This window comes from Nostoc sp. TCL26-01, from assembly GCF_013393945.1.
Classification (GTDB): Bacteria; Cyanobacteriota; Cyanobacteriia; order Cyanobacteriales; family Nostocaceae; genus Trichormus.
This window is the reverse complement of the sequence record NZ_CP040297.1, coordinates 940,687-1,171,372: the sequence shown is the minus strand read 5'-3', so window position 1 is coordinate 1,171,372 and position 230,686 is coordinate 940,687. Positions and strand designations below refer to the sequence as shown.

Annotated in this window: 194 protein-coding genes, 1 pseudogene and 1 CRISPR repeat array (2 of these 196 running past the window's edge); of the genes and pseudogenes, 88 read left to right on the top strand and 107 right to left on the bottom strand. The window is 40.4% G+C overall.

The window, feature by feature from the left end; translation table 11 throughout:
- Positions 1-994: the 3' portion of a DUF3086 domain-containing protein gene (locus tag FD725_RS04880; protein WP_179047085.1), read on the top strand. 227 nt of this gene lie to the left of the window's left edge; 994 of the gene's 1,221 nt are visible here — the last part of the coding sequence; its start codon lies beyond the left edge, outside the window; its stop codon occupies positions 992-994.
- Positions 995-1,127: 133 nt separating this feature from the next.
- On the opposite strand, the gene FD725_RS04875 is transcribed toward FD725_RS04880, so the two are convergent.
- The gene (locus FD725_RS04875) at positions 1,128-1,412 is read right to left on the bottom strand and encodes a hypothetical protein (protein ID WP_179047084.1); all 285 of its coding nucleotides are present in this window, start codon (positions 1,410-1,412) and stop codon (positions 1,128-1,130) included.
- A gap of 209 nt (positions 1,413-1,621) precedes the next feature.
- Between FD725_RS04875 and plsY the strand changes: the two genes are divergently transcribed.
- The 4 genes from plsY to drmD all read left to right on the top strand — a co-directional run bounded on the left by plsY (position 1,622) and on the right by drmD (position 8,902).
- Complete coding sequence (gene plsY, locus FD725_RS04870; protein ID WP_179047083.1) at positions 1,622-2,305, top strand: glycerol-3-phosphate 1-O-acyltransferase PlsY; 684 nt, start codon at positions 1,622-1,624, stop codon at positions 2,303-2,305.
- Between the two features lie 37 nt (positions 2,306-2,342).
- The gene (locus FD725_RS04865) at positions 2,343-2,597 is read left to right on the top strand and encodes a TIGR03643 family protein (RefSeq protein ID WP_179051423.1); all 255 of its coding nucleotides are present in this window, start codon (positions 2,343-2,345) and stop codon (positions 2,595-2,597) included.
- Positions 2,598-2,603: 6 nt separating this feature from the next.
- Positions 2,604-4,106 carry a cryptochrome/photolyase family protein gene (locus tag FD725_RS04860; protein WP_179047082.1) on the top strand — a complete coding sequence of 501 codons (1,503 nt, stop codon included), beginning with the start codon at positions 2,604-2,606 and terminating at the stop codon, positions 4,104-4,106.
- A 1,550-nt stretch (positions 4,107-5,656) separates the two neighbouring features.
- Positions 5,657-8,902, top strand: a complete 3,246-nt coding sequence (gene drmD, locus FD725_RS04855; RefSeq protein ID WP_179047081.1) for a DISARM system SNF2-like helicase DrmD — start codon at positions 5,657-5,659, stop codon at positions 8,900-8,902.
- Between the two features lie 145 nt (positions 8,903-9,047).
- On the opposite strand, the gene FD725_RS04850 is transcribed toward drmD, so the two are convergent.
- Complete coding sequence (locus tag FD725_RS04850; RefSeq protein ID WP_179047080.1) at positions 9,048-9,272, bottom strand: hypothetical protein; 225 nt, start codon at positions 9,270-9,272, stop codon at positions 9,048-9,050.
- 67 nt (positions 9,273-9,339) lie between these two features.
- On the opposite strand from FD725_RS04850, the gene FD725_RS04845 reads away from it, so the two are divergent.
- Positions 9,340-13,554 (top strand): Eco57I restriction-modification methylase domain-containing protein, encoded by a 4,215-nt coding sequence (locus FD725_RS04845; protein WP_256871851.1) that lies wholly within the window; start codon positions 9,340-9,342, stop codon positions 13,552-13,554.
- 646 nt (positions 13,555-14,200) lie between these two features.
- Positions 14,201-14,617: an IS200/IS605 family transposase gene (gene tnpA, locus FD725_RS04835; protein WP_179047079.1), complete on the top strand. Its 417-nt coding sequence runs from the start codon at positions 14,201-14,203 to the stop codon at positions 14,615-14,617.
- A 282-nt stretch (positions 14,618-14,899) separates the two neighbouring features.
- On the opposite strand, the gene FD725_RS04830 is transcribed toward tnpA, so the two are convergent.
- Positions 14,900-15,994 carry a HigA family addiction module antitoxin gene (locus tag FD725_RS04830; protein ID WP_179047078.1) on the bottom strand — a complete coding sequence of 365 codons (1,095 nt, stop codon included), beginning with the start codon at positions 15,992-15,994 and terminating at the stop codon, positions 14,900-14,902.
- Positions 15,995-16,304: 310 nt separating this feature from the next.
- Between FD725_RS04830 and drmA the strand changes: the two genes are divergently transcribed.
- From drmA to FD725_RS04815, 3 genes are all read left to right on the top strand, one after another.
- Positions 16,305-19,763 carry a DISARM system helicase DrmA gene (gene drmA, locus FD725_RS04825; RefSeq protein WP_179051421.1) on the top strand — a complete coding sequence of 1,153 codons (3,459 nt, stop codon included), beginning with the start codon at positions 16,305-16,307 and terminating at the stop codon, positions 19,761-19,763.
- Positions 19,764-19,952: 189 nt separating this feature from the next.
- Positions 19,953-21,818 carry a DUF1998 domain-containing protein gene (gene drmB, locus FD725_RS04820; protein WP_179047077.1) on the top strand — a complete coding sequence of 622 codons (1,866 nt, stop codon included), beginning with the start codon at positions 19,953-19,955 and terminating at the stop codon, positions 21,816-21,818.
- 5 nt (positions 21,819-21,823) lie between these two features.
- Positions 21,824-22,195, top strand: a complete 372-nt coding sequence (locus tag FD725_RS04815) for a hypothetical protein (protein ID WP_218653154.1) — start codon at positions 21,824-21,826, stop codon at positions 22,193-22,195.
- Between the two features lie 18 nt (positions 22,196-22,213).
- Here the strand turns inward: FD725_RS04815 and FD725_RS04810 are convergent.
- Both FD725_RS04810 and FD725_RS04805 read right to left on the bottom strand, forming a co-directional pair.
- Positions 22,214-22,312, bottom strand: a pseudogene (locus FD725_RS04810) (helix-turn-helix domain-containing protein); the annotation flags it as partial.
- Between the two features lie 114 nt (positions 22,313-22,426).
- Positions 22,427-23,089, bottom strand: coding sequence for a class I SAM-dependent methyltransferase (locus tag FD725_RS04805; RefSeq protein ID WP_179047076.1), 663 nt, complete (start codon positions 23,087-23,089; stop codon positions 22,427-22,429).
- A gap of 75 nt (positions 23,090-23,164) precedes the next feature.
- On the opposite strand from FD725_RS04805, the gene xseA reads away from it, so the two are divergent.
- Positions 23,165-24,388: an exodeoxyribonuclease VII large subunit gene (gene xseA / locus FD725_RS04800; RefSeq protein ID WP_179047075.1), complete on the top strand. Its 1,224-nt coding sequence runs from the start codon at positions 23,165-23,167 to the stop codon at positions 24,386-24,388.
- A 49-nt stretch (positions 24,389-24,437) separates the two neighbouring features.
- Here xseA and FD725_RS04795 read toward each other — a convergent pair whose 3' ends face one another.
- From FD725_RS04795 to FD725_RS04775, 5 genes are all read right to left on the bottom strand, one after another.
- On the bottom strand, positions 24,438-25,250 hold the full coding sequence (locus FD725_RS04795; RefSeq protein WP_179047074.1) for a class I SAM-dependent methyltransferase: 813 nt from the start codon (positions 25,248-25,250) through the stop codon (positions 24,438-24,440).
- Between the two features lie 130 nt (positions 25,251-25,380).
- Positions 25,381-25,809 carry an HNH endonuclease gene (locus tag FD725_RS04790; RefSeq protein WP_179047073.1) on the bottom strand — a complete coding sequence of 143 codons (429 nt, stop codon included), beginning with the start codon at positions 25,807-25,809 and terminating at the stop codon, positions 25,381-25,383.
- A complete protein-coding gene (locus FD725_RS04785; RefSeq protein WP_179047072.1) occupies positions 25,806-26,150 on the bottom strand; it encodes a hypothetical protein in 345 nt (114 codons plus the stop codon). Before FD725_RS04785 ends, FD725_RS04790 begins: the two co-directional genes overlap by 4 nt.
- Before the next feature lie 129 nt (positions 26,151-26,279).
- On the bottom strand, positions 26,280-26,990 hold the full coding sequence (locus FD725_RS04780; protein WP_179047071.1) for a Uma2 family endonuclease: 711 nt from the start codon (positions 26,988-26,990) through the stop codon (positions 26,280-26,282).
- A gap of 10 nt (positions 26,991-27,000) precedes the next feature.
- Entirely contained in the window at positions 27,001-27,738 is a 738-nt protein-coding gene (locus tag FD725_RS04775) for a Uma2 family endonuclease (protein ID WP_179047070.1), read from the bottom strand.
- A gap of 350 nt (positions 27,739-28,088) precedes the next feature.
- On the opposite strand from FD725_RS04775, the gene xseB reads away from it, so the two are divergent.
- Positions 28,089-28,322, top strand: coding sequence for an exodeoxyribonuclease VII small subunit (xseB, locus tag FD725_RS04770; RefSeq protein WP_179047069.1), 234 nt, complete (start codon positions 28,089-28,091; stop codon positions 28,320-28,322).
- A gap of 4 nt (positions 28,323-28,326) precedes the next feature.
- Here the strand turns inward: xseB and FD725_RS04765 are convergent, their stop codons facing one another.
- Complete coding sequence (locus tag FD725_RS04765; RefSeq protein ID WP_179047068.1) at positions 28,327-28,968, bottom strand: hypothetical protein; 642 nt, start codon at positions 28,966-28,968, stop codon at positions 28,327-28,329.
- Between the two features lie 227 nt (positions 28,969-29,195).
- Between FD725_RS04765 and FD725_RS04760 the strand changes: the two genes are divergently transcribed.
- The 3 genes from FD725_RS04760 (at position 29,196) to bioF (ending at position 31,861) form a co-directional block, all read left to right on the top strand.
- Complete coding sequence (locus FD725_RS04760; RefSeq protein WP_179047067.1) at positions 29,196-29,945, top strand: sucrose-phosphate phosphatase; 750 nt, start codon at positions 29,196-29,198, stop codon at positions 29,943-29,945.
- Complete coding sequence (gene ruvA, locus FD725_RS04755) at positions 29,942-30,580, top strand: Holliday junction branch migration protein RuvA (protein WP_179047066.1); 639 nt, start codon at positions 29,942-29,944, stop codon at positions 30,578-30,580. Before FD725_RS04760 ends, ruvA begins: the two co-directional genes overlap by 4 nt.
- Positions 30,581-30,727: 147 nt before the next feature.
- Complete coding sequence (gene bioF, locus FD725_RS04750) at positions 30,728-31,861, top strand: 8-amino-7-oxononanoate synthase (protein ID WP_179047065.1); 1,134 nt, start codon at positions 30,728-30,730, stop codon at positions 31,859-31,861.
- 100 nt (positions 31,862-31,961) lie between these two features.
- Here bioF and obgE read toward each other — a convergent pair whose 3' ends face one another.
- From obgE to FD725_RS04705, 11 genes are all read right to left on the bottom strand, one after another.
- Positions 31,962-32,990: a GTPase ObgE gene (obgE, locus tag FD725_RS04745; protein WP_179047064.1), complete on the bottom strand. Its 1,029-nt coding sequence runs from the start codon at positions 32,988-32,990 to the stop codon at positions 31,962-31,964.
- A gap of 278 nt (positions 32,991-33,268) precedes the next feature.
- The gene (locus FD725_RS04740; RefSeq protein WP_179047063.1) at positions 33,269-33,466 is read right to left on the bottom strand and encodes a hypothetical protein; all 198 of its coding nucleotides are present in this window, start codon (positions 33,464-33,466) and stop codon (positions 33,269-33,271) included.
- Positions 33,467-33,796: 330 nt separating this feature from the next.
- Positions 33,797-34,243: an HNH endonuclease gene (locus tag FD725_RS04735; RefSeq protein ID WP_179047062.1), complete on the bottom strand. Its 447-nt coding sequence runs from the start codon at positions 34,241-34,243 to the stop codon at positions 33,797-33,799.
- Complete coding sequence (locus FD725_RS04730) at positions 34,213-34,482, bottom strand: hypothetical protein (RefSeq protein ID WP_179047061.1); 270 nt, start codon at positions 34,480-34,482, stop codon at positions 34,213-34,215. The genes FD725_RS04735 and FD725_RS04730 overlap by 31 nt, the downstream gene beginning before the upstream one ends.
- 49 nt (positions 34,483-34,531) lie before the next feature.
- Positions 34,532-34,858, bottom strand: coding sequence for a hypothetical protein (locus tag FD725_RS04725; protein ID WP_179047060.1), 327 nt, complete (start codon positions 34,856-34,858; stop codon positions 34,532-34,534).
- Between the two features lie 25 nt (positions 34,859-34,883).
- Positions 34,884-35,012 carry a hypothetical protein gene (locus FD725_RS32310; RefSeq protein WP_256871850.1) on the bottom strand — a complete coding sequence of 43 codons (129 nt, stop codon included), beginning with the start codon at positions 35,010-35,012 and terminating at the stop codon, positions 34,884-34,886.
- Between the two features lie 165 nt (positions 35,013-35,177).
- Positions 35,178-35,399, bottom strand: a complete 222-nt coding sequence (locus FD725_RS04720) for a hypothetical protein (RefSeq protein ID WP_179047059.1) — start codon at positions 35,397-35,399, stop codon at positions 35,178-35,180.
- A gap of 7 nt (positions 35,400-35,406) precedes the next feature.
- The gene (locus tag FD725_RS04715; protein ID WP_179047058.1) at positions 35,407-35,658 is read right to left on the bottom strand and encodes a hypothetical protein; all 252 of its coding nucleotides are present in this window, start codon (positions 35,656-35,658) and stop codon (positions 35,407-35,409) included.
- Between the two features lie 51 nt (positions 35,659-35,709).
- Complete coding sequence (locus FD725_RS32305) at positions 35,710-35,841, bottom strand: hypothetical protein (RefSeq protein WP_256871849.1); 132 nt, start codon at positions 35,839-35,841, stop codon at positions 35,710-35,712.
- Between the two features lie 9 nt (positions 35,842-35,850).
- The gene (locus FD725_RS04710; RefSeq protein ID WP_179047057.1) at positions 35,851-36,522 is read right to left on the bottom strand and encodes a Mo-dependent nitrogenase C-terminal domain-containing protein; all 672 of its coding nucleotides are present in this window, start codon (positions 36,520-36,522) and stop codon (positions 35,851-35,853) included.
- Between the two features lie 90 nt (positions 36,523-36,612).
- On the bottom strand, positions 36,613-37,215 hold the full coding sequence (locus FD725_RS04705; RefSeq protein WP_179047056.1) for a Uma2 family endonuclease: 603 nt from the start codon (positions 37,213-37,215) through the stop codon (positions 36,613-36,615).
- Between the two features lie 153 nt (positions 37,216-37,368).
- On the opposite strand from FD725_RS04705, the gene FD725_RS04700 reads away from it, so the two are divergent.
- The 3 genes from FD725_RS04700 to FD725_RS04695 all read left to right on the top strand — a co-directional run bounded on the left by FD725_RS04700 (position 37,369) and on the right by FD725_RS04695 (position 42,053).
- Entirely contained in the window at positions 37,369-38,697 is a 1,329-nt protein-coding gene (locus FD725_RS04700; protein ID WP_179047055.1) for a hypothetical protein, read from the top strand.
- Positions 38,698-39,140: 443 nt separating this feature from the next.
- Positions 39,141-39,728 (top strand): hypothetical protein, encoded by a 588-nt coding sequence (locus FD725_RS32300; protein ID WP_256871848.1) that lies wholly within the window; start codon positions 39,141-39,143, stop codon positions 39,726-39,728.
- A gap of 15 nt (positions 39,729-39,743) precedes the next feature.
- Positions 39,744-42,053 carry a pentapeptide repeat-containing protein gene (locus tag FD725_RS04695; RefSeq protein ID WP_256871847.1) on the top strand — a complete coding sequence of 770 codons (2,310 nt, stop codon included), beginning with the start codon at positions 39,744-39,746 and terminating at the stop codon, positions 42,051-42,053.
- A gap of 823 nt (positions 42,054-42,876) precedes the next feature.
- Here FD725_RS04695 and nblS read toward each other — a convergent pair.
- Positions 42,877-44,790, bottom strand: a complete 1,914-nt coding sequence (gene nblS / locus FD725_RS04690) for a two-component system sensor histidine kinase NblS (RefSeq protein WP_179047054.1) — start codon at positions 44,788-44,790, stop codon at positions 42,877-42,879.
- Between the two features lie 191 nt (positions 44,791-44,981).
- Positions 44,982-46,265 carry a phosphoribosylamine--glycine ligase gene (gene purD / locus FD725_RS04685; protein ID WP_179047053.1) on the bottom strand — a complete coding sequence of 428 codons (1,284 nt, stop codon included), beginning with the start codon at positions 46,263-46,265 and terminating at the stop codon, positions 44,982-44,984.
- Between the two features lie 313 nt (positions 46,266-46,578).
- Between purD and FD725_RS04680 the strand changes: the two genes are divergently transcribed.
- The 5 genes from FD725_RS04680 to FD725_RS04660 all read left to right on the top strand — a co-directional run bounded on the left by FD725_RS04680 (position 46,579) and on the right by FD725_RS04660 (position 55,765).
- Complete coding sequence (locus FD725_RS04680) at positions 46,579-47,529, top strand: NAD-dependent epimerase/dehydratase family protein (protein ID WP_179047052.1); 951 nt, start codon at positions 46,579-46,581, stop codon at positions 47,527-47,529.
- Positions 47,530-48,330: 801 nt separating this feature from the next.
- Positions 48,331-49,080, top strand: coding sequence for a peptidylprolyl isomerase (locus FD725_RS04675; RefSeq protein WP_179047051.1), 750 nt, complete (start codon positions 48,331-48,333; stop codon positions 49,078-49,080).
- Between the two features lie 1,211 nt (positions 49,081-50,291).
- The gene (locus FD725_RS04670; RefSeq protein ID WP_179047050.1) at positions 50,292-50,909 is read left to right on the top strand and encodes a helix-turn-helix domain-containing protein; all 618 of its coding nucleotides are present in this window, start codon (positions 50,292-50,294) and stop codon (positions 50,907-50,909) included.
- A gap of 48 nt (positions 50,910-50,957) precedes the next feature.
- On the top strand, positions 50,958-54,002 hold the full coding sequence (locus FD725_RS04665) for a peptidase domain-containing ABC transporter (RefSeq protein ID WP_179047049.1): 3,045 nt from the start codon (positions 50,958-50,960) through the stop codon (positions 54,000-54,002).
- Between the two features lie 215 nt (positions 54,003-54,217).
- Complete coding sequence (locus FD725_RS04660) at positions 54,218-55,765, top strand: HlyD family efflux transporter periplasmic adaptor subunit (RefSeq protein ID WP_179047048.1); 1,548 nt, start codon at positions 54,218-54,220, stop codon at positions 55,763-55,765.
- On the opposite strand, the gene FD725_RS04655 is transcribed toward FD725_RS04660, so the two are convergent.
- A complete protein-coding gene (locus FD725_RS04655; RefSeq protein WP_179047047.1) occupies positions 55,762-56,103 on the bottom strand; it encodes a hypothetical protein in 342 nt (113 codons plus the stop codon). The two genes, FD725_RS04660 and FD725_RS04655, sit on opposite strands and share 4 nt — an antisense overlap.
- Positions 56,104-56,118: 15 nt before the next feature.
- Positions 56,119-57,606: a PLP-dependent aminotransferase family protein gene (locus FD725_RS04650; protein WP_179047046.1), complete on the bottom strand. Its 1,488-nt coding sequence runs from the start codon at positions 57,604-57,606 to the stop codon at positions 56,119-56,121.
- A 102-nt stretch (positions 57,607-57,708) separates the two neighbouring features.
- On the opposite strand from FD725_RS04650, the gene FD725_RS04645 reads away from it, so the two are divergent.
- Positions 57,709-58,362: a pyridoxamine 5'-phosphate oxidase family protein gene (locus FD725_RS04645; RefSeq protein WP_179047045.1), complete on the top strand. Its 654-nt coding sequence runs from the start codon at positions 57,709-57,711 to the stop codon at positions 58,360-58,362.
- Between the two features lie 187 nt (positions 58,363-58,549).
- On the opposite strand, the gene FD725_RS04640 is transcribed toward FD725_RS04645, so the two are convergent.
- Positions 58,550-59,158: a hypothetical protein gene (locus FD725_RS04640; protein WP_179047044.1), complete on the bottom strand. Its 609-nt coding sequence runs from the start codon at positions 59,156-59,158 to the stop codon at positions 58,550-58,552.
- Between the two features lie 212 nt (positions 59,159-59,370).
- Here FD725_RS04640 and FD725_RS04635 point away from each other — a divergent pair, with 212 nt between their 5' ends.
- Positions 59,371-60,432, top strand: a complete 1,062-nt coding sequence (locus FD725_RS04635; RefSeq protein ID WP_179047043.1) for a serine/threonine-protein kinase — start codon at positions 59,371-59,373, stop codon at positions 60,430-60,432.
- Here FD725_RS04635 and FD725_RS04630 read toward each other — a convergent pair.
- Positions 60,401-60,652, bottom strand: a complete 252-nt coding sequence (locus FD725_RS04630; RefSeq protein ID WP_179047042.1) for a hypothetical protein — start codon at positions 60,650-60,652, stop codon at positions 60,401-60,403. The two genes, FD725_RS04635 and FD725_RS04630, sit on opposite strands and share 32 nt — an antisense overlap.
- Positions 60,653-60,890: 238 nt before the next feature.
- Here FD725_RS04630 and FD725_RS04625 point away from each other — a divergent pair, with 238 nt between their 5' ends.
- Positions 60,891-62,918: a serine/threonine-protein kinase gene (locus FD725_RS04625; protein WP_179047041.1), complete on the top strand. Its 2,028-nt coding sequence runs from the start codon at positions 60,891-60,893 to the stop codon at positions 62,916-62,918.
- Between the two features lie 412 nt (positions 62,919-63,330).
- Here FD725_RS04625 and dapF read toward each other — a convergent pair whose 3' ends face one another.
- Complete coding sequence (dapF, locus tag FD725_RS04620; RefSeq protein ID WP_179047040.1) at positions 63,331-64,170, bottom strand: diaminopimelate epimerase; 840 nt, start codon at positions 64,168-64,170, stop codon at positions 63,331-63,333.
- A 109-nt stretch (positions 64,171-64,279) separates the two neighbouring features.
- Between dapF and FD725_RS04615 the strand changes: the two genes are divergently transcribed.
- Positions 64,280-64,498, top strand: coding sequence for an RNA-binding protein hfq (locus FD725_RS04615; RefSeq protein WP_179047039.1), 219 nt, complete (start codon positions 64,280-64,282; stop codon positions 64,496-64,498).
- 124 nt (positions 64,499-64,622) lie between these two features.
- Here FD725_RS04615 and FD725_RS04610 read toward each other — a convergent pair whose 3' ends face one another.
- Positions 64,623-66,965 carry a cation:proton antiporter gene (locus tag FD725_RS04610; protein WP_179047038.1) on the bottom strand — a complete coding sequence of 781 codons (2,343 nt, stop codon included), beginning with the start codon at positions 66,963-66,965 and terminating at the stop codon, positions 64,623-64,625.
- Positions 66,966-67,503: 538 nt separating this feature from the next.
- Here FD725_RS04610 and FD725_RS04605 point away from each other — a divergent pair.
- Positions 67,504-68,931 carry an efflux RND transporter periplasmic adaptor subunit gene (locus FD725_RS04605; RefSeq protein ID WP_179047037.1) on the top strand — a complete coding sequence of 476 codons (1,428 nt, stop codon included), beginning with the start codon at positions 67,504-67,506 and terminating at the stop codon, positions 68,929-68,931.
- Complete coding sequence (locus tag FD725_RS04600) at positions 68,928-72,092, top strand: efflux RND transporter permease subunit (protein WP_179047036.1); 3,165 nt, start codon at positions 68,928-68,930, stop codon at positions 72,090-72,092. The genes FD725_RS04605 and FD725_RS04600 overlap by 4 nt, the downstream gene beginning before the upstream one ends.
- A gap of 46 nt (positions 72,093-72,138) precedes the next feature.
- On the opposite strand, the gene FD725_RS04595 is transcribed toward FD725_RS04600, so the two are convergent.
- From FD725_RS04595 to FD725_RS04545, 11 genes are all read right to left on the bottom strand, one after another.
- A complete protein-coding gene (locus FD725_RS04595) occupies positions 72,139-74,004 on the bottom strand; it encodes a hypothetical protein (RefSeq protein ID WP_179047035.1) in 1,866 nt (621 codons plus the stop codon).
- A gap of 347 nt (positions 74,005-74,351) precedes the next feature.
- Positions 74,352-77,696 carry a class I SAM-dependent methyltransferase gene (locus FD725_RS04590; RefSeq protein WP_179047034.1) on the bottom strand — a complete coding sequence of 1,115 codons (3,345 nt, stop codon included), beginning with the start codon at positions 77,694-77,696 and terminating at the stop codon, positions 74,352-74,354.
- Positions 77,697-77,752: 56 nt separating this feature from the next.
- Positions 77,753-78,550: a hypothetical protein gene (locus tag FD725_RS04585; protein ID WP_179047033.1), complete on the bottom strand. Its 798-nt coding sequence runs from the start codon at positions 78,548-78,550 to the stop codon at positions 77,753-77,755.
- Positions 78,551-79,045: 495 nt separating this feature from the next.
- Entirely contained in the window at positions 79,046-80,437 is a 1,392-nt protein-coding gene (locus tag FD725_RS04580) for a UDP-glucose/GDP-mannose dehydrogenase family protein (protein ID WP_179047032.1), read from the bottom strand.
- Between the two features lie 130 nt (positions 80,438-80,567).
- Positions 80,568-81,503 carry a UDP-glucuronic acid decarboxylase family protein gene (locus tag FD725_RS04575; protein WP_179047031.1) on the bottom strand — a complete coding sequence of 312 codons (936 nt, stop codon included), beginning with the start codon at positions 81,501-81,503 and terminating at the stop codon, positions 80,568-80,570.
- Positions 81,504-81,939: 436 nt separating this feature from the next.
- Positions 81,940-84,090, bottom strand: coding sequence for a cation:proton antiporter (locus FD725_RS04570; RefSeq protein ID WP_179047030.1), 2,151 nt, complete (start codon positions 84,088-84,090; stop codon positions 81,940-81,942).
- 361 nt (positions 84,091-84,451) lie between these two features.
- Positions 84,452-85,087 (bottom strand): HAS-barrel domain-containing protein, encoded by a 636-nt coding sequence (locus tag FD725_RS04565; RefSeq protein WP_179047029.1) that lies wholly within the window; start codon positions 85,085-85,087, stop codon positions 84,452-84,454.
- Positions 85,088-85,249: 162 nt separating this feature from the next.
- The gene (locus tag FD725_RS04560; protein WP_179047028.1) at positions 85,250-85,447 is read right to left on the bottom strand and encodes an NAD(P)H dehydrogenase subunit NdhS; all 198 of its coding nucleotides are present in this window, start codon (positions 85,445-85,447) and stop codon (positions 85,250-85,252) included.
- A gap of 106 nt (positions 85,448-85,553) precedes the next feature.
- The gene (rodA, locus tag FD725_RS04555) at positions 85,554-86,870 is read right to left on the bottom strand and encodes a rod shape-determining protein RodA (RefSeq protein ID WP_179047027.1); all 1,317 of its coding nucleotides are present in this window, start codon (positions 86,868-86,870) and stop codon (positions 85,554-85,556) included.
- A 172-nt stretch (positions 86,871-87,042) separates the two neighbouring features.
- Positions 87,043-88,113, bottom strand: coding sequence for an Mrp/NBP35 family ATP-binding protein (locus FD725_RS04550; RefSeq protein ID WP_179047026.1), 1,071 nt, complete (start codon positions 88,111-88,113; stop codon positions 87,043-87,045).
- A 209-nt stretch (positions 88,114-88,322) separates the two neighbouring features.
- A complete protein-coding gene (locus FD725_RS04545; protein ID WP_179047025.1) occupies positions 88,323-88,862 on the bottom strand; it encodes an SRPBCC family protein in 540 nt (179 codons plus the stop codon).
- A 492-nt stretch (positions 88,863-89,354) separates the two neighbouring features.
- Here FD725_RS04545 and hemF point away from each other — a divergent pair, with 492 nt between their 5' ends.
- Positions 89,355-90,398 (top strand): oxygen-dependent coproporphyrinogen oxidase, encoded by a 1,044-nt coding sequence (gene hemF / locus FD725_RS04540; RefSeq protein WP_179047024.1) that lies wholly within the window; start codon positions 89,355-89,357, stop codon positions 90,396-90,398.
- Positions 90,399-90,813: 415 nt separating this feature from the next.
- A complete protein-coding gene (locus FD725_RS04535; RefSeq protein ID WP_179051420.1) occupies positions 90,814-91,182 on the top strand; it encodes an STAS domain-containing protein in 369 nt (122 codons plus the stop codon).
- Between the two features lie 117 nt (positions 91,183-91,299).
- On the opposite strand, the gene FD725_RS04530 is transcribed toward FD725_RS04535, so the two are convergent.
- Positions 91,300-91,896 carry a chromophore lyase CpcT/CpeT gene (locus tag FD725_RS04530; RefSeq protein WP_179047023.1) on the bottom strand — a complete coding sequence of 199 codons (597 nt, stop codon included), beginning with the start codon at positions 91,894-91,896 and terminating at the stop codon, positions 91,300-91,302.
- A gap of 90 nt (positions 91,897-91,986) precedes the next feature.
- Here FD725_RS04530 and FD725_RS04525 point away from each other — a divergent pair, with 90 nt between their 5' ends.
- Together FD725_RS04525 and FD725_RS04520 are read left to right on the top strand one after the other, a co-directional pair.
- Complete coding sequence (locus FD725_RS04525; protein ID WP_179047022.1) at positions 91,987-92,412, top strand: TMEM165/GDT1 family protein; 426 nt, start codon at positions 91,987-91,989, stop codon at positions 92,410-92,412.
- A 142-nt stretch (positions 92,413-92,554) separates the two neighbouring features.
- The gene (locus FD725_RS04520; protein ID WP_179047021.1) at positions 92,555-92,860 is read left to right on the top strand and encodes a TMEM165/GDT1 family protein; all 306 of its coding nucleotides are present in this window, start codon (positions 92,555-92,557) and stop codon (positions 92,858-92,860) included.
- A gap of 104 nt (positions 92,861-92,964) precedes the next feature.
- Here FD725_RS04520 and FD725_RS04515 read toward each other — a convergent pair whose 3' ends face one another.
- Entirely contained in the window at positions 92,965-93,453 is a 489-nt protein-coding gene (locus tag FD725_RS04515; protein WP_179047020.1) for a DUF4149 domain-containing protein, read from the bottom strand.
- A 189-nt stretch (positions 93,454-93,642) separates the two neighbouring features.
- Here FD725_RS04515 and FD725_RS04510 point away from each other — a divergent pair, with 189 nt between their 5' ends.
- Together FD725_RS04510 and FD725_RS04505 are read left to right on the top strand one after the other, a co-directional pair.
- Positions 93,643-94,206: a DUF2808 domain-containing protein gene (locus tag FD725_RS04510; protein WP_179047019.1), complete on the top strand. Its 564-nt coding sequence runs from the start codon at positions 93,643-93,645 to the stop codon at positions 94,204-94,206.
- Between the two features lie 274 nt (positions 94,207-94,480).
- Complete coding sequence (locus tag FD725_RS04505) at positions 94,481-95,785, top strand: NYN domain-containing protein (RefSeq protein ID WP_179047018.1); 1,305 nt, start codon at positions 94,481-94,483, stop codon at positions 95,783-95,785.
- A gap of 501 nt (positions 95,786-96,286) precedes the next feature.
- Here the strand turns inward: FD725_RS04505 and modA are convergent.
- Complete coding sequence (gene modA / locus FD725_RS04500) at positions 96,287-97,084, bottom strand: molybdate ABC transporter substrate-binding protein (RefSeq protein ID WP_179047017.1); 798 nt, start codon at positions 97,082-97,084, stop codon at positions 96,287-96,289.
- Between the two features lie 100 nt (positions 97,085-97,184).
- On the opposite strand from modA, the gene FD725_RS04495 reads away from it, so the two are divergent.
- Both FD725_RS04495 and FD725_RS04490 read left to right on the top strand, forming a co-directional pair.
- Entirely contained in the window at positions 97,185-97,640 is a 456-nt protein-coding gene (locus FD725_RS04495) for a molybdopterin-binding protein (protein ID WP_179047016.1), read from the top strand.
- Positions 97,641-97,810: 170 nt separating this feature from the next.
- Positions 97,811-99,097: a tyrosine-type recombinase/integrase gene (locus FD725_RS04490; RefSeq protein WP_179047015.1), complete on the top strand. Its 1,287-nt coding sequence runs from the start codon at positions 97,811-97,813 to the stop codon at positions 99,095-99,097.
- 245 nt (positions 99,098-99,342) lie between these two features.
- Here FD725_RS04490 and FD725_RS04485 read toward each other — a convergent pair whose 3' ends face one another.
- The 9 genes from FD725_RS04485 to FD725_RS04445 form a co-directional block, all read right to left on the bottom strand.
- Positions 99,343-99,570, bottom strand: coding sequence for a hypothetical protein (locus FD725_RS04485; RefSeq protein ID WP_179047014.1), 228 nt, complete (start codon positions 99,568-99,570; stop codon positions 99,343-99,345).
- A gap of 113 nt (positions 99,571-99,683) precedes the next feature.
- Complete coding sequence (locus FD725_RS04480; RefSeq protein WP_179047013.1) at positions 99,684-100,121, bottom strand: hypothetical protein; 438 nt, start codon at positions 100,119-100,121, stop codon at positions 99,684-99,686.
- A complete protein-coding gene (locus FD725_RS04475; protein WP_179047012.1) occupies positions 100,118-100,930 on the bottom strand; it encodes a hypothetical protein in 813 nt (270 codons plus the stop codon). The genes FD725_RS04480 and FD725_RS04475 overlap by 4 nt, the downstream gene beginning before the upstream one ends.
- An 11-nt stretch (positions 100,931-100,941) precedes the next feature.
- Positions 100,942-103,413, bottom strand: a complete 2,472-nt coding sequence (locus FD725_RS04470; protein ID WP_179047011.1) for a hypothetical protein — start codon at positions 103,411-103,413, stop codon at positions 100,942-100,944.
- The gene (locus tag FD725_RS04465; RefSeq protein WP_179047010.1) at positions 103,414-103,665 is read right to left on the bottom strand and encodes a hypothetical protein; all 252 of its coding nucleotides are present in this window, start codon (positions 103,663-103,665) and stop codon (positions 103,414-103,416) included.
- Positions 103,666-103,886: 221 nt separating this feature from the next.
- Positions 103,887-104,243, bottom strand: a complete 357-nt coding sequence (locus FD725_RS04460; protein WP_179047009.1) for a hypothetical protein — start codon at positions 104,241-104,243, stop codon at positions 103,887-103,889.
- Positions 104,240-104,905: a hypothetical protein gene (locus tag FD725_RS04455; RefSeq protein ID WP_179047008.1), complete on the bottom strand. Its 666-nt coding sequence runs from the start codon at positions 104,903-104,905 to the stop codon at positions 104,240-104,242. The genes FD725_RS04460 and FD725_RS04455 overlap by 4 nt, the downstream gene beginning before the upstream one ends.
- Positions 104,892-105,239, bottom strand: a complete 348-nt coding sequence (locus tag FD725_RS04450) for a hypothetical protein (protein WP_179047007.1) — start codon at positions 105,237-105,239, stop codon at positions 104,892-104,894. The genes FD725_RS04455 and FD725_RS04450 overlap by 14 nt, the downstream gene beginning before the upstream one ends.
- Positions 105,239-105,583 (bottom strand): hypothetical protein, encoded by a 345-nt coding sequence (locus FD725_RS04445; protein ID WP_179047006.1) that lies wholly within the window; start codon positions 105,581-105,583, stop codon positions 105,239-105,241. The genes FD725_RS04450 and FD725_RS04445 overlap by 1 nt, the downstream gene beginning before the upstream one ends.
- Before the next feature lie 164 nt (positions 105,584-105,747).
- On the opposite strand from FD725_RS04445, the gene FD725_RS04440 reads away from it, so the two are divergent.
- The 7 genes from FD725_RS04440 (at position 105,748) to FD725_RS04410 (ending at position 109,273) form a co-directional block, all read left to right on the top strand.
- The gene (locus tag FD725_RS04440; protein ID WP_179047005.1) at positions 105,748-106,326 is read left to right on the top strand and encodes a hypothetical protein; all 579 of its coding nucleotides are present in this window, start codon (positions 105,748-105,750) and stop codon (positions 106,324-106,326) included.
- Entirely contained in the window at positions 106,326-106,697 is a 372-nt protein-coding gene (locus tag FD725_RS04435) for a hypothetical protein (protein WP_179047004.1), read from the top strand. Before FD725_RS04440 ends, FD725_RS04435 begins: the two co-directional genes overlap by 1 nt.
- A gap of 349 nt (positions 106,698-107,046) precedes the next feature.
- Positions 107,047-107,322: a hypothetical protein gene (locus tag FD725_RS04430; RefSeq protein ID WP_179047003.1), complete on the top strand. Its 276-nt coding sequence runs from the start codon at positions 107,047-107,049 to the stop codon at positions 107,320-107,322.
- A 134-nt stretch (positions 107,323-107,456) separates the two neighbouring features.
- Positions 107,457-107,675: a hypothetical protein gene (locus tag FD725_RS04425; RefSeq protein ID WP_179047002.1), complete on the top strand. Its 219-nt coding sequence runs from the start codon at positions 107,457-107,459 to the stop codon at positions 107,673-107,675.
- A 19-nt stretch (positions 107,676-107,694) separates the two neighbouring features.
- The gene (locus tag FD725_RS04420) at positions 107,695-108,108 is read left to right on the top strand and encodes a hypothetical protein (RefSeq protein ID WP_179047001.1); all 414 of its coding nucleotides are present in this window, start codon (positions 107,695-107,697) and stop codon (positions 108,106-108,108) included.
- Positions 108,105-108,536, top strand: a complete 432-nt coding sequence (locus FD725_RS04415; RefSeq protein WP_179047000.1) for a DUF4326 domain-containing protein — start codon at positions 108,105-108,107, stop codon at positions 108,534-108,536. The genes FD725_RS04420 and FD725_RS04415 overlap by 4 nt, the downstream gene beginning before the upstream one ends.
- Positions 108,533-109,273: a hypothetical protein gene (locus tag FD725_RS04410; protein ID WP_179046999.1), complete on the top strand. Its 741-nt coding sequence runs from the start codon at positions 108,533-108,535 to the stop codon at positions 109,271-109,273. The genes FD725_RS04415 and FD725_RS04410 overlap by 4 nt, the downstream gene beginning before the upstream one ends.
- 106 nt (positions 109,274-109,379) lie before the next feature.
- On the opposite strand, the gene FD725_RS04405 is transcribed toward FD725_RS04410, so the two are convergent.
- Positions 109,380-109,751: a hypothetical protein gene (locus FD725_RS04405; protein ID WP_179046998.1), complete on the bottom strand. Its 372-nt coding sequence runs from the start codon at positions 109,749-109,751 to the stop codon at positions 109,380-109,382.
- A 39-nt stretch (positions 109,752-109,790) separates the two neighbouring features.
- Here FD725_RS04405 and FD725_RS04400 point away from each other — a divergent pair, with 39 nt between their 5' ends.
- The 6 genes from FD725_RS04400 to FD725_RS04375 all read left to right on the top strand — a co-directional run bounded on the left by FD725_RS04400 (position 109,791) and on the right by FD725_RS04375 (position 112,787).
- Positions 109,791-110,564, top strand: coding sequence for a hypothetical protein (locus tag FD725_RS04400; RefSeq protein WP_179046997.1), 774 nt, complete (start codon positions 109,791-109,793; stop codon positions 110,562-110,564).
- A gap of 76 nt (positions 110,565-110,640) precedes the next feature.
- The gene (locus FD725_RS04395; RefSeq protein ID WP_179046996.1) at positions 110,641-110,889 is read left to right on the top strand and encodes a hypothetical protein; all 249 of its coding nucleotides are present in this window, start codon (positions 110,641-110,643) and stop codon (positions 110,887-110,889) included.
- A gap of 329 nt (positions 110,890-111,218) precedes the next feature.
- Positions 111,219-111,413, top strand: a complete 195-nt coding sequence (locus FD725_RS04390; protein WP_179046995.1) for a hypothetical protein — start codon at positions 111,219-111,221, stop codon at positions 111,411-111,413.
- 112 nt (positions 111,414-111,525) lie between these two features.
- Complete coding sequence (locus FD725_RS04385; RefSeq protein ID WP_179046994.1) at positions 111,526-111,696, top strand: hypothetical protein; 171 nt, start codon at positions 111,526-111,528, stop codon at positions 111,694-111,696.
- Positions 111,689-112,009, top strand: coding sequence for a hypothetical protein (locus FD725_RS04380; protein WP_179046993.1), 321 nt, complete (start codon positions 111,689-111,691; stop codon positions 112,007-112,009). Before FD725_RS04385 ends, FD725_RS04380 begins: the two co-directional genes overlap by 8 nt.
- A complete protein-coding gene (locus tag FD725_RS04375; RefSeq protein WP_179046992.1) occupies positions 112,002-112,787 on the top strand; it encodes a hypothetical protein in 786 nt (261 codons plus the stop codon). The genes FD725_RS04380 and FD725_RS04375 overlap by 8 nt, the downstream gene beginning before the upstream one ends.
- A 93-nt stretch (positions 112,788-112,880) precedes the next feature.
- Here FD725_RS04375 and FD725_RS04370 read toward each other — a convergent pair whose 3' ends face one another.
- A complete protein-coding gene (locus FD725_RS04370; protein ID WP_179046991.1) occupies positions 112,881-113,066 on the bottom strand; it encodes a hypothetical protein in 186 nt (61 codons plus the stop codon).
- Between the two features lie 127 nt (positions 113,067-113,193).
- Between FD725_RS04370 and FD725_RS04365 the strand changes: the two genes are divergently transcribed.
- Complete coding sequence (locus FD725_RS04365) at positions 113,194-113,577, top strand: hypothetical protein (protein ID WP_179046990.1); 384 nt, start codon at positions 113,194-113,196, stop codon at positions 113,575-113,577.
- A gap of 870 nt (positions 113,578-114,447) precedes the next feature.
- Positions 114,448-114,834 (top strand): DUF760 domain-containing protein, encoded by a 387-nt coding sequence (locus FD725_RS04360; protein WP_179046989.1) that lies wholly within the window; start codon positions 114,448-114,450, stop codon positions 114,832-114,834.
- Positions 114,835-114,957: 123 nt separating this feature from the next.
- Here FD725_RS04360 and FD725_RS04355 read toward each other — a convergent pair whose 3' ends face one another.
- The gene (locus tag FD725_RS04355; RefSeq protein ID WP_179046988.1) at positions 114,958-115,191 is read right to left on the bottom strand and encodes a hypothetical protein; all 234 of its coding nucleotides are present in this window, start codon (positions 115,189-115,191) and stop codon (positions 114,958-114,960) included.
- Between the two features lie 222 nt (positions 115,192-115,413).
- Between FD725_RS04355 and modB the strand changes: the two genes are divergently transcribed.
- Positions 115,414-117,222, top strand: coding sequence for a molybdate ABC transporter permease subunit (gene modB, locus FD725_RS04350; protein ID WP_179046987.1), 1,809 nt, complete (start codon positions 115,414-115,416; stop codon positions 117,220-117,222).
- Between the two features lie 303 nt (positions 117,223-117,525).
- Here modB and FD725_RS04345 read toward each other — a convergent pair whose 3' ends face one another.
- Together FD725_RS04345 and FD725_RS04340 are read right to left on the bottom strand one after the other, a co-directional pair.
- Entirely contained in the window at positions 117,526-117,888 is a 363-nt protein-coding gene (locus FD725_RS04345; protein ID WP_179046986.1) for a hypothetical protein, read from the bottom strand.
- Positions 117,869-118,219, bottom strand: a complete 351-nt coding sequence (locus tag FD725_RS04340; RefSeq protein WP_179046985.1) for a DUF5674 family protein — start codon at positions 118,217-118,219, stop codon at positions 117,869-117,871. The genes FD725_RS04345 and FD725_RS04340 overlap by 20 nt, the downstream gene beginning before the upstream one ends.
- A gap of 265 nt (positions 118,220-118,484) precedes the next feature.
- On the opposite strand from FD725_RS04340, the gene FD725_RS04335 reads away from it, so the two are divergent.
- Positions 118,485-119,465, top strand: a complete 981-nt coding sequence (locus tag FD725_RS04335) for an aldo/keto reductase (RefSeq protein ID WP_179046984.1) — start codon at positions 118,485-118,487, stop codon at positions 119,463-119,465.
- A gap of 124 nt (positions 119,466-119,589) precedes the next feature.
- Entirely contained in the window at positions 119,590-121,551 is a 1,962-nt protein-coding gene (locus FD725_RS04330; protein WP_179046983.1) for a TrkA family potassium uptake protein, read from the top strand.
- Positions 121,552-121,717: 166 nt separating this feature from the next.
- Here the strand turns inward: FD725_RS04330 and FD725_RS04325 are convergent, their stop codons facing one another.
- Complete coding sequence (locus FD725_RS04325; protein WP_179046982.1) at positions 121,718-122,623, bottom strand: amino acid ABC transporter substrate-binding protein; 906 nt, start codon at positions 122,621-122,623, stop codon at positions 121,718-121,720.
- 111 nt (positions 122,624-122,734) lie between these two features.
- Entirely contained in the window at positions 122,735-123,937 is a 1,203-nt protein-coding gene (locus FD725_RS04320) for a phosphoglycerate kinase (protein WP_179046981.1), read from the bottom strand.
- Positions 123,938-124,025: 88 nt separating this feature from the next.
- On the opposite strand from FD725_RS04320, the gene FD725_RS04315 reads away from it, so the two are divergent.
- Positions 124,026-124,433, top strand: coding sequence for a universal stress protein (locus tag FD725_RS04315; RefSeq protein WP_179046980.1), 408 nt, complete (start codon positions 124,026-124,028; stop codon positions 124,431-124,433).
- Between the two features lie 442 nt (positions 124,434-124,875).
- Entirely contained in the window at positions 124,876-127,191 is a 2,316-nt protein-coding gene (gene pbpC / locus FD725_RS04310; RefSeq protein WP_179046979.1) for a penicillin-binding protein 1C, read from the top strand.
- Positions 127,192-127,212: 21 nt separating this feature from the next.
- Here the strand turns inward: pbpC and FD725_RS04305 are convergent, their stop codons facing one another.
- The 3 genes from FD725_RS04305 to FD725_RS04295 all read right to left on the bottom strand — a co-directional run bounded on the left by FD725_RS04305 (position 127,213) and on the right by FD725_RS04295 (position 131,015).
- A complete protein-coding gene (locus FD725_RS04305) occupies positions 127,213-127,869 on the bottom strand; it encodes a hypothetical protein (RefSeq protein ID WP_179046978.1) in 657 nt (218 codons plus the stop codon).
- Between the two features lie 68 nt (positions 127,870-127,937).
- The gene (locus tag FD725_RS04300; protein ID WP_179046977.1) at positions 127,938-128,576 is read right to left on the bottom strand and encodes a PEP-CTERM sorting domain-containing protein; all 639 of its coding nucleotides are present in this window, start codon (positions 128,574-128,576) and stop codon (positions 127,938-127,940) included.
- A 783-nt stretch (positions 128,577-129,359) separates the two neighbouring features.
- Positions 129,360-131,015 carry a DUF3352 domain-containing protein gene (locus FD725_RS04295; RefSeq protein ID WP_179046976.1) on the bottom strand — a complete coding sequence of 552 codons (1,656 nt, stop codon included), beginning with the start codon at positions 131,013-131,015 and terminating at the stop codon, positions 129,360-129,362.
- Positions 131,016-131,076: 61 nt separating this feature from the next.
- On the opposite strand from FD725_RS04295, the gene FD725_RS04290 reads away from it, so the two are divergent.
- The 7 genes from FD725_RS04290 (at position 131,077) to FD725_RS04260 (ending at position 136,496) form a co-directional block, all read left to right on the top strand.
- Positions 131,077-131,436 (top strand): rhodanese-like domain-containing protein, encoded by a 360-nt coding sequence (locus tag FD725_RS04290; RefSeq protein ID WP_179046975.1) that lies wholly within the window; start codon positions 131,077-131,079, stop codon positions 131,434-131,436.
- 406 nt (positions 131,437-131,842) lie between these two features.
- Positions 131,843-132,919 (top strand): heat-inducible transcriptional repressor HrcA, encoded by a 1,077-nt coding sequence (gene hrcA, locus FD725_RS04285; RefSeq protein WP_179046974.1) that lies wholly within the window; start codon positions 131,843-131,845, stop codon positions 132,917-132,919.
- On the top strand, positions 132,919-133,113 hold the full coding sequence (locus tag FD725_RS04280; protein ID WP_179051419.1) for an element excision factor XisH family protein: 195 nt from the start codon (positions 132,919-132,921) through the stop codon (positions 133,111-133,113). The genes hrcA and FD725_RS04280 overlap by 1 nt, the downstream gene beginning before the upstream one ends.
- Entirely contained in the window at positions 133,101-133,436 is a 336-nt protein-coding gene (locus FD725_RS04275; RefSeq protein ID WP_179046973.1) for a XisI protein, read from the top strand. Before FD725_RS04280 ends, FD725_RS04275 begins: the two co-directional genes overlap by 13 nt.
- Positions 133,437-133,450: 14 nt before the next feature.
- Positions 133,451-134,128, top strand: coding sequence for a DUF2834 domain-containing protein (locus tag FD725_RS04270; RefSeq protein WP_179046972.1), 678 nt, complete (start codon positions 133,451-133,453; stop codon positions 134,126-134,128).
- 378 nt (positions 134,129-134,506) lie between these two features.
- Positions 134,507-135,046, top strand: coding sequence for a methanogen output domain 1-containing protein (locus FD725_RS04265; protein ID WP_179046971.1), 540 nt, complete (start codon positions 134,507-134,509; stop codon positions 135,044-135,046).
- Positions 135,047-135,203: 157 nt separating this feature from the next.
- Entirely contained in the window at positions 135,204-136,496 is a 1,293-nt protein-coding gene (locus tag FD725_RS04260; protein ID WP_179046970.1) for an ATP-binding protein, read from the top strand.
- Between the two features lie 11 nt (positions 136,497-136,507).
- On the opposite strand, the gene FD725_RS04255 is transcribed toward FD725_RS04260, so the two are convergent.
- The 4 genes from FD725_RS04255 to FD725_RS04240 all read right to left on the bottom strand — a co-directional run bounded on the left by FD725_RS04255 (position 136,508) and on the right by FD725_RS04240 (position 139,195).
- Positions 136,508-136,957 (bottom strand): SRPBCC family protein, encoded by a 450-nt coding sequence (locus FD725_RS04255; RefSeq protein WP_179046969.1) that lies wholly within the window; start codon positions 136,955-136,957, stop codon positions 136,508-136,510.
- Positions 136,958-137,081: 124 nt separating this feature from the next.
- Positions 137,082-137,270 (bottom strand): CPXCG motif-containing cysteine-rich protein, encoded by a 189-nt coding sequence (locus tag FD725_RS04250; RefSeq protein WP_179046968.1) that lies wholly within the window; start codon positions 137,268-137,270, stop codon positions 137,082-137,084.
- Positions 137,270-138,919 (bottom strand): radical SAM protein, encoded by a 1,650-nt coding sequence (locus tag FD725_RS04245; protein WP_179046967.1) that lies wholly within the window; start codon positions 138,917-138,919, stop codon positions 137,270-137,272. The genes FD725_RS04250 and FD725_RS04245 overlap by 1 nt, the downstream gene beginning before the upstream one ends.
- A gap of 21 nt (positions 138,920-138,940) precedes the next feature.
- The gene (locus FD725_RS04240) at positions 138,941-139,195 is read right to left on the bottom strand and encodes a SemiSWEET transporter (RefSeq protein WP_179046966.1); all 255 of its coding nucleotides are present in this window, start codon (positions 139,193-139,195) and stop codon (positions 138,941-138,943) included.
- Between the two features lie 323 nt (positions 139,196-139,518).
- Between FD725_RS04240 and FD725_RS04235 the strand changes: the two genes are divergently transcribed.
- The 3 genes from FD725_RS04235 (at position 139,519) to FD725_RS04225 (ending at position 143,084) form a co-directional block, all read left to right on the top strand.
- Positions 139,519-140,121, top strand: coding sequence for an MBL fold metallo-hydrolase (locus tag FD725_RS04235; protein ID WP_179051418.1), 603 nt, complete (start codon positions 139,519-139,521; stop codon positions 140,119-140,121).
- Between the two features lie 1,382 nt (positions 140,122-141,503).
- Positions 141,504-142,307 carry an SDR family oxidoreductase gene (locus tag FD725_RS04230; RefSeq protein WP_179046965.1) on the top strand — a complete coding sequence of 268 codons (804 nt, stop codon included), beginning with the start codon at positions 141,504-141,506 and terminating at the stop codon, positions 142,305-142,307.
- A 60-nt stretch (positions 142,308-142,367) separates the two neighbouring features.
- The gene (locus FD725_RS04225) at positions 142,368-143,084 is read left to right on the top strand and encodes a class I SAM-dependent methyltransferase (protein WP_179046964.1); all 717 of its coding nucleotides are present in this window, start codon (positions 142,368-142,370) and stop codon (positions 143,082-143,084) included.
- Positions 143,085-143,123: 39 nt separating this feature from the next.
- Here FD725_RS04225 and FD725_RS04220 read toward each other — a convergent pair whose 3' ends face one another.
- The 3 genes from FD725_RS04220 to FD725_RS04210 all read right to left on the bottom strand — a co-directional run bounded on the left by FD725_RS04220 (position 143,124) and on the right by FD725_RS04210 (position 148,928).
- Positions 143,124-143,774: a Uma2 family endonuclease gene (locus FD725_RS04220; RefSeq protein WP_179046963.1), complete on the bottom strand. Its 651-nt coding sequence runs from the start codon at positions 143,772-143,774 to the stop codon at positions 143,124-143,126.
- 338 nt (positions 143,775-144,112) lie between these two features.
- Complete coding sequence (locus FD725_RS04215; protein WP_179046962.1) at positions 144,113-148,123, bottom strand: NACHT domain-containing NTPase; 4,011 nt, start codon at positions 148,121-148,123, stop codon at positions 144,113-144,115.
- A 331-nt stretch (positions 148,124-148,454) separates the two neighbouring features.
- Positions 148,455-148,928: a hypothetical protein gene (locus FD725_RS04210; RefSeq protein WP_179046961.1), complete on the bottom strand. Its 474-nt coding sequence runs from the start codon at positions 148,926-148,928 to the stop codon at positions 148,455-148,457.
- Positions 148,929-149,127: 199 nt separating this feature from the next.
- Between FD725_RS04210 and FD725_RS04205 the strand changes: the two genes are divergently transcribed.
- Both FD725_RS04205 and cas6 read left to right on the top strand, forming a co-directional pair.
- On the top strand, positions 149,128-149,748 hold the full coding sequence (locus FD725_RS04205; RefSeq protein ID WP_179046960.1) for a hypothetical protein: 621 nt from the start codon (positions 149,128-149,130) through the stop codon (positions 149,746-149,748).
- Positions 149,749-151,159: 1,411 nt separating this feature from the next.
- Entirely contained in the window at positions 151,160-152,272 is a 1,113-nt protein-coding gene (gene cas6, locus FD725_RS04200; RefSeq protein WP_179046959.1) for a CRISPR-associated endoribonuclease Cas6, read from the top strand.
- A 49-nt stretch (positions 152,273-152,321) separates the two neighbouring features.
- On the opposite strand, the gene FD725_RS04195 is transcribed toward cas6, so the two are convergent.
- The 17 genes from FD725_RS04195 to csx18 form a co-directional block, all read right to left on the bottom strand.
- Positions 152,322-152,627: a transcriptional regulator gene (locus FD725_RS04195; protein WP_179046958.1), complete on the bottom strand. Its 306-nt coding sequence runs from the start codon at positions 152,625-152,627 to the stop codon at positions 152,322-152,324.
- 227 nt (positions 152,628-152,854) lie between these two features.
- Positions 152,855-153,268: a hypothetical protein gene (locus FD725_RS04190; protein WP_179046957.1), complete on the bottom strand. Its 414-nt coding sequence runs from the start codon at positions 153,266-153,268 to the stop codon at positions 152,855-152,857.
- A 30-nt stretch (positions 153,269-153,298) separates the two neighbouring features.
- The gene (locus tag FD725_RS04185; RefSeq protein ID WP_179046956.1) at positions 153,299-153,775 is read right to left on the bottom strand and encodes a hypothetical protein; all 477 of its coding nucleotides are present in this window, start codon (positions 153,773-153,775) and stop codon (positions 153,299-153,301) included.
- Positions 153,776-153,780: 5 nt separating this feature from the next.
- Positions 153,781-154,005, bottom strand: a complete 225-nt coding sequence (locus FD725_RS04180; RefSeq protein WP_179046955.1) for a hypothetical protein — start codon at positions 154,003-154,005, stop codon at positions 153,781-153,783.
- A gap of 408 nt (positions 154,006-154,413) precedes the next feature.
- Positions 154,414-155,055 carry a hypothetical protein gene (locus FD725_RS04175; RefSeq protein WP_179046954.1) on the bottom strand — a complete coding sequence of 214 codons (642 nt, stop codon included), beginning with the start codon at positions 155,053-155,055 and terminating at the stop codon, positions 154,414-154,416.
- Between the two features lie 29 nt (positions 155,056-155,084).
- Positions 155,085-155,504, bottom strand: a complete 420-nt coding sequence (locus tag FD725_RS04170) for a type II toxin-antitoxin system HigA family antitoxin (RefSeq protein ID WP_179046953.1) — start codon at positions 155,502-155,504, stop codon at positions 155,085-155,087.
- A complete protein-coding gene (locus FD725_RS04165) occupies positions 155,488-155,787 on the bottom strand; it encodes a type II toxin-antitoxin system HigB family toxin (protein ID WP_179046952.1) in 300 nt (99 codons plus the stop codon). Before FD725_RS04165 ends, FD725_RS04170 begins: the two co-directional genes overlap by 17 nt.
- 93 nt (positions 155,788-155,880) lie before the next feature.
- Entirely contained in the window at positions 155,881-156,927 is a 1,047-nt protein-coding gene (locus FD725_RS04160) for an RAMP superfamily CRISPR-associated protein (protein WP_179046951.1), read from the bottom strand.
- On the bottom strand, positions 156,884-157,459 hold the full coding sequence (locus FD725_RS04155) for a hypothetical protein (protein WP_179046950.1): 576 nt from the start codon (positions 157,457-157,459) through the stop codon (positions 156,884-156,886). Before FD725_RS04155 ends, FD725_RS04160 begins: the two co-directional genes overlap by 44 nt.
- A complete protein-coding gene (locus FD725_RS04150; protein ID WP_179046949.1) occupies positions 157,456-158,424 on the bottom strand; it encodes an RAMP superfamily CRISPR-associated protein in 969 nt (322 codons plus the stop codon). The genes FD725_RS04155 and FD725_RS04150 overlap by 4 nt, the downstream gene beginning before the upstream one ends.
- A 28-nt stretch (positions 158,425-158,452) precedes the next feature.
- Positions 158,453-159,073 carry a hypothetical protein gene (locus FD725_RS04145; RefSeq protein ID WP_179046948.1) on the bottom strand — a complete coding sequence of 207 codons (621 nt, stop codon included), beginning with the start codon at positions 159,071-159,073 and terminating at the stop codon, positions 158,453-158,455.
- 10 nt (positions 159,074-159,083) lie between these two features.
- On the bottom strand, positions 159,084-160,001 hold the full coding sequence (gene csx7 / locus FD725_RS04140; protein WP_179046947.1) for a CRISPR-associated RAMP protein Csx7: 918 nt from the start codon (positions 159,999-160,001) through the stop codon (positions 159,084-159,086).
- Between the two features lie 23 nt (positions 160,002-160,024).
- Positions 160,025-160,435 carry a hypothetical protein gene (locus FD725_RS04135; protein ID WP_179046946.1) on the bottom strand — a complete coding sequence of 137 codons (411 nt, stop codon included), beginning with the start codon at positions 160,433-160,435 and terminating at the stop codon, positions 160,025-160,027.
- Entirely contained in the window at positions 160,432-161,649 is a 1,218-nt protein-coding gene (gene csx10 / locus FD725_RS04130) for a CRISPR-associated RAMP protein Csx10 (protein WP_179046945.1), read from the bottom strand. Before csx10 ends, FD725_RS04135 begins: the two co-directional genes overlap by 4 nt.
- Positions 161,636-162,364, bottom strand: coding sequence for an RAMP superfamily CRISPR-associated protein (locus tag FD725_RS04125; RefSeq protein ID WP_179046944.1), 729 nt, complete (start codon positions 162,362-162,364; stop codon positions 161,636-161,638). The genes csx10 and FD725_RS04125 overlap by 14 nt, the downstream gene beginning before the upstream one ends.
- Entirely contained in the window at positions 162,361-164,709 is a 2,349-nt protein-coding gene (gene cas10 / locus FD725_RS04120) for a type III-B CRISPR-associated protein Cas10/Cmr2 (protein ID WP_179046943.1), read from the bottom strand. The genes FD725_RS04125 and cas10 overlap by 4 nt, the downstream gene beginning before the upstream one ends.
- A gap of 411 nt (positions 164,710-165,120) precedes the next feature.
- Entirely contained in the window at positions 165,121-165,432 is a 312-nt protein-coding gene (gene csx18, locus FD725_RS04115) for a CRISPR-associated protein Csx18 (RefSeq protein WP_179046942.1), read from the bottom strand.
- 126 nt (positions 165,433-165,558) lie between these two features.
- On the opposite strand from csx18, the gene cas1 reads away from it, so the two are divergent.
- Together cas1 and cas2 are read left to right on the top strand one after the other, a co-directional pair.
- Positions 165,559-166,569, top strand: a complete 1,011-nt coding sequence (cas1, locus tag FD725_RS04110) for a CRISPR-associated endonuclease Cas1 (protein ID WP_179046941.1) — start codon at positions 165,559-165,561, stop codon at positions 166,567-166,569.
- Between the two features lie 16 nt (positions 166,570-166,585).
- Positions 166,586-166,870 (top strand): CRISPR-associated endonuclease Cas2, encoded by a 285-nt coding sequence (cas2, locus tag FD725_RS04105; RefSeq protein WP_179046940.1) that lies wholly within the window; start codon positions 166,586-166,588, stop codon positions 166,868-166,870.
- Positions 166,871-167,203: 333 nt separating this feature from the next.
- A CRISPR array of direct repeats spans positions 167,204-170,762; the repeat unit is 37 nt; unit sequence GTTACTTACCATCAATTCCCCGAAAGGGGACGGAAAC.
- Positions 170,763-171,086: 324 nt separating this feature from the next.
- On the opposite strand, the gene FD725_RS04100 is transcribed toward cas2, so the two are convergent.
- The 3 genes from FD725_RS04100 to FD725_RS32295 all read right to left on the bottom strand — a co-directional run bounded on the left by FD725_RS04100 (position 171,087) and on the right by FD725_RS32295 (position 174,772).
- Positions 171,087-173,309: an O-linked N-acetylglucosamine transferase, SPINDLY family protein gene (locus FD725_RS04100; protein WP_179046939.1), complete on the bottom strand. Its 2,223-nt coding sequence runs from the start codon at positions 173,307-173,309 to the stop codon at positions 171,087-171,089.
- 856 nt (positions 173,310-174,165) lie between these two features.
- Positions 174,166-174,408, bottom strand: a complete 243-nt coding sequence (locus tag FD725_RS04095; protein WP_179046938.1) for a DUF6761 family protein — start codon at positions 174,406-174,408, stop codon at positions 174,166-174,168.
- A gap of 232 nt (positions 174,409-174,640) precedes the next feature.
- On the bottom strand, positions 174,641-174,772 hold the full coding sequence (locus tag FD725_RS32295; protein ID WP_256871846.1) for a hypothetical protein: 132 nt from the start codon (positions 174,770-174,772) through the stop codon (positions 174,641-174,643).
- A gap of 172 nt (positions 174,773-174,944) precedes the next feature.
- On the opposite strand from FD725_RS32295, the gene FD725_RS04090 reads away from it, so the two are divergent.
- Positions 174,945-175,715: a response regulator transcription factor gene (locus FD725_RS04090; protein ID WP_179046937.1), complete on the top strand. Its 771-nt coding sequence runs from the start codon at positions 174,945-174,947 to the stop codon at positions 175,713-175,715.
- A gap of 180 nt (positions 175,716-175,895) precedes the next feature.
- Here the strand turns inward: FD725_RS04090 and FD725_RS04085 are convergent, their stop codons facing one another.
- The 11 genes from FD725_RS04085 to FD725_RS04035 all read right to left on the bottom strand — a co-directional run bounded on the left by FD725_RS04085 (position 175,896) and on the right by FD725_RS04035 (position 204,684).
- The gene (locus tag FD725_RS04085) at positions 175,896-176,651 is read right to left on the bottom strand and encodes an ATP-binding cassette domain-containing protein (RefSeq protein WP_179046936.1); all 756 of its coding nucleotides are present in this window, start codon (positions 176,649-176,651) and stop codon (positions 175,896-175,898) included.
- A 26-nt stretch (positions 176,652-176,677) separates the two neighbouring features.
- Positions 176,678-177,232 (bottom strand): hypothetical protein, encoded by a 555-nt coding sequence (locus FD725_RS04080; RefSeq protein WP_179046935.1) that lies wholly within the window; start codon positions 177,230-177,232, stop codon positions 176,678-176,680.
- A gap of 34 nt (positions 177,233-177,266) precedes the next feature.
- Positions 177,267-177,836: a siderophore biosynthesis protein gene (locus tag FD725_RS04075; RefSeq protein ID WP_179046934.1), complete on the bottom strand. Its 570-nt coding sequence runs from the start codon at positions 177,834-177,836 to the stop codon at positions 177,267-177,269.
- Positions 177,833-178,306 (bottom strand): hypothetical protein, encoded by a 474-nt coding sequence (locus tag FD725_RS04070; protein WP_179046933.1) that lies wholly within the window; start codon positions 178,304-178,306, stop codon positions 177,833-177,835. The genes FD725_RS04075 and FD725_RS04070 overlap by 4 nt, the downstream gene beginning before the upstream one ends.
- 125 nt (positions 178,307-178,431) lie before the next feature.
- Complete coding sequence (locus FD725_RS04065; RefSeq protein WP_179046932.1) at positions 178,432-179,823, bottom strand: aspartate aminotransferase family protein; 1,392 nt, start codon at positions 179,821-179,823, stop codon at positions 178,432-178,434.
- Between the two features lie 115 nt (positions 179,824-179,938).
- Positions 179,939-180,805 carry a class I SAM-dependent methyltransferase gene (locus FD725_RS04060; protein ID WP_179046931.1) on the bottom strand — a complete coding sequence of 289 codons (867 nt, stop codon included), beginning with the start codon at positions 180,803-180,805 and terminating at the stop codon, positions 179,939-179,941.
- A gap of 122 nt (positions 180,806-180,927) precedes the next feature.
- A complete protein-coding gene (locus FD725_RS04055; RefSeq protein WP_179046930.1) occupies positions 180,928-185,469 on the bottom strand; it encodes a non-ribosomal peptide synthetase in 4,542 nt (1,513 codons plus the stop codon).
- On the bottom strand, positions 185,466-188,654 hold the full coding sequence (locus tag FD725_RS04050) for a non-ribosomal peptide synthetase (RefSeq protein ID WP_179046929.1): 3,189 nt from the start codon (positions 188,652-188,654) through the stop codon (positions 185,466-185,468). Before FD725_RS04050 ends, FD725_RS04055 begins: the two co-directional genes overlap by 4 nt.
- Positions 188,651-195,385, bottom strand: a complete 6,735-nt coding sequence (locus tag FD725_RS32290; RefSeq protein ID WP_256871845.1) for a non-ribosomal peptide synthetase — start codon at positions 195,383-195,385, stop codon at positions 188,651-188,653. Before FD725_RS32290 ends, FD725_RS04050 begins: the two co-directional genes overlap by 4 nt.
- Positions 195,382-199,899: a type I polyketide synthase gene (locus FD725_RS04040; RefSeq protein WP_179046928.1), complete on the bottom strand. Its 4,518-nt coding sequence runs from the start codon at positions 199,897-199,899 to the stop codon at positions 195,382-195,384. The genes FD725_RS32290 and FD725_RS04040 overlap by 4 nt, the downstream gene beginning before the upstream one ends.
- Positions 199,900-200,199: 300 nt before the next feature.
- A complete protein-coding gene (locus FD725_RS04035) occupies positions 200,200-204,684 on the bottom strand; it encodes a type I polyketide synthase (RefSeq protein WP_256871844.1) in 4,485 nt (1,494 codons plus the stop codon).
- Between the two features lie 728 nt (positions 204,685-205,412).
- On the opposite strand from FD725_RS04035, the gene FD725_RS04030 reads away from it, so the two are divergent.
- The 5 genes from FD725_RS04030 (at position 205,413) to FD725_RS04010 (ending at position 213,957) form a co-directional block, all read left to right on the top strand.
- On the top strand, positions 205,413-205,802 hold the full coding sequence (locus tag FD725_RS04030; protein WP_256871843.1) for an acyl carrier protein: 390 nt from the start codon (positions 205,413-205,415) through the stop codon (positions 205,800-205,802).
- Positions 205,803-205,826: 24 nt separating this feature from the next.
- Positions 205,827-207,380 carry a benzoate-CoA ligase family protein gene (locus FD725_RS04025; RefSeq protein ID WP_179046927.1) on the top strand — a complete coding sequence of 518 codons (1,554 nt, stop codon included), beginning with the start codon at positions 205,827-205,829 and terminating at the stop codon, positions 207,378-207,380.
- A gap of 73 nt (positions 207,381-207,453) precedes the next feature.
- Positions 207,454-208,779, top strand: coding sequence for a salicylate synthase (locus FD725_RS04020; protein ID WP_179046926.1), 1,326 nt, complete (start codon positions 207,454-207,456; stop codon positions 208,777-208,779).
- A 61-nt stretch (positions 208,780-208,840) separates the two neighbouring features.
- A complete protein-coding gene (locus FD725_RS04015; protein ID WP_179046925.1) occupies positions 208,841-210,313 on the top strand; it encodes a 3-oxoacyl-[acyl-carrier-protein] synthase III C-terminal domain-containing protein in 1,473 nt (490 codons plus the stop codon).
- A gap of 167 nt (positions 210,314-210,480) precedes the next feature.
- Positions 210,481-213,957: a non-ribosomal peptide synthetase gene (locus tag FD725_RS04010; RefSeq protein ID WP_179046924.1), complete on the top strand. Its 3,477-nt coding sequence runs from the start codon at positions 210,481-210,483 to the stop codon at positions 213,955-213,957.
- Between the two features lie 101 nt (positions 213,958-214,058).
- Here the strand turns inward: FD725_RS04010 and FD725_RS04005 are convergent, their stop codons facing one another.
- Positions 214,059-214,724, bottom strand: coding sequence for a trans-aconitate 2-methyltransferase (locus FD725_RS04005; RefSeq protein WP_256871842.1), 666 nt, complete (start codon positions 214,722-214,724; stop codon positions 214,059-214,061).
- A gap of 99 nt (positions 214,725-214,823) precedes the next feature.
- Here FD725_RS04005 and glcD point away from each other — a divergent pair, with 99 nt between their 5' ends.
- Entirely contained in the window at positions 214,824-216,296 is a 1,473-nt protein-coding gene (glcD, locus tag FD725_RS04000; protein ID WP_179046922.1) for a glycolate oxidase subunit GlcD, read from the top strand.
- 4 nt (positions 216,297-216,300) lie between these two features.
- On the opposite strand, the gene FD725_RS03995 is transcribed toward glcD, so the two are convergent.
- Positions 216,301-217,083 (bottom strand): ABC transporter permease, encoded by a 783-nt coding sequence (locus FD725_RS03995; RefSeq protein ID WP_179046921.1) that lies wholly within the window; start codon positions 217,081-217,083, stop codon positions 216,301-216,303.
- Between the two features lie 121 nt (positions 217,084-217,204).
- Here FD725_RS03995 and FD725_RS03990 point away from each other — a divergent pair, with 121 nt between their 5' ends.
- Positions 217,205-217,804 carry a DedA family protein gene (locus tag FD725_RS03990; RefSeq protein ID WP_179046920.1) on the top strand — a complete coding sequence of 200 codons (600 nt, stop codon included), beginning with the start codon at positions 217,205-217,207 and terminating at the stop codon, positions 217,802-217,804.
- A gap of 84 nt (positions 217,805-217,888) precedes the next feature.
- Here the strand turns inward: FD725_RS03990 and FD725_RS03985 are convergent, their stop codons facing one another.
- The gene (locus FD725_RS03985; protein WP_179046919.1) at positions 217,889-218,656 is read right to left on the bottom strand and encodes a D-Ala-D-Ala carboxypeptidase family metallohydrolase; all 768 of its coding nucleotides are present in this window, start codon (positions 218,654-218,656) and stop codon (positions 217,889-217,891) included.
- Between the two features lie 531 nt (positions 218,657-219,187).
- On the opposite strand from FD725_RS03985, the gene FD725_RS03980 reads away from it, so the two are divergent.
- The 4 genes from FD725_RS03980 (at position 219,188) to FD725_RS03965 (ending at position 221,952) form a co-directional block, all read left to right on the top strand.
- The gene (locus FD725_RS03980) at positions 219,188-219,673 is read left to right on the top strand and encodes a hypothetical protein (protein WP_179046918.1); all 486 of its coding nucleotides are present in this window, start codon (positions 219,188-219,190) and stop codon (positions 219,671-219,673) included.
- A gap of 50 nt (positions 219,674-219,723) precedes the next feature.
- Complete coding sequence (locus FD725_RS03975) at positions 219,724-219,978, top strand: DUF6737 family protein (RefSeq protein ID WP_179046917.1); 255 nt, start codon at positions 219,724-219,726, stop codon at positions 219,976-219,978.
- Between the two features lie 78 nt (positions 219,979-220,056).
- Positions 220,057-221,457 (top strand): Rieske 2Fe-2S domain-containing protein, encoded by a 1,401-nt coding sequence (locus FD725_RS03970; protein ID WP_179046916.1) that lies wholly within the window; start codon positions 220,057-220,059, stop codon positions 221,455-221,457.
- A gap of 273 nt (positions 221,458-221,730) precedes the next feature.
- Entirely contained in the window at positions 221,731-221,952 is a 222-nt protein-coding gene (locus FD725_RS03965; protein ID WP_179046915.1) for a DUF4327 family protein, read from the top strand.
- Positions 221,953-222,080: 128 nt separating this feature from the next.
- On the opposite strand, the gene FD725_RS03960 is transcribed toward FD725_RS03965, so the two are convergent.
- Positions 222,081-222,332: a hypothetical protein gene (locus FD725_RS03960; protein WP_179046914.1), complete on the bottom strand. Its 252-nt coding sequence runs from the start codon at positions 222,330-222,332 to the stop codon at positions 222,081-222,083.
- A 374-nt stretch (positions 222,333-222,706) separates the two neighbouring features.
- Between FD725_RS03960 and FD725_RS03955 the strand changes: the two genes are divergently transcribed.
- The 3 genes from FD725_RS03955 to FD725_RS03945 all read left to right on the top strand — a co-directional run bounded on the left by FD725_RS03955 (position 222,707) and on the right by FD725_RS03945 (position 226,159).
- Entirely contained in the window at positions 222,707-224,446 is a 1,740-nt protein-coding gene (locus tag FD725_RS03955; protein WP_179046913.1) for a PEP/pyruvate-binding domain-containing protein, read from the top strand.
- A 40-nt stretch (positions 224,447-224,486) separates the two neighbouring features.
- A complete protein-coding gene (locus FD725_RS03950; protein ID WP_179046912.1) occupies positions 224,487-225,017 on the top strand; it encodes a universal stress protein in 531 nt (176 codons plus the stop codon).
- A 62-nt stretch (positions 225,018-225,079) separates the two neighbouring features.
- Entirely contained in the window at positions 225,080-226,159 is a 1,080-nt protein-coding gene (locus FD725_RS03945) for a Photosystem Q(B) protein 1 (RefSeq protein ID WP_179046911.1), read from the top strand.
- Between the two features lie 207 nt (positions 226,160-226,366).
- On the opposite strand, the gene FD725_RS03940 is transcribed toward FD725_RS03945, so the two are convergent.
- Entirely contained in the window at positions 226,367-226,594 is a 228-nt protein-coding gene (locus FD725_RS03940; protein WP_179046910.1) for a hypothetical protein, read from the bottom strand.
- A gap of 439 nt (positions 226,595-227,033) precedes the next feature.
- On the opposite strand from FD725_RS03940, the gene FD725_RS03935 reads away from it, so the two are divergent.
- Complete coding sequence (locus FD725_RS03935; protein WP_179046909.1) at positions 227,034-229,400, top strand: tetratricopeptide repeat protein; 2,367 nt, start codon at positions 227,034-227,036, stop codon at positions 229,398-229,400.
- Positions 229,401-229,881: 481 nt separating this feature from the next.
- On the opposite strand, the gene FD725_RS03930 is transcribed toward FD725_RS03935, so the two are convergent.
- Positions 229,882-230,274 carry a hypothetical protein gene (locus tag FD725_RS03930; protein WP_179046908.1) on the bottom strand — a complete coding sequence of 131 codons (393 nt, stop codon included), beginning with the start codon at positions 230,272-230,274 and terminating at the stop codon, positions 229,882-229,884.
- Positions 230,275-230,459: 185 nt separating this feature from the next.
- Here FD725_RS03930 and rpsB point away from each other — a divergent pair, with 185 nt between their 5' ends.
- Positions 230,460-230,686, top strand: the beginning of a protein-coding gene (rpsB, locus tag FD725_RS03925; RefSeq protein ID WP_179046907.1) for a 30S ribosomal protein S2. Its footprint extends 571 nt past the window's final position; 227 of the gene's 798 nt are visible here — the first part of the coding sequence; the start codon lies at positions 230,460-230,462; its stop codon lies off the right edge, out of view.

Here is a 230,686-nt window from a genome sequence, read left to right as displayed (position 1 = left end):
AAGTAATCCACTCTACAGAGAAGCAGAACAACGGATTGCCGAATTACAACTCACAGAAGCCACCCTCAAGGACGAAATAGCTAATTTGCAAGCTGCTTACAAAATCCTGCAAGGGCAATTTAGCGAAACACAAACGGCGATGGGAAAACTCATCCAAGAGTCCCTATCACAGTTAGAACAACGCAAACAAGCTCTACAAATTTCTGTAGAACAGCTAGAACGTCGTCAAGAACGTATCCGCAATGAGATGCGGACTACTTTTGCCGGGACATCTCAAGACTTAGCAATTCGCGTCCAAGGTTTTAAAGACTATTTAGCAGGTAGCTTACAAGATTTAGCAGCCGCAGCCGAACAACTGCAACTAGTACCTGCTGTGACTGAAAGAGAAAAACCACCTGCCAGAGAAACTAAACCTGTGGAAACCCAACCAGGAGTACCACAGTTTGCTCAACAGCAGTTTCAAGATACAACTAAACAAATTCGTCGCCTGATTGATCAATATCGCAACAAGCCAGATTATTATGGCCCAGCTTGGCAACTACGCCGCACCTTTGAACCAGTCCACGCCGAACGAGTGGCTAATTGGTTTTTCAACCAAGGGGGACGGGGTGCTTTGCGAACAATGGGTAGTCGCTTGCAAAATATTTTGATTGCTTCGGCAGCAATTTCCATCTTACATAAGTTGTATGGCGATCGCCTCCGTACTCTGGTTTTAGCTAACACACCAGAACGTCTAGGTGAATGGCGGCGGGGTCTGCAAGACTGTCTAGGCATCGGTCGTCCAGATTTCGGGCCGGATAGAGGTGTTGTATTATTTGAAGCAGCAGATGCTTTAGCACAAAAGGCAGACCGTTTAGTGAAAGCCAATCAATTGCCTTTGATTCTCATTGATGATTCGGAGGAGCAAATTAGTCTAGCATTACTACAATTTCCTCTGTGGTTAGCTTTTGCTCCTGACCCGAAAACAGTGAGAAATTATGATGATGATTTTTAAATTTGTCATTAGTCAATGGTCAATAGTCATTAGTCAATAGTCAATGGTCAAAATCAAGGTTTTTGGACTGTTGGCTTTTGAGTGTTGATCACTCACAGAAGGGTTTTTTGGTTCAGTGCGTAAGTCATCATGATTATTTTTGCACAATGTCCATCAATGCGTTATTAATTACGTCATCACTAACACCATGACGTTTAAGACTGGCAATCAACACAGAAACCGGATCTCCTTCCAATCGCTCTAAATCTGCTCTAAGTCCCTGACCAATATAAGCACGAATTAAAGGTTGATACCCTGAAAAACCTAATAGTGGCGCGACTCGTTTTAAATCCTCAATTACATCTTCAGGTATCCTAATCGTTACACTGGTCATAGGACGATTAGGGTCTAACCGTTTTTTTAAATCCTCAATTTTCATAAGACCTTGCTCCTTGCGCGTCGCCTTACGAACCTAAATAATCCGAATTATATTGTTATCACAAAATACAGATCCATAGTCTTCATCTTAGACGGGATGTATTTACGTTGTCAATACGCTTGAGGCTAATTTGCCGTTATTTAGTCAAAAACTCTTAGACTACTCAAGATAAACTATTGACTATAAACTATTAATTCTTGTGAATTCCTATGGCTACTTGGTTAAGTTTGTGTGGTGCAGTCGTAATTGTAGCTTACCTGTTGGGTTCGTTTCCGACTGGGTATATTGCTGTCAAACAACTTAAAGGTATTGATATTCGAGAAGTGGGTTCGGGTTCCACAGGTGCAACTAATGTTTTGAGGACTTTGGGTAAGGGGCCAGGAGCGTTTGTTTTAGGACTGGATTGCTTGAAGGGAGTATTAGCGATCGCCTCAGGTTACTATTTATTTGACTTCGCTGCTAGCCAAAATTTAATTCCCCCAACGGTAGATATCAACCTATGGCAACCTTGGCTAGTTATATTAGTAGGTTCAGCTGCTATTTTAGGACACAGCAAGTCAATTTTTCTGGGCTTTACAGGTGGCAAATCTGTGGCTACTAGTTTAGGAATTTTGTTAGCGATGAATTGGCAAGTGGGTTTGGCTACTTTGGGAGTGTTTGCCTTTGTCGTGGCGATATCGCGGATTGTATCATTGGGTTCGATATTAGGTGCGATCGCAGTTCCCATTGAGATGGTGATTTTACACCAACCTCTAGCATATATCTTGTTTGCGATCGCTGGTGGTCTATATGTAATTTTCCGTCACCGCGCTAATATTGAGCGTTTGCTAGCAGGTACAGAACCAAAAATCGGGCAAAAACTCGTCACGGAAACAGAACAACAAAACGCTTAAAAATCCAGCATTAATATCTTTCTCTCAATCTATTATGGTGAAACTACCTGAATTAGATACAGCAACTATAGACCGGATCATAGAAATGGCTTGGGAAGATAGAACCCCATTTGATGCCATTGAAGCTCAATTTGGTTTGTTAGAAAAACAAGTAATTGCTCTGATGAAACGAGAGATGAAAGCATCTAGTTTTCGGATGTGGCGAGAACGAGTTAACCAACGCAAAACTAAGCATTTAGGTAAGCGGGATTTTGTTGCAGGCAGGTTTAAATCAGCTAATCAAAAGACATAGATAAGTATGACAATTGGAGTTTGGATTTTAGGAGATCAACTTTGGGAACAACAAGCAGCTTTGCAAAGTGTTGCTCAAAAAGAGAATTTACCTGTAATTTTCATCGAATCTTTGCAACATATCCAAGTCCGTCCTTATCATCAACAAAAACTAGTTTTAGTCTGGTCAGCAATGCGGCATTTTGCTGAAGAATTGCGCCAGAAACAATATTTAGTTACATACAAAATATCTGATGATTTTGCTACACCTTTGCAAGCGTGGGTGCAAGAATATCAAATTACTGAATTGCGGCTGATGATGCCGAGCGATCGCCCTTTTATCGAAGTAATTCACAGTCTAGAATTATCCTGTAAAATTACGCTGATTCCCAATAATCATTTTTTGTGGAGTACAGAAGAATTTAATCACTGGGCTAAAAATCGTAAGCGCCTATTAATGGAAGATTTCTACAGAGAAGGTAGGCGGCGTTGGCAGATTTTAATGGCACAAAACAAACCCATTGGCGGAAAGTGGAATTTAGATAAAGAAAATCGCCAACCACCAAAAGGTAAGCTCAATACACCACCGGCACAATGGTTTGTAGCAGATAAAATCACACTTGATGTTATTGCTAAAGTCAAGTCTTTATCTATTGCTACTTATGGAGATTTAGAAACATTTCGTTGGGGTGTAACTCGTCAACAAGCACTACAAGTTTTAGATTGGTTTATTCAACATCGCTTATCTGATTTTGGCCCTTACCAAGATGCGATGGTGACAGGAGAACAAACGATGTGGCACGCGATGCTTTCTCCTTATTTGAATCTTGGATTACTGCAACCTTTAGAAGTCATTCAAGCAGTCGAACAAGCTTATCAACAACACCAATTACCTTTAAATAGTGTGGAAGGTTTTATTCGTCAAGTCTTGGGTTGGCGAGAATATATGCACGGTGTTTATCACTATGTAGATGCAGCATATCCAGATAAAAATTGGTTTAATCACACGCAAGCACTACCAGAATTTTTCTGGACAGGTAAAACTCAAATGAATTGTCTACACCAAGTTCTTACCCAAGTTCAACATAGTGGTTATGCTCATCATATCCAAAGGTTAATGGTGTTGAGTAATTTTGCTCTGATTGCTGGATTATTACCCCAAGCAGTAGAAAATTGGTTTCATGCTGCTTTTATTGATGCTTATGATTGGGTAATGCAGACAAATGTCATTGGTATGGGTTTATTTGCCGATGGTGGTGTGTTGGCATCAAAGCCCTATGCTGCATCTGCTAATTATATTAATAAGATGAGTGACTATTGTAAAGGTTGTGAATATAATTACAAGGAACGTGTGGGTAAAAATGCCTGTCCTTTTAACTTCTTTTACTGGAATTTTCTTGACCAACACCGTGATAAATTACAAACTCAAGGACGGATGAGTTTTATTTTAAAAAACTTAGATAAAATGTCTCCTGAAGAATTACAAAGCATTCGTAAACAAGCTCACATATGGCATACAGATAATTCGTAATTTTTCATCAGGGGTGTAGAGGTATAGAGGAATCCCATACAATTCATCATAAATTACATGACAAATATGCCATTGCTGAACTATCCTTCTCAAGATGGGGGAAATAAATTGATTAAGCCGTTAGACTTTTGTCTGTTAATGCCTGAAAAACGTGTGTCAACCCTGGAGTGTAAGCCAGGGTTTTTTTATGGCTGGGACTTAGATAGAAGCTTTTTGCCATATCAAAAAAATTGAATTTTGTATACACCTATTGGGTGGATGAACTACTATCAAACTAGGAATAGATTATAAACATATAGTAAACACCTGGTATGTAGGGGCTAGACTATTGTCCATGCCTCTTTTTTATGTCTGATGAATTATGTATTTTTGAGCAACTTTTTTGGATAAAAATCAGCTTTTTGCAGATGCAAAGAATAGCATTTCTGGGCTTTTGATGATACTTCCTCAAGGAAGATGATATGTTAAAAAAGTAAGTTTAAATTAATTTAGTACGTTGTTAAGCACAGCAATTATCAAGGTTTGGTTCATGACCAAACCTTTTTTGTCAGTAATTACATAAGCACTAAAGATTTTGTGTTGACATCTACCTGAAGTCTCATAAACTGAGATTTTGAGTGTTGATAAACTTGATGAGAGTTGGTATATGCTATGAGAATCCACTTTGAGTTCTGTTAGCGTAGCCTCATGATTTGCGTAGTCAGGCAATAGGCAAGAGGGTTCTCGAAAATGAAAGTCAAGCATTACCAGTTTTCTGAGGATTTGCATACAGTCTAAAGGAAGATGAACTAAAGTCATAGAAGGTTTAAATTATTCTTGGTGTAGTAAATGCTTGGTATACATAAAGGCTTGGTTTGTCCAGGCCTTTTTTGTTATTTTATAGAGCGACACATTATTTGACCGTGCCGACAAATTATTTGTCATAAACTGTATAGCGACGAATTATTTGTCATAGTTTTTTCGTTTATGCAGATACATAGTAGCACTCCACTGGGCTAAGTATTATTTTTAGTTACATTAGCTCTCGAAGTTATATCTGTAATTTTTTTGAGGTCTAAACCTAAAATAACAGTGCAATGCGATCGCCATTTCTTATCAAATCTGACTACCACAATCACATACAAGTCTAACTAACTGAGTTGGAATTTATAGTAATACTCAGTATTAATACTAATGCGTTTCAAAAAATGTGTTGCTATATTTTTAACATACAAATTAGTATACTTGCTCACGCTTGTAACCATAATTGAGTATGGCTTTGATGGGCGAAATATATCGTTTTTTCATTAAATAGACTCAAAGAGTTTAAATAATGTAAATTAATATATTTTTTAAGTTATGTATTAAAATATACATTTTGCTTATTAAATTAAATTTATAAGTATTCTTAAATCCTAAATTTTTATACCCAATTAAAATCTGCGGATTTGCAACTGTGAGCGATCACTAATGGTGAGCGGAACGCGATCGCTTCACAGGCGATTTTTCATGCAAAAAATAGCTTCTTTGTGGTTGGTGTAAGGATTTCAGCGTGCAAAGGATTCTAGAGGATGAGTGTTGTTACTGGGCAAATTGTGCGGGTGCGATCGCGGCAGTATCTTGTAGAAGATGTAGTGGCTAAACCTTCTCTCAAAGAAGACACTTTAGTTTGCCTCTCATGTTTAGAAGATGATGCGTTAGGGGAACAGTTAGAGGTTCTTTGGGAAAGGGAAGTCGATGCGAAAGTCATAGGTAAAACTTCCTGGGAGTCTATAGTAAACCGAGGTTTTGACAACCCCCGCTTATTTTCGGCTTATCTCCACACTCTACGCTGGAACTGCGTTACCTCAACTGACCCGAAACTTTTTCAAGCACCCTACAGAGCAGGTATTGAAGTCAAAGCTTACCAACTTGAACCGCTACGCAAAGCTTTATTAATGCCCAGAGTTGGTTTGTTTATTGCTGATGATGTTGGATTAGGGAAAACCATTGAAGCAGGGCTGATTTTAAGAGAAATGTTGATGCGGCAAAAAGTTCGCCGTGTCGTGATTTCCTGTCCCCCATCGGTTGTAAGGCAATGGCAAGAAGAAATGGAAAGCCGCTTCGGGCTAACTTTTGTGATTTTTGACCGTGAGTTCGTGGCTAGTCGTCGTCAAGAACGGGGTTATGGAATTAACCCTTGGACAACTCACAGCCGTTTCATTATTTCTCATGCTTTGTTACGCGATGAAACCTATGCTGCGCCTTTGCGTGATTGGTTGGGAGATTTTGCAGGCGCATCAATGTTGATTCTGGATGAAGCACACAACGCAGCCCCAGCTAGTGGTGCGAAGTACGCTGTAGATTCTCAGTTAACACGCACTGTCCGCGATATTGCGCCACGGTTTGAACATAAGCTGTTCCTTTCTGCTACGCCTCACAATGGTCATTCCAATAGCTTTGCAGCATTACTAGAAATCCTTGACCCGCAACGGTTTTGTCGAGGTGTACCTGTGCGCGAGCGCAAACTTCTAGACACGGTAATGGTGCGGCGATTAAAGCAAGATTTACGGGAGATTGGCGAAGAGTTTCCCGAACGGCGGGTAATTCCTATCGTTATCGATAACCTTCCAGAAGATGCGCCCGAATTGAAACTGTCGCGGTTGCTGCAAGAATATCGCAGTCTGCGAGAAGAACGGCTCAAGGAAGCATCGAAGTCAACGCAAAATGCGGCGATGCTGGTAATCACTTCGCTGCAAAAGCGTCTGCTGTCTTCTATCGAAGCTTTTGCACGCACTTTGAAAGTTCATCGGACGGCGATTGAAAAGCAATCTGCTAACCGTTCTAGTAACACTATCGAAAATTTACCGTTGCTGTTAGAACCCCCTGGTGCTGATGATGAACGCGCCGAACTAGCAGAAGAAGAAGTACAAGCGGAAGAAGATACTCAGGTAACGGTGGCTACTGGACAGGCTACAAGCTTTGGGTTAAGCAGTCGGGAATCGGAAATTTTGTCAGAGATGACCGATGTAGCGAACCAAGCTAGATATCAAGCTGACCCACGAGTTGAAAAGTTATTTGAATGGATTAAACAAAATCTCTGTCCTGATTTGGGTAAACCTAATGCTGCTTGGTTAGAGAAGCGAGTCATTATATTTACTGAATATACAGATACAAAACGCTACTTACAGCAAAAACTTCAAGAAGCGATGGCTGCGCCAAAGCCTTCGGCTAACGCTCTCTCAGATAAAGAACGAGAACGCATTGATCTATTTCATGGCGGTATTGGTGAAGAACGCCGGGAAGCCATTAAAAATGCCTTTAACTCCGACCCATCGCGTCACCCCCTCCGCATTCTCATAGCCACGGATGCAGCACGGGAAGGGGTAAACCTGCAAAACAATTGTGCTGACCTATTCCATTTTGATGTGCCTTGGAACCCGTCGCGGATGGAACAGCGCAACGGCCGTATTGACAGAAAATTACAGCGATCGCCTATTGTTCACTGCTACTACTTTGTTTTAGCGCAACGGACAGAGGACAAAGTATTGAAAGTGCTGGTGAAGAAGACCGAAACAATTCAAAAAGAATTGGGGACGCTTTCGCCAGTTGTGCAGAAGAATTTATCACGCCTGCTGGAAGGTGGTATTCGCCACAATCAGGTAAATAGTATAACTGCATCCATCGAACAAGCTGATTTACCTAACTTATCAATCATTAACGAGGAACTCGAAGAAAATCGACTACGGAAGGAAGAATTAACCAAGGAATTATCCCAGTTACAGGAGATGCTGAAAACGTCGCGGGATTGGTTGGGACTGAGTGACGAACACTTCCGCAATGCTATTTCTGCTTCTTTAGAAATTCTCGGTGCAACTCCTCTGGCCCCAGTCGATAGTCAAGAAGCTTGTCAAGATTCGGCTACTGCACGCTGGACACTTCCGCCCCTTGACCAACGCGCAGACCCGACGTGGGCGAATACTCTTGATACCTTAAGACCACCACGCAAGAAAGGACAAAAGCCTTGGGAATGGCGACGGGAAGCAGCGATTCGTCCGGTAGTATTTCGTGACCCTGGTTCATTGGATGGGGATGTAGTTCACCTGCATTTAGAACATCGGGTGGTACAGCGTCTTTTAGGGAGATTTTTAGCCCAAGGGTTTTTACATGATGAGTTAACCCGCGCTTGCGTTTGTCTGACTGATGACCCAATTCCTAAAGTTCTCGCCTTGGGACGGTTATCTGTTTATGGACAAGGCGCGTCGCGGCTGCATGACGAAGTAATTGCGATCGCAGCAGAATGGTCAGACCCAACTGCGAGGGGACGCAAGAAACTACAACCCTTAAACGAAGGGGAGAAAGACAACGTACTGGCTTTATTGGAAGATTCTTTAGCTTCTCCTCGTTTGCAAAAAGTTTCCGAAACGGTTAAGGAACTGCTGAAACAGAATGCTACTCAAGATATTGCTGATTTGATTCCCCATTTAGAACGTCGTGCCAATATTTTGGCGCAAAGGGCTGAGAAAAAGTTAACCGAACGGGGCAAAAAAGAAGCTGTGGAGATGAAAAAAATTCTCGAACAACAGCAGCAGCGTATCAGCCAACGTAAGCAGGAAATTGAAAATACTAAAGCTATCCAGCTATCAATTCCGTTTGAAGAGTTCCCAGCCGAGGAAAAACGGCAGTTAGAAGCAGACCGCCGCCATTGGGAGAAGCGATTGAAAGCCCTGGCTGAAGAGATTAATTCTGAACCTGCCCGAATTGAGGCTTCTTACGAAGTTAGGGCGGTGCGAGTTGAACCTGTGGGATTGATTTATTTGTGGCCAGTTTCGGGTTAACAAGCAATTCCCCGACACATAGCCCCAAGACCGCCAGGGAATGTAATTCCCCGACACATAGCCCCAAGACCGCCAGGGAATGTAATTCCCTGTCTAACAGCGAAAGTCCTCTAAAAAAGGACTGTGTAAACGGTTTCAGTCGGATTTATCCGACTTCTGCTATCAGACAGGGGTTTATAACCCCTGGCTGTCTGGCTGTCTGACTGGCTGACTGGCTGACTGGCTGACTGGCTGACTGGCTGACTGACTGGCTGACTGGCTGACTGACTGGCTGGCTGGCTGGCTGGTTGTCTGGCTGGTTGTCTGGCTGGCTGTCTGGCTGGCGGGGAAATTCACAATTAACTACTAAATGACTGGCAGGAAAATTCACAACTAAGTAATTACTAACTGACTGATGGGCAAAATAACAACGACACCTAAAAACAAATGAGGCGGTCGTGGTTAAGGATAAGGAAGTTCAAGCGCATAAGGAATGGTTGGGCTTTCTTCAGCCAGTGGGGTTGGTAGTGTCGCCAACGGCGTTGAATAATGCCCAAATGTCGGTAAATCGCAACGTTGTTGAGTTACAGCAACGGTTAATCGAAATAGTAAGCCGAGATTACACCGATGACAGCACCAACTACACCTGCGTAATTTCTGACTTTCCCACCTTCACAGTTGAAATTCTGGGTTGGCAACCAACAGATTTAATCGAGAGTCCAGAGGATTTGGCGGTATCGCTACCAGAATACAGTGAAACCTTACAACCAACCTATGCCGTACCTGACCCGGATAATGGTGGTTGGTTGATGCTGGTACAGGTCATTTCCCCTGGTACTGACCTTGATAGAGTTAGCGAGAATATCAAATCTACAGGATGGCACGCCAGCCCCCAGGCGAAGTTTGAGCGACTGTTGCGGGAGAAAGAAATTCCTGTAGGTATTTTGTGTAATGGTACAGAATTACGTTTGGTATATGCCCCACGGGGAGAATCTTCTGGACACCTAACCTTTCCGGTACAGGCGATGTGCGAGGTATCGGGACGGTTGATTTTGGGTGCAATGCAGATGTTGTTGGAAGAACAGCGAGTGTTCAATGCGCCAACAGACCGCCGTTTAGTAGCGTTGCTGCAAAATAGCCGCAAGTACCAAAACGAAGTTTCTACCAAGTTATCAGAACAGGTACTTGATGCGCTGTGGGAATTACTGCGTGGTTTTCAAGCTGCGAATGACCATGCTAAAGGAATCTTGCTTGATGACATTGCCCAAAACGAACCTCAGCATATTTACGGTGGATTAATTACCGTTTTGCTACGGTTGGTGTTTCTGCTGTATGCGGAAGATGAGGGTTTAATGCCGCAGGGTTCGATTTACACGCGCAACTATTCGGTAACTGGGCTGTATGAGAGATTGCGCGAGGATGCGGGTAACTATCCTGACACAATGGAACAGCGTTATGGTGCTTGGGCGTGGTTACTCAGTCTTTTTCGCTTAGTTTACGATGGCGGCTGTCATGCTGATTTATACTTACCAGCACGTCACGGACAGCTTTTTGACCCCGATGAGTACGCATTTTTAGAAGGTCGTTCTCGCCATACTACCTATAAAGAATGGGAATTGATTGAACCGCCACGCATTTCTGATGGTGTAGTTCATGAGGTATTGCGCGGTTTACTCGTTCTTGATGGTGAACGTTTGTCATACCGGGCTTTGGATGTGGAACAAATCGGTTCCGTGTACGAGGCGGTGATGGGTTATGAGGTCAAAAAAGCTACTACGCTATCTATTGGTGTATGGAGTAAACCCAAGGGTGCGAAAACCTCTGTGACTGTGGTTGTTAGCGTTGATGAGGTATTAAAGACCAAAGCCAATGACAGAGCGAAGTATTTAAAAGAAGTAGCAGGTTGTGAAATATCCGGTAAATCACTGGCCGAGTTAAAGCAAGTGAAAACTGCCGAGGATTTAATTGCAGCTTTAGGACGGAAGATATCGCCGCAAACACCCGCTTTACTGGCGGCTGGTTCATTGTATTTGCAACCAGGGGAAGAACGGCGGCGTAGTGGTTCTCATTATACGCCCCGTGCGTTGACAGAACCGATAGTTAAAGAAACCCTCAGACCTGTTTTAGCAGCTTTGGGTGAACGTCCCACACCAGAGCAAATTTTGGCTTTGAAGGTATGCGATTTAGCTGTAGGAACGGCTCCTTTTTTGGTGGAAGCTTGTCGTCAGTTGGCAGAAAAATTGGTGGAAGCTTGGAATCTACATGGCTTGATTTCAGAAGTTCCATCGGATGAAGAACCGTTATTGTATGCGCGGCGTTTGGTGGCGCAGCGTTGTTTGTATGGGGTAGATAAAAACCCGTTTGCGGTGAATTTGGCGAAGTTATCTTTGTGGTTGGTAACTTTAGCGAAGAAGCATCCTTTTACATTTTTAGACCATGCGTTGAAATGTGGTGATTCATTGGTAGGTTTAACCCGTGACCAACTTGTTAAGTTTAACTGGGAAAAAGATACTACGTATGATGATAAAGAATTACCTTTATTTAATGAGCAACTAAATAAGGTTAAGTTTAACCGTGATGAGATTCAAAGTTTAGGCGATGAAAATTACGATGCGAAGCGTGATTTTTATCAAGCAACAGAGGAATTATTACATGATGCTCGTCTTAAAGGTGATTTAGTGATTGCTTCTTTCTTTGCTGCGGATAAAGATAAAGCGAAGAAAGAGGAACGAGATGGATTATTTCAGAAGTATTTTAAATGGCGGAGAAATCCTGATGAGAGTGGAGAGGTTTTAAGTATTAGTAGAAATTTGCGACAAGCAGATAAACCTGTAAAGCCGTTTAATTGGGAAATTGAATTTCCAGAGGTATTTGATAGAGAAAATTCTGGGTTTGATGCGATTGTTGGCAATCCCCCATTTGCAGGGAAGAATACAGCAATAAATGCTCATACTGATGGATATATGGATTGGTTGAAAGTGGTTAACCCAGAATCACATGGTAATTCTGATTTAGTCGCTCACTTTTACCGCAGAGCGTTTGCGCTTTTAAGAGAATCAGGTTGTTTTGGTTTGATTGCTACAAATACTATTGCTCAAGGTGACACTCGTAGCACTGGATTGAGATATATCTGTGAGAATAGCGGTACTATTTACAATGCTCAAAAGCGGTTAAAGTGGCCTGGTTTAGCCGCCGTTGTTGTGAGTGTAGTTCATGTTATTAAACAAGACTATACAACAAGAGAAAAAATAAAACAGCAATCACAAATACAGGCTGGAAGCCAGGTAGAAAGCCGGGGAATCAATTCCCCGTCTGAAAGCGGAAATCCTCTGAAGAGGATTGAGTCAAATATCGATGAAAATTCTAGTCGGTTTCAACCGACTTCTGCTATTAGACCGGAAATTGATTTCCGGGCGGGTGTGGAGGCAGAACGAATTAATTATCAAATTCCTGGGGATGAAAATAAAATTAACTCTCAGAATGGTAAATATTTACAACTAATCCTTGACGGTAAAGAAGTTAATTTTATTTCTGCATTTTTATTTAAGTCGGGTGGTAATAATAACCCTGCTGTGTTATTAGCAAATGCTGATAAAAGTTTTATTGGTAGCTATGTGTTGGGTATGGGTTTTACATTTGATGATTCCAACCCTGAAGCTACATCTATTGCAGAAATGCAACGTTTGATTGCACAAAATCCTAAAAATCAAGAGCGAATTTTTCCTTATATTGGTGGGGAAGAAGTTAACTCTAGTCCAACTCATGAACATCATCGATATGTAATTAATTTTGGTGAAATTAGTGAGGCTGAGGCTAGAGAATATTCTGATTTGATGCAGATTGTGGAAGAGAAAGTTAAACCTGCAAGATTAGCACAAAAGCGTGAAATTCGCGCTCGTTACTGGTGGAGATTTGGTGAAACAACACCTGCTTTGTTTAAAGCGATCGCACCTCTCGAACATGTGTTAGTAACTGCTCGTGTGAGTCAACGTAGTTCATTTACTTTTCTATGTAATAACATGGTGTTTTCTGAACAGTTAGTAGTCTTTACTGACGAACGCTATTCATTTTTCTGCATTATGCAATCATACATTCATGAAATTTGGGCTAGATTTTTTTCATCAACATTTGGAGATGGCTTGCGCTACACTCCCTCAGACTGTTTTGAAACCTTCCCCTTCCCCGAAAACTGGGAAACCAACCCCACCCTAGAAGCTATAGGCAAAGAATACTACGAATACCGCGTCGCCTTAATGGTTCGCAATAACCAAGGACTCACCGACACCTACAACCGTTTCCACGACCCCGACGAAAACCACCCCGAAATCCTCAAACTCCGCGAACTCCACACCGCAATGGATAAAGCCGTCCTCGACGCTTACGGCTGGTCAGATATCCCCACCGACTGCGATTTTATTCTCGACTATGAGGAAGAGGAGGACACAGAAAACAGCAGTGGACGACAAAAGAAAAAACCCTGGCGTTATCGTTGGCGCGAAGAAATCCACGATGAAGTTTTAGCACGCTTGCTTGATTTAAACCAAAAACGCGCCGAAGCAGAAATTTTAGGCGGTAAAGGTGCAGATAAGAGTAAGGGGAAAGGAGGACAGACGAAAAGAAAGCGTAAAAATGAAAATGAACGAGTAACTATTCCGGGGATAAAGGTAGATTAATTTACAGTAGTTTGCATTTATAAAAAATAGCGATCGCATTTTCTAATATGGGGTGATGTCGTTATCCCGAATATCCCAACTATCCCGGCAGACAAACCGACCGGCCAACCGACAGCCAACCGACAGAGATTATAAATCTCTGTCTAATAACGGAAGTCCTCTTAAAGAGGACTAAATTACCAAATTTTATCTTGGCGGTTGAGATAGTCGTCTGAAGACGACTTAAGTTTTCAGACAGGGATTTATAATCCCTGGCTGGCTGTCTAATAACGGAAATCCTCTTAAAGAGGACTAAATTACCAAATTTTATCTTGGCGGTTGAGATAGTCGTCTGAAGACGACTTCAGCTTTCAGACAGGGATTTATAATCCCTGGCTGGCTGTCTAATAACGGAAGTCCTCTTAAAGAGGACTAAATTACCAAATTTTATCTTGGCGGTTGAGATAGTCGTCTGAAGACGACTTCAGCTTTCAGACAGGGATTTATAATCCCTGGCTGGTTGGGTGATTAATTAATGGGTCAATAATTGATTTACTGAATAATTAGCTCTATAGATATTTTTATAAATATTTTTTGCTTAGTTGATAAACTTTATAAATAAATGGGTAAGTTAATAAAAAATGTATATATTTATTATTAATAATTTATGACTTTGTGGCGGCTATATTATCATTTGGTATGGACAACAAAAAATCGTCAACCACTCATCACATCAAATAAAGAACAGCAACTTTATAATTATATTCTTGGCAAGGCACAAGCATTAAATTGTCAAATTCATGCAATTGACGGTATTGAAGACCACATTCATGTTGTTGTTACTATTCCACCAAGTTTGGCAGTTTCGGAATTTGTCAAGAAAATCAAAGGAAGTAGTTCTCATCATCTAAATCATAGTTCTAATGCTTCATCTGATAAATTTGCTTGGCAAGAAGGATATGGTGTTTTTTCTCTAGGCTATAAGCAGCTTAAAGATGTAGTTATCTATGTACAAAATCAAAAAATTCATCATTCTCAACTAACGACACATCCTTATTTAGAGCCAAAGAACACCGAGAACTAAATTATCAAATTTATTGGGTATATATAGGAATCATATTTGATTCCTGTTGGCGTAGCCTGTGCTTACACAAAAAAATCAGTACACTTTTATTGATTCTTACCCTGTTCCCTACCTATTGCGCTTCGCGCACCACGTAAGTAGTTTCAATAATCAAGTCGGATTCCTATATGCGGTAGCAGAATTAAACAATATATCTATCTTAAAATATTCACAATTACTAATCCATTTTTAATAGATTTTATCTAATAGACAGGGATTTTAAATCCCTGTCTGTCGCCCTGTCTAATTATCAGTCGAATTTTGGAAAAAAGGGCTAACTTTTACTAGCAACACTCTTAAATTTTTATGAGGAACTAGTTTGTCATATTGCAAGCGACCAAGAATTATGCCTGGATGCCTGCTTTGAGTCTGAGCAAATTCTTCAATTGCTTTACGAGAAAAGACTTTTTTGCTCCTGATAATAAAATCTTGATATGGCTGAGGATGTATTAACCATTCAGCAGCTTTCTGATTCGCTTCTATTTCCTCCTCATTCTCTTCTAAAGCGTCTAAATTGTCTAAGTAGCTGCCTTTATGCCCTAAAAATATATGTGCTAATTCATGTAGGAGAGTAAACCAAAATGAATCAATTCGGTCATATCTTAGTGTCAGTGCAATAACTGGGTTACTCTCTAAATACAAAGCTGCACCATCTAAATAGGTTTTACTCAAATGCGGGACAATTACAAAATGTACACCCAAATCTCCTAGTAATTTAGGAATTAGCACAATATTTTCTACTTTTTCGGCACAAGCAAGAATTTCTGGTATGGCATTTTCTAATTTTGTCCGGTCAAAGCTTCTAATTTTCTGTTGTTTAGCTAGATTCTCAACTCGTTTTACCCAAACTATGCGAGAAATATCTTCTGGCTTTCTATGTTCTGAACAACGAAAATTAACACTTAACTTAGGTATTTCATCTAAGGAGTGTATGGAGAAAAAATTGCATATTTGCTGTTCTAGACTATCAATGGAATCTGTTTTTTTTATCCACCCATTTTTGATTATTTCAGACATGGGAAGAATTGTATATAATTGACTTTTACGAGTTATACTTTGCTCCTTTTCCTCGTGCTTTTTTTCTTTTACCGCTAGATGAAGCCGATATTTTGCTTCTAAGTTTGTCCAAAACTCAGCAGTAGTACCCAAAGCTTGCGACAATTCGATCGCGGTTTCTGGTGTAATTTGCTTGGTTCCCCGAATAATTTCGTTGATAGTTTGAACTGGACGACCAATAATTTCAGCTAAATCTTTTTGCGTCCAGCCACGTGCTTCTAATTCTCGACTTAAAATTTTTCCAGGTGTTGGTACTCTTGCTGGTGTTAAATTCTGGCTCATATTCTTGTCTCCCCTGCTGTATTGGTTAGTGGTAATCCTCAATATCGATAATGGTCAGGTAATTACCCTGTTCATCTTTATCCACTGTCAAAATCAAGCGCCACTGGTCATTTAAACGTAAGGAACGCTGTCCTGCTTTCCCTCGTTTTCCTTGCAGTTTTCAAATCGCAATCCCTTTTGAGCATATAAGTCTCGTTCGTCTACAGCAGCATCAATAATCGCCATCGAGGTCAAGTTTTTGATTTCTTTATGAATATGTACGGACAATAGTTATTTTTATCTGTTATACAAGAGTTAAAAACTATACATGATGATATCAGCTACTCCTAACGAAGTCCGATCGCGCCTCATCGAAGCCTTACAACTCGACCTCATAGGCCCCACCCCTGATGATATTGACCACGCAGAAGAAATTCTCGACCAAGCACCATCAAAGTGGTATCTTACAGGTTTCCTTGTTCCGCATGGCGCACCCATCGAACAGCGTGGAGATGATACGGCTGATGATGATTTAGACCAATTACAAAGGGGTAGCGCGGGTGAGGATGAAACTGTCCCAGACAAGCCATTCGCCAAGAAAGCTTTTTTCCCTTCATCGATGGGTTTAAGTTTTCTAGTTGCTGAAAACGCCAGTCAACTTAATCTCACAGTGCAATGGGGTGATTACTTCCCAATCAAAGATAATTCTGTAGCAGAATCTCAGAATGATTCTAGTGCGGAAGAAATTCTATCCCCCTTGGAAATAGAAACGACAATCCCCCAACCAGAAGCAGATAAAGGTTTATCTGGATGCTGGAAGCGGATTCCACGCCAAGCCCAAATCACTGTTCCTTTAAAATTACCGCTTCATCACAGCCAATCGACCAAAACTATTCCCATACCTGATAGTAACGGTTTACAACTCGTCGTCTCCATCCGTCCTGTAACATCTAAGGAACTTGTCCCGGCTGGAACTCGTTCTGTTTCTGTATTTCTAGTTAATAATCGCCTCTCCACCTCAGATAAACAGCGCGATATTAGCTATATTTTTCAAACCAGTTTAATCATCCATACCCCAGAACCATTAGTAGCCCGTCCCAACTTACGCGGACGAGATAATCATGATTGGGATGAAAACGTCGCAGATTTACAATACCGCGATGATTACGAATATGCAGTAGGTCATAACGTTAGTGCGATCGCACTCACCAATCCCGATGGTAGCTGTCAGGAAATACGTACAGCATGGATACCTACGGCTGATGTGGAAAAGGTCATCGCCACCCAAGTAAAGGACGTTGAATTGGGAATGGAAGCCTTAGCCAACGCACCCACACCAGCAGCATTGCAAAATATGCTGAGTCCAATGGTAGATGCTTACACTGATTGGATTCAGGAACAACACACCAAATGTCCCACCGAACCCAAGCGGTTAAATGTCGCCCTAGATTTACTCCGCCGTGCAGAAATTGCTAACAAGCGCATCAACGCAGGTATCCAAGCTTTAAATGACCCACAAATATTTGAGGCTTTCTGCATCGCTAATCGCGCCATTGCTACAGCTATCCGCCAACGTAATACTCACGGTAAAACTTTCACGCCGGAAACAGTAGCACCACCGAAATGGCGACCCTTCCAGTTAGCATTTTTACTGATGAACTTGGTAGGGATAGCTTACCCCGAAAATAGCGATCGTGAATTAGTCGATTTGCTATTCTTTCCTACAGGTGGCGGTAAAACCGAAGCATATTTAGGACTCGCAGCTTTTACCCTTGTCCTGCGGCGACTGCGTTATCCCGGTATCAAATCGGCTGGTTTAAGCGTCCTCATGCGCTACACCCTGCGTCTTTTGACTCTCGACCAACTTGGACGGGCGGCGACGATGATTTGCGCCTTAGAATTGGAACGCCAGAAAAACCCGCAGAAATTAGGAACTTGGCCGTTTGAAATTGGGCTATGGGTAGGACAAGCCGCAACACCCAACCGCATGGGTAAAAAAGGAGATAACGACGAAAACAGTGCTAGAGAACGTACTCGTGCTTTTCAAAATAACGATCGCCATCCCTCACCCATTCCCTTAGAAAATTGTCCTTGGTGTGGGACAAAATTTAACCGTAACTCATTCCAATTACAGCCAAATACTGAACAACCAACTAATTTACAAGTATTTTGTGCTAACCGTCGCTGTAATTTCCGTGGTAATCATCCTTTACCAATAGTCATCGTAGACGAGCCACTATACCGCCGTCTACCTTGTTTTATTATCTCTACAGTAGATAAATTCGCCACCCTGCCTTGGGTGGGAGAAACTGGTGCATTATTTGGACGAGTAGACCGCTACGACAATGATGGTTTTTACGGCCCCACTCAACTAAATCGCGGTAAACCCCTTGGCGGCTATTTACCACCACCAGACCTAATTATCCAAGACGAATTACATTTAATTTCCGGCCCCTTGGGAACAATGGTAGGACTATACGAAACAGCCATTGATGCTTTGTGTAGCCAAGAGATAGACGGTAAAACAATTCGTCCGAAAATAGTTGCTTCCACTGCGACAGTACGCCGCGCCAGCAAACAAATTCAAGCTTTATTCGGTCGCAGCGAAGTTGATATATTTCCACCACCGGGGCCAGACAGACGTGATTCATTCTTTGCTAAAACCGTCCCCGCTACAGTCAAAAATGCTCGTACCTATGTAGGAATTGCTGCTCAAGGACGCAGTTTAAAGGTAGTGTTATTGCGTAGCTATTTAGCATTGTTAGGCGCAGCCCAAAAGCACTGGCTAGAACAAGGGGGCAAGAAAAACTCTGAGAACCCAGCCGACCCTTATATGACGCTGTTAGGTTACTTTAACTCCCTACGTGAACTAGGTGGTAGTCGGCGCATTGTAGAAGATGAAGTCAAATCTCGTCTATTACGTTACAGCCAGCATCAGCGAGTTGACGAAACTTCAGGGTTATTTGCTGACCGGAAAATTGATGATGAACCAGAAGAACTAACCTCCCGTGTCAGCACTAGCGAAGTTGCAGATACTAAGCGGCGGATGGAATCAACCTTTGATAAAGACGAAAAGGTTGATGTGGTTTTAGCAACAAATATGATTTCCGTAGGTTTGGATATTACCCGCTTGGGTTTAATGGTAGTTCTCGGTCAACCCAAGACAGCCGCCGAATATATCCAAGCTACCAGCCGTGTAGGGCGGGATGAGGAACGACCGGGTTTAGTAGTGACGTTATTGAACATTCATCGTCCACGCGATCGCTCTCATTATGAACGCTTTTGTGCTTGGCATTCAACATTTTACCGAGCAGTAGAAGCCACCAGCGTAACACCCTTTTCACCCCGCGCTATTGACCGAGGTATTGCTGCCATTACCGTTGCTTTGGCACGGCTAGGACATCCTGGAATGACAGCACCAACTGGCGCTTTCGATATTACTCAACATCGTCAAGAACTAGAGTTTGTTGTGGAAACCATTGCACAAAGGGCAGAAGTTTCTAAAAACGACAAGGCTGAGGCAGAGGAAACACGTCACAAAGTCAAAGGACGAGTAAAAAACTTACTAGATACATGGGTAAGCATTGCGAATGGAAAAATTAGCCTGCAATATCAGCGTGAAGTAGGCGAAGCACCACCACTGATATTTGACCCCCTCGACCCCGAATTAGACAACCAACCACTAGAAGCGCGAAGGTTTAAAGCCCAGCGAAGCTTACGCGATGTCGAACCAACAGTCAATCTCTGGCTAATTAATCCTTACGGACATGAGGTAGAAAATGAAAAGTAAAGTTCAACTTTTATTCTTATTTCAGATAGCCAGGGATTATAAATCCCTGTCTAAAAGCCAAAGTCATCACAAGACGACTACATAAACAAAAAATCATTAATGTTTATTCCTCTTTCAGAGGAATTTTGCTATCAGACAGAGATTTAAAATCTCTGTCTGTCTGGATATAAGAACTAATAAACAAAACTTATGAACAAATCTCACAAGAAAATTCCCCCAGCCGGACAAGTGCGCCAAAGCCAAATCCTTTCTACCTTTGGGCCTGGGGCGATGGTAGACTTACCAGAACATTCAGTGTTAATTGCTGGTTTGAATCATTGGCGTGGTGACAAAAGGCGCATCTTTGAAGACCGATTAGCAACTAGAGTTGCTGAGATTTTAGAAGTCAACAATATTAAGCTGTATGCACCACCAGTTGACGAACAAGACTCTAAAGCACCCCGCACGGGAATTAATGCTTTCATGTTTCCCATTTGGTTTTTAGCCCAAGTCAAAGAAACTTGGTACGACACCAAAACCAAAAAAACATTCCGCACTCGTCCTCTGCTACCTTGGAATAATTTAGTAGGTGGTAAATATCTTAGTGCTGAGAAAAAGTCTATCCCAGTTGTACCCGTCCGCTTCGTACAAGCCTGCGTTAAAGGTCATATTAGCGATATTGACTGGTATCGTTTTGCTCATAATGACCTTGAAAATAAGTGTCGAGGTCAGCTATGGTTAGATGAGGGTGGTTCAGGTAACGACTTCGCTGAAATTTATGTGCGTTGCGAAGCCTGTAAAAAACGCCGTCCCCTTGCTGATGCTACAGTCCGCAACGGTAAAGTTTTAGGCCCATGTCAGGGACATCGCCCTTGGCTTGGTTCGTTTGCCCAAGAACCTTACTGTATTCGTGAATCTACAGGTCTACCAGAATACAACCGCTTATTAGTTAGGTCTGCCAGTAACGCTTATTTTTCGCAAATTCTCAGCGTTATTTCCCTTCCTGATTCAGACGCAGCTTTACAAAAAGCAGTAAATTCAGTCTACGAAGATTTCCTTAAAAACATAACAACACTTGAACAACTTACTCTTGTTAAGAGTCTAATGTCCAAGGTAGCCACAAATTTAGAAGGATTTAGCAATGAAGCCGTCTGGGAAGAAGTACAACGGCGACAAAGTGGGCAAGGAAAACCAAATAAAAGCATTAAGCAAGTAGAAATTGAGACATTACTTTCTAGCCCCGTCGAAGTTGGGGAAGATGTCCCTGACGGTGATTTTTATGCTAGGTCACGTAGTTTAGATAATTTACAGCCTGCGTTTGCTTCCTGCATTGAACGAATAGTTTTAGTACATCGTTTACGTGAAGTAATTGCCCAGGTGGGTTTTACTCGCTTTGAAGCCGAAATGCCAGATATCGACGGCGAACTTGATATCAGCGTCAGGCGTGCTGCGTTGGATATTGAAACCTCTTGGGTTCCGGCAATTGAAAATAAAGGCGAGGGTGTGTTTATTGCTTTCCGTAAGGAAGCTATTGAAGATTGGTTAAAACGAGAAGCCGTTAAAAAGCGAGGAAGAGAATTATCAAGAGGATTTGATATTTGGTGTGCGCGTAAAGGTATCGACCAGGAAAAAGAAAAAGTTAAGTTTCCTGGCTTGCAGTATATAATGCTGCATTCTCTATCACATTTATTGATTGTGGCTGTGTCGTTAGAATGCGGCTATGCGGCTAGTTCCATCCGCGAACGCATCTATGCTGGTGAATCTGGTCATGGCATTCTTTTATACACTGGTTCAACTGGTTCAGAAGGGACTTTAGGCGGACTGGTAGAAGTTGGCAAACGCATTGAACACCATTTGGAAGTAGCACTAGAACAAGGAAGATTATGTTCCAATGACCCAGTATGCGCTCAACATCGCCCAGATAACGAGCAAGAGGAGCGTTTTCTGCACGGTTCGGCTTGTCACGGATGCTTACTAATTGCAGAAACATCCTGCGAACGCCGCAACGAATTTCTTGACCGCGCCTTGGTTGTCTCTACAGTTGAAGGTTTAGGGGCAGAGTTTTTCCCAGAATAATCACAATGGCTTTTTTGCAACTGAGCCGTCCAACTTTACTGAAACTAGCAACAGCACTAGAAAACGGCAGGCTATCTCCGCCTTTTCTAGTATCGACTATTGCTAACTACGTACCCGCAACCTTAAGCCAAACCGTAGTTGATGAACTTAATCGTCTTATTGGTGAAAGCGTAAAGTGTAGTCATATTGCTTATACTCTCCGCTTATTAGCAGCAGAACGAAGCACATCTCAACCGAACGCAATATTGAAGCAGGTGTGTTGCTCACTGACTCAGCAACAGCCCAAGCGTTGCGATCGCAGTTTGACAGTTTGGTGTCTCACAAAATCCTGCGTCCTATTCCTGGGATTTGATTGTTTATGCGATCGCCTACAATGAAGCGTAAGCCCATCGCACTTAAACTATATCAGCCTGAGAAACAACATTCCCTTCACCTTCATCTGGCAGATATTCCAATAGTTCCCCAGGTTGACAATTCAACGCTTTGCAAATGCCATGTCTGTTAGGCTGCTAGAGTACGACATGACTGCTGGATACAGCTTTTGCGGTAACTGTACTTCAAGATAGTAAAAGATGTCAAATGGGTTCTATATTTATATAAGTTAAAGATTAATTTTTTCTTACTAAGGTTAACCCATCACCAATGGGTATGAGGCTGAGAGTGATTCTTTGGTCATGTAGTAGCTTGTGATTGAAGGCGCGGATTTTTTTGGTGCGATTATCTTGCACTTGAGTATCTGCCACTCTTCCCGACCAAAGAACATTATCGATCGCTATCACGCCACCATGTCGAATTAATTGCAGCGATCGCTCATAATAATGATCATAATTGCTCTTGTCAGCATCAATGAAGGCGAAGTCAAAGGTTTCCGCTTCCCCATTGCTGAGTAACCTATCCAAAGTCTCTATAGCTGGGGCGATGTGCAGTATGATTTTATCTGCTACTCCGGCTTGTTGCCAATAACGACGAGCGATCGCAGTAAACTCTTCACTAATATCACAAGCTACCACTTGCCCTTCTGGTGGTAAAGCTAGTGCCACTGCCAAGGAACTATAACCAGTAAATACGCCTATTTCTAAAGTTTTTTTTGCTACTGTTAATTGCACTAACAAAGCCATGAATTGTCCTTGTTCAGGGGCAATTTGCATTCTCCCTACAGGATGCTGGGCTGTTTCTTGCCGCAATTGCTTTAATATTTCTGGTTCTCGTAAAGAAATGTTTAGTAAATAATCATATAACTGTGGTGCAATTCCTAATGTCCGAATTGTCATGGAATTATTGTGATAATTGGGTTTTGATGAAAAATGCTAAAATTGCTTCAGCATAAATGCTTTTAGGCATCTGTGATGATTTTTGACTCTTCTAACGTGACTATTCCGGATGCGGCAGTTTCAGTATCTGGGTTAACTGATTATCTGCGATCGCTCTTAGAACAAGATGAGCAATTGCGGCAAGTTTGGGTGACTGGTGAAGTTTCCAGTGCTAATAATCATCGTAGTGGGTTATTCTTCACTCTACAAGACCCTGATGGTACGGCAGCAATTAAATGTGTGGTTTGGAATAGTCAATTGGCAAAACTCACTCAGTTACCTGTCCCTGGGGAACAGTTGATCATTTTGGGTAGTATTCGCTTATACCCACAAAGGGGAGAGTATCAATTAACAGTATGGCAAGCATTCCCTGGTGGTGTAGGTTTACAAGCATTGCGCTATCAACAGTTACGCAATCGGTTGCTGGCAGAGGGATTATTTGATCCGCAACGCAAGCGCCACATCCCTCTCCATCCACAAATAATTGCTGTTGTTACCTCACCCACGGCGGCGGCTTGGGGCGATATTCAAAAAACCCTCAAACACAGATATCCTGGTTTACACGTCCTATTTTCCCCGGCGACAGTCCAAGGTGAGCAAGCACCAGAATCTATCGTCAAAGCGATCGCCAGAGTAGAACGGGATGGTCGTGCAGAGGTGTTAATCTTATCTAGGGGTGGTGGTGCAGTTGAGGAATTAGTTTGTTTTAATGATGAACGTGTAGTCCGTGCTGTAGCTGAATGTACCATACCTGTAGTTACCGGTATTGGACATCAACGAGATGAGTCTTTGGTAGATTTGGTGGCTGATGTTTGTGTACATACACCCACGGCGGCAGCAGAAACCGTTGTCCCATCGCTAGCAGAAATGTATACTCAACATCGCCAGCGAGTTGCATCGCTACATGAGGCTGTGATTTATTCTCAAACATCTGCGGAGAATAAATTGCAGACATTACGCCATCGCTTACGAAATCTGCGCTTAGATCGGCAAATGCAGCAAGAGGTCAAAAATCTCCAATGGCAACGCCGACAATTGTTACAATTAACAACAGCGCGATCGCAACAAGCCAAGCAACACTTAGAAATGTTACGCCAAAAATTAGCCAGTCTTGACCCCAAAGCTGTGTTACAACGTGGTTATGCAGTAGTGAGGCAAGAAAATGGTGCGATCGCTCGTAATGCTGATAAATTAGCTGTAGGAGATGAGTTGTTGGTTCAATTGGGACAGGGTGAGGTGAAAGTCAAGGTGATAGAGTAGGTCATCCCAATGCCATATTTGCCAATTTCTCTCATCTATCTAATGCCAACTATTTACTGGCAAGTACAAAGAAAGTAGTCACATCATTCCAAATACCTTTATCTGTGGCGATCGCCTCTATTTCTGTAATATACTCTGCTTTAACTTGTGCTAATGTTTCTGGAGGAAGTTGGTTTACCTGAGAACCAAATGCACTTCTAGCATTTGCATCCCAAGCTTTTTCTGCATTGTGCAAATAGGAACCAAACTGCTCGATTATAATTTGAATGTTTGCAAATCCCGCCTCACTTAGCAAATTTTGGCACTTTTGTGGAGTTCCTAATGGTTCATTCGGGTTAGAAATGGTGATACCGTAAGTTTTTACTTTGGCTCTAAAGATAATAGCTGCTGTGTGGGCAGTTTCGGCAAAGCATGAGAAAGCAACTAAACCGCCTGGTTTAAGAAAGCGATACCACTGTTTTAGACTATTGCTAATATTTGTTAAATATACCAGGGCGCTAGAGCAGAAAATCACATTAAAACTGTTGTCAGGGAAATCAAGATAATCAGCATCGGCTTCTATAAGTTCGGTATTTTGTAAGCCAAGGGTGTTAATTTTGTGCTGTGCTTGTTCTAGCATTCCTGCGGCAATATCCACCCCCACAACTCTACCTTGAAAACCGACAATTTCTGCGGCTGCAATCAATACTAATCCCGTACCTGTCGCCACATCAAGCACTTGCTGTCCTGGCTGTAATTGCGCCAATTGCACCAACCGATTAGCTAAAGCCGCATGAAATGGACTCTTCTGGTCATAGTCTGGTCGAGAATTAAAATCATTAATTACAAGCCGTTTATAATTTTCGATATCTAAATGAGCCATCAAGTCGTTTTGCTCCAATTCAAAATTAAAGCCTACCCACGATAGGAATTATATCCATTTGCCCAACTTACAATATCAGGCGATCGCACGGTCGCAGCCTTCCTCTCCTTTATAGGAAGTATTGCCCCAATCAATCCAACTCTGGTGGGTGTTCATCCAATTTAACCCACATTGCCCTTGCCCGAACTAAGGACTTTCGATTCATCTGTAATGCTGTGATTGTAGCTCGACCAAATGCTGTCAATCCATTTATTTCTGTTTTACTCTCATTCCAAGCGAAATGTTCCTGCCAAACTTGCTCTTGGGGATGAAATAACGGCACAGTTTCCCCACTTTCCGGATCGATAGCAGTCTGACGATCGCCCTTATAGCGATTACAAGACGGACAGGCAAAACAAAGATTTTCAAATACTGTTTCCCCAGCCACTGAAAGAGGACGAATATGCTCAAATTCAAACGTCATCGCCGTTAGAAACTCTGCTGTTCGACAATAAGCACAGCACTCACCAAAGCGAATGCGGATTTGTCGCTGCAACTCAACCCGAATATAAGCACTCACGCTGCCGCTTTCACCTTTTCCAAGCGCTTGAGCGTGTATCTGGCGCGAGTTTTCAGAATTGTTAATTGATCTGCCTTTGCCAACAAATCATCTAACTCACCAACCTCATCGGCACACAACAATGACTCTGTATTTCTCGCTACTAAATCATCCAAACGGGTCTGCTCTGCCACAGCTAGTTTACAACAGGACAGTGCTTTTAACTCATCTGTACTCAGACCAAGCAAACACTCATCATCCAATCCTAATGGATTAACCAGGCGATAATAGGTATTCAAGTCCAATAAAACCCCTACTCGTTCTCCATGTTCATTGGTTACGTATTGCACTGGTTGCGACATATAATAAACGTTGGCGAATACAAGACCGCTACCTTAGTCTTAATTTTAGCATTACAAGACGCAATGAAAAAAGATGGATAAGTGGTCGTAAATAATTTTCATTTGATCGTTTTTGGAGATGTCTACTACTCAGCACTCAGCACTCAACTGCTGGACAAACGCTTGATGTTCACTAGAACTTAAGCCTTGTTGCAACACCGTCAACACTTGGGGCATATTTCCCGTCACTAACGCAGAGATATCTAGCCATAATCCTGGGAAGACTCGACTTTGAATAACACCTGCTGCATCTGGTGTTAACGCTACATATTCACCATCTTCCAAGCTAAACCAACTAATTGTACTTTCAAACACTTGCCAGACGATATATTCTTGGATGCCATTGCGACGATAGGCACGTTTTTTGTCATACAAATCTTTGGTAGCACTACTAGCAGCAACTTCGGCAACTAATTCTGGTGCGCCTTCCACATAACCATCTGCACCAATCTCCGATTTTCCCCCACAAGTGGAATCAATGATTAAAATCGCATCGGGTTGAGGTTCGTTATCTAAATCAAGGCGCACTGTTGGATTATCACCCAGTCTTACTCCAGGCGTAACTATTTTATAAGACCACAACCAACCCATCAAATTAGCATGGGGTTCGGCGTGGGGTTCAAAGCGCAGAGGGGAAGCCACGTAAACTACTCCTTCAATTAATTCGGCTTTCTTGAGATTAGGCATAGCATTGTAACGACGCTCAAATTCTGGGCTTGTGAGGCGATCGCCACTCTCAAGCGGTGGAATGTATGATGGAGTAGCGGCTGGAGTTGATTGTTGTGGAGAAGTGTTAACCATAACCCGCATCTTAGTAGATTTTACTTGAGGAGTGATGAGAAAGACTATCACTCAGTTGCTGCACAAAAGCTTGATGTTCACTAGAACTTAAGCCTTGTTGCAACACCGTCAACACTTGGGGCATATTTCCCGTCACTAACGCAGAGATATCTAGCCATAATCCTGGGAAGACTCGACTTTGAATAACACCTGCTGCATCTGGTGTTAACGCTACATATTCACCATCTTCCAAGCTAAACCAACTAATTGTACTTTCAAACACTTGCCAGACGATATATTCTTGGATGCCATTGCGACGATAGGCACGTTTTTTGTCATACAAATCTTTGGTAGCACTACTAGCAGCAACTTCGGCAACTAATTCTGGTGCGCCTTCCACATAACCATCTGCACCAATCTCCGATTTTCCCCCACAAGTGGAATCAATGATTAAAATCGCATCGGGTTGAGGTTCGTTATCTAAATCAAGGCGCACTGTTGGATTATCACCCAGTCTCACTCCAGGCGTAGCTACCTTATAATTTCCTAACCAAATCATCAAATTGGCATGGGGTTCGGCGTGGGGTTCAAAGCGCAGAGGGGAAGCCACGTAAACTACTCCTTCAATTAATTCGGCTTTCTTGAGATTAGGCATAGCATTGTAACGACGCTCAAATTCTGGGCTTGTGAGGCGATCGCCACTCTCAAGCGGTGGAATGTATGATGGAGTAGCGGCTGGAGTCGATTGTTGTGGAGAGGTGTTAACCATAACCGCAGGCAGTAGCAGTGGGTAAGTCGATTGTATCTTAGTCAAAGGATAAGATGAGTGATACCAATTCAAAATTCAAAATACCCTTCGGGAAGGCTCACGCCTACAAAATTCAAAATTAAGAAACTCTGATTTTACAAGGGTTTCCGTATTTGGATCTGTACCAGATTTTTAGTGAATTGGTATGAGGGAGTGCTGTTAGCGGAAGCGGGGCGTTTAGCCCGTGCTGAGTATAGAACTAATGACTAATGACTAATGACTATTGACTATTGACCATTGACTAATGACCAATGACTACAAAGTATGGTTAAAATTATCTGTGTGAAATAATATCGGATAGAAAAAAATTGATGGTTAAACGTAAGAATTCTGCTAGTGCTGATGCTGTGACTGATTGGAATTATGAAGCCAAGGTTGCAGAAATAGATGAAATTATTGCTCGGATTGAGTCAGGTGAGTTGGAGTTGGAGGCGGTGTTTGACCAATTTGCCCATGCAGTTGAGTATTTACGTCAATGCGAAACTTTTCTCCAGCAACGACAGCAAAAAATAGATTTATTAATTGAAACTTTGAGTGATGATTAGTGGTTTAGGGTAAGAAATTAAACTCGTTTCTTAAAATCTTTTCAGCTTCAGCAATTGTTTTTACTCTCCGTGTTGTCAGCTTTTTACTAATATCTTCGTACACTGTAAATCCCTTTTCTTCTCGATTATAAAGCGTAACTACTGGAAAGAGACGAGAATTTGCAGAACTTCCCGTAGTGTAGTTACTAATAAGCAAGATCCCATCTTCATTAGGGTCATCAAAATGTAGCTCCAGAAAGGATACAGCTTTTAATGACGAGAAGTTCCAGGATTGTACTTGTTGTGATTGAGGGAAAGTATAGACTATTTTGTCATTTTTGACTAGATAGAGAGTCAGTCTATTTTTTTTAGTTTTTTGAGAAAATTCCTGCACGGGTAAGAATACACAGGAACCAAAATCTGGTAGATTAACTCGGAACGCTTGGTCAAGAATTGGTTTTTGACCTGTTAGTGTCCGTTTAACTTGGCTGATTTCCTTGGCAGTGAGTCGAGTAGGACGGAGTTGCTTTGTTTGTGTTGCTGTCACTACTTCGTTAATGGGGTTGGCGACAGAGGTAGAAGTTCTTAGTAAATTAATGGAGGAAATTAGGCTGATAGTAATTACATATATCGTAGCTTTGCTAATTATTCGGGTGTTATTAGTCATAAATTCTCAGAATGAGGGAGTGGGAATATTAAAGCACCACAATAACATTAGATGGATGAAGATACCAATAAATACAATTAAACATCTTTTAACAAGACGTAGAGACGTAGCTACGTCTCTATCAGGATTTCGGGTAACTCCTGAATATGAAATCGGTGTCAGATATGTCTTGATGTAATTGGGCAATTTTTAGCTGTTTTGGTAACTATTAACTGGGGACTAGAATCATGAAACCATTTCTTTTTGTTACTGATTTGGATCACACTTTAGTTGGGAATGACGCTGCTTTAGTAGAACTAAGTCAATTACTGACTCGCCATCGCCAAGAATATGGCACAAAGATAGTTTATGCTACTGGGCGATCGCCTATCCTATACCAGGAACTGCAAGCGGAAAAAAATCTTATAGAACCAGATGGACTAGTCTTGTCGGTAGGGACAGAAATCTATCTTGATGGCAGTGATAGTCCTAATTCTGGTTGGTCAGAAATTCTCTCCGTGGGTTGGGACAGAGAATTAGTCTTATCCGTTACCAAAAATTTTCCTGAGTTAGCAATGCAACCAGCATCTGAGCAACGTCCTTTTAAAGTGAGTTTCTTTCTACATCAGGAAGTAGCTGCCAGCGTGTTACCAAAACTTAAGTTAGAACTGCAAAAATGTGAACTAAATATAAAGTTAATTTATAGTAGCGGTATAGACCTTGACATTGTACCATTTAACAGCGATAAAGGTCAGGCAATGCAGTTTCTTCGTCAAAAGTGGGAATTTGCATCAGAAAGAACAGTTGTCTGTGGTGATTCAGGTAATGATATTGCTTTGTTCGCTGTAGGCAACGAACGGGGAATCATCGTCGGTAATGCCCGACCTGAACTTCTACAGTGGCACAACGAGTATCCCGCAGACCATCGCTACCTGGCAAAAGATTTTTGTGCAGGTGGAATTATTGAAGGGCTATTTTATTTTGGTTTCCTAGAATGATTAGTTATCTCAAAGGAATAGTTGCCGGTATCCAAAACCTCGGTAGTAATCGTGTTATTTTGACCCTAGAAGTGAACAGTATGGGGTACGATTTGCAAGTGCCGCAAAGGCTGGCAAAGCAGTTAACCACAACCGGAGAATTGGTACAAATCTTTACCCATTACCAAATTCGGGAAGAAGTACCCCTACTGTATGGCTTTGCTTCACCAGCCGAACGAGATTTATTTCGTCACTTATTAACGGTTAGTGGTGTTGGTGCAGCTTTAGCGATCGCTCTCTTAGACACCTTGGAAGTACCAGATTTAGTCCAAGCCATCATCACTGGCAATACCCAAATCTTAATTCAAGCTCCTGGTGTCGGTAAAAAAATCGCTGAACGTATCTGTTTGGAACTAAAAGCCAAATTAATCGAGTGGCGTAAATCAGCAGGCTTCTTTGTCGCCACAGAGGGGCCAGCCGCCAATATTCTCGAAGAAGTGCAAATGACATTATTCGCTTTAGGGTATACTGCTCATGAAGTTAGCAACGCCTTACACGTCGTCAGTGAAGATATTGGATTACCGAAGGATGCCTATGTAGAAGATTGGATTAGACAAGCGATCGCTCATTTGAGTAGTGAGCAGGTTAGTCATTAGTCATTAGTCAATAGTCATTAGTCAATAGTCATTAGTCAATAGTCATTAGTCAGTGGTAATTTTTATCCTTCGTTACTCTCCTTGTCCCCTCATCTCCCCCCACTCCCCACTCCCCACTCCCCATTACCCAATCCCTATGATTGGTTAATGAAATCCTTGATAACTATCCGTCGGGCTGATTGGTATCGTTCGGTGCAAGCTATTGATGGTCGTTCTGGTGCGACTGTCCAATTAGCTGGACGGGAGGTAATTAATTTTGCCAGTAATGATTATCTGGGATTGGCTGGGGATGAACGCTTAATTGGGGCGGCGGTGGCTGCTACCCAAGAGTTTGGTACGGGAAGTACTGGTTCTCGGTTACTCAGTGGACATCGAGAATTACACAGAGAATTAGAACAGGCGATCGCTGCTCTCAAACAGACAGAAGACGCGCTAGTATTTAGTTCTGGGTATTTGGCTAATGTGGGAGCGATCGCCTCTTTAGTTGGTAAGCGAGATTTAATTCTGTCTGACCAATACAATCATTCCAGTCTGAAAAATGGGGCAATTCTCAGTGGGGCGACGGTCATTGAATATGCTCACTGTCAGGTAAAAGAACTGCAAGCTATATTACTCCAGCAACGACCAAACTACCGCCGATGTTTGATTCTCACTGATAGTGTTTTCAGCATGGACGGCGATTTATGTCCTTTACCAGCACTCTTAGATTTAGCCGATGAGTTTAGCTGTATGCTGCTGGTTGATGAAGCTCATGCTACTGGGGTAATGGGTCAAACTGGTGCTGGATGTGTGGAACATTTCGGATGTACGGGGAGAAACTTAATTCAAATTGGGACTTTGAGTAAAGCCCTTGGTAGTTTAGGTGGGTATGTAGCCGGAAGTGCCACATTAATTGACTATTTGCGGAATCGCGCCCCTAGTTGGATTTATACCACAGCCCTATCACCCGCCGACACAGCTGCAGCTTTGGCTGCAATCAGCATAGTTAAAGAAGAACCACAACGCCGTGTCCAGTTGTGGAAAAACATAGATTATTTAAAAAAACTGTTATACAAGTTACCAAATCTGAAATTATTACCCTCCGAGTCGCCTATATTATGTTTTCAATTGCCCAGTGCAGCTGAAGCATTGCAAATTAGTCAGGGACTGCAAGCAGCAGGTATTTTTGCACCAGCAATTCGACCCCCCACAGTACCAACAAGTCGCATGAGAATATCTTTAATGGCAACTCACCAAGCTATACATATAGAAAGATTGGTAGAGGGAATGGGTAATGGGTAATGGGTAATAGAAATCTCTGCAAATGAATGTAGAGACGTTGCAGTGCTGAAAATGAATGTAGAGACGTTGCAGTGCAACGTCTCTACAAGGATTTTGGGCTTTAACTCAGCACCTCTGCTGCTTCCAGGGCATTGATTTGATCGAGGAGTCCCCACAGTTCTTGTAACATAGGCTCTAAACCTGTGCGTGTCACAGCAGAAATTAAGAAAACTGGAGCGTAGGAAAGATGATTTAATTGGGTTGCTAGCGCTTCTAAATCTACAGTTTCTCTGTCAACTGCATCTATTTTATTGAGGGCTAAAATCTGCATTTTTTCCGTTAAACCGCGATCGTAAGCTTGTAATTCTTGCTGAATCGTATTGTAGTCTCTGATGATATCATCGCTGGTAGCGTCAATTAAATGCAGTAATACTCGTGTCCGTTCAATGTGGCGTAAAAAATCATGTCCTAGTCCTGCACCTTCGGCTGCGCCTTCGATGAGTCCAGGGATATCCGCGAATACTGTACCATCTCCTGTGGGTTTGCGGACTACACCTAAATTGGGTATTAAGGTTGTGAAGGGATAGTCAGCAATTTTGGGACGTGCGGCGGATAAAGATGATATTAGAGTTGATTTACCAGCGTTGGGTAAACCAATAATTCCCACTTCTGCCAAGAGTTTCAATTCTAGACGGAGTAATTTTCTGTCTCCCGGTAATCCTGGTAAAGCATATTCTGGGGCGCGGTTACGGTTGCTTAAAAAGTGTTGGTTCCCTAAACCACCTTTACCACCTTGGGCAATGATTAGTCTTTGGTTGGGTGCGGTTAAATCACCCAATAAATCTCCTGTCTCTGCATCATAAATAGCTGTTCCACAAGGAACTTCGATGATTAAATCTTTACCAGAAGCACCAGTGCAATTGTTAGGGCCGCCACGTCCACCATTTTCAGCTTTAAATATATGGTTGTAGCGGAAGTCTAACAAGGTTTGCAGGTTTTCCACAGCGACGAAAATCACTGAACCACCACGTCCACCATTACCGCCAGAGGGGCCACCTGCGGGTACATATTTTTCTCGCCGGAAAGCGACGATACCATCGCCACCTTTACCTGCTTCTACTTCAATTGATGCTTGGTCGATAAATTGCATGAGTAGTGAGTGCTGAGTTGTGAGTTATCTATTATAAGTTTTTAATCAGCTATAAGAATCCGATTTGATTACTGAAATAATTTGCGTAGGTAGCCAATAGGCGCTCTTGCAATAGGCAATAAACCTCTTGCACGACAATGAAAATTCACTATAAAAATAATATTTGAACTCGTTATAAAAGGCGTTCCCGTACAGCGCGGTTCTCTGGGTACACAAATAAGTTATGTTGCCAACATCACTTTTGGAGATGTTGCACGATTGCTGAATGACGGTCATCTCTATATCCCGAATATTGAGGAACGCCAGCAGGGAAGTATTGTTGGCTGAGGTTCGCCTTTGGTCAACAACTCGACCCAAGGACGGATTTTGGCTTGTTTTCCTTCGCCACGTTCAATCTTGCCAAGGTCAAATTTGTTGTCAGTGCCAAAAAACTGCTTTAGGAAGTGGCGGATATCTGCATTGCTAGCATTAGTCATCGCTTTTGAATATCACATAGTTATACCAATTCAAAATTCAAAATTCAAAATTAAGAAAGCCTTGTTCTACAAGGGTTTCCGTGTTTGGATCTGTATCAGATTTTTAGTGAATTGGTATTAGTATATTAGAGTGGGTAATAAACAATCCTGAAATAAGCACAAGAAGGTGTTGGCGGTATTATCGATAACAGGGATGTCAGATATCCACGGGGAAACAAGCCACACGCATTGGCTGGGGGTGATAAGTTCGGCGACGAAGATTGTTTGGAGTAAGTCAGGGATTTGGCGGGAACTTAGGCGGGAGTGAATATAGCGGGAAGGCATTTTTTCTTATTCTTGACGTGGATCTGACTGAGGTGGATGCCAACCCGCTTCTACCCAAAAACGACGAGCCACTTGAATCGAAGGCTCATCCCGACGTTCATCATTGAAGTCAAAGCGATCGCTAGTAGCTCTCCCTGTAGGAGTTGTACCGACAATTTTTGTCCCGTCTTTTGTCCAAATAAAATGCTCAGACCATTGTTGTTGACGGGGATGAAATAGAGGGACTTGTTCTTGGGTTTTGGGATCAGTACCTACTGTAAAATTATAGTGACGCTCATTACAGCGATGACAAGCTAACGCCAAATTATCCAGTTCATCAGAGCCACCCAAAGACTGCGGTATGATATGGTCAATGGTAAAACGGTCTGGACTCAAGTATTCTGGAGAGTGGCAGTATTCGCAGAGATACTCAGCTCGTTTTCTTACAAGTCTTCGAGTTTGTTCGGACACCATTTACTTTTCGCCGCTAGTTGAGCGTTAATCAAGGTAAAGATCCGCTCTAATTCGGAGATGCCTACATATTCAGCTTCTTCTTCAGAAGTGAGCGTATCAGCTTTTTTCTTCTCTAACAGTTCTTCAAAGCGAGACTGTAGCTCATCGGTAAATTTAAATAGATAAATGTCACCGAATTCGCTCATCCTGATACCAGAAGACATTAAGGATGAGGGTTGAATCATCAATTGAGTAGTCATTGTGTGTTCACAGTGCCTTTGGTTCTATTGTGCCTCAATTAATCGATGATTATAGCGGTATGGGTGGGTGCGATTGCGTAAAGCATCTACAATCCGCAGAGCGGACACTTCGTGAACGCACTATATTTCCTCTCGCCCACAACAACCCATAAATCACTTGAAACCGCCAATAGGGATTAGGCTGCACTAAACCAAGATGCAATAACGCCCGATCCAATTGATCATAGTTGCTGGCGACATGGGCAAACACCCTGGCATCAATTTCGATACCTAAACGCGCTTCTTCCTGATGCCACAAACGAATCAAATCCAGCAGCAGTTTATCCGTTTCTGGAGTACTTCCAGGACGCAAAATGCGTGCGTTAATTGCAGTCATCACCAGATGCGTTACCAAAATCCCCTCAGAGGAAAGGACTTTGCGGAGGCGAGCTAGCTTGTTTTAATTCACCATGTCCTGCGGCGAACCGCACATCTGCCATTGCATCGGCAACATCTGCACTAGTTTGGGTTAACTCCAATAACCGCGTCATATCAATTCAAAATTCAAAATTCAAAATTAAGAAACTCTGATTTTACAAGGGTTTCCGTGTTTGGATCTGGATCAAATTTTTAGTGAATTGGTATGACTCTTTTATTTTTACTCTAGTGACTCCAGCCATGAATTTCTGCTCATATTTATTCCTGTTTTATATCTATCATTTTTTTAGTGAAATGGTATCAGCAGCATAGCGCCTCAAGATTTCCTCAATCACCCCGCCGCCACCAATCGTAGATTCAGTGATCCAAATTTCTTCTACTCCCTCAGAAATAGCAGGTGCATCTGGTGGACGCGGGCCAGGATCGATATCTAAAATCAGATCGCCCAAGTCAAAATGAGGACACAATTGTCCGCAAGCATCCAGTAATGCCCCTCCCAAGGTCGCTTTAAAACGTAAAGCTGCTCAAGAATGCCACTCCTTCCTCATCAGGTTCTGACCAGATCGGTGCCAGGTCATTTAATATAGTTTGGATGATGTCTGCGTTGCCAAGTGCTAGCAATCTATCATGTACTCTCTGCCGTCCCTGAATTTGTTCCGGTGCAGACCCCCCTTCTTCCAGTAAGGTTTCCTCAACATTCAATGTTTGGAAGATATTGTCCAGAACCCTTGCCATTTCTTGACCTATATTTTCACCCAAAAGTGCCTCAAAAGCATCAGGTAAGGAGATTTGGGCTGTTAAGGCGTAGTACTATCGACGCTCTATCCCCTTAAGTAATTTTAGGGCAGAGTGTGCGCTGTGCCATGTGAATTTTCCCGTCGGGCCGACATCAGACTGGGTGGGTGCGCTGATGCTGAGAGTCCCCATCAAGAAGTAAGACATTATCAAAACTTAAATATATGGCGACACATCCTCTTTGCATTCATCTGCTAAATAGGAGAGGGCGCGGAAACGGATGCCTACAAGTTGTTCATAGAGTGGGTTAATTTTACATAGTGGGGGAATATGAACGATTTTGCGTCCAAATAGGGTGACATCTCGTTCAAAGGGACATTGAGAGGGAATCATTTTACATAAAAAGCGGGCGACTCTGGGGTCTTGAATGTCTAATTCATCTAACCAGTCGCGGAGAGGATCAAGTACATCGGCTGCGGGGGCTTTGGGTGCGGCTAGGGCGGGATTGAGTGGTTGTGGATCTGTTAAAGTTTGACGTAGGGCTGATAATATATCTTCTGGTTCCCCTAGCGCTTGACATAATTGATGGAGTACTTGATCTTCGCTGGAAGAATATGTACCATCAGCGATCGCTACCATCACTGCTGTACGCAAGAAGTTTTCCGCAGTTGGTGTATTTTTACCCAAAACAGCAGCTAATTCTTCTGGTGTGATGACTTCCAAAGAATCCCATGCCACATTGGGGGCGAGTTCATCTTGAGTAATACTGGCTATAAGTTGCTTTTCTTGCTCATCAAAGTTACCATCTGCCCAAGCTATTGTTAATAGTCCACGTAACCAAGCGGCAATCTGTTCGCTACTGTAAGGGGATTGAATCACACTGGTCATAAACTCACACCTCGCGGTTTTCTCAGTCAATACTAAGCTACCTTTATAGAGGTTAAATTGTGACAGAGTTAACTCGCTAAGTTTTAAGATTTATTTTGCGATTTCCTCTATGTTTTGCGGCTGGGGTAATTCAAAGTTGACATCTTCGTATACTTCAGCGATCGCACACTGAAAATCTATACTAGCTAAAGATACTTCTTGTCCTTCTCTGTAAGTATAAAGTACCCATTGCCCATCTTGGTTACGGCGGAAACACTCGATACGCTGGCGAGTCTGACTTACCAGCACATATTCTTGCAACGATGCCATTTCTCTGTAGTCAGCAAATTTGTCTCCCCTGTCAAAGGCTTCTGTGCTGGGAGATACAACTTCTATAATTAAGCAAGGGTAACGGAGAAAGTTACTAAATGCTCTATCCCGTTCGTCACAGCTAACTATCACATCAGGATAGTAGTAGGTATTCAATGATTCAATCTGCGCCTTAGTGTCGGAGATGTAAGCTTGACATCCACTACCCCGTAACTTATTTCTCAGCATAGCAAACATATTGCCGGCAATGATCACATGAATATTACTAGCCCCAGCCATTGCGTAAGCTTCACCCTGGCGATATTCGTGCTTAATGGGACTAGTTTCTTCACCTTGGAGATAGTCTTCTGGAGAAATATAGCTATAGCTGGGAGTTGCAACCATTTGTTTTGACCTTGTGTCATGTCTTGTATCTATTGTAAAAGCAGTTGCTAAGTCAACCTCCTCAGTGTAGATTTGGGGAAATCTAGCTATTGCTAGATGTGATAATTTTCTCGCAAGCCTTAATCTACAACTGTTGTACCAAAAGATATAGCTGTGGATGATATATTAGAGCGATCGCACATTCTCAAACAAGCTTTACTCGATTTTGTGCTGGATGCAGAAGGTGAACTAGCACAAGCGTTAGAAACTTATGCCGCAGAACGGTTACGTGGTAGTAATGGCAATAGTACACAGCAAGACTTAATTATTGATAGTTTTCTTGTGGAAGGGAAAGTTGGTGATCATTCTCCAATAGATTTGTTTATTGCCAGTCAAGCTGATTTAAATGAGAGCGATACAAATTTACTCAATAGCTGGCATCGGAGTTTTATGGGGTTATTTGCTATTAACCAAATTCTCCCCGATGGCTTAGAGTTATTGAACTGGTTAACCAACAAATCTTATATTGTTAAACCGAATCATCCCCAAAGATCACAAGCAATTGCTAAGTTAAAATTAGGAGAAATTATCCTAACTCGCATTTCTCCTGTCACTCATACCTACTGGATAGTTTCTAGTCCCTACACACTCCTTGGTAAATTAGGTAAACCAAAACTAGCTGTAGCCATCGGTAATTTTAAAGAAAACTATAGAAGTCAGCTTTATAGTGATGCTCCAGATTTATTGGAGGCTGCTTGGCAATCAGTAGGACAATATCATCAAGATTTTATGGACTTTTTCGGCAGTGATGAAATTACGTTGCCTGGATATCAACTAAATAAAAAAATTGCTGAATTTCAAGAATTAATCACAGAGAAACGCTTGGCGGATTTAGGTATTGATCAGACAAAATCCTTGACTGAGTTAGCATCCGAAGCTGGGGTTGATGAAGCGGAAATTCAAGCCGCAGTAGAGGAAATGGGTGCTGATACTAAATTAGTTTCTCAAATTTTGCATGATAAAAATGGCAATACTAAAATGGTGATGCCCAAGGTAGATTTACCTGCTGAATTGAAAAAAGCCGAACAAGTCACCGCTATTTCTCATCCCCGTTGGGGACAGATGTTTTTACCAACTTATAGTAAAGTGCAATCTCTGTTAGCAGTAGAAGATTGGCAAAGCGTTGATGGTGCAGAAAAATTAATTCGTTATTATCTGGAAGATAAAAGTATTAATGCTTTTATTTGGCATCGGTTAGCTGAACAGTATCCTCATTCACTAGAAAAAGTATTGCAAACTGTGCTACAACGTCCAGAATTTTCCTTAACTAATGACTTAAATCATCTCTTGCAAGAGTACAATAAACCTATCGAGCCAGATTTACCAGATATCGCCAGTGTTCCTGTCCATTTGCATGATTTATTCCAAGCAGCTGTGGCAGAAGTTAGTAAGTCTAAGCCTAAAGGGAAAGGGCAAAAAAAGGTGGCAAAAGGCTTTCAATGAGTTAATGAGTATTTGCTGGTAATACCATTTCACGTTAATCATGATACACATGAATTATGTAGAGACGTTGCAATGCAACGTCTCTACTGTTTCACATTTAAAGGAAATTGGTATAAAGTAGGTTGGGTTGAGCCATAGCGAAACCCAACATGGATCTCAAAAACTCAGTATGAATGTTGGTGTTGGGTTTCCTTACGTCAACCCCTTTGGGGAATTCAAAATTCAAAATTATTAATTCAAAATTGAAGACTTAGCTCAAAATCCTTGTAAAGACGTTGCACTGGAACGTCTCTACATTCATGTTCTTCCTCACATCATGTTGGGTTACGCAAAGCCTCCACTCAACCTACTAATGCTGAATTCTGTTCGATAATGTAGTTTGCGCGACTGCTTAAATGTTACGCTAGGCTCTAAACAAACAGCAATTATACAGGTGTGAGCGAATGAGCCAGCGCTTATCGCAAATTTGGCAGCAATTCCAGCAATTATTCTCCCTACCAGAGAGTTTAGACACAACAATTGAAACTGGTCAAGCAGTTTTCATCGCCGCTAAGACTCTTCAAGAACAGGATGCTAGTATAAAAGTCTTAAAATCTGTACTGCAAAATTCATCATCTTTGTTAGATGTGCTGTGTCTACCGATGGCGCAGATAGTAGGCGCAGATTTGCCATTTATGCCAATTGGTATTGCTTTATTAAAGTTTGCTCATGATATATATAAGCAACCACTGTCTTTAGAAGACTGTGTTTTTATCATGAGCCAAGTGGCTTATTTGGAAAGCACCAAAGAGATTTTAAAAATACATAGCCATGTAAATTGGGATGCCAAATCTCAGATTACTGATTTAGTCACTCAACAACTACAAAAACTCAATCAGCTTGAATTAGATAGGGATAGAGCAATTCAAGCGCTCAATGGTTTTCAAATATCACCTTTAGCCACAGCTTTTAATCAAGTTTTACTAGCAAGATTAGCCTCTGCCAATATCAGTAAATCCTTAGCCAAGCTATTAACACAAAGAATTGCCTAGAATACTCATAATTATATGATAAAATCCTGGTTGGCAGCAGAGGAAATCATTAAGGATTTCAGTCTTAATGACTTGCCAAATTGGCAAAGAGAACAGGATAAAGTTCAAAGTATTGATAAATATTTAAAGACTGATATTGCACCCAAGCCTTTTGAATTGGTTTTTGTCGAAAAGTTTGCGATTAAAGATATCTATATACCTCCAAAAGCCAAGCTTGTAGATGCGAGTGGTGAGATATTTAATCTAGAAACCTGGGTAAAAACCATACTGTTGAATCCAGATAACTTAGATAAGGTAATTTTTATTCAAGGCAATACAGGTAGAGGTAAAAGTGTTTTTTGCCGGATGTTTGCTTATACAGTATGGCGACAGTTACATCCAATTTGGACACCTATTTTAATTCACTTCAGAGATATAGATACTAGTGCAACAAGCTTGCTAGATATTATCCAAGCAAAATTACAGTTTGGCTTGATTCAAAATGATGAGAATTGGTTAACTAATCCCCACACTCGGTTTTTATTTATCTTAGATGGATGTGATGAATTGCCGCACAACATCAATTTAGCAGCATTTATCCAACAAGTAGCAGAGTTTCAACAAATATGCACAAATAACCCAGAGATGGGACATAGAGTTATGATAACTGGTGGAGCGATCGCTCTACAACATATCGCTGAATTTCCAGATAATTTAGCACGAGTCGAGATTGTCCCTTTAGATGCACAACTCCAACAGCAATGGTTAAATAAATGGACAGCATTACCAACCCATCAAGGCAAAGAGCCAAACTTTTTGCAGTTTTTGCTCAGTCATCACCTAGCCGATGCAGTTAATAAATTAGCTCAAGAGCCACCATTTTTGTACTTGTTAGCAGCAATGTATCAAGATGGCAAATTAGATATTCATCAGTTAGGTTTAGCCAAAGATGAAACTACAGCTAAAATCAACATTTACCAACAAGCTATACACTGGTTAATCAGCAAATCAGAGTTAGAATTAAATCACTCTCATTTAAACCATGATTTTACTAAACATCAACCCGAAGCTGTAAAACGTCTGCTGGCAGAGGCAGCTATCTGTGTTGTACAGTCAGGTAATAAATCTGCTGCTATGTCAATGTTAGAAGCACGTTTATCAACAGAGGAAATACTCAAACAGAAGTTGCTGAATAAATCACTCAAACAAACCTTAGCAACCTTGTGTATTCATGCTAGCAACACACCAGTAGAAGGAGTTGAGTTTTTCCATCAAAGATTTAGTAAATTCCTCTTTGCTGAACGTCTAAAAACCCGTTTCAAAGCTTGGACACAATACTATGATGCTGATGAAGGCAGAGTAGCAATTATTGCCGAAGATTTGATGAATTGGGAAATCTATGATTTACTCGGTTACGGTGGCTTAACACAGGAAATTGTCGATTATTTAATGGGTTTATTAACTGCAAGTCAAGATTTTCCCTGGGTGGAATTATACACAAGATTAGAAACTTTCCATCGGCAATGGAGTCGAGGAAAATTTATCGACTCTGCTGACGAAACTTTACCCCAAAAGAAACTACGACAGTTACAAAGGTATGGAATTAAAGGTCTAGGTCAGCGAGAGATCGATATTTTTACAGGATTAAATGTGATCATTTTACTATTAGAGTTACACCGTTATGCTCAAGCGCAAGATCATCTTCAAAATCAGATAATTTTTTATCCATCAGGCCAACCAAAAGAAAATTCTTGGACAGACAAACTGCGCCCTATAATTAATTACAGTGATTCTATCCGACTGGAAACTTTTAATCGTCTAGTGGGACAGTTTCTGGTTGGAGTTAACTTGCCAGGCGCTAATCTTACCGATACAGATTTCAGTAATGTAGACCTAAGTAACGCTAACCTGAATGCAGCCAATCTTTGTGGCGCGACTCTCTTCCAAACCCGGTTTAGAAATGCTAATCTCAGCCATGCTTACATTTTTCAAGCATACTTTGGTCATGCAGACATCAGTGGTGCAAATTTAAGTTACAGTTTCTTAAGTCACACAGATATGAGTTATGCCAACCTCAGTCATGTCAACTTTAGTGGTGCAGACCTCCGTGGTGCAGACTTGAGTGACACAAACTTCAGTGGAGCTAATCTGAGTAATGCTGACCTGAGTGGAGCTAATCTGAGTAATGCCGACCTGAGTGGGACTAATTTCAGTCATGCTGACCTCAGTGATCACGAATGGGGTGATATTCACTGGAATGAAAATACAATCTGGCAAAATATTCAAGGGTTAGATACAGCCAAAAATGTGCCGGCAGCTTTAAAGCAACAGTTAGGGCTAAATTAACGTGAGTTCGACAAGTCTTTTTTGACCTCTCCCCCAACCCCTCTCCGACGCGGAGAGGGCAGGGTGGTTTCATACGAAAAAAGAAAAATACATACATCTTGATTTGTCGCTTTGTAGCAGAAGTTTTGACCCCTCTCCAAACCTCTCCCCCACGGGGGGAGAGGCTTTGAAACAAAGTTTTGTTTTTTCTCTGTTTGTATGAAACCACCCTGCTCTCCGACGCGGAGAGGGGAGTAAAGAGCAGAAATATCAGTGAAAAATAAAGGTTTTAAAGCCTCTCTCCTTGCAGGGGAGAGGTTTGGAGAGGGGTTTTTTAGATCCGTCGAACTCACGTTAAATTAACAAACTATTGTCACAATCTGGTTGTATCTGCGTCATAACTAATTGATAGCTTAAAAATATACACCATACACATTATTAACGGGGGCTAAGAAACCAGAGAAGAGCTTTTTCTCATTGACTAGTAAACCCTTAATCCTGACGATTTTGAATATGTCTGCCTTAGTTATGGCTACATTTTTGGTGAGTCTACTCACTGTATCTGGTTGGGCGGCGATCGCCTACCTATTTCCTCAAAATAATTCTCCAGATTAAACATCACACAATCTTACCTCAACCAAGCTTTATCCATAAAGCTTGGTTGTTTTTATTTACCATCTCAGTGCTGAGTGCTGAGTGAGGGAGTGAGGGAGTGCTGAGTGCTGAGTGCTGTTAGCGGAAGCGGGGCGATGAGCCGCGTGCTGAGTGCTGAGTGCTGAGTGAGGGAGTGAGGGAGTGCTGAGTGCTGAGTTTTGACCAATGACCAATGACTATTGACTATTGACTAATCACCCCTTTTTGCTGCTTCATCTTCAAACACTGCTAAATCGAACCAGAAAGTAGTACCTATACCGATTTCACTGACTAGATGTACTTTACTGTGATGCCGTTCGATGATATTTCTGACAATCGACAAACCTAATCCAGTGCCTTCTAAGGTGTGAACTCGGTTTTCTACACGGAAGAAGCGGTCAAAAATTGCTTGTTGGTCTTCTGAACCAATGCCAATACCAGTATCGGAGATTTCTACACGTACTTGAGGAGATTGATTGGGAGAGTGGAGCTTTTCATCTAGTTTATAAGTACGAATGGCGACTTTGCCACCGGCGGGTGTAAATTTGAGGGCATTACCGACGAGATTAGCTAAGACTTGCAATAGCAAATCATAATTACCCTTGATGAGTGGTAAATTAGGGAAGACTTCTTGGATGAGTTCAATACCTTTGTCTCTAGCGTTGAGTTGGTAGGTACGTAGTGTTTGTTCGATCGCTTGGGCTAAGTCTACTCCATCAAAGTTATAACTACGACCTGATTCTAGTTTAGATAAGTCTAGGACATCGTTAACCAAACGAGTCAGGCGATCGGTTTCATGGTTGACGGTTTGGAGAAACTCTCTGCGTTCATCTAGACTCAAGTCTTCGCCGTAGTCGTGTAAAGTTTCAATAAAAGACTTGATATTAAATAATGGTGTTCTGAGTTCGTGGGAAACGTTGCTGATAAATTGGCTTTTCGCTTCATTCAGTTCTACTTCACGAGTGATGTCTTGGACTGTGATGGCAATTCCTTTGATGCTTTCTCGTTGTAAGTTGAGGACTGTAGTTAACAGAATGCGGACTGTACGTTTAATGGGTTCATTAAAAGGAATGCGAAACTCAGCACTTTCACATTCACCTGTAGCCATTTCATACAGGGTTCTGGCAATTTCCATTTGTACTGTTGGGGGTAAGTGAGACAACACATTACTACCCACCACCTCAACACCATCCCAACCAAAAATATGGCGGGCGGTGGGGTTGACTAAAATCACCTGCATATTATTGTCAATCAACACCGCGCCATCAGCGATGGTGGAAACCAAGGTTTCTAATTTGGCTTTTTCGGCTGTGAGTTCTTCAATATTTTGTTCTTCGTAGCGCTCTAGACGTTCTGCCATCTCATTAAAATTGAGAATTAGCTCTCCTAATTCTCCCCCCAAGGGCAAATCAATGCGCTGCTTAAAGTTACCTGCGGCGATTTGCTTCACCCCTACCAAGAGTTCCTTGATTGGTTTGGTAATAGTCAAAGCGTTAACTACTCCTGCCAAAATTACCATCACCCAAATGGTGATAAATACAGCAATGGTAACATCACGGGTAAAATTGGTAGAGATAACGGCTGTTTGATTGGGGTTGATACCGATCGCTAATACACCTAAATATTTTTTATCCACAATCAGGGGAATAAATACATCCGTCACCGCCCCATCTGGTGTCATGTGCTGACGTACCATTGGCTTTTCCCCATTAGTGGCGTAGTCTTCTGGGATCTCGATGCGTCGCTCAATGGTGAGAGAGTTTTCTACCTCCGGTTCCCAAAAGGGAATGCCAAAAAAGATTTTCCCAGTGTCATCAGCATAGAGCATATAGCGCACACTAGAAGTGCTGCTGTAGAAGCGTTGAGAAAATTGGGCTACTTCCGTCAGATTGTGATCTGCCACCAGGGGAGCAACGTTAGCAGCCAGTAGCAACCCCAAATCCCGGCCGAAGCGGGTGTCATTCATCCGGGCATCTTGCTGAATTGTATTCACTGCCCAAAAGGTCAGACCACTCATTACCAGAGATACCACCAAAGTGGCGGCGGCTAATAGTTTAGTCTGGAGAGTGAATTCTGACCACCAATTAGCGATCGCTTCTCGAATTGTTTTTAACAGCGCCAGCATTTGCAAATAAAGTTGTTAGTTCAGTTGATCAACCCCAACAACTTAAAAATTAACAGTTAATTTGACTATTAGTCATTAGTCATTGGTCATTGGTCAATAGTCAATGGTCAATAGTCATTAGTCATTGGGTATAGCACATTAGTTATTTTTCCACATTCTCCCAATACCCAATACCCAATACCCAATACCCATTACCCAGCAGTTTTGACTCTATAACCAATATCCTTCCGGTAATATATGCCGGAAAAGTTAATGGCTCTAATTCCAGTGTAAGCTTGGGCGATCGCTTGTTCAAAGTTTTCGCCAATTCCCGTGACATTCAAGACTCTACCGCCATCTGTGACTATTTGTTGTTGCTGGTTCAACTTTGTGCCGGCATGAAATACTGTTGCCCCTGTCGCTTCTGCTTGGGAAATGCCGGTAATGACTTGGCCTTTTGTATATGCCCCAGGATAACCACCAGAGGCGGCGACGACAGTGGCTGATGCTCCCCCATGCCAAGCGATAGGTGGTAACTCGGCTAGACGCTGCTCTACACAAGCCAGAATCAATTCTTCTAGGGGGGTTGCAAGTAGGGGTAATATTACCTGGGTTTCGGGATCACCAAAGCGGCAGTTAAATTCTAAAACTTGAAAATTGCCATCGGGTGTGATCATCAAGCCAGCGTAGAGAACACCACGGTAGTCAATCCCTCTAGATTTTAAAGTGGCGATCGCTCTTTCTAAAACTTCTGTTTGTACCCGTGCCATCAATTCTGGTGTAGCGATAGGTGCTGGGGCATAGGCTCCCATGCCGCCTGTATTCTCTCCTGTATCACCTTCCCCAATCCGCTTATGGTCTTGTGCTGGCAATAAGGGACGAATCGTTAACCCATCGGTCAAAGCTAACACCGACACCTCTTGCCCAGTTAAACACTCTTCAATCACCACAAACTCACCCGCACTGCCAAACTGCCCTTGGAAGATGGTATCAATGGCATTTTCTGCTTGTTCAATCGTGGTAGCAACGATGACACCCTTACCAGCCGCCAAACCATCCGCCTTGACCACTATAGGCGCACCCTGGTTTTTTACATAAGATTTAGCTGCCTTTGCCTCCGTAAATACCGCAGCCTTAGCAGTGGGAATTCCTGCTTCTTGCATCAGCGCTTTTGCCCAAGCCTTACTCGCTTCAATCTGCGCTCCAGCCCTGGTAGGGCCGAATACCAATAATCCCTGATCTTGTAAATAATCAGTAATTCCCTGAGCCAAAGGTACTTCTGGCCCCACCACCACCAAAGAAAACCCCTGAGCTAGTGCGTATTGACTAATTCCGGCAAAGTCATCCACCGCCAAAGGCACATTTTGACAACGTGCCATAGTTGCCGTACCACCGTTACCTGGAACACAGGCGACTTGCTCAACTTGCGGTGATTGCAACAACTTCCATGCTAGAGCGTGTTCCCGCCCTCCATTACCGATAACTAAAACTTTCACTGATTCCCTCTTGCGTCTCTGACGAAACGAGAATGCGATAAGCAAAGCTTAAGCCTTCGGCTATCGCACTACTCGCGGATCAATTCTTCCCCAATTTTGACTCTGATGCAAGTCCTTTCATGGGTAATGGGTAATGGGTAGTGGGTAGTGGGTAAGAGTTTTACCAATGACCAATGACTAATGACTAATGACTAATGACCATTGACCATTCCCCAACCTTGATAAAAATAACTAGAAAATAATGACGTTTCATCAGTGACAGTATTAACCTGTGAGTGTTGGGGTTAAAAAATATTCAATAAAATTAGGAAACATGGCTAAAATTATCGTTACAGGGGCAGCAGGGTTTATTGGTTCCCACTTAGCAGAAACACTGCTACAACAAGGACAAGATGTAATTGGTATTGATGAGTTTAACGATTACTATGAACCGACATTAAAACGCAAGAATATAGCTCATTTAGAATCATCGCCTAACTTTACTCTAATTGAGGGAGATATCCAGTTTTTAGATTGGCACAATATTCTTCAAGATGTAACTGTAATTTACCATCAGGCGGCACAAGCAGGAGTGAGAGCGAGCTGGGGTCAAGGTTTTCGCTCATATACTGAACGCAACATTAATGCTACGCAAATTTTGTTAGAAGCGGCTAAGGATGCTAAACAATTAACTCGATTTGTGTTTGCATCTACTTCTAGTGTCTACGGCGATGCGGAAACATTACCCACCCATGAAGGTATTCCACCCAAACCAGTTTCCCCCTACGGCATTACTAAGCTAGCTGCTGAACGTTTGTGTGGACTGTATCATAAGAATTTTGGTGTGCCTTTTGTCGCCCTGCGTTATTTCACCGTTTATGGCCCCAGACAGCGCCCTGATATGGCGTTTCATAAGTTTTTCAAATCTGTTTTGCAGGATGAAGCGATTCCTGTTTACGGTGATGGACAGCAAACTCGTGACTTTACCTTTGTACGTGATGCTGTAGCGGCAAATTTAGCTGCGGCTAGCGCACCCGCAGCAGTGGGAGAAATTTTTAACATCGGTGGTGGTAGCAGAGTAGTTTTGGCTGAAGTTTTAGATACTATGGAACAAATTGTTGGTCAGCCAATCAAAAGAAACCACATAGAAAAAGCGATGGGAGATGCGCGCCACACTGCGGCTGACGTATCAAAAGCGCAAAAATTCCTGGGATATCAGCCACAAGTTTCTCTCAAGGAAGGTTTAATACAAGAATGGCATTGGGTTAAGTCTTTATATGCTTGAGAATTGAGGAAGAGGACAACAAACAGCACTAGAGATGTTGCATTGCAACGTCTCTAGTAATACATAATTTATGTGTATCATGATGAACGTGAAGTGGTATAACATCATCAGAAAAAAATAAAATCTGCCAAAGTGGCAGTTGTTCTGTGTGTAAATCTTATAAATTAAAGATAGCTAATCGATTAGAGGTAATTGCCAAGTAAACTCATTTTCAAAAATAAAATCAATGATCATTTGACTACATAACCTATAGAAATAATTGTTGTTGCTGCGGCAATTATCTTTTTAGGTTAGTCAATAAATCCTACAGCCATATCGACAATATAACTTCTAATATTATGTATCTTTTGTTCTGGGAATTTGAGTCAAGATCAGTAGGTGTGCTGGCCTCCTTCAATCTGATGAATCAATTCTTTCTATCTTGTCTCTCAATCCTGGGGGAATTGCGATAGACTTTCTATACCTTGGTTGGTATTGCTTGAACCAAATCAAAATTAGTTAGAGAAAAAAGAAATAGTCCTAGTTTAATTGTCAGCATGGTTGCTAGAACTTATAGTTCTTAAATTTCTTTTTTCCGCTTAATAATCTTCGTCCTCCTAGATAGGATTATTACTGCTGGATGAATTGGCAATTTACATAGCGACTCCTAAAATTGCTGGAAGCTAACAAACTTAAATAGCTTCCAGTTTTTTATGTGTTAAGAAATGGTTAGATCCTGCTGGGTTTCTGGAGTTCTGTGGATATATTAGATGTTTGGCTTTTTGGCTCCAGCCTCCAGCTTAACTGCTGGCTAGTACAGCGATGAATGATCTGACCAACGTATTTATTGCACCAGAAGAAATTGTCAACTTCCTGAAAAAAGAGATGAATGTAAAGGAAGTATACCAAAAGATTTTATTTCAAAAGGTCATCTGGCAGGTAGCACAGGCAAGAGGGATCATTGTCACCACAGAAGAGATTGAAGCTGAAGCCAACCGCCAGCGTCGGGAAAAGCGCCTAGAAAAAGCCGCAGATACAGTAGCGTGGTTAGCAGATCAATTAGTAACTCCTGATGATTGGGAAATGGGTATCCGCGATCGCTTATTATCTCAAAAGTTAGCTCATGTCTTGTTTGCGGACAAGGTAGAAGCTTTTTTTCGGGAAAATAAGCGAGCATTCGAGCAAGTTAGTCTCTATCAAATTATTGTTGATTCACCAAAACTAGCCCAGGAAATTTACTATCAAATCGAAGATGGTGAAATTAGTTTTTATGAGGCGGCTAATCGATATGATGTTGATATTCTCCGTAGGCAAAAATGCGGTTATGAGGGTAAAATTTACCGTTTTGCTTTTCCCGTGGATATAGCTACTGTTTTATTTAAAGCATCACCTAAACAGTTAATAGGGCCTCTACAAACTCAACAAGGTTATCATATTTTTATGGTAGATGAGTTATTCTCTGCTGAATTAACACCTGAAAGATATCAAGATATTTTAAATAATATGTTTCAACAATGGCTAGTGACTGAGTTAAATAGTATGCTGAATTCGTTAAGTAGAGATAATGAGTAATTGGTAATACAAAAATCTTCCTATATAACTAGTATTTGATTTCTGTTGGCGTAGTCTGTACTTATACAAAAACTCATACCATTTCACGTTAATCATGACAAACATGAATTATATAGAGACGTTGCAATGCAACGTCTCTACTGTTTCTTATTTCCTATTACCTATTACCTGTTCCCTGTCCCCTATTTCCTGCCAATGCCTTTTCATGCTTAAGATAGATGTACACTTAAAATTTTTTATTCTTAGTTAGGCAATTTTAGCTAGTTTTTAAAATAGGAAAAGTAAAATTAATGATTTTCCTTGACTGTTGTTTGTCTAGCATAAAACTCGTGAATTACTCAAAAATTTATGAAAGCAATAAGTAATATTTAATTTCTTGTCAAGATATCATAAAGATTCTGTAAAGATTGTCCTTTTCTGATAAAAGCTATTGACTATATTTCAGAAAATTCTTAAAAGAATAACAGTGGTGTCAAACACCATATTGAATAACTGTCACTTTTAGGTTAACTTTATCTTTATAATTGGCTAGGGGTTCATCAAATTGGGCTGATGAACACAAAACTAGAATTAGCTTGGTACAAATAGTTTATTTGTGCTAAGTCAAACAAAAATGCTTTTATACTCCAATGTATAACAGGTTTCAACTTCCTACAATCTCGCAAAACTGACGTTTAAACATTGAGAGTTTAACCTCTGGACTTGTATTCTACAGTTCAGTAACATCCTGACGATTAAGGGTAGCCAATTCAGTATTAATGTCTCACTAACTTTCCTGTAATTATTAACTAATACCAGCATTACACCAAGCTTGAGGGAAGTTTGCCAAGTTCTTGATGTCTAATCACGAAAATTTGTTGTCTCAACTAATTTTCTCAAATAATGCTGTTTATTAGGAGAAATCACATATATATAGTAATTCCCTGAGATTTTTCTGATCGTCGCTTGGCATAGCCTACCTGCTTGAGTAAGCAGGGTATAGGTAAGAAGATGCTTTGAGTTGTGCTGAGTTTTTCTCGTTAGCGCCAATAACCATCAACTAGGAGTTTCCTATAGAGAGTTATTAGCACTATTTACAAATAAAACAGGAATTAATTAGCTTGCAAAAGTTGATTGATTTTGCATCTATGTAATCTTGCCATGAGAGTCTTTCTTGATTGGAAGACATAAGCTTGTCGAAATTCTACATTAGATAGCAATTGGTAATCACTATGTCTCACTTTTTTACCCAAGATCCAACTTTGGAATTTTATGAAACTCACGAAAGCAAATTTTTAACACCTTTTCAACGCAAAACTTTACTCAAGCATTTACAAAGCAATTTACAGCCAGAATATCGCCGTCGAATTGAAATTATCTTGATGGCAGATGTGGGTAAATCTCAAACTCAAATCTGTGAAATATTGGGTTGTTCTCAGGAGATGGCGCGTTACTGGATTGGCTTGGCTGAAGCAGGTCTAGCTCACAAATGGAATGAGCGTCCTATCGGTAGACCGAAGATTGTCAATGCTCAATATTTGGATAGATTGAAAGAATTAGTGAGTAATAGTCCTCGTGATTATGGATATGCTTTTAGTCATTGGACTGCTCAATGGTTAAGTAAACATTTAGCCGGGGAACTGGGGATTGAAATTAGCGATCGCCATATTAATCGTCTGCTGAAACAAATGGGGCTTTCGACTAAACGCAAAACAACTAAGCCGCCAGAAATTAACCCCATCCCAGATGCAGCAATTACCATTTGTGATTTAAAAACCACCTCGGAAGCTAGCCTTAATTGGTCATTTAATTTGCTGGAATCGAGTAATGAACTAATTCGTAATTCGTAATTTGAATTATGAATTTGCCCCATAAAATTCAGTGTTGGAGGTAGGGAAATGCCGTCAGGGTTTTCCTCGGAATATTTGTCTCAACAACTCACCCAAATTTTGGGTGAGTCTTTGTCAGAAATAGAATTAAAGAGGTGCATCCAAGCTTTAGAAATTGTTGAACCACCTATTGCTAAACAATTTTGGCAAGCGACAACAGCAATGGCTGGTATTTGGATTGTGCTTGGGGGTAAAGTCAGACTGCTGGATAGCGCACACAATTTGCTTGCTACTCTGACAAGTGGTGCGTCTTTTGGTGAGTTGACTTTGTTTCCTGATGCTGAATTTAGCCCTTATGTGGCTAGAGCTTCGGTAAACTTAAAACTTGGCTATCTTCCCCAAGCAATTTTACAAGAGTTGATGGGTGAATATCCGAGTGTCGGCGATCGCTTACAAAAAAATGCGGCGACTTGGGATTTATTGCTGTGGTGTTGTCAAAACGCGCTGATTCAGCAACATGATTCTGTCGAAAATATCCTCAAAGCTTTGTCTCTATTTGAGCGTTATTCTCTAGAACCTGGTTCACTTCCCACTCACATCACCCAAGATGCGAAACTTTGGTTATTGCGGCGGGGAGAACTAGTTGATACTCACGGACGCACACTCAAACGCGGTACAATTTCCCCATTTAGCAAGCAGGGAAATTGGCAAGTCACTCCATCGACAGTTGTTTACATTCTCAAAAATGCTGACTGGAAAATAGCTGAAGAATACTGGCCACAACTGGATGAATTAGGGAGTGGGGAGTTGGGAGTGGGGAGTGGGGAAAATGATTCTCAATCTCCTGTGACTAACGTTGTCGCGTTTCCCCTTGCAGAACCGCCAGCAACGAAACAAAAGCAACGCCGAGCTTATTTTCCCAGTCCTAGTGTCAAAGTTGGTCATTGGTGGGGACGCTTGACTAAGCGCTATCCCATATTTGAACAGCAAAGTGCAGCTGATTGTGGTGCGGCTTGTTTGGTAATGGTGAGTCGCTATTGGGGTAAGCGGTTGAGTGTAAATCGCTTGCGGGATTTAACTAATGTTAGTCGCAGTGGTGCATCACTCAAGGGTGTGACAGCCGCAGCCGAAACGATTGGTTTTACTACTCGACCGGTAAAAGCTAGCTTGGATAGATTAGCACAGCAAACTCTGCCAGCGATCGCTCACTGGGAAGGTAAGCACTACGTTGTCGTTTTTGAAATCAATAAAAAACAAGTAATTATTGGTGATCCTGCCATTGGACAACGTAACCTAAGCATTGCGGAATTTAAAGCTGGTTGGACTGGTTATGCTCTATTATTGCAACCCACGAACCAACTGAAGGAAACTGAAGAAACAAGTACTTCATTTTGGCAGCTATTTGACTTAGTTAAACCCCATACAAGAGTACTTCTAGAGGTATTTTTTGCCTCGGTTTTAATTCAAATTTTTGGTTTAATCACACCTCTATTTACTCAGTTATTGTTAGATAGGGTGATTGTCCAAGGTAGTACTTTGACATTAAATGCTGTGGGTTTGGGGTTGGTTATATTTGGCTTATTTCGTGTCATTATCAACGGCTTACGGCAATATTTACTTGACCATACAGCCAACCGGATTAGTATCTCTCTGTTGGTAGGTTTTATTAAACATACCTTCAGTTTACCTCTGGCCTTTTTTGAGTCGCGTTACGTTGGGGATATTGTCTCGCGTGTGCAGGAAAACCAGAAAATTCAGCGTTTTTTAACTGGGGAAGCACTGTCAATTATTTTAGATTTATTGACAGTATTTGTGTATGTGGGATTGATGTTTTGGTACAGTTCAGCGATGGCGTTGGCCAGTTTGGCGATCGTCCCGCCTTTTATGTTGCTGGCACTGATTGCTACACCATTTCTACGCCGGATTAGTCGGGAAGTTTTTAGTGCTACGGCTAGCGAGAACAGTTACTTAATTCAATCCCTCACAGGTATTCGCTCAATTCGCTCAATGGCTATTGAACAAACTGTACGTTGGCATTGGGAAGAATTGCTGAATAATGTGATTAGAAAAACCTTCAGTGGACAAATTATTAGTAATCAATTGCAAATTGTCAGTTCAGCTTTAGAAACTTTGGTAACTACTAGCTTACTTTGGTTTGGGGCTTGGCTGGTGATTCAAAATCAACTGACAATCGGTCAATTGGTTGCCTTTAATATGTTGCTGGGTAATATTATCCGACCTTTTCAGAGGCTAGTAGTCTTGTGGAATCAGTTACAAGAAGTGGTGATTTCCACAGAACGTATTAACGACGTTTTAGAAGCCGAACCGGAAGAGGATTTACAACATAAACCCCGGCAATTTTTACCCAGATTACAGGGGCAAATTCGCTTTGAAAATGTCACCTTCCGCTATCATTCAGAAAGCGACCACAATGTTTTAGAAAACCTGAGCTTTGAGATTAAACCTGAGCAAACTGTCGCAGTCGTGGGGCGGAGTGGTTCTGGGAAAACTACTCTATTTAAATTAATTTTGGGTCTATATCCACCGACAGATGGAAAAGTTTTGATTGACGGTCAAGATGTGACTAATATAGCCCTGCGATCGCTCCGTTCTCAAATCGGCGTTGTCGATCAAGATACCTTTCTGTTTGGCGGCACAATCCGCGAAAATGTCAGCATTGCTCACCCAGAAGCCACCCTAGAAGATATTATTACCGCAGCTCGTTTAGCAGGGGCAGATGACTTTATTAAACAAATGCCATTGGGTTATGAAACCCAGATTGGTGAAGCCGGGGGGATGTTATCTGGCGGTCAAAGACAACGTCTAGCGATCGCTCGTGCTTTACTGGGAGACCCCCGTTTATTACTATTAGATGAGGCTACTAGTCATCTCGATTCCGAATCTGAGCGCATCATTCAAAATAACCTGAAAACCATTCTCAAGGGGCGCACTAGCATCATCATCGCCCACCGCCTGTCCACCGTGCGCCATGCCGACCTAATCTTGGTAATAGATCGGGGTTTACTAGTTGAAAGTGGAACCCACGATGAATTAATTGCCAGAAGAGGTCATTATTTTTACCTCAACCAACAACAACTAGCACAGACAGGCTAGGGAATAGGGAAGAGGACAAGGAAGGAAGGGGACAAGGAGACAAGGGGATAAGAAGACAAGGGGACAAGGGGACAAGGGGACAAGGAGAAAATTACTTAATTACTCTTTCCCCCCATCCCCCACTCCCCCCATCTCCCCATCTCCCCATCTCCCCATCCCCCACTCCCCATCTTCCCATCCCCCCTCTCCCATCCCCAATGCCCCATCCCTAAACTATGCCAAATCCATCTCATAATTCATCATCCCTTCTGGTTCAACCACGACAGGCGCAGGTACAACGAGTTCCAGATCCTCACGAATTTGTTGACTATCCCCAAGAGGCTACAACACAGACAAATGACTGGTTTTACGGTACAGAAGAATTACTAGATGCTTTACCGAAGCGTTGGACACGCTCGATGCTCTATTTGCTCATTACTTTTGCTGCTGTTATTTTACCTTGGGCAATGTTTACTAAGGTGGATGAAACTGGCAGTGCTAGAGGGCGTTTAGAACCCCAAGGTGCTACTCAAAAATTAGGTGTTGCGGTTACTAGTAGTGTCAAAGCTGTCAATGTGCAAGAAGGGGCAATGGTGAAAGCTGGACAGGTGTTACTAGAACTAGAATCTGATGTGTTGCAAAAAGAGTTAGAACAGGCACAAACAAGATTAGCAGAATTAATTAATCGCCAAGCCCAACAAGAGTTACTCAAAAATCAACTGATTTTGACAATTAATATCCAACAACAGCAAAACCAAGCCCAAGAATTAGAAAAAATTGCTCAAGTCAGTCAAGCCCAGCAAAATCTAGATGCCAAACAAAGCACATATAATTTACAAAAATTAGAAAAACAAGCGCTAGTGGAACAAGCTAGACAAAATATCAATTCGACAGATTTAGCGCAAAACTTGTCTGGTAGTCGTTGGCAAAGAGATATCAAAGAAGTTGCTCGTTATCGCCAATTGTTAAGACAAGGTGCGATCGCTCAGATTAAAATAGTCGAACTAGAAAAAACAGCTGAAGAAAGTCAACGTGCTTTATTACAAGCCAAATCTGATTTTACTCAAGCCCAACTGCGTTTACAAGCAGAAGTTAGCCGTTACCAAACCACTGTCAGTCAGACTGAATCCGATATTAAGCAAGCTAGACTCCGCCTGCAAGAACAGCAAAGCAGTTATCAAAGCATTGTTCAAGCTGGTAGATTAGCGCTATTAAGAAGTCAGGAACAACTCAAAGACTTACAAGCCCAAATCACTACTTTGCAATCAGAAATTGCCCAAACTAAGAGCCAGATTACCGCTTTACAAATTCAAATCCAGCAGAGAGTAGTGCGATCGCCTGTTGATGGTACAATTTTTGAGTTACCCATCGATAAACCAGGCCCTGTAGTCGAAGCTGGACAAATAGTAGCTCAAATCGCTCCCAAGAATGCAGCTTTAATTCTCAAAGCCACCATGCCTAGTCAAAACAGTGGTTTCTTGAAGGTGGGAATGCCAGTCAAAATTAAATTTGATGCCTATCCTTTCCAAGATTATGGTGTGTTACCAGGACGTGTTAGCTGGATTTCTCCTGACTCGAAAATTCAAACCACCAATCAAGGTAATGTGGAAACCTATGAAATGGATATTACTTTAGAACATCCATACATTCAAAATGGTAACAAACGGATTAATTTAACCCCTGGTCAATCAGCTAATGCCGAAGTAATTATTCGTCAAAGACGAGTGATTGACTTTATTTTAGACCCGTTCAAGAAACTACAAAAAGGTGGTTTAGAGCTTTAGATTGGTAATCTCGTATTTCTCACAACAGTAGAGGCTGGATTTATTTCTTCTACTTCCCTGATTTCATCCCAATCAATAACTACAACCCATAGACGCTCTGATTGAGAATACTCAACTATTCCATCAACTTCTAAATCTTCACTATAAAGAGTAAGGTGTTGTCCAGTTTGCAATGCGATTTTTTGAGTAGAAAGATCCTCTATTGTGCCAATACAATTTAGACGAAGGCGACCTTGAGCATCAGCATTATGAAAATCAACGAAAACTCTTGGGTTTTCGACTAAAACTCGCTGCTGCTCATTATCATTATGCTGCACTTGTTGGCTTGATACGCTCATTAAGCATCTCCATACTTATTTCGTCTGCCGAGGCTGCGGAAGATGTGATACAATTTGCGCTAATCGCCGTACGCCTTCGCTAATTTGTGACTCATTAAGTTCGGCATATCCTAATATAAATTCACTACCAGGACTAGTTTTTAAATAGTTGGGATATGCAGCAACCATACTGACACCAGCAAGTGCGGCACGCTGGATAATTTCATCATCATTGAGATGGGTGTGGATTTTTATCATTAGGTGCATTCCGGCATTTTCTCCCAGAATTGTCACTCGATCGCCAAAATGAGATAACAAAGACTGGACTAAAGTTTGTCGTCGTTGGTTGTAGAGCGATCGCATTCTTCTAATATGGCGTTCTAGATGACCTTCTGTAATAAAATCAGTCAAGGCGTACTGTTCCAATAAACTACATTGCCTGTCTGCTAGCCATTTGGCACGGGCAAAGATAGATACTAAATCATCTGGCACAACTAAATAACCCAAACGCAAAGCGGGAAATAGCACCTTAGAAAATGTACCTAGATAAATCACACAGTTACCTTGGTCTAATCCTTGCAAGGCTGGAATGGGACGTTCACCGTAACGATACTCACTATCATAATCGTCTTCAATAATCATCACTCCTGATTTCTGCGCCCAAGCTAACAACTCTAGCCTGCGAGGAAGGGATAAAACTCCGCCTGTGGGAAATTGATGAGATGGAGTGACATAAACCAGTTTAATGTTGGGAATTATACCTGTTGTTAGATGACTAACGATTAAGCCAGATGTATCTACAGGTACAGGACATAAACTAGCACCTTGAGCTAAAAAAGCCCTTCTTGCCCCTAAATAACCGGGTTCTTCTAGGGCAATGCCATCACCCCTGTTAATGAATAAACGTGTAATTAAGTCAAGTCCTTGCTGGGAACCACCGACAATGATAATTTGCTCGGCACTACATTTTACGGCTCTAGAACGTGTTAGATAAGTGGCGATCGCTTCTCTTAATGGTTGATATCCCATTGAGTAAATTGTATAATCCAGCACATTAGAATTAGGGCGACAATGACGGGCTAATAGCTGTCGCCACAAGTCTATGGGAAACTTGTCAAATGCTGGTCTGCCATAGTTAAAGTTGATTTCTAGTTCTGCTTCTGGCAAACGCAAGAATGCTTTGTCACTGAGAATTTGACCATAGGCTGATAGAGATATTGATGTCGTAGTTGGTTGTAATTTTGACTCAATCGGTGCAGTGTTCAGTAAATCATCCGGGATTTGGCGACAAACAAAAGTGCCTGAACCCACAATAGTTTCTAGATAACCCTCACTCAGTAATTGTTCATAGCTGAGAGTCACAGTAGCGCGAGAAATACTCAGGGATTGAGCCAGCATTCTGGTTGACGGTAGCTTTTGCCCAGGCGTTAATCTCCCTGAGAGAATCCCCCAGCGTAATTCTTCATAGACTTGGCGATGCAGAGGTAAAGCCGCCTGTGGGTTGATGGAGATAGCAAAGTCCATATGATTAAGCGCAAAGTGGACTGGTAGTTTAGGTAAAAAGTGGCTCTTGTCGCATTCCACTTATCTAGATACTCTAGCGATATAGAGTAAAAGTTTCTAGTTATGACTCCACAAAAAGCCCCCAGTCCCAGAACAACTGTTAAGCGTGTACCCCAAAGAGGAAACTATGAACAGGAAACTATCTATCGAATCTTGGATGAAGGATTAGTCTGTCATGTCGGTTTTGTGGCAGAGGGACAACCTTTCGTTATTCCCACCGCCTATGGCAGAGTAGACGACACCTTATATATTCACGGTTCGCCTGCGAGTCGGATGATCAGAACCCTGCAACAAGGTATTGATGTCTGCGTTACCGTCACCTTGCTGGATGGGTTAGTATTAGCGCGATCGGCTTTTCATCACTCCATGAATTATCGTTCAGTAGTAATTTTTGGTACGGCTACCCTAGTAGAAAATACAGAAGAAAAATTTGCTGCCCTGCAAGCATTTACAGAACACGTCATCAAGCGGAGGTGGGAAGAAGTGCGATCGCCCAATCGTCATGAATTAGCCGGAACCCTCGTGCTATCCTTACCTTTAGCAGAAGCCTCCGCCAAACTCCGCACAGGTGGGCCAATAGATGATGAAGCTGATTATCAAATACCCGTCTGGGCTGGGGAACTGCCCTTAAAATTAACTCCAGCCACACCCATCCCTGATGCGCGTTTACATCCTCATATCAAATTACCAACATATATCAGTGATTATACTAGGTAAAAGGGTATTTTAAAAGTTTCAGTAGGTATAAAAATGTCATTCTGACTGGAGCGGAGCGTAAGGAAGAATCTAGGTTTTGTGGCACATACCGAGATGTTTCATTCCGCTACGCTGCATTCAACATGACAAAGAAACAGACTTTTCAAACGTCCTCTAAGAAATGCGCGTATAACAGCCGGAAAAATTACTAAGCTGCAAGTAAACCCAACAATATCTTGAACAATGTTTCTAACTGATCGGGAATTATGTAAAAATTCAAATCCTCATAAATCAAATTATGTTGTCGATCTAGAAAACCAAACTTCCAGATATTCCCAATTGTTACCGCACCATAAATATTAGCAGCAAGAGAATCTTCAAAACAAGCCAAGGCTATTAACTCGACAGCTAATTGAGTAAAACCTCTAGTCAAATCAGCATTCTTGGCTTCTACCACCAACAGTTCTTTGCTGTTTTTTATGTAGTAATCCAATGTGCCTTTCAAGTATTCACTAGCATTCACGGGATACTCTATGTTTAGTTTAGTTTGATAGTAATCGCACAACTCAAATAATATGGGAGCGATCGCTGCTTGTTTCCTCGCATCTTCGGTTAGCAAGCTAGTCAGCCGAAGATTTCTCTTAATGGTTTCATTTAACTGACTAAAACTACTTGGTAGTTGATCAACAATAGGTAGGTCTATTTTTTGGCTGGTATAATTATAGTCCAACTCCTTGAGTATATCTTCTATAGGGAAGGACATTTGGAAGTAATTACTAAAAGTGTAGCTTTGTCCTGGTTGTAATATTTTATTCATTGCTGAGTAGCTAGCTTGTGAGAAGACTAAACCATAAGTATTATGAGGTAGAAGAGGCGATGACTCTATTGTGATGGAGTTTTTCGGTAAGCGATCGCCCTCCTCAATTAAACTACAAGAATAATGATTTCACGAAGAAGCCGTAATGATACTGGCGCATAGACATATTTATGGTTAGATTGATAACATCAACGAGTAGCTGTTGTTGATCTATGGATCGCTTTTCGGAAAATATAACAAACTTGCGTGAGTATAATTTGCCGCAGAATCAACTAGTTCAAATGTGTGATTCTCCGCAATTATTCCGCGATCGCTATAAAATATTAAAAATTATCGGTAGAGGTGGTTTTGGGATTACGTTTCTAGCGAAAGATGCCATTTTACCGGGTAATCCTTTATGTGTGATTAAACAGCTTTGTCCGAAAGTAACCAACACTAAAAGCTGGCAAAATGCTTGTCAGCGCTTTGAAAAGGAAGCGAAAACTTTAGCTAAACTCGGTAGTCACTCACAAATCCCCATGTTACTGGACTATTTTAACAGTCATGGAGAGCTTTATTTAGTACAAGAATACGTGCGTGGCTATACTTTGGCACGTGAAGTCAAACGCAACGGGGTAAAAACTGAAACTGAAGTCAAAGAGTTTTTGCGGGAATTACTGCCAATTTTGCAGTATCTTTATCAAAATAAAGTAATTCATCGAGATATTAAACCACAAAACTTACTGCGTTGTGCCGATGATGGACGAATAGTATTGATTGATTTTGGTGCAGTTAAAGAACAATTAGCTGATATCGTCACAAATTCGCCAAATCAACCTCAAACTAATTTTGTTGGCACAATGGGATTTGCACCCCCAGAACAGTTTTCTCTACGTCCAGTTTACGCTAGCGATATTTATGCTTTGGGTGTAACTTGTGCTTATCTGTTAACTGGCAAAAGTCCTATGGAAATGGCACGCAATAGCCAGACTGGAGAAATCTGCTGGGATGAAGACGTAAAGGTGAGTGATAATTTTGCCAAAATTCTCCACAAAATGCTGAAAGTTTCTCTAGACGAGCGTTTTCAAAAACCGCAAGATGTGATCAGAGCCTTAAGTATCGAAAATGATTTACCCAACTTAACTAACTGTTTAATGACACAACCCTTAAGCAGCAAACCTGCCACAAATCCCGAAACCCCTCAAGTATACTCTCCATCCGTAGCCAAAACAGCGATCGCTATTCGACAATGGAAAGCCAAGCTTAAACAAAAACGGGTAATGGGTAATAGGTAACAGGTAACAGGGAAGAAGGGGAGTGAGGGAGTGAGGGAGTGAGGGAGTGAGGGAGTGAAGGAGTGCTGAGTGCTGAGTGCTGAGTGGAAGTCGGAGAGTACTGACCAATGACTAATGACCATTGACCATTGACTAATGACCATTGACCATTGACCATTGACCATTGACCATTGACCATTGACCATTGACCATTGACTATTGACCATTGACTAATGACCATTGACCAATGACTAATAACTTCGGATTATTCTATAATCGGGAGAATAATCAATTATCTGGCTCTCTCAGTCTGGCTGCACAGAGCAAGACTGTTTAGCATTTACCAAGATTACTACATAAATAAACCCCAAACCTTGACACCAGTGCTATTTACCAAGAATATCTGAGAGCTACTCTTCATCAAGGCATAATTGGGACAAATTTAACAAAATTCGTTATGCAGCCGCGCCTATCAGTATATGATCTGCTGCCTCAATCCAGACTGTCTTAGTCCGCTTAATTCTGATGGAAAAAAATCGTGTCAAAGTTGTGGTACTCCTTTAGTATCACTTTTGAGAAATCGCTTCCGTGTCATCAGAGTACTTTCTGATGAAGGGGGATTTGGCAGAACTTATCTATCAGAAGATCAAGATAAATTGAATGAACGTTGTGTAATTAAACAACTAGCACCAAAATTTCAAGGAACTTGGTCACAAAAAAAAGCAGTAGAGTTATTTGCTCAAGAAGCCAAGCGATTACAAGAACTCGGAGAACATCCCCAAATTCCGACTTTGTTAGCTTATTTTGAGCAAGATAACTGTATGTATTTGGTGCAACAATTTGTCAATGGACAAAACCTGTTAAAAGAGTTGCAACAACGCAAAAATTATCGGTCTGGAGAAATACAAGCAATCTTACTAGATTTACTGCCAGTTCTCAAATTTATTCACGATCGCGGTGTGATTCATCGTGATATTAAACCAGAAAATGTTATCCGGTGTCGTACTGATGGAAGATTAAATCTGATTGATTTTGGTTCATCTAAGCAATTAACTGCCAAAGTCCAAAATTTTGGGACATCGATTGGTTCTCATGGTTACTCACCACTAGAACAAATTCGAGATGGCAAGGCTTATGCTGCTAGTGATTTATTTGCTTTAGGTGCTACTTGTTTTCATTTATTAACTGGAGTTTCGCCGTTTCAGTTGTGGATGGAACACGGTTATGGCTGGGTGACTCATTGGCGGCAATATTTGCGGAGTCCGATTACGCCTGAGTTGGATTTTGTCTTAGATAAGTTGTTACAAAAAGAACTCAAGGATCGCTACACATCAGCTGATGAAGTGCTGCAAGATATCACTCCTAAACAACAACTGGCACTACCAGCCGCAGGTCAAACTTCTGGAAAATTACTCATCACTAAAACACAATATTTACCGCCAAAATCGGTGTTGTTGAAAACTGTAGTTTTAGTGAGTGCTTTTGTGTTGTTATTTGGTTTTAATGAATCTTGGTATAATCAATATCGCAGAATTTATAGTAGTTTATCTTCCAGATTAACTAATAATTCATCTCGTGGTCAGGTAGTTTTAGCACAACCACAAAAGCCGACGTTAGGAAATATTACTCTAGCTAATACTCTCAAAGGTCATAAAAATTCTGTAGCAGCGATCGCCATTACTCCCGATGGTCAGATAATAGTCAGTTGTGGAGACGACAACACAATTAAATTGTCGCACCTAGCCACAGGCGCGGAAATAGCTACACTCCAGGGACATTCGCAAAAAGTGAATGCGATCGCTATCAGTCCAGATGGTAAAATTTTGGTGAGTGGTAGTGATGACAACACTATCAAAGTCTGGAATCTGCAAACTAAAGCAGAAATCCGCACGATTTACGGACATAGTGATGCTGTTCACGCCTTAGCCATCAGTCCTAATGGGAAAACTTTGGTGAGTGGCAGTGATGATAATACTGTCAAAGTCTGGAATTTAGCAACTGGCAGACGCATAGATACCTTAATCGGACATACATTTTGGGTGCGTTCAGTCGCCATTAGCCCCGATGGTGTAACTATTGCTAGTGGTAGCTTTGATAAAACCATCAAAATTTGGGATTTAGACAAAGCATCTCTGACACACACACTAGCTGGAAATAGCGAAACAATTACAGCAATAGCTTTTAGTCCTAATGGTACTACCCTTGCCAGCGCTAGCCGCGATCGCACGATCAAAATTTGGAATGTGGCTAAAGGTACAAGAGTTCGCACATTAAGCGGTAGTACAGAAACAGTGACAGCGATCGCTTTTAGTCCAGATGGTTTATTTCTGGCTAGTGCTAGCCGCGATCGTACCATCAAACTCTGGAACTTGGAAACAGGCGAAGAACTCCGCACCCTAGAAGGCCATGAAAACACTGTCACATCCGTCACTTTTACACCTGACGGCAGAAGTTTGATTAGTGGTAGCGAAGATAACACCATCAAAGTTTGGCAGATTAGTAATTAGTCATACAGACCTAACCCCCAGCCCGTTCCCTTGTAGGGAAGGAGAGTAAGATTTAACAGTGAACAGTTATCAGTGAAGATAATTGGGTTTAAGTCCTCCACTTTAACAGTGAACAGTTATCAGTCAAGATAATTGGATCAGCGTTATAGCTTTTCCCAGTTGAGTGAGGTACAGATTTTTAGTCAACAGAGGCTACCCGCATTTCTCACAAGCAAGTAGGGGCGGGTTAACAGATATGCTGACACTATTCACCAGTATCTCACTTAACCCGCCCCTACGATCTCTGGACTAGACTGGTGTACTTCATCGGCATGAAAATCGCTATAACTGATAACTGGGTTAAAGCCTTTTGCCTTTTTTAGGAGAGAGGTCAAAGAGTATTACATTGAAATGAGAACTGCAATAAACTCCTTTACACTTTACCAGTGAAAACCCTCTCAGCCGGGCCAGTCATGTAAACTCTTTGGTCTACTTCTGACCATTCAATTTCCAACACACCCCCAGGTAATTCTACACTAGCCAGGCGATCGCACTTTCCTGTCAATACACCAGCCACCAAGGCAGCGCAAGCCCCCGTTCCACAAGCTAAGGTAATGCCTGCGCCTCGTTCCCAGACACGCATCTTCAGGTAATCACGGCTAACAACTTCGATAAATTCTGTGTTTGTCCGTTGGGGAAAAGCTGGGTGATGCTCAAATTTCGTCCCTAGAGTTTCTAAAGGAATCGCTGCCACATCCTCAACAAAAGTAATACAGTGAGGATTACCCATACTTACACAGGTGACATCCCAAGTTTTCCCCTCCACGTCCAAGGGTTGATTAATCACTTTGCTATCACTTGCAGCCAGCGTTGTGGGAATTTCCCCAGCCAGTAATCGAGGTAAACCCATATCTACCTTGACTTGCCCATCAGGTAGCAGTTGGGGTGTCATTACACCAGCTAAGGTATGAATACGATAAGCGTCTTGGTTGCGAGACATCCCCTCTAAATCTGCCAAAAATCCCGCCAAACAACGAATACCATTACCACACATTTCCGGTTCAGAACCATCGGAGTTAAAAATCCGCATTGCGTAATCTGTATCCTTTTCTCCGGGTAGGGCAAAAATTACACCATCAGCCCCGATACCAAAGTGGCGATCGCACAGCTCAATTGCTCGCTCTGGAGTGACTACAGGTACTTTACTAGAGCGATTATCAATCAAAATAAAATCGTTGCCTAGACCGTGATACTTAGTAAATTCGATTGCCATTTTTCCTACGATGAATTATCAATGATTAAGTGTTGGTGATTGGTAATTGAGAGGAATTTCTGACCCATTACCCATTACCCATTACCCAGTCCCTCAATTATTAATCAAAATGTCTATAACTGAATTTGATACCTCCTTACCAAGCATTCGCCAAGTCCAAAACCTGATTAAACAAGCAGTAGCAGTAGAATTCAAACTGTTAACTGGTGACTTAATCACAGGTAGAATCCTCTGGCAAGACCCCAACTGTGTATGTATTGCCGATGAAAATAGCCGTCAAATTACCATTGCCAAACAAGCGATCGCTTATTTTCTGGCTAAAGAGTAATGAGGAGTGAGGGAGTGAGGGAGTGCTGAGTGCTGAGTTGTAATTTTTCTTCTCTCCCCATCTCCCAATCCCCTATCCCCTATCACCTGTCACCTCTCACCTCTCACCTGTCACCTGTCACCTCTCACCTGTTCCCTTCTTTTATCCTATCCACTGGCAAAACCTCCTTGACCATTTCCTTGGTTTTCACGATGGGGATAGATAGGGGTATTTCGCTGACTGAGGCGAACAGAGGTTGGAGTTGGTTGAGTCTGAGCAGATTACCGCACAATAGTACCTGATCACCATTTCGTAGATCCGTGCTACCGTCGGGAAAGCGCATATATTTACCATCCCGACGGATTGCTTGGACTTGGACTCCTGTTTGTTGATCTAAGGCGAAATCTGCCAGGGTTTTGCCTAAAATTGGCGCATTAGCATTGACGACAATCCATTGACAGGCGCTGTTTTCTCCCGGTACAGCCACCTTACCTTGAGCTAATTCATCTAAAGCGGCTAGTTCCTCGTCAGCACCAACAATTAATAAGCGATCGCCTACTGCTAATTTGGTTTGATGATCAGGATAATCGATTTCCTCGCCATTGGTGCGGCGAATTGCCATCAAACTCACGCCTGTTAAGTAGCGCATATCCGCTTCTTCTAAACTCATGCCAATCAAGGGTGAATCGCTAGGTAAGTCGTACCAACGGCGATTTAAATCCTCGGTGGCTTGGCGTAAATCGCGGGAAACTTCGTCAGCCGTGCGTTCTGGGCGCAAATCTAGATAATGATCGTTGCGGATTTGCTGCATTTCTCGTTGGACGACACCAGGAGACAAGCCTAAACCGGTTAAGAGATAAGTTGCCATTTCGATACTGGCTTCAAATTCTGGCTGTACTACTTCTCTTGCTCCCAGTTGGTAAAGCACTTCAATATTTTTGTCTTGAGTAGCGCGGACAACTAAATCCAGTTCGGGACACAATTCCAAAGCCCGTTTCAGACACAGACGAGTACTCATGGGATCAGGTAGGGCGATCGCCATTCCTTTAGCATGACTGACACCAGCCGTTTCTAAAACATGGAAACTGATGCAATTACCATATACATAGGGTATTGCCGCATCACGCAATTGCTGAATCCGTCTTTCTGATTGATCAATAACAATTACAGGCAAATTATGTTGCAGTAACAACTTGACCAAATTCTTCCCCACTCGCCCATAACCGCAGACTACCACATGATCTTTATTGGGTAGTTCATCCGATACATCTTTTGCTTGACCTTCTCCATCTAAATAAGGTTTCAGCCACGGCATTGATTCGGCAAGGTTGAATAAAAACGGCACTAACCGCAACACAAAAGGAGTCAAAACCAGTGTGACGGCAGTGGTTCCCAAAATTAGCAGATATATGCGCCGGGAAACCAACCCTAAAGCCTGTCCTTCACTAGCTAATACAAAGGAAAATTCCCCAATTTGCGCCAGTCCCAAGCCAGCAATTAATGCTGTTTTCAAAGGATAGCGGAATAATTTTACTAACGGTGTGATGATTAAAAACTTACCGACAAAAACCAGGGCAACTAACCCTAAAATTAACTCTAGATTCTGCCATAAGAATACTGGGTCAATTAACATCCCAATGGCAGCGAAGAATAAACTAGCAAAAATATCTCGTAGGGGTTCTACATAGGTGATGGTTTGATCGGCGTATTCCACTTCAGAAATCATCAACCCAGCAACAAACGCCCCCATCTCAATGGAGAGTCCTAAATATTCTGTCAGTAGGGCAATACCTAAACACAGTGCCACCACACCGAGTAAAAACAGTTCTCGACTCTCAGTCCGGGCTAACAGGCGCAACAATGGCGGTATCAGCCAAATCCCCGCCACCACTGCCCCAGCCGCAAATAGACCAATCCTGACTAAAGCTGTGAGGACGGCAATCCCGATCGCTTCCCCTGGTTCGTGCAAAGCTGGTAAGACAGCCAGCATCAATCCCAAAGCTAAATCCTGAACTACCAAAATCCCCAGCATCACTTGCCCGTGGGGTGTTTCAGTTTCGTTCCGTTCCATCAAGCATTTGAGGACAACGGCTGTAGAAGATAGGGACAGAATTGACCCCAAAAACACACCCTTCGCGGGTAAAGTCCCCCAGGCCCCCGTTAACCCACACACCACCACCGTAATCAAGATTGTCAAGGCAATTTGTAGTCCACCCCCACCGAGAGCGATCGCCTTAACTTTTTTTAATTCCGCAAAGGAAAACTCCACACCCAAGGCGAACAACAAGAAGGCCACCCCAAACTGCGCCAGGGTTTCTACTTGCACAACTTCCTTAATCAGTCCCAGCCCAGCCGGCCCTACTACCATCCCGCCGATGAGGTAGCCTAGCAGTACAGGTTGTTTGAGCAGCGCTGCAAACAATCCACCACAGGCAGCAACGCCGAGAACTAGTACTAAATCAACAATTAATCTAAAATCTTCTTGCACCAGTTTTTCTAAGAACTATTAAGACGTATTAACTTTAGAATACAAATTTTTAACTATCTGCGGGAAGCAAACTGTACAAGGACAACAAAATTTATTGGGAAGTCAATGGTTAATGGTCATTAGTCAATGGTCAATAGTCAATAGTCATTAGTCAATAGTCAATAGTCATTAGTCAATAGTCATTAGTCAATAGTCATTAGTCAATAGTCATTAGTCAATAGTCATTAGTCAATAGTCATTAGTCATTAGTCATTAGCATTTCTTCTCCCCTGCACCCCTGCACCCCTCACTCCCCCACTCCCCCACTCCCCTTCTTCCCTGTCACCTGTCACCTGTCACCTAAGTAGTATTGTTTTATAAAAATATTTGTATTCTAATTGTTAGTTAAGCTAACATTATGTTGATCTGGGCATAATCTGTCACATGAGTTTTTCACACACAACGATCGCTAATATCAATTGGTGAGCGATCGCCTGCGACGGAGCGTATCTGATCACTCCCTTCCTGCTAAATTCTTCATATGTGCTGTTTAGATTATATGCAGACGAGCAAATATGTAGTTACACGCACTCATTGTCCTCTACCTATAGGTAGACTCTGGCTAATTATCCTGGGTCTGACTTATTTTTGTACTGGCTGTGTGGCTTCTGAGGCGCAATCAAATGAAAAAGACGCAGGGAAAAAACGACCTGTGTCGGTGGTAGTGGCGATCGCCACTCCAAAAACAGTACCGATGTTGTTCTCAGCCACAGGGAATGTAGAAGCATATTCTACTGTTTCTGTCAAGTCTAAAGTCGGTGGACAACTGACTGGTGTCTATTTCCGCCAAGGGCAGAAGGTGAAACAGGGAGACTTACTTTTTACTATCGATTCTCGTCCCCTGCAAGCGTTGCTAATGCAAGCACAGGCCAACAAAGTTAAAGATTTGGCACAAGTCAAACAAGCACAAGCCAATCTAGAAAAAGCCAAAGCGCAAGTACAGCAAGCACAAGCCAATGTGGAAAAGGCTAAAGCTCAAGTCAACCAAGCCAAGGCAAATGTGGTTAAGGACGTAGCACAGGCTACCAATGCCAATTCCCAAGCACAACGCTACGCTAATTTACTCAAGCAAGGTGCAATCAGCAAGCAACAGGCAGAAGATTATCAAACGAGTGCTAATGCTCAAAAAGCTACAGTCACAGCTGATCAAGGAGGGGTAGCAAATGCTCAAGCAGCTGTAGTTGCGGCTCTAGCAGATGTACAAAATGCCCAAGCATCTGTAGTTGCAGCCCAAGCAGATGTACAGAATGCCCAGGCCGTTGTTGCCGCAGATCAAGCAGCAATTGATAATGCTCAGGTTCAGCTTTCCTATAGTTCTATTTATTCTCCCATCAACGGCCGTACAGGTAGTCTCAAACTCAATCAAGGTAATTTAGTTAAAGCCGATGCTGATGATCCGTTAATCACAATTAGCCAAATTCACCCAATTTATGTGACATTTTCTATTCCCCAAAGACTTTTACCAGACTTAAATAAATACAACACTAACCACAAACTAGAAGTAGATGCTTTAGTTCCCAAAGATCCAAGACAGTCGGTGCGTGGAGAACTCACGTTTGTAGATAGTGGCGTGAATCCACAAACAGGCACAATTCAGCTAAAAGCCACATTCACCAACGCTGATGAGCGATTGGTTCCTGGGCAGTTTGTCAACGTTGTACTCAAGTTTACCGAAGAACCGAATGCAATTACTGTGCCGGCTCCAGCCGTTCAGACTGGGCAAAAAGGACAATTTGTGTATGTAGTCAAATCAGACAAAAAAGTAGAAGTGCGTCCAGTGATTGTTGGTGATACGGTTGAGAGCGCAACAGTGATTAAGCAAGGATTACAGCCAGGTGAGCAAGTTGTTGTCGATGGGCAATTTAACTTAGTACCTGGGGCTAGAGTGCAGGTGAAACCAGCAGTAGGAAGTAGGCAGCAATCATGAACATTTCCGAAATATTCATCCGTCGCCCAGTGATGACGGTGTTAGTCATGGTGGGGATTTTGATCTTTGGGCTGATGAGTTATCGAATGTTGCCAGTCAGCGACTTGCCCAATGTGGATTTCCCTAGTATTCAGGTGACAGCTAATTTACCGGGGGCTAATCCAGAGACGATGGCATCTTCCGTCGCTACCCCTTTAGAACAGCAGTTTTCCAGTATTGCCGGGTTAAGTTCGATGAACTCGACTAGCGCCTTGGGTAGTACACAAATCACGTTGCAATTTGATTTGAGTCGGCAGATAGATGGTGCAGCCCAGGATGTGCAAGCGGCAATATCTAAGGCAGCAAAGCAATTGCCCACCAATATGCCCAGCCCCCCATCCTATCGCAAGGTGAATCCAGCAGATCAGCCAATCTTGTACATATCGCTCAACTCAGAGATTTTGCCCCTAGCAACTGTAGATAAATACGCTGAAACACTCTTGGCACAACGCTTGTCAATGGTGGATGGAGTTGCTCAGGTGCAAGTCTACGGTTCCCAAAAGTATGCAGTGCGGATTCAATTAGATCCAGAATCCTTAAGTGCCAAAGGTATCGGTGTTGATGAAGTGGCAGAAGCTGTTGCTCAAGGTAATGTCAATCTACCTACAGGCACACTTTATGGAGCCAAGCAGAATTTTACAATTCAAGCCAACGGACAATTAAATGATGCGGCTAGCTACCGTTCTTTGGTGGTGAGTTATCGAGATGGTGCGCCTATACAGCTTGGGGAACTGGGACAGGTGCTAGATAGTGTGGAAAATGACAAAGTGGCAAGTTGGTTTTTTCCCGAAAAGGCACAGAAGACACAAAAGCTGAGTTCTGGTGTGAGAGCGATCGTTTTAGCAATTCAGAAGCAACCGGGAACTAATACTGTCGCTGTCGTCAATGATATTCAGAAAATTTTACCCAGCTTTCGGGAGCAAATTCCCGCAGCTGTGAACATGGATATTTTGTATGACCGATCGCAAGCCATTCGAGAATCGGTGGATGATGTCCAGTTTACCCTGTTGCTGACGATCGCCTTGGTTGTACTCGTCATATTTTTATTCCTCCGCAACCTTTCGGCAACGATTATCCCCAGTTTGGCAGTCCCTTTATCCTTGGTAGCGACTTTTGGCGTAATGCTACTGTTGGGTTTCTCCCTGGATAATTTGTCTTTAATGGCGTTGACTCTTTCCGTCGGCTTTGTGGTGGATGATGCTGTCGTCATGCTAGAAAATATCGTCCGTCACATGGAGATGGGGGAAAGTCGGTTGGAAGCGGCTTTAAATGGTTCAAAGGAGATTGGCTTCACAATTTTATCGATGACTATCTCTCTAGTCGCCGTCTTTATCCCCATACTATTCATGAGTGGGATTTTGGGAAGACTTTTCCGGGAGTTCGCCGTGACCATTAGTGTCGCCATTTTAGTATCCGGGGTAATATCTCTGAGTTTGACACCAATGCTGTGTTCCCGCTTCTTGCGTCCACCCCAACACGGAGAAGAACACGAGAACCAAAACAATTGGACAACTCGCCTCTACAACTTGTCAGAAAGCTTCTTTGATAAATTACTCGGTGGCTACGATCGCACTTTAAAACTATCACTCAAGTATCATCGGACAACGATGGTAATTTCCGGGGCAATTTTGCTGGCGACGGTGTATTTATTTATGGTTGTGCCGAAAGGGTTCATTCCCAGTGCAGATGTCGGACAAATTACTGCCAACATCCAAGCATCCGAAGATATCTCCTTTAATGAAATGGTAAAACATCAACAAGCAGTTGCGGCGATCGCTTATCAAGATCCCAATATTGCTGCTGTTAACTCTAGTGTTGGCGCTGGAGGGCCAAATGCTTCTGCTAACGCTGGCAGAATTTTCCTCAAACTCAAACCCCGTGATGAACGCCCCCTGAGTGCAGATGAAATTGTCCAAGAACTACGCCCCAAATTAGCACGCATTCCCGGAATCAAAGTTTTCTTACAAAATCCCCCAGCCATTAACATCGGCGGACAACAAACTAAAGCCCAGTATCAATTTACTCTCCAAAGTCCCAATGTGCAGGAGCTTTACCAATACGCCCCCACTTTAGAAAATAAACTCCGCGCCCTATCAGACTTGCAAGATGTCAACAGTGACTTACAAATCAAAAATCCCCAACTGCAAGTAACAATCAACCGTGATTTAGCATCATCTTTGGGTTTAACCGCCAATCAAATTGAAACCGCCCTCAGTAATGCCTATGGGACTCGCCAAGTTTCCACCATCTATGCCTCTGATAGTCAATATCAGGTGATCATGGGTGTAGAACCAAAATATCAACAAAATGCTAATTCCTTAGATTTGCTCTCAATTCATTCTCCCAATGGGCAATTAGTCCCCCTCAACGCCGTAGCAAATATCACTAAAGATGTGGGGCCGTTAACAGTCAACCACACAGGACAACTAGCTTCTGTCACTATCTCCTTTAACTTAAAACCAGGAGTCTCACTAGGTAGCGTCACCGATAAAATTACACAACTTGCCCGGCAAACACTACCCGCCAGCATCAGTACAGGCTTCCAAGGTTCAGCTCAAGCTTTCCAATCTTCAATTCAAGGTTTAGGACTGTTGCTACTCGTTGCCATCTTTGTCATCTATATTGTCTTAGGTATTCTCTACGAAAACTTTATTCATCCCCTAACTATCCTCTCCAGCTTACCTTCTGCTGGTTTCGGCGCATTGCTGACGCTGTTATTATTCCATGTTGATCTGAATATCTACGCCTTCGTTGGTATCATCCTTTTAATTGGCATTGTCAAGAAAAACGGCATCATGATGGTTGACTTTGCCATTATTGCCCGTCAACAAGGCAAAAGTCCCTATGATGCTATTTACGAAGCTTGTTTAGTCCGATTCCGTCCCATTATGATGACAACAATGGCAGCTTTGATGGGAACATTACCAATAGCACTTGGTTTAGGTGCTGGTGCAGACACCCGTCGTCCCCTCGGTTTAGCAGTTGTTGGCGGGTTACTATTCTCTCAATTTCTCACACTGTATTTAACACCTGTTTTCTACACCTACATGGAGTCATTGCAAACATATCTACAAAAACGCAATTGGCGCAAACAGTCAAAAGCTGATTCTCCGGCTGTTTAAAATCAATTTGGGTTTGCCAAAGCCTCAACCCACCATCTAGACCTACCTACTTATCAATCAGATAATCATTAAATAGTTTTTGGAATAGGCTACCTATTTTAGCTGAATAAGAGCGACTATCTCTAAAACTAGGGTTACTCTGCATTTTTTCTCTGATTTGGGCGCTCTTTTGCTGGCGTAACTCAGGGTTATTTCCCAGAGTCACAGCTAGTTGAATATAAGCTGCTTCACTATCAGTAATTAAATCATCTATTCCCATCTCTCTTAAAAGAGATGCTCCTTTGCGAGAGCGAGAAGTTTCTGTTTCTCTTACTATTATTGGTAAAGCTACTTCTAACGGGTCTATCAGTGAAGTCATACCAGAGTAAGGATAAGAATCTAAGTAAATATCACAAAGTTGCAAACGTGCTTTCACATCAGCACGATTTGGTGCTGGTTCCAGAATCAGCAATCTATCTTCACTAAGACCATATTCAGCAAAAGTATTAACTATCCGCTTACGGAATACAACACAAGGATAAGAAGATGACCAGTTAGGATTAAATGGATAAAGTAGCAGTACAGAATTAGGAACACTAGCAATGATCTTTGCCCAAGTTACCTCTTGTTCGGGAATTATTTTGTAGTAATTAGCTCCAGAAGCATAAACTATTGCAGTCTGATCAATTCCCAAACTTTCTCTACTAATATTTTTGGTGAGAAGTATTTGTTCTTCTGTGGCAAAATCAAAGCATTGCGGAGGAATATCTAAAGTAATTAGCTTTTCTGTATAGTGTTGTTGAGCATTTTCTTCAACTTCCGACAATTTACTGGAAAGATAGTAATCTATATGACGCATACCTGTTGTTACAGGTGAATTAGCATCAACCATCTGGATTCGAGCTAACCTATGCAAGGAAAGCAATGTAATTTGATGAGTAACCGCAGTAATATTTGTACCAATAAATAGGATATCAAGGTCTGCTTCCTGAATAGTTTGTACTTGGCTAACTAAATCGGCTGGAAGTTTAATCATAGTGTCAGCATGACCAACACAATATTTTTCTAGCCGATGGTAACTTACGTTTAAGCTGAACAGGATAATCTCAAATAAATCTCTATTTAAATACTTATATATTGACAAAGCAGCAAAATTCTCTGTCTGTGGAAGAAAATTATTAGCGAGAATCCCCAATCTAATTTTTTGTCTTTCCAGAGGTCTTGTTGAAAAACTGTATTCAATAGTGCTACCTAGATTTTGCAAATATATCTCCATAATATCTGCACGTTTCGTATAGATGTCTTTGAGATTTTCAGTATTAAAATATAAAGGAATAAAATTCACCTGACTTGTAAAATAAGCAGCAATATATTCAGAGAATTTAGATTGGGGATTATTGGTTATATTGCTATGAAGATAGGTAACCCAATGCTCCATATATCGATAATAATCATCCACCTCACTGATTTTTTGAAAATAAAGAGGAGATTTGAAACTAAATTCTAGATAATCAGGTAGCAGCCATTTAGGAATATAATTTAAATCATATATTCGTGGCAACTGATGAGGATGACAGTACAACATTGCCACCAGCAGATATTTAATAGCATCTAATTCATCAAATCCTTGAGCAAGTTTTTCAAATATTTCCGCAATAAATACCTGTTCACTTTTGGTTAGTAACTCATACTTTATGCCAGTATTTAGTATTGATTTATAAGCTTGATTATATTTAGTCAAATATAGCGTTTCAATCTGATCTATCTGTTGACTGAGAAACAATTCAGATATATGTTGTCTTAAGAGACGTAATTTATCGATATCAGATTGAGAAGTTTTGCCTTGCTGATATTTTTCTACAAAATTGTATGGATGATTATTGATTTGATGATGTTGGATAAACTCTTCTATTTGAACTTCTTCTATTAGCATATTTAATTCCTTTCTCAAGAATTTGCCACTTAATTTACCAATACATATTGATTTAAAGATCACATATTAACCGTTTTTCCTCATTTAAACTCTATCCCTTTATGGGTCAATACAGTTCAGTTAGCGTTAAAAATCTTAAATTGTGTAGTAGCGCGGCAAGTCTAATTTATTGGGTTGAATAATTATAGAATACTGTCTTTTTCGGGTTTCTATATTTCTGGAACCAAACATTTTAAGCTTGCCGCGCTAGTAGGTTGGGTTAAGCGTAGCGCAACATTTTCGCGGATTCGTTGGGTTGAACGAAGTGAAACCCAACCTACTTTTCTGCTTAACTGAACCGTATTGCTTTATGGTTGGAGTATTCTGACTCCTGACTTCTTTTTATTAGCAGCATCAATCAAAGCAGCACTGACAATATCTGCCATTTTTGACCAAGAGAACTTTTGTGCTTGTGCTAAACCTGCTGTAATTAATGATTGACGAACACTAGGCTTTTGTACTTCACAAAGAGCATTTGCTAATCCATCCACATCATCATCTTTAACATATATTGCAGCTTCCCCTGCTACTTCTGGAATAGAGGAATTTGGACAGGTAATTACAGGACAACCACAAGCCATTGCTTCAATGATAGGCATCCCAAAACCTTCATATTTAGAAGGATATACTAAGGCTACTGCACCAGAGTAAGCGATCGCTAACTCTTCATCACTAAGTTGCAACATATGTACAGCACTACCTAATGTATAAGCTCGAAGTTTCGGTGGTAAAATTCCACTACTTCCTGTACAAACAATCTCAAACCCATAGCTATTGGCAAGTTTTGCAAAAGCTTGGAAAAATAAAATGCTATTTTTATTAGCACCATCAATACCAACTAACAAAAAGTAGGGTTTAGTAATACCATGCCTAAACCTAAAAATATTAATATATTCAGGTTTAGCTGGTGAAAAAGTGTTTTTTACACCACAATGAGCTATGGTTACATGATCTATTGGTATATCTGTGAAATATTTGCTCAAGTCACGAGCAGTATTTTCTGAAATTGCTATGTAAGCTGATGCTTGTTTAATAGCTCGATGCTTCTCTTTCCACATAGGACTATTCATATCCCATTCCATAACCTCTGGTATCATGTCATATCCCATGAATACAGAAGGTGCTGTAGTGGGAGTAGTGTAGTAAGAAGAAATAAATAAATCTGCACCTACTTCATCACATATCTGCTGTAATATTTCTCGATCTAGATTAGTATTATTGTAATCATAATGTTTTACATGAATGTATTTAATACCAGGAATATTAGGTGCAGTTTTTGCACGATTAATTACAATAATATGCTTTGCAAACTCGTTTTTTGCCCACTCTTCTAATAAAGATGTCCAAACACGGGCAATACCACTTCGCTGGATTTGAAAGAATATACCATCGACAACAATTATGGGTGATGGTGTGTTAATATTAGTCATCTGTTTTTGTACTTCATTTGGCTTTAGAAACCGCCAACTATCACTATCGCTTTCTTTTTGAGCAATTGGAATTATGCCTCTATGTTCAGCAATATCTACTTGAGTTTCATCTTGCACCCAAGGTAAATATTCTTTCAACAAAAGTGGAAATTTAGTTGTTTTTTGTAAAGCATTCCATTGAGCAACAACATTACCGTAACCATAATATTTTTCTTTAAATCTTAATTGCTCTGGTGTTACATAAGCAAAATGCTGAAACACTAATCCATGTTGTTCCGTTACTGGATGTACAAAAGGATTTACAGTAGCAACATTTTTATATTTACCTTCTGGTAAAGGTTCTACTAATGTGGGAGGCTCATGTGCTGCCCAAATATATCCTGGTTTAAATCGCCATGTTCTTAACCATTCTTGTTGAGGATTGTGTGCATAACAGTTACGAGTACTAATGACTAGTTTTTCACCTACAAAATACGAACACCAATAAAAAGCAGCAGTTTTATCTGGATTACTTATAAATAATTCCCTAGCAGTACAAATCTGTTCTAATGTCCACAGTTCATCTACATCAATTTGCCATAACAAACATTCTTCTTTAATATTAGCAAGTGGTGCATTTACCATTTCCCGTTTTCCATCCCAGAAAACATCTTTTGGTTTACGGTAAATTGTGATGTTATCTGGATAAAGTTCCAGTAATTCATCTAGATATTCTGTAGTACTGTCATGACTACGACCATTTTTATGAATTTCATCACTGATGTGTCCACCCAGTTTCGCACTCCAACTAGTATCATGTTTTAAATCTGCTACACCTTCAACAATATGCCAATGCCATTTGAAAGGTAGTTGCTTAAAAACTTCAATGTGATAACGGATAAATGGTTGTCCATTTAGAACTATAGTGAAAAAGTGAATTGGTAGCAATGCTGATATAAGATTGGTGGCAGCTAATTTTTTTTGTCCACACGCAAGACTTGAAGAATATTCATGATTAACAAGAAAGAATTTTGCTGTTTTATGCCAAGCACGTTCTGAACCAGGCCAAGTATACACAACATCATGAAATGCTATCCAACCATCATTTTTAACTAGTGGAAATGACATTTCAAAATCTTTGAGAACATCTAAATACTGATGAGAACCATCAATAAAAATAAAATCAATAGTTTTATTATTTGTTAATTCATACCAGTTTCTCAATACATCATGTGAGAAACCACGTAACGGGAAGATATATTCTTCAAGTCTATTTACTTTAATGTTTTCCTGCCAAACTTCAAAAAACTGGCGTTCAGAAAAATCAGAGTCATTTCCGTCCCATGTATCAATGGCATAAATTCTGCGATTAGTTCCTATGCAAGCATAGCCCATAGCAACTGTTGAGCGACCTTTAAAAGAACCAATTTCTACAATTACAGCATCTTCTGGAAGTAATTTTACTTTATTAAAAAGGTATTCTTCTTGTCCAGTAATCATGAAGCCTTCTATAGAGGTAACAACATGATTAATAGTTCGATAAACAGATAGCTGAACATTTTTGTGTTTAAAGATAGCGTAGCCATTACGAACGTTTAGCTTAGATTCAATAAGAACATAATTAGAATCATTCAATAAACGTAAGAAATTTTTATTGTTCTTAAATGTATTGATATCATCTAAACAAATATATTTTGCTCCATATATTTCATCTAATTCAGCACTACCAGTAAATTCTGATCCATCGATTAAGACTAGATCAAAACTATCAATGTTATTTTCTAGCTTAATTTTCTTAATGCCATTGGTAGATAGTCCAGAATTCTTTACATATTCAATATCTTGTTGTAGCCAATAGAGAACACGCTCTAATGGATATTTTTTTAAATTATTATTTGTGTTCTGATAGAAATCAATAACTTCTTGTACAGTAGGAAAACTTTCTACAGGGACAGATGATATATTATGAGGATGTACAAAATCATCATTTATGTATTTATTTTCCAACTGTTTAAATCTGTTTTTTGATAATTCTATACAAAATAGTTTTGGCTTGTTTGGGTTATTCTTCAATCCTGTAACTAATGCTTCAGTGCTTCCATCCCCAGAAGATGAACCGATTTCTAAAACTGTTTTAATATCTTCCTCACTAGTAATTTTTTGAAGAGCAAGATAAAATTCATCATTTTTAATTTCAGGGGGAATTAAAGAATTTAGTTCGGAATTTATAATTTTATTATTCATATTGTTAGTGATTGTTTATTTGAAATTTGATTCTGTGATTATTATTGTTTTATATCTTAAATGTAACAATTAAATTTACCTACATATTTAGAGAAAAGTTTATTTACATAATGTACTGCTTCTTCCGGTGAAAGATTATATATTTCCTCAATGTTTGAATTCCAAGGAAATTTTTCTTTTCTATCTGGTTTCTGAAGATAGCCTGTTGTGTAAGCAAATTCTGGTGTTAGTGAAGGACAAGAACTAATTTCTTTAGGAATCAAAAAGGCATTATTGTAGTGTAGCTCTACTAATGAATAATCATATTTTTCACATAAAAGATATAGTTGACAGATACTTTGACCAAAAAAATGGTCACTTGCCCACATATAGCTAGAATCCCATTTGACTGTAAATTTCAGAGGAGGTGGGATTTTTTCATTAATTTCTGTACATATCAATGGAGGTCTAAATTTGCTGAGAATTTGCTCTAAAACAAAGTATTCATAACCATCAATATCTAGGTTTAAAAAACCAAATTTTTGCGGTACTTGATAGGCTTGTAATAAATCAAGAATGTTATCTGGAGTCACCATTGATTTACTAAGAGAAACATTTGAAAAGTTACTGTAATTAGCAGCTAAAGCCGCAAATGTTTTATGATCGCACTCTACGGCTAATCCTGACCAACCTTGTTGGAATAAAAAAAGAGTATTAGACATGGCTACACCATCGCTAGCAGCTATATCTACACAATATCTATGCTCTAAATTAAGTTGGTTCAGATATTTCTCAATAATTCTTTCTTCGTCTAGATAAGAAAATTGATATGGACGAGTTAGTACAACACTATGTCCAGGAGTAATTAGAGCCATAATATTTTGTATAGTTCTTAGTGATTTTAGTTAGCAATTGCTATTACTCTGTTTTTGGTTTAGTTGTTTTAAAGCAAATTTGATATTTTTATCAGAGTAAGCTTGACAAAAATTCTATTGCGCTCTTTGCATTTTTAAATTGCAACTGCACTAAAGATATAGCGGTTATCGCTTGAGCAAAATATCCTTTAGGAGGATAAAAAAAGTTATTTTTCAGTAGATTTTGTATAAAATCCTGATTCTGATATTTGATAGTTAAAAAGTGATGAATGCAGACAATAATTGAGAATGATTTTAAAACAACTTTTGAGCAGGTTTAGTGGGTGCTTGAGCTTTTTGCTAAGTTGGTTGGGGCGATCGCTCTCCCATTGCCTTAGACTTGGATAGGTGTTGACTTTAATACCAAACTATGACAAACAAAAAACCGCCTAAAAAGTTCTAGGCGGTACGAGAATAATTTAGTTATGGTATGTACTTAATCACCAACAGTGTTCCCTATCTACCAACACCTACATATTGGAATCCAGCTCGTACCATTGTTTCGGGGTCGAGGAAGTTACGACCATCGATAATTACGGGGTGGCTCATCAGTTGTGCCATCTTCACGTAGTCTAGGGTGCTAAACTGTTGCCATTCGGTGACTAGTACGAGAGCATCGCAGCCATCAGCCAAGCGTTCGGCATCGGTTTCTACTAGTACACCAGATAGACCATGACGCATTCCCGTTTGAGAAACGATGGGGTCGTAGGCTTTAACTTTAGCGCCTAGTCGGTTGAGTTGTTCAATGAGGTTGAGGGCTGGTGCATCGCGTAAGTCGTCGGTATCGGGTTTGAAGGTCAGACCGAGTAAACCAACTGTTTTACCTTTGAGGATTTTTAGGACTTGTTGGAGTTTTTCTAGAGCAATGAGGCGTTGACGTTCGTTGACGCTGACAGCCGCTTTCATTAATTGGGCTTCGTAGCCGTAGTCATCGGCGGTGTGAATTAGTGCAGCTACGTCTTTGGGGAAACAAGAACCACCCCAACCGATACCAGCTTGTAAAAACTTGTTACCGATGCGGGAGTCTAAACCAATACCTTTGGCTACTTGAGTAACGTCAGCACCAACACGATCGCATATGTTAGCAACTTCGTTAATAAAGCTAATTTTTGTTGCTAGGAAGGCGTTAGCGGCGTATTTGATCATCTCGGCTGAACTCAGGTCTGTTGCCAAGATGGGTACAGCAGGTAAAGATTTGTTTTCCGCAAATTTACGCTCGACTATGGGGGCGTATAATTCTTGCATCATGGCGATCGCTCTGGGGCTATTACCTCCCAAAACAATCCGGTCGGGGTTAAAGGTATCGTATACAGCCGAACCTTCGCGGAGAAACTCTGGGTTACTAACTACATCAAACTGAGGCACAAGCTCAGGTAGTTTATCATCAACAGCTCCACCACCGGCTGTGACGAGGGTTTTTTGGCGTTCTGCAATCCCATCGAGAACAATCATCCGTACCCAATCACCTGAACCGATGGGTACTGTAGATTTATTCACAATTACTTTATAACCACCATTGAGGTTAGCACCGATACCACGAGCCACAGCTTCCACATAACGGGTATCGCTTTCACCGGTGGGTAAAGGCGGTGTACCAACAGCAATAAATAAGATTTCGCCGTGGGCTACTCCTGCTGCCAAATCTGTGCTAAACTCTATCTTCCCATTCTGGATAGCTGACTGCATGATTTCGGAAAGTCCCGGCTCAAAAATCGGTGACTGACCGGCTTTCATGATTTTGACTTTCTCCTCGTTATTGTCTATACAAATAACGTCATGTCCAATGTGAGCCAAGCAAGCACCTGTAACCAAGCCAACGTAACCAGTACCTATTACACAAACACGCATTTTGTTTAACTCCTCACTTGGGGTTATTTTTAACACAAAAAGTAGTCAAGTTAACACTTACACTCGTGGGGGTAGCACTACTCTCAACTGGTAGCTGAAAGTAATGCTCAGGTTTCTGGGAAACCTGCTCCTAGACGGCAGTTTTGATGCGATCGCGGAAATCTTCTATTGTCAGTTTTAACCCCTCTTGCAGAGGAATGGTAGGTTCCCAATTTAACAAGGTTTTTGCTTTTGTGATATCTGGTTGACGACGACGGGGATCGTCAGCAGGTAGCGGCTCGAACTTGATCTGTGCATCGGGATTAATCAAATTTTGCACAGCTTGAGCTAATTCTAGAATCGTGTATTCACCAGGATTTCCCAAATTCACTGGCCCGACATAGTCGCTATTCATCAGGCGGATAAATCCTTCCACTAAGTCGGAAACGTAGCAAAAACTGCGAGTTTGTGAACCATCACCGTATACAGTTAAGGGTGTACCTCTCAAAGCCTGAACTATAAAATTACTAACTACTCGCCCATCGTTTTCTAACATCCTTGGCCCGTAGGTGTTAAATATGCGGACAACGCGAATATCGACTTTATTTTGTCTGTAATAATCAAATGCCAGGGTTTCGGCAATTCTTTTCCCTTCGTCATAACATGAACGGATGCCGATAGGATTGACGTTACCTCGATACTCTTCTGTTTGAGGATGAACTTCCGGATCACCGTATACTTCACTAGTTGAAGCTAAGAAAAATCTAGCTTTGACACGTTTAGCTAGCCCTAGCATATTCAGTGTTCCCATAACGTTAGTTTTAACGGTTTTGACTGGGTTGTACTGATAGTGTACTGGGGAAGCTGGACAAGCCAAATGATAAATTTGATCTACTTCTAACCGGATTGGTTCGGTGATGTCATGGCGGATGAGTTCAAAGTTGGGATGATTTATCCATTTGAGGATGTTGCGTTTATGACCTGTATAGAAGTTGTCTAAGCAAACTACCTCATGTCCTTCAGGTATTAGTCGGTCAATTAGATGGGAACCAATAAACCCCGCACCGCCAGTCACCAAAATTCTCATATTTCCCCAGTTATTTACAGATATTACTAGTGGCTTTTGATATCGGTTTTAAACTACACAGCTCAGATATGACAATACAGCACGAAGATGAGTAATTCCAAATTTCTCTAGAAAATTAGTTTAACTACGTATTGTTACTTGTTACATTTTCCTTAAGATTTTGGCTAATTCATCTAGCAAAATAACAAACATCATTAAATATTTGTGTCTTTTTAACCTAGAATTCATCAAATCTTCAACAAAATAAAGTCTTGATAGAGTAGCACAGCAATTTGATAGGAGTGCTGAGTAGGGAGTGGGGGAGTGCTGAGTGCTGAGTAGGGAGTGAGGGAGTAGGGAGTGAGGGAGTGAGGGAGTGAGTGCTGACTAATGACCAATGACTAATGCCCAATGACTAATGACTAATGACTATTGACTATTGACCAATGACCAATGACTATTGACTATTCCCCACTATGGCCGTACTATGAGAATCCTCTGAGGTGATGAGGTCTGTTTGTACGTGCTGTGGTTCGCCTAGCATGATAATGGAGCAGGTGAGTTGTCTGGCTAGTTGGGTTGTGACATCACTGATTGCTAATCCGCTTGGGTTCGTTTGATTGCGTATAAAAGGTAAAACGACTAAATCATATAGGCGTGCGGCTTGCAAGATTGCTTGAGCGACGTTGTCGTGGGCAATAATTTGGATTTCTGGGGGATTTGGCAAAGCTAACTTAGATACCATCACAGACAGTTGCGATCGCCTACTGGCAATTTTACTGGAACTGGTGCGGCGATCGCATACATTTAATACAGTCACTTGCGCTTGATTGGCTTCAGCTAACATCTGGGCAAATTGCACAGGCTGTAAGCTTGGGGAGATTAAGTTTTCTATTGGGACTAAGATGCGTTGAATTTTGTTAGGTGAATCTACCAGACGTGTCACGGCTACGGGACAATGGGAAGACCAAAGTACACTGTCAATGACATTGCCGAATAATCGCGCCCTTAAGCCAGTACGTTTACCCCAACCCATGACGATTAAATTAGCCTGTTGTTCTCTAGCAGCCCTGCTAATTCCCGGTGCAAAAGCATCATCAATTCGTAGCAGTGGTTTTGTTTCTACACCTAAAGCTTGACTTTGGGTTGTGGCTCTGGCGAGTAAACGCTCACACCTTTGTACAGAGGATTCTAATTGGGGTGCATCCATTTGCGCTGCTGCATGAGCGATCGCTAGTGGGATAATTTTACCCTGGGCTTGGCGTGCCAGTAATGCTGCCATCTCGACTAAATATTGCTGAGTCTGGGGATTATAAACGGCGACAACAATAGTAAAATCACTATCATGGGTTTCTCTTACCTGTTGTGGGGATAAGGTAAGAGTCGCTGGTTCTGTCACTTGGGTAGAAGTTAAAGCTACAGCTGTGCGATTAGTTAGTAAAGGCCCCAATATTGCAGTTACTAACATTAAAATTACGACACTAGTTAAAACTGCCAGTGATAGTAAACCTGTTCGATATCCGACGAAAGTTATGGCTAATGTTGTCGTAACTTTCGGGATGGATAACGACCAGATGATCAACATTTCTTGCCAACTGTAGCCATAGACAAATTTTGCTAACCATGCAGCAATAAATTTGCTGCCAATTAAGGCGACAACAATTAAAAAACTTAACTTCAGTATATAAAAATTATTAATTAAACTAGGTAGATAAATCAGCAACCCCAAGTTAACGAAAAAAATCGGAATAAATAAAACATTCCCAATGAAAACTACCTTTTCTTTAACTGGCCCTTCCCCTACAGCTTCATTGACGGCTAAACCTACTAAAAATGCTCCTAAAATTTTCTCTATGCCGATAAATTGAGCTACCACAGCCGCCAGGAATACGGAAAGAATCACAAATAAAAACTTATTTCCTTCGTCGTCTCCTGAACGGCGAAAAAATTCTTTACCAGCCCAATCAATCCCGACTAAAATCACAGCAGTATAAATAATTAACCAACCAAATAGAGTAAGTATTTGGGCTACATTAAATACTCCAGTTGGTGATATGGCAACACAAATAGTTGATACTAATAATGTGCTAACATTGGTAAAAACTGTAGCACCAATTGTACTGGTGATAGCTGCATTACTGACTACTCCCAAACGATTAATAATGGGGTATGCCACAAGGGTATGAGCAGCGAGTAAAGAGCCTAATAATATAGAAGTATTCCCACCAAAGTTAAAAATTCTGCCAATAAAAGTGCCGATAACAAAAGGAATGCTAAAGCTAAAGCCACCAAAACCCAATGCACGGTTACTGCGCCGCCGTACTAGTTCAATATCAACCTCTAAACCGGCAACAAACATCAAATAAATTAAACCAATATCTGATAGCAATCTCATCATTGGCGATGCTGCTGGTAAGAGATTCCAACCAGATGACCCCAATATTAACCCAGCAAAAACTAACCCAACGATTCCTGGTAATCTCAGTCTCTCAAACAGAATAGGTACAACTAAAATGACTATCAATAAAATTGCAAAAGGAACAATAGGTTCCTGTCCAAGAACTTGAGAAGCTGGTTCTAGAGCAAGAACTGGTAATATGTGTTCCATAAATTCGCACTTATATAATTCGTAATTCGTAATACTCGCCAAAGGCGAGAAGCAAGCTACGTAATTCGTAATTTGTAATACCGCTACGCGGAAGCTAGCTACGTAATTACGCAAGTTATGGTAATTCCCAATTACATGAGATAAACTGTAGCCTCTAGCTTTTATTAGGCAATCAATGATAATTAACTAGAGTACTCTGATTAGATTTTTGTTGGTGTAGCCTACGCTTACGTATACAAAATTCAGTATATATTCATTTTCTAGAACCCTATTGCCTATTGCCTATTGCCTATTGCCTATTGCCTATTGCCTATTGCCTCACTAAGCAAATCAGTTTAGTAATCAAAGCGGATGCCCATACCTATGGGTGGATTTGACTCAAAATAAACCGTAGGCGATCGTAGTCATCTTTTAGGAGTATGCTAAGAGTGCGTCCAGCTTTGATTAACCATTCACGGTCAGCTTTGCGTAACTGGTAGACTTCACGAATAGTAGCTGCGGCTAAAGAATCCACTGGTGCGCCGTTAATTGACAGCAAAGTCCGCAAAAAATCTAATTCTTCCGTAAATTTAACTATGGTTTCCGGTTCGGAACGGTGTACTGCTTGATGGATTTGTGGCGGACGGGGTGGTAGATACTGATACATCTTGCGATCGCCCTCAAAGCCAACGATCGCTGCTCGAAATTCTGTCTTGAGCATAGCAAATATTTGGGGTTGTTCTTCGCGCAAATCTTGCAACGACAACCCCATCGCTACTGCTCTATGCACAGAATCCACAGGCATTGTAGTAGCATGATACACCACAGCATAGACTTGATTACCTGACTCTTCATCCACAGCGCACACCCAACTACCAAACGGCGGCATAGATGGAAAGCTTAAGTCTTCTGGTTCTAAACACTGTGCTAAAAATTCAGTAGTTGTAGTTTCCACCACCTCGGCAATGTGGCTAGGAGAGCGATCGCTTCTATTAAACTGTGGTAAGGGGAGACGCATTTATATAATTCGTAATACTCGCCAAAGGCGAGAAGCAAGCTACGTAATTCGTAATTCGTAATTAGGAAGTCTTTGTGTTGGGGTTGCAAGATCCCCAACTACTGTAAGAAATCGGGGATCTGAATCACAGTCAGAACTAATGACCAATGACCAATGACTAATTTACTTTCCTTTCTTTTTACCGGGGGTGATTTCTACAGGTTCTAGTTCTGATAGGCGAAAGGTGATGAGTTTATCCCAGTTACCGCCTTCAAATAGAACAGCGACTTTACCGTCAGTTACCCGTTGTACCAGTCCTTCGTAGCGATAATATGTGTCTGCCGGATTCTTTACGCGAACTGTTGCTCCAGGTAGAATCATGATTTTTAACCTTGTTTACTCCTGTAAATAGCTTAATACTGATCATCAATCCCTAGTCTAGCTTTTTCAACTATTGACCATTGACTATTGACTATTGACCCTTGACTCAAAAATAATACTTCTGTCGTTGACGGAAATTTGCCACCGATTCGACTATTCCTAGAGAAATAAAATTGGTCAACATCGCAGAACGTCCGTAACTCATCCACGGTAGAGGAATACCGGCTACAGGTGCTAAACCCACAGTCATACCGACATTGACGATTAACTGAAACACAATCATTGATAAAACACCAATAGCCAACAGCGAACCAAAATTATCTTTGGCTGTTTGCGCTACGTGCAGTAATCGCCAACAAATCAAGCAGAAGACAAATAAAACGACTAAACAGCCGATAAAACCAAACTCTTCACCGACAGCCGAGAAAATAAAGTCAGTGTGCTGTTCCGGGACAAAATTCAGTTGTGTCATCGGCCCCTTAAACAAACCCCAACCCCACACTTCCCCTGCACCGATGGCAATTCGAGATTGGTGTTGATGGTAGCCAGCCCCCAAAAGGTTTTCTCCTGGACGGAGAAAGGTGGTCAGACGGTCTTTTTGATAGTCTTTAAGGACATGATTCCAGGCAAATACTCCTAATTCTCCACCTAGCATATTCAGCGAGAAAGCACCAATACCCGCAATGCCAAACCGTCGCCAAGGGAGAGTTTTCCAACCGACAATCCCCATAGCCAACGACCAAATTATCCCTAAAGGCCCCAAAGCTATTTCTTTAAATAAGACTAATGGTGCTGATAACGGCCAGTGTGTACCAAACAAAATTGCTGCGACTATGGGAGAAATTAACAGGATTAACCAACCAGGGTTAGCATTTGCCCAATACAACATCCCTAAAACGATCGCCCCAAACACCAGTGATGTTGCTAAATCCGGCTGGACAAATACCAACAACCAAGGTAATCCAGTGAAGGCTAAAGCCCGGCAAAAATTCGGTAAGGTAGCCGCCGTACTTTTGTGTAATAAGGCTGCTAATGTAATGATGATCCCCACTTTGGCAAATTCAGAAGGCTGGACATTAAAGCCAGCAACACTGATCCACCTTTGAGCGCCTTTAGCACTAGTCCCAGCAATCATCACCGCAATCAGGCTGAGATTTGTTAGTGCATAAGTTATCCAATGCCATTGCAGCAAGTTTTCGTAACGACAGCGAGCAATAAATAAAGCGATCAAAGTACCGATACCAGCAACCAACCAGTGCCACCACCAGTCTGTCACAGGCTGTTTGAGTTCTGTACTGAGAATCATCAAACCGCCAAAAATGCTAACTCCTACAGGCAAACAAAATAGTAGCAAATCGACCTGTTGCCAAGGCTTAACCCAAGACTTCCAGCGAATTTTGGGGAGCGATCGTTTTAACAACATTTGTGTAAGTTTTATAGAGTAGTGAGTGAGAGAGTGCTGAGTGCTGTTAGCGGAAGCGGGGCGTTTAGCCCGTGCTGAGTGAGGGAGTGAGGGAGTGCTGAGTTTTGACTAATGACTAATGACTATTGACTATTGACTATTGACTAATGACTAATGACTATTGACTATTCCCTCATGTTAAAGCCGCAACTGACACCTTACCTGCAATTGCTAGAGCGATCGCTTTTAAGGCTTTTGCTGAGGCTGAATTAGGATCAGCTACTACTATAGGCACACCATTGTCACCGCCGATTCTTGTGGAAATCTCCAAAGGTACACAGCCTAATAAAGGTACACCCAACTCGGCTGCTGTTTTAGAGCCGCCACCGGAACCAAAGATATCGTACTGTTTGCCTGGCATATCTGGAGGAATAAAGTAACTCATGTTTTCTACTATTCCCAAAACAGACACGTTCATTTGCTGAAACATCCGCAAACCTTTACGCGAATCTAACAACGCCACATTTTGCGGTGTGGTGACAATCACAGCCCCTGACATTGGCACTGCCTGAGTTAAGGTTAACTGAGCATCTCCTGTGCCTGGAGGCATATCCACAATTAAATAATCAAGTTCACCCCACTGCACTTGATAGAGGAATTGGCGAATTACTCCATTTAACATTGGCCCCCGCCAAATCACAGGCTGATCCCGATCAATTAAAAAGCCCATGGAAACCAATTTCACGCCATGATTAAAAGCAGGTTCGAGAACCTCACCTTTTTCCGTGGAACGCACGACAATTTGTGCATCAGCTAGCCCTAACATTGTGGGATCATTGGGCCCGTAGATGTCCGCATCCAGTAAGCCGACTTTTGCTCCTGTTTGCGCCAAAGCCACAGCCACATTTACAGCTACCGTGCTTTTACCTACACCACCCTTACCACTGGAGATAGCAATAATATTTTTGACTCCAGGGACGTTGTTGCGATCGGGTACATTTTTTTGCTGGGGTGTTTCTGCTGTCACATCCACACTCACATCAATCACCCCAGGTAGCTTTTTCACCGCTTTTTGGCAATCTTCGACAATAAATTCCCGCAACGGACAAGCCGGTGTAGTCAAAACCAAAGTGAAACTCACCCTACCACTCTCAATTTTGACATTGCGGATCATGTTCAGTTCTACCAGACTTTTCCGCAATTCTGGATCTTGCACTGGTCGCAAAACTTCTAAAACAGATTGGGCATCAAGAACATCGTACATAAAAATTCAAAATTCAAAACGAAAATTCAAAATGTCAGCAATAAGTTGCTTAGTGTTTCCTCTAAGATCGGCGTAATAGAATTTAAAGATATTTTATTAACACCTCATAAAATCTTAACTTTCTTTAGGAACTAAAAATGGAGAGATGGGGAGAGTGGGAGATGGGGGGAAAGAGTAATTAAGTAATTTTCTCCTTGTCCCCTTGTCCCCTAATCCCCAATCCCCAATCCCCAATCCCCAATCCCATTAAACGGCTTCTTCTTGGCTGAAACTGCTTGCAATGCGGCTTTTTCGACTGCTTCCACTAGAGAACGTGCCACACGATCTGCGTAAGGGCGAGAAAATGACCAAATTAGGGGCGATAACCAACCACGTAATGTCACTGAGTAAGATAAACAAGTACCGCAGACTGTAGATTCTACTTGGTATGTCACCCGTTCTTCTACCCCAGGGATAGCCATGACTCGGATACTGAGTAATTCCCTGGGGTTGACACGTTCGACAAAAATTTGGATGGGAATAGGGGAAAAGCGAGTTACAGCTTGATAAATTAATCCTGGTTTGGGTACTAAGCCGTAGGGGACGTTAGTACTTTTCAATAATGGATGCCAGGAAACATCTGTTAAATCTACTACCTTTTGCCACAGTTCATCGACGGTAGCAGAACTAATTTCTCGATACGTCTGTGCCAGAGAAACGCGAAATTTACGGCGTTTGCGGTGAACGAATTTGGATAACCACGATCTCATTTGCCTAATCCTCCTCGCTACACACTTGTTGGCAACTCTGGAATGCTTGGCTACTATGGTTCAACCCGGAAAAACATTTGCTTAAAATTGCCCTCAGCATAGTAAACCTCAATTAGGCAGAAAGATAAAGCGATCGCTTGTGAGTTGAAACCCAAATTTGTAAGGTATCACCATAAATCCGTACAGCAGCACATTTGTACACAGTTCGTTGAAAACCTGAAAGCGTGACCTCACTGCCAAGGTATTTGTAGACTAGTTCACCAGAGTCTGATGTTCTATCAAGAAGTACAACAAAAACTTAGTCAATATACAAGCCTATACGCATTTGAGGGAAAATAACTTTAATCATGCCCATTAATCATGTAAACGTTTTTAACAACTAAAAAACTGTTTGGGCAATTTGAGCCTGATTTTTGGCTCGTGCTGCCCACAAATTTTTTAAACTAAAAATTTGTGGTTCTCAAAGAAAATCTCACTTAGGTTCGGGAATCTATGGTAATCAACTCACAAACCCCAACTGTCAAAGCCAAATTATCACCATCTTTGCCAGCGACTGATGCGAAGGCTAGAGTCAGTCATTTTATGAAACAGTTACAAGATGAGATTACACAAGCCTTAGCAGAACTCGATGGTGTAGGTAAATTTCACGAAGATAGTTGGGAACGTCCAGAAGGCGGTGGTGGGCGATCGCGTGTGCTACGTGATGGGGCAATATTTGAACAAGCTGGTGTAAATTTTTCTGAAGTTTGGGGTTCCCATCTACCACCCTCAATTTTAGCTCAACGTCCTGAAGCTGAGGGACACCGCTTTTACGCTACAGGTACATCCCTGGTGTTACATCCCCGTAACCCTTATGTACCAACAGTTCACCTCAATTATCGCTATTTTGAAGCCGGCCCTGTGTGGTGGTTTGGTGGTGGTGCTGACTTAACACCTTACTACCCCTTTGCCGAAGATGCAGCCCATTTCCACAACACCTTGAAGCATTCTTGTGACCAACATCACCCAGAATATTACCCAACATTTAAGCGCTGGTGTGATGAATATTTTTATCTCAAGCACCGTAATGAAACCAGAGGTGTCGGTGGTCTATTTTTCGATTACCAAGATGGCCAAGGTGTTTTGTATCGTGGCCCCAACCCCAAAGGCGAAGCTGCCAATTATAGTAACCAAGTAGGAGAACCCGCACCCCGCAATTGGGAAGACTTGTTTAGCTTTATCCAAGGTTCGGGCAGAGCCTTTTTACCTGCTTATGTTCCCATTGTAGAACGTCGTCATGGGATAGAGTATGGCGATCGCCAACGGAATTTCCAACTTTATCGTCGCGGTAGATACGTCGAATTTAACTTGGTTTATGACCGAGGCACAATTTTTGGCTTACAAACTAACGGGCGTACTGAATCTATCTTGATGTCTTTACCACCTCTAGTCCGTTGGGAATACGGTTATCAACCAGAACCAAATTCCCCAGAAGCAGAGTTGTATGATACATTCCTCAAGCCTCAAGATTGGAGCAACTGGACACCCAATCATTAGTTCTCAGCAGATGGGGAGATTCTCAATTTCCCCAATAATTAACTCTATGCCCTCCAGTAGGATAGGATCTGACGCTGCTTTACCAAGACAGACTCATCAATATACTGGCAAAAAATTCCTTGTCTTCTTCATTTCAGTACTTGTGTCTGGGTACTCACCTGGTTTTTGGTGAGTTAAACTACTAAAAGTAAGCACCTAGTTAAAAGGTGCTGTTTTTAGCAGCAGCTTGTTAATATTGAGTTTCGGTACTTAAATAGTCCTGTATTTGGTGAGTTACATAAATTACTACTTTTTCCAACTAATTTTTAGTTGAGAGGTAAGTAAAAATTGTTGCCAAGAAATTTTCTCTTGCTCATCAATTCCAGGACTAACCCAGCCAAAGTCAAACTTGAGATGAGTGTCAAAGGAAAGTTTAGTGATTCATATAGAACAGACCACTTATACAACTCAAGACAGTAACACCGTTATTGTCTTGACACCAGCAGGTCGCCTAGACATCACAACTGCTTGGCAATTTCGCCTAAAATTACAAGAGTGTATTTCTAAACTCAGCCATCATGTAGTTGTGAATCTTGGCCAGGTAAACTTTATAGATAGTTCTGGTCTTACCTCTCTGGTTGCCGGGATGCGTGATGCTGATAAAGTAAAAGGTAGCTTTCGCATCTGTAACGTTCACCCAGAAGCAAAACTCGTGTTTGAAGTAACTATGATGGATACAGTCTTTGAAATTTTCGAGACTGAAGAGGAAGCTTTAGAAGGTGTACCCCGTAGTATTGCTAGTTAAGAAAGTAAAGAGTGCTGAGTTATGAGTATTGGTCATTGGTCAATAGTCATTAGTCATTGGTCAATAGTCATTCGACTTCCGACTTCTACTCAGCACTCAGCACTCACTACTCAGCACTTAATACTGTTCCCGCTTGGTGTAGTGATAGGGCCCTGTAATTGCTCCCCAAGTTGCTTTGCCTGTTTCTTGGTCAATTCCTTTATCGTAAGTTTTTAATTCTACCTCTGTCACATCAAAACCTAACGCAACTTGCACCGTATTACCCAAATAGGTGAATGTACAACATACATCTGGAGGGGGAGTAGCGATAAATTGGTAATTGTTAGGTGTGATTGCGTGCTGATTAACTATAAGAATGCAACCAGGTAGTAGTTCTAAGTGATCTAGAGTTAGTGTTTTCAGTAAGCTGGGATTACGACCTGCACCAATGACAACACTAGGGTCTTTAATCATGTAATACTGTACACGTAACAACTTTTCTGAATCAGGATGAGGCATTAATCGCAGAATGCGTTGGCGATAAGGACGATCTAAATTGACTATATTCGCTTGTTCGGCAAATAGAGTAAAGCTATCGTCTGTAAATAAATCAACTGGTCTTTGCCAAAGACGCAAGTGAACAAACCAAACAGGTTCAGACATGGCTTGTTCTCGATTATCAAATTCTCCTGCTAGATAATTACCTAATGTAATTAAGTGATTTGAAAAGCCCATATTTATTAGAAACTTATTTGATAGGTTGCAATTGATCACAAAAATCTGAGAAAATGAGAAAAATATGAAAACTATTTAGCACTACTGCCTGTGAAACTTGACTCTGCACCTGCAACCCTAGCTGAAATCTCTAAAACTGTAAGCCAGCTAGAATTAAAAGATAGTGATGAATCTCCACTCACTACTATTATTGAGCCAATTGAGCCTGTTGTTACCGATAGTCCAAAAAAACAGGATTCAGCAATTGTTGTTTTTGCTACTACCTTTGTAACTATCTTTTTAGCAGAAATTGGTGATAAAACCCAGCTATCAACTCTATTGATGAGTGCAGAGTCTCACTCGCCTTGGGTAGTTTTTCTGGGTTCTGGAGCAGCATTAATTACCACTAGTTTGTTAGGTGTGCTATTGGGTAGCTGGGTATCTAAGCGCTTCAGTGCCAAAACTTTGGACAAATCAGCAGGAATCATGCTGTTGTTTATTTCTCTCACTTTGTTTTGGGATGTATTGCACAGTTAGTCATTGGTCATTAGTCAATAGTCAATAGTCAATAGTTAATAGTCAAATTATTTACTCCCGCACTCCCCCACTCCCTACTCAGCACGGGCTAAACGCCCCGCTTCCGCTAACAGCACTCACTACTCCCTCACTCCCAAGTATTATGGATTGGCATCTTTTAGGATTAAGTTTTATTACGGTTTTTTTGTCAGAACTAGGTGACAAGAGTCAGTTAGCAGCGATCGCACTTTCTGGTCGTGGTCAGTCTGTGCGTGCAGTATTCTTTGGTAGTGCGGCGGCGTTACTCTTAACCAGCTTTTTAGGTGCATTAGCTGGGGGTGCTGTAGCTGAACTTTTACCTACGCGCATATTAAAAGCGATCGCTGCGGTAGGGTTTGCTATCCTCGCTGCTAGGCTATTGTTATTTAATCAAGCAGAGTCTGAGGAATCACCAGAAGCAGAACAATAAAAATAAGTCAAGCAAAAAAATATAAATAAATAATGCCTACCAGTTGGATTTACACGCTTGGTAGGCAATTTTTGCATTATTCATTGGACTTTCGTTGTCTGACTTTAAGACTGTCGCCAGCACCAGCTAAAAAGTGTACCGCCTACTATTAATTTGGTTACTTCTAGGAAAAAATAACCGCCATGTAGTAGATTCATTTGGTCAGGAATTGTCGATGCTGTAGCAAATAAATTCAGATTCACTCCCACAGCCGACATTTGAGGAGTGAAGAAGTAAGTATTTAATAGAGCGATCGCTAACAGCATCAAAGCAGAAATCATACCGTTAATGTTGTTGTGGTCATGAGTTTTTCGCCAAACCAGTACGCCAGTCAAGACTACAGCCGCAGATAATAATTCCAAGCGATTAAAAACCCAAAAAATCACATAACCTGCTGTAGTAAAACCTGCTTGGCTCATCATCCCTGACAGATATAGACTAGGCATAATTACCCAATCTAAAACAAGGCTAGCACTCAGCCAAAAGCCAAGAGCAAACAAGATAGCAGTTTGCCAACTTGGGTGCTTGAATTCAACTTTAGAAATAGCATTCATAAGAATAATTGCTGGGGTTGTATCTTTAGTTTGTCGCGTCAATAGTAACTTTGACAACAGATATCAATTATCTTTTACATTGACGATGATATTTGCAATGTATTAATAATAAATATTAAATTTATTGGAGAATACTTAATATATTAACCAAGGTATAATTAATATCTAATTGCTAACACGGGTAGAGCTATGCGCCTGGCAGTTTTATTGGGTAGAGCGATCGCCACCTTAGTCATTCTCAAAAGTTGTACTATCAACCAAAGTCAAGCAATTCAATTGCAAGATGGTACAGTCTATTTTGTCCAACCACCACGGCTTGTGGAAGTGACAACAACCTATAATGAAGTCAATTTTTGGAGTGCAACCTATTATTTCACCGTCAGCCTACCAGAAAACGCCAGCGAACCCCTACAACAGATCACGATTAATCAGCACGAAGGAGTAGATGATATTCGCTTCGACTTGGAAAAAAGTTTTGCCTTTGAAGGTACACGTTCCCGTAAAGGTCAGAAAATTGGCTTAAAAGATGTCACCAGGGAAAATAAAACTAGAACATTATCTGTAATATTTGACCCTCCAGTACCTCCTGGCAAAACTATCACCATTGGTTTAAAACCTTGGCAAAATCCCTCCGTGGCCGGAGTTTATCTATTTGGAGTTACAGCCTCGCCTCCAGGCGAAAAAACCCACAGTCAATTTCTCGGTTATGGTCGATTGCAATTTTATCAACGCAGTTTCTTTGGTTTTCCGTAATCAGGCTAGAGGCTAGAGCGTATCTAGGGTGTTAACTTTGTACTATTTTAGGTGTTAAAAATTCATGCAAAATATATGCCATTAGTGTAAATCCATTAGCACCTTCAAGCTTTCCACATCTCTGGTTCTAAGCTTTCAGTGAGATGTTCTATTAGGTAAGCGCTGCTGAACACGACCTTTAGATGACTTAGTCCCTGCTTAGAGTAGTGCTTGAAAGAAATCAGTGAGTATTTTATTTTAAGTAGAACTAATAAATAGAAACGAGGTTGTATTGATGAAATTCAACACGGTAATTTTTTATGATATTGAGAATCTATTAAAAGGGTATAGTTTTTCACAGCAAATGATTGCAAATTTATCTTTAGAGGAGATTCTTGAATCAATTCGTAAAACTGAAAAACTTGGGCAAATTGCCGTACAGCGAGCATATGCAAATTGGAGCGATTCTCGCCTTTCAGTCATGCGTGGAGAAATCAATGAGCTTGGCATAGATCCAATTCAAGTTTTTGGATTTTCTCGGGAACAGAAGAAAAATGCGGCAGATATTCAACTTGCTATTGATGCTATTGACTTAGCTCACGTTCGTCCATCTTTAGAAGTGTTTGTTATTGTCTCAGGAGATGGTGGTTTTGCTGCTCTTGCCAAAAAATTACATGAGTATGGAAAAACTGTAATTGGTTGCGCTTACAGGAATGCGACTAATAAAACTTTTCAAGCTGTTTGTGATGATTTTGTTTGGATAACAGACCCAGATGAAGAAGAACATCAATATAGAGCAAGCTTTCAAACTTTAACCATTAAGCAATCTGATGGGTTTGATCCGCGAAACTCTCGCCTCATCAATCAAGTTAAACGGACAACATCTTCTTCATCGGAAGATATTGTAGTGAAAACAAAAGAAATATTAAATTGGTATGCTAGTGATCGATTCTGCCAATCAGACTTAGCTCGTTCTGGGATTTATTTGTCAGTTATACAACAAGCAATCAGTTATATAATTCCAGGACTTCAGCCTATTCAACTAGGTTTTGCCAGATTCATTGAATATATGCAATATGTATGTCAAGGGTCAGAATTATGCATAGCACGTATTCCTCCTTCACAAGTGATCTTAGCTCTTCGCAGTTCAGTTCCTAAAGGAAGCGAAGTTTTACCTGATCTGAACTCCAGAGAAATTCACTCAGTTGATACATATCGATCAATTTTGGCATCAGGGTCACCTATTTATCGCCTTCCGTCGCCGGAAGATTTATACGCAATCTCAAATTGGATTGTTAGAAATCCAGTTCGTCAAGTTGATCTTGGAACGGCTATCGAGGAAATAGTTACTGCATTAAGTGGAGAAATTTCATCAGAGATAGTGAAGTTTACATTATTCAGTTTTATTTCAGCAGAAATGTTTATTCGAGAACCCGAAGGCGTTCACGTTTCTGAACAAAAGCTATCATTTCGAGATGATATTCAGTCTTTAGAAACTGTCATACGTATCTTGAAAACTGGAGTTATGCAAAAAATAAACACTATTCTCCCTTCTGTCAATGAAGAGGTGTTGCGACAAATTCTGCCAGATGCCAGCTAAACATCCCACTTTTCCTACAATTCACCAATCTTCTGCCGTAGGGATGAGCAGCCTTTAGGATTTCTCATATTCTCGACGTGCAATGGTTAGTGCTTTCAAATCAGCCTCGTCTTGCGCTCCTGCAACAAGCTCCTGAAGAACAACAATAGACAGTAAAAATTTTCAGAGAGTTGATTGAATCTTCCACAGATCAAAATATTTGTATGAAATTTTTTGCCATAGATATCTCCTTTGACTCTATAAGATATTATTATCGTATATGGGATCACTACTTGATTTTTGAACAGATACGTAGTGGCGTGGCAAGACTAAAGTAGTGCATTAGGCGTAGGTTGGGTTGCGCTACGCTTAACCCAACCGAGATTAGAATGTTGGGTTACGCAAAGCCTCCACCTAACCTACAACTTTATTGCAACTGGCTGTCATTGCCTCCAGATGCGATCGCACAGTTAAATCTGAGATGAAAAAGGATTACCCATTACCCATTACCATTCCTAACTATTAAGACACAATAAAACCGTATTTTTTGAGTACAGCTTTAACTTGTGAGCTAGTTGCTAGATACTGGGCAAATTCCTTGGCAGCATCAATATTTTTACTACTTTTGACTACAGCTAAAGGATAAATAATTGCTGAGTGGTATTTTTCGTCAGCTGCAACTACAACTTTCACTTTGTCAGAAATTTTGGCATCAGTGACGTAAACCAAACCTGCATCGGCATTACCGCTTTCTACCGAGGCCAAAACTTGCCGCACATTGTTAGCATAGACTAACTTCGGCTTGATTTGTGGTAGGAGTTTCAATTTTTGCAAAACTTGTTCAGCATATTGCCCAGCCGGTACACTTCTGGGTTCGCCAATGGCGATTCGTTTAATTTTCTCATCCTTTAAGTTGTAGAAGCTAGTAACACCACTGACGTTTTTCGGAACAACCAAGACTAGGCGATTTTTCGCTAAGATACTACGAGTCCCAGGAACTAGTAGTTGTTTTTGCTCTAAGGCATCTACTTGACGTTTAGCCGCCGAGATAAAAATATCTGCTGGCGCACCTTGTTCAATTTGTTGTTGCAACGCCCCAGATGCACCAAAGTTATAACTAATGTTGACATTGGCTTTACTCTGTTGGTAGAGAGGCTTAATTTCTTCTAGTGCATCTTTGAGACTAGCAGCCGCAGACACCAGTAAGTTGACGTTTGATTGTGCTGCTACAGGCTCAGGTGTAACTAATGGTAAACCAATGGCTAGAAACCAGCTAGCGATCGCTACACTAATAAAGGCGAGAATGTCTCTTCGTTTCATAAGATAACCGTGTTTAGATAGATCCTTCTTTAAGGGATAGACGCTTGGTAGGATCGTACTGACGATAGTTCCGATATTTACCAACTGAATTGGTAACATTATGCCAAGAAAAGAACAAGGATGGATCACTTTTCAAACATCAGAAGAGGAGCGTAAGATTCTGGAGGAGTTCTGCCAACAGTCTCAGCGCACCAAAACAGAGATTTTGCGGGAGCTTGTGCGCGGACTTCATCAGGAATCCCCACCACCAAAACCAATACCAACCAAGCAGGTGGCTAGGGTGGAAAAAGCAGCAACTGAAGTTGTTGAGTTAGAAGTTAGTAGTTCTAAGCGCCCGTTAAAAGTAAGTTCCCGGAATATTCTCAAAGGTATTGTCAAAAAAGTTATCGTTGGAGCTGTTAATAGTGAAGTAACGTTAGAGATTGTTCACAAAGTTGAATTAACCTCGATTATCACGAGAATGTCAGCCGAGGAGCTAGAACTAGTAGAGGGTGCAGAAGCTTATGCAGTGATCAAATCTAACGATATTGTGATAGGATGCGAAAGTATCGATTAGTCCAATGTATCAGATATTGAGCATCCACTTTTGAGCATTAAATGAGCATTATGGTAAATTCACCAAAGACACCCACAGGTAAGGCTAAGAAAGGTCAGGTAACAGTCAGACCAGATTCAGGAAGTATTAAAGCTTGCTTCCCTCGTTCCTACTTTGATGAAGGTAAACAGATGAAGCTAGCGACTGGTATCCCAATGGTTGACGGATGGGAAGCTACAGCAAGTAAACTCCAACGACGGTTACAGATTGAGTTAGAGGAGGGTAAGTTAAGCGATGGTCAGGGAAACTTCAATCTAGGACGGTATCAGGAAATACTAGAGGAGTATGGATTAAGAGCAAGTTTGCGTAGTCCTAAACTAACGCTAGTATCGGATGACCAGTTACCACCTAAGCCTGAGTTATCGTTACTCGAAGTCTGGGATATGTACTGTGAGTACAGAAAGCAAGGGTTGAGAGAGAGTGTTTATCACAGAATGTATCAAGGACAGTACAAAAATTATCTTCAATCAGCAATGGAAGCCACCAAGTCAGAAGATGCTTTAAAAATCAGAAATTGGCTAGTAGAAAATAGACATTTAAAGTTAGTCAAGCAAATCTTATCTAATCTTTCTAAGGGTTATCAATTGGCTGTTAAAAATAAGCTATTAACTCATAATCCCTATGATGGTCTAGCTGATGAGATAATGACTAAAGGAGCTAAAGGTAAAAAACAAGATGAGGTAGAAAGTGATAACGATGTGCTTGACCAGTCAAAAGCCTATACATGGGATGAAGTACAAATAATACTTAATTTTGTTGAAACTAAATACCCTCATTGGTTTAATTTTCTAAAATTTAAATTTCTCACTGGATGTAGAACAGGTGAAGCCGTAGCTTTTATGTGGTGCGATATCGAATGGGAGAAAGAGAGAATTTTAATTAGGCGAACTTACGATAGAGCAACTAAAAAATTCTATCCGTTAAAAAACGATAGTACATATAAAGGTGAATTAGTTCGCAAATTCCCGATGCCTAGAGATGGTGAGCTATGGACATCATTAAAATCAATTCCTCAAGGTGAAGATACCGAGATAGTGTTTAAAAGCAAGGGAGAAAAAATAATAAATAGCGCAGTATTCAGAAATACATATAGTGGAAATAAATCTATAAGGATAAGGGGAATTATCCCCCAATTAATAGAACAAGGTAAGCTAATAAAGCAACTCTCGCCCTACAACACTAGACATTCATTTATCACTCACGCTGTTTTTGACTTAGGAATAGATGAAAAAATAGTCTCTAAATGGTGTGGGCATAACATTGATGTGAGTAACAAACATTATCAGGATGTAGCCATATTTGCGGAAAGGGTTAACCCACATTTACCGCAAACAACAGAGTTAGACATACTCAAACAACAGCTACAACAGCAACAGGAACTGATTAACAAGTTATTAGCTGACAAAGATAAAAAATAACCAACATAACCCCAACAAATAAAACCTACTAGCTATAACGTTAGTAGGTATTTTTTTATATTATATTATTTATTATTTTTATTATTTATATATTTAATATTTATCTAATTATATATTTTAAAAATCCTAATGTAGTACTGTACTACATCCGGTAAAAATAAATAAAGATTTTAAAAAATAGATAGTTAAAAAAATAAAAAGAGTTACCTAAATAGGTAACTCCTATAAATCATGTATTTAGTTAATTATACTTCGCTGAATTCTAGATAATACTCCTTATCCACTTCAAAGAAGTCAACAGCATTAGGATTAGTTATCGTCATCTCCAATTTACCATCCGGTGTAGCCTTCCAGAATTCCTTATTCTCGTCTGAGGTATTAACCACTGGGTACAACTCAACCTTCACACCTGAGAATCCAGTAAATCTGGTAGTGCTAGAAACTTGAAATTTAGCTTTCATAATATTCACCAATTTAGGTTACTCAATTTTAGTCATCTATCTCTCTATCTTTCTATCTCTACTTTTATTTACTTAAAGTAATACTTAAAGTAATACTTTAAGTATTCTAGAACATAGACAGAGACTTACTCACGTACCTTAAAACCACTGTGGCTTTGCAAATAATTCTCTAGTTGCTTCGTTTCCCCCTTCACTTCCTGTAACTCTTCCTCCCACCGCTTCCTGTTATGGTCAATCTTCTGGTCTAGCTGTCCCATCAGGAATTGCACAGTCTCCTTACGGTTAACGTACTCTTGTAAGTGAAGGTCTAGCTTCCTGTCTAATACCAATACCTCAGAATTCAAAGTTTTGAATTGCTCTAAAGCCTTGGTATTACTATTTAAATCTTCTCTTAAATCCCTAATTGAATTACTAATAGTATTAAACTTAGTGATTACCTTTATCGTTCCACCCAACAACATCGAAACACTTACTAGAATACCCAGCAAGATACCCGTTGATTCTAGGGTGAGGGTTAAAGTAGGTTGAGTGTTACTGGGGTTTACAGCTATTATTTTGTTCATTTTACCAATGGGTTATATCTACCAGTTGTATCAACTAAAAATACATCTTTATTCATTCCCGGTAACGACATATAAGCGTACCTGAATCTAATATTAGCTATAGGTCTGAATCTTTTTTTCTTTCTCTGTTTACCATAGACAAGATGGGTGGCGGTAGTAGAGGTACTATTTTTTTTAGGCTGGCTAACGGTTAACTTATCATCATCAAAAGTAAAATTCTGACAAGCTAAAAGCCTACGTATAACATCAATAGCATCAGGTTCAGAATTGCTATAAATACGATTCCTGTATCCCTTCACTTCATCTACATACTTATAGATATTTTTTCCTTTAGTAAAAACTATCCCCTTACCTGATACTATGAATTCCTGTTTTATTTTTAGTCCAAGGGTTCTAGCTTTAGCTTCTGTAAATGTCGCCTGTGTTTCATCCATAATCCTGAAACTATATTCAGCGTCTACAGGGTCAAGATTATCAGGGGTAGCAGCAGCGTCTTGGGAGAAATAAAAACAGATTAATGGTCTACCTTCAACAGGAATACTTTCGTCATTCCGTACCCCATGAAATACCACTAAATCTTCTTTACCTACTCCTAGAATGTCATAGAAAAGTCTAAATCTCATTTCCATGACTGGGGCTGTATCGTTATCTAGTATTGTACAAGCTGTTCTTAGGCTTCCCCTATTTGTAGCTATTTCGGGTTCCCAATCTTCACCACCAAGGTCAGAGAAAAAATCCCTCACCTTGGCATTATGCTGCTTCCTTATTACATCTTGTAAATGCTCAAAAGTGTTATCAGGTAAAGGCATTTTATTTACTTCTAGCTATTTGCATTAAATAAATCATCTTTGGTAATTGACGCACCGATAGAGCTAGTTTTTGCTATTTGCTGCGACTCTTTCACCTTCTTAGCATCACCCACGTTAGCACCGTCTTTTGTGTTTTCATCTTGAGTGACAGCTTTGATTACCTCTGTAGTTGAATTGTTAAACTCAGTTGCAGCTTGAATAATATCTAACGGTACTTGAGTTACTTGCTGAATAGTACTTGCACCCTGTTGAGCATTCTGGAAAAAGTTCAACATTCTACTATGGTAATTAGGATTGGGATTCATCCACTCATAAGCTTTCTCTCCTACTATTCCCCATGTTTTTAGAGCATTACCAATCTTGCCATTTTGCCCTCCTACAATCTCTAGTCCATTGGTAATAGTGTGTCCAATGTTTGTGAAACTATTGAGTACGTTACTAGATGCTTGATAAATTCTATTAGCCTTTGCAAAAGCCAAGGACATTTCTTTGTAATTTTCAGCACCTATTACACCTTTAACTAAATTCTCTACTGTGCCATTGATTAATTGCCCTATATCAATTGCACCTCCTTCGTCATTTTTAATTCCTATTAACTGAAGAATGTTACCTAAAGCGCTACCAAGAGTAACAGCAATATCATTACTAAGTTGGAATGCGTTATGTATTGTTGCTGCGGTTATTAAAAGATTCAATACTCTGTCTAGCTGCAACCATGAGGCAATCTTTCCTAGCTTCCCTGATATACCGCCAGGAATTTGTTCACCCAGTTTGTTGTTGATGGTTGGTAATAAAGCTAAATTACTCGCTAAAGTTCCAGCATTTAAGCCCGTGTTTACAGCATTAAGTAAAGCGTTAGTGTTGTTATTATTATTTCCGGTAATATTGCCCACTGCATTATCTATCGCTTGTTTACCACAACCTGTTCTTAGGTTTTTACACATTGCAGTACCCACGCTATTCTCTATCTGTGGAAGCGTAGGAATAGATGGTTTTAAAGTGTCAGCTACTCTGCCAGGAATAAGTGGTATACCTGCAAGTGTTGGAATAATTTGGTCAAGCTTGGGTATGATTTGGTCGAGTTTTTGATTACCCTTCTCGTTCATTTTTTCTATCTCTTGTATCTTTATTTCAAGCGTAGTTAATCGATTGTTGTCCTTGTTTAAGTCGCCCTGAACATCTTTCCTGAGTTTGTCTATATCAGGCTTTACTGTGTCAATAAGGGATGTTTTTCTTTCTACTTCCCGAATAAAATCGTTAACCTGTTTATCTACTTCTCTTATCCCTTGTTGAATGATGTTAGACGTGGCATTACCTTGTTTAATTTGGTTAAGGAAGTCTTCAGATAGCTTTCTTTGTTCCTCATTCCATTTAGCACCCTGAGCTTCAAACGATTTACTATAAGTATCTTGAAGACTCTTGACTACTCCATCGAAATAACGAGTAGTAACACCATTTTTAACTATCTCTGTGTATCCGTTTTGCAGGGTATTTACTGTGGCTTGTACAGGTTTAATGATGCCCTGCAAAACATCGTTAGTAGACTTTAATTTGCTATCGATAGCAACATTATTTTTATCAATAGCAGAGTTAATATCTACCTTCGTTGCTTGAGTTGCTTTTAATGATGTTATCTCAGCTTTGAGTCCATTGATTGTGGTATTGATGCTAGTTTGAAAATTGTCTTTTACCCCATTAGTAAAAGATGCAATTTTGGCATTAACATCAGCTATCTGTTTAGCAAAACTTGCGTTCTGCTGTTGTATTTGTGAATTAATTTTTGATGCTGTCCCCCTTGATTCTGCTAGCACATCATTTGCATATTTTCTAGCATCGGCAATCTTGGATTCTAATATTGTTCTACCTTGGCGTACTTCATACAAAGCATCATTAGATTTTTCTCTAATAGGTACAAGTTGCTTTTCTAGTCCATATACCCTATCTCTTGTTCGTTGGTCTTCTAATTTATTCTGATTCAATTGTTGAAGAACGGCTTTTACTTGTGCTTGTGCTTGTAAGGCTCTACCATTTACTTTTGTTAGTTCAGCATCGAGGGTATCAGAACGTTTGTCGGCTGAATTTTGTACTATCCCTGCAACGATTGACTGTAATGCAATTATTACTGCTACTCCACCAAGTGCAATTAATCCACCAATAGTGGCTCCTACTTTTGAAGCTTTACTGGCATTGTTTCCACCTCCAGGAATCTTGCTTAAAAAACTATTCCACAGATTCTTACTTTCCTTGACATCTTTATTTAATACATCGACTACTTTCTGTCCCGCACCAAACTGCTTTTCTAGTGTTTTTACACTAGAAGTAGCGGTGCTGACACCTCGTTTTATTTGGTCAATTTCTGCTATTGATGACTTGAGTTTACGTAATGCTTTAAACTGCTTATCGTAAAAGTGTAATTCCTTCGATAGATTGGTCAATGATTCAAGTACCAATCTCCCCGATTTCGTCTGCGGTGGTAACGTCATTTATTTAAAGATAGATATTATTGGTTTGAATAAATTAGCTATTTGAGCAAATAAATTCTCTATACTCTGACAATAATTCTCAAGCTTATTAAGTCTGTTATATATGTCAGCTAAGTTTTGGTTTTTATTGTTTTTATTATCGTTGCAACATCTTTTCTGTTCTTTTTCTAACTCTCCAATGCGTTTATTTTGAGCGTCAATCTTGCGCTCTAATCTCGCTAGTGCTGCGTCAATATCTTTGCACTGTGCCATAGATTATTTCCCCACCTTCGCAGCAAGGTTATTTATTTTATTTGCTGTTGGTTTACAGGGGATACAGCAAAATCCAGGGTAGCCAGGATGCTCACATTTAATCTGTCCCGGTGGACATTCATCGCTACAAACAACATCCCAGTTAGCGCTACCTTTGCGACTTAATTTAACTGTTGACTTTTTATCAACAACCCTCACTTCTGTATATAAATCCCCTCGTACTAGTTGCAAGTTTGAGAAAATTGACCCATAGCTACTATTTCTTGCCATGACAATAGTCGTTTCTTTCTGGGGGGGGTTCCTGATGCAACTTTTAAATCAACGATTTTACCATCAGAACTTGAGATTAGTTGATAAGATATCGGCTCCTCAAGTATTCCTAATTCTTTAAAAGAATCATAAGAATCTTGAAAATTATTACTGTTAGGTCTGACATCGTGGTGGTATGTGATTTTGTAGGAATAGGAAGGTTTGCTGGTTACCTCTACACCAGGGTACTCACTCACTACACTCTCTTTATCTCCACCACTCCATGTAATTTTTACGGTTGCAGACTCCTTACCCTCGCAGTAGCTCATATCGCTTGCACCTCACCATAAAATTCCAACTCTGAACAACAAAATTCATAAGTTCCTGCGCTATTAGGAGCAGTCATTACAAGCTTGAAAATTTTGTATGCAGTAGTTACGCCTGTTACGCTTACTCGCAACCAATCAAACGGATTATTGAGCGTGGTGTTATTTGTTTGACTGTGTATATCAATCCAGTCTATACCGTTGTTACTGCCTTGTAATTTCCAACTTCTTAGCGCGTAACCGCTATTAGCGTCGTGACGAATTATGTAATCAGTTACCTTCAATTTATGGGTTTTGAAGTCTACACCCCAATAAGCGTTTTGAGCGCTAGCGGGATAGTTGCCGCCACCAGTGGTTCTGTCAACAATAGAAGCTAGATTCGCAACTCCCCCACCATTGGAAATTACTGTTAGTTCACCAGATGTATGTGGATTACTCCAGTTATCATCGAGTCTCGTTGCTAGCCAATAGCACATTCCTTTGTTATCACCAAATTCACTAAAAACAAGAGTAGGTAATGTATTGTCGGCTGGAGGTTCTACTCCCAAATAATCTCTTAATGTGCTAACTCTTATCACGGAAACAATAGCATTAACACTATCCCAACCCAGTAGTAAATCATTTTCAGATAATTGCAATAATTCGGGATACTCATTCAGCTTCATATGTGTCGATTACTATTGTGCGTCTGATAAATCTTTGATTGTTTCTATCAGTGAAAAAATCATTCCATCTTTTCATCTTTAAAAAAGTGTAAGCATCGGTGTTATCAAATTCAATTAGGTTATTACTTTCATCGTTAATACCTTGATTATTTTCATCTTCTATAATTCCCTGAAAATTTCTGATTGCATTAATTAGGATTGTAATCAGCAGAGATTCAGCAGTGTTGTTAACAAGTGGTGACAGTAAAGGAAAATCAGACTTTTTAATTATTAAAGCCTGATTATTTTGAATGACATTTTCACCGAATATATGTTGTATTTTGATTTCGTACATTAGTAGTCGTCTGGGTCTATTCCTGTGTCGTTGTAGGCTTTGTCAAGTTCAATGGTAATAGTATCTCGAATGTATCTAGCCGTAGTATTACCGTTTATCCGAGTAGCAAAGCTAGGTTGATTTTCGACATCAACATAAACACTCTGGTCTATACTTGAATCCCTGTTTTCACTCGTTAAGCTAGCTGATGCTTTTTTTAAAATTGCAACAAGTAATGATTCTGCCGAATTACTGGAATTTACCGTTAATCCTGCGTCAACAAGGTCAGACTTGAGAATCGTGAGTGTAGTACCGTTTTGGGTTGCACCTTGTCCAAAAATATCTGTAAGTGTGGGTTGAGCCATTTTTAGGTTAAGTGTTTGGATAACAAATAGTATATCTGTACTATTTGTTAACTGTGTAGAGTTATCTAAAAAACTCATGGAAACGTATAGGTTTCCGTCAAAAAAGAACAGGGTAAAACCCTTGTAGAGTGGGGAGAACAAGATTTTTGACGGAGGGATAAAAAATGGCTAGACGTAAAAGTGCATACGAATTAGAAGAATTGGCTAAAATTGCTCGTGCTAGAGAAGCCGCGAGAAAAGCGGCAAGGCTGGCAAACCCAAAACCTTATAAAGCAAGAAAACCAGAAGATTTTCAGATTGCTTATTACCGTGACCCGTTAGAGACTGGTAGGTTCTTACAATTTGAAGTTAAAAAGCAAGCTTTAACTAATTTAGGCGGTATCGCTGAAGTTGGTTTATTAGCTACCGTTCCCGATGGTTCTGTAGTAGTTGAGGTCAACAAAGGTTCCAAAATTGCAGTAGTCAAACTTCGCTGGTATTACGGTGATGCTACGGCTGAAGTTAAAAATACTAGCTACGGTACTAGATGGATTAAAAAATACGACGACAAAGGTGGTCAATCTCACTGGTCTACTCCATTTAGTGTTGCCACCGGTACTTTTACGATGAATACCATCCTTGATAGGTTCAAAGCTATTTTTAACGACAGCACCAAAAGAACTAACATACTTGGTGCTAATGGGTATGCTGAATTAATTGTCGGATACGGTAAACAGTACTCAATTCTTGATACCAGTAAATAATGGATTGGGAATTAATAGGGGAATTACAGGTATCTGACGTATGGCAAGCTTTTAATAACGATGTTATTTCAGATACCTTTCGTATCACGACGACTATTACCGATGTCGTAGGTTGGGAGACTGAAAGAATTAGGTCAGGAGCTTATTTAAGGTTTATTTATCCTGACCCATTGTTATCTAAATCTCGAAGTATTTACATACCTGTCAATGATTCGCCGACTATTTACGAATTACCCATACCAAAGGAATTTAAAGATGAAGGATACGTGATTAGAACTCCATCGGTCAGGCTTTCATCTCGATGGGTAGGAAAAATCAATTACCAGCAAGGGTTCGCTAAATGGAAACTCAAACTTGAAGCATTAATTTAATAAATTTTTGAAATAGATGTCATTGAATGACATCTATTTTTTTTATTTAAAACGTTCATCTTATACAAGTTTTTACTCTATTTTTCCACAGAAAATAACTATAAATAAGTGTAAACAAAATGAGATTTACGGAATAAAACCTTATCAGTAATAGCTTTTAGGGTTTCTTGTTCATGGTATTTCGGCAATAGTAGCAAATATAAAAAAATACATTCGTTTATTCCGTACTATTGAACAATAAAAATCTAGGGAATCCGGAATAAAAATATTACGGATTGTTACGAATACTTGAAAAAAAAAAAAGACCGTGCATAACCTCAAATACAGGGCAATAAATGAGGTTAAAACGATGCCTAAAAAGTCAATTATTAATCCTAGAACTCAAGTTGTTTCTCTCATCCGTCATGCTTCTCTAGAGTTGTCAAATCTTGCTAATGAGGTAGAGCAATTAGGGGATATCGGTAAACTAGAGAAATCATTACAGAGTTCTCCTAACTTGATTGAAATATTCAGAAAAGCTACATGGGAATTGCAAAACTCTAGACTGGATAAGGTTTCTGACCTTTTGAGTGAAGCTAAGGATGAAGTAGCTAACGAGCAACTAGCAGCAGTATCTACCAATTAATCTCTCTACCTAAAATTACTTTAAGTAATAGTTAAAGTATTACTTAAAGTAAATCAAACAAGACTATGAAAGAAGAGAACATACACTGGTCTGAATTATTTGGAAATCCCGTGCTGTACTCATTGCATCCAGCGATGCTATCCGAACAGGGATACAGATTAAAAACCTCTGCACCAATTAAAGGTGGTAGCAAGAAGGAAAAAGTACCTGTAACTGTGGTATTTGACGAAAGCTACGTAGTTGAGAAACTTTCACGAATCCTAGAACAGCTACAGCCACAAAATTACAACGATTTTCAGAAGGTAGTATCTAAGGCTTATGCCCACTGGAACGAGAAAAAAAATAAGGAGTAAACCATTTTGGTTTAACCCAATGTCAGGCGGTATTATTCCTGCGGGTTATCCGCTAACAGTAGCCCAGAAAAAAAACCTTGAGTATTTTGATTCAGCTTTAGAATTCAAGGTCTGGGGACATCTCCGTAAAAAGTATGGTGCTACTTACATCAATAGACAATTTGAGATTCCTTTACTTCCACAGGATGAATGTTTCCCAGCTTTAACTTGGAAGTGTGACTTCTCTGTATTCACTCCATCAGGATTGATACTTTTTGAAGCTAAAGGGGAATGGATACTGCATGATGATTATGCTCTGGCAGACTTCCGTAAAACTCTGAGACTATTACAGCTATTCCATCCTGACTATTTCAACTATCTGAGATTGGTATCAGATAAACCTTGGAAATTACCAGGGAGTAACCTAACGGTGATAGGGGTAGGGGATATATGAATATCCTTAAAATGGATAGTGAGGATGCTTGGTATACTCCAGGACTTGAGTATGTAGGTAAGTCGAGTAAAGCGTTAGTGCTAGCTAATCCTTGGAATCACCGGAATGGTAGACACGTAAGGTATCTGACTACTAATAGAGGTGAGGCTTTGTATCGATACCGTGAATGGATGATGACGAGATTGATACCTAATTGGGTGTCCGGTTTAAAGTATCACGGGTTGCATGACTGGGAGAAGGAATATTTAGCTAGAGTGGTTGACCTATCTGAACGGATAGAACGAGGTGAGGTGACTTCTCTGGGATGCTGGTGTATCAATGTCGAGAACTATCTGATGGTTCCTTCTGGTACTGAAAAATGCCATGCAGAGATACTGTACAAAGCTTGTTCACATTTAATTGCACATAGACAAGGAGCAATGTTATGAAACAATTCTGGTATATCGAGCCTAAAGGTGATAACAAATACGCTTCGGTTGGTTGTTCTGACTGGCATGATGCTAATTCAAAGATTGAATTTTCAGAGTTGGGTTTTTGTCAGGATGATGATTTTTATCACGTATTTGCATACGCTACTAAATTCTCAGAGATTCAGGTATTTAATGATAAAAACTGGAAATTTGAACCGCAATTGGTGAAGTTTAAAGTAGCTAAAAAAGACTATCAAAAAGAGGATAGAGAGAAAAATAAAGTAGACGTTAAACAATCACGTCTTGAAAGATGGCTGTGTCACCTATTCAACGGGTTAGAAGAAGGTGTTATTTACTCTGGATTTATCAACCTGAAAGATGACCCCTACTGTGATTTGTTTACTAAGGGGGTAGATTTTGACGGGAATCCTATAGACCCGTTGGTATTAACTCAGATGTTAAAGATGTCTGTAGTCATCAAGCCTGTAGAATCACCTGAACAGATTAAACCTGAAGACATTAAAGCACCAAACAGTAAAAGTGGATTCAGTAAAGGTGGATATAGTGGTAAACCTGCACAGACTGAACTAGAGAAGTTGAGCGATAGATTAAGCTTTGTCTGTTCTCAGGTGAATGCAATGGGTGAAGGTGTACCAGTCGAGAACCTTGCACAGTTAGCGGATATACTTGCTACCGCAGCCAACAAAAAAGCAATACAAGAGGTGTTTACTCTCTGTACTGCTTTAATATCCTAACCTATTTTCAATTACTTAAAGTAATAGTTTAAGTATTACTTTAAGTAAATTACATCAATGAAAGAAGAAAGATGACTGATGCTATTTACTTAGACCCTAATGAATTTTACCGTGCTGAGATGGATAGCTGGACTGAGCTATGGGATGACAATCTCAGTTTGTATGCAAACATATCAGAGATTCTTGGACAAGCTGTAATGTTACCCCAACGAGATTTAATGTTACCGATAGTCGCTACATACCTATTGGTTCCTAGTAAATGGGCTAAGGTTTTACCGATTTTATTTAGTTGGGGTGGTAAAGGCTCTGGGAAGTCAACCACTGCAATATTCGCCGCGAAGCTGCACGGTATAAATTCTACGTTCTCTGCTACCGATACATTCTCAGCTATCAGGAATGCACTTGATTCTATGAGGTGGATTGATGGTGAAGATAGGGAACTAGAAAGGGATGGGGTGATTTTACCTTGGGATAACATTCATACTGGTACTTTCAAAAAGATGAGCGTATCTACCAGATGTTGTTATTTGGTTACAATCGTTCAACTGATAAAATATCAATCGCTCAGACAGATGGGACTAATAAGGAATTCCATGTTTTTTCACCTAAGATAATTTCTTCAATTGATGATTTACATCTCAATATGGAATTAGAGGAATTACATCGGAGGTTGTTAGTTATTCCCCATAAATCATTTGATGCTTTTAGCTATGAGGAAAAAAAACAGTATGAGGATTTTGACATTCATGCTGACAGAATTGATATTGATTCTATTCATTGGGACGGCATTGAAGATAAATTCTTTAGCTTTTGGAATAACTCTGAGAATTGCAAGCTATACGCAAAATACAGAAACATTCTCACCAAGAAAGGTAAGAAAGAATTCAAGCATTCAATGAAGTCTGAACAGTGGATAATCAGCATTGATTTAATAGTTACTGGACTAGTTGCGGGTACTTGGCGTAACATCCCTGATGCTATTAATCATATGGAGAAATATTGGGATTATGCGAATAGCAATATATTCAATCAATCACCTGCAATCATTGAACATCTAGAGGCATTTATAGAGGATGAGGTGGGTGTACAGCGACAAATGAATAGGCAATTAGAGGAAGCTGGTAGGCGGGGAATACCTTTAATTATTAATCCTCAAAAACTGAAAAATAGACTTGAATATCACAAAAATAGAGGTGAGTTGAATATTTATTTCAACCAAGAAACGGTAGTAAAAATAATGTCTAGCTTGGGATGGAAATTAACTGCTAAAGGATGGGTAGAAAAAAGATGAGATATGTATATAGATGAATACAGAATGGTACGTTTTTAAATGGAGTGAATTAACTACTAGAAGAATGTATGTAGTTATGCCATTCTCTACTCTTGATACTGCATTAATTTATTTAGTTAATTTTAGCTATCAAGATACAGATGAAAGATTGAGAAATTTTCAATACCTGAAAAAAATGGTGATAGATAAAAATCAGATAATTTCTCATTCTGAAGATGAGAATATACCTCGTTGGTTTTTGTGTCATCAATCAGCCGTCCAATCGTTAACTCAAGTAATTGAAAGTAAACAAATAAAGGTGGTAAATAGATGTCTAAAGAATTAATGGGTATATCTAGAACGGACTGGAGTATTACTTTGATTTTTGAGCCAAGAGACATTTGGATTGGTGTTTATTGGGATTGGAAAATAGATTATTTCTGTAATAGATATTTTATCTATTTCACTTTAATTCCCACGATTGTAATTAGGTTGGTATTTGATAAATATGAGTAATAGGATTCCTGCTTTTATCATCATTGATGATATTAGATTCACTGTAATTTCCTACAATGATGAATCTAAAGAATTCAGATGTAAAAACTATCTTTGGCATATATCCGAGGTTGATAAGATTTTAGACTCTGAAAATGAGGTGATTAATGAGGATGATTTATGATGATTGATGAAGAAAAATATTTGATTCTCACTCTGTATTCAGCAAGTATTACATCAATACTCTCTGAGTTGCTGACAATCGATAAACATACATTGATTACTGATTTAATGAGTGAAGCTAGAGAAGCATTTCATTTATTAACCGATGAAGAGAAACAGCAATTACTTAAGGCTGAACAATTTAGTAATTAGTGATTTTAAATCAGGTATATCAATGAGTGAATTAGCAGAGAAATATAATTGTGGTATTTCTGATATTGAAGAGATTGTGAGATTAGGTTTTACTAAAAAGTGAGGGATAACAATGGTAGAAGTGACTTTTACTTATCAAGAATCAATTGCACTTCTTAGTTTTTTAGAGAATAAGTTTCATAGCACTGAGGAGAATAAAAAAGTTTTGAATTGCGTAATTCAAAGAATAATTATGGAAGTTGATAACTATGAGCAATTAATTAAGATGTTGCCTGATGAATAGATGCAAGTATGTAGTTAAAAGGACTTACTTAATATTACCTGACTCTGAACTTTCAATAACTTTAGATACTCCCCAATGGTTTGATTTTTTGGAATCGGGAATCAATAGTTTTCATTACATCTATTCTCGTGATTACACCTTTAGGGCAACGTTACGAGGTGGTGCTGAATATTGGTATGGAGAGAAGACAGTTTTGAACTTAAAACGTACTCTTTATATCGGTAAAAGTGAAAGCTTGACTGTTGAAAGGTTGGGCGTGATTGCTAGGACTATTAATTTACATGAATTAGCTTGGAGGGTTAGAAATGAATAAGGCTAAACGTGCAGTGATTAAAATTGCAAGCATCGAGGTTGAAGTATTCCAGTTACCTGTTGGTGAATACGTAATGAGTCAGTCTCAGGTAGGTAAAGCGATAGATGCAGACAGAGAGACGGTAAAAAGATTTATCGAACGAAAGAATCAGGGTTATAGGAGTGGGCATAATCAGTCAGCAAATGACATCAAACCTTTATCTGGTAAGGATTATAGGAGTCACAAAATGGAGAGAGAAAAGACTTTATCTGGTAGAGGTGGAGGGAATGAAATTAAAGTCATCCCTATTGATTTAGCTTCTGAGTTCTGGTTTGAACAAGCCATGAAGGGTAATAGCAAAGCACAGGGATTAACTAAAGCTTGTTTAGAGGAGACTTTAGAACGTAGGTGTGATAGGGCTTTTGAGCAGGTGAAGACTGAGGAGGAATATGAGAAGGCGACTGGTATTAAGTGTCAGACGTGGTTGGAGTCTAGAGAACTTTGCCGTTATTCTCATGGTTCATTCCATAGCACTTGTAAAGACAACGATTTCATAAGAGGTTTAGTTCACAATAAAATAACTCTTGCGGTATGCGGAAAGACTGCAAAAGAGTTAAAGAAAGAAGCGTTAGTTAACGGTAACATTAAGGTTGGATTAAACCATATCGCTAGTTCAGAAATCTTGGAAATCATAGCAATAGTAAAAATGGAATTTGGTACTTATCGCACAGGTACGCCGTCTGAACGGATAAAACGAGCATTGAAGAAATTAGGTATTACACCCGTCGTTGAGATTTAATTAAATTTTCACATCATGGTTATAGCTACCTAATCACTAGGTAGCTTTCTCTATCTAAATTTACTTTAACTATTACTTTAAGTATTACTTTAACTATTCATCTGAACTAGTAGACTTATCTAGCTTCTCTTGAATTGCATCTCTACAGAATTGACCTGGGTTGTCTTGTGACTTAATAGCGTCTTTCATTTCTTTGGTAGTCCTAAAGGTTACAGTTTCAGTTAAATCTTTACTTGGTGGATTGTTAAAATTTTCTGGTTTACCTTTAGGATTGGGCATTATGTAGAAATGTAAAATTAGCTTTCAATCGGCGTGTACTTCAATTTAGAGTTTTAAATCGGTGGTCTATGTGTCTGAGAAACTTGTAAACCACCGATACCACTTTTGATAGAGGCATATCTATTTTATGGTCTTTTCACGTCAAGAATTAGAATTGTTAACGATTCCACAACTTAGGATTTTATTACTCCGGTACGGATTAAAGCCTACCGGTTCGGCTGCATTAAAACCTGGTTTTATCACTACCTTGATGGTATTCCCCGAAATGGCACTCCAACAATTTGAAAATGGTACAGGGTTAATCCGTCCCACTTTTGACCAGTTACAGATAATGGGTGAGATTTTAGACCAGATGGGTACACCTACACCTGAACAGTCAGCATTGCTAAGGGTAAGTTTTGAAGGTAGGCGTATGGACATACCCAGACGGTATGACCAGGAGAGATTTTTAGACCTGTACAAAGCTAAGAACCATTTATCTGAGGTAATTAACCTACTAGGGATGATGTAAGGCTTTTAGTTGGATGAGATGTCAGGAGGGGGTAACACCCCTCTTTTTTTGCGCCTGTATCCCTTACTGCATCTATACTTCTAATTACTTAAAGTATTACTTTAACTATTACTTAAAGTATTTGAAAGTAGAAAGAGACAGGTATACCCTTAACTCTGGTTACTCGTTCCCGGTCGGGGAGAAATAGACAAACTTGGTCAGATTTTTTCAAGGGGTGATTTTTAGGAAATGACTGTAACCGTGTTGAGTGACCAACACTAGACACTGGTTTTCAATTTCTCGTCAACTAGCGAGGTTCAAATTTGAGGTATACCCTTAATCTCTGTGGTCAGGAGTGAGGTGAGAAGGTTAAGGGTATATGAGGGATAATAAAAAATGAGCATTAGTTGAGCATGAATGCTGAGTATAAAATAATGCTCAAAATAGGAGACTAGACACTGAAAATAGCTGTTTTGAACATTGTTTGAGCATTAAAGTGAGGTTGGAGGCTAGAAGTGTTGATTTAACGTATTTTGTACAATATCTAACGATATTGTGATTGCTAGAGAATAGAAATTCAGTAGCGGAGCAAAAATAAATACACTCATGAGATTAGGCAAGGAAGATGACAAAAGTATAGTTGTCATGTGTTTTGCTCTATTACTTGTGTTTTGTGTGGTCAAATATGATTGATTCGGTAAGTTGTAAGATAACAGTTAAAAATAGTGATAACTATGCTTAGACTGTTATTTTTACATCCAAATTCAATTGTCTAAAATTACATACTTTAGGTAGGATAATCTCTCTTTCAGAGTTCGGTTAAACGCACTGGGATATCAAAACTCAATTGCTAAATTAATTAATAGTTAAGTAACACTTGAGATTATTAGCATGAGTAACGATTCCCATCGCAATCCAGAATATCTTAGCCGTGAAGCAATCAATGATCATGGGCTGTGGGAATATATGCAATCCATGAGTCCTCAAACTGTTACCCAATTGTCTCAACCCACTTCACCAGAGGTGTTGCAATTAATTCAACGTGCTGTTGTGGCAACTTTGGGTAATCTCCCTCGTGACAGGTTTAATACTACTATTACCACCAGTCGGGAAGAATTAGGTAAGCTTTTAGGTTCAGCAATGGTAGATGGGTATTTCTTACGGAATGTTGAACAAAGATTAGAGTTAGAGAGGTCATTTTCACCTCAAGTTAGTGAAGTTGGTACTAACTTTTATTTAACGGGTGAAACTTCGACAACTGAAGATTTACACGAATAGCAAAGATTTTCAATTTATTACATGAGCCTCGATTCATTTTAATTACTGAGCCTAATTGAATGTAAAGAGGCTCAATTTTTTTAGGCGATCGCCTTGATAAACTCATTAGCAATTATTCCCTAATCAATCATTATAAGGTTGTGGGTCGAGAATCTCTATATCTCCAGGAGAAACTTCTCTAACTCCACTAGTGGGATAAAAATCTTCTTTGCTGATAACTTCCACAACTATCTTAGAACCCTTACTACCCAATCGATATCCACCAAAAACTGCATATTCCCCTGTATTCTTAATTTTCAAAATTAGCTTATATACTTGTCCTGAAGCACTAACGGCTTTGTAATCTCCACCTAACATCTGTTTCTCCTTTTGCTTCTTTCTTGGGAGAAAAGTAGCAAATACTACATACTATAGCAATGTATATTGGGTAACTTATAGTAAATTACCAACTTTTCATCCAAAAGGTTGGTAAATTATAAAGTGAAGCAAAAAATTAAGACTAGGCTATTTTGAGCGTTGAAGACAAGACGCAACTATGGCTTGGTGAATTTTTGCTAATCAATTATTGCCTAAACAACCATGTCATTGGATTTATCGCCGCTTTGGATATCACTGAAAACTTCCTTACTTGCCACATTTATCACCTTCTTTTTAGGGATTGCCGCAGCCTATTGGATGTTAGGTTATCGCGGTAAGGGCAAGTCGTTGATTGAGGGTATCTTTGTGGCTCCCTTGATTTTACCACCGACGGTTGTGGGCTTTTTGTTATTACTATTTTTTGGCAAAAACGGCCCTGTGGGGAAACTCATGGAGCCTTTTGATATTACTATAGTCTTTACTTGGTATGGGGCTGCGATCGCCGCAACGGTTGTTTCCTTCCCATTGATGTATAAAACGGCTTTAGGGGCTTTTGCTCAAATTGATGGCAATTTACTGCGAGTAGCGAGAACCCTGGGAGCGAGTGAATCCACAATTTTTTGGCGGATTAGTTTACCTTTAGCCCTACCTGGGATTTTAGCCGCGACAACTTTAGCTTTTGCCCGTGCTTTGGGTGAGTTCGGTGCAACCTTAATGTTAGCCGGGAATATCCCTGGACAAACTCAGACAATCCCAATGGCAATTTATTTTGCCGTCGAAGCAGGAGCGATGGATGAGGCGTGGTTTTGGGCGATCGCTATTATGGTGATTTCCCTATCGGGGATTATTGCGGTTAACTTTTGGCAAGAAATGAGGGAGAAGGGGAGGCAGGGAGATAGGGGGACAAGGGGACAGGGGGACAAGAAGAGTGAATTTTTGTTGGTGTCTACACCTGCTGCGGACGTTGAATTGCTAGTGGATATTGAGAAAGTTTTACCGAGTTTTCATTTAAAAGTGGCTTTCAGTACTGATGAACAACCTTTGGGTTTGTTGGGTGGTTCTGGTGCAGGTAAGAGTATGATCCTACGCTGTATTGCGGGGATTGAAACACCGACTAGGGGACGGATAGTTTTAAATGGTAGGGTACTATTTGACTCAGAAAAAGGTATTAATATCCCCAGCCGCGATCGCCGGATTGGTTTTTTGGTGCAGAATTACGCCTTATTTCCCCACATGACAGTAGCCCAAAACATTGCTTTTGGCTTAACCAAGGGACTTTCAGCTAGTAGTATGCGATTGCAGGTAGAAGAGCAATTGATCGCTATGCAGCTACAGGGATTAGGCGATCGCTATCCCCACCAACTATCTGGAGGACAACAACAACGGGTAGCCTTAGCCAGAGCATTAGCTAGTCAACCCCAAGCCTTGCTTTTAGATGAGCCATTTTCTGCCCTTGATACTCATTTGCGTAGTCAATTAGAGCAGCAAATGACAGCAACTCTCACAGATTACCAAGGTGCAACTCTATTTGTCACACACAACATGGAAGAAGCCTACCGGGTTTGCCCCAATTTATTGGTGTTAGAGCATGGTAGTCCAATTCAGCATGGTTCTAGATACGCTATTTTTGAAAATCCAGCTACAGTTAGTGTTGCTCAAATTACTGGTTGTAAAAACTTCTCCAGTACGGTTGTTGAGTCAGCCCAGCAAATAGCAGCGATCGATTGGGGTTGCAGTCTCAACGTTATAGAACCCACCCAGAGTGAATCATCTCATGTTGGTATCCGCGCTCATCAAATCACCTTTACTAATGACCCCAACCAAGACAATACTTTTCCCTGCTGGCTAGTGCGAACAAGTGAAACACCCCACCGCATGACATTGTTTTTAAAACTGCATACAGCCGCAAATGGTTTAGAAGATTACCATCTACAAGCAGAAGTGTTTAAAGAAAAATGGTTGACGATGAAAGATCATCCATTTCCTTGGTATGTACATTTAGACCCCATGCGTTTGATGTTATTGGATTAAGCTTAGAAATACATTCCTGGGTGAAGATGTGATAAATCGCGTCTCTAGAAGGTTGCATCTAGGCGGGATATAGGTTTGGGGGTTAGATTTGAGAGCTTGTCCTAAGAATACTTCTCTTTGGGAGTACTAAGTTTTGTTATTTTTAGGGCAAGAGTGCAGATGTTCCTAATTTAGGTTTTTCCGATGTTTTATGGTGATTATAAGGATTTGCTAAATTTTAATAGAGATGATTTAGTAATTACAATTTGTCTGAAATTGCATACCCTATTTGCCGAAAATCTATTTACTTCGTTTCCAGTTCCATTAATATGCTGCTGAATCAGACAATAACCCTGACATCCCTAATACTTGCTCTGCCCAAGCGCTAGATTGCTCTGACATTTTTCTACGTTCATTCTCATCAGACCAAAGACTATCGAAAGTTAATTGCCATCGTGCCAGTTGGACTTGAATATTCACTAATTCTTCAGCATATTCTGGTTCAATTTCTGCTGCTGTCCACTCAATAAAATACATAGTTTCATCTGCTACACTCTCAACAGCTTCTCGATAAGCGGTATGACAAAATGTTCTAATTCTCGCTAAATTAGAAGCTATGTGTCCTAAGCGATTTGATGTGTTTTCACTTTGAAACCGGGATTGTTTTTCATCTAGATTCTGGTGCATATCCGCCAATTAACTCCTGAGTGATTTTTTTAATAAGTTCTCGAATCGCTGGGTCTTGAATTAACATTGAGCGATTATTTTGGCTGGGAAGAATGTTAATAATAGATTCATAAGTGATTGATTGGTCAAAAGGAATCCAATCAGCACCCCAAATATTTCTCTGTCTACTACCATCTTCGAGCAACGCGGCTTCACAAAAAGCGTGTTTCTCTCCTCCCCCTGCTAAAATCCCTTTTTTTATGTCTACTGCTATTTTGATATAAAGTTCCAAAGTTTGCAGCATTTGCTCCACTTGTTGCAGCGTTGCCCGCTCCCTGATAATCAGTACCAAAATGTCACCCCTAACCCTATAAATTCACAAATTCAAATTTTCTTGTGTGGAATCACTGCAATATCTTTAAGTTTCTCTTTACCACGGAGACATAGAGCAAAAAGCCAAATTTTTGTTACTAGAAATAAGATGTTCAAGTGAGCTTGAGACATATACCCCTATCTCTAAAATCTCTCTAATAATAGATGACTTGTTTATATACAACGAGATAATGCACAAATGCAACATTATTTTCCGTTGCCAATTTTGCTGAGGAAATTATTGTATGAAGACAAAAAAACTAGGCAAACAAGGGTTAGAAGTTTCCCAACTGGGACTTGGTTGCATGGGGATGTCTGAATTTTACAGTGGACGTGATGAAGGGGAAGCGATCGCTACTATCCATCGAGCTTTGGAACTTGGGGTGAATTTTCTCGATACTGCTGATATGTATGGGCCATTCACCAATGAGCAGTTGGTAGGTAAAGCTATAAAAGATCGTCGGGAGCAAGTGGTACTAGCAACCAAATTTGGGAATGTCCGGACTGAGGATGGTGGTTGGAAAGGTGTCAATGGTAGACCTGAATATGTTCATCAATGTTGCGATGCTTCTCTAAAACGCTTGGGAGTGGAGGTGATCGATTTGTACTATCAACATCGTGTTGATCCAAATGTGCCAATTGAAGACACTGTAGGGGCTATGAAAGAGCTAGTCCAACAAGGTAAGGTGCGCTATCTGGGGCTGTCAGAAGCGGCTCCTGGGACAATTCGCCGCGCTCAAGCAGTTCATCCTATTAGCGCCCTACAAACAGAGTATTCACTGTGGACTCGTGATCCGGAAGAGGAAATTTTACCGACTATTCGAGAGCTAGGAATTGGTTTTGTTGCTTACAGTCCCCTCGGACGGGGATTTTTATCGGGAGCTATTACCCGTCCTGAAGACTTAGCAGCAGATGATTACCGGAGAAATAACCCGCGTTTTCAGGGTGAGAATTTCTATAAAAATCTGGAACTGGTGGCAAAAGTCAAGGAAATTGCTGATGAGAAGAGAGTGACACCTAGCCAACTGGCTTTGGCATGGTTATTGGCTCAAGGTGAAGATATTGTGCCGATTCCTGGTACAAAGCGCCGCACTTATTTAGAAGACAATGTTGCAGCCACGGAAATTATTCTGGCTCCAGATGATTTGCGTCGCCTTGCAGCTGCTGCACCCAAGGGTGTCACCGCAGGCGATCGCTATCCTGACATGAGTACTGTTAACCGATAAAATATTTGGAGACGCGATAAACCGCGTCTCCACGATGGTATTGTTGTAGCGATCGCAATATTAGTCTGACAAAAGCTGACTTGATCAGTAATATCTGCATTTATTCACATACATCAGGATTGGCATGGCAATTACAAACACTTTCTTAGTTTGTGGGTTGGGCAACCTGGGACAGTATTGTGTATCTGTGCTAAAAGAGTTTGGTGTCAAGGTAAATGCTATCGAAGCTACACATCCTCAACAATGGGAAATTCCCGACTTACCTGACTTAGTGGACAAACTGGTAATTGGAGATTGTCGCCAAACCAAGATACTAGAACAGGCGGATATTGGGCAGTGTAAAGCCATTCTCATTGTCACCAGTGATGAGAGAATTAATATTGCCGCCGCCTTTGCCGCGCGATCGCTTAATCCTCATGTACGTCTAGTTATCCGTTCGTCTCAAGATAATCTCAATGAATTACTCCGGGAAAGTTTGGGGAATTTTATCGCTTTTGAAGCTACCCAATTAACAGCTAACAGTTTTACCTTAGCAGCCCTTGGTAGTAAAATCAAAGGATTTTTTACATTAGAAAATCACCTTTTGCGAGTGGAAGAAGTGACAATTGATATTAGCCATCGTTGGCGGAATTTTTTGCACATCCATGAAATCAACAGTAGCCACCGCCGCATTCTCAGCCATAGAGAACCAGGCAAAACTTTACCAAAAACATTCTATGAATGGCAACCAGATGCGAAAATTTTGCCGGGAGATACTATTACTTATATTGAAGCTAAAGAAAATATCATCTCCCCATCAATCCAACCTAACCGAAAATTTTGGCAAGCTATCAACTGGTCAAATCTGTGTTATCAACTAACTCAGTCTTGGGCAGAAAGTAGTCAAACTCGTCGTGTAGCCTTAGCTAGTTGTATTGTGATGGTAATTCTATTTTTATGTGGAACCTTACTATATAAAATCCACTATCCACAAATTAGCTGGCAAAATGCTCTAAATGTTGCTTTAGTTCTCAGCATTGGTGGCTACGACAACTTATTTGGACAATTAGAAATGTCCTTTCCCGTTCCTTGGTGGCTACATTTATTCAGCATTAGCTTGACTGTAGCGGGTACGGTTTTTGTCGGCATTCTTTACGCCATCATGACAGAACGTGTCTTGGCTGCCAGATTTCAATTTTCTCGTCAGCGTCCACCAATACCCAAAACTGATCATATCGTGCTGATTGGTTTAGGTAGAGTTGGTAGATTAGTAGCACAGTTGCTGCAAGAACTCAAACAACCTGTAGTGGGAGTTCATACCCATGATTTAGAAGCTGGTATATTACCACAAATGCCTTTGGTTATTGGTAATAGTCAAAATGCTCTCAGCAAAGTGAATATTCATACCGCCAAAAGCGTGATTATCGTCACCGATGATGAGGTGGCTAATCTAGAAATTGCCTTGAGAACCCGTGTTGTTAACCCCAAGGCTAACTTAGTCATTCGCACCGTTGATCCTCGTTTTAGTGAGAATGTGGCGCAGATGTTACCATACGCCAGGGTTTTGGGAGTGTATGCCCTAGCGGCGGAAGCATTTACTGGGGCAGCATTTGGCGAGAATATCATTAACTTGTTTCGTCTAAATAACCAAACTACATTAGTCACCGAATATCAAGTAGAAACAGACGATACCCTCAATGAAAAATTGTTAGCAGAGATGGCTTACGGTTATGGCGTAGTGCCAATTCTCCATGCTAGAGCCAATCAAAAAACACCAAAGTTGATGCCTTCTGATGATATTAGATTGAGTGTAGGCGATCGCTTGATCGTTTTAGCCACCATTGAAGGATTGCAAAGGGTAGAACGAGGAATTATGCTACCACGTCAATGTTTAGTTCACATATACAAAGCCGTGTCATCAGAAGCAGCATTTGCCGGGGCTGCTGTCATTTCGCGCATATCTGGCTGTGATATGTATGTAGCTAGAACCTTGATGAATCAACTTCCAGCCACTCTCCAACATCCTCTTTACCAACACCAAGCTTACCGTTTAGTGAGTGAGTTAAGTAAATGTCAAGTTTCTGCTGATATAGAAACTAGTCTTTAAATCTATATTTTAGAGGGTGTTGGAAAAGTTTCAGTAGGTATAAAAATGTCATTCTGACTGGAGCGGAGCGTAAGGAAGAATCTAGGTTTTATGGCACATACCGAGATGTTTCATTCCGCTACGCTGCATTCAACATGACAAAGAAACAGACTTTTCCAACGTCCTCTTAAAGGTCACGCTGCGGAATTTCTTCCCGAAATTCAATGAACAACTGCATAGTTTCTTTCATTAAATCCCGTAAATCTTGATTGAGAAACACCGCACCTTTAGCACCAAACCAGCGATCAAAAATCGTCACATATTTATTCTCGTTATTAACAAATCCTTGCATAAACTTCACCAGAGAATAATTAACTACATCCAGAAATTTAGAGTTATTCTCAGGAACCATGCAAGCAATACCTTCTCGTGAATAGGGACGAGCCGGTACAATTGCAAAATCATCAGGATTTTTGGCTTTTTGCAACCATCCTTCCAATAAAATACTATCAGATGAGAAAGCATCTATTTTGCCTTGTTGCAAAGCTGTAAATCCTTCTCCCCGACTTTTAAAATACACCAGTTTAGCTTGGGGTTGTACCCGTTTGATTGCCTGTTCATTAGTAGTTTGTGCTAACACACCGATGCGTTTACCGATGAGAGATTCAGGCAAACCAAGATTACTCCCCGTCTTTACTAATAATTGAGTCCCAGTAGCACCGTAACTGACGGAAAAATCGACTTTTTTATCCCGTTCCCAAGTAAAGCTAGTAGCATCGCAAACAATATCCACTTGCCTGTTGACTATTTTGGGAATCCTTTGTGCTGGAGTCACCGCCACTAATTTCAGTTGAATTTTTTTACCTGATTCCTTTTCTATCTGCTGCTTGATCACAGATAACATATCTACAGAATAACCAATCAACTGTCCTTGCTCATCAGCATAGGCAAAAGGCGTAGCATCTCTACTAGTTCCAGCTGTTAGCACTCCAGTCCGAGCCACTTTTTGCATCACAGTTTCCCCTACCGCCACACCAGGGATAACTGTCGTCAAAGTCAAACTAAAAATAGCGATCGCTAAATTTTTATACATATTTTTATTCAATAGTCAATAGTGATTAGTTACAGACTAAAGGCTGGGGATAAGAGAATAGAGATGAGGGAAATAACCCTATTCCCTACTCCCCAATCCCTATTCCCTTACTTACGCTTCATCTAAAGCGGCAATACCGGGTAGGACTTTGCCTTCGAGTAACTCTAAGCTAGCGCCGCCGCCGGTGGAGATGTGGCTCATTTGATCAGCCAAACCTACCTTCTCAACAGCTGCAACAGAGTCACCACCACCGATGATGGTGGTTGTGCCGGTTTTGCCGATTTCTGCTAAAGTATGAGCGATCGCTTCTGTACCCACAGCAAATTTATCAAACTCAAACACACCCATAGGCCCGTTCCAAATTACGGTTTTGGTGTCTGCAAGGGCTTCTTGGAAGACTTTTACAGAGTCAGGGCCGATATCTAAACCCATCCAACCATCGGGAATGTTGTCAATACTGACGGTTTGAGAATTAGCATCAGGGGCAAAATTGTCTGCTACCACCACATCTGTAGGTAACAACAAACTCACACCACGTTCTTTAGCTTTAGCTTCCAAAGCCTTCGCCAGTTCTAGCTTGTCTTCTTCAACCAGAGACTTACCAACATTCAAACCACGGGCTTTGTAGAATGTGAAAATCATCCCACCACCGATGATCAGCTTGTCGCACTTCTCCAACAGAGTTTCAATTACACCGATTTTGCTGGAAACCTTGGAACCACCAATAATAGCAGCCAAAGGACGCTGGGGACTTTCAATTGCACTTTGCAGGTATTGCAATTCCTTCTCCACCAAATAGCCAGCTACAGAAGGACTCAGGAATTTAGTCACCCCTTCTGTAGAAGCATGGGCGCGGTGTGCTGTCCCAAAAGCATCATTGACATAAAAATCAGCATTAGCCGCCAATTTTTTGGCAAATTCGGGATCATTTTTTTCTTCTTCTGGATAAAAACGGACATTTTCTAGCAGTAGTACTTGCCCATTTTGCAATTCTGCTACCTTCGCTGCCACTTCATCGCCAATAGAGTCATCGGTTTTCACAACTTCTTGCCCCAATAACTCAGATAGTCTCTTAGCAACCGGGGTGAGGCGCAATTTGTCATCCACACCTTTGGGACGGCCAAAATGGCTTGTTAAAATGACCTTAGCTCCCTTCTGCGTCAAATCTTGGATGGTTGGCAGGGCAGCACGAATGCGAGTATCATCTGTGATGTTGCCTTGGTCGTCCACAGGCACGTTAAAGTCAACACGCACCAAAGCGCGTTTACCAGACACATCACCAGCAGATAAACTTGCTACAGTTTTTTTAGACACAGCCAAACCCTCCTGATTACCTTTTTGTTATTGTTTTGAAATATATCCATCCAGATTTTACCGGAGTCGGGGGTGCGGAGGTGCAGCGATGTTCAAGACAGTTCTATTTCCAATCGATCAAAGTCGGGAAGCACGGGAAGCTGCTGATGTAGTAATTAACGTCGTGCAGCAATATGGTAGTCGCCTAGTATTGCTATCTGTGGTAGAGGAATCTGCGACAGATGCACCTAATGCTGATCCTATGGTGTCTCCAGAGGCAGTTGCCAAGCTGCTAGAGAATGCCCAGGCTTTATTTTCGCAACAAAATATTTCCTCAGAAATTTTGGAGAGACAAGGCAAACCAGCCTTTACTATCTGCGATGTTGCTGATGAGATTGGTGCGGATTTAATCATTATGGGTTGTCGGGGGCTAGGTTTAACCGAAGAGGGCGCAACAGACAGCGTGACGACTCGTGTCATCAACCTTTCCCCTTGTCCAGTGTTGATAGTACCTTAACAGGACGTTTGAAAAGTCTGTTTCTTTGTCATGTTGAATGCAGCGTAGCGGAATGAAACATCTCGGTATGTGCCACAAAACCTAGATTCTTCCTGACGCGGAGCGTAAGGAAGAATGACATTTTTATACCTACCGAAACTTTTCAAACACCCTCTAAGCGTACTGAGTATTAAAGCTTGGCAAGACTAATGATTTGTGCATTAAGTGTAGGTTAGGTGGAGGCTTTGCGTAACCCAACATTAATATCCATACTGGGTTTTTAAGATCCATGTTGGGTTGCGCTACGCTTAACCCAACCTACATCTACAACCTACCAATACACAACTTTAGGCTTGCTATACTACTACATTTCTTTTTGTAAATTTAACAGAGAAAAAGCGTAGCCTAAAAATATGAATTGTATTTAATCAGGAATGGAGATGAAACTGAAGTGAAGTAAGTGATGACAAGGGTAAAAAATTGGCAGTGGAAATTTAAACTGAAATTAAAACATCGTCAAAGTCTGAAAATTATTTTGGCTATGGTTTTGCTGTGCCTGGGAGTGAGGTTACTGCCTTATTTTGCGCCGATTCACACCGCAGATATTATCCAAAATCAACAGGCGTTAGAATTTAGCGATCGCCACGGGCTACAATTAGGCACAATCCTCACCCGTGATCAAGAACATACCGCCGTTGTGGACTTAAAGCAAGTTTCACCCCAATTTATCCAGGCAATTTTAGCGGCTGAAGATGGTAACTTCTATGATCATGGCGCATTAGATATCCAAGCGATCGCTCGTGCTATCCAACAAACAATTCAGCATCAAAAAATTGTTTCCGGTGCTTCCACTGTTACCATGCAATTGGCGCGGATGCTAGCCCCATCTCCCCGTAACTTCTCAGGAAAACTCCATGAGATTTGGCTAGCTTGGCGATTAGCCGCCGGGATGAACAAAGACGAAATCCTCAGCGCATATATTAATCGCTTACCGATGGGAGGTAATATCTATGGTGTAGAAGCAGCCGCTAGAACTTACTTTTCCATCCCCGCCAGCGACTTAAATATTGCCCAAGCCAGTTTTCTCGCTGCTATCCCCAATAATCCCACCTACTTCGACCCTTTACGGCATGAGGAGCGACTCAAGCAGCGACAACAATACGTCCTCAATCGCATGGTAGAAGATAAGTATATTACCCAGCAGATAGCCCAAAAAACTCTGACGGAAAAAGTAGTCTTCCAATCCCGTCAGCGAGGAATCATTGCCGCACCCCATTTTTTATTCTGGTTAGCCAGTCAGTACAATACCCAAAACCTTTCTCCCCATCCCCAAACCTCCCTCATCCGCACCACCATAGATCAACCTTTACAGCAATTTGTCACCGCCCAAGTACAGCAAGTCATTTCCACCCTCGCCGCCAATAACGTCCACGATGCAGCCGCTTTAGTCATTGACAACCACACCGGAGAAGTTTTAGCTTACGTCGGTTCACCTGATTACTTTAACGAAACCCAACTAGGACGCAATGATGGTGTACAAGCGCTACGTCAACCAGGTTCTACCCTCAAACCCTTTGTCTATGAATTGGCTTTAGAAAAAGGTGCAATTCATCCCAATACCATCTTGGCCGATGTCCCCACCCACTACGCCATTCCCGGCGCAAAACTCTACAGTCCCACAGATTACACCCAAAACTTTCTCGGCCCAGTACGCATCCGCATAGCCCTAGCCAATTCCCTGAATATACCCGCAGTGCGAGTCTTAGAAAAAATCGGTGTGCCAATTTTCTTAGAACGGCTACGTCAACTAGGTTTTACTCACCTCCAGCAAACCCCAGAATATTACGGTTTAGGTTTAACCCTCGGCAGTGGTGAAGTCACCCTCTGGGAACTAGCCCAAGCCTACCGCACGATCGCCCAACAAGGCAAAATCACTCCCCTAGTCACTACCATTCCTCATGCCCAGCCTCCCACTCCCCACTCCCCACATTCAACAACATGGCAACTGCTCACCGATATTTTGAGCGATCGCCATGCTCGTGCCACAGCTTTTGGTGTAGACTCAGTGTTAAACTTGCCCTTTGAGGCAGCCGTCAAGACTGGTACTTCCTCCAACTTCCGCGATACTTGGACAGTGGGCTTTACCAGCGATTACACCGTAGCCACTTGGGTAGGAAATTTTAACGGCGAACCCATGCGCCAAGTATCGGGAGTTACTGGTGCAGCGCCTTTATGGAATCGCATCATGTTACATCTGCATGAACACCAACAACCAGCGCCTTTGCCATCTCCATCGGGATTAATCAAACTACCTATATGTGCTGTCTCTGGTTTAAAACCTACACCAGACTGTAACTCTATAGTCCAAGAATATTTCTCCCCGGAAGATAAAATTGCCTACGAGACTCAGCAGGACTTCAGTTTACCACCAGAGTATGACGAATGGATAGCAAAACATCAGGCATCAAGTTTAGTGGCAGATAAATTCAGGATTGTTTCTCCCCATAATGGCGATTCATTTTTGTTCTATCCTGATGCAGCACAGCAAAAATTGCAATTTCAGGTAGCCGAAAATCCCACCACACCTGTAGAGTGGTGGCTCAATGGAGAAAAGCTAGATAGTCAAGTTAATGCCTTCTCTTGGACTTTGCGCCCTGGTAACTGGACTTTGGCAGCTAGAAGCGGGGAACTGCATGATCAAGTTAGCTTCCAAGTAGAGTTAGCCAATATCTATCCCACACGGCGTGGATTTTCTCTGGTGAATTCTCAAAGATACTAGATAGGGCTTACGCACTCAATGCTATTTTGGTTCGTTCCATACACGAGGGTCAATTCGTACTACAGCCAGGAAGAAAAACATCAAACCGAGAGGGCCTGTAGGTGGAGTATGAGATAAACTAAATAAAATTGCTGCTAACATCAGTAAAATCACTGACAAGCGATCTACCCCCACTTGGGCTAGAGCGATCGCAGCAGCCGTTACTCCAACTAACCATCCTCCTGCACCAAGTATCCCAATGACGGATAAAGTGCTACCACCAATAATCGGATCAAAAAAGAGCAGGTTTACTTGCTGAGACACAAAAGATTGCACATTAGGAGGTAAGTTACGCGCACTACGGATCAACATCCCTCCAGCGATACCTGTAATTGCATCTAGAGATGTATAGAAAACGATAAAGAATGCCATACCCATCCGGCTAATTCTGGCAGCCAATCCACGCAAATATTTAACCATCAAGAAAACTGCCAGCGCCACGAGTCCAAATAAAGGTACTTGCAACAGGTGAAGCGTGAGCCACCAATCTACTTGTGGCAGGATGGAATCAAAAGCACTTTTACTAGGCACTCCCAGAGGATGCCAAATTTCTAGAATCCCCAGTATTAGAGGTGAAAGGACGATAACTAGTTGGCGTAGTATCGCCCATTTATCTGTGTAAGTATCTGCAATCTTCATGGGTAGCAGTTAAGCAAGACACCTGCTCGTTCAAATTGGCTTTATGCTCGTGGATTTAATCTTATTACTTAAGCTACTACTTTGTTTTTACTGAGCTTGCTTAAATTCTTTTTAGTTAACATTCCTCCTAATGCTAAAGCGATTGCTGTGCCAAAAATGCTAGTGGGTTCGGGAACAGGTGTAATGCGTAATTTATCTGGATCTTTTCTCACCTGTAACGGTAAACTTATGCGCTGCTCACTATTATCGTTAAAATCGATAGACCTACCATTTGTAAGCTGTAGAGGAAAAACAGATATCGGTAACACAACATTAAAATTATTACCTACAGTATCAAAAAATCTCCAAAATTTACTTTCTCCACCACTAAATATGGGATCTAAGCCTGCGATTCCTAAACCTTGTCCTAATGTTTGGAAATTCTTGAATGTATATGTTAAAGGATTAGCACCACTAGAATCTGTTGTAGTTTTAATTTCTGCATCTACAAGTCCAAAATTCTTTGATGCGTCATTTTGAAAACTATCGTCTATGATCAAAAACCCATCAACACTTCCATTATTAGGATTACCCTCAAAAAATCCACAAAAACTGAGCTTGAGTATAGCAGCCGCCGCAGGGTTAGTACCAATAAAACCCAAAGTGGCAATGGTCGCAGTAGCTATAGTGGCGACATTATGTAGCTTACGGGATTTCCACAAGTTCATGATCTTTTCCTTAATTAATCAATGTGCCAAAATTCAACAATTGGGCTGAATGAAAAGGATGGCGATCGCTTTTCTGGCAACACAAGATGGCAAAAATTAGTTACACTGAGCTAAATACATTTATTTGGCAAGGGTTGATGCAACGAGCGATGCTGTAAAGCTGTCGCTAAGAGTGAGTGTATAAACACTCAACGCAGATACTCTTGCTTTTATTGTCTTCAAAGTTTGCAGTTATCTATACTCAATAGACTCTGCGTAGTTAGGAATGAGAGTTGGAGTTGATAGGCGATCGCTCTTTATTAGCAAGTAATGCTGAATGCCTTACTTGCTTTTACTGGTAATGATACGCTTAACTAAAGTGTCAAAATGCAATTTATCAACTCTTGATAAAGTAAAGTTATGTAAAAACTGATACCTGTCTCAATATATTTAAAGCTGGACTTGAAGAAAAAACTGCATAGATAGGTCAGTTTTGATCAACTTCAAACCTTTATTCATCAGTGATTTGCCTAATTCTTGCCACCTGTTACAAAAATTTATTTTATCAATAAGGAAATTAAGCTTTTGTCATGTTTGTTAAAATTTCCTGGTTACGTAAGATTTCTAGTCTGAAAAACAACGTAAATAGGCTGACGTATAAGTTAAATCTATCAATTGATGAGGTTTAAACCAAAGTCAAACTTTACATAACCTTTATTATTGATCTCAGTAAAATCACCAACCTAAAAGAGGATAAATGGGGAAAGTTAAAATTTACAGGTTTATTTCCCCATATCTGCTGGATTATGGATGGTGAAACTGGAAAAATACACCACCTTTGAGGGTTCCTGGATCATTGCCGTAGTTGCTGAAGGTGAGCGATCGCAGATGATCAAAGAATGGCTTTCCTACTACCTCTATTAGTTTGAGAATGGGTATTTGCTGCTCTACTAAATTTTGGGATGCTGGCCAATTCAGGTATACGTAACCTTGATTGGGTTGAGGAATGGCAGAGATGCTATTTTGGAAATCCCGATTTTTCAGTACAGAATTGTCTTTACTACTCAAGATTTCATAGATGGTAGCTAAATCAGAAGTGAAAATTTCGTAATTACCTATAGTTGTGTGTACACCTTTGACATTAGCATTCAGAGTAAATGATGGTTGAGATTTAGCATCGGTTTTTTGCGTTATGGTTGTTAATTCTGTCCAAGCGGAAACTGTTTGCTTGTCTAGGTTTAGGGTATTAGTGCTGAGTCCTTGGGATGAGGCGATCGCATCTAAATTAGCAATAGCTTCTGGCACATTTGTTAATTTTTCTGTGACAAAAATCCAGTCAGTTTTTGTTTGTCCATCACGAGGAATTAAAGCGATCGCATATTCTCCCTTGACCCAACTAAATATATCCTGTGCTAAGTTAATCCCCCAACTTTTCTGTACCTCAGCTAAGGGTTGTACCAATCGAGAAATGATATCTGTACCTGAACCAGAGGTGGCAGTTTTGGCTTGTGTCCAAAGTTTAGCTAAGTCACTGTTGCCTAAATTGCTCAAATCTGCACCAGCAATTACCAAACCTGCTGATGCCGGGATATATTTTAATGCGTCTACTGGCTGGGATAATAAAGGATTGAGCATAATTTCCCCAGAAGTGAGAAAACTAGTTTCTGCTAACACTCCTTTGGGGTTTAAGGTAAAGGCAATTATTTGACTGTCGTATATTGGTGCTGATAAGTTTAAGCCTTGCCATTCTGCAACCGTCGGGAGATTGAGAAAAACCGCAGCTAAAGAACTTTTAGGCAATTGTTGAATAGCTTTTTGGTATTGGGGAGAACTGATTAAATTGAGATCCGGGGCTTGTACATTATTAATGGCATCACGCAAGACTTTGGGATCATTGGCAAATAAGACGAAGTTATCGACAACTGTACCAGCGAGAGTATGAAACTCTGGTTGAGAACTATCATAAATGACTTTTGTCCCCTCATATGCTTCCGTCCCCAAGGTAGCACCTGCTAAGACTCGTCGAGAAAACAATAACTCAACAAACTCCAGGCTTTTCTCTGGTTTATCGGTAGCTAAGGCGATCAGATATCCTGGTTGCTTACCATTTTCCGGATCACGATCAATATCTAGGGAAGTGATAGCCAGAGAAATTTCGTTTCCTAACCAAGGTTGAATATCTTGCTGATAATCAATGCCACTGTTAGCTAATAAACTAGTTTTGAGTTTAGATAATTCTCCCGTACCTGCCAATGATTGTAAGCGGTCTGGGTTAACCAGGAGAGAAACCGTCACAGGGGCAAGTTGCGACACAAATATCGCCGCTTGAGGTTGGGAAGTAGATGCAATCAAGTTAACGGGACTTTTAGCAAAGAACCAATAAAAGCCAGCGATCGCTGCTAAGATGAGGGCGATCGCACCTGCTATGAAGAAACCAGAGAATGAGCGTTGCGTATTCATGTTTCCTACTTCTCCCGTTTTCTGCCAACATAAATAATATCGGATTGTTTACAAAAACCTCATGACAGGGAAAAGTTCTGGTCAACCAATTACTCAGATTAGTGTAGAGGAATTAGCGCAACGTCTGGCAACAGAGGATGCAAATATTCAGTTAGTAGATGTCCGGGAACCGCAAGAAATAGCCCTGGCAAGGATTCATGGCTTTATCAACCTACCTCTGAGTGAATATGCTCAGTGGGGACAACAAATCCACTCTATACTTAACTCTGAAGCCGAAACTCTAGTTTTGTGCCACCACGGTATGCGTTCTGCTCAGATGTGTGAGTGGTTGGTGAGTCAAGGTTTTACAAATGTGAAAAATATTGCTGGTGGTATTGATGCCTATTCAGTTTTAGTAGACTCCTCAATTCCTCAGTATTAATCTTTGGTTTTGGCAAATCAAACATCACCAAGTTGGAAGATTAAATTTCAGCTTGGCTGTGTTATTGTTGACAAAAGTTACATAATTTGTATTTAGAGGGGTGAGAGTTAATAAAGCTGATCTACAAGGGCATTATATGAAAGTAAATCTATCACAAATCATCAAAATTACGTACTTTAGAATACAATTTAGTATTTTATTTATGTAAAAATACTTATAAAACTAAATACGCCCTAGACAAAAATTTTGGCCAAAATCAATTTCGTCAACGCCATAGCAGCCAGAACAGTTTAATAATGGTTATTACAATAGAATTTAGATATATTGCTCTCTTAATTAACTATTATTAATTTTTTACTCAAGAATCTCACAATTTTTCACAGTTTGCCTTCCGTCAAAAATACCTATGCAAGTTCAGTTGACTAATCGACAACAGCATATACTTTGGGCAACAGTACGTCATTACATTGCTACAGCCGAGCCTGTTGGTTCAAAAGCTTTGGTTGATGAGTACGATCTGGGTGTGAGTTCGGCAACAATTCGGAATGTGATGGGGGTACTAGAAAAATCTGGGTTATTATACCAACCACACACCTCAGCCGGACGAGTACCTTCAGACTCAGGTTATCGGATTTATGTTGACCAGCTAATAACCCCATCCGAAGTTTTAGCCAAAGAGGTCGAACTAGCCCTGCAACAGCGTCTCCAGTGGGAAGATTGGAGCTTAGAAATTCTCTTGCAGGGAGCAGCGCAGATATTGGCTAGTTTAAGCGGATGTATTAGCTTAATCACTATGCCACAAACTAATACAGCCAGTATACGACATCTGCAATTAATGCAGATAGAAACGGGACGAATCATGCTGATTGTGGTGACAGATAATTATGAAACCCATTCCAAATTAATGGATTTACCCCCGGCCAGAGGAGAAACCAAGCCCGATCCAGAGGTGATTGATCGTGAGTTACAAATTGTTTCTAACTTTTTGAATAGCCACTTACGAGGGCGGAGTCTATTAGAAATTAACGCTCTGGATTGGAGTCAATTAGACCAGGAATTTCAACGTTATGGAGAGTTTCTGAGAAATTTAGTCCCAGAATTAGCACATCGCACGCTTGCACCAGCCGCAACGCAAATTATGGTGCGGGGTGTGGCTGAAGTGTTGCGTCAGCCAGAGTTTTCCCAACTTAATCAGGTGAAAACAATTATACAACTGTTGGAAGAAGAACAAGAGCAGTTGTGGCGATTAATATTTGCACAACCGGAATTAGAAGATCCAAATAAATCGAAGGTGACGGTGCGAATTGGCACAGAAAACCCCCTAGAACCGATTCGGACTTGCTCGTTAATTTCTTCCACCTATCGCCGGGGTACGGTTCCACTAGGTAGTGTGGGGGTTTTAGGCCCGACACGCCTAGATTACGAAAATGCGATCGCTGTTGTCGCGGCTGCGGCTGATTACCTCTCAGAAGCCTTCAGTTAATTGGAAAATTCTTAAATTATCGGCTCGTTTTAGAAGAGACTGAACCAGAACGTCTTCTATATTTAGCTGTCCCTATAGAAGCATATGACTCGTTTTTTTATCGAGATTTACCCAAGGCTTCTATTAAAAAATATCAAATTAAGTTAATAGTTTATGATTCTAGAAATGAGGTAATCATCAAATGGATAAATTAACAAAATACCGCCAATATATTCAACAGTTATTGACAGAAGAATCTCAGGGAAAAACCATTGGAGGAGACATTGAATCACAAACAGTTTTTGATTTAGAGCAGGATCGTTATTTATTAATTGACTTAGGATGGAATGAACACCGACGGGTTTACAACTGTGTACTTCATTTGGAGATTAGAGAAGAGAAAATTTGGATTCAACTCAATCAAACAGATACACTAATTGCCGATAAATTAATAGCCAAAGATGTGGCGAAAGACGATATTATTTTGGGACTTCAACCTCCTTATGTTCGAGAATACACTGGATTTGGAGTTAGTTAATTACATCTAAATTTATGGTCAGAAAAATTGCCTTGGGGGTGCTGTGGTTAGGATTCATTACTTATGCTTTTGTCTTCGCTCCTCCTGATCAACCTGATACAGTTGAGCTAATTAAAAACCTTTCTCTTGGTCAATGGCAAGGTATTAACCCCCTAGTAATCGCATTATTTAACCTCATGGGTATCTGGCCTATGATTTACAGCGCTATGCTGTTTATCGATGGCCGAGGACAGAAAATCCGCGCTTGGCCGTTTGCAACAGCTTCCTTCGCTGTTGGTGCGTTTGCGCTTTTACCCTATTTAGCTTTGCGAGAACCCAATCCTGAATTTATTGGTGCAAAGACTAGCTTGATCAAGTTACTAGATTCTCGTGTAACTGGTGTTATTCTCACGATAGGCGCAGTAATTCTTGTTGCTTATGGTTTGCAATCTAGTGATTGGAGCAATTTCGTCCAACAGTGGCAAACTAACCGTTTTATTCATGTCATGAGCCTAGATTTTTGCCTACTTTGCTTATTATTTCCCACACTGCTAGGAGATGATATGGCGCGTCGCGGTTGGCAAAATCAGCAGCTTTTTTGGTTATTTGCTGTCATACCCCTGTTCGGCCCTTTAATTTATTTATGCTTGCGTCCACTCTTACCAGCAGCGAATGCAGATGTCATCACTAACACTGTTTCAACCCAAAAATAACGGGTGAAACCTGCATTTCTTACAAAACGGTAGGGGCGGGTTCATGAGATATTCGTGAATGATTGAAGCATATTTGTGAACCCGCCCCTACAGCCTCTGTACTCCGGTTTTATCAATTTCGTGAGAAATTCGGGGAAAGCGGGGTGTAGGGATGTAGGGAAAAAGGGTTTTTTGGTTGAGTGCGTAAGTTCTGTAGACTACCTTCGGCTTCATCCTTTTTATAAGAAGCCTTTAACATATATAAATTTTCTTAAATGCTTATCTATTGAGGTTAGTTTTGTCAGTAGTAAGGGAAAACTATCTTGGGTATACGTGGTAATTAATTAACTAAGCACCATTGATGCCTGTTTTATATTTAACACTCAGAAAATAAACATCATGGTCAATGTATCTTTGCTCAACAACCAGATAGAGTCTTTAGAGTTACCAATTGAGCGTGATCAGTTTCTGCGCTCAATGATTCGAGAATTAGCAGGAACCTTACAAGATGTGATTGGGATTGAAGAAGCCGCAGGCTTTTTAAATGTAGTCGGCTATCGCACAGGTCAACACGTTAATCAGCTTTACAAAAATGCTTTGCAAGTGTCAAATCTTTCTCGTGAGCAGGTAACTGCTGTTCTCGTAGATTGGAAACGCCGGATTCAAGGTGACTTTTACGTGATCGAAGAAACGGATGAAAAGATTGTTTTAGGTAATCGCAAATGCCCATTTGCAGAACAGGTAGAAGGGCGAGAAGCTATGTGTGTGATGACATCAAATATCTTTGGAGCGATCGCCGCAGATAGTCTTGGCTACGCGAGAGTCGAGTTACAAGACACCATCGCCAGAGGCGCTCAGGAATGCACAATCGTCATTTATCTTCAACCTAGTGAAGCATTAAATGAGTTTGCAGGACAAGAATATTTCAAAGCAGAATAGGAGTTAGAAACGGGACAATTCGAGAGTATAATTCTTTCTCTGGAATATGTCCCGGCTGAAGTTTATCTTTGAAAATATAGCTGAGTATCTTCACTTTTATCGCATCACTCTTCCCTGTTAACAAAAGTAAAGATTCGTGCTGCAACACCTCACTATCATGACACCTGATCAATTTTTAATGTTTGCCCAGGTTTTACCAGAACCTATGTTGCTGGTTAGTAGCACAGGTGAAATTTTGGCAGTTAATCAACCTGCTGTCAAACTTTTTAGTAAAACTAGTAAAGTACTAATTGGTCAATGTCTGACTGAGTTTGTCACGGATTCGCCAGAAAAAGTTATTGACTATTTGCAAGTTTGCTCTCAAAGTCGCCAAATGATTTTGGGAGCTATAACTATCCACCAAGCTCAAGGAGAGGGAATCGCTTGTCGTAGTCAAGGGGCTGTACTTCAACCGCGATCGCATCAATGTCCGGCAATCAATTTACTACGTTTAGAAAAGCGCACAAGTGATCAATTCGTTGTCCTGAATCAAAAAATTCATGCCCTCAGTAAAGAAATTCAGCACCGCCAAACTATCCAGGCAGAATTTGCTCGTTCCAATGAAACTTTAAAACAAACTTTAATCAAATTGCAAAATGCTCTAGAAGTTGTTCAAAAAGAAAAGATGTCGGGATTAAGGCAGTTAGTAGCAGGGATTGCCCATGAAATTAATAATCCGATTAGCTTTATTTATGGTAATTTGATTCATGCTAGGGAATACTATTATGATCTAATTAAATTGATTCAACTCTATCAAAAAGAATATCCCCATCCTAGCCAAGTGATTCAGCAGGAAATTAAAGTTATTGATCTGGAGTTTCTGCAAAAGGATATGCAAAAATTACTCCAGTCTATGCAAACAGGTTCCGAACGAATTGCCGAGATTGTCAAATCTTTGCGAAACTTTTCTCGCTTAGACGAAGCAACATCAAAAGCGGTTGATATTCATGAGGGTATAGATGCGGCATTGATGATTTTACAAAATCGTCTTAACCCTAGCGATCGCCATAATGGTATTGAAGTAATTAAAGAATATGGGGAGTTACCTTGGATTTATTGTTCACCAGGGCAACTCAATCAAGTGTTTATGAATTTATTAAATAATGCGATAGATGCTTTAGAAGAGGCTGAACCAGGGCAAAATCATCCTTGTCGGATCTGGATTCGGACAGAGCAACTGAGCGATCGCTATATTACAATTCGCATCAAGGATAATGGTAGCGGCATCCCCAGCCAGATTCATGATCAGATATTTGACCCCTTTTTCAGCACTAAACCAGTTGGTAAAGGAACAGGATTAGGATTATCGATTAGTTATCAAATTATCGAGAGTCATGGGGGTCAAATTAATGTTATGTCTGATCCAGCTTGGGGAACTGAATTTAGCATCGAGTTACCCATTGTTTACTGAGTAAAACTGCATTACCGTGATTCACATTCCCGTTTTGTGACAAAGTGACGATAACGAAACATGGCTTCTAATTGTGCTTGTACTAACCAACCACTGATAAATTCTACTGTGTCGCCACCGGGCATAATGTAGGAAATCGCATCAGTTAATCTGGTTTTGCCATTTTCTAAGATAAATTGATGGCGATGTATCCAAGATTCAAAAGGCCCCGATATTTGGACATCGGTAAATAAGCGGTATTGTTCGCATTCGGTGTGACGTGCTAGCCAAGTTAAAGGTACAAGTCCAATAAATAGTTTAAACTCTGTAATTGCACCGACTTCTAATCCTCCCTCTCGGCGGACTACTTGCACTGGTTGCCAAGGTGGAGTTAGCAGTTGCAAAATATCCTGTCTTTCGTGGAATTTCCAAACTACTTCTGGTGGTGCGTTAATGATTGAGGAATGTTGAAAGTGCAGCATGAAACTATTGATAATTCGTAATTCGTAATTCGTAATACCCTACGGGAAGCAAGCTACGTAATACCGCTACGCGGAAGCAAGCTACGTAATTTACAAACACATCAAAACGTTGTGTTAGTTAAAATTAGCCTTCGTATTCTGTATCGATTTCGATGTCTAGGGTGTCTTCATCTACACGAATATATAGGATATTCGGACGACAACAAACTTGACAATCTTCGACGTAAGATTGCTGTCCACCAGCACTTAAATCAATAAAGGTGAGGTTGGGTTCGCCACAATAGGCGCAGTAATACTCGGCGGTGTTTTGCATTAACTTGTCAGCGATGAATTTAATGGCTGGAGTGTTTTAGGGAAATAACTGTTGGCTTCAGCCAAATGCTTTAGTAGTGTAGACTGTGGTAAGGCTCCTTGCAAGTGATGCCAAGGTAATATTTGCTCGGTTGACCAATTGCTGTGGACGTAAAAATCTAAGTCGGGGATTTGTCCTTTGAGTTGTTTAAAAGCACGCTTGTAACTCCCCAAAGAATCACCAAAGTCACGAGTAAGTTCCAGGAGTTGAGAAATTCGGCGATCGCCTCTCGATATCAATGCTTGTATAATCGACCAATTATAGCTCTCTGGGCGAAAATCTATGCCCTGTGGTTTTAAATTTTTTTGTAAAAATTGCAACCGTTTTTCTGCTTGACGATTTATACCGTACCATTGGAATGGTGTGTGGGCTTTAGGGACGAAGGTACTACAGCCATAGGTTAAGCGTAATCCAGGCGCAGCTTTTTTGATACTACGCATCATCGTGACAGTTGCTTCTAAATCCTCCGGTTCTTCCCCTGGAATACCAGCCATCCCGTAGAGTTTCAACCCTGTCAAGCCGCCAGCTTTAGCATTGATTGCGGCTTGGATGATTTCGTCATTGTGTAGCTTTTTGTTGATGATTTGGCGTAATTTTTCTGATCCACTTTCTACAGCAATGGTAAGCGATCGCGTGTCTCGTTTCACCAAAGTTTTTGCTAACTGTTCTGTCACTGTATTCGTTCGCACTGATGCAATACTCAGCCGCACATGATCATATTTTGGTTGACTGATATAGTTGAGTAATTCTACAAACTCTGGATGCTGTGTGACAGAAGCACCCAATAATCCCAACCGATTTGTGACTTGTAAACCTTTCTCAATTGCCGGAATTAACGAACTTTCTAAACTTGCTGTTCTAAAAGGTAAGGTAAGATAACTAGCTAAACAAAAGCGGCACATTTCCGGACAACTCCGCACCACTTCCACCATGTAAATATTTTCCCATGCGGCTTTTTCGGTGACAACAGTTGAGGCGGATAAAGTGTTTCCCCGATAAGTTTGCTTGTGGACAACTGCTGGAACATCAGCAGAAATTGGGTTAATTGCCGTGATTTCTCCATCTTTTGCTTGATATTCTACTGTATACAAACTAGGAATATAAATGCCTGGTACTTGTGCTAATGCTTTTAGTTGAGTTTGTCTTGGGGCATTTCTCACCTCTTTGTAAGCATCAATAAAATTTCCCAGAAGATTTTCACCATCCCCCAACAAAACAACATCAAAAAAATCAGCAAAAGGCTCAGGATTAGCAGTTAGAACAGGGCCACCACCGAAAATGATGGGATGGGAATCATCGCGTAAATTTGCTCTGATGGGAATTCCTAAAGATTCCAGCAGATTTAAAATATTCACATAATCTAATTCCCAAGAGATAGAAAATCCCATGATTTCCGGCTGTCTAGGGAGTGGTTCATAGATATCAGTAAATAACCGACTCACCTGCACATCACTACGCATTGCCAATGTTGCCCACACCACCTGATAGCCCAAGCTGGTGATACCCACTGTATACTCATTAGGAAAAGCAAATATTAAAGGGATGGCGTTGGTTTCTGGGGTGGCGGGAGTAAATAACAGGCGTTCAGCCGTCAATAAAGAAGATGTCACAGGTATTTCTTCAAAGCATATTTATCTATATCTAATTTTAAGCCATAAAATTATAAAGTTAAAAAATAAAGTTACACTATTAGCCAAAATAATTGGTAACGATTGGAGAATAATACCATAGATTAACCATAAAAAAATTCCACTGATAAATGTAATTAACATCACAAAAGAAACATCTTTGGCTGATTTTGTTTGCCATGTTTGCCACATTTGCGGCAAGAATGAGAAGGTGGTTAATGCAGCCGCTAATAATCCTAAAAATGTAATAAAATCCATTTAATAATTCTCTATAAATAAACCTAAAAATGCCTAATCATATTTTAATTCAAGCATCTTAGCGGTTAAGTTTTATATTTTGGCATTTTCTGTTAATCTCAGGCGATCGCTGTACGTAAATATTCTGCCATATGGTAAACTCCCAGCAGATAATCATTTTACAAAATATTCATGATTTCAAAGCAGTATAATTTAATACTTAAATTCAGCACTGGGGAGTGAGAGAGTGCTGAGTGAGAAAGTGAGAGAGTGGGGAGTGCTGAGTTTTGACTAATGACTATTGACTAATGACCAATGACTATTGACTATTGACCAGAATTATTATGAAATTACTACACCGTCTCGATTTATATGGCTGGTCTACTTTCAATCCTGCCAGAAATATTGATTTCAATGGGATTGCTTGGATTCGTCCTGATGGTAACATCTTGATTGATCCGGTAGCTTTATCAAATCATGACTGGAAACATTTGGAATCTCTCGGTGGTGTGGTTTGGATTGTGCTGACAAATTCTGATCATGTCAGATCCGCAAAGGAAATTGCCGATCAAACCTATGCTAAGATTGCTGCACCTGTCAGTGAACGAGAATCTTTTCCTATATACTGCGATCGCTGGCTATCTGATGGTGATGAACTTGTATCAGGACTCCAGGTAATTGAACTCCACGGTTCTAAAACTCCTGGTGAATTAGCATTATTGTTAGAGGAGACAACTTTAATTGTCGGGGATTTAGTACGGGCTTATCAAGCAGGTAGGTTAGATATTTTACCTGATGAAAAGTTGCTGAATAGACAGCAAGCAATTGCTTCAGTACAGAGATTAGCTGCATTAGAGAAGGTGGAAGCAGTGTTAGTCGGAGATGGTTGGTCAGTGTTTCGGGATGGACACGAAAGGTTACAAGAACTGTTAACAGAGTTGGAATAAGACCAAGTATTAACAATTAATGCCCCAGATTGATGCTACATGAGAATGAAAAGAAATTTTTCCTGCTTGTTTCTGCACGAGAATCCTATTTTCATATATGACAATCGTGAAAGATTTCATTTTTAATCCGCAATAAAGTAAAACCCCGGAACTGGGAATTTCCGGGGTTGTGAACCTGACCACCTCTACTTTTATAATTTAAAAAACATAGTGCAAAATAAACTTGTGCAGACTTAAATGTCTTATTTTTGTCTAGAAAATTATGGTAATATTTGCCAAACAATAGGCTCTTGAGGAGCGATGAGTTAGTAAATGTGGGGGGTGTCGTCCGCAGCGCAACGCATCATCAAGAATTCAAGAATACGTTAGATGACGGTATAACACACCCTAAAAAACTCATGGTTTAGGATACAAAAAATAGAGATTTAATTACTTGTTTTTTGTCTAAAGTTTTAAATTTTCAGGATTGATTTATCGTTTTAAATCAACAAAAATAAAAGCATCATGTCAAACATGATTGTAGCCCAATAAAGTGACAGAAAGCCTCATAAATGCCTGCATTTGCAGGCATTTTTTATTAAGGCTAAACATCAAATCTGAAGTAGGTTGGGTTGAGCGATAGCGTACTCCTTTGGATGTTCCCTTTCATTTTTGGAGTGTAAAGCTTGTGACTTAGTTATTCTGAGTTATTTTGTCATACGTTTATAGCGTTTCTCAGTTAAGTGAGGTACATATTTTTAGTCAACAGAGGCTACCCGCATTTCTCACAAGCAGTAGGGGTGGGTTAATACAGTTATCAGTTAACGCTGATTCAATTATCTTGACTGATAACTGTTCACTGTTAAAGTGGGCGACTTAAACCCAATTATCTTGACTGATAACTGTTTACTGATTTAACCCGCTCCTACGACCTCTGGACTAGACAGGTGTACTTCATCGGCATGAAAATCGCTATAGTCTAAACTCGAGTGATGATGTTATCTAAAGATAGCAAATTGTTCATAAGCAACAAAATTAGCGATTTGATTGAATCATGACTTTAGTCATGGGGTTATTTATGACTTTTGTCTGAATTATTTTTCTACAAAAAATATTTAATGATGTTAGAAATAAATAGTAGCTACAAAATCCGCTTATTCAAAATAAGTTATGATTAAACATTTTGATTTTTTAAGTACGATATGAGCTATAAAAATTTCTCAGATAGAGCCGATTGATACAAAATTGTATTTTTAGATTGGATATACTTTTGGACGGCTCGCGTATATTCATTGCAACAAACTCATCTGTCATCAATAATTATTTTTAACCTGGCTTTTTATACCTGCATTGATAAAAAATGTAGGTCTAATCAATCTATTTACCCTCTGTAAATATCTAACATGAAGCAAACACAAAAAGAACAATACAAGCAAACTGCTCTAATTACTGGTGCAGCCAATGGTATTGGTTACGAATTAGCGTATATTTTTGCTCAGAATGGTTACAATCTGGTGTTGGTAGATAGACTTGACAGAAAACTGCAAGAAATTGCTGTGAGATTTCAAGATAAATTTGATATTTTTGTCAAAACCATTGTCAAAGATTTATCTATATCCACAGCTCCTAATGAAATTTTCTTAGAGTTACAACAAGAAAATATCCAAGTTGATGTGCTGGTAAATAATGCTGGATTTGGTACATATGGATTATTCAATGAAACTAACCTGAAAGATGAATTAGAAATGCTTCAGGTAAATTTAGTTTGTTTAACTCATCTGACTAAGTTATTCCTGAAAGATATGGTTAAACAAGGTGCAGGTAAAATCTTAAATGTTGCTTCGGCGGCTGCTTTTCAACCAGGGCCTTTAATGGCAGTTTATTTTGCCACTAAAGCCTACGTTTTATCTTTTTCAGAAGCACTGGCTAATGAATTAGAAGGTACAGGTGTAACTGTAACAGTTCTGTGTCCAGGGACGACACACTCTGCTTTTCACGAAAGAACGGGAATGGCCGACTCTAAACTGATGCAGGGGAAAAGAATCATGGATGCACAAACAGTGGCAAATATTGGTTATCAGGCTTTAATGAAGGGTAAAACAATTGTCATTCCTGGACTAATCAATAAAATGCTCGCTAAAAGCATCAGGTTTATACCCAGGAATCTAGTCACAAAAATTGTGAGAAGTATGCAGGAAAATAAATAGTTATTTTGGCTTAACTTGTGCTTAACTTGACTAAGATATTCAAGGAGTCCTGTAGACATCATGTCTGACAAAAGCCGTGTGTCCTCATCAAAAAGTCTCCATTACTCAGACAAATGGCAACAAAGCATAGCACAAGTAGCTTATCGCTTTAATCAACAGTACCAAAATCAACCCTTTGAACTGCCAGCCGAAGTGGAGGAAATGCCCATCTATCGGGAGTGGAAGACGGGGATATTGTCAGGAAAAATTGTGTCTCCTTTCTGGGATATTGCTCAACCTAAAAAAAATCAGCACTGTTTAGATATTGGCTGTGGTGTCAGCTTTTTAATCTATCCTTGGCGAGATTGGCAAGCGTTTTTCTATGGGCAAGAAATCAGTAATATCGCTACAGATACTCTTAACTCCCGTGGTTCTCAACTGAATTCTAAGCTGTTCAAAGGTGTCAAGTTAGCCCCAGCTCATCATTTAGATTATGAGCTATCTTATTTTGATTTAGCGATCGCCACCGGTTTTAGCTGCTATTTTCCCCTAGAATACTGGAGTGCTGTACTCTCAGAAGTCAAACGGGTGTTGAAGCCAGAGGGATTTTTTGTGTTTGACATCCTCAATGTAGAAACGCCTTTGGCTGAAGATTGGGCAGTTTTAGAAACGTACCTGGGTGCGGAAGTCTTTCTAGAACCTGTAGCCGAATGGGAAAAAATTATCAAAGCGGCTGGCGCTAAGGTGGTTACACGACAATCAGGGGAGTTATTTGATTTATATAAAATACGGTTTTAAATAATTCCTAATTTGTAATATGCGGCAAATTACCAATACTCAACCCGCATTTTGTTGAAACTGGCACAGTAACCAAGCACAAACTTCCGATTGGCTCATTTCCCGGCTACGGCGTAAGGCTTCCTCTAAAATGGCAATTACCAATCCAGGTAATACTTGCGATTCTTGAATCCGTTTACTACCTTGATCTGCCATAGCATAGGCAATGATTTGGGCATTCTGCACATCTACTACCCAATATTCTGACACATTTAAGTCCTCGTAGAGCGATCGCTTTATCCCCAAGTCATCCAACAGCGATGTTTTCGCAATCTCAATAACTAAATCCGGTGTAGGGTAGCGATCGAGGTTGACAATTCCTGTACCAGTTGGGATACTTTGAGCCTGTTCTCTGAGGTAATATGCTATATCTGGTTGACAATCCTGTACACCAGTTTTCCGAAAAGTAGTGGTGTCTAAACCTGTGGCTGGGATTCCTGTCAGAGTTGCAAACAGAGTGACTGCGAAGATAATTATCACATGGTCTTGACCATGATCAAAACTAACTGGTGGCATTTCCAGCCTCATATATCCTTTGTAGTAATAACTTTTCCCTTGGTCATCCAGTAAGTCAGCAAGTGTTTGTAAATATTCTTGCCAAGAAGCAGGAATCCATATCTCTGTCGGTAACTGGGTTTGAGTTTCACTCATTATTTAACCCTTATGCCTGTAAGCTATATCTCTTGTAACTCACATTCCGAGTTTTTTGCTTGGTACTTTGACATCTGAAGTCAAAACTTCGAGTTCGGAAAGGGAAGTTTCAGGTTTTGCAGTCGAAATTTCGAGTTCGGCGGCTCAATGTTGGTGTGATGAAGGTGAAGTTTAGAGTTCCGAAGGTGAATTTTTGAGCTTTTTGCTCGGATGTTGGTGTTTTGAGGTGGAAATTTTGTGTTTTGAAGTGCAACTTTTGAGTCATGATGTTAAAACTTGAGGTTTTGATATTAAATGATGGTGATTGAAGAGACAATCACCTAACCTTTGACTTTCATTTATTCTCCTTTTATCCCAGCCTCAATTGCTTTTACAAATGGACTGACCCACCATTGATCAGAAGCCTTCTGAAGTGCCTCAAATATAAATGCTTTTCCTCCAATTTCTACACGTTTCATCAAAGTTAGGTTTTGTTTTACTTGTTCCACTGCTGTTGTGATCAGTTCTTGTTTTTCAGCTTCAGTTGAGGGTTGATAATTTTCTGTAAAGCGGTTGAAGATTTGCTGAATTTCATCAAAAGCATCTATTAAATTTTGTTCATGAGCATAATTGTGTTGAATCTGATCTCCATAGATAGTGCTGTTGATATTAGCAGCGTTCACAGTATTATTAAAGTTGATGATTGGGTTGTCTGAACCTTGCATAATAAATACTCCTGCTTGAATTTGTGTAGTTTGAGACTCTATTTGATTACTTACAATTTGGAAAATCTCTTCTGGTTTAAAGGGTTGCCATGTTTGGCGACGAGCTAAAGTCTCAGCCTCCAGTAATCTCCATTGCAATTTATCTTTTAATTCTGGAAGTTCACGAATAATTTTGCGAAGTGCTTCACACCCTTGAGGAGTCCCACGTTCTTGTAGACGCTGTGGAATATAGTTTTTCCATGTTTTAATACTATCTTGTGGTGTTACTAAATATGCTTCAATACCCGTTACTTGTTCATCCTCAGAACTGTTTTGCTTTTTGTTATCTGAGTCAGGATATTGCTTAGTGAGAAAGATATATAAATCTGCTATGTATTGCTCAGGTAAACGCTGCTCTATGCTTCCACTATATTCAACTGAGAATGTTATCTTTTCCATAACTTCTCGACCAAATGCAGTATCTTGCTGAATAGCAGGCCAAATAACTGACCAACTAGCATCTTGTGTATAGAGTATGAGTGCTTTTGCTGCTACAACTGCTTTTGCTCTTTCCTCAGTACTGCTTGGAAGCGGTAAAGTAATTAGAGATTCTGCAAATGCTTTAGCTTCAATAAATCCATATTTAAGTAAATCTTCGAGTAAAGAACCTAAACTTTTAGCAGTTAATTTTTCATCTTGAACTTTATTGAAAATTGCTTTAGCTAAATTTTCATCCCAACAATTTACTATTAAGTTCTGAATGTGAATATCCCCGTGTTCCCGGTTATGTTTATCAATTAATAACATCAATACCTTGAGAAATTCACTAGGAGCATTTTGATAAGCTTGTTTAATGAATTCCTGACGATACTCCCGATATTCAGTTTTTCCCCAGTCAGGATATGCAAGAATTATTGCTGTCCACTTTTGCCATTCCTCAGCAGACAGAGAAAAAATAAAGTTTCGGGTTTGTTGTCGCAATAAAATTAATGCTTGATAACCTAATAATGCAGAATAGCGAAAATTATTTGTCCCCAGCCAAACTTGATTTTCTGGATCACCATCACGCAAATAAACTCTAGCAGCGTTTATAATCCTTTCTTTGGTTGAATCTTCTGCCTCAATCCAACCAGGAAGATTTGTCAGATTAGAGCGTAATAGATCACCATAATGGGTACTATTAGCTTCAAGAGTTAATTCAAAACATAAAGAACACCAAAGATTAGGCTGACCAGCTTCAATCTTATTCAAAATCTCCAGTACTCTTTCCTTCGGTGGAGGTTCTAAAAGAGGTTGCTTACCGTCTTTGTCTAGCTCTTCCTGTTCTTCCAGATATCTTGCCTGTTCCTGCTGCGCTCTTAGTGAGTTTAAATCAATTGCTTCGATAAGAGATTCAAACTCTTTTCTCAAAATTAAGTTGGTTTCGCTCGCTGTAAGTACAGCATCCAAATGCTCAAAATTCAATTCAGGTCGTCTAAAATGCCACCGTATCAATTTTGCCCAAATGTTTTGATAGTGCTCATTTTCTGATTGTTGAAGACATTCAATTAACCATATAAAATCTTCCTCAAAAACTATCGCTGTTCTGTAGCCAAGTAACCACGAAGGCTCTTTGTCTAATTCTGGAATTGTAGAGATAATTGACTCTATGAGTTGACGACGCTTTTGAATATCATCTTTTAAAACCTGGCTAAAAGATATTGTTTTATACGGATTCTCATAAACAATTTCATCGTGATTTTTTAACCTTGAAAAAGCAACTCTAGCAAATGCTTGCATTACTTCTGGTTCATTCAGATGCTCCCAAGCTTTCATCATAATTGCATCTGATAACTCTCCAAAGGGATAACCTAAGTCACGCCTAGTCACTTGTTTTTCTAGCCATCTTAAAGCTACTGTTAAATCAGATGTTTGAAGATGTTCTCCAAGCTCTTTTGCTATAAAGTCCTGATATCGCCCACCAATAGATTTAGATACTGGCTGTATTAATGTGTTAAACAACTCTTCTGCCGTGATATTTCCTGGCCAAACTGCTCGAAGTCCACAGCCTTTTAGCTGTTCTTCTACATCATTTTGGATTTTCGCAACTGCTAAAGGTTTTAATTTTGCTTTAGTTTTCTCATCACCAAGATTGCAAACTGCCACTGCTGCATTGATGCGAACCCAATCATGTTCCTGAGGAGCAAGTGCAACATTAGCAAGATATTCCTGTACATCTTTGACATTACAGGCTTCTGCAATATCTATTGCTACACTCCGAGCATTAATACTCTTTGTTGAATAGTAAATATAAGGTAGAAGCTGATCAAGTAATTTAGGATGATTTAGATTTTGGTATAGCCAATTATTATATTGGTATGTTAATTTTTCATCATTGTGTAGTTTTAGAAGAGATTCAACCAGGGAAAATTTATCATTATCACTAGCACTGGTAATATCACTTCGCAATAGCACATCAGGATCAGTCTTCATAATTCCGTGAAGTACATCAGTCCTCATGCTAGCTAGCCATGCTGCTGTTTCATGAAGCTGTGGGATTAATTTACCTTCAGTATCTTCAGATGAAACAAACAGTTTCATTATCCTATCTAAAGGTGTTTGATGATAATATAAATACCATGCAGCCAGAAATTCAGCATAAGTCTGATGAGCAAAACCAATTCGATGCGTCCCACGTGAAGAAAATAACTCAGTAATAGATAAGATCTCTGTTTTAATGCAGTTTTCATCCAAGAAAAACTCTTGCTGCTCAATGTTTTCTTTACCTATACACAAATCCCGAATAGCAATATCGGTTTTAGGCATATCTCCATATTCTGGATTGATCCAGATAGCAGACTTATTAGAAAATAGAAGTAATGCAGCAATTCTACTTGCAATAATTAGTCGTTTTTTGGCATTTAAACTGCCAATATTGCCTGAATCACAGCGATCAGGGTTAACCTCTTCACACATTTGTAAACAACCTTCTTCGTACAAATCTTTCTGAGAAGAAGGAAACCGCCCGTTTTGATAAATACCCAGAAGAAATTTTAACGTTATTGGCTTGATAGCAAGAGGAATAGCATTTTTGTTGGAAACTTCTCGTAAAAAATCGTCAGAGTTTATACCACGCTTATTCGCCTCTTCAATTACATTTTCTCGTAGTAGAGGAGCTAGCTGATATATCCTAACATTAGCTTCTCCCCATTTATCTTTTAGTTTCTGCTCTAAGCTATCCTTCCAATCAGCTGTCCTGCAAGTGATCCGAAAATACAAGCGATCGCAAGGGAGCTTTTCTATTTCACGCTTGAGAATGATGACAAGTTTATGTATGGAAAGTAATCCCTCATCTAGGCTATCCAAAAAAAGATATAGTTTATGTTTTCCTCTGCGCCAAGCTTGAAACGTTTCGTCTTGGAAGATTGCATCACACAGATCCTTGTCTGATTCATAATCACCAAGTCTAAACCACAAACATACATCTTCTGAACCACTAAGTCTCTGACTTATTTGAGAATATGCTTGTTTAGCTGCTGTAGTTTTACCCATACCAGCTTCACCTAGCAGGACTAAACAAGGCTTTTCTAATATAGTATCAAAAGCAACCAAATCAGGATTATATATATGTCCCCAATCTTCTTCAGGATTACATAAATAACCGCCGCAAGCGTATTTGAGATTCACTGATAAGGGATACCAGAACCGCTTCCATTTGTAATCTTGACTTGACATTTTTACTGAGAATAGACAGAAAACATTTTTACTATCTTAACTCAGCCAAAATTGTAGTTATGCCACATGATAGCTAGGCTTTTAGGATAAAACACTGCTGCGATCGCCTTCTTAACTCCACGCTTCAACCTTTATACTCGAAATTTGCTGCTCAGAACTCGAAACATCGAGCTTTTTACTAGGAACTTCAACTTCAAAACTCGGAACGCCGAGTAATTTACTCTAACATCCGAGTTCTAAAGCTGACACTTTGCCTTCAAAAGTGCAACTGTCGAGTTATTTTCTACAACACTGCTGCTTGAGGCTTGACTTTCCGAGGTTTACGCGCAAACCTTTGTCCCATTTCCTCAACTACTGCATCTAATCCTCCGGTTTGTCCACTGGCTTTAGCATAGTTATATACTTGCAACGCGGCTGCATAGGCTTCACTACCCACTGCTAGAGACGTATCATCAACCAATTCTTGCAACTGAGTCAACGCCAGCAACAATGGATACAACGCTTCAAATAGTTGCACATCCTTTCGCATTTCTTCTAAGTCAAAAGAACGTGGTAAAAACTCCGGGTTCTGTGTCGCCACCTCCAACGCTTTGCTAACAAAGGCGCGGCTCTTATCTCCCATCTTGGGTAAGGCTTTACGCTCGTCGTTACTCAAATCAATTAAAAATGGGAGCTTTTCTTTAATTGTAGCGATCGCTTGTAACAACCCATCCTTATCTGTTGTGGTCAGTGTTGCACTTACAGGACTCCTGGACATAAACTTTCTTCTCCAGTATGGTTTTCTAATTTAGAGTTCCCATATATACAAGCTAAATACACAGGTAAAAACATAATTTTCACAACAGATAGAAATACCATCAGCCTTACTAACGCACAATTCCCCATAATGCCAGAACTATCTTTAAACTATAGTCATGTCAACATGAGCAGTGACTAAGTTTTTTCAGGAGGTCACAATGGCTTTTAGTAATTATAAAGATATTGGTGCAGTTCTCAAGGAATTTCAGATTACCTACACTGAAGCCAATTTCATCGAAGAAATTGAGTTTACTATATCCGACTACTTCCGAGAAGATTTACAAACCGTTATACAAGACGGAGTACCTAATGCTTCCGAATTTTCAATTTGCGAAAATCTCATTTATCCAGTTCTTAAAGAAGTGTGGAAATGCTATCGTCGTAAGTTTGTTTTGTGGGGTCATAAGTCACTGATCTACGATGATAATCTTTCAGGGTTTCCCGAATATATTTTGGCTAAACGTTCTTCTTTAGGAAAAGTTGTGTTTGATCAGCCTTATTTCTTGTTGGTTGAGGCAAAGCAAGATAAATTTTCTGAAGGTTGGGCGCAATGTCTGGCTGAAATGGTGGCTGCACAAAAATTAAATAGTGAAGGACAAATTACTATTTTTGGAATTGTTTCTAATGGTAAAGATTGGGAATTTGGCAAATTAGAAGAAAAGTTGTTTACTCAAAATAAAAATCGTTATTTTATTCAGCATCTAGATCAGCTATTTGCTGCTGTAAACTATGTTTTCCACAAAAGTGAATTGCTGCTAAATGAGTTAATTGCTGCTTGAGTATTGTTAAGGGAACACCTAAAAATAAATTATCCCAAATTGACAGTTGGTAAGGTGCGTCAGAAGGAAGAATTGATTGGTGTAGCTAGGTTTTCTGACATTAACGCACCCTACATTTTGGATATTTTTTGATCTGGAAGTCACTAATTTAACGTGAGTTCGACGACTGAAAAAACCCCTCTCCAAACCTCTCACGCCAGTTTGCTCAAGTCGGGAAACCCGCCCACGCAACTGGCTCCCCTAAAAGGAGAGAGGCTTTAAAAGCTTGATTTTTCATTGATATGTGATGCTCTTTGCTCCCCTCTCCGCGTCGGAGAGGGGCTGGGGGAGAGGTCAAAAAAAACTTGTCGAACTCACATTAATTTAAGCGATCGCCTTCATTATCACTCCAGTCATACCAATTCACAAAAATCCTGATACATATAGCTTACTCGTTGGGTATTGTCCGCCCACCGTTAAAACGGTGGTCTCATAGCTTAAGTCCATTAAAATGGACTCTGATATTCAGTCCTCTTGAGAGGACTTTAGCTATGAGACAGGGATTTACAATCCCTGACGGACTGACGGACTCACGTATTTGTATCATTATTAAAGTGAAATGGTATCAGTTGCTCGTGCTGCATCAATTGCTATGTGTTTTCTAGTTGATTTTTAGCCAGTTGTATTGAAGCGATGATTCAGCGCTGAGAGTTGGCTGTGTAGCTGTGTAGAGTTAATCTACAGCACCTAATCGACAACTGGCCGTGAGGAGGGAAATTTGCAGGATACTGCAACATCCTGCGGATATATTTCCACCTTCCCGTTCCCCTTGATATCCTCATTAAAGCAATAACTGCATAGTTGTGTCTGCCAAAATGCCACAATTTTTTGTGCCATACTACCAAATAACTCTGGGCAGACTGAGTTGTGTTTGACACTATGCACAAAGAGTAATTTTTGACTAGGGTCAGTTTACAAACTGTCACCTGTAGAATGATCATTTTTATCTGAAAAAAGATATTCTTAACTTAGTGCAAGGAGTGATACCTTTTCACTTCAATGTTTGTTAAAAACAATCCTCACAATGTCTTGCTTTGCAAGGGTATTGGAGATTTTAACTGTCGCATCAAGTAAGTGAATTGGTATATTCTTTTACAAAAAAGCGCTGGGTAAGCAGTACCATATGCGCTTTTTTGTATTTTAGGTAAGAAATTATTACTGCTAGGTCTAGTTGCTTTTGAGGTTGGCTTCTGAGTCAGATAGAGAGCTAGTGGTGGAGTTTGTTAGTAAATCTGAATATACTGGTGGATGGGCGATCGCTATCACCTCTTTTAATTAGGTCAAATACAGACTATTGTGAAGATAGAGCGTTATATTCCGCTTTTTCATGACTTTTCTGCTGTAGCTGATTATTAAAAACTCAAGATTTATAATGGCTCGCATTCTCAAAAAAAAAGTTAATCATCAGACAACTCAACTCAACTGGTCATCAACAACGGAATTAGTAGGACTAGAATTTGAGTTAGTGACAAAAGTTGATGTTTCCCTGTATCCTCAATATACAATTGGACTCCACGCCTGGTTTCTTGACCAAGTACGTTCCACAGACCCAGAACTCTCAGCTTACCTCCATGATGGTGAGTCAGAAAAACCTTTTACTATCTCTGCATTAGATGGGGAATTAGTCAGTAGTGGTAAACAGTTAAAACTTTTGGCTAATAAAACATATCGTTGGTATGTCACAGCTTTGTCGAATCGACTAATACAATGGTTGGCAGAATGGATAAACAACTTACCATCAGAGGTAAGTCTGCGTAATGCACCTCTACAGATTATCGCTTGTCATGTGATTTTTTTACCCACAACTTATGAGCAGTTACTCAATTCGCCATTAGAACAGACTCTAGCTTTACATTTTTTAAGTCCTACAAGTTTTCGGCGCAAAGGTCATCACTTACCGCTACCAGTTCCTGTAAATATTTTCCATAGTTATCTGCGTCGTTGGAATGACTTTGCTGGTACGCCAATTGACCAAGATAGTTTCTTAGCTTGGGTAGATGATTGTGTACTGATTACCCGTCACCAAATCGCCTCAGCAAAAGTGCTAGCGGGGAAGAAAGGTGCAGTCACAGGTTTTACAGGTGCAGTGGAATTTAGTTTGACGAAGGAAGCATCCCAGCAACCGGAGTTTTGTCAATTATTTTCTGCTTTGGGGAAGTTAGCGCCATACTGCGGTACTGGACATAAAACTACCTTTGGTTTAGGTCAAACGCGCTGGGGTTGGTCTTCAAAGGTGGTAGTCGATGTTCCAGATGTGCAGAGTTTGCTAGCTAACCGCATTGAGGAGTTAACAGAAATTTTCACAGCACAACGCAAACGTACAGGAGGCGATCGCGCGATCGAGGTAGCATCAAAATGGGCTACTATCCTAGCACGGCGGGAAATGGGTGAGTCTTTGCAACTGGTAGCGCAAGATTTACAAATGCCTTATGAAACGGTGAAGACTTACGCCAAGCTGGCGCGCAAGGCTTTGAAGGTGGAGTAATAGGTTTTTTTTCGTACAAAGGCGCAAAAAAGAGTACAGATGTTTAGTTTTACTCAAATTGAGCCAAAACAATCTCTTGATTAGGGAACTTAGCCACGAGTTTAAGACTTCCACCAAAAGCTTTAAGACAACGAGAGAGTGCAAATACTTGAATATCCTCTTGGGTTTCTAATTCAGCAATAGTAGACTCAAAAGTTGTCAGGTCGTTTTCTAAACTATTGTTTGTCAGTTCTAAAGACTCCTTCAGTTCCAGAAGGTTAAGATGAAGCAGCATCATCTGAGCGCGAGTTGCATTCTTAGCCCTTTGCTCAGGTGTCATTCGCTTTCGCAATTCGCTATAAGGCTTGGTTCTCATATCTTCTATTTATTTTCGAGCTAGCTTGCAATTTTGTCTTAGTCTTTTTTAGTTTTAGTCCCCTTGCGGGGAAGAGAGATGGGATATTAATCATCTTAATCATCCTGCATCTCACGGATTTGTATCTTTGCCATTACAGGAATTCAATCTATTAGAGAGATTTGATTCCTATTCAGCAGAAGACGAGTGTTTGTTTCCGTCCCCTTGCGGGTAATTTTATGTATCTACTATTTTAACTTATTTTGTAATATATCTTTTATATGCTGTAACTTCTCAAAAGATTTATTAACTTCTAATTGATGACTTTTAAAAAAATCTATTGCACTCGTATATTCCATGCCTTTACCCTCTAAGTATCTAGCTTTTTGACTTGCACTTTCTAAATCGTTATAAAGTTTTTCCAATTCTCTTGTATCTAATTTCTTTGCCAGCTTACGAACATAGCCACGACGAGAATCATGAGGAGATTTTTCTGGGAATTGAGTTCGTATATCATCCCCTTTTTGAGAAGCGTAATACTCTACCCAGTGCAATGCTGCATAAAAGCACATGGTTACTGTCCAATCGGGATAAGTATTCTCATTGCTGCGTGCTGCGTTTTCATTGCTTTGAGCTTGCACAAGGTAGCGTTCACAAGTCATGATTTATCGGCAAAGTAAAACTAGAGTTAATCAAAACACGATAAAGTTAGGAGAATTAATTGACCATACTTTTAGCCTACGTTCCTTTGTATATCTTTTTTCATCAGAATCGGCTATTTTGGAATCTCCAAATGAATAAAATCTGTCTACTATCTGAGGACGAAAATACCATTCTTCAGTAGAATCATCTATTAATTTCCATTCACAGTCAATTATCATATCCTGGATCTTATCCCAGCTTTCATCTGATAATTGGATATCTGCTTTCAACTCTATCTGAAAATCAACCCAATGAATATCTGGAAAACTAGTAGCTACTGCTATAACTCTTTTCACTCCTTCTATTTTTTTAACTAGTTCTTCTACTAATCTTTGTATTTCAGGAGGAATACAAGCAGAGCTTTTTGATATCTTGAAAGGTACTAAGCGTAAATGAGAAGAATTAGCTTCACTCCAAGTAGTTTTAGTCTCAGATTTTGCCGATAAATTTTCCTGCGTTGAACTCATATAATTCATACTTCACCCTTTAAAAACTCATCCAGTCTATCTCTCAAAAATGCTGCGTGCTGGCGAGTAAATGCAAAATTTATGAGATGTGCAGTTGATGACGATTCTTGCTCATCTTCCACAAATGGACTGTTTGAAAGCATACCTGCTATTAATATCCTATGTTCTTCATCAATTGCCACACGCACACCAGTAACAAATAACACTTTGTTTTGTTCTTGTTGACTCATGATTTACCGTTAACCTCTACTTTATCTGAAAATTGGAGAGCTAAATGCTGTTGTTAACACTAGATTTGCTCTACACTGAATTTTATGTTAGCTCTACAAGAAGTAGAGCTAAACAATAATCAAATAGGCTTGCTATTATACTACTTTAATAATGAAAGTAGGATTTAAAGCCTGAGAAATAGGGGCACAAGTAGAAAGCTGGAGTGTTACTTGAGACTGGGTAAAAGTTTTGTACTGTTGTTGAAAAGACTCACAATGCGTCCATGCTGAATACGAATCAAATCCTGTTTTAAAGTGCGACCTTGATTCAGTCATAAATTTGACAAATTTTACACTACATCTCGATTATAGGAGGTTTTTCAAACAATATCATCAAACTTCGCAATATATTTATACAGTAACAACAAGCTAAATACACTTAATACTTTTAATACTACCATCATCTTTGATAGCCAGGATTTTCACCTGAACTGCCTGTCCTTCTTGAAGAGAACTTGCTTTTTTCGGTTCTTTTTCGGTTAACTTAATTGTCCCCAGAATCTCATAAGTGACTTTGTTACCATTAATTTTAGTAACTGTTGCTTCTATAATTTGGTCAACTTGGAAGTGTTGAGATTGGGCAACTTTTGCAATCTCTGCTTGACGTGCTGACTCTACAGGTGGGGCTGTAGGAATAGACATTTCTCCAATGGGAATACCTGCGTCTTTGTAATAGCGGATGAGGCGAGATACCCAGCCTAAAATTTGGAGGATGGTGTGAGCATTGCTGATATTTTTGAGATAATTACTACAAGCTTTATCGATACTGATGTAATAGTCTGTGGTTCTTTTGCTATGTCCGATTTGTCTACCATGACTTACCAATGTTTTTAAATACTGAAAAAATCGAGTAGTTGCATCTGGGTGATTAATCACGCTACGCAGGTAAGCAACGGTTTTGCCTAACTCGTTGACATCGGTATTATCTTTAACTAAAGTAAGGGCGATCGCATGAGCAATTTCCCACTGCACATCTGTAAGAGTTGCTGATATTGATTCTGCTATTGTCATTATTATCACATCTAGGTAGTGGTTGACTGTCAGTTGGGTAGTGTGGAAGTTTCTGTGAATAAGCTTGGTTCAACATGAAAAAAATCTCCCAGTTTTTGCGCTTGTTCTGGGGTGATTTTGTGTTGTCCATTTAAAATTTTATCCAGCAAAGTTTTTGAGCCTAAAAACACTTCTAAATCTTCTCTAGTTTTCTCGGATTGTTCTAAAAGAAACAAAAGCATTGATTGAGAATTAATTGGCTCATCAAGTTGATAATATTCTCGCTCAAAATTTTCAATTAAAATAATTAGGAGTTGCAATAACTCATCTTCTTCAAAACTGAGTTCTCGGTGTATTAACTCTTGTACAATTGCCAAAGCTGCTTCATTCTCAGCTTCAGTCTTGATAATTTGAGAACGATAAGTGCTTAGTAATTTTTTACATTTTTCTGTATTAGAAGTAAGGGTCATTTTTCCATTCTTCCTTGTCGTATTCAGCATGAGTGAGAATATATTTAATATAAATTAATTGCTTCAGATAATTTATATTAACAATCAATCGATATTTATTCCCTTTGATATTGAAAACTGTAAAATTACTAACAGCTTCAGCTTGAGAAAATATTTGTTGTACCTCGACTAAGTTTGACCATTTAGCTTTACTAGCGACTTTATACCAGTTGCTAAGAGCATCTTGACAATCTGGATGAATTTCGACATACTCTCTTAATATTTTATAACTGATAACGTGCATTATTATTCTTAACTAAAGTCAGGGCGATCGCATGAGCAATTTCCCACTGCACATCTGTAAGAGTTGCTGATGTAGATGCTGTCATAGTCATGATTAATACATTCCTGATGGGGGTTCTCTGTCGGTGGGATAGCGGAGGATGGCTGTTAATTCTTCTAGTTGTTTTTTCTGCACTAAATGTGAGTGTGCTGCTTGCATATTTGTCTGTTTAAATTGGGCTAATTTTTCTCCTGTTAGTTCATCAGATTCGCTGAGTTGATAGGATGAATATCTTTTTTTTAAATCTTTTGATTGTTGAATTTTGTCTATACTCACTGTCATTGTTCCCATGCCGATGGGTTTACCACCACCCACTTTTAAGGCGATGGGATGTTGAGTATCTTGTCCTAATACAATTAATAATGTTCCTAATTCTTCTGGGAGTAAGTTCTTAAAATTTAACTGGGTTTTAAAAATATATTCTCTACCTGCTTGTTGTACAGGAATACCAGAATTCTGTCCTTTATCAATGGCTCTAATTGTGTGATAATAAAACTTACGTCCAGCGACCCTACCCCGAATGAAGTATACAGCACTTGCTTCTGGACGAGGACGGTATAGGGAAGGCATAAATCCGGTGGTAAAGCCGATGCTTTCACACTGGGCATCATTAAAATCTAGCAAACCTTGCCAATTTAATGCACCGAATACTCGACTGGCTGGACAAAGTTTTTCTTTATTCCCACAAGGTAGGCGTTCTGGAGGGATTTTATCTCTATATCTAGAAGTAATCACTGCTAGTGTACTGTTAGTTATGGCTTCATATACAGACCGGATACAGCCTTTGAGGGAACTGCCTTGAATGGAGAGTTTTTGGTCAACTCCTTGTACCATTGTTTTAATTAAGGGAATTTTGCCCCCTACATCGCTACCCATTGCAACTATACCTGTGGAGACATGGAGAGATGTCTGCACTTTGAGCGTAAGATACAGTGTACCGTGTAGGCGATCGCTCAAATATTTATCATGTCCCACAGGACGCTGTAAGTTGGGACGTTCTGGAGGGAAAGTAACAAATTCATACGGTTTGGGTGGTAGTTCTGGGTTAGATGAATCTCTAGGAGTTGGTTTTCTCGGTGGTTGGGGAGGGGTTCTTGTCATCTTGGTCTATCTCTACAGTTAAAGCTACAAATTGCACAGTGGAGGTTGCGTTATCAATAAAGTAACGTTGAGCTAATTTGGGATTTTTTTTATTTTCATCTTTTAGGCGAATATTTAAATTAGGTGGATAAATTAACTTTTTAGGAAAACGAGTTTCATCAGCACGATAACCATAAGCAGGATATGCGTAAGATGGAAATTTTGTATTATTACTTGGTTCTATTCGCCAAGATACTTTGTTATCTTCACTGATAGCTTTAAAGTGATGATGATTGTCAGCTATAGTTAACAACAGGGCTGCATAAGTGTCTTTTGATTTTTTTTTCCATCGCAATTCACATTCATAATTAAACATTTGTCCCTCAAGCATCGACGGAAAATCATCCTTGGTAGGCGGTTCTTCTACAATTCCACTAACTTGATGAGTACAACGCCAAAAGTAATAACTATTTTTACTTGTTAATTGTTTAATTAAATACAGCAATTCATCAATACATAAATCTTTTGGACTCATACCAACAAAAGGATTCATTTAACACCCACTAATAAATTACTCCAAGACCTAACACATCTTTCAAATAAGTCGTTAACTGTTCCTTCTCGCCAAGTCATTTGTACACCAAAGCCTAAATCCATTGCTTGTGCTGCGACTGGTGTATCTTGATTATCTACTGTGGGAAAACCATATAATTTAGCATCATCAGTTTCTAAAAACTCTCCAACACCTAAAAGAAAAGTATGATTCCATTGTTTTGCACTACCCAAAGCAGAAATTTTCCCATCTTGCAATTCACAACCAGGATATTGTACAACAGCTTGATTTAACTTAACTTCCACAGTACCCAAACCACGAGATTTAGCAAAGCCTAAACCAAACCAACCATCGTTTAAGTCTCGCAATACTAAACCAATTAAACCTAGTTGTGCTAAGGTAAAATTTTTCAAATGAATCTTAGTCTTAAATTCACCAGCAGTGCAAACTTGATAATTAAAAGGCCCCACTGCCACAGAACCAAATACTCTATCAATAGCTACACCATTACGTTCTTCAATTCTGAGAGGTTGAGAACTATCTGGATGAGCATCTTCAATTCTAATTCTACTAGCAATAGAAGTATTACCAAATATTTGGTCTGTAAAACTAGATAGTTTATATAAATTTGCTCCCAGGTGAATATTATTTTGATTCTGCTTTTTGAATTTGTCTAGATAGTCATCATTACTTAAAGGGTTATTAGCCCAAAGTTTTGAAATATTTTCCGGCGGACGTTCTTCACTTCCTACAGTTCTAACTATACGTTCTGCATGAGCGCGAATTGCTCCTTTTAAACTACTTCCTGGTAAATAAATCGAACGTCCTCCAGCATGATAGGTTTCGACAAATTCCATATCAGGTTTTGTCGGGTCTGCGCCTTCTTTGCCTGACTTAATTAAAATTGGACTATCAGGAATGATAGTTAAATCAATGGTGCAGTGATTAACAAATCTTTTGTGCATGATTGGTAGTTGTGGAAAATAGTTTCACTTAAGCTGCTACTAAAGTATTTAGCTGGACTTCACACTGTTGGAAGAGAAAATTTACAGCAGCAAATAATTTATCTAACTCTTGAATTGTGTAATAAGTACTATTCCTGGTAAATATATCACTTTCTAATTTACCAAATTGCCATGTTATTCCATTAGAAACAACTCCTAAAATAATTATTTGGTATTCTCCATTTAGTCTTTGGGCTGCAATCATTTCTGCTAAACATTGCGCCCAACCTGTTTCAAAGTTATCTTGCTTGGCTTCGACTAAAATAAAGTATGGTTTGTCAAATACAAATTTCCCTAATGGTGAACGTTTCGCCAAAATATACTCAGGAAAACCACATAATTTTTCATCATAATTTAGTGATTGATGACTCCACAAAATGAATTTACTCCGGTAAGTCTTCCACACTTCTTTAATGACTGGATAAATTAGATTTTCACAAATAGCAAATTCTGAGTTATCAACTACAGCATCCCGCATCATCAGTTCTAAATCTTCTCGGAAGTAGTCGGAAACAGTAAAAGCAAGTTCACCAATAAAATTTGCTTCAGTATAGGTAACTTGAAACGCTTTAAGAACTTCACCAATAGTTTTAAAATTACTGAAAGCCATACTGATATCCTCAAGAATTTTGGGTTGCTGCGGTGGTGGAACTATTAGATATATTCTCTCTTAATTTGTTAATTAGTGCTTGAGTCCATCTCTGCTTGAATGTTTTCCCGTCTTCATAACTATGTATATTATCAACTGAATTGCTATTGACTAATTCTTGTAGATACGTTAATAGTTTTTCTGGGTTATTGTTGACATCAATCCAGCGCATTTTCTCAATTTCTAGTTTAACAACACCCAAGCCACGCGATCGCCCTCCCCCCAAAGGTATCTGTTCCGTCTCAAATTGGTGTAAACCAATCATCAACAGCCCTAGTTCATAGTCTTCTGCATTCTCTACCACCGCTTTGAACTCAAACTGTGTCCCAGCCGGAACGACTTGGAAATCATAGAGTTTTCCTTCTGCGGCGGTTTCGGTGTCTCTGTCAATGGCTACGCCGTCTCTTTCTTGATATTGTCCAAACCATGTATCGGGTACTATTGTTAAATCTCGCACTTGGAATTTGCTAGCTATCCAGGGTGAACCAAAAACAAGAGAGGTGAAATCAGTTTCATTAATAATTTTTTCCGTGAGTAACTGATCTCTTTTTGCACTGCGTTCTTTCTGTTGATATTCCTCAAGTTCTTTTTCAACTTCTTTCTTAATACCATTTTCTCCATTCATTCGGTCATTATTAATTGACCATTCGGCTTCTATGGCAGGATTTGCTGCTAAATTGGGATTGATACCACGAAGGAAACTTTCTAAGCGCGATCGCATTGCACCTTTAAAGCTAGATCCTGGTATTAGTGGATTACCAAACGCATCTTTAATTACAGGTAAATCTGAACCAATTGGTTCACTAGAACGTCCAGCACTAATTCTTAATGCGGTGATTGTGGTGAGTACACCTGTAATTTCTAGACGATTTTTGAATGTATCAAACATATAATTAATTGTATTGATAAAATTTATGCTGCACCGTCACGTTTGTATTTCAAATGTCGTGCGCCGTAGCCTAAATAACGGCGAATTAGTTCTAGCCAAATGGGTTTATAGTCGGCTTGACAAGATTCAGCAATTATCTGAGCAGCTTTTTTGATATTGTTATCGATGTCCTTAACTATTCTTTCAGCTAAAGATCCTTCACCTCTCCCCCATTTTCTATCACGTCCTACTTGGTAGCGGATAAAATTTTTAATTACTTCTGCACTGTCTGTTGTATCAGAAACACGCACTAAGTTACGAAATTGCGATTCTTCTAAATCACCATACTTTGTTTTATCTAAAGCATCTTCAATCCAACTAACTAAATCATCTTCGGCTTGGCGGATACCTTTTTGAATTTTTAGTTGTTGCTGCTGTTCTGAAAACTCACTCATTTTGCCTTCTCTCTAAATACACTATGAAATTCATTACAAATTTGCACTTGTCCAAAACCTTCCGAAGTGCGATCGCCTATTCCATAAATTTCTAAATTTTCCCATGCTTGTAACCATAAATGCTGATTTTCTGTACTAAATAAATACACACTTCCTTTACTTGTAACTAACTCTATATCTTTCATCAAACCCCAGGCAGAATTCCAACCAGAACGATAGTCATAACTACTGTAAGCTGTATGTAGTTGTAGAGAATCATCATCAATCTTTGTAAACTCTTGAAGCATTTTTGTAGAAATCACCGTAGTGCGTTGCCAATTATCTGTGAGAATGGCATCAGCTTGTAGATCGATGGTGAAATAAGTCCGATTCTTTGGTAATGTTTCTAAAGGCGTACCAAATATCTCACTCCATTCATGCCAGCGTTGATGTAATTTTTGGTTAAACTCGGCTACTTGATTAATGGCATTTGACTGAATAGCAACAGGTGTATTAGCTGTAATTTTGACCTTACCTAAGCCTCGTGAACCTGCACCTCCTAAACGTAAATTATCTCGATGACTTTGAATAAATTGTTGTAAAGATAAGGCTAAATCATCATTGACTAACACTGCACCCCTATATATGACAGGTTGTTGTTTCTTTTGTTGCGATTCATTTAAAACTGCAATGCTATAGAGTACCCTTTCTTCCGAGGTGGCGCGACGGCGATTAATCCCTACTCTAGTTAACAAGCGACTATTTATAGATGAATTGTCATATTTTCCGTTTTGTTGACTATAAAAACCTGTAAATGTATCTAATCTACCTCCATCTCCAGGACAATTAGGATCATAAATATAACCATATCTATCAGCACAAAAGTAATCGATTAAAGTATCAAAAGCCCCATAAGTTTTTTCTGATTTAAACCCAGACTTGGCTTTAGAACTTAAAGCAGTAGCAGGAATAACTCTGACTTCGGAATTAATTGTGTTCTTAGCTGGATAAGCATTTTTAAAAATAGCTGGATTGTCACCTAAGAATAACTTGTGAAAATCATCGTCATCACTAATGATTGGTGGATGAACTTGGTTTAATATTTGACTAGCGATCGCACCACGAATTACAGAACCAGGAATATACTTTTCTACCTCACTGACATTCCCCCCTGGTTTTTGTCTACCAATTGCTAAAGGAGACAGTGCTTGAATTTCTAAATCAATCTTTTGCATTATTTGTAAATCCTTTAGCCAGAAAATCCCATGCTGCTTGTTCTACAGTTAAGGCAGGAAATTCCCAATGTAACCAACCTAAACCTGCTGATTTACTACCACCTAAAGCATGAATATGTCGCAATCCTGCTTGAATTAATGCTGCTGCATAAACGGGGGGATGAGATAAATAAATATTACCCGTAAATCTGAGTTGGGTGTTTGCTGGTGACGTTTCTAAAAAGAAAAGTTTGTCTTCTTCCGCAGTGCGTCGGCGGCGGTTGATAGTGACACCAGGACGTATGACTTCTGGTAAATTCTCTGGTGCTTCTTGACAGATTAAATCATCGAAAGTTATCCGCGAAGGTAACACAGGATTACCAAAAATTTGACAAATTAAACAATGATGTTGCCTATCTTCTGCTAGGGTAGAGATTTCATAGTCTGATATGATAAAATCTTCTGATAAACCTGCTCTTTGAGGACACATAGTTTGTGGGTTGGGAGAATAGCAAATATGCCACTTTAAACCCCTGGCAATTTTTTCGCATTCATGGCGTAAACGTCCTTTTAGTTGAGAAGCAGGAATTAATAAGTTATTTTCTGCATTGCGAACAATTGGTTTATCTACCAGAGAACCAGAAGCACCTCCAGCACCAATACATAAAGCTGTATCAATAACGGCTGTAATTGAGTAGGTTTGAAGTGAATTGGATAATTCTTGTAGTTTAATCATGATTCAATTTTTCCAGATACAACTTCTGATGTCTCGTTGTCTGATACTTCGATAAAATCATAGACATCTACCATATCTCGCCAAATTGTTTCGTAAAATGGATCTTCTGAATGTTGAGGATCACGTTTGCCATCATCATACATCCAAGGTGCTAGATTACCTTTATTACAGTTGTCTTTAGGTAAACACCAAGCATCTTCAAAATCTCTCATTAATGCGTCTTTACCTTGTTTGAGTCTGACGCGAAAATAGCGATAGTTGAGAATTGCTGTACGTTTACCCTGTTCTAAGAAACTGCGGATTTGATACAGTTGTGATTTGGGAAACTTAGCTTTTTTCAAAGCAGAGATGGAGGTGATTAATCCAGCTAATTCATGTAGTGTGTATGGTGCGGCGTAAAATTTTAACTTTTGAGATGCTTGTTTAGTTAATGCTTCTTCTCGAAAGCTTTTAACATTAGAGGAAATCATGGTAATTGATTTGAGAGTTAAAAAATCTACTGTCCCGCCATTATATCCAGATGCTTTAAGTTTTTTAGCACGTTCTTTTGCTGATTTCAGTAATTGTTCAACTAAGTCTCTCGCATAGTATATGGGTGTATTGACAGCTGTAATCAATACGCCAATGGAAGTACTCAATTCACATTGAGTGAGTTTTGCAGTTAAGGGTTTATAACGGTGATGTTTCTGCAACTCAACTGGTTGATTGTGTTTTAGGCGATAATTACCTGTAATTTTTGGAGAGTCTCCGGTTGCTGCTGTACTTTCAATAATTGGTATCTCTTTAAGTAAGATTTTTTCAAATTCATCTCCAATCATCTGGGATATTTGTAAGGCTTTATTCGCTGGAACAATTAAGAAGACATCATCCCCACCAATGGTAATAATTTCAAAAGGATGGATAAACTCACCATTCTCTAAGTCTGACTCCTCATCATTAAATCTGCGGAGTTGATGAGGATTTAAGTTTTCGGCTAATGCTTGAAAAACTGCGTATAGTGTGGCTCGTTCTACATCTTGACTAAAGTTTTGATATGCTTGTGGTGTCGGGATTTTTTGAATATAACTACCCATATTATTTCCATCGGCATAAATGTAGGCAACATAACCATAACTAGCATTAGAAACTTCGGTCAGAGTTTCGGCAATTTTTACAGATGAGGGGGAAATATGATCGTAATATTTTCGTTTTAAAGTGGGATTCTTTTCTAGAAAGGATGTGAATTTATCTACCCAATTGTCAATAATGCCTCTTTGCCAAGTTAACCCAGATTTTTTATACCAATCGGGATTATCATTATTTAAACTACCCTTGGCTCTATCGCCTACCAAATACTTACGCACAGATGCTTCCGAAAAATATGGTTGCCTTGGTAGTTCCTCTACTCGCATAATAGCAGAACGGCGATCGCTGCCATCACGCATCAAGTATGGATGGGTTTCCAGCATCGGTGGATAGCGCCGACTGGGACGTTGACGAGTATCGTTACCACTGCGACGCTGATTATACAGAATATTCAATTTTGTGGTTAATTCATTAAAACTTTTGCGTTTTTGAAAAAATTCTACTCTCTCTACTTCACTACTAGGATAACCAAAATAAGCTTGCACTAATGGCTGATTAAACTTTTGATGATACCAATCTAACCATAATGTATTTTCAATCGGTTCGCGCAATAAACCAAAGCGCAGTTCCAATAATTGAAATTTCTCACCCACCGCACAGGAGTTAGCTGTTAAAGTTTCATGTGTATAGCGTTTCTCAATCGCATTAGCTAAATCATCGACATAGGCAGCCGGGCAAAAAGCTAGTATATTACCACCAGTAGAATAAATAATTAATTCAGGAATTAAAGCATCAGCAAGCTTGTAATTTGCATCTAAATTAAAGTTTTCATCTAGCCATTGTCTAACTTCATTCACTTGAGCGTTATAAAGATTGGGTTTGTCTGGCTTTGGTTTATATTTTGGATTAAAAAATATCCTTAAATCAACTTGGTTAATTCTATCCAACAATCCAGATGCACCACGAATTTCTTGGATTTTTGCCGATTCAAACATATACTGTTTAATCTTAGTCGCACCACCATAGACTAACCCAACTTTGGCATTTCCAATTTGTGAATATTTCTCGCTGACTGCTTTTAGTTCCTCCACCGACAGAGGAAATTCTTCCTGTTGTATTTTCTCTACCTGTCTAACTAAATCTTGAAATTCCTGTGGTAATTCGTTCCCTCCATTTAAAGCTTCTCGTGTTTGCTTGGCTAAATCTTGAGGTTGATACTCATCACCCCAAGCTAAACACCAACTAATTCCTATAGCAATGTTTTGTGGCGCATCTTTCATAACAATAGATAAGACTAATTTGTAATTCGTAATTTGTAATACTTGCCAAAGGCGAGAAGCAAGCTACGTAATTCGTAATTCAATACGGTTCAGTTAGTAGAACCCAATTCTTCTAGATCCCCCTAAATCCACGCCAGTTTGCTCAAGTCGGGAAACCCGCCCACGCAACTGGCTCCCCTTAAAAAGGGGGACTTTGAATTTAATTACCCACCTTTTAAGGGATGCTAATATGAGTCCTCTTGCCATTAAACCCGGATTGGCAAACTAATTTCATAACCGCAAAAATACTTAATAATTGATGTCACCTTTATGAATCTTACATAGCTATTATTAGCAGCTAATTGAGTAAATGACATCTGGGAACACAAAATTTGATTCTCTAGTTTTATTTTTAGCAAAAATCCTCTCGATTCATTTGCGTTCCTCTTTTTGTTGTTCTGCGGGTAAGTCTATATAACTAGATAGTCCTCCTAAATCTGGGTGATCTTTTTCACTCCTCGCTTCCATGACATCGCGCTGGAGGTTACGCAAAAGTTGAAATAAAACCCTGTCACATATTGCACTCACAGCTAAAGTGGCGATAAACACTGCCACAGTGCAAGCAATCACCGCAAATAAACCCAAAGGCGCGATAATCAAGATCACCCACGTAACTGCTGCATTAGTCACAGCTACAATCCAACTACGGTATTTGACTAACTTTTTGGCTACAGATGTAGACATAATTATCAACTCGGTTGCAGGACAATTTTATTTTGGCACACCTCTGGAAGATAGTACTTTCCACTAGAGAGAATATATATAGATATACCTCTCTAAAAACTTTGCCATCCAAAGTTCCAATTATTTATGACTACACTCTACTTGACTGAAGCCGGAACAGTCCTTCGCTATCGCAACGAATCCTTAATCATCATCAAACAACAAGAGTCGAAAAATTGCCGCTTGGCAGAAGTCACTCTCGTGGTAGTCTTGCCTGGAGTGCAGTTAACAGATGTAGTCATTGCTCAATTACTCGACCGGGGTATTGAAACTATCTTTCTCCGTCAAGATGGTCAATTTCGTGGTCGTCTTCAGGGACACTTTGCTACTAACCCGACCATTCGTCTAGCACAGTACCGCACTGTCGAAACTACTTTTGGTATGGCCTTAGCACAAAAATTAGTTATGGGTAAAGTCCGTAACCAACGAGTAATACTCCAACGACGCAATCGTGCTACTGGGGGAAAAATTAGTGAGTTAACAGAAGCGATCGATTTAATGAGTGCCTATGCTGCCCAGTTAACCAACACTACCACACCATTGAATCGAAACGAATTGATGGGAGTTGAAGGTATCTGCGCTCGTACATATTATCAAGGTTTGCGACATTGGTTTCCTGCACAGTGGAATTTTAGCGGACGCAACCGCCGTCCACCACTAGACCCGGTAAATGCTTTGTTGAGTTGGGGATATGGAGTATTATTAGCACGGGTATTTTCTGCTTCTGTTCAAGCCGGACTTGACCCATATTTAGGATTTTTTCACGCCATTGAACCCTATCGGCCTAATCTAGTGCTGGATTTGATGGAAGAATTTCGACCAGTGGTAGTAGACCAAGCTGTTATTTCCATAATTCAAGCAGATTTATTAACACCAGAAGATTTTCAACCTTCACCTGATGGTGTGGGTATCTGGTTGGGTACTATGGCAAAAAAGCTATTACTCGGTGAATTAGAACGACGCTTACGCACTTCTCTGCTTTATCCACCGCAAAATCGTCAGTTGAGTTTGAGTCAAATTTTACTCGAACAAGCTCGTAGTTTAGGACGCTGTTTGTTGCAGTCGAGTTTAGATTATGAGGCGTTTGTCATTAAATAACGAATTACAAATTATCATGGCGAAACTCTATTTAGTGTGTTATGACGTACCTGACGACAAGCGCCGGACTAAACTAGCCAAGTTGCTGGAACAACGCTGTCAACGTGTACAGTATTCTGTGTTTGAGTGTCCTTTGGATGATGCCACTTTAAGTTCTTTGTTAGAAAAGCGTTGGTTAGCTGTACTGAATTTGCATGAAGATAATTTGAGGATTTATCCCCTAGATGCGACAGCAAAACAGCAAACGCGAGTGTATGGTAGCCAGCCTCCATACGAACCACCTGATTATTTAATTTTGTAAAGACTCGAATCTAGTTACTAAGGGGGATATACGGCTGGGAATGACTAGTTTTATTAATGATTCGCGGTTTGTAACAGAATGTAACTACTACCGCTAATTCGTCGCTGTGAGCTACATAGATTAAGCTAAAGCAAAGTTGTGTAAATAAAAGCAAAGTTGATTTTTTTGCCTTGACTACTGGAATTTTTCGCACTAAAATGCTCTTAAAGCTAGAATTTAACGTAAATAGATTTTAATTTAGATTACTGTATGTCTAAGTTACATTCCCATTTACGTACTTCGGTGCAACTGAACCTTGAAAACCAAATACATCAATAGTTTCCAACAGGTAGGGTTACTTACCATCAATTCCCCGAAAGGGGACGGAAACTTGATAATCCTGTCATTGTTCGGCAGATTAACAACGTTACAGTTACTTACCATCAATTCCCCGAAAGGGGACGGAAACTCCATCGAATGAAAACTTGTAGCAATTGTTCGTCTTAATAGTGTTACTTACCATCAATTCCCCGAAAGGGGACGGAAACTTAAACCACCTTTGCTCGTTATGTTTAGTTACGTTACTTACCATCAATTCCCCGAAAGGGGACGGAAACAAATACCCATCCATCTGAGTATTAATTCCCAACCACCACCAACGTTACTTACCATCAATTCCCCGAAAGGGGACGGAAACCCGATGATGGATTCTAGTTTATTTCAATTTACTTTTAAGTTACTTACCATCAATTCCCCGAAAGGGGACGGAAACCTAATTATGGAATAGTTGTTTGGGGTGCAAGAACATTATCAAAGTTACTTACCATCAATTCCCCGAAAGGGGACGGAAACTTAAAACAAGCTTGCGATCGCGTCCATCTTATCCATACGCGCTGTTACTTACCATCAATTCCCCGAAAGGGGACGGAAACACTTCCTTTATATTTCTTGGAATCTTGACTCAATGAGTTACTTACCATCAATTCCCCGAAAGGGGACGGAAACTTTGAAAAGTATCAACAAACCTTATTATGTTAAAATACCGCTTCAGTTACTTACCATCAATTCCCCGAAAGGGGACGGAAACTACAAATGGTCAAGTATTATACGCAGAAGATGTCAATGTTACTTACCATCAATTCCCCGAAAGGGGACGGAAACATTTAGAGCTAATGAATTACTCATTTATACTGTTAACCATCCGGTTACTTACCATCAATTCCCCGAAAGGGGACGGAAACTACTCCCTTCTCTTTGCTCCTGGTCCTCAATCTCGGGAGGTTACTTACCATCAATTCCCCGAAAGGGGACGGAAACTAACCTGGGTTATGATGTTTTATGGAAGCTTTATTACAGTTACTTACCATCAATTCCCCGAAAGGGGACGGAAACCTTTAATTTCTAGAGATTCTTGTATATACGAATCAGTGTTACTTACCATCAATTCCCCGAAAGGGGACGGAAACAACTATAGTTTCACTTGTAGACGAAGAAAAACAAGTGTTACTTACCATCAATTCCCCGAAAGGGGACGGAAACGTCGTTGATAAAGCAGCGATCGCCCACCGAGCAGTTTCTGCCTCCTTGTTGAGTTACTTACCATCAATTCCCCGAAAGGGGACGGAAACACATCCCGTCGTTCAGCCTGACGGTTCCGAGCGTGAGTTACTTACCATCAATTCCCCGAAAGGGGACGGAAACTCTAGACAAAGTTGAGAAAGAAACTTGTAAATTTCGTTACTTACCATCAATTCCCCGAAAGGGGACGGAAACATTCAACATTAATTGAGTCAATGGGCCTGTCTCACCATTTGTTACTTACCATCAATTCCCCGAAAGGGGACGGAAACTCATAAGTACTATGTGCTGTAGTACTATCGTTTTTTGCGTTACTTACCATCAATTCCCCGAAAGGGGACGGAAACAGCACTTAAATCTGTGCGTAAAGTTTGATTAATTTTTCCTAATGTTACTTACCATCAATTCCCCGAAAGGGGACGGAAACAAAAAGTAGCGGATGGAGAACTTAACAGAACAATGATTTTGTTACTTACCATCAATTCCCCGAAAGGGGACGGAAACTCTAAATACTGTTGGCGAGAGTGAAGAATTTGATGCAGAGTTACTTACCATCAATTCCCCGAAAGGGGACGGAAACGCGGAACTTTTCAGCAACTTTAAATTCAATCTCGGCACGCTGTTGCGCCGAGTTACTTACCATCAATTCCCCGAAAGGGGACGGAAACTCGCAGATGATTACGAATACGAGAGTATACCGAGAGAAGTAATGTTACTTACCATCAATTCCCCGAAAGGGGACGGAAACGTGATAGTTGCGTAATACAAACTCTTGAGTACCTTCTCTGTAAGTTACTTACCATCAATTCCCCGAAAGGGGACGGAAACTAGCGCAAGACCTTTGTTTTCTAGTCATCCGATAAAAGCAAGAGTTACTTACCATCAATTCCCCGAAAGGGGACGGAAACTTGGTAGATAGTTCTTTCTCAATTGCTTTGTACTTAACAACCCCCTTGGTTACTTACCATCAATTCCCCGAAAGGGGACGGAAACCACCTATCGAGGCCGCGCTGCGGTCAAAGGTCTGGAGCGAGGTTACTTACCATCAATTCCCCGAAAGGGGACGGAAACAGAAATCTAAACTAAAGTTAACTAAACCCCACCTAACGTTACTTACCATCAATTCCCCGAAAGGGGACGGAAACACTACTCAATATAGCAGCAGCCCAAGGAGTAAAAGCAGTAGTTACTTACCATCAATTCCCCGAAAGGGGACGGAAACGAAGTGATGAGGACAGAAGAATTCTCGTACTTTTCGTTACTTACCATCAATTCCCCGAAAGGGGACGGAAACTTCAATCTCTAAATCCTCTAGATCGTAGAGAACACTTTCAGGTTACTTACCATAAATTCCCCGAAAGGGGACGGAAACCCCAACGCAGGCTCCACAGATGGTGATTACTTTTCAGCCACCGTGTTACTTACCATCAATTCCCCGAAAGGGGACGGAAACTTATTAGTGACATACCCCCCGGAGTCAGTAATCATGTATTTACTGATGTTACTTACCATCAATTCCCCGAAAGGGGACGGAAACATCCAAGACAAATCAATTTCTGTTTTGCGTTCAATAGCCTTTAAATCATGTTACTTACCATCAATTCCCCGAAAGGGGACGGAAACAGTACTTCATTGTCGGCTACACTTGGTTTAACGTCAGTTCTTGTTACTTACCATCAATTCCCCGAAAGGGGACGGAAACTATTAGTAAGTCTCGTGATAAATATCGTGTGATTTACGGTGGGTTACTTACCATCAATTCCCCGAAAGGGGACGGAAACCTTGGTGAAGTATCGATTGGCACCGCTAGACCTAGAGGTACTGAGTTACTTACCATCAATTCCCCGAAAGGGGACGGAAACACCGAAGACAATCGCTTGCACACTCACCCCGCAAGCGATCGCTGGTTACTTACCATCAATTCCCCGAAAGGGGACGGAAACCCCGTGGTAGTCGAAGGTAGTAAACACGTCCCATCCTCGAATAGGTTACTTACCATCAATTCCCCGAAAGGGGACGGAAACTGGAAAACCTTCATTGAGACGCTAAGAACTGGCCTCCATCGGCGTTACTTACCATCAATTCCCCGAAAGGGGACGGAAACTCCTCGATCCGGTCGATGAAGGCGACGACGGCGGAGCCAGTTACTTACCATCAATTCCCCGAAAGGGGACGGAAACAGGGCAGGCCCCTCTACGTTCCGGGACCGAGCGAAACGTTACTTACCATCAATTCCCCGAAAGGGGACGGAAACTCGCTTGAGATTTTCTTCCTCATCAACAATTATCATCACAGGAAGTTACTTACCATCAATTCCCCGAAAGGGGACGGAAACAAAATCAAAGAGAGCGCAACTGCATCTCAAGAAGAGAGTTACTTATAGCGATTTTTATGCCGATGAAGCACACCTGTCTAGTCCAGAGGTCGTAGGGGCGGGTTAAGTGAAATATTAGTGAATAGAGTCAGCATATCTGTTAACCCGCCCCTACTGCTGGTGAGAAATGTGCGTAGCCCTTGTTGACTAAAAATCTGTACCTCAGATCATGTTGGGTTACGCAAAGCCTCCATCCAACCTACTAATGTAATATCACTTCCATGTCAGTTGATAGAAACGTGCCAGCAAAGCGTATCTACAGTCGTAGAATAGTGAAGAATCTACTTAATTTCCTTCCAAATACCTGTGCCACATTTCCTGGTAAGCATTCTCCATATCACGAGCAAACTGCTTACCATTCCATAATGGTGATGTTTTCCTAGACTGTTTTAACTTCCAAGCAATATGTTGTCTTAAAGCCTCATCCTTACCCAAACGCACACCCCAATTTACATATTCTTCATCAGTCCAAGCTATCCCTTCTGTGATGCCAGCATTCATCATCATAGTGTAGCTATTACGGGCAGCAAATTGCTCACCAACTCGCGTCACTAAAGGAAGACACATCCACAAAGTTTCTAAAGTGGTAGTAGCCCCATTATAGGGATAAGTATCTAATACTACATCGGCAATTCCTAAATTAGCTCGATGAACTGGTTCTACAGAATCCATCGGGATAAACCTCAATTTTGAGCAATCTACCCCTACTTCTTGTGCTAATTTTTCAAAAAATTGTTTCATAAATTCTGCATCAGACACACCTTTAATCAACAAGTAGCTATTAGGAACTTCCTTGATAATTTGCAATTGCATTCTTGTTGTATTTGGATGTCGTTTCAGACCTCGCTGACCGGAAAAATAGACTATTGCATCATCAGGAATATCTAAATGCTCACGCCGAATTGTCGGGACATTTACCTCAAAACCATCTACAGCTATATAAGTTTGCGGTAACCGGATAATTTTTTCTTGGTAGTATTCCTGTGCGTCTTTTGGTAAAACATAAGGGTCAGCGATAAAATAATCTACTGATGGACTACCAGACGCATCCCAACCTAACCAAGTAACTTGAATTGGTGCAGGTTTGAGTCCTATCACTTCACAAGTAATGTCTAGGGTGACACTATCTAAATCAACCAAAATATCAATCTCATCTTGATATATTTGTTCTACAAGATTCAAAGGCTCACTAGATTTATAAAAACTATCAACTTGATTGATATACCAATCATGTAATGGATCAGCTTTGGGATTAGTATTGATGAAATAGGCACTTACATTAAATTTATCTTTATTTCTATACTGCAATAACCAGCGTGCTAGCCAGCCAACAGAATGTATTCTCAGACAAGAAGAGAGATATCCTATGTTGAGTTTTTTATGAGATTGCTTGTACTTTTTGCGTTGGAGATGACCTGCTTTATATTTATTGATATGCTCTTGAGCATAATTATTGATATTTGTTTGACAAAGTTGCAATAGTTGATTTTGCATCTGTCTAGTTTCTCTACCTTTATCTTCAATGTATGGAGTGAAAAAGTTAGAAGAACTGATAAGTTTTGTGATTTTAGAATCAAGATTTGTGGGATTCTCTTTGATGAGGTCTGCTATTAATGATTTTTGTCTTTGATGTATGGAGTATGATTCTGACCAATAACCACCAGAACTGATTAATCCACTCAAGATTAAACGATTAGCATAAACTTTACTGACTAGTTTTTGAACTAAGGAGTAGAATAATTTAGCAGCTTCTATACCCTTCGTATATTGCCCAGCGTGTTGATAAAACTGAGACAAGTATGAGACAAACTCTGGATTATTAGGACTTAATCTCAAAGATATTTCACATAACTTTGCTGCTACTATAGGTAGTCTTTGGGAGTACGCAATTTCTGTCAATGATAAAAGTAAGGTGATCAAAAAAATTGCGGGATCATTTTGGCAATGTGGTACACAAGCTTCTACTAAATCCAAGGTAGATTGGTGTGCAGGTGCATAATCTAAGACGCTCTTGACAGTCTTCATTAACCATTCTAAGTTTAGTTCTACTCTTGGTTCAGATTGGAGGATCTCTATGATACCCAATTTATATAAACTTTCACCTTCATAGGTTTCTAGCTTAATAGCAAGCTGTACTAAATGTAATAAGTTGTGGATATCATGAGGATAAATTTCTTTGAGAATTAACCGGATTTTTTTAGCTAGGTAATATTCTTCTAGACTTTCTCGACGTTCGGCTTCTGTCTGCAAAATTTTGAATAGTTCTACTTTGAAAGGCTTAATTTTTTCAGCTTTTTCTTCTTGGACTGCTAGTAGCCATTTTTTTCTAGCTTCTGCATCTTGCCCTAGCAACAACAACATTAAACCCAAGTACCAATAATGTAATTTAATCTCAGGTTCTACGGCAATTGCTTCTTCGTAGATATTAGCAGCTTGAATGTAATTTCCTGATAGAAAGAGTTTTTCAGCACGTTGATGCCATTGAGTTGTAGCAGTTAAATGGGACATGAATTTTCTCAAAAACTGTGAGAATCAGAATATAGTTGTTCTCACTTGAAGAAAATACACTACGGGAAGAGATAAATAGCTATTTTTGAGCATATGTAGCATAAAAAAACACAATAGGAGTCTGATTAGAGAGCTAATTAATTTAACCTCGGAATATCTTAAATTTGTGTCTTTGTATTTTTATATAGCGATTTTCATGCGGATGAATTACACCTGTCTAGTCCAGAGGTTGTAGGAGCGGGTTAACAGATATGCAGGGAACAGGTAACAGGTAATAGGTAACAGGTAACAGAAAAAGAAGTAATAGAGGTGTACTGAGTTTTTTTCAGCAACGCAGCGCCAATGAGATTAAGACGGTGCGAGTAACGCACGCTACTGGAGCGACACAGCTAAAATGAGGCATTAGCATTAAAATTGTAGGTTGGGTTGGTTGAGGCTTTGGGAAACCCAACATGAGAGGATGTTTGAAAAGTATCATGCGTAACACCAAAATCTCAAAAACCTAACCCCTAACCCCTTCCCTACGAGGGAAGGGGAACAGGAAAATCAGGGTTTCAAAGCCTCTCTCCGTTTCGGGGAGAGGTTTGGAGAGGGGTTTTTAGTATACTTTTAGACTTTTCAAACAACCTCTGAGATCCATACTAGGTTTTTAAGAGCCTTTAAACTGCGATCGCCCCTCAATAGTAAGTTAACAAATTGTCATCACGCCGAAAACCTCCCAAAGGATGGGAGGTTTCCATTTAAAAAAATTTCATTTAACCAGATTTACGCCGAAATGGCTCTTGACCAATACAAATAATATGCTAGAATCGTCTGCGTTGAACTACATATACTACTCATGACTCTGCGGCGAGTATTAGTAGTAGTCTGGTTGTGGTTCTGTCTTCATAAAGTTTGAAGCATCGTACAAGTAGCGGCTGGCTTCCTCTTCTAGACGATGAATCAGATAGGGTTCAATGACGTTGCTATGGCGCAGCGCGGCTAGGTAGCCATCCAAATACATCCGCATTTCATCCGGGCGATAACCGCGATTCCATAGTTCGACGAAGGCGTCAGTAATTCGTTGGTAATAGCGGATGGTTTGTGTGTCTTGGAGCATAACTGCTGATTGATCTCTTTGGAATGAGAATTGTAAATGATTCAGGCTGAAATGTGAAGTGTCATTTCTGCTGTTGCTTCAGATAGAATTCCATGTTTTTGGTTGTGTTTTTTCTCCAGCAGCTACAATACAATTAGATCCTATTCCAGAAAAACGGGAATTAAACAAGTTGTTAGGCTATTTTTATACTTTTCTTAAACAGTAGCCCGAAAGTACGCCTAAAAGCAACCCTTTACCCAATCAACAACTCAGGTTTATCTTGTGCGATCGCCATCTCACCCATGTGCTGATTATGTACGAGTACATCGGTAAGTTGGTTAAAGCAAGTTATTTTGTGAAAATAACTTTCAGTTAAGTCTAACAAAAATTTAAGAATATTACTAACTGCCCTCTGGGCAAGGCATGAATTAAACGTTCTATCAAGTTTTTATATAAGAAAATCTAAAGCTATTTATACTGAGAGTAACAAAGACTACAAAACCTTGAGCGTGGGCTTGTTACTTTGAAATTCATCGACGCTAAGGGGTCTTGCCATTGTGGGTTCGGTTTGTATTGAAATCGTTGAGGGGAATCCCCACTTGAGGTCGTTGCTGGGTTGGCACTTGCAACAATTGGAATATAGAGTGCATCAAGCCGCCAGCATATATCAAGCAAGAGAGGCCTTTATCAGCCACCAGCCAACTTTAGTAATTCTTGATGCTGATTTACCTGATGGTGACGGGATTGAGTTTTGTCGTTGGTTGCATCGTCAGCAACAGCCTCTAATTTTAATGCTATCTGCTCGCACCAATGAAGCAGATATCGTCGCTGGGTTAAAAGCCGGAGCTGATGACTACCTAAGCAAACCTTTTGGAATGCAAGAGTTTTTAGCTAGGGTGGAAGCATTAATTCGTCGTAAACGGACACCTGCTGCACCAGCCTATTTGGATTATGGCACTTTGCAAATCGATCTAGTCCAGCGTCGCGTCCGATTCCAAGGGGAGTTTATTGACCTCACCCCCCAGGAATTTAGTTTACTGTATGTTTTGGCGCAAGCTGGGGGAGTACCATTGAGTAGGTCGGAGTTACTGCGTCGTGCTTGGCCTGATGCGATCGACAATCCGCGTACCATTGATACTCACGTTTTATCTTTACGCAAAAAAGTAGAACTTGATCCCCGTCAACCTAGTTTGATTCAAACTATCAGAAACGTGGGATATCGTTTTAACATGGAAATTTTGAACGCTAATCTACCACAAACACCCACTAAAATCCCCAAGGAGAGATTTAGCAATCAACGCTCAACATTGAGTGGACAAAGGTCATAGGGAAGGGAATGGGGAATAGGTGACAGGGGACAGGTAACAGGGAAGAAGGGGAGTGAGGGAGTGCTGAGTGGAAGTCGGAAGTCGGAAGTCGGAAGTCGGAGAGTCATAACTAATGACCAATGACCAATGACTATTGACTATTGACCATTGACCATTGACCATTGACTATTGACTATTGACTCAAATCCATTCGTCATTTGCTTGGGCTTCGGCGTGCATCAACATCTGTTGTGAGTTAACCCAGTTGATTTGGGAGCCTGTTTGATTTGCTAATAAACGTCCTTGCTGTAAATATAAAAGTCGATTAGAAAACATTTGGGCTAGGTCTAGGTGGTTATTTACCATCAAAATTGTCGTGTGATAATTTTGATTGAGGTGGGTTAAGACTTGCATAAGATGAGAAGCTTGAGCAATATCTAAACTAGAGGTTGGTTCGTCTAATAACAGGATTTGTGGTTGAATAATCAAAGCACGAGCGATCGCTACGAGCTGTCTTTGTCCTAATGAAAGTTGTACCTCGGTGCGTCCCAACCAGTCGCTAGGAATTTGTAGTTGTTCTGTCCAATGACTGATTCGCTGCTGGATTGTTTCCTTGGGCAGACTACGCAAAACTAAAGGATAAACCAGGGCTTGCTGGACTGTCATTCCCAGTAACTTTGGCTCTTGTAATACCAGTGTTACTGTTTGACGTAACTGGGTGATAGGGATGTGGTGATACTCTTGATTTTCCAGGTAGATTTTGCCGCTATGGGGTTCACTCAAGCGGTTAATGAGACGTAACAGAGAAGTTTTGCCAGCACCAGCAGGGCCGATGATTGTTAGGCGATCGCCTCCAGACACCTCAAAAGAGATATCCTGTAATATGGGATATCCCTGAAGTTGAGTTTTGAGCTTTGCATAGAGACTAACTTGCTCAAGCCGTAGTAAGGCTGTCATTGAGGGTGTCCAGATTCAAATAGAATTTAAAGAGATAAAGCTGTGGCGATCGTCCAACCATCAACTAACAACAGCAAAAAGGTAAATCCCAACAAAATCAGATACATCCACGGCTGTGCTAGAGGACGGACATCTGTGGTGTCTATACCCGTTTTAGCTTGGACAATGTTTACCAACCGAGCAAACCCGGCTACCCGCATCGGTAGTAAATAAGCTTTCCCATCTTGGCTGAGAAAATAATAAACTAAACCACCTTGACCAGTGGAACGGGGCTTTATCTGTTTTACCTCCACCCAAGGTAAAGACCAACCTTTGCGGAAGAAGCGCGGAACCCAGACGGGGTAAGTTACCTGTATCCCCTCGTCATCGACAACTACTCGTTCCGTTAACACTGCATACAAACCAACTAAACCAACACCAATTCCCACCCATAACAAAGCTGGTGGTGTAGGGGCGTTTGTCACCTCTGCTAGGAAAGGTAGGGGAACTGTGAGTGCTACATACAGACTCAACAGCGTTATCCGAATTAAGGGAGATAAGCGGAAAATAGAAGTTGAATTACTAGTTAATTGTGCTGTCACGGCTTAATCATGCTCATAGGCTGCTAAATTTATCTTAATGGAACGGACAGCCATCAGATATTTTAAAATTAGGATCAATTAGCCGCCAGCGATTTTGAGAAAATCTATCTAAGATATCTACAGCCGTATTTTTGTCACAACGTAGGCTACCAGATTCACCACCACCAAATTTTTCACAAACAGCCTTGTGAGACTTAGCCAAGCTAAAATAAGCACTCACTAACTGATGATGCTGAGGCTCAAGATCAGCAGGTAATCGCTCAAACACTGGTCGCAGTCTTTTCCATATTTTTACCAACCAAGAATGCTCCCAAGACATCAGTCCACTGAAATCAGCAGATTGAACGTAAGGAGGTGTCATCGATGGACGCACCTGGCTTTCATATTCTTGTCTACTAAAACTACCAGCAAGTTCCATCGCTGCGCCCGAAGCCATCATTAATTCAGCCGCCGTTTCTAACTCAATTTGGGCTGCGGAGATATTACCCACAGCCAGTTTCATTTCCAAACGATTTAAGCAAATAATCAACCCTTGAGTATTAATAAAAAATGACCAATGAAAAACCTTCCAAATTTGTTGTGCTTCACCATGAAAATTATTCATATATTTTGCTCCAAATTTAAACTAAAAACTCTAGCTATTAGATATATATAAGTTGCAAATCCTCGTTTCTGAAGCTCTACTTGAATCAGATCAACATCATGAAAATTTTGACTGATTTCCAGAAAGTTTTTATACGCTAAAATCACACTCTTTATTAGACAAATAGCAGTTTCTTGAGTTTTGATATGTGTCACCCCAAAATAATTATCAAAGTCTTCCACTTCTCCAGCTTTTAAAGAAGTTTCGGTAGAAGATATTTTAGCAGTAATAATATCGACCATTTCCAAATTTGCTAATATTTGATTAATAGTAATAAGTGCTTCTGGAACTACAGGTTCTTTGAGAACTAATAAAAACTGACTAAGGATTTTGTATAACTTATTTTTATCAACTTCATTCAGTTCTTGCTCAATGGGTAAGTCCCAAGGAACAAGTAGATATAGTTGATTCGGAAAATGATTTTTGGTCATGTGAGGGCAAATTTTATTTTATAGTTAATAGTTGATCGCCCTATTGACCGAAAAAGGGACTGGATATTCCTCTTAGTTAGTTGACTTAAGCAGCAAAAGTTTGACATTTTATTTAATCCAAATTTTTAAGCACTACAATTTGGGAAAAACCCTGCCTCTTGTAGTTCATTGATGCTATCTGTCATCGCTTGAACCATGTAATTAATATCTCCATCTGTGTGAGATGTAGATATGAAACCCCCACCTTCACCTCGCAGCAAAACCCCTTTGTCAAATAAGTGATACCGCAATAAATCCAAACCCATCATGAGAGATGCAACATCTCCAGATAAAAACTCTTCTCGAAAAACAGGGCCAAAAAATGAGCCAAAATTAGCCATGCGGATAGGTAAATGCTTGGCTGTAAACAGGATATTTATGCGTTCAACATACTGTGCAGTACGTTGATTTAATTCTGCTTGCAAAGCATTGCCTTGTAATTTTAAATATTTCAGCATCGCCCCAGCCGCAGCCATAGATAAAGGATGCTTGCAGTGAGTACCAGCAAAAAATGTTCTTTCTACTTCAGGGGAAGAAGCATCACCATAATGCCACATTCCCCCATCAATTTTATCCATGTAGATAGCTTTACCAGCAATCACACCAATAGGCATTCCCCCACCCACAACTTTACCGTAGGTGGCGATATCTGCTTGCACACCAAACCAAGCCTGAGCGCCGCCTAAATGCAACCGAAAACCAGTCACCATTTCATCAAAAATTAAAGTTATTCCTGATTGTTGTGTCAGTTGTCTGAGTTGTTGGAGAAATTCTTGCGGTTGTAAATCTGGGCGACGAGTTTGTATAGGTTCAACTAGAACTGCGGCCAATTCATTTTGATTAACTTTGATAATCTCTAGAGACTGAGGATTGCCATAGTCTAAAACCAAGACATCCTCAATCATATTGGGCAGAATTCCTGGAGCTATAGGTACTGCATGAGATGTTTCGGCTTTCGCTAAAGTACCATCAAAATGACCATGATAAGCGCCAGAAAAAATCACAATTTTGTTGCGCTTTGTAGCTGCTCTTGCCAAACGAATCGCTGTCATGACAGCTTCTGTGCCGGTATTACTAAAGGCTACCCGTTCCATACCTGTGATTTCGCTAATTAATTGTGCTACTTCACCCGCGATTTCCGACTGGGGTCCAAGGGGTATACCTTTCTCTAGTTGCTCTGTAATTGCTGCTTGAATCAATAGTGGATTATGACCCAAAAGATTAGCGCCAAATCCCATGATTATATCTACATATTCATTGTGATCAACATCCCAAATCCGTGAACCTTTAGCTTGTTTTCCCACAATTAAATAGCACATTTCTTTTGTGGAAATATTAAACCAGTCTGGGACTCTGGGGTCAGCTAGCACTGGACGATAGGCTTGGGTCATTTGTTTAGAAGTTTTTGTTTTTTTGGTATATCGTTCAATTAATGCTGTCAAATGTTGTTGTTGAGTATTTGCTGTTTTTACTTGCATAAAATTTATAATTGAGTGAGGTAGAGAGTTAATTTTTTAAACGCAGAGGGACGCGGAGGAAAGCGCAGAGGGATGAGGAGGTTTTTCTAGTTTTATTAGCGAGTGCTAATAGAAATTAACTTGATTTTTGAGCGACAAAGTATACTAGTTTGTTGTCTTGAGGAGTGGCTAAAGCTAGTTTGTGATTGTAGGCGTTGATATTGGTGAAGCCGACGGCGGATAATGTGGATTTAATTTCTGCTGGCGAATAAGGTTTGACGGAAAATGTCAGGGCAGATGGTTGCCAATCTTGCTGTAATAGTTGTAATAGGGTTGAGGGTTGAACATAGCGAAGAAAATTGTTGTAAATGGAGCGTTTTATCTGTTGTGTTAATAAGTCAATTCGGGTAGACTTTTTACTTGGTTGACTATTGGGTGGTTGAAAAATAGTGATGGTAAAAGTACCTGTTTTTGCTGCTGAATCATAAGTTTCTCCTACACTCCAAGCATAATTTTCTTGCAGTTCACCATCATTAAAGGGGATATTGCGATAGCGTTTTTCTAAACCTATATCAAAAAAGAAGATGGCGTTTTCTTTCATGGCTACATACACATTGCGGAAAACACTTTTAAGTTCTTCCAGACTCATGATATGGTTGAGAGCCGAATCAGTACAAATAACTGCATCAAAGGTATTTGGTAATTCAAAGAAGCGGGCATCACCAAGGATGAATTTAGCATTAGGTGCATTATTTTGAGCATATTGCAACATTTTTTCTGAGCCATCAAGACCAGTTACTTGATAACCCTTGAGAATTAATAATTGTGTTAATTGCCCAGTCCCACAACAAAGGTCAAGAATTCGTCCTTTTACAGGAAGATGAGGTAAGACTAATTTTTCTAACTTTGGTAGCAAGCGACGAGAGGCTAGGTGTGCTTCGGATTTGTTATATAACCAAGCCCAGGGGTCGTAATCTGTATAGCGAATTTGGGAATTGAGCATATGTTTATTTGGCGAATGAAGAATTAGTAAGTACACCGCTAAGAAAACTGAAAAAACCTCCGCGCCCCTCCGCGCTTTCCTCAGCGTTCCTCAGCGTTTAAAAAATTAATTCTGTACCTCACCTAACTAAGAACAGCTATATCAGCAATAAATCCATGCTGAACAAGATATGAAATGTAAGTGTTTAATAACTGCTCATCGATTTGTGGACAGGTAATTGATGTACCTGTAAGTTTAGTGAGTGTATTCTCACAGTCAAATTGCAAATTAGAGGTTTGTGGTTGAGAAAATCGGCTGGGAAAAAGTGAAACTAAGGGATATAGGGGATGTTCCGGTGAATTTTCAGCGATGTTGAGTAGTTGTTGATGCCATTGTTCATAAGCAACTTGTTGAATAGAGTAGCCAAGCGATCGCAATTTCGCAAACAACACATTTGCGGAGACTGGTTGGGGATGGACGAAGTGAAAAACTTGATTCCCGGAAGCTGATTGTTGTGATAGATAAGCGATCGCTTTGCTGGCATAATCTACGGGAATGATATCTAGCATCATCTCCTGATCGGGGATGCTACCTAGTTGTACAGAACCAATAATCAATCTGTACAAAAAGTCATGGGGATTAAACACACCTGTCTGGCTGTGTCCAGATATGCGTCCTAGTCGATAAATAGCCACGGGAAGACCGCGATCTCTGGCTTGGGTAACTAATTTTTCCGCTACCCATTTACTCTGGTTATAACCGCCTATTGGTGGTTGCTCATCAACTTTATCTTGTTCTCGAATAATTCTGACTCCAGCCGCAAAAACGCTACTAGCAGACATAAAATGCACAGGTTTCGCTTGCACTTGACAAGCTAATCTGAGAATTTCTTGAGTTCCGAAAACGTTAGTAGCTTTGAGTAATGAGTAAGGCGAAGCATGATGTACCCATGCACCATTGTGATAAATTACATCAATGCACTCAGCCATGTGGTGAAACTCAGTTGCAGAAAGTCCTAGTAGGGGTTGTGATAAATCTCCGAGGACTGGAATCAGGCGATCGCTATATTTTTCGTCCCACAGTAAAGATGATTCCAGGGATTTTTGCAGCTTTTGTCTAGCGGCTGGGATATCCTGGGCGCGGACTAAACAGTAAATAGTTGCTGATGTTTGTTGGAGGAGTTCGTGTAGTAAGAAGGCTCCGAGAAAACCAGTAGCTCCAGTTAATAAAATAGCACTGACTTTTGTGGTGGCGATCGCTGGGGATGCGGGGGTGATTGTGGGATCTAAAATAGCATCTGCTTTGAGTAAATTAACAGTTTCCTCATGCTGTTTATAGATAGTTCCTGTTGTTTGTATATGCTCAATCCGTTCTGCTAAACCTGCTACAGTAGGAGCATCAAACAAGTCAATTACTGTTAACTCTATTTGAAAAGCTTTGAGTAAACGAGCAATTAATTTTGTCGCTAGTAATGAATGTCCTCCTAATTCAAAGAAGTCATCATCCACACCCACCTGCTCAACCTGAAGAATCTCAGCAAAAATTCCGGCTAACACTGATTCTATCGGTGTACGAGGAGCCACAAAGGCTGCTGCTAACTCAGGTCGGATTGTATCAGGTAGAGGTAAGGCTTGACGGTCTACTTTGCCGTTGGGGTTGAGTGGTAAGGCTTCTAGCATCACGAACACCGCCGGAACCATATACTTGGGCAATGTTTTTTCTAGGAAGCGGCGCAAATCGCTAGTCGTGGGGATACTTGCTGACGCTGGTACTATATAAGCTACTAAACGTTTATCACCAGAGTGATCTTCTTTGACAATCACCACACTTTCCCGGACTGCTGGGTGTTGGGTCAGCAAAGCCTCTACCTCTCCCAGTTCAATCCGGAAGCCACGAATTTTTACTTGATGATCTACACGACCGAGCAGCTTGATGTTACCATCTCTCAGGTGATAAGCTAAGTCCCCAGTTTTATAAAGACGGCTGTCTGGTTGATTACTGAAAGGATTAGGAATAAAAGCTGCGTCCGTTTTTTCTGGGCGATGGAGATAACCCCGTGCTAAACCAACGCCACCAATGTACACTTCACCCACAACTCCCACAGGGACAAGTTGATGATATTTGTCTAGGATATACAATTGCTTATTAGCTGCTGGGCGGATGGTGGGGGACATTTGACCACCGTTACCGCATTCCACCATACTGGCGTTGACTGTTGTTTCTGTCGGCCCGTAGGCGTTGATAAAGAGTCGTCCTTTTGACCATTCCGCAATCATTTCGGGAGAAGGGGCTTCTCCCCCAACTAACACCATTTTTAATGCTGGTAAATCGTCAGCAGATAAAGCGGTTAGTGCTGATGGCAAGATAGTGATGTGAGTGATGGCTCGTTCCTGCAATAGCTGCATCAAAGCTGCTCCTGGTAATAATTCTGCTGGTGTGGCTAAATGCAGGGCTGCACCAGAACCAAGGGCCATGAATATTTCTGGGATCGAAGCATCAAAACTGAAGGAGAAAAACTGGAGGACGCGGCTATCTGGTTGGACGCGACAAGTGCGAATTTTGTCTAGGGTGAGATTTACCAATCCTGCATGGGGAATTAGCACACCTTTGGGTGTTCCTGTAGAACCGGAGGTGTAAATCAGGTAAGCCAAGTTCTGAATGGTGACATCACTGGTGGGATTTTCTTGACTGTGTTGAGCAATTTTTTCCCAGTTGGTATCTAAGCAGAGGATTTGTCCTGAATAGGCGGGGAGTTTGGCTGATAAGTTTTGGCTTGTTAAGAGAATGGGAATTTGTGAATCCGCCAACATAAAAGTTAGGCGTTCTTGAGGGTAGGCTGGATCTAAAGGTAGATAAGCCCCACCAGCTTTCAGGATAGCTAAGAAGGCGACGATCATTTCTAGCGATCGCTCCAAGCAAATTCCCACGATGGTTTCTGGGACTACACCCAGTTGTTGTAAGTGGTGTGCTAATTGATTAGCTTGCTGATTTAGCTGGCGATAGGTTAAATGTTGCTGTCCAAAAACAACGGCGACTGCATCTGGTGTGTTTTCTGCTTGGGTGGTAAATAACTGATGAAAACATAAGTCTTGGGGATAATCTGTTTGGGTATCATTCCACTCCACCAATAACTGCTGCTGCTCTGCTGTCGTCAGGATGGGAAATTCGCCAATGTGCTGCTGTGGATGATCGATAATCCCCAACAACAAGTTTTGCCAATGATTGATCATGTGAGCGATCGCTATATCATCAAACAAATCTGTGTTGTATTCAAATACACCCATCAGCCCAGCAGCAGTTTCCCGCATATCCAATGTCAAATCTAACTTGGCAGTGGTGCTGGTTTGGGGTATGGTCGTGATCTTCAAACCAGGAAGTGTTACATCTATATCAGGTGTATTTTGCAACACAAACATCGTCTGAAATAACGGACTGTAGCTCAAGTCACGTTCAGGTTGCAATTCCTCCACCAATTTTTCTAAAGGTAAATCTTGATGGTCATAAGCTTCCCAAGTTACCCGTCGTACCCGATCCAACAGTTCCCGAAAAGTGGGATTACCAGAAAGGTCTGTACGCAAAACTAAAGTATTGACAAAAAAGCCAATTAACCCTTCAACTTCTACTCGTTGACGATTAGCGATCGCTGAACCAACTAGTATATCTTCTTGGTACGTATAACGGTAAAGTAGGATTTTAAACGCCGTCAGTAGAGTCATGAAAAGAGTTACCCCTGCTTGCTGACTCAACACCTTCAGCGCCTCAGTCAGTTCAGCAGATAAATAAAAGGATTGACTCGCACCACGAAAAGTCTGAACTCTCGGACGAGGGCGATCTGTGGGTAATTGCAATATGGGCAAGCTGCCACCTAGTTGTTGTCGCCAGTAAGCTAGCTGAGTCTCTAATACCTCACCCTGTAAATATTGGCGTTGCCAAACAGCAAAGTCAGCATATTGAATGGGTAACTCTGGTAGGGGGGAGGTTTGACCGTTAGTAAATTCTGTATATAAAGCTACTAGCTCTCTGAGGAAAATCCCTATAGACCAGGCATCAGCAATAATGTGGTGTATAGTCAACAGCACTACATACTCAGCCTGATTTAAACATATAACAGTGATGCGTAGCAGTGAATCTTGCGCTAGATTAAAGGGTTTTTGGGCTTCCTGGCTCATCAGGCGGAAAACTTCTGCTTCTTGCTCCAAAGTGCTTAAGTGTTGTAAATCTAATACTGGTAACACTCGTGGTGAAAATGGCTGAATTACCTGGACTGGCTGACCATCTACCGTGGGAAAATTAGTCCGTAGCACTTCATGACGACGGACAATTTCGTTACAGCTACTTTCAAAAGCACTGAGATGAAGTGAACCAATCAACCGCACCGCCGCCGGAATATTGTAAAAGCAACTATTTGGTTCCATCTGGTCAATGAACCACAGCCGTTGCTGGGCAAAAGATAGAGGTAGATTGCCGATTCTGGAAGTAGGAACAATAGACAGTAATTGTGAATTTTTGCTGAGTTCGGCTTGGGTGAGAAATTCGATAATTTCGGCTTTGCGTTCTAAGATTTGCTCACTCAGATTTGATGTTAATACTGCCTCTGGTGCATGACAACGTAGGCGATTATCTTCAACCCAGAGTTTGACATCTAGACTATCCAGATAAGAAAATAACTCATCAATTGTTTTCATAATTCTATTTCTTTTCGACCTTTTTCTACAACACCAACAGCATGAGAAACCTGGGTCAAAGCTAAACGCATTGTTTCTAAGCGCGTTGCTAAATCAGCTATAGTTGGGCGCTCAAATAAACTACGCAAAGGTAACTCTATTTTGAATGCTTCACGCAAGCGAGAAATGACCTTAGTAGCTAATAAAGAATGTCCTCCTAAAGCAAAAAAGTTGTCATAAATACTAACTTCTTCTAGCCCTAAAACATCGGCATAAATAGCAGCTAATATCTCCTCTGTCGGTGTGCGGGGGGAAACAAACACAACTTCATCATGGCGAGAATTATCAGGTACAGGTAATGCTTGGCGATCAACTTTACCATTGGGTGTGAGTGGTAATGCTGCTAAACAGACAAAGGTTTTTGGCAGCATATATTCTGGCAACTTCTCTTGAAGAAATTCTCGCAGTTCATTTGTGACGATATGAGTTTTTAAATCAGGAATTATATAAGCTACTAAATATTGATTACCAGAGTCATCAGTTCTAGCCATCACTACAGTTTCTCTCACCTGTGGATGTTGATTAAGAACGGCGGCGATTTCTTCTAATTCAATGCGGAAGCCACGAATTTTTACTTGATAATCAATCCGCCCAATATACTCAATTTCACCATCAGGTAAATAACGCGCCAAATCACCTGTCTTGTAAAGACAACCACCATCAATCAAAGGATGAGAAATAAACTTTTGGGCTGTCAAATCGGGACGATGCAAATATCCCCTAGCTAGTCCCACCCCACCAATATGTAATTCTCCCACCACACCCACAGGAGTTGGTTGACCAGATTCATCTAAAATGTAAAGTTGAGTATTGGCAATAGGCCGACCAATTGGCACGATCGCCAACTGACTCTGAGGCTGACATTGCCAATAAGTTACATCAATTGCCGCCTCTGTCGGCCCATACAAATTATGCAACTGTGCATCTAGATGGGTAAAAAAGCGGTCAGCCAAAGCTTTGGGTAAAGCCTCCCCACTACAAATCACTCGTTGAAGACAGCTACAAGTTGCCAATTCTGGTTCCTCTAAAAACACTTGCAGCATCGAAGGCACAAAATGCACCGTCGTGACTTGTTCTTTGGCAATTAACTTGACAAGATAACCACTATCTTGATGTCCTCCTGGTTGGGCTATCACCAATTTTGCCCCCGTAATTAACGGCCAGAAAAACTCCCACACCGACACATCAAAACTAAAAGGAGTCTTTTGCAAAACCCTGTCTTCAGGTGTGAGTTGATAAGTATCCTGCATCCACAGCAAGCGATTAGACAATGCTTGGTGAGTATTCATTGCTCCCTTGGGTTGTCCTGTGGAACCAGAGGTGTAGATGACGTAGATGAGATGATCAAGTGTGACACCACTATGAGGATTTTCTGGGCTGTGGGTAGCAATTTTGTCCCAGTCGCTATCCAGACAGATGACTTGGGCGTTATGGGTTGGTAAGGTGGGGGCTATGATTGCTTGGGTGAGTAAGATGGGTGGTTGAGCATCTTTGAGCATGAAAGCAATACGCTGTGGGGGATAGCTGGGGTCGATGGGGATATATGCGCCACCGGCTTTGAGAATTGCTAATAGTCCCACCACCATTTCGATGGAACGTTCTAAACAAATACCGACTAGTGTTTCTGGTTTGACTCCTAGTTGTTGCAGGTGGTGTGCGAGTTGATTGGCTTTTTGGTTGAGTTGATGATAGGTTAATTGTGCTTCGCCAAAGACTAGGGCAATTGCCTCTGGTGTGCGTTCTACTTGTTGTTCAAATAAGTGATGAATACAGGTATTTTGGGGATAGTCAACTTGGGTTTGATTCCACTCAACTAGTAGTTGATGTTGTTCGGACGGGGTGAGTATTGGTAGTTGTGAGAGTTGTTGATGGGGATTTGTGGCGATCGCTGTTAACAATGTCTGTAAATGCCCTATGATTCTACTAATTGTAGTGGTATCAAAATGTTGGCGATCGCAGGAAATTTTTAAAACCAATTCTGCACCAGGGAAGGCAGATACTGTTAGCGGATAGTTGGTTTTTTCCCAACTGCGGACATTAATAATTTCTAAACCGGGGATTTGTGTAGAATCTAAGGGGTAGTTTTCAAAGACGACGATACTGGCAAATAATGGTAAATCTCTGGGTACTTCAGTCCAGCCGTGGATTTCTACTAGTGGACTATATTCATATTGTCGTGCTTCTAGATGTTCGGCTTGGAGTTGTTCAAGCCAAGGGATGAGGAATTGTGAGTCATCTACTTTGACCCGCATCGGTAGAGTATTAATAAACAGTCCCACCATAGACTCTACATTCACTAGAGTCGGAGGACGACCAGAAACAGTAGTGCCAAATACCACATCATCTTGACCACTATAACGTCTGAGGAGTAATGCCCAAGCCCCTTGTACTAAAGTATTCAGGGTGAGGTGTTGTTGCTGGGCTAAAGACTTGAGTGCAGTTGTTGTGGCAGTTGATAATTGAATTTGTTGTTCAACGTGGATAGTTTCGGGGTTGGGTATTTGCCGCGTCACTTGGTTTATCCCCAAGGGTGTTGGCGCTGTCAAACCTTTGAGTTTTTCTTGCCAAAAGGCTTGAGATGAGGACAAGTCTTGTTGCTGTAACCAGGCGATATAGTCACGGTAGGGGCGGGATGATTTGGGGGTGGGGCGATCTTCTTGGTAGTAGGAGATTACTTGCTGGAAAATAATCGGTATAGACCAACCATCCAGCAATAGATGGTGATGACTCCAAACGAAATAATAGCTGGTATCGGTGAGATGGATGAGCATCAAACGCATCAGTGGGGCTTTGGCAAGTTGAAAACCACGCAGGCGATCGCTGTATAATAAGTTCTCTAGTTTTTCTTGCTGTTCTATGGAGGGAATTCCACACCAGTCTAGTTCTTCCCAAGGAAGCTTAACTTGCTGACCTACCACTTGCAAGGGTTGTTCTAGCTTCTCCCACACAAAAGCAGTGCGTAAAACTGGATACTGATTGATGACTTGCTGCCAAGCTTGAGCAAAGGCAGAAATATTTAACTGTCCATGTAATTCACAACCTATTTGCGTGATGTATGTACCGGATGCCGGCTCATAAAGGCTATGAAACAGCATTCCTTGTTGAGTGGGAGAAAGGGGATAAATATCTGCGATGTTATTATTCATCTGGTAGTGCCTCCCTCAAATTCAACCATTGCCAATACAGCATCTAATTCTTTTTGACCAACTTGTGCTAAAGGAAAATCGCCAGCAAAAAACTCGTTTGCCGATTGATTTGTCTCTGCTACTGTTGCCAATTCGGCAATTGTCTGATGTTTAAATATCTGTTTGGGTGTCAGTTGTAAGCCTGCTTGATGAGCTTGAAAAATGATTTGCAGGCTGAGAATAGAATCACCACCCAACTCAAAAAAGTTGTCGTGTACTCCTATTAGTTCTCGTTTGAGAACATGACTCCAAATGCTTGCTAGTACTGACTCAACAGAGTTACGAGGTGAGACAAAAGTACTGGCGAAATCTTGTCTAGTTGTATCAGGAGCAGGGAGCGATCGCCTATCTACTTTACCATTGGGTGTCAACGGTAGAGCATCAAGAATCACAAAGGCGGAAGGGAGCATATAATCAGGTAATTTGTCCTGCAAAAAACTCCGCAATTCACCAGGGAAATATGCTGTTTCTGGCTGATATCTGACAATATAAGCAACCAATCGTTTATTTCCAGGTAAATCTTCTCTGGCTAACACCACCACTTCCCGCACATCTGGATGTTGTCTGATGACTGCCTCAATTTCGCCCAATTCAATACGGAAGCCGCGAATCTTCACCTGATAATCAGTGCGTCCAATATACTCAATCTCACCACTGGCTAAATAACGAACCAAATCACCAGTCTTATAAACACGACCACCCTGACTCAAAGGATGAGGAATAAACCTTTGTTGCGTCAAATCAGGACGATGTAAATATCCCCTCGCCAACCCATCCCCACCAATATGCAATTCCCCAGCCACACCAATAGGCGTAAGTTGACATTGAGGATCAAGAATATAAACTTGGGTATTGGCGATCGCCCGACCAATTGGTACTATCGACAAAGATAAGTCAGTCTTCTTGACTTGATGCGCCGTTGACCAAATAGTAGTTTCCGTCGGCCCATATAAATTCCACAAACTAGCACCTTTATCGAATAACTGCTGTGCTAATTCACGAGTCAGCGCCTCACCACCACAGAGAATTTTTAGATGAGAATTGCCACACCACCCAGCATTCAGCAACATTCGCCAAGTCGCAGGAGTCGCCTGCATAATGGTAGCCTGAGTTAGATACTCACTCAGTCTTGTACCATCTTGTGCCACTGTCCGTGAAACCAGAATCAGATGCGCCCCAGTGATTAAGGGCAGATACAATTCTAAAACGGCGATATCGAAAGATATGGATGTGACTGCGACAAGAATATCAGATGGGGTAAATGGGAGTTGACTTGCCATGGAAGTGAGGAAATTGACAACTCCTTGGTGACAGATTTGTACACCCTTGGGTTTACCTGTAGAACCGGAGGTATAAATAACGTAAGCTAGTGATGCAGAGGTGGTGAGAATATCGAGGTTGTCTGGGCTATGTTGGTGAATGATTTCCCCATCTGTATCTAAACAAATCACTTGTGCCTCATGTGGAGGTAATTGTGCTAGTAATGATTGTTGGGTGACTAGGAAAGACATCTGGGAGTCTGCCAGCATCAAGGCGATACGGTCTGGGGGATAGCTGGGGTCAAGGGGGATGTATGCGCCACCGGCTTTGAGGATGCCCAACAATCCTACTACCATTTCGATGGAACGTTCTAGGCAAATACCGACTAGGGTTTCTGGTTTGACTCCTAGTTGTTGCAAATAGTGTGCCAGTTGATTGGCTTTTTGGTTGAGTTCTTGATAGGTTAATTGTGCTTCGCCAAAGATTAATGCAATTGCTTCTGGTGTCTGTTCTACTTGTTGCTCAAATAATTGATGGATACAGGTATTTTGGGGATAGTCAATTTGGGTTTGATTCCACTCGATTAATAGTTGATGTTGTTCGGCTGGGGTGAGTATTGGTAGTTGTGAGATTTTTTGGTCGGGATTTGTGGCTATGGCTGTTAATAATGTTTGTAAATGCCCTACCATTCTGCTGATTGTCTCAGCATTAAATAAGTCTGTATTATACTCAAAAGCTGCTCTCAGACCTGAACCTGATTGTTCCATGTATAGTGTCAGGTCAAATTTGGCCGTGGCAAGTTCAGTTTCCATAACCCTGGCAGTCAACCCCGGTAATTCCATTGTCGAGATGGGGGCATTTTGCAGCACAAACATTACTTGGAATAATGGTGTATGACTCAAAGAGCGTTGGGGTTGAAGTTCTTCGACTAGCTGCTCAAAGGGCAAATCCTGATGGGCATATGCACCCAAAGCTACTTCTCGCAAGCGAGTGAGTAATTCTTTAAAAGTGGGATTACCTGATAAATCTGTTCTCAAAACTAGAGTATTGACAAATAAACCAATTAACCCTTCTAACTCTGCTTGATTACGGTTGGCGATCGCTGTACCTACTACTATATCTGTAGTAGCTGTGTAGCGTCCCAGAAGTACTTTAAAAGCTGCTAGTAAGGTCATAAACAAGGTACTTCCTGTTTGCTGGCTTAACTGATGCAAAGCTAAAGTTAACTCTGGGGTAATCACAAACCCATGAATAGCGCCTTGAAAACTCTGTACCGCAGGTCTAGGTCTATCTGTCGGTAACTCTAGTTTGGGTGGTAAACCTGCTAGCTGTTCACGCCAATAGGATATCTGCGTTTGTAGGCATTCTCCTTGCAACCATTGTCGTTGCCAGAGGGCAAAGTCTGCATACTGGATTGGTAATTCTGGTAGGGATGGGGTTTGTCCTTGAGAGAAAGCTGTATAAAGTTGTGATAACTCACGCATCACTACACCAATTGACCAGCCATCAGCAACAATATGCGGCATGGTCAATAGTAAAATATGTTCCTGTGGCTGAAGATGGAGTAGTTTGCTTCGCAACAGTGAATCATTTTGCAGATCAAAGGGAGATTGCGTCTCTGCTAAGATTAGTTGCCCGAAATCCTTGTAGAGACGTTGCAGTGCAACGTCTCTACATTCATTTTTGGGAACGTCTCTACATTCATTTTTGGGAACGTCTCTACATTCATTTTTGGGAACGTCTCTACATTCATTTTTGGGAACGTCTCTACATTCATTTTTAGAGATGTCTAATGCACTCAAGTCGAGAATTGGCAACTGGATGAGTTTTGCTGGCGAGATAACTGCTGTTGGTTTGCCAGCGACGTTGAAAAAATTAGTCTGTAAGGCTTGGTGGCGTTGTCTAATGGCGTTGAGACTTTGTTCTAGCGCTTCATAGTTCAGTTGCCCTTGTAAGCGGATGACAAAAGGAATGTTGTACAAGGGACTATCTGATTCTAACTGCGTGAGGAACCATAAACGCTGTTGAGCAAAAGATAAGGGTAATTCACTTTCCCAAGAATGGCGCTTGATGGGGGGTTTTTCTAGTTGTAAACCTAATTTGGTACTGTTTTCTATCTCTTTTGCTAACTCGGCTATTGTGGGTAACTCAAACAGACGACGTAAAGGTAGTTGTTGGGAAAAAACTTGCTGAATTCCGGCAATGACGCGACTGGCAATTAAAGAATGTCCGCCTAGTTGAAAGAAATTATTGTGTACACCTACCTTTTCTAAACCCAGAACATCTGCCCAAATACCAGCGAGTATCTCTTCTATGGGGGAAGAAGGGGGGACAAAATCTGATGTTGATGATAGTTGGATGGGGTCAGGTGTTGGTAGTGCTTGCCGATCTACTTTACCATTGGGTGTGAGTGGTAGTGACTCCAGCGCCATCAATACATTGGGTATCATGTAGTCTGGCAGTTTTGACGCTAAAAATTGTCGTAGTTCGGCAGTTGCTAACTCTTGTCCTGAGAGCAACACTAGATAAGCTACTAAAGTTTGAGTATCTACTTCATTTGTGCGAACTACAACTACAGCTTCCCTGATTTGTGGATGTTGGTTGAGGATAGATTCAATTTCCCCCAATTCAATACGGAAGCCACGCAGTTTGATTTGATTATCTATGCGTCCAATATACTCAATCTCACCACTGGGCAAATAACGAACCAAATCACCAGTCTTATAAACACGACCACCCTGACTCAAAGGATGAGGAATAAACCTTTGTTGCGTCAAATCAGGACGATGTAAATATCCCCTCGCCAACCCATCCCCACCAATATGCAATTCCCCAGCCACACCAATAGGCGTAAGTTGACATTGAGTATCCAGAATATAAAGTTGGGTATTGGCGATCGCCCGACCAATTGGTACTATCGACAAAGATAAGTCAGTCTTCTTGACTTGATGCGCCGTTGACCAAATAGTAGTTTCCGTCGGCCCATATAAATTCCACAGACTAGCACCTTTATCGAATAACTGCTGTGCTAATTCACGAGTCAGCGCCTCACCACCACAGAGAATTTTTAGATGAGAATTGCCACACCACCCAGCATTCAGCAACATTCGCCAAGTCGCAGGAGTCGCCTGCATAATGGTAGCCTGAGTTAGATACTCACTCAGTCTTGTACCATCTTGTGCCACTGTCCGTGAAACCAGAATCAGATGCGCCCCAGTGATTAAGGGCAGATACAATTCTAAAACGGCGATATCGAAAGATATGGATGTGACTGCGACAAGAATATCAGATGGGGTAAATGGGAGTTGACTTGCCATGGAAGTGAGGAAATTGACAACTCCTTGGTGACAGATTTGTACACCCTTGGGTTTACCTGTAGAACCGGAGGTATAAATAACGTAAGCTAGTGATGCAGAGGTGGTGAGAATATCGAGGTTGTCTGGGCTATGTTGGTGAATGATTTCCCCATCTGTATCTAAACAAATCACTTGTGCCTCATGTGGAGGTAATTGTGCTAGTAATGATTGTTGGGTGACTAGGAAAGACATCTGGGAGTCTGCCAGCATCAAGGCGATACGGTCTGGGGGATAGCTGGGGTCAAGGGGGATGTATGCGCCACCGGCTTTGAGGATGCCCAATAATCCCACTACCATTTCAAGGGAACGTTCTAGGCAAATGCCGACTAGGGTTTCTGGTTTGACTCCTAGTTGTTGCAAATAGTGTGCCAGTTGATTGGCTTTTGTGTTGAGTTGATGATAGGTTAGGTGTTCATTGGCAAAAACTACAGCAATAGCATCTGGTGTGCGTTCTACTTGTTGCTCAAATAATTGATGGATGCAGGTATTTTGGGGATAGTCAACTTGGGTTTGATTCCACTCTACTAATAGTTGATGTTGTTCGCTTGGGGTGAGTATTGGTAATTGTGAGATTTTTTGGTCAGGATTTGTGGCTATGGCTGTTAATAATGTTTGTAAATGCCCTACCATTCTGCTGATTGTCTCAGCATTAAATAAGTCTGTATTGTATTCTACTTCTCCTATCAGTCCTGCTGCTGTTTCTCTAAATTCAAGAGTGAGATCAAATCTAGATGTTTCGTTGTGGGTGGGTAAAATTTCTAGAGTCAGTCCGGGGATTTCTAATGTAGTTTGCGGCACATTCAGAAAGGAAAACATGACTTGAAACAACTGGGAATAACTCAAGTCCCTTGGCAGTTGTAATTCTTCCACCAACTTTTCCAAGGGTAGATTTTGGTGAGCATAAGCATTTAATGTCACCTCCCGGACTCTAGTTAACAACTCCCGAAAACTGGGATTTCCCGACAAAGAAGTACGCAGGACTAATGTATTTGCAAAAACACCAATAAGGTTTTCAATTTCTACGTGGTTGCGGTTAGCAATGGGGGAACCGACTAAGATATCTTCTTGACCTGTATAGCGGTAAAGTAAGCTTTTAAAGGCTGCTAGCAGGGTCATAAATAGGGTAACTCCCACACTGCGACTAGTCGCCCTCAAGGATTCTGTCAGTGTTTTCGACAGTGCGAACAGGTGTATTTTCCCAGCGTAGGTTTGAATTGGTGGGCGTGGTCGATCGCTGGGAAGTTGTAGTAAGTTAGGAGCATGACTAAGTTGTTGTTTCCAGTAGGCCAGTTCTGTTTCTAATACGCCGCTTTGTAAATACTGCCGTTGCCATAGGGTAAAGTCTGCGTATTGAATTGGTAGTGGGGGGAGTGGCGATCGCTCATCTTGAGCCAAAGCTGTGTATAATGCGATAAATTCATCTAGCAGTATATTAATTGCCCAAAAGTCAGCAATGGTGTGATGAATAGTAATTTGTAGTAAATATTCTGTCTGTTCTAATTGTAAAAGTGTAACTCTGAATAAAGGTGCTTGGCTGAGGTCAAAAGGTCGTTTAGCTTCTTCGGCTATTAAACTCTGTACCTCTTGTTCTTGCTCTGTTTTGGTGAGTGTACACCAATCTATCACAGGTACAGTAATCTTTAAGTCTGGTGCAATTACTTGGATAGGTTGCCCATCTACATTTTGCAAGCTAGTCCGCAAAATTTCGTGACGCTGGACAATTTCTGCAAAGCTTTGCTGTAAAACTGCTACTTTTAGAGAACCACTAATTTTTACTACGCCAGATTCGTTGTAAATAGCACTGTTACCTTCTATTTGTTCTATGAACCACAATCTCTGCTGGGTAAAAGATAAGGGTATGTCTGTGTCTCTGGGTACGGGTAAAATTGTCTCGGTGGGAAAACTCGAGTTAGTTTGCAGGAATTGGATAATTTCTGCTTTATGCTCTTTAATTTGCTCTAATAAGGCGGGTGTTAAGGTTCCTGTGGGGGTACTGTAATGCAGTTTATCGCCATTTATCCATAGCTGGATATCCAAACTCTGCAAATAAGCTAAGAATTCAGCAGTAGTTTTCATAATTCCCCCTCTTCTCGCTGGCTTATCCCAGCACTCACAGTTTCTCGCTGAAAATATGTTGTTAAATCAGCCACGGTAGATTTTGTAAATAGGCTATTGATAGGTAATTCTCTGCGTAGTTTTTCTCGCACTTGCGAAATGCAGCGCACCGCTAATAATGAGTCTCCCCCTAGTTCAAAAAAGTTATCATGAATGCCTATTTGCGAGACACCCAGTATTTCTTGCCAGATATTTACAAGGCTTTGCTCAATCTCATGACGTGGTGCAACATAAGCACTACTCAAATTTGGTCTTGGGTGCTTTACTTGCGTAAGATTGACTGATTTTCGCGGGGCGACAAAATTAGCTGTTTTCCTAGTTAGAGATAAATCACTTGTAGAGACTACAACCTGAGACAACTTACTACCTAATATGCTCACAAAGGCATCTATACCTGCGGCAGGTGATAACCCCTCGGAAGTAAAATTGATTCTATTCATTTGCCGAGATGCTTGTGCTGCCATGCCGACTTGTTGCCAAGCATCCCAATTAATCGATACTGTGTAGGTGCTGCTGGTAGAGGTTTTGTAGTGGGCAAAGGCATCTAAAAAGGCGTTAGCGGCGGTGTAGTCTACTTGCCCAAAGACACCTTTGACTGTGGCAATGGATGAGCATAAAACCAGGAAATCTAGTTTTATATCTTGCAAGATATTGGCTAAAACTAATGTCCCCGTAACTTTGGGTGAGAGAACCCTGTGCGCCTCCTCGATGGTTTTGATTTGCATCACACCACCACCAGGAACACCGGCGGCATGAATCACACCATTGATTGTACCGAATTGCTGCTGACCTAAAGCGATCGCTGTTTGCATTTGTGGTTCAGAAGTGACATCTGCATTCATGACTAAAACTTCTGCACCCAATTTTTCCCATGTTTGAATTTTCCGTAACTGGAGACTAATGTGATTTTCCTCGTTATGAGTAGCCAGCCATTGTTCCCACTCTTCACGCGAGGGAAAGGGGGAACGCCCGATGAGAATTAACTTTGCCTGCACTGTTTTAGCTAAATATTCTGCCAAAACTAGCCCAATACCACCGAGTCCACCTGTGATGAGATAAACACCACCTGGGCGTAGGCGTGGTGTGATATCTTGTGGTTTGGGTAACTGCACTGGCTCAAAGGTTTGTACCCAGCGAGACACACCACGATAGGCGATTAATTGTTCAGATGATGGGATGCTTAATTCTGTCAGCAGATTTTCTAGGAGTTTGGCATATTGCCAAGTTCCATCCACAGGCAAGACAATATCAATGCTGCAACAGTGAAAGTTGGGGTATTCTTGCGGCATTACCTGGACTACTCCCAGTACAGTTGCCTTGGCGGGAGATAATATTTCATCCCCAACAACTGAGTGTAGATGATTAGAAATCACCACCACTCGATGCTCACCTGTGAGAGTTTGTTTGCCTAATGATTGAGCTAAAAATAATAGACTATTAAATCCTGTTTCCACTCCAAGCGGCGCTGATGTGACATTCCCTAGATGTACAATTGTTTTGGGTAATTGCTGTTGGATGAGTAATTGTTGGATTAGGGCATCATAATCATCACTGGATTGAGGACGGATAGAATAAGAGCGATCGCCTAATTGATCAAATCCTGTCCCGACTTGTACTGTGATGACATCTTGATTTTGCTGTTGTAGTTTTGCCACTAGTTGTCCACCCAAGCCACATTCATCTAAAAATACTAGATAGCTTGATGGTGTCGGTGCTGACTCTCTATATTGAGTTGTTAGTATAGATTGTTTCCATAAAGGCACATGGAAGCGATCGCTAATATCTGATTTTTTAGCCGATGCTACAGGCGTTTGCGGTGTAATCCAATAAGGTTGACGCTCGAAGGGATAGGTAGGTAAAGGCACACGATAGCGGCGTTCATGAGTATAAAATCCTGACCAGTCTATTGCTACTCCAGCTAACCACAGTTGTCCCAGAGTTTGTAGTAAAAATGCCACATCTGAACCGGGTGTTTGCGGATGACGTACGGAAGATAGCACAACTTGTTGGGGAGCTTTGGCTGGATGTCTTTGAGCTAATGTACTCAAGCTTTTTCCTGCTCCTACCTCCAATAAAATTTGTCTTGGTTGGTGTAATAATTCTTCTAAACCTGTGCTAAATTTTACAGTTTGCCGCAAGTGTTTTGCCCAGTAGTCAGGGTCTGTTGCTTGTTGGGGAGTAATCCAAGTACCTGTAAGATTTGAGATGTAGGGAATTTGTGGTGCTTGCAGGTGCAGTTGTTGGAGGCGGTCAACAAAAGATGGCAAGATTGGTTCCATCATGGTGGAGTGAAAAGCATGGGAGGTATGCAAACGGCGACATTCAATACTTTGTCTGCTTAACTCCTTTTCTAGTCCTGTGATGGCGGCGATATCTCCCGAAATTACACACAAGTTAGGGCTATTAACTGCGGCGAGGGAAAGTTCTGCATTCAACAAAGGTTGGACTTCCCTTTCTGGCAGAGGAACCGCTAACATTGCCCCAGGCGGTAATTGTTGCATTAATTGCCCTCTAGCTGCTACTAAGGCTAAGGCATCTTCTAGCGAAAACACCCCGGCAATAGTTGCGGCTACATATTCCCCAATGCTATGACCAATCATAGCTACAGGATGCACTCCCCATGACATCCACAGTTGAGCTAAAGCATATTCAATGACGAATAAGGCAGGCTGTGTGATGGCTGTTTGTGACAGTTTTGCGTTTGCGTCTGTAGTTTGGGCGGTACTAGGATAGAGAATTTGGCGTAAGTCTAGTTGCAGATGGGGTTGGAGGAGTTGACAGCAGGTATCAATATGTTGACGAAATGTGGGTTCAACTTGGTAAAGTTCTTTGGTCATGTTGACGTATTGTGTACCCTGACCTGAGAACATGAAGATGACTGGACGTTGTTGTGATTCCTGAAGGGTGGGTTGATCGGGAGATTTTAGGGCTAGGATGGCTGTATCCAGATTTTGACATAATATAGTGCGGCGATCGCTAAAGGTTTGCCGACCAATACTTAAGGTATAAGCAACATCAGCCAAGTTAAGTTCTCTGTGCTGCTCTAGATATTCAGCCAAATTGGCAATAGCTGTATCTAAGGCTGTGGCAGTTTTCGCGGAGAGAACTAACAACTGCCAAGGACGTGTTTCTTCCGAGGATACTGGTAATGGTGCTTCTTCTAAAACAATGTGGGCATTCGTACCACCAACACCAAAAGAACTCACACCCGCCCGTCGGGGACTGCCGTTAGTCTGCCATGCTGAGAGTTTGTCGTTGACGTAGAAGGGGCTATGGGCAAAATCAATTTGCGGATTCGGCTCGTGAAAATGTAGGTTGGGCGGAATCAACTTGTGCTTTAGTGCTAAGATGGTCTTGATTAAGCTGGCTATTCCCGCAGCTGCATTCAAATGTCCAATATTAGTTTTGACTGAACCAATAGCACAATAAGCTGTTTTTTGCGTACTAGTGCGGAAAGCTTGCGTCAAAGCTGCCACTTCTACGGGATCTCCCATCGCTGTCCCCGTACCATGAGCTTCTACATAACCGATAGTTTCAGGATTTAACCCAGCATTTGCTAAGGCTTCAGCAATTACCTCTGCTTGACCTGCCACACTGGGAGCTGTATAACTAACCTTGAGTGAACCATCGTTATTGATAGCCGAGCCTTTGATCACGGCCTGAATGCGATCGCCATCTCTCAAAGCTTCTCCTAACCGTTTTAAAACGACAATGCCGACTCCACTACCAAATAGTGTTCCCTGTGCTTTGGCATCAAAGGCGCGACAGTGACCATCAGGAGAAAGGATACCACCCTCTTGATAAAAATAACCTGTTTTCTGCGGCAAACTAATCGCAATGCCACCTGCCAAGGCCATATCTACTTCATAATTAAGTAAACTTTGACAAGCTAAATGAGTCGCTACTAATGATGTAGAACAGGCAGTTTGAACGTTAATACCAGGCCCTTTTAAATTTAATTTATAACAAACTCTGGTAGGTAAATAATCTTTATCATTAGCAATTAATAAATTACCTACTTCATGGTCATCTAAATAATTCTGCTGATTGATAGAGAATAGAGAATAATTATTAAAAATTCCCCCCGCATAAACACCAATTAACCCAGGGTAACTCTCTGCCACATAACCAGCAACCTCTAAAGCCTCCCAAGCAGTTTCTAAAAATATCCGTTGCTGAGGATCAGTTAACTCAGCTTCTGCTGGGTTATAACCAAAAAAGCCTGCATCAAAAAATTCTATATCTTCTAAAATCGGTTTAGCTTTGACATAATTTTGCTGATTAAATATTGATTTTGGTACACCAAAAGCTGCTAGATTTTCTTCAGAAAATTGTGAAATAGACTCTACTCCATTAACTAAATTATCCCAGAATTCTTCTACATTTTTTGCCCCAGGAAAACGACAGGACATCCCAATAACTGCTATGTCTGTATCCCTAAAATTATCGCTAGACTGATTTGTTTCTGTTTCCATAAATAAATTATTTTTGATAGTCCTAATGCACCATAAATCTTTGAGGTAAGTTATTTTAAACGCAGCGAAAAGTTCTGTAGGAGGGTTTCCCTCCGTAGGAACGCCACTTGCTATAAGCCGGGAAACCCGTCCAACGCAGTGGCTCAACTTTTCAAGACAGAGGAGCGCGGAGGAAAACGCAGCGAAAAGTTCTGTAGGCGGGTTTCCCGCCGTAGGAAACTTTTCAAGACAGAGGGGTGAGGAGGATTCTTATATCAGTTTAAAATTCAAAATTAAGATGGTGTAGCGACTACTTTTATCCTATCCCCTATCCCTTTGCATAATTTGTCTCCGCATTTCGCCACGAGAACGGCGTTGCAGGAGTGGAGATTGTGGTTTTTCTTCTGGATTTAATAATTGCGCTAGTTGACTTACTGTCGGGGCTGCAAAAATACTTACTGTAGGTAATTCAATCTGCAACTCTGCCTGGATTTTGTTAATAACTCGTACACCAATTAATGAGTCACCACCTAAATCAAAAAAGTTATCATAAATTCCGACTTTTTCAATCCCTATAACTTCTTGCCAAATATCGGCAATAGTTTGCTCAACTTGATTCCGGGGCAAAACGTAAATATTGCTGAGTTGAGGACGAGGATAATTGACTTTAGCTGGACTTTTTTCTGCAAAGATAGTCTCCATATTAGCATATTGAGACATTGTTTTTTGCATATTTTTAGGAGTGACAATAACTTGAGATAAGCCACTTGCTAAAATGCGATTAAATGCCTCCATGCCTTCTTTAATCGTGATGCCATCTTTGAGGATTTCTAGATGAGATGATTGTAATCCATATGCCTCCTGGAGTTGTATTGCCATTCCCGCTTCTTTCCAAGCATTCCAGTTAATAGTGATAACTGGAAGTGATGAACTTTGAGCGAATCTATCCATAAATGTATGAGCTGAAACATAATCTACATTGCCATATCCACCTGTGAAAGCTGCTATGGAAGACCAAAAAACTATAAAGTCTAATGGCACATCTTTGAAGATAGCATCAAGTACTAATGTTCCCTGAATTTTCGGTTGAAAAATAGGTGCTAACATGGCTGGTGTTTTGAGTTGCGCTAAACCACCACCACGCAATCCTGCTGCATGAATAACACCGTTAATTTCTCCAAATTTGGCATTGATTTGAGTTACAGCCGATCGCATTTGCATTTCATCAGCAACATCAGCACTTAAAACTAATATTTCTGACCCCAGCTTTTCGATTTCTTGTAGTTTACGAATCTTTTGACTAGAGATGTCTGGCTCGTCATGGGTTGCTAGCCATGCTTCCCATGCTGATTTTACAGGTAAGCTTGAACGCCCAACTAGAGCAATTTTAGCTTGTAATGTTTGGGCTAAATATTCGGCAATTCCTAATCCTAAACCACCGAGTCCACCAATAATTAGATAAACCCCTTTTTTTCGCAGTTTTTTGTTGGCTACTGTTTTTTCTAAAGGCAATGCTGTAAAGGTTTGTATCCAGCGATAGTTATTTCTATAGGCAACTACATCTTCTTGGTGATCTGCAACAATTTCTTTAATTAGTTGATCAATCAGTTGATTTTTAGCTAATAAATTGTTAGCTGGTGGCAGCACAATATCAATGCTACGACAAGTTAAGTTTGGCTGTTCTTGGGGAATAACTTTGCAACCACCTAAAACTGTAGCTTTGTCTGGGCAAAGATGTTCGTCCCCTGTAACTATTTGGATATCATTAGATATAACAGCAATTCTTAAAGGTTGGGTTATCTTTCGGTTAGCACATACATAAGATAAATTGAGTAGGCTATTTAAGCCTAATGCTTGAGATGTTTCCCAAGATTCATAAAGATGAAGACTCCATAAATGAGCAATTATCGGTGTTTTCCCTAGTAACAATATATGCTGGAATAATTGTTCGTAATCAGCACGATTTTGCGGATTAATTGTATAAACTTGCTCACTAATTTGAGTAAAGCGATCGCCTATCTTAATTTGCACCACTTCCTGTTGGTAATGATTTTGCAAACGCTGACACAAAGCATCACCAAAACTCGTATCATCTACAAACACTAACCAACAAAAATTCTCTGTGGTTAAATCTGGCTGAGGTATACTTGAACGTTGCCAAGAAGGAGTATAAAACCAATCAGTTAACTCTAATCTTTGATTGTGATCATTGTCTTCCTGTGGTGGCTCAATCCAATAACGTTGGCGCTCAAATGGATAAGTTGGTAATGGTAGGCGATCGCGTTTTTCATGCTGATAGCATCCTGCCCAATTTATCTCTACCCCTGTTAACCAAAGTTTGCCTAAAGTATTTAACAAAAATGCCACATCAGAATGTTGTTCTTGAGGATGGCGTAGTGAGGAAAAGATGATTCTTGCTGATGCTTGTTGTTTAGTTAATGTACTCAAGGTACGTCCAGGGCCAATCTCTAGAAAAATTGTTTCTGCATTTTCTAATAATTTGCTAATTCCCTCAGCAAATCTTACGGGTTGGCGTAGATGTTGCGCCCAATAGTGAGCGTCGGTTGCGGCTTCTGGTGTTATCCAATTGCCAGTAACGTTAGAAATGAAAGGGATTTTGGGAGGATGAAGTTTGATGTTTTGCACTGCTAGAGTAAACGGCTCAATTACTGCTGACATCATTGACGAATGGAAGGCATGAGATGTATGTAACCGACGATATTCTATCCCTTTGATTGTTAATTCTTGTTCTAGTTCTCCTATGGCTTCTATTGTGCCTGATACCACACTCAAAGCAGGTGCATTGCTGGCGGCGAGAGAGAGATTGTTACCTAAAAATGCTTGTACTTCTTGAGTAGATAAACTCACAGAAAGCATCGCCCCTGGAGGTTGTTGTTGCATCATCCGTCCACGATGCACCACCAGAGATAAAGCATCTTCTAGGGAGAAAACGCCAGCAATACAAGCGGCAACATATTCGCCTATGCTATGACCAATCATGGCCACAGGTGATACTCCCCACGACATCCACAATTTAGCTAAGGCGTATTCAATGACAAATAAGGCTGGTTGAGTAATAGCAGTTTGCTGTAGTTGTTCGCTAGTGCTGTTAGTTGGATATATAAACGAACGTAAGTCTAGCTGTAGATGATGTTGGAGAAAGTCAAAACAGCGATCGCACTCTTGCCTAAATGTAGTTTCTTGCTCATAGAGTTCTCTGCCCATATTAATATACTGCGATCCCTGACCTGTGAACATAAACACCACAGAGCGATCGCTAGATGCTAAGGTTTCTGTATCTATTGACTCTAAGTTTTTAATTACATCTGTAAGATTGTCTCCCACTACCATCCGGCGATGATGAAAGGCTTGACGACCGACTTGTAAGGTATAAGCAACGTCAGCTAAGTTTAAGTCTGGACGCTGTTTTAAGTAGACGGCTAAATTTTCTGTCGCTGTGGCTAAAGCCGAACTAGTTTTCGCAGACAGCACTAATAACTGGTGTTGGCGAGCAGAAACAGCAGTCTCTTGAGGTGGTGCTTCTTCTAAAATGACATGGGCGTTTGTACCACCAAAACCAAAAGAACTCACACCAGCCCTACGAGGACTATTGTCACTGTTCCACTTTGTCAGTTTTGTATTGACGTAAAACGGGCTATTCTCAAAATCAATTTGCGGGTTGGGAGTTTCAAAGTTGAGGCTAGCGGGTATGAGTTTGTGGTGGAGGGCTAGCGCTGTCTTGATTAAACCAACAATTCCCGCAGCTGCATCTAAATGTCCCACATTGGTTTTGACCGAACCAATAGCACAGTAATTTTTTCTGTTCGTACTAGCACGAAAAGCTTGTGTCATGGCAGCAATTTCAATGGGATCACCTAAAGCTGTACCAGTACCATGAGTTTCTAGGTAAGTAATGGTTTCTGGCTCAACTTCAGCCATGATTTGTGCCGTACGAATAGCTTTAGTTTGACCCTCTTGACTAGGTGCTGTATAGCCTACTTTCCCTGCACCATCGTTATTGATAGCTGAACCTTTAATTACCGCGTAAATATGATCATGATCAGCGATCGCATCTGCTAATCTTTTTAAGACTACAACTCCTATTCCATTACCTCCTACCGTACCATCAGCTTTAGCATCAAAGGCTTTGCAATGTCCATCAACTGAAACAATCTCATCTGGTGATAAAGTTAATTCGTTTTGGGGAACTTTCACTGCCACACCAGCCGCTAAAGCCATATCACATTCCCCACTCAGCAAACTTTGACAAGCTAGATGAACTGCTACTAGAGAACTAGAACAAGCTGTACCTATACTGACACTCGGCCCTGTGAGATTTAATTTGTAGGAAACACGACTAGCTAGATAATCTTTATCAACACCCACTAAAGTTTGCAAAAAGCCCTTAGATTCTATCCAGCCTGGGTGGGGACTCAAGTTATAAAGCAAGTAAGTACCCATACCCACACCAGCATAAACTCCTATGGGTCTAGTTTCTGTTTGGCAGTTATAGCCAGCATTCTCCAAGGCTTCCCAAGCAGATTCTAAAAAGAGCCGATGTTGAGGATCTATCGCTTCCGCTTCTCTAGGGTTGAAGTCAAAGAAAGAGGCATCAAATAGTTCCACATTACTCAAAACCCCACCAGCTTTGATTTTTCTAGCTGATTTTGTCTGAGGAAAAGCTGAAATTAACTCAACGCCTGCTTTGAGGTTTTCCCAAAATTCATCAATGTTACTACAGCCAGGAAACCTCCCAGCCATACCAATAATTGCTATCTCTAAGCCATTTTGAGGGAAATTCATCATTAGGGGATAGGGAACAGGGAAATAAGGTGTGAGTTTAGATGTAGTAGTTGACAGGTTGCACTAGGCGACTGGAAGTCGCGGCTACACAGGCAAAACCCGCCTACGCGGGTTAAGAATTTGATTTTAGGTTAGTCGGCGTAGGCAGACTTTGTATCGCTGCGATTTCTAATCGCTAGGGCTAGGTGCTTACTGCAACTTAGATTTGCATAAAAAAGTCACTTTATTGAAAGTAATTTTCATTAAATTAATATGATTTAGCAATTTTGACAAGCCCCTATTTTCAAAATCAGGGAAAAAGCCAATGGGTGATTCAGCTTAATATCATGCAAAGTGCTGTTTACACCGTTCTTTGCGCTTGTTCATGTTGATCTGATTGGCGTGTGCAAATTATAGCGATCGCCCAAAAAACATGAGTTTTTATTTTTATAAATTACGCATCTATCTGAAGATATATAATTATTAAATATTAAAAGTTAATCCTTATTGAGTCTACTGATAACTTTTTTATATGTAATACTGATTGCCAAATGCAATTAATTATTATTAAATTTATGTGGATAGATAATTGCAAATAAATTGCATTAACTCCATGCCTCAAGTTTTACTCCTGGTCTAGTAATTGCTTGGCAATTCAAAACTTCACTACTTACCTATTAGTAGAGTGTGTTAGCTAGTAGCCATAAGACGAGATGTAGATGTAGGTTGGGTTAAGTGCAACGCAACCCAACATGGATCTTAAAAACCCATTTATAGATATTGGTGTTGGGTTTCCCAAAGCCTCAACCCAACCTACCAATCCCCAATCCCCAATCCCCATTCCCCATTCATCTGCGCTTGACTTCATGGATAACTTAAATGTGATGAATACCCTCAAAACAATATTGACTGACTTAGGTATTCCCGAAGAATCGTTGTCTGAAGATACCTTATTAAGCAAAGATTTACACATTGATTCCGTCGAGACGATAGAAATTGCCTTGGGACTCAAACGCAAGCTGGGAGTCAATATTAAGCTAGAGGCTTGGCAAACTATGACATTAGCTCAAGTCTGCAATATGGTTGAGGCCACAATTTCTCACAACCAATCGCTACACGCTAATAGTAGCAACACAAAATAAGATTCAACCTCAAAGGAAAGTTGGATGGACAATATTTCTGCACAATTGCCTCCAGTTTTTAACGTTGCAGCCTACTTTATAGAAGGCAATTTAGCTCAAGGACAGAAGGATAAAATAGCATTTTACTATCAAGATGAGACTTATACCTACGCTCAAGTCAATAGCTTTGTCCGACGTAGTGCTAGATTGTTGTCTCATCTTGGTCTAGAGTTAGAAAATCGTGTAGCGATTCTTGTACCGGATACTCCAGAGTTTGTCTTTGCTTTTTGGGGTGCTATTTGGTTAGGTGCTATACCTATCCCTATTAACACTGGTTACAATGCCGATGATATCCAGTACATTTTGCAAGACTGCCGTGCTAAAGTTTTGCTGACAACCCAAGAGTGGCAAGAAAAATTAACTCCTATCCAGTCAAAGTTCTTGCGCCATGTTTTGCTGATAGATGGGGAAGATTCATTTGTATCTCAACTAACCGAACAAGATAAATCTCTAGCTTGGGCAGAAACAAATCGGGATGAACCAGCTTTCTGGCTTTACACTTCTGGTAGTACCGGACAACCTAAAGGTGTGATTCATCTCCATCAGAGTATGGTGGTTTGTGCAGAACAGTACGCTAAAAGTACGCTAGGTTTGCAGCCAGATGACATCACCTATTCAGTGGCAAATATGTCTTTTGCCTATGGCTTGGGTAACACCTTGTATATGCCAATGGCAGTTGGTGCAGCCGCAGTATTATCCAATGGCAACAATGCTTTTGAGATAATTGCTGACATCCAGCGCTATCGACCGACAGTTTTTTTTGGTATACCCAGTGTTTATGCAGCTATTCTCGCTGTTCAGGAAATCTCACTGTTAGATGTGACTTCTTTACGCTTATGTGTATCTGCGGCGGAACAACTACCCAAAAGTATTTGGCAAGCATGGCTAAAAATTTACCACCACGAAATTTGTGAAGGTATTGGTACAACAGAGTTTTTACACATATTTCTAGCCAACCGTATAGGGGAGTGTAAACCAGGGACTTCCGGTTGTCCTGTACCGGGTTACGATGTGCAGATTGTTGATGATGATGGTGTACCTTGTCCTCCTGATACTGTTGGTAATTTACAAGTGAGTGGCGAAAGCCTGATGTTAGGTTACTGGAACCGGTTATCACAAACACGCAAGGCTATTTATGGCAATACGATGCGGACTGGGGATAAATATGTGCGTGATGCTGATAATTATTTCCGATTTGTTGGGCGAGCTGATGACTTATTTAAAGTTAATGGTCAATGGATATCACCTACAGAAATTGAAGATGTTTTACACCAACATCCACAGATTTTAGAAGTGGCAATTGTACCAGAATCAGCAACTGGAGAACACCTAACTCAAATTGTGGCTTATGTCAGTCTCCAATTAGGGCAGACAGCATCGCCAGAATTAGAAAATAGTATTAGGCGATTTGCTAAACAGCAATTACCTCATTTCAAAGCCCCAAAAATAGTTCGGTTTGTCGAAAGTTTACCCCGAACGGCAACAGGAAAAATCCACAGGCATTTACTAGTTAAACAACAAAATGTTGTTAAGGAATAAGCTTTAACTTAAGACCTAATAATGATTTTAGGGAATTAGCAGTATTAACAAATTATCAAAAAAGGTGAAATTAATGGTAGCGGAACTCAAGACAGAAATTAAGTATCACGAAGTATTTGTACCAGGAGAACGAGAGCCGATTCTGGTTTTACATAACTTGCTTAAAGCCGGGATTTTTTCTCGTTATGTGATGTATGAGGGTAATAATGAAGTTCGGATTGCGGGTAATGAACTGGCTAAGGTGTCGGTAAACAAAAATTATGTATCAATCAATGGTTTAGGTAAGTCTTACTCTGAACCAGTAAGTGATCCTTTGAAACAAGTGGAGACTTTGCTAAAGTCTTTAAATATTGCTGATTGGACAGCTTATGGTTATGTGGCATTTGATATTGCTCGTTTTTATTCGGCATATTCTAAAGCCATTACTCAAGAAATTCTCTATTTTTTGATTCCGGAAACTGAACTGCGTTTTACAGAAGCCGGAGTTTATATTAAGACGATTAAACCATTAGAACAGGTAAAAGAACAGATATTTGTTGATAGTGTATTACCAGATTATGAGTTGTCTTCCTTGGTAGTTGATTTTAGCGATCGCCAAAATTATCAACACCGAGTTGATACTCTGATTACTGCTATTAAACAGGGAGATTTGCAGAAAGCAATTATTTCTCGTTCGGTAAAAGTAACGGGTAATTTGAATATATTAGGAACCTATGTAGTTGGTTCTCAAGCTAACAATTCTGCTCGTTCTTATTGTTTAAATTTAGAGGATATCCGTGCTGTTGGTTTTAGTCCCGAAATCCTCATGCAAGTGAATGAAGATGGTTTGGTTGTCACAAATCCCCTAGCAGCAACTAGACCTCGTGGTGCAGATTCGGCAGAAGATGCAAAATTAAGTGATGAACTATTCACAGATGCGAAAGAGGTGAAAGAACATTCACTTTCTGCTTGGTTAGCACAAAATGAAATTGCTTCACTTTGTATACCGGAAACTGTACGAGTTTTTGATTTTATGGAGGTGAAAAAATATCGTTGTGTACAGCATTTGTCATCACGAGTAGGCGGTAAACTCCTTCCGGGTAATACATTGTGGGATGCTCTCAAGGTTTTATTTCCTGGGATTACTGTGTCGGGAATTGATAAGGGATGTGCTTTAAAATGGATTGATCATTTGGAAGATGAACCAAGGGGAATTTATGCCGGTGGGATTGGTTGGGTAGATAGTAAGGGAGCAGCAGATATTGCGATCGCTATTCGTTCTGTTTACCAATATGGGAATAAAATTCATTTGAATGCTGGTGCAGGAATTGTGGCTGAGTCAGTTCCGGAAAGGGAGTATATTGAGTCGGTTAATAAGATGAATACGATGTTGAATAATTTGGTTTTGGAGGAGGAGTAGAAGAGGGTATAAACGCAGAGGGACGCAGAGGTTCACGCGGAGGAGCGCAGAGGGTTAGTTTATGACTAATTGTTCGGTTGGTGTTTGTTCACTGGCGGTGAGTTTTCCTCAGATTATTCGGACTAATGATTATTGGTTAGATAGGTTTCCCCATTTATTTGAGCGCAAGCGGCGAAATACTCGGTTGGACAATTATGGGGTTGATATTTGGTCACAGGAAGTAGCACCTTATTTATCAGATTCATTTCGGGGTAGTGTGGAACGCCGTGTGTTAGGTGAGGGGGAGTCATCACTGACGTTGGAGTGTGCGGCAGCAAGAGAGGCGATCGCATCTGCTAAACTGTCTGATGATGAAATTGATTTGCTGATTGTGGCTTCACTGTTTGGTGAACATATCGGTACTGGTCATGCGACTTATCTGGCTCACCAATTAGAATTACAATGTCCTGCGTGGAACTTAGAATCAACTTGTTCTAGTGCGTTAGTGGCTTTAGAAAACGCTCAGGCGTTAGTGCAAGTGGGAGGTTACCGCAATATTCTTGTGGTTGTGTCTCACTTTGGCTCTCGGACTGTAGAGGCAGAAGATAGTCTATCTTGGTCTATGGGTGATGGTGCTGGCGCTTTTGTGGTGGGTTTACTGAAACCGCATCAAGGAATTTTGGGTAGTAAGATTGTGCATACGGCTCAAACTTGTGGTGCATATTTACATGAACTGGTAACTGATGCTCAAGGACAGCCGCAAATACGCACCCGGACTGGGGAAAATGCTAGTATGCTGGCCCAAACGGCTGTAGATTTTGTCCGTCAATGTTGTGAGGCTGCTGTGGCTAAAGCTGGTGTCAGTTTGGCGCAAATTGATTTTTTTGCTTTCAATACTCCAACTGCTTGGTATGCCAGTGTTTGTACTAGAGCGTTGGGTATTGCTCCAGAACGGACAATTAATCTTTATCCCCGTTATGCAAATATCGGCCCTGTGCTTCCTGTTGCTAATTTGTATCACGCTGTTCAGGCGGGGAAAATTCAAGAAAATGATTTAGTTCTGGTATATACAAAAGGTGCAGCAGCGACGGCGGCGGCGACAGTGATGCGTTGGGGTGATGTAGCTTTAGGAAAGATGCCAGCCCCCCCCATCAGCGTCACTTTTCAAGATGAAATAGTTCAGCCAGCAAACATCAGTAACTCATCAGCAACTACCAACAACTTTTCTAGAGCTAAACTCTTGGCATCTAACCCAAAAATCCAACAGCAAATGCTAGAGATTTATCTTTTAGACTCTTTAAGTAGTTTATTACAAGTGCCTAGAGAAAAGTTAGATAGAGAGCAATATTTGGCTGTATTACTTGACTCTTTGACGGCAATTATGTTGAAGAATCAACTTGCTACTGATTTACAAATACAAGTAACCTTAAGTCAATTTTTGGGTGAGCAAAGTATAGCTAGTTTAGCCGAATTGTTACTCAATAAATTAGCTTTGGTGAACTTAATTTCTACAGAAGCGATCGCCCCAGCAGAAAGAGAGATATTAAGTCTATAGTAATCCGACTTGATTATTGAAATTTCTTGCTTAGGCAGGTAACAGGTAACAGGTAACAGGTAACAGAAAAAGAAGTAATAGAGGTGTACTAAGTTTTTTAGTGTAAGCACAGGCTACGCATACAAAAATCAAATATGAGTCCTATATAATCTGTATTCGTAAAAAAGATGAACTTACATTTACTTTTAAATAACCTAGCTGATCAAGGTGTCAAACTATCTGCTCAGGAAGATGCACTTTTAATTGATGCCCCGAAGGGGATAATTACACCCGATTTACGAGAGTTATTAAGTGAGTATAAAACCGATTTACTCCAGTTGCTGCGACAAAATAGTACAGATATTCATGATATATCTCTACCAATTGTTGTGCCGAAACCGGAGGAGCGCTATCAACCTTTTCCCCTGACAGATATGCAACACGCTTTCTGGGTAGGGCGGAGTAATGTATTGGATTTAGGTAGTGTTTCTAATCATGGTTATTATGAAATTGAGGGTGATGATTTAAATATAGAAAGATTAAACTGGGGACTACAAAAATTAATTGCCCGTCACGATATGCTGCGCTCGATAGTATTAGCAGATGGTCAGCAGCAGATTCTTGCTCAAGTACCTCCTTACCAAATGGAGATTTTAGATTTAAGAGAAAAAGATGCACAAACTGTTAAATTAGAGTTAGAAAAAATACGCGATCGCCTTTCTCATCAAGTCCTACCAGCTGACAAATGGCCGTTATTTGACTTTCGCGCGACTCTATTGTCTCAAGGACGTGTACGTTTGCACATTAGCTATGACTTGCAAGTGTTTGATGCTTGGAGTTTGTTTCGCTTATTTGATGAGTGGTTCGCACTTTACCAAAATCCTGATGTCATTTTGCCATCTTTAGAGCTTTCATTTCGGGATTACGTCTTGGCAGAGCAATCATTGCCACAGACAGAATTATACAGGCGATCGCAAGATTATTGGTTTAGTCGCCTTGATCATTTCCCCCCAGCGCCAGACTTACCTCTAGCCAAAAATCCCCAAGAACTCAAACAGCATCGCTGTCAGCGCTACCAAGCACATCTCCCCCAGTCTGAATGGCAACAATTAAAACAGCAAGCCGCAAAAGCGGGTTTAACGCCTTCTGGATTGCTATTGGCTGCTTTTGCCGAAATTTTGACACTTTGGAGCAAGAATCCGCAATTTACCATCAATCTAGCCCAATTTAACCGTCTACCCCTCCATCCCCAAGTCAACGATATCTTAGGAGATTTCACCTCCGTTATTCTCCTAGCCGTGGATAATTCCATCCCTGAATCATTTACGGCACGTTCTCGTCGCCTCCAGCAACAACTCTGGCAAGATTTAGAACACCGCTATATCAGTGGCGTGCGTGTAGTTAGAGAACTAGCACGCAGAAAAGGCACAGGGCCGAGTGCCATGCCAGTGGTATTTACTAGCACATTGGGTTTCAGTTCTTTGGGACAAAACACCTTGACATTTAGCCATTTTGGGGAATTAGTTTATGGCATTAGTCAAGCCTCTCAAGCTTGGATGGATGTGCAAGTGTGGGAAGAGAAGGAAGAACTGACATTTAACTGGGATGTGGTGGAAGAACTTTTTCCCGCAGGTTTAATTCCCGATATGTTTGAGGCTTACGCAAATTTCCTCAAACTGCTAGCTACTTCTGATACAGCTTGGTTGGTTACTTCTCGACAATTAATTCCACCTGCTCAATTAGCACAACGAGCAGTAATTAACTCTACCACTGCACCCATTTCGGCAGAACTTCTACACTGTTTATTTGCCAAACAAGTACAGCAACAAGGAACAGCACCAGCGATTATTTCACCCCAGCGCACTCTCACTTATCAAGAGTTATATCAACTATCTAATCAACTTGGTCATCGACTGCGACAGTTAGGGGTAATGCCTAATCAATTAGTCGCCGTCTTGATGGAAAAGGGATGGGAGCAAATAGTCGCAGTTTTAGGTATTTTAGCTGCTGGTGGTGCGTATGTTCCCATTGATCCGCAATTGCCACAGCAACGACAGAATTATGTTTTAGAAAACAGTGAAGTACAAATTATTCTCACACAATCTTGGTTGCAAGAAAAGTTAGAGTTACCATTAGGAATCCAATGCTTATGTATAGATACAGATGACATCACCAATGCAAGTCAACAGCCACTACAACCAGTACAAAAACCAGATGATTTAGCCTATGTGATTTACACATCTGGTTCTACAGGTTTACCCAAAGGAGTGATGATTACTCATCGCAATGTTGTGAATGTTGTTGTGCATACCAACCAACGCTTTAACATTGGTTCTCAAGATAGTATCTTAGCTCTGAGTGCGCTTAACCATGACCTATCTGTATATGACATCTTTGGTTTATTAGCAGCTGGTGGCAAAATTATTATCCCTGATGCTGCAAAGGTAAAAGACCCTGGACATTGGGCTAACTTGCTAATAGAAAAACAGGTGACATTGTGGAATTCTGTACCTGCCATGATGGAGATGTTAGTAGCTTATGTTGAGAGTGAATCTATCGTATTACCTACCAGCTTACGTTTAGCAATTCTCGGTGGAGATTGGCTACCAATTTCCCTCCCTCATCGCCTACAAAGTTTGCTAGCAAACATCCAAATCTTGAGTATTGGCGGCCCTACTGAAACAACTATCTGGAATATTGGTTATTTAATTACAGAAGTTAATCCCAACTGGCAAAGTATTCCCTATGGGAAACCTATGGCTAATTCTCAATACTATATTTTGAATGCAGCTTTAGAAGATTGTCCGGTGTGGGTGACTGGAGAAATGTACTGTGCAGGGGTACAGTTAGCACTAGGCTATTGGCGCAATCCAGGAAAAACCCACGATAATTTTATTACTCATCCTTGCACAGGCGATCGCATCTACCGTACAGGCGATTTAGGACGCTATTTACCTGATGGGAATATTGAATTTTGTGGACGAGCAGATTTTCAAATTAAAATTCGCGGCTATCGCATTGAAGCCGGAGAAATCGAAGCTGCGTTAATACAACACCCAGGAGTCCGCGCAGCTGTGATTATGGCTATGGGTGAACATAATAGTAAAGAGCGTTTGCTAGCTTACATTGTGACTGAGACAAAACCAGAACCAACAATTGAAGATTTGCACAATTTCCTCAGTCAAAGGCTACCAGAATATATGTTGCCATCAGCTTATATATTTCTTGATAGTTTACCTCTTTCAGCTAATGGCAAAGTAGATCGTCTTGCGCTGCCAAATCAAGGAGGTTTACTAAAAGAATTAGCAGTTACTTATGTGCCACCGCAAAATGAACTGCAACAGATGATTGCTAAAATTTGGCAAGAGGTTTTAGGCTTAGAACAAGTAGGAGTAAATCATAATTTCTTTGATCTAGGTGGTAATTCTTTAACAATTACCAAAGTCTACTCCCAACTCAAACAATCTTGGATAAAAGATGCCCCCACTTTATCAGTAGTTGACTTGTTTAAGTATCCAACTATTAAACTTTTAGCTAATTATTTAAACCAAGATAAAGACTCATCTGCCTCATCAATAGCAGAAAGTACTGAATTAGCACAAAAATTAGCAGCAGGCAAAAATCGTCTCAAGCAAAGATTTATCCGGGGACGAAATGAAGGTTAAGCAAAAAACAAAAGTTTTGGGCGAATATAATTCGCTACAACACAAACCAAATTGAACTGCGCGGACTAATACCATATAGTCCCAGAACTCCCGAAACGAAGTTAATCTTTCTGCCAAATTACTGAATAACGCCAAAATAAGTGCTTTCTCATCTTTACTTTACCCAAGAAGTTTGGATAAATTTGTTTTACTTGCGATAAAGTAAGATACTTATCTGTATGCAGATGCTCTTGCATAGCTGCTGCCATTTCTGGTGTCGATTTAATGTGCCTATTTTTGAGCATTTGGAGTAACCAATTTAGAGGGACAGCAACAACATCACTCAAACTATCTTGTATATTCTCATACTCTAATAAATCTAAAATCACCAATTTACCACCAGGGTTCAAAGCGGCTTTGATACTGGGAAGCAAGTTTTCTAATGGTAAATGATGAACTGTGGCTATAGAAACGATCGCATCAAATTGCTCAACTGGCAACTCCCACTGCAAAATATCAGCAACTTGAAAATCAATATTTGTATATTTTTGTGAACGCTGTCGGGCAATCTCAATCATGTTGGGAGATAAATCGATGGCAACAACTCTGTCGGCAGATTTAGCGAGAAGACGGGAAAATTCACCTGTTCCACAACCAATATCCAGGATATTTTTGGTTTTTTTGGGTAACTGTTTGAGTAAAAAATAGTGATAATGATTGTTATGATCCCATCCCTCTTGGTCATACAAAGCAATGCGATCAAAATCATCCCGTATTTTTTGAGTCATGCTCTCATTCATATCACTTGAGGTTACACCTACATAACAGCTATTCTGTCAACATATAGTAATTTAGAGCGATCGCATCCTGTTTTATCTATAAAAACTATGCTTACCCAAGACCAAAAACAAATTAACTGGCAACCCATTATTAAAGCATTTGAAGCTGTCCTTGGCACAAATGGTGTAGTCCAACGCCGTGAAGAACTTATCACCTATGAGTGTGATGGTTTAACTAGCTATCGTCAACGTCCGGCGGTAGCGGTGTTACCTAGAACTACAGAACAAGTGGCTGCGGTGGTGAAAATATGTAATCAATATTCTGTACCCTTCATTGCAAGGGGTTCTGGTACTGGTTTATCCGGTGGCGCTTTACCGTCGGATGACTCGGTTTTAATTGTCACTTCTTTAATGCGGCAAATTCTCAATGTTGATTTGGATAATCAGCGTATTGTCGTTCAGCCAGGGGTAATTAATAGTTGGGTAACACAGACTGTTAGTGGTGCAGGTTTTTATTATGCACCAGACCCTTCCAGCCAAATTATCTGTTCCATTGGTGGGAATGTGGCAGAAAATTCTGGTGGGGTGCATTGTCTTAAATATGGTGTCACCACAAACCATGTTTTAGGGTTAAAAATTGTCACCCCATCAGGGGAAATCGTTGATTTAGGTGGGGAAATTCCAGAAGCACCTGGTTATGACTTAACAGGTATATTTGTTGGTTCGGAAGGGACATTGGGTATTGCTACAGAAATAACTCTGCGAATTCTCAAAAGTGCTGAATCAATCTGTGTACTATTGGCAGATTTTACCAGTGTAGAAGCAGCTGGTGCGGCTGTTTCTGACATCATTAGTGCTGGGATTATTCCCGGTGGGATGGAAATGATGGATAATGTCAGCATCAATGCAGTAGAAGATGTGGTTGCAACTAATTGTTATCCCCGTGATGCCACAGCCATTCTATTAGTAGAAATTGATGGTTTAGAGATTGAAGTGGAAGTTAATAAACAACGTGTCATCGAAATTTGTCAACAGAATGGTGCGCGTAGTGTCACCTGTGCTAGTGACCCAGAAACCAGGCTAAAACTGTGGAAAGGACGCAAAGCAGCTTTTGCGGCGGCTGGACATCTAAGCCCAGATTATTATGTACAAGATGGGGTAATTCCTCGGACGCAATTACCTTATGTTTTGCAAGAGATTGAATCTTTAAGTCAAAAATTTGGTTATCAAATTGCCAATGTGTTTCATGCTGGTGATGGCAATCTACATCCCTTAATCTTGTTTGATAATGCCGTACCTGGGGCGTTAGCAAAAGTCGAAGAATTGGGAGGAGAAATTCTCAAACTTTGTGTAAAAGTAGGCGGTAGTATTTCTGGAGAACATGGTATCGGTGCAGATAAAAAATGCTATATGCCAGATATGTTTAGCACTGCTGATTTAGAAACTATGCAATGGGTAAGGCAGGTATTTAATCCTCAAGGTTTAGCCAACCCTGGTAAAATCTTTCCTACGCCACGTACTTGTGGTGAAGCTGCCAATGTCACTCAAAATAAACAGTTTGAAGGTGTGGAAAGATTTTAAAAACTTAACTAGAAGCACTAGTATAAAATCGCAAAGCGAACCGCCAAAACCAACTAGCAACTAAAAACAATACTACTGCTAGCACAAACGCACCAATTAACCAATTGATTTGCACTCTCCCTAGCATGATTTCTGCTGGAACTGTAGTTAAAAATGTGACTGGGACAATAAAAGTGAAGAAAAAACGGTAAGCTGCGGGGTAGGCTATCATCGGATATCTACCAGCTTCTAGTAAACCCCGCAATACCTCAGTCACATTGTAGATTTTGACAAACCAGATGCTAGTAGCCCCCAACATAAACCAAAGGCTGTAGAGAATTAAGAACCCACATAACAAAGGCAATAGACTGAGTAAGTAATCGTTGATTCCCAACCCTAGGCGTTTACCTGCGTAGCCAATAACGATACTACCAAAGATTAAATCTGGTAGCCCCCACGGTGATAAGGTATGAGTAGACAGCCAAAATTGACTACGAATTGGTTTAAGTAAGACAAAATCTAGAGTCCCATTCTGCACATGACCCACAATGCGGTTAAGATTGGGTGCAAGGAAAGTGGCAGAAAAGCCTTGTAATAGGGTAAAAATTCCCAATACGATTAAAGCTGCTTCCCATGACCAGCCAGTAAAGGTATAGCCGTTACCATAAAATAAGAATAATCCAAATAAACTGCCAGCGAGATTACCCAAGCTGCTGAGGGTAGCAATGAGGAAGTTAATTCGATACTCCAACTCAGCCGCGATCGCAGCTGTCCAAAATAGTCTCAGTACTTTCCAGTATCTTTGCATATCACACCCGTATCTAACACTTACCACTCAATAACTTGACATAATCTTAATCATATTAATTATTCTCACAAAATACTCAAGCTAAGATATTGTATGCACATTGTTGAATCTGTGAGATTTTATGAGTTTTGATTTACCACAAATAATCAAATCATTGGGATACTTCGGGGTGTGGGGAATTATCTTTGCTGAATCTGGTTTGTTGATTGGTTTTTTCTTACCCGGTGATAGTTTATTATTTACAGCCGGATTTGTCGCATCCCAGAATTTATTAAATATCTGGATTTTAATTATTGGTGCTTTTATTTGCGCTGTTCTCGGTGATAACGTTGGTTATACTACTGGATACCGATTTGGCAGAAGATTATTTCAAAAAGAAGATTCTTGGTTATTTCAGAAAAAGCATATTGTCAAAACCCAAAAATTCTATCAACAGCATGGCAAGAAAACTATTGTTTTAGCAAGATTTGTGCCAATTGTCAGAACTTTCGCCCCAATTGTCGCTGGTGTTGGTTCTATGCAGTATCGGACGTTTATGTTTTACAATTTAATCGGTGGCTTGGTTTGGACATTTGGTATTACCTTGTTAGGGTTCTTCCTGGGTAAATCTCTGCCGCCAGAACAAGTAGATAAATATTTATTGCCAATCATCGGATTAATTATTCTTGTTTCTTTAATACCCTCAATTATCCATCTCATTCAAGAGCATAAATCCAAGTAGACATAAAAATGAAGTTATGAAAATTTGCGGTAATTCATAACTTCAGTTAGCACAATATTTAATTGTGAATGTATGTCAGATAAATTAAGGATAGTCAAATACTACCCTACCACCTGAACGCCAATCGCAATGAATAAAGCCTCTGTGCATTCCTCTTCCTAACCCTGTACAATCAGAAGCCCGGCAAATTTGTAATAGCTTGCTAAAGTTTCCATCCACAGGACAAATATCAATTGCTAGTCCATTAATATGTTGAGAAAACCGCGCACCACCAACTCGTCTATTGACGCTAGGTGGACGATAGCCAGAATTAATAGAAAGAGGACTGTCGTATTTATCACGAATTTTACCAAAGCCTTTAGTTGCTTTGATAATATTATTAATAATTGCTTTTGACTCTGGAGTTCTGGCTGGATCGCATCCATTGGTAAATTCTCCCCATGTTAGAGGAATACCAGGTACAATTAGTTCGTTTTGGTAAACTGTTTCTCCAGTAACTAACTTTAAAGTCCTGCCAGTTTTAGTACCTAATGTTGATGTTGGGATAGGAGCTAGTTTTTGAGTTTGTTCTTCTATTGTTTGATGATCTTCTGCAATCTCTAGCAAGGTAGCAGCAGTAGTCGGCCCCAATAATTCTGGTGAATCTAACCAAACACTTTCTTTAAATTCTGCAAATGCTTTTTTGGTTAAATCGCCAACTACTCCATCAATATCATCTTTATACAACCCTTTTTTATTAAGTAAAGTTTGAACTTCTTTAATAGTATCAGTATCAACTTCAGTTAGTTTAACTGTGTTATTACTAGACTGAAACTTTTCTAAACTAGCAAATTCTAGTGCGGAATCTGGCATGGATGGATCTCCTTGGGTAATGAGGGTTAAGTATTACTGCTTCAGAATTTTTCGATGACTTGACCATCTGATGCAAGCAACACCGTTAAACGAATACAACTCCTGTGGCTAATTTTCCCAGCAGACTACTAATTCAAGATCATTCATGTAGTTAGCTACTCGTATTTTTTACTAGCCATATAGTATAACGCCATAAATTATACACGGGGGATTCTAGCATTAACTGTTACAATTAGTTACTTACTCTGATTTGGTATCTGTTGGGGGCTTTTTTTCATGCGGAGGGACGCAGAGTGTTACTACAGTTCATAGTGATAAATTCAGTAAATGTTGTACTGAGAGAATTTAACAGTATTTTTACGATACTCAAATGAGTACTAATTATTACTTTTATCTCTTGATGGGGAAGTTTTATGAGTGTGTGAGACTAAATCATCATTCATGACAGGTTTTGTATTAAAATTTGTAAATATAAAAGTGAAAACAAATTTAACAACTGTAAGTATCACAACAATCCTTAAGGATAGCAGGATGAAAAGAATTATTTGGTATCCTCTCATGACTACTGTGCTGGTAGGAGTGGCAGCACACATAGCAGGGGCAAGTCCCATAACTCAAATTGTTCAAAAGCCAGAAAAAAAGGAGTTAGCTTACTCGCAATTACTAGCTGGAATAGAAGAAACGACAAAAGTCAATATTTCATCAACTACCAAAGAAATTGACGAAAAAACAGCCCTGAACTTAGTCTGGCAGCTACCCCAAGTACAACGCAAAGCCAGAGAAATCAAAAAATTATCTAGGGGAACTATCAAAGTAGCAGCAATTGTCGATGGTTTGCCTACACCAGAACAGCCTTACTACCAAGTTAGGATATTTGAAGATGAACCAGATCACAACACAACAATTTACTGGTTTCGTGTCTCCAAGTCTAGTGGAGTGATTGAAGCTTTAGATGTAATTGAGAATAAATATATTTCTTTGGAAGAATGGAGGGAACAGTTGAGACGGAGAAGTTAAACAACTGATAATAGGTTGGGAAAAGCAAGTTAAAATATTCATAGAGCTTTATGTCTGAGCAAAAGCCTCTCAATCCTTGGGATTATAAACCTTGGTGGTGTCAGCCTTGGTCAATTTTACTAACAGGTTTTACTTTAATTGGTGGTAGCTGGTTACTGTTGAAAATTATCTGGCTAACTGTTGTGATTGCCATTCCTGTATTTATTTGGATGGGCTTTTTTTTGTTGATATGGCCACAACTGATGGTTCGCAGTGGTGTTTTAGACAGTTATACCAGAGAAAAGGGAATAGGAGATAGGGGATAAAGGCTTTACTTATCCAAGGTGTAAGACTGGATATATTTTTGTGTAAATAATCATAATGAAGATTTACAAATTAAGACTATGTTAGAAACCACACATATTCTAGAAAATAGTTCTGTAGAGGAGATATTACCTGGTGGTAATGATCCCTATAGTTTTGATTGGCATGAAGCTTGGTATCCTGTTCATTATCTAGAAGATTTAGATAAATTAAAACCAACTGCTTTTACGCTGTTGAATAAAGATATTGTTATTTGGTGGGATCAGCAATCTCAGTCATGGCAAGTATTTGCTGATGAGTGTCCTCATCGTCTAGCGCCACTCTCTGAAGGCAGAATTAATCAGGATGGGCTGTTAGAGTGTCCTTATCATGGTTGGACTTTTACTGGTGATGGTAATTGTCAGCATATACCCCAGCAGCCAGAAGGCGCACAAGCCCAGACTTCTCAACGTGCTTGTGCTTTGTCATTCCCAACTACCGAACAGCAAGGATTATTGTTTGTTTATGTTGGTAATCCAGAAAACGCTGCTAAAACTAAAGTCCCACTAATTGCACCGTTAGTAGAATCTCCTGATGGGTGGGTTGTAATTAATACTTTTAGAGATGTACCTTATGATGCACTAACACTTTTAGAAAATATCCTTGACCCTAGTCATGTAGCATACACCCATCATCGCACTGTGGGCAATCGGAAAAATGCTTCTGCTTTGGAACTGGAGGTAGTTAAATCTGGAAAACACGGTTTTAAGGGTGTTTGGCAACAAGGAATCCAACCTGGACAATCAGGAGAATTATCGACAACTTTTGTAGCGCCTAGTTTAATGTGGCATGATATCAATGCTGAACGGGGCAGAATCCTGACTGTTGTTTATGCTACCCCTATCCGTAAAGGAGAATGTCGTTTGTTTGCTCGTTTCCCTTTCAAGTTTGCTGCTAAACTACCAGGGATTTTGATCAAATTAAGACCTCGTTGGTATTATCATTTGGGGCAGAATGGGGTTTTAGAAGACGACCAAATTTTCCTCCACTATCAGGAACGATATCTCCAAGCTAAAGGTGGTAGTTCCAATTTTACTAAGGCATTCTATTTACCTACCAAAGCCGACAGTTTCGTTTTTGAATTACGCCAGTGGGTCAATAATTACAACGCTGAACCGTTTCTAGGAGAGGCTTTTTTACCAGCTATACCCAAAGAACAACTGTTAGAAAGATACTATTCACACACAATCAAGTGTGCGAGTTGTCGAGCCGCATTAGCTAAGATAGAGAAACTCAGGTTTTGGAGTGGAGTTATCGCAACTGTGTCTCTAGCTAGCACTCCTTTGTTGACTCGGTTTTTAGATATGACATCAGTTCCAGCTATTGTATTTGAGATAGTAACACCTCTGATATTTGCGTCAGCATGGTGGGGATTTAGTCAACTACAAAAACAATTTTACGAAGGAAGAACTATCCCTCCACGCAACTTACCGGAAAAATGAGGAGACTGAGTTAAGAGTTGTTGATTGCATCTCTATAATGAAAGCTTTCTGACTCCTGGGAACTGTAAGATCATATTTGCAACAGGCTCATATGATATACATAAATTTTGGAAAAAAGAGTCTATCTTAGGGTTGAAATTTAATTAAAATGAGTATACTTTAAGGTTTTAAATAGTCAAAATTTTCTCACATTTTTTTGATAAGTTTAAGGAAGAGTGAAGTTATTTATTGCTTTAACTCTCAATTCCTTGATCAAAAGCACAGGAACTAGCTATGGATACTGCTGTTAAATATGACATTGAGGTTATCAAGGATGAAGCACGTCAACTCATCTCTAAAGGGCTTGTTAACCGTCAACAATCAATCTATACTCTTTGTAGATATATTCCTAATCGCGACTGGCCAGCATTTGAACTAGAGTTAGAAAGAAATGAATTTCTACTCAGAGATAGAATTATTGATTTGTTGAGTCACGAAGATTGGGAAGAAGACTGAGACTTTAATTAAAAGTAGAAATTTCGAGTAACAGCATCCTGGGTAACTTCTCAATGCAAAATTTAAGAAAATATCAGAAGCCCTCGAATTAATTCGGGGGTTTTATATTATGTAAGCAAACTGAGCAATTAAGCGGGAATATCTTCTAATTCTTTCCATCTAGTTATGGTGTGACGTTTAGCAATGTAATTATTGACATCGGCTTGTTCTCGATTTTGTAATCTGCAAGACAATTTTCCTGTAATGACTTCAGTTAGAGAGACAGAAGTTTGTAGAGAGAATACTGGCATATCTTGCCAGCAGTGGCGACAAAACCAATGAACTTCGGAACCACGTATGTGTGGTAAAAGTAAACCAGAACAGCAAGGGCAGCTAATCATAATATCTAAAATCCTTTTGCAAAAGAGCGTTTGTACTACATCATTAAATTCATTTGCAAACCGTGTAAGCGGGGAAAATTTTGTATCTTTAATTGAAAAAGAGAGTGGTGGTTAGAGACTAAAGAGTTGGGTAATCGAGATTTTTATGTCCTTGTTGTGTGATTCACCTCACGGGTTTCTATCTTAAAAATAGTTGGGCAATATGAGGATTTTGTGAAGAAACTCATAATGAGCAATTTTTTTTAATATTTCTCAACTAAGTTTGTTGTAATTACTTGCAAATATATTAAAAATTCTATCCTCACAAGATCCTCAAATTAACTTTCTATAAACATAAGTGTGAGATATATATCTCAGAAATTTGCAGATTAGTTATGGTAGAAATCTTGCTAAATCCATATCAAGAACAGGGAGTCGCCAGAGAAGCACCCTTGGTTTTACCTTTAAACCAAGTGGGAATTGCAGATATATCTTTAGTTGGAGAAAAAAATGCTTCTTTGGGAGAAATAACTCAACAGCTAAGACGCAAAGGTGTAAAAGTTCCGATGGGATTTGCGACAACTACATATGCTTATAAATACTTCATGACTGCAACAGGTTTAGAAGCAAAACTAAGAAAGCTCTTTGCTGATTTAGATGTGAAAGATAGGCAGAATTTGCGCTTATGTGGTGTTCAAGCTAGGCAGTTAATATTGCAAACCCCTTTTCCGATAGAATTACAAACAGCGATCGCTCAAGCTTACGCTAACCTCTGCCAAGAATACAGCAAGAATATAGATGTGGTCGTTGGTTCTAGTACTATAGGTAAAAATCTATCTGATGCTGGTCAAGAAGTAACATATGTCAATGTCCAAGGGCTACCAGCTGTGCTTGAGGCTTGTCATCAATGTTTGGCGACCATTTTTACTGATAGTGACATTGCTTATCGCCAAATCAATGGCTTTGATCAATTAAATGTTGCTTTATCAATCAGTATTCAAAAAATGGTGCGTTCTGATTTAGCAGCATTTGGTTTCATGTTCTCTGTTGATACAGAAACAGGTTTTAAAGATGCTGCTTTAATTACCGCTTACAGTTTAAGCACAGTTAACGCCGCCGATGAGTATTTAGTATTTAAACCAACATTAAAACAGGGATATCGTCCCATTATTGACAAGCGACTAGGTACACAACAAGTCAAGATAGTTGATGAGGTAAATGGCTCTATTACACCTCCAGCGAGGCAAGAATTTACCCTCAATGATGAAGAAATTCTGCAACTAGCACACTGGGCTTGCATCATTGAAGAACACTATTCTCAAGTGCATGGTGTTTATACACCGATGGATATTGCATGGGCTAAAGATGGTGTCAGTAATGAACTTTTTATCGTCCAAGCAAGTTCAGGAAAAGTTCAGTTGCATCAGACAAAAAATGTCGATATCCAGGATTTTTTTTTAGAGAAAATACCCAGTAAACGTACCCAAATTATGATCAATCTGGGTAGCCCCGAAGCAGCTTTTGACTTAAGTGTTGATTTAACAGCTAATGATGAAGATAAAGTCGAGTTTTTTGTTGATCAACTAGCTCAAAGTCTGGGAGCGATCGCAGCTGCTTTTTATCCTAAAACTATAGCTGTTTTCCTCTCTGATTTTAATGTTAAACAGTTTGAGTCACAAGCAGAAAATCCTATAAGTTACCGCCAAAGCTTCGCCCTAGAATGTCAGGCAATCAAACGGGTACGAGATGAGATGGGTTTAACTAATATTATTTTAATGCTGCCCTGTTGTCATACTCCCGATGCCGGACGACGGGTATTAATAGAAATGGCAAAATATGGATTAGTGCGAGGAGAAAACGGCTTACAAGTCTACGTAATGAGTGAGTTACCTAATAATGTGGAACTAAGAGATGAATTTAGTCAAGTATTTGATGATTTTTCTATTTGCTTCCAGACTCCACCAGGATTAAACCGGGATTCGGAAATATTAGCCCATTTATTTTACGAACGAGATGAAGCTGTGAAGCGGATGATGGCTAAAGCGATCGCTACTATTCAAGAAAATGGACACAAAATTAGTATTTGTAATCAAGCTTCACGTAGTCATTTCAAATCCAATAATCATCATTTTTGACTAATGACTAATGACCAATGACTAATAACCAAGGACTATTATGTTTAACAAAATTTTGGTTGCCCTGAACAACTCAGAAGTTGGTTACCAAGTGTTTGAAAAAGCTTTATCTTTAGCCACAGCCACCAACGCTGAATTGTTGCTGCTACACATTATTTCACCTTTTGATAATGATTTTCTAGATGCTTCAGTCATGGAAACCCAGAGTACCTATGGGACTTCTCAAAGTCATAACATGGAATATTACGTAGGGCAATGGGACACTTTAAAACAACAGGGAATTGATTTTTTGACATTACTAAATAATCAAGCGATCACTCAAGGTGTTACATCTGATTTTACCCAAGAACTTGGCGATCCTAGTCGGATAATTTGTGACATAGCCCGTAGTTGGAACGCTGACTTAATTATTTTAGGTCGTCGCGGACTCAATGGATTGAGTGAATTTTTACTTGGTAGCGTTAGCAATTATGTCTTGCATCATGCCCCCTGTTCTGTTTTGACAGTCCAAGGAAAAATTCCTGTAACTACAGATACCCCTGTACAAACATCCTCAGTTCCAGTTACTTAAGATGAACAAATCATCCAGGTTTCCATCCCTCTACTTCTCGGAGAATTTAGGAGATATAAACCATGAGTACCATTGTTCAACGTCAACAAGAATTTGATTTCTTCGGTTTGTGGGATAGATTTTGCGCCAGGATTACCAGCACAGAAAATCGTTTTTACATTGGCTGGTTTGGCGTTCTCATGATTCCCACTTTGCTAGCCGCTACTATCTGTTTTATTTTGGCTTTCATTGCTGCACCCAGCGTAGATATGGAGGGTATTCGTGAACCAATTAAGGGTGCGCTGTTGGATGGTAACAACTTGATTAGTGCCGCCGTTGTGCCTACATCTGCTGCTATTGGGTTACATTTTTACCCTATTTGGGAAGCCGCATCGCTGGATGAATGGTTGTATAATGGCGGCCCTTATCAGTTGATTGTGCTGCATTTTTTGATTGGTATTTGGTGTTATTTAGGCAGACTTTGGGAATTGAGTTATCGTCTGGGAATGCGTCCTGGGATTGCGGTGGCGTTCTCTGCACCTGCGGCTGCGGCTACAGCTGTTTTACTGATTTACCCCATTGGACAAGGTAGCTTTGCTGATGGTTTACCTCTGGGTATAGCGGGTACTTTTCACTTTATGCTGGCTTTTCAAGCTGATCATAATATTCTCATGCACCCATTGCATATGCTGGCAGTAGCAGGGGTATTTGGTGGTGCTTTATTGAGTTCTTTGCACGGTTCATTGGTGACTTCAACTCTGATTCGGCAAACTGATGACAATGAATCAATTAATGCTGGATATCAACTTGGTCAACCAAAATTCACCTATAAATATTTAGCAGGACACTACAGTTTCTTGGGACGTTTACTTGTTCCCAGTTTAGGTAGTCGAAATCACCGTTCTTTCCACTTCTTATTGGCAGCATTACCGACAATTGGTATTTGGTTTGCAGCATTGGGTGTAGGTGTGATGGCGTTTAATCTCAATGGTTTTAATTTCCATCATGCAGTTTTAGACAGTCGAGGTGATGTCATTAGAACAGATGCAGATTTACTAAATCGTGCTAATCTAGGCATAGTTGCTATGCACGCTCCTAATGTGCATAATTTTCCTTTAGTGTTGTCTAGTGGTCAAACTATTCCTGTGATGCCTGTTGCATGATATAAAAGTAGAGATGTTGCAATGCAATGTCTCTACAAAAATATCAAATAAATCTTCTATGAATAATGATTTATTGGCTTTTTTGGCAGGTGTGTCTTTACTTATTCTCTATCTTGTTTTTTCGGCATTAACAGAAATGGGTACTAAGCTGCCTTGGAAGAAGTAGGTTAGGTTGTGTTACCTAACCTCTACATTTTTTTCAGTCAATCATCGCAGAGACTCAAGAATTACCATGATGGTAATTAAACATATGAGAATAATTCCCAAAGGTAAAAATACCATTTTTAAAACGGCAATTAGTAAGGGAATGATCTGCAATGCTCCTAGTGCTGTGGAAAGAACATAGGCAATGGCAAAACCAAACAACATTAACAAGAAATATTTAATTAACTGACCTACTAAACGGAAGAGTATTGTATCTTTATTGGTTGTCATAGGTTTACTCCCAATTTCAGGATGGATATTTTTTTCTAGTAGTCAGTCATCTGACTAGTTGAAGCGAAAGTAGGGTTTTACTTTTGATAGGTAGAGATTGACATAATATTGATAAATACGCTCTACAGAATCTAGTTAGTTAATACTTCATGCCTATTTAGCCACCGCTACTTTCATCAATATCTCAGCACCATAATTGTGTTAAAAGTTGTAGCGTTGCCTTTAACATCCCTCCTCAACCTGATCTTTTGTGGCAATTAACTTAACTTTGCCTGTATTGATTACAAGAATAATACAAGCTGAGTAAATATGCAGTTGGATAAAGTAGTCAAGTTATTTCCTACTGAGTAGGAAAAAGTAGCTTGTGGTATTACTGTTAGAGAAAGAATTAGTAAAAATCCGGTTATAATGAACGACACGTGATACAGTCAGGCGATCAATGGGTGCAGAAGAAGCTTTAGAGCTTTTGGATAGCTTGGTTTTTCGGACAACAGGAGAACGTTTAGATACAGCGCAAAGAATAATCTTACGTAATTTATGGGAGGATGAAAAACGGACTTATCAGAATATTGCCGACGTTTGTGGTTATACAGAAGCACATTTAAAGTCTGTTGGGGCAAAGTTGTGGCAAATCCTTTCCGATGTCTTGGGAGAGAAGGTATCAAAATCAACCTTTTCTACTGTGGTTCAAAGGTTTTGGAAATCACAGCGATCGCCTACGGTGGGCGGAACGCCATCGCCAATAAAGAACCCCATTCTAAATCTTGTCATCGACAATGGCAAGTCACAAGCATCGGATGATAACTTTTTCGGACGGGATCAGGAAATAGCCGAACTCAATCACCTTGTCAGTCGAGGTGTGAAGATGATTCTGATTCAAGGTGAAGGCGGCGTTGGTAAAACCAGATTAGCCCGGAAATTTTTTAAGACTCAAGGGTTTTATTTCCTGGATTTGTGGATGGCAAAGGAAAGCCAAAACATTGTTCCTGTGGAAAGTGTGGTTGAAGAATGGTTGACGGTAGACTTTAACGAAGAACCAGGAAAAGAGTTTGGGATAAATTTAGATCGATTACGGCGCAAGCTGCGTGATGAAACTCGCAAGATAGGGGTATTAATTGACAATTTGGAGTCAGCTTTAGACAGAAATGGCAGAATTATCCCTGCTTGTCGCCTCTATGTGGAACTATTCAGAGTTTTGGCAGATTCCACTAGTCAATCAATCACCTTAATTACTAGTCGTGAACGTCTGTACGAATCTGGGGTTGATGTGACTTTCTATCCTTTAGAAGGTTTGGATGAGTCAGTTTGGCAACAATTCTTTACTAGCTGTCAAATTAAATGTAATTCTCATGCTCTCCAGGAAATGTGTGTTGCTTTTGGTGGTAATGCTAAAGCCATGCAAATTATCAGTGGGGCGATCATTACCGATTTTGAAAGAGATGCTGATGTTTATTGGCGAGAAAATAAGAATGATTTGTTGATTGAACCAGAATTAAAAAACTTAGTTGCTAGTCAATTTGATCGTTTAGAACAGATGGATAGTGAAGCCTATCGATTACTTTGCCGTTTGGGATGCTATCGCTATCAACACATAACTCATGTGAGTGTCCAAGGATTGCAATGTTTACTTTGGGATGTGCTAGAACAGCAATGCAAACGAGTGATTAAATCTCTGTCTGACCGATTGATGATTGAATTTCGTAAGGGTAAATACTGGTTACATCCAGTGATTTGTACAGAAGCGATCGCTCGTTTAAAGCAAAGCGGGGAATGGCAAGTCGCTAACCGCAAAGCTGCCGAATTTTGGAACGATAATGTCACCAGAGTCGAAAATCCTCAAGATGCTCTGATGGCATTAGAGGCTTATCATCATTATATGGAAATTAGTGACTTTGAACAAGCCGCAAATGTGATTATTAGTGGGCGAAAAAACAAATGGGATAATAGTATTTCTTTAGGGGTACTATTTAACAGATTAGGTTTATTAAAAACTTTGATTTCGGTGATTAAACCCCTAATTGAAAATCTCATTTCTGACTATCACTTGAATACCCTATACAATATTTTAGGTAGAGCTTATCATCAAATAGGGAATATTACATTAGCAATTGACTGTCACCTACACGCTAACCAAATTGCTGAGAAATATAACTTTTTTCAAGAAAGGATATCTAGCAGTTTTAATTTAGGACTGTGTTATATAGACTTGTGGGAAGTGGAGGGAGCAAAGCATATTTTCCACTCAGTCAAAAACATTGCCGCTACCGACATTAATTATTATCAATATGTAGTTTATTCTCTCTGTTGTCTAGCTTATTTAGACTCTTCTGTAGGGCAAAATGAAAATGTACCTGATATGTTAGAAGAAGCAAAAGCCGGATTAGCCAATGATAGGTTAACTTCCTGGGGCAGAGGGACAAGTTTACTTTTTATCAGCTTAACTTATAAAAATTTAGGACAGATAGAAACTGCTTTAGCAACTTGCCATCAAGCTATTAGCCATTGTCAAAAAAACCAGTTTAGCTTCTTAGAAGCCAGAGCCATATCTTGTCTAGCATCGTTGTATCGAGAACAAGGAGAATTTACCGTGGCGGTCGATAAGCATTTAGAAGCGATCGCTAACATGAATCGAGTATCTGATAAATGCAATTTAGCTAAAGCATACTATCAACTAGGTTTAACTTATCAAAAAACGGGTAATATTAGCAAGAGCCGAGAAAACTTTGAGCAAGCGATCGCACTTTTTCATGATATGCCTGCACCTAAGCAAGTTGAGAAGGTACAATCAGCGATGATGCGGTTTTAAATCAGTTATCAGTTATCAGTTATCAGTTACCAGTCCTAAGAGGGTGTTGGAAAAGTTTCAGTAGGTATAAAAATGTCATTCTGACTGAAGCGGAGCGTCAGGAAGAATCTAGGTTTTGTGGCACATACTGAGATGTTTCATTCCGCTACGCTGCATTCAACATGACAAAGAAACAGACTTTTCCAACGTCCTCTAACGGCGGATGGTGGGGGATTTAAATCAGTTATCAGTTATCAGTTAACGCTGATTCAATTATCTTGACTGATAACTGTTTACTGATAACTGTTCACTGTTAAATATTCCTAGTCTTTGACAAAATTTGCTAAAATTACATTATCAAATTAATCAAAACAGTAATTAATCAATGTCTAAACCAGAAGATAATCACATCAAAATTGATCCAGGAACTTTGGCTTTAATCATTTTTGGGTTAATCCTCTTGCCTCTGCTATTTGCTGGCTTCTGGCAATAAATTTCTTGATTAACCTAAGATTCTTTTGACAAAGCGTAAGGACGAGATAATAATATTAATTCGCTGTTGAGTTTTAGATGCAGCTTTCACCTCATCTAATATTTTCTGCATTTCTGTCAAATTGTCTTGATTAATCCCAATAATAGTTGATCTGATAATTGCCGACCTCACACTATTGAGCGCATTTTGACATTCTTGTGATGCTTCACTCAACTGCTGTGCTTGTTCCCAATTACTCTCCATCCTGGCATTTGTCAGTTCAAATTGAATCTGGGGTAAAATATTTTCTAACTCTGCTTCTATTTTATGTAATTCCTGTACATCTATTTGCTGATTTGAGTTATTTTTTAATTGAAAAATTACAGTTTGTAATTGATTAATTACTTCATCATTAGTTGACATATTGCCATCCTCAATTATTGGTGCAAAACCTGAAAATGATTTTCCCTCGTCCCCTGCTTCCCCAACACCAACACAAATATGCTACGCTAGGATAGCAAATTAATCTCGCACATCCGGGAATTCGGGTGTTTCCCTTGGGGAAATGCGCCTGGATGGAGGTTTAACCCGAATAGGAGAAATAAAATATGCCAGTCGTTTCATTGGCTCAGATGATGGAGTCAGGAGTTCACTTTGGGCATCAAACCCGACGTTGGAACCCGAAAATGTCTCCATACATATACACATCCCGCAATGGTGTGCATATCATCGATTTGGTACAAACAGCTCATTTGATGGATGAGGCTTATAACTATATGCGATCGCAAGCCGAGCAAGGCAAGAAATTCCTGTTTGTCGGTACAAAGCGTCAAGC

Coding starts and splice junctions, on each gene's coding strand:
- FD725_RS04875 (WP_179047084.1), bottom strand. CDS start 1,412: ATGAAAATTGAGGATTTAAAAAAACGGTTAGACCCTAATCGTCCTATG.
- plsY (WP_179047083.1), top strand. CDS start 1,622: ATGGCTACTTGGTTAAGTTTGTGTGGTGCAGTCGTAATTGTAGCTTAC.
- FD725_RS04860 (WP_179047082.1), top strand. CDS start 2,604: ATGACAATTGGAGTTTGGATTTTAGGAGATCAACTTTGGGAACAACAA.
- drmD (WP_179047081.1), top strand. CDS start 5,657: ATGAGTGTTGTTACTGGGCAAATTGTGCGGGTGCGATCGCGGCAGTAT.
- tnpA (WP_179047079.1), top strand. CDS start 14,201: ATGACTTTGTGGCGGCTATATTATCATTTGGTATGGACAACAAAAAAT.
- FD725_RS04830 (WP_179047078.1), bottom strand. CDS start 15,994: ATGAGCCAGAATTTAACACCAGCAAGAGTACCAACACCTGGAAAAATT.
- drmA (WP_179051421.1), top strand. CDS start 16,305: ATGATATCAGCTACTCCTAACGAAGTCCGATCGCGCCTCATCGAAGCC.
- drmB (WP_179047077.1), top strand. CDS start 19,953: ATGAACAAATCTCACAAGAAAATTCCCCCAGCCGGACAAGTGCGCCAA.
- FD725_RS04815 (WP_218653154.1), top strand. CDS start 21,824: ATGGCTTTTTTGCAACTGAGCCGTCCAACTTTACTGAAACTAGCAACA.
- FD725_RS04805 (WP_179047076.1), bottom strand. CDS start 23,089: ATGACAATTCGGACATTAGGAATTGCACCACAGTTATATGATTATTTA.
- xseA (WP_179047075.1), top strand. CDS start 23,165: ATGATTTTTGACTCTTCTAACGTGACTATTCCGGATGCGGCAGTTTCA.
- FD725_RS04795 (WP_179047074.1), bottom strand. CDS start 25,250: ATGGCTCATTTAGATATCGAAAATTATAAACGGCTTGTAATTAATGAT.
- FD725_RS04785 (WP_179047072.1), bottom strand. CDS start 26,150: ATGTCGCAACCAGTGCAATACGTAACCAATGAACATGGAGAACGAGTA.
- FD725_RS04780 (WP_179047071.1), bottom strand. CDS start 26,990: ATGGTTAACACTTCTCCACAACAATCAACTCCAGCCGCTACTCCATCA.
- FD725_RS04775 (WP_179047070.1), bottom strand. CDS start 27,738: ATGGTTAACACCTCTCCACAACAATCGACTCCAGCCGCTACTCCATCA.
- xseB (WP_179047069.1), top strand. CDS start 28,089: ATGGTTAAACGTAAGAATTCTGCTAGTGCTGATGCTGTGACTGATTGG.
- FD725_RS04765 (WP_179047068.1), bottom strand. CDS start 28,968: ATGACTAATAACACCCGAATAATTAGCAAAGCTACGATATATGTAATT.
- FD725_RS04760 (WP_179047067.1), top strand. CDS start 29,196: ATGAAACCATTTCTTTTTGTTACTGATTTGGATCACACTTTAGTTGGG.
- ruvA (WP_179047066.1), top strand. CDS start 29,942: ATGATTAGTTATCTCAAAGGAATAGTTGCCGGTATCCAAAACCTCGGT.
- bioF (WP_179047065.1), top strand. CDS start 30,728: ATGAAATCCTTGATAACTATCCGTCGGGCTGATTGGTATCGTTCGGTG.
- obgE (WP_179047064.1), bottom strand. CDS start 32,990: ATGCAATTTATCGACCAAGCATCAATTGAAGTAGAAGCAGGTAAAGGT.
- FD725_RS04740 (WP_179047063.1), bottom strand. CDS start 33,466: ATGACTAATGCTAGCAATGCAGATATCCGCCACTTCCTAAAGCAGTTT.
- FD725_RS04735 (WP_179047062.1), bottom strand. CDS start 34,243: ATGGTGTCCGAACAAACTCGAAGACTTGTAAGAAAACGAGCTGAGTAT.
- FD725_RS04730 (WP_179047061.1), bottom strand. CDS start 34,482: ATGACTACTCAATTGATGATTCAACCCTCATCCTTAATGTCTTCTGGT.
- FD725_RS04725 (WP_179047060.1), bottom strand. CDS start 34,858: ATGACTGCAATTAACGCACGCATTTTGCGTCCTGGAAGTACTCCAGAA.
- FD725_RS32310 (WP_256871850.1), bottom strand. CDS start 35,012: ATGACGCGGTTATTGGAGTTAACCCAAACTAGTGCAGATGTTGCCGAT.
- FD725_RS32305 (WP_256871849.1), bottom strand. CDS start 35,841: ATGTCTTACTTCTTGATGGGGACTCTCAGCATCAGCGCACCCACCCAG.
- FD725_RS04710 (WP_179047057.1), bottom strand. CDS start 36,522: ATGACCAGTGTGATTCAATCCCCTTACAGTAGCGAACAGATTGCCGCT.
- FD725_RS04705 (WP_179047056.1), bottom strand. CDS start 37,215: ATGGTTGCAACTCCCAGCTATAGCTATATTTCTCCAGAAGACTATCTC.
- FD725_RS32300 (WP_256871848.1), top strand. CDS start 39,141: ATGAGCCAGCGCTTATCGCAAATTTGGCAGCAATTCCAGCAATTATTC.
- FD725_RS04695 (WP_256871847.1), top strand. CDS start 39,744: ATGATAAAATCCTGGTTGGCAGCAGAGGAAATCATTAAGGATTTCAGT.
- nblS (WP_179047054.1), bottom strand. CDS start 44,790: ATGCTGGCGCTGTTAAAAACAATTCGAGAAGCGATCGCTAATTGGTGG.
- FD725_RS04680 (WP_179047052.1), top strand. CDS start 46,579: ATGGCTAAAATTATCGTTACAGGGGCAGCAGGGTTTATTGGTTCCCAC.
- FD725_RS04675 (WP_179047051.1), top strand. CDS start 48,331: ATGAATGATCTGACCAACGTATTTATTGCACCAGAAGAAATTGTCAAC.
- FD725_RS04670 (WP_179047050.1), top strand. CDS start 50,292: ATGTCTCACTTTTTTACCCAAGATCCAACTTTGGAATTTTATGAAACT.
- FD725_RS04665 (WP_179047049.1), top strand. CDS start 50,958: ATGCCGTCAGGGTTTTCCTCGGAATATTTGTCTCAACAACTCACCCAA.
- FD725_RS04660 (WP_179047048.1), top strand. CDS start 54,218: ATGCCAAATCCATCTCATAATTCATCATCCCTTCTGGTTCAACCACGA.
- FD725_RS04655 (WP_179047047.1), bottom strand. CDS start 56,103: ATGAGCGTATCAAGCCAACAAGTGCAGCATAATGATAATGAGCAGCAG.
- FD725_RS04650 (WP_179047046.1), bottom strand. CDS start 57,606: ATGGACTTTGCTATCTCCATCAACCCACAGGCGGCTTTACCTCTGCAT.
- FD725_RS04645 (WP_179047045.1), top strand. CDS start 57,709: ATGACTCCACAAAAAGCCCCCAGTCCCAGAACAACTGTTAAGCGTGTA.
- FD725_RS04640 (WP_179047044.1), bottom strand. CDS start 59,158: ATGAATAAAATATTACAACCAGGACAAAGCTACACTTTTAGTAATTAC.
- FD725_RS04635 (WP_179047043.1), top strand. CDS start 59,371: ATGGATCGCTTTTCGGAAAATATAACAAACTTGCGTGAGTATAATTTG.
- FD725_RS04630 (WP_179047042.1), bottom strand. CDS start 60,652: ATGGTCATTAGTCAATGGTCAATAGTCAATGGTCAATGGTCAATGGTC.
- FD725_RS04625 (WP_179047041.1), top strand. CDS start 60,891: ATGATCTGCTGCCTCAATCCAGACTGTCTTAGTCCGCTTAATTCTGAT.
- dapF (WP_179047040.1), bottom strand. CDS start 64,170: ATGGCAATCGAATTTACTAAGTATCACGGTCTAGGCAACGATTTTATT.
- FD725_RS04615 (WP_179047039.1), top strand. CDS start 64,280: ATGTCTATAACTGAATTTGATACCTCCTTACCAAGCATTCGCCAAGTC.
- FD725_RS04605 (WP_179047037.1), top strand. CDS start 67,504: ATGCAGACGAGCAAATATGTAGTTACACGCACTCATTGTCCTCTACCT.
- FD725_RS04600 (WP_179047036.1), top strand. CDS start 68,928: ATGAACATTTCCGAAATATTCATCCGTCGCCCAGTGATGACGGTGTTA.
- FD725_RS04595 (WP_179047035.1), bottom strand. CDS start 74,004: ATGCTAATAGAAGAAGTTCAAATAGAAGAGTTTATCCAACATCATCAA.
- FD725_RS04590 (WP_179047034.1), bottom strand. CDS start 77,696: ATGAATAATAAAATTATAAATTCCGAACTAAATTCTTTAATTCCCCCT.
- FD725_RS04585 (WP_179047033.1), bottom strand. CDS start 78,550: ATGGCTCTAATTACTCCTGGACATAGTGTTGTACTAACTCGTCCATAT.
- FD725_RS04580 (WP_179047032.1), bottom strand. CDS start 80,437: ATGCGTGTTTGTGTAATAGGTACTGGTTACGTTGGCTTGGTTACAGGT.
- FD725_RS04575 (WP_179047031.1), bottom strand. CDS start 81,503: ATGAGAATTTTGGTGACTGGCGGTGCGGGGTTTATTGGTTCCCATCTA.
- FD725_RS04570 (WP_179047030.1), bottom strand. CDS start 84,090: ATGGAACACATATTACCAGTTCTTGCTCTAGAACCAGCTTCTCAAGTT.
- FD725_RS04565 (WP_179047029.1), bottom strand. CDS start 85,087: ATGCGTCTCCCCTTACCACAGTTTAATAGAAGCGATCGCTCTCCTAGC.
- FD725_RS04560 (WP_179047028.1), bottom strand. CDS start 85,447: ATGATTCTACCTGGAGCAACAGTTCGCGTAAAGAATCCGGCAGACACA.
- rodA (WP_179047027.1), bottom strand. CDS start 86,870: ATGTTGTTAAAACGATCGCTCCCCAAAATTCGCTGGAAGTCTTGGGTT.
- FD725_RS04550 (WP_179047026.1), bottom strand. CDS start 88,113: ATGTACGATGTTCTTGATGCCCAATCTGTTTTAGAAGTTTTGCGACCA.
- FD725_RS04545 (WP_179047025.1), bottom strand. CDS start 88,862: ATGAGATCGTGGTTATCCAAATTCGTTCACCGCAAACGCCGTAAATTT.
- hemF (WP_179047024.1), top strand. CDS start 89,355: ATGGTAATCAACTCACAAACCCCAACTGTCAAAGCCAAATTATCACCA.
- FD725_RS04530 (WP_179047023.1), bottom strand. CDS start 91,896: ATGGGCTTTTCAAATCACTTAATTACATTAGGTAATTATCTAGCAGGA.
- FD725_RS04520 (WP_179047021.1), top strand. CDS start 92,555: ATGGATTGGCATCTTTTAGGATTAAGTTTTATTACGGTTTTTTTGTCA.
- FD725_RS04515 (WP_179047020.1), bottom strand. CDS start 93,453: ATGAATGCTATTTCTAAAGTTGAATTCAAGCACCCAAGTTGGCAAACT.
- FD725_RS04510 (WP_179047019.1), top strand. CDS start 93,643: ATGCGCCTGGCAGTTTTATTGGGTAGAGCGATCGCCACCTTAGTCATT.
- FD725_RS04505 (WP_179047018.1), top strand. CDS start 94,481: ATGAAATTCAACACGGTAATTTTTTATGATATTGAGAATCTATTAAAA.
- modA (WP_179047017.1), bottom strand. CDS start 97,084: ATGAAACGAAGAGACATTCTCGCCTTTATTAGTGTAGCGATCGCTAGC.
- FD725_RS04495 (WP_179047016.1), top strand. CDS start 97,185: ATGCCAAGAAAAGAACAAGGATGGATCACTTTTCAAACATCAGAAGAG.
- FD725_RS04490 (WP_179047015.1), top strand. CDS start 97,811: ATGAAGCTAGCGACTGGTATCCCAATGGTTGACGGATGGGAAGCTACA.
- FD725_RS04480 (WP_179047013.1), bottom strand. CDS start 100,121: ATGAACAAAATAATAGCTGTAAACCCCAGTAACACTCAACCTACTTTA.
- FD725_RS04475 (WP_179047012.1), bottom strand. CDS start 100,930: ATGCCTTTACCTGATAACACTTTTGAGCATTTACAAGATGTAATAAGG.
- FD725_RS04470 (WP_179047011.1), bottom strand. CDS start 103,413: ATGACGTTACCACCGCAGACGAAATCGGGGAGATTGGTACTTGAATCA.
- FD725_RS04465 (WP_179047010.1), bottom strand. CDS start 103,665: ATGGCACAGTGCAAAGATATTGACGCAGCACTAGCGAGATTAGAGCGC.
- FD725_RS04460 (WP_179047009.1), bottom strand. CDS start 104,243: ATGAGCTACTGCGAGGGTAAGGAGTCTGCAACCGTAAAAATTACATGG.
- FD725_RS04455 (WP_179047008.1), bottom strand. CDS start 104,905: ATGAAGCTGAATGAGTATCCCGAATTATTGCAATTATCTGAAAATGAT.
- FD725_RS04450 (WP_179047007.1), bottom strand. CDS start 105,239: ATGTACGAAATCAAAATACAACATATATTCGGTGAAAATGTCATTCAA.
- FD725_RS04445 (WP_179047006.1), bottom strand. CDS start 105,583: ATGGCTCAACCCACACTTACAGATATTTTTGGACAAGGTGCAACCCAA.
- FD725_RS04440 (WP_179047005.1), top strand. CDS start 105,748: ATGGCTAGACGTAAAAGTGCATACGAATTAGAAGAATTGGCTAAAATT.
- FD725_RS04435 (WP_179047004.1), top strand. CDS start 106,326: ATGGATTGGGAATTAATAGGGGAATTACAGGTATCTGACGTATGGCAA.
- FD725_RS04430 (WP_179047003.1), top strand. CDS start 107,047: ATGCCTAAAAAGTCAATTATTAATCCTAGAACTCAAGTTGTTTCTCTC.
- FD725_RS04425 (WP_179047002.1), top strand. CDS start 107,457: ATGCTATCCGAACAGGGATACAGATTAAAAACCTCTGCACCAATTAAA.
- FD725_RS04420 (WP_179047001.1), top strand. CDS start 107,695: ATGTCAGGCGGTATTATTCCTGCGGGTTATCCGCTAACAGTAGCCCAG.
- FD725_RS04415 (WP_179047000.1), top strand. CDS start 108,105: ATGAATATCCTTAAAATGGATAGTGAGGATGCTTGGTATACTCCAGGA.
- FD725_RS04410 (WP_179046999.1), top strand. CDS start 108,533: ATGAAACAATTCTGGTATATCGAGCCTAAAGGTGATAACAAATACGCT.
- FD725_RS04405 (WP_179046998.1), bottom strand. CDS start 109,751: ATGTTATCCCAAGGTAAAATCACCCCATCCCTTTCTAGTTCCCTATCT.
- FD725_RS04400 (WP_179046997.1), top strand. CDS start 109,791: ATGTTGTTATTTGGTTACAATCGTTCAACTGATAAAATATCAATCGCT.
- FD725_RS04395 (WP_179046996.1), top strand. CDS start 110,641: ATGCCATTCTCTACTCTTGATACTGCATTAATTTATTTAGTTAATTTT.
- FD725_RS04390 (WP_179046995.1), top strand. CDS start 111,219: ATGATGATTGATGAAGAAAAATATTTGATTCTCACTCTGTATTCAGCA.
- FD725_RS04385 (WP_179046994.1), top strand. CDS start 111,526: ATGGTAGAAGTGACTTTTACTTATCAAGAATCAATTGCACTTCTTAGT.
- FD725_RS04380 (WP_179046993.1), top strand. CDS start 111,689: ATGAATAGATGCAAGTATGTAGTTAAAAGGACTTACTTAATATTACCT.
- FD725_RS04375 (WP_179046992.1), top strand. CDS start 112,002: ATGAATAAGGCTAAACGTGCAGTGATTAAAATTGCAAGCATCGAGGTT.
- FD725_RS04370 (WP_179046991.1), bottom strand. CDS start 113,066: ATGCCCAATCCTAAAGGTAAACCAGAAAATTTTAACAATCCACCAAGT.
- FD725_RS04365 (WP_179046990.1), top strand. CDS start 113,194: ATGGTCTTTTCACGTCAAGAATTAGAATTGTTAACGATTCCACAACTT.
- FD725_RS04360 (WP_179046989.1), top strand. CDS start 114,448: ATGAGTAACGATTCCCATCGCAATCCAGAATATCTTAGCCGTGAAGCA.
- FD725_RS04355 (WP_179046988.1), bottom strand. CDS start 115,191: ATGTTAGGTGGAGATTACAAAGCCGTTAGTGCTTCAGGACAAGTATAT.
- modB (WP_179046987.1), top strand. CDS start 115,414: ATGTCATTGGATTTATCGCCGCTTTGGATATCACTGAAAACTTCCTTA.
- FD725_RS04345 (WP_179046986.1), bottom strand. CDS start 117,888: ATGCACCAGAATCTAGATGAAAAACAATCCCGGTTTCAAAGTGAAAAC.
- FD725_RS04335 (WP_179046984.1), top strand. CDS start 118,485: ATGAAGACAAAAAAACTAGGCAAACAAGGGTTAGAAGTTTCCCAACTG.
- FD725_RS04330 (WP_179046983.1), top strand. CDS start 119,590: ATGGCAATTACAAACACTTTCTTAGTTTGTGGGTTGGGCAACCTGGGA.
- FD725_RS04325 (WP_179046982.1), bottom strand. CDS start 122,623: ATGTATAAAAATTTAGCGATCGCTATTTTTAGTTTGACTTTGACGACA.
- FD725_RS04315 (WP_179046980.1), top strand. CDS start 124,026: ATGTTCAAGACAGTTCTATTTCCAATCGATCAAAGTCGGGAAGCACGG.
- pbpC (WP_179046979.1), top strand. CDS start 124,876: ATGACAAGGGTAAAAAATTGGCAGTGGAAATTTAAACTGAAATTAAAA.
- FD725_RS04305 (WP_179046978.1), bottom strand. CDS start 127,869: ATGAAGATTGCAGATACTTACACAGATAAATGGGCGATACTACGCCAA.
- FD725_RS04300 (WP_179046977.1), bottom strand. CDS start 128,576: ATGAACTTGTGGAAATCCCGTAAGCTACATAATGTCGCCACTATAGCT.
- FD725_RS04295 (WP_179046976.1), bottom strand. CDS start 131,015: ATGAATACGCAACGCTCATTCTCTGGTTTCTTCATAGCAGGTGCGATC.
- FD725_RS04290 (WP_179046975.1), top strand. CDS start 131,077: ATGACAGGGAAAAGTTCTGGTCAACCAATTACTCAGATTAGTGTAGAG.
- hrcA (WP_179046974.1), top strand. CDS start 131,843: ATGCAAGTTCAGTTGACTAATCGACAACAGCATATACTTTGGGCAACA.
- FD725_RS04275 (WP_179046973.1), top strand. CDS start 133,101: ATGGATAAATTAACAAAATACCGCCAATATATTCAACAGTTATTGACA.
- FD725_RS04270 (WP_179046972.1), top strand. CDS start 133,451: ATGGTCAGAAAAATTGCCTTGGGGGTGCTGTGGTTAGGATTCATTACT.
- FD725_RS04265 (WP_179046971.1), top strand. CDS start 134,507: ATGGTCAATGTATCTTTGCTCAACAACCAGATAGAGTCTTTAGAGTTA.
- FD725_RS04260 (WP_179046970.1), top strand. CDS start 135,204: ATGACACCTGATCAATTTTTAATGTTTGCCCAGGTTTTACCAGAACCT.
- FD725_RS04255 (WP_179046969.1), bottom strand. CDS start 136,957: ATGCTGCACTTTCAACATTCCTCAATCATTAACGCACCACCAGAAGTA.
- FD725_RS04250 (WP_179046968.1), bottom strand. CDS start 137,270: ATGCAAAACACCGCCGAGTATTACTGCGCCTATTGTGGCGAACCCAAC.
- FD725_RS04240 (WP_179046966.1), bottom strand. CDS start 139,195: ATGGATTTTATTACATTTTTAGGATTATTAGCGGCTGCATTAACCACC.
- FD725_RS04235 (WP_179051418.1), top strand. CDS start 139,519: ATGAAATTACTACACCGTCTCGATTTATATGGCTGGTCTACTTTCAAT.
- FD725_RS04230 (WP_179046965.1), top strand. CDS start 141,504: ATGAAGCAAACACAAAAAGAACAATACAAGCAAACTGCTCTAATTACT.
- FD725_RS04225 (WP_179046964.1), top strand. CDS start 142,368: ATGTCTGACAAAAGCCGTGTGTCCTCATCAAAAAGTCTCCATTACTCA.
- FD725_RS04220 (WP_179046963.1), bottom strand. CDS start 143,774: ATGAGTGAAACTCAAACCCAGTTACCGACAGAGATATGGATTCCTGCT.
- FD725_RS04210 (WP_179046961.1), bottom strand. CDS start 148,928: ATGTCCAGGAGTCCTGTAAGTGCAACACTGACCACAACAGATAAGGAT.
- FD725_RS04205 (WP_179046960.1), top strand. CDS start 149,128: ATGGCTTTTAGTAATTATAAAGATATTGGTGCAGTTCTCAAGGAATTT.
- cas6 (WP_179046959.1), top strand. CDS start 151,160: ATGGCTCGCATTCTCAAAAAAAAAGTTAATCATCAGACAACTCAACTC.
- FD725_RS04195 (WP_179046958.1), bottom strand. CDS start 152,627: ATGAGAACCAAGCCTTATAGCGAATTGCGAAAGCGAATGACACCTGAG.
- FD725_RS04190 (WP_179046957.1), bottom strand. CDS start 153,268: ATGACTTGTGAACGCTACCTTGTGCAAGCTCAAAGCAATGAAAACGCA.
- FD725_RS04185 (WP_179046956.1), bottom strand. CDS start 153,775: ATGAGTTCAACGCAGGAAAATTTATCGGCAAAATCTGAGACTAAAACT.
- FD725_RS04180 (WP_179046955.1), bottom strand. CDS start 154,005: ATGAGTCAACAAGAACAAAACAAAGTGTTATTTGTTACTGGTGTGCGT.
- FD725_RS04175 (WP_179046954.1), bottom strand. CDS start 155,055: ATGACAATAGCAGAATCAATATCAGCAACTCTTACAGATGTGCAGTGG.
- FD725_RS04170 (WP_179046953.1), bottom strand. CDS start 155,504: ATGACCCTTACTTCTAATACAGAAAAATGTAAAAAATTACTAAGCACT.
- FD725_RS04165 (WP_179046952.1), bottom strand. CDS start 155,787: ATGCACGTTATCAGTTATAAAATATTAAGAGAGTATGTCGAAATTCAT.
- FD725_RS04160 (WP_179046951.1), bottom strand. CDS start 156,927: ATGACAAGAACCCCTCCCCAACCACCGAGAAAACCAACTCCTAGAGAT.
- FD725_RS04155 (WP_179046950.1), bottom strand. CDS start 157,459: ATGAATCCTTTTGTTGGTATGAGTCCAAAAGATTTATGTATTGATGAA.
- FD725_RS04150 (WP_179046949.1), bottom strand. CDS start 158,424: ATGCACAAAAGATTTGTTAATCACTGCACCATTGATTTAACTATCATT.
- FD725_RS04145 (WP_179046948.1), bottom strand. CDS start 159,073: ATGGCTTTCAGTAATTTTAAAACTATTGGTGAAGTTCTTAAAGCGTTT.
- csx7 (WP_179046947.1), bottom strand. CDS start 160,001: ATGTTTGATACATTCAAAAATCGTCTAGAAATTACAGGTGTACTCACC.
- FD725_RS04135 (WP_179046946.1), bottom strand. CDS start 160,435: ATGAGTGAGTTTTCAGAACAGCAGCAACAACTAAAAATTCAAAAAGGT.
- csx10 (WP_179046945.1), bottom strand. CDS start 161,649: ATGCAAAAGATTGATTTAGAAATTCAAGCACTGTCTCCTTTAGCAATT.
- FD725_RS04125 (WP_179046944.1), bottom strand. CDS start 162,364: ATGATTAAACTACAAGAATTATCCAATTCACTTCAAACCTACTCAATT.
- cas10 (WP_179046943.1), bottom strand. CDS start 164,709: ATGAAAGATGCGCCACAAAACATTGCTATAGGAATTAGTTGGTGTTTA.
- csx18 (WP_179046942.1), bottom strand. CDS start 165,432: ATGTCTACATCTGTAGCCAAAAAGTTAGTCAAATACCGTAGTTGGATT.
- cas1 (WP_179046941.1), top strand. CDS start 165,559: ATGACTACACTCTACTTGACTGAAGCCGGAACAGTCCTTCGCTATCGC.
- cas2 (WP_179046940.1), top strand. CDS start 166,586: ATGGCGAAACTCTATTTAGTGTGTTATGACGTACCTGACGACAAGCGC.
- FD725_RS04100 (WP_179046939.1), bottom strand. CDS start 173,309: ATGTCCCATTTAACTGCTACAACTCAATGGCATCAACGTGCTGAAAAA.
- FD725_RS04095 (WP_179046938.1), bottom strand. CDS start 174,408: ATGCTCCAAGACACACAAACCATCCGCTATTACCAACGAATTACTGAC.
- FD725_RS04085 (WP_179046936.1), bottom strand. CDS start 176,651: ATGACAGCCTTACTACGGCTTGAGCAAGTTAGTCTCTATGCAAAGCTC.
- FD725_RS04075 (WP_179046934.1), bottom strand. CDS start 177,836: ATGAATAATTTTCATGGTGAAGCACAACAAATTTGGAAGGTTTTTCAT.
- FD725_RS04070 (WP_179046933.1), bottom strand. CDS start 178,306: ATGACCAAAAATCATTTTCCGAATCAACTATATCTACTTGTTCCTTGG.
- FD725_RS04065 (WP_179046932.1), bottom strand. CDS start 179,823: ATGCAAGTAAAAACAGCAAATACTCAACAACAACATTTGACAGCATTA.
- FD725_RS04060 (WP_179046931.1), bottom strand. CDS start 180,805: ATGCTCAATTCCCAAATTCGCTATACAGATTACGACCCCTGGGCTTGG.
- FD725_RS04055 (WP_179046930.1), bottom strand. CDS start 185,469: ATGAAAACAATTGATGAGTTATTTTCTTATCTGGATAGTCTAGATGTC.
- FD725_RS04050 (WP_179046929.1), bottom strand. CDS start 188,654: ATGAATAATAACATCGCAGATATTTATCCCCTTTCTCCCACTCAACAA.
- FD725_RS32290 (WP_256871845.1), bottom strand. CDS start 195,385: ATGAAAACTACTGCTGAATTCTTAGCTTATTTGCAGAGTTTGGATATC.
- FD725_RS04040 (WP_179046928.1), bottom strand. CDS start 199,899: ATGGAAACAGAAACAAATCAGTCTAGCGATAATTTTAGGGATACAGAC.
- FD725_RS04035 (WP_256871844.1), bottom strand. CDS start 204,684: ATGATGAATTTCCCTCAAAATGGCTTAGAGATAGCAATTATTGGTATG.
- FD725_RS04030 (WP_256871843.1), top strand. CDS start 205,413: ATGGATCTTAAAAACCCATTTATAGATATTGGTGTTGGGTTTCCCAAA.
- FD725_RS04025 (WP_179046927.1), top strand. CDS start 205,827: ATGGACAATATTTCTGCACAATTGCCTCCAGTTTTTAACGTTGCAGCC.
- FD725_RS04020 (WP_179046926.1), top strand. CDS start 207,454: ATGGTAGCGGAACTCAAGACAGAAATTAAGTATCACGAAGTATTTGTA.
- FD725_RS04015 (WP_179046925.1), top strand. CDS start 208,841: ATGACTAATTGTTCGGTTGGTGTTTGTTCACTGGCGGTGAGTTTTCCT.
- FD725_RS04010 (WP_179046924.1), top strand. CDS start 210,481: ATGAACTTACATTTACTTTTAAATAACCTAGCTGATCAAGGTGTCAAA.
- FD725_RS04005 (WP_256871842.1), bottom strand. CDS start 214,724: ATGACTCAAAAAATACGGGATGATTTTGATCGCATTGCTTTGTATGAC.
- glcD (WP_179046922.1), top strand. CDS start 214,824: ATGCTTACCCAAGACCAAAAACAAATTAACTGGCAACCCATTATTAAA.
- FD725_RS03995 (WP_179046921.1), bottom strand. CDS start 217,083: ATGCAAAGATACTGGAAAGTACTGAGACTATTTTGGACAGCTGCGATC.
- FD725_RS03990 (WP_179046920.1), top strand. CDS start 217,205: ATGAGTTTTGATTTACCACAAATAATCAAATCATTGGGATACTTCGGG.
- FD725_RS03985 (WP_179046919.1), bottom strand. CDS start 218,656: ATGCCAGATTCCGCACTAGAATTTGCTAGTTTAGAAAAGTTTCAGTCT.
- FD725_RS03980 (WP_179046918.1), top strand. CDS start 219,188: ATGAAAAGAATTATTTGGTATCCTCTCATGACTACTGTGCTGGTAGGA.
- FD725_RS03975 (WP_179046917.1), top strand. CDS start 219,724: ATGTCTGAGCAAAAGCCTCTCAATCCTTGGGATTATAAACCTTGGTGG.
- FD725_RS03970 (WP_179046916.1), top strand. CDS start 220,057: ATGTTAGAAACCACACATATTCTAGAAAATAGTTCTGTAGAGGAGATA.
- FD725_RS03965 (WP_179046915.1), top strand. CDS start 221,731: ATGGATACTGCTGTTAAATATGACATTGAGGTTATCAAGGATGAAGCA.
- FD725_RS03960 (WP_179046914.1), bottom strand. CDS start 222,332: ATGATTAGCTGCCCTTGCTGTTCTGGTTTACTTTTACCACACATACGT.
- FD725_RS03955 (WP_179046913.1), top strand. CDS start 222,707: ATGGTAGAAATCTTGCTAAATCCATATCAAGAACAGGGAGTCGCCAGA.
- FD725_RS03950 (WP_179046912.1), top strand. CDS start 224,487: ATGTTTAACAAAATTTTGGTTGCCCTGAACAACTCAGAAGTTGGTTAC.
- FD725_RS03945 (WP_179046911.1), top strand. CDS start 225,080: ATGAGTACCATTGTTCAACGTCAACAAGAATTTGATTTCTTCGGTTTG.
- FD725_RS03940 (WP_179046910.1), bottom strand. CDS start 226,594: ATGACAACCAATAAAGATACAATACTCTTCCGTTTAGTAGGTCAGTTA.
- FD725_RS03935 (WP_179046909.1), top strand. CDS start 227,034: ATGGGTGCAGAAGAAGCTTTAGAGCTTTTGGATAGCTTGGTTTTTCGG.
- FD725_RS03930 (WP_179046908.1), bottom strand. CDS start 230,274: ATGTCAACTAATGATGAAGTAATTAATCAATTACAAACTGTAATTTTT.